The organism is Paraburkholderia sp. RL17-337-BIB-A (assembly GCF_046025895.1).
GTDB lineage: Bacteria > Pseudomonadota > Gammaproteobacteria > Burkholderiales > Burkholderiaceae > Paraburkholderia > Paraburkholderia fungorum_C.
Genome location: NZ_JARESY010000001.1, coordinates 3,046,963 through 3,273,284, shown reverse-complemented (window position 1 = coordinate 3,273,284; position 226,322 = coordinate 3,046,963). Strand labels below are relative to the sequence as shown.

217 protein-coding genes, 5 tRNA genes, 3 rRNA genes and 6 pseudogenes (2 of these 231 only partly in view) are annotated in these 226,322 nt (G+C 61.5%); 128 read left to right on the top strand and 103 right to left on the bottom strand.

The window, feature by feature from the left end:
• On the top strand, positions 1-1,262 hold the 3' portion of the coding sequence (gene msbA / locus P0D84_RS14715; protein WP_408337470.1) for a lipid A export permease/ATP-binding protein MsbA. It extends 532 nt beyond the left edge of the window; only the last 1,262 of its 1,794 coding nucleotides appear in the window; its start codon lies beyond the left edge, outside the window; the stop codon is at positions 1,260-1,262.
• Between the two features lie 256 nt (positions 1,263-1,518).
• On the top strand, positions 1,519-2,562 hold the full coding sequence (locus P0D84_RS14710; RefSeq protein ID WP_408337468.1) for a glycosyltransferase family 2 protein: 1,044 nt from the start codon (positions 1,519-1,521) through the stop codon (positions 2,560-2,562).
• Positions 2,563-2,583: 21 nt separating this feature from the next.
• Here P0D84_RS14710 and P0D84_RS14705 read toward each other — a convergent pair whose 3' ends face one another.
• On the bottom strand, positions 2,584-3,609 hold the full coding sequence (locus P0D84_RS14705) for a glycosyltransferase (protein ID WP_408337466.1): 1,026 nt from the start codon (positions 3,607-3,609) through the stop codon (positions 2,584-2,586).
• 154 nt (positions 3,610-3,763) lie between these two features.
• Between P0D84_RS14705 and P0D84_RS14700 the strand changes: the two genes are divergently transcribed.
• On the top strand, positions 3,764-4,843 hold the full coding sequence (locus P0D84_RS14700) for a glycosyltransferase family 4 protein (RefSeq protein ID WP_408337464.1): 1,080 nt from the start codon (positions 3,764-3,766) through the stop codon (positions 4,841-4,843).
• A 163-nt stretch (positions 4,844-5,006) separates the two neighbouring features.
• On the opposite strand, the gene P0D84_RS14695 is transcribed toward P0D84_RS14700, so the two are convergent.
• Positions 5,007-6,305, bottom strand: coding sequence for an O-antigen ligase family protein (locus tag P0D84_RS14695; RefSeq protein ID WP_408337462.1), 1,299 nt, complete (start codon positions 6,303-6,305; stop codon positions 5,007-5,009).
• Between the two features lie 484 nt (positions 6,306-6,789).
• On the opposite strand from P0D84_RS14695, the gene P0D84_RS14690 reads away from it, so the two are divergent.
• Positions 6,790-7,635, top strand: coding sequence for a glycosyltransferase family 2 protein (locus P0D84_RS14690; RefSeq protein WP_408337460.1), 846 nt, complete (start codon positions 6,790-6,792; stop codon positions 7,633-7,635).
• A gap of 38 nt (positions 7,636-7,673) precedes the next feature.
• Here P0D84_RS14690 and P0D84_RS14685 read toward each other — a convergent pair whose 3' ends face one another.
• The gene (locus P0D84_RS14685; protein WP_408337458.1) at positions 7,674-7,994 is read right to left on the bottom strand and encodes a hypothetical protein; all 321 of its coding nucleotides are present in this window, start codon (positions 7,992-7,994) and stop codon (positions 7,674-7,676) included.
• An 87-nt stretch (positions 7,995-8,081) separates the two neighbouring features.
• Positions 8,082-8,249: pseudogene (locus P0D84_RS14680) on the bottom strand (ester cyclase); the annotation flags it as partial.
• A gap of 151 nt (positions 8,250-8,400) precedes the next feature.
• Here P0D84_RS14680 and P0D84_RS14675 point away from each other — a divergent pair.
• The 4 genes from P0D84_RS14675 (at position 8,401) to P0D84_RS14660 (ending at position 13,129) form a co-directional block, all read left to right on the top strand.
• Positions 8,401-9,324: a recombination-associated protein RdgC gene (locus P0D84_RS14675; protein ID WP_408337456.1), complete on the top strand. Its 924-nt coding sequence runs from the start codon at positions 8,401-8,403 to the stop codon at positions 9,322-9,324.
• A gap of 194 nt (positions 9,325-9,518) precedes the next feature.
• A complete protein-coding gene (locus P0D84_RS14670; RefSeq protein ID WP_408337454.1) occupies positions 9,519-10,949 on the top strand; it encodes an HdeD family acid-resistance protein in 1,431 nt (476 codons plus the stop codon).
• Between the two features lie 365 nt (positions 10,950-11,314).
• The gene (locus tag P0D84_RS14665; protein WP_408337452.1) at positions 11,315-12,208 is read left to right on the top strand and encodes a transglutaminase family protein; all 894 of its coding nucleotides are present in this window, start codon (positions 11,315-11,317) and stop codon (positions 12,206-12,208) included.
• A gap of 117 nt (positions 12,209-12,325) precedes the next feature.
• Complete coding sequence (locus P0D84_RS14660) at positions 12,326-13,129, top strand: transglutaminase-like domain-containing protein (protein WP_408337450.1); 804 nt, start codon at positions 12,326-12,328, stop codon at positions 13,127-13,129.
• Between the two features lie 295 nt (positions 13,130-13,424).
• Here P0D84_RS14660 and P0D84_RS14655 read toward each other — a convergent pair whose 3' ends face one another.
• The 5 genes from P0D84_RS14655 to P0D84_RS14635 form a co-directional block, all read right to left on the bottom strand.
• Positions 13,425-14,372 (bottom strand): IS110 family RNA-guided transposase, encoded by a 948-nt coding sequence (locus tag P0D84_RS14655; protein ID WP_408333819.1) that lies wholly within the window; start codon positions 14,370-14,372, stop codon positions 13,425-13,427.
• A gap of 610 nt (positions 14,373-14,982) precedes the next feature.
• Positions 14,983-16,188 (bottom strand): MFS transporter, encoded by a 1,206-nt coding sequence (locus tag P0D84_RS14650; RefSeq protein WP_408337448.1) that lies wholly within the window; start codon positions 16,186-16,188, stop codon positions 14,983-14,985.
• Positions 16,189-16,254: 66 nt separating this feature from the next.
• Positions 16,255-16,404 (bottom strand): VOC family protein, encoded by a 150-nt coding sequence (locus P0D84_RS14645; RefSeq protein WP_408337446.1) that lies wholly within the window; start codon positions 16,402-16,404, stop codon positions 16,255-16,257.
• 33 nt (positions 16,405-16,437) lie between these two features.
• Positions 16,438-16,926, bottom strand: coding sequence for a VOC family protein (locus tag P0D84_RS14640; RefSeq protein WP_408337444.1), 489 nt, complete (start codon positions 16,924-16,926; stop codon positions 16,438-16,440).
• 471 nt (positions 16,927-17,397) lie between these two features.
• Positions 17,398-19,155, bottom strand: coding sequence for an SH3 domain-containing protein (locus P0D84_RS14635; RefSeq protein WP_408337442.1), 1,758 nt, complete (start codon positions 19,153-19,155; stop codon positions 17,398-17,400).
• A 448-nt stretch (positions 19,156-19,603) separates the two neighbouring features.
• Here P0D84_RS14635 and P0D84_RS14630 point away from each other — a divergent pair, with 448 nt between their 5' ends.
• The 3 genes from P0D84_RS14630 to P0D84_RS14620 all read left to right on the top strand — a co-directional run bounded on the left by P0D84_RS14630 (position 19,604) and on the right by P0D84_RS14620 (position 22,984).
• Positions 19,604-20,026 (top strand): TOBE domain-containing protein, encoded by a 423-nt coding sequence (locus tag P0D84_RS14630; RefSeq protein WP_408337440.1) that lies wholly within the window; start codon positions 19,604-19,606, stop codon positions 20,024-20,026.
• A gap of 178 nt (positions 20,027-20,204) precedes the next feature.
• Positions 20,205-20,705, top strand: a complete 501-nt coding sequence (gene msrC, locus P0D84_RS14625) for a free L-methionine (R)-S-oxide reductase MsrC (protein WP_408337438.1) — start codon at positions 20,205-20,207, stop codon at positions 20,703-20,705.
• 545 nt (positions 20,706-21,250) lie between these two features.
• Positions 21,251-22,984 carry a putative bifunctional diguanylate cyclase/phosphodiesterase gene (locus P0D84_RS14620; RefSeq protein ID WP_408337436.1) on the top strand — a complete coding sequence of 578 codons (1,734 nt, stop codon included), beginning with the start codon at positions 21,251-21,253 and terminating at the stop codon, positions 22,982-22,984.
• Positions 22,985-23,211: 227 nt separating this feature from the next.
• On the opposite strand, the gene P0D84_RS14615 is transcribed toward P0D84_RS14620, so the two are convergent.
• From P0D84_RS14615 to P0D84_RS14605, 3 genes are all read right to left on the bottom strand, one after another.
• Positions 23,212-23,721, bottom strand: a complete 510-nt coding sequence (locus P0D84_RS14615) for a phasin family protein (RefSeq protein ID WP_408337434.1) — start codon at positions 23,719-23,721, stop codon at positions 23,212-23,214.
• 181 nt (positions 23,722-23,902) lie between these two features.
• A complete protein-coding gene (locus P0D84_RS14610) occupies positions 23,903-25,036 on the bottom strand; it encodes an extracellular catalytic domain type 1 short-chain-length polyhydroxyalkanoate depolymerase (protein ID WP_408337432.1) in 1,134 nt (377 codons plus the stop codon).
• 117 nt (positions 25,037-25,153) lie between these two features.
• Complete coding sequence (locus P0D84_RS14605) at positions 25,154-25,579, bottom strand: ribbon-helix-helix domain-containing protein (protein ID WP_408337430.1); 426 nt, start codon at positions 25,577-25,579, stop codon at positions 25,154-25,156.
• Between the two features lie 280 nt (positions 25,580-25,859).
• On the opposite strand from P0D84_RS14605, the gene P0D84_RS14600 reads away from it, so the two are divergent.
• Complete coding sequence (locus P0D84_RS14600; RefSeq protein ID WP_408337428.1) at positions 25,860-26,261, top strand: hypothetical protein; 402 nt, start codon at positions 25,860-25,862, stop codon at positions 26,259-26,261.
• A gap of 94 nt (positions 26,262-26,355) precedes the next feature.
• Here P0D84_RS14600 and P0D84_RS14595 read toward each other — a convergent pair whose 3' ends face one another.
• Positions 26,356-26,862 (bottom strand): hypothetical protein, encoded by a 507-nt coding sequence (locus P0D84_RS14595; protein ID WP_408337426.1) that lies wholly within the window; start codon positions 26,860-26,862, stop codon positions 26,356-26,358.
• 20 nt (positions 26,863-26,882) lie between these two features.
• On the opposite strand from P0D84_RS14595, the gene P0D84_RS14590 reads away from it, so the two are divergent.
• Positions 26,883-27,617: a DUF2515 family protein gene (locus P0D84_RS14590; RefSeq protein WP_408339838.1), complete on the top strand. Its 735-nt coding sequence runs from the start codon at positions 26,883-26,885 to the stop codon at positions 27,615-27,617.
• 83 nt (positions 27,618-27,700) lie between these two features.
• On the top strand, positions 27,701-28,246 hold the full coding sequence (locus P0D84_RS14585; protein ID WP_408337424.1) for a flagellar biosynthesis sigma factor: 546 nt from the start codon (positions 27,701-27,703) through the stop codon (positions 28,244-28,246).
• Between the two features lie 139 nt (positions 28,247-28,385).
• Here the strand turns inward: P0D84_RS14585 and rng are convergent, their stop codons facing one another.
• The 8 genes from rng to P0D84_RS14545 form a co-directional block, all read right to left on the bottom strand.
• Positions 28,386-29,855, bottom strand: coding sequence for a ribonuclease G (gene rng, locus P0D84_RS14580; RefSeq protein ID WP_115782275.1), 1,470 nt, complete (start codon positions 29,853-29,855; stop codon positions 28,386-28,388).
• A gap of 9 nt (positions 29,856-29,864) precedes the next feature.
• Complete coding sequence (locus tag P0D84_RS14575; protein WP_408337421.1) at positions 29,865-30,494, bottom strand: Maf family protein; 630 nt, start codon at positions 30,492-30,494, stop codon at positions 29,865-29,867.
• 235 nt (positions 30,495-30,729) lie between these two features.
• Positions 30,730-31,200: a 23S rRNA (pseudouridine(1915)-N(3))-methyltransferase RlmH gene (gene rlmH / locus P0D84_RS14570; protein ID WP_408337419.1), complete on the bottom strand. Its 471-nt coding sequence runs from the start codon at positions 31,198-31,200 to the stop codon at positions 30,730-30,732.
• A 114-nt stretch (positions 31,201-31,314) separates the two neighbouring features.
• Positions 31,315-31,770: a ribosome silencing factor gene (gene rsfS / locus P0D84_RS14565; RefSeq protein WP_408337417.1), complete on the bottom strand. Its 456-nt coding sequence runs from the start codon at positions 31,768-31,770 to the stop codon at positions 31,315-31,317.
• 4 nt (positions 31,771-31,774) lie between these two features.
• A complete protein-coding gene (locus tag P0D84_RS14560; protein WP_408337415.1) occupies positions 31,775-32,518 on the bottom strand; it encodes a nicotinate-nucleotide adenylyltransferase in 744 nt (247 codons plus the stop codon).
• 34 nt (positions 32,519-32,552) lie between these two features.
• Positions 32,553-33,476, bottom strand: a complete 924-nt coding sequence (gene hemF / locus P0D84_RS14555; protein WP_408337413.1) for an oxygen-dependent coproporphyrinogen oxidase — start codon at positions 33,474-33,476, stop codon at positions 32,553-32,555.
• 235 nt (positions 33,477-33,711) lie between these two features.
• Positions 33,712-35,010, bottom strand: a complete 1,299-nt coding sequence (purD, locus tag P0D84_RS14550; RefSeq protein WP_408337411.1) for a phosphoribosylamine--glycine ligase — start codon at positions 35,008-35,010, stop codon at positions 33,712-33,714.
• A 249-nt stretch (positions 35,011-35,259) separates the two neighbouring features.
• Entirely contained in the window at positions 35,260-35,988 is a 729-nt protein-coding gene (locus tag P0D84_RS14545) for a YebC/PmpR family DNA-binding transcriptional regulator (RefSeq protein WP_408337409.1), read from the bottom strand.
• A 718-nt stretch (positions 35,989-36,706) separates the two neighbouring features.
• Here P0D84_RS14545 and P0D84_RS14540 point away from each other — a divergent pair.
• The gene (locus P0D84_RS14540) at positions 36,707-37,129 is read left to right on the top strand and encodes a type II toxin-antitoxin system HicB family antitoxin (RefSeq protein ID WP_408337407.1); all 423 of its coding nucleotides are present in this window, start codon (positions 36,707-36,709) and stop codon (positions 37,127-37,129) included.
• Positions 37,130-37,211: 82 nt separating this feature from the next.
• Here P0D84_RS14540 and upp read toward each other — a convergent pair whose 3' ends face one another.
• Positions 37,212-37,862, bottom strand: a complete 651-nt coding sequence (gene upp, locus P0D84_RS14535; RefSeq protein ID WP_011487457.1) for a uracil phosphoribosyltransferase — start codon at positions 37,860-37,862, stop codon at positions 37,212-37,214.
• 405 nt (positions 37,863-38,267) lie between these two features.
• Between upp and P0D84_RS14530 the strand changes: the two genes are divergently transcribed.
• The 15 genes from P0D84_RS14530 (at position 38,268) to P0D84_RS14460 (ending at position 54,444) form a co-directional block, all read left to right on the top strand.
• Entirely contained in the window at positions 38,268-39,050 is a 783-nt protein-coding gene (locus P0D84_RS14530; protein ID WP_408337405.1) for an SDR family oxidoreductase, read from the top strand.
• A 76-nt stretch (positions 39,051-39,126) separates the two neighbouring features.
• Positions 39,127-39,516, top strand: a complete 390-nt coding sequence (locus P0D84_RS14525; RefSeq protein ID WP_408337403.1) for a methylglyoxal synthase — start codon at positions 39,127-39,129, stop codon at positions 39,514-39,516.
• A gap of 49 nt (positions 39,517-39,565) precedes the next feature.
• On the top strand, positions 39,566-40,540 hold the full coding sequence (locus P0D84_RS14520) for a quinone oxidoreductase family protein (RefSeq protein ID WP_408337401.1): 975 nt from the start codon (positions 39,566-39,568) through the stop codon (positions 40,538-40,540).
• A gap of 257 nt (positions 40,541-40,797) precedes the next feature.
• Positions 40,798-40,908, top strand: coding sequence for a potassium ABC transporter ATPase (locus P0D84_RS14515; RefSeq protein WP_175052838.1), 111 nt, complete (start codon positions 40,798-40,800; stop codon positions 40,906-40,908).
• Positions 40,908-41,000, top strand: coding sequence for a K(+)-transporting ATPase subunit F (kdpF, locus tag P0D84_RS14510; protein ID WP_011487462.1), 93 nt, complete (start codon positions 40,908-40,910; stop codon positions 40,998-41,000). Before P0D84_RS14515 ends, kdpF begins: the two co-directional genes overlap by 1 nt.
• Positions 40,997-42,802: a potassium-transporting ATPase subunit KdpA gene (kdpA, locus tag P0D84_RS14505; protein WP_408337398.1), complete on the top strand. Its 1,806-nt coding sequence runs from the start codon at positions 40,997-40,999 to the stop codon at positions 42,800-42,802. Before kdpF ends, kdpA begins: the two co-directional genes overlap by 4 nt.
• A gap of 76 nt (positions 42,803-42,878) precedes the next feature.
• Positions 42,879-44,963 (top strand): potassium-transporting ATPase subunit KdpB, encoded by a 2,085-nt coding sequence (kdpB, locus tag P0D84_RS14500; protein WP_408337396.1) that lies wholly within the window; start codon positions 42,879-42,881, stop codon positions 44,961-44,963.
• A gap of 30 nt (positions 44,964-44,993) precedes the next feature.
• On the top strand, positions 44,994-45,572 hold the full coding sequence (kdpC, locus tag P0D84_RS14495; RefSeq protein ID WP_408337394.1) for a potassium-transporting ATPase subunit KdpC: 579 nt from the start codon (positions 44,994-44,996) through the stop codon (positions 45,570-45,572).
• Positions 45,573-45,831: 259 nt separating this feature from the next.
• Entirely contained in the window at positions 45,832-48,666 is a 2,835-nt protein-coding gene (locus tag P0D84_RS14490; RefSeq protein WP_408337392.1) for a DUF4118 domain-containing protein, read from the top strand.
• Positions 48,659-49,357 carry a two-component system response regulator KdpE gene (kdpE, locus tag P0D84_RS14485; protein WP_408337391.1) on the top strand — a complete coding sequence of 233 codons (699 nt, stop codon included), beginning with the start codon at positions 48,659-48,661 and terminating at the stop codon, positions 49,355-49,357. The genes P0D84_RS14490 and kdpE overlap by 8 nt, the downstream gene beginning before the upstream one ends.
• Positions 49,358-49,580: 223 nt before the next feature.
• Positions 49,581-49,901 carry a quaternary ammonium compound efflux SMR transporter SugE gene (gene sugE / locus P0D84_RS14480; RefSeq protein WP_179737173.1) on the top strand — a complete coding sequence of 107 codons (321 nt, stop codon included), beginning with the start codon at positions 49,581-49,583 and terminating at the stop codon, positions 49,899-49,901.
• A 315-nt stretch (positions 49,902-50,216) separates the two neighbouring features.
• Positions 50,217-50,828 carry a DUF4126 domain-containing protein gene (locus P0D84_RS14475; protein WP_179737174.1) on the top strand — a complete coding sequence of 204 codons (612 nt, stop codon included), beginning with the start codon at positions 50,217-50,219 and terminating at the stop codon, positions 50,826-50,828.
• Positions 50,825-53,407, top strand: a complete 2,583-nt coding sequence (locus P0D84_RS14470) for an ABC transporter permease (RefSeq protein WP_408337388.1) — start codon at positions 50,825-50,827, stop codon at positions 53,405-53,407. The genes P0D84_RS14475 and P0D84_RS14470 overlap by 4 nt, the downstream gene beginning before the upstream one ends.
• A 28-nt stretch (positions 53,408-53,435) precedes the next feature.
• A complete protein-coding gene (locus P0D84_RS14465; RefSeq protein WP_408337386.1) occupies positions 53,436-53,849 on the top strand; it encodes a group II truncated hemoglobin in 414 nt (137 codons plus the stop codon).
• Complete coding sequence (locus P0D84_RS14460) at positions 53,842-54,444, top strand: DUF924 family protein (protein WP_408337384.1); 603 nt, start codon at positions 53,842-53,844, stop codon at positions 54,442-54,444. Before P0D84_RS14465 ends, P0D84_RS14460 begins: the two co-directional genes overlap by 8 nt.
• A gap of 127 nt (positions 54,445-54,571) precedes the next feature.
• Here P0D84_RS14460 and P0D84_RS14455 read toward each other — a convergent pair whose 3' ends face one another.
• The 11 genes from P0D84_RS14455 to P0D84_RS14405 all read right to left on the bottom strand — a co-directional run bounded on the left by P0D84_RS14455 (position 54,572) and on the right by P0D84_RS14405 (position 64,761).
• Positions 54,572-56,368, bottom strand: coding sequence for an ArnT family glycosyltransferase (locus tag P0D84_RS14455; RefSeq protein ID WP_408337382.1), 1,797 nt, complete (start codon positions 56,366-56,368; stop codon positions 54,572-54,574).
• 821 nt (positions 56,369-57,189) lie between these two features.
• Positions 57,190-57,936, bottom strand: a complete 747-nt coding sequence (locus P0D84_RS14450; protein ID WP_408337380.1) for an SDR family oxidoreductase — start codon at positions 57,934-57,936, stop codon at positions 57,190-57,192.
• Between the two features lie 95 nt (positions 57,937-58,031).
• Complete coding sequence (locus P0D84_RS14445) at positions 58,032-58,616, bottom strand: LOG family protein (protein WP_408337378.1); 585 nt, start codon at positions 58,614-58,616, stop codon at positions 58,032-58,034.
• A gap of 2 nt (positions 58,617-58,618) precedes the next feature.
• Positions 58,619-59,344, bottom strand: a complete 726-nt coding sequence (locus tag P0D84_RS14440) for a TetR/AcrR family transcriptional regulator (protein ID WP_408337376.1) — start codon at positions 59,342-59,344, stop codon at positions 58,619-58,621.
• Between the two features lie 156 nt (positions 59,345-59,500).
• Positions 59,501-60,166, bottom strand: coding sequence for a diacylglycerol kinase (locus tag P0D84_RS14435; protein ID WP_408337374.1), 666 nt, complete (start codon positions 60,164-60,166; stop codon positions 59,501-59,503).
• 20 nt (positions 60,167-60,186) lie between these two features.
• Positions 60,187-61,218 carry a glycosyltransferase family 4 protein gene (locus P0D84_RS14430; RefSeq protein WP_408337372.1) on the bottom strand — a complete coding sequence of 344 codons (1,032 nt, stop codon included), beginning with the start codon at positions 61,216-61,218 and terminating at the stop codon, positions 60,187-60,189.
• Between the two features lie 30 nt (positions 61,219-61,248).
• Entirely contained in the window at positions 61,249-62,190 is a 942-nt protein-coding gene (locus P0D84_RS14425; RefSeq protein ID WP_408337370.1) for a UDP-2,3-diacylglucosamine diphosphatase, read from the bottom strand.
• 264 nt (positions 62,191-62,454) lie between these two features.
• A complete protein-coding gene (locus P0D84_RS14420; protein WP_408337368.1) occupies positions 62,455-62,985 on the bottom strand; it encodes an RDD family protein in 531 nt (176 codons plus the stop codon).
• A gap of 12 nt (positions 62,986-62,997) precedes the next feature.
• On the bottom strand, positions 62,998-63,756 hold the full coding sequence (locus P0D84_RS14415) for a DUF3106 domain-containing protein (protein ID WP_408337366.1): 759 nt from the start codon (positions 63,754-63,756) through the stop codon (positions 62,998-63,000).
• Between the two features lie 16 nt (positions 63,757-63,772).
• Positions 63,773-64,201: a DUF3619 family protein gene (locus P0D84_RS14410; protein ID WP_408337364.1), complete on the bottom strand. Its 429-nt coding sequence runs from the start codon at positions 64,199-64,201 to the stop codon at positions 63,773-63,775.
• Positions 64,198-64,761 (bottom strand): RNA polymerase sigma factor, encoded by a 564-nt coding sequence (locus tag P0D84_RS14405; protein ID WP_063495282.1) that lies wholly within the window; start codon positions 64,759-64,761, stop codon positions 64,198-64,200. The genes P0D84_RS14410 and P0D84_RS14405 overlap by 4 nt, the downstream gene beginning before the upstream one ends.
• Before the next feature lie 352 nt (positions 64,762-65,113).
• Between P0D84_RS14405 and P0D84_RS14400 the strand changes: the two genes are divergently transcribed.
• From P0D84_RS14400 to P0D84_RS14360, 9 genes and pseudogenes are all read left to right on the top strand, one after another.
• Complete coding sequence (locus P0D84_RS14400) at positions 65,114-66,877, top strand: acetolactate synthase 3 catalytic subunit (RefSeq protein ID WP_408337362.1); 1,764 nt, start codon at positions 65,114-65,116, stop codon at positions 66,875-66,877.
• 112 nt (positions 66,878-66,989) lie between these two features.
• The gene (gene ilvN, locus P0D84_RS14395; RefSeq protein ID WP_117338215.1) at positions 66,990-67,481 is read left to right on the top strand and encodes an acetolactate synthase small subunit; all 492 of its coding nucleotides are present in this window, start codon (positions 66,990-66,992) and stop codon (positions 67,479-67,481) included.
• A gap of 163 nt (positions 67,482-67,644) precedes the next feature.
• Positions 67,645-68,661, top strand: a complete 1,017-nt coding sequence (gene ilvC / locus P0D84_RS14390; protein WP_179743534.1) for a ketol-acid reductoisomerase — start codon at positions 67,645-67,647, stop codon at positions 68,659-68,661.
• A 1,211-nt stretch (positions 68,662-69,872) separates the two neighbouring features.
• Positions 69,873-70,595 (top strand): annotated as a pseudogene (locus P0D84_RS14385) (reverse transcriptase N-terminal domain-containing protein); the annotation flags it as partial.
• 324 nt (positions 70,596-70,919) lie between these two features.
• On the top strand, positions 70,920-72,668 hold the full coding sequence (locus tag P0D84_RS14380) for a recombinase family protein (RefSeq protein WP_408337359.1): 1,749 nt from the start codon (positions 70,920-70,922) through the stop codon (positions 72,666-72,668).
• Positions 72,595-73,590: pseudogene (locus P0D84_RS14375) on the top strand (group II intron maturase-specific domain-containing protein); the annotation flags it as partial. The gene P0D84_RS14380 and the pseudogene P0D84_RS14375, both read left to right, overlap by 74 nt.
• A gap of 117 nt (positions 73,591-73,707) precedes the next feature.
• Positions 73,708-74,346, top strand: a complete 639-nt coding sequence (locus P0D84_RS14370) for a phosphatidylserine decarboxylase (RefSeq protein ID WP_179743532.1) — start codon at positions 73,708-73,710, stop codon at positions 74,344-74,346.
• 24 nt (positions 74,347-74,370) lie between these two features.
• The gene (gene pssA, locus P0D84_RS14365) at positions 74,371-75,240 is read left to right on the top strand and encodes a CDP-diacylglycerol--serine O-phosphatidyltransferase (protein WP_200564448.1); all 870 of its coding nucleotides are present in this window, start codon (positions 74,371-74,373) and stop codon (positions 75,238-75,240) included.
• Between the two features lie 363 nt (positions 75,241-75,603).
• Positions 75,604-77,151, top strand: a complete 1,548-nt coding sequence (locus P0D84_RS14360; protein ID WP_408337356.1) for a 2-isopropylmalate synthase — start codon at positions 75,604-75,606, stop codon at positions 77,149-77,151.
• Between the two features lie 126 nt (positions 77,152-77,277).
• Here the strand turns inward: P0D84_RS14360 and P0D84_RS14355 are convergent, their stop codons facing one another.
• On the bottom strand, positions 77,278-77,841 hold the full coding sequence (locus P0D84_RS14355; RefSeq protein ID WP_408337354.1) for a hypothetical protein: 564 nt from the start codon (positions 77,839-77,841) through the stop codon (positions 77,278-77,280).
• Between the two features lie 190 nt (positions 77,842-78,031).
• Between P0D84_RS14355 and P0D84_RS14350 the strand changes: the two genes are divergently transcribed.
• The 30 genes from P0D84_RS14350 to P0D84_RS14205 all read left to right on the top strand — a co-directional run bounded on the left by P0D84_RS14350 (position 78,032) and on the right by P0D84_RS14205 (position 106,482).
• Positions 78,032-79,384: a branched-chain amino acid ABC transporter substrate-binding protein gene (locus P0D84_RS14350; protein ID WP_408339836.1), complete on the top strand. Its 1,353-nt coding sequence runs from the start codon at positions 78,032-78,034 to the stop codon at positions 79,382-79,384.
• Positions 79,385-79,571: 187 nt separating this feature from the next.
• Positions 79,572-79,844, top strand: coding sequence for a 30S ribosomal protein S15 (gene rpsO, locus P0D84_RS14345; protein ID WP_011487489.1), 273 nt, complete (start codon positions 79,572-79,574; stop codon positions 79,842-79,844).
• A gap of 337 nt (positions 79,845-80,181) precedes the next feature.
• The gene (pnp, locus tag P0D84_RS14340; protein ID WP_408337352.1) at positions 80,182-82,329 is read left to right on the top strand and encodes a polyribonucleotide nucleotidyltransferase; all 2,148 of its coding nucleotides are present in this window, start codon (positions 80,182-80,184) and stop codon (positions 82,327-82,329) included.
• Positions 82,330-82,570: 241 nt separating this feature from the next.
• Complete coding sequence (locus P0D84_RS14335) at positions 82,571-83,587, top strand: NAD(P)H-quinone oxidoreductase (RefSeq protein ID WP_408337350.1); 1,017 nt, start codon at positions 82,571-82,573, stop codon at positions 83,585-83,587.
• Between the two features lie 132 nt (positions 83,588-83,719).
• The gene (gene tpiA, locus P0D84_RS14330; protein WP_408337348.1) at positions 83,720-84,499 is read left to right on the top strand and encodes a triose-phosphate isomerase; all 780 of its coding nucleotides are present in this window, start codon (positions 83,720-83,722) and stop codon (positions 84,497-84,499) included.
• An 82-nt stretch (positions 84,500-84,581) separates the two neighbouring features.
• Complete coding sequence (gene secG, locus P0D84_RS14325) at positions 84,582-84,959, top strand: preprotein translocase subunit SecG (RefSeq protein WP_054034962.1); 378 nt, start codon at positions 84,582-84,584, stop codon at positions 84,957-84,959.
• Positions 84,960-85,071: 112 nt separating this feature from the next.
• Positions 85,072-85,156 (top strand) — tRNA-Leu (locus tag P0D84_RS14320).
• Between the two features lie 161 nt (positions 85,157-85,317).
• Entirely contained in the window at positions 85,318-85,677 is a 360-nt protein-coding gene (locus P0D84_RS14315; RefSeq protein ID WP_007175615.1) for an NADH-quinone oxidoreductase subunit A, read from the top strand.
• A 63-nt stretch (positions 85,678-85,740) separates the two neighbouring features.
• On the top strand, positions 85,741-86,220 hold the full coding sequence (locus P0D84_RS14310; RefSeq protein WP_006052903.1) for a NuoB/complex I 20 kDa subunit family protein: 480 nt from the start codon (positions 85,741-85,743) through the stop codon (positions 86,218-86,220).
• A gap of 21 nt (positions 86,221-86,241) precedes the next feature.
• On the top strand, positions 86,242-86,844 hold the full coding sequence (locus tag P0D84_RS14305; RefSeq protein ID WP_408337345.1) for an NADH-quinone oxidoreductase subunit C: 603 nt from the start codon (positions 86,242-86,244) through the stop codon (positions 86,842-86,844).
• Between the two features lie 9 nt (positions 86,845-86,853).
• Positions 86,854-88,107, top strand: coding sequence for an NADH-quinone oxidoreductase subunit D (locus P0D84_RS14300; RefSeq protein WP_408234761.1), 1,254 nt, complete (start codon positions 86,854-86,856; stop codon positions 88,105-88,107).
• Between the two features lie 131 nt (positions 88,108-88,238).
• Positions 88,239-88,724 carry an NADH-quinone oxidoreductase subunit NuoE gene (nuoE, locus tag P0D84_RS14295; protein WP_054034960.1) on the top strand — a complete coding sequence of 162 codons (486 nt, stop codon included), beginning with the start codon at positions 88,239-88,241 and terminating at the stop codon, positions 88,722-88,724.
• Complete coding sequence (gene nuoF / locus P0D84_RS14290; protein ID WP_408337343.1) at positions 88,721-90,049, top strand: NADH-quinone oxidoreductase subunit NuoF; 1,329 nt, start codon at positions 88,721-88,723, stop codon at positions 90,047-90,049. Before nuoE ends, nuoF begins: the two co-directional genes overlap by 4 nt.
• Before the next feature lie 122 nt (positions 90,050-90,171).
• Positions 90,172-92,505, top strand: a complete 2,334-nt coding sequence (nuoG, locus tag P0D84_RS14285) for an NADH-quinone oxidoreductase subunit NuoG (RefSeq protein ID WP_408337341.1) — start codon at positions 90,172-90,174, stop codon at positions 92,503-92,505.
• A complete protein-coding gene (gene nuoH, locus P0D84_RS14280; RefSeq protein ID WP_408337339.1) occupies positions 92,506-93,570 on the top strand; it encodes an NADH-quinone oxidoreductase subunit NuoH in 1,065 nt (354 codons plus the stop codon).
• 15 nt (positions 93,571-93,585) lie between these two features.
• Positions 93,586-94,074 (top strand): NADH-quinone oxidoreductase subunit NuoI, encoded by a 489-nt coding sequence (nuoI, locus tag P0D84_RS14275; RefSeq protein ID WP_175150600.1) that lies wholly within the window; start codon positions 93,586-93,588, stop codon positions 94,072-94,074.
• 191 nt (positions 94,075-94,265) lie between these two features.
• Positions 94,266-94,952, top strand: a complete 687-nt coding sequence (locus P0D84_RS14270) for an NADH-quinone oxidoreductase subunit J (RefSeq protein WP_179741651.1) — start codon at positions 94,266-94,268, stop codon at positions 94,950-94,952.
• Positions 94,953-94,972: 20 nt separating this feature from the next.
• The gene (gene nuoK, locus P0D84_RS14265) at positions 94,973-95,278 is read left to right on the top strand and encodes an NADH-quinone oxidoreductase subunit NuoK (RefSeq protein ID WP_006052894.1); all 306 of its coding nucleotides are present in this window, start codon (positions 94,973-94,975) and stop codon (positions 95,276-95,278) included.
• Between the two features lie 17 nt (positions 95,279-95,295).
• Positions 95,296-97,368 (top strand): NADH-quinone oxidoreductase subunit L, encoded by a 2,073-nt coding sequence (gene nuoL, locus P0D84_RS14260; RefSeq protein WP_408337336.1) that lies wholly within the window; start codon positions 95,296-95,298, stop codon positions 97,366-97,368.
• Between the two features lie 14 nt (positions 97,369-97,382).
• Complete coding sequence (locus tag P0D84_RS14255; protein ID WP_408337334.1) at positions 97,383-98,873, top strand: NADH-quinone oxidoreductase subunit M; 1,491 nt, start codon at positions 97,383-97,385, stop codon at positions 98,871-98,873.
• 25 nt (positions 98,874-98,898) lie between these two features.
• Positions 98,899-100,371, top strand: a complete 1,473-nt coding sequence (nuoN, locus tag P0D84_RS14250; RefSeq protein WP_093639649.1) for an NADH-quinone oxidoreductase subunit NuoN — start codon at positions 98,899-98,901, stop codon at positions 100,369-100,371.
• Positions 100,371-100,667, top strand: a complete 297-nt coding sequence (locus P0D84_RS14245; RefSeq protein WP_054034952.1) for a DUF2818 family protein — start codon at positions 100,371-100,373, stop codon at positions 100,665-100,667. The genes nuoN and P0D84_RS14245 overlap by 1 nt, the downstream gene beginning before the upstream one ends.
• A gap of 42 nt (positions 100,668-100,709) precedes the next feature.
• Positions 100,710-101,294, top strand: a complete 585-nt coding sequence (locus tag P0D84_RS14240; protein WP_408337332.1) for an NUDIX domain-containing protein — start codon at positions 100,710-100,712, stop codon at positions 101,292-101,294.
• A 337-nt stretch (positions 101,295-101,631) separates the two neighbouring features.
• Positions 101,632-101,880, top strand: coding sequence for a hypothetical protein (locus tag P0D84_RS14235; RefSeq protein WP_408337330.1), 249 nt, complete (start codon positions 101,632-101,634; stop codon positions 101,878-101,880).
• Positions 101,881-101,930: 50 nt separating this feature from the next.
• Complete coding sequence (locus P0D84_RS14230; protein ID WP_408337328.1) at positions 101,931-102,455, top strand: helix-turn-helix transcriptional regulator; 525 nt, start codon at positions 101,931-101,933, stop codon at positions 102,453-102,455.
• Positions 102,456-102,707: 252 nt separating this feature from the next.
• On the top strand, positions 102,708-103,133 hold the full coding sequence (locus P0D84_RS14225) for a DUF1178 family protein (RefSeq protein WP_408337326.1): 426 nt from the start codon (positions 102,708-102,710) through the stop codon (positions 103,131-103,133).
• A gap of 48 nt (positions 103,134-103,181) precedes the next feature.
• Positions 103,182-104,378 carry an acyl-CoA dehydrogenase family protein gene (locus tag P0D84_RS14220; protein ID WP_408337324.1) on the top strand — a complete coding sequence of 399 codons (1,197 nt, stop codon included), beginning with the start codon at positions 103,182-103,184 and terminating at the stop codon, positions 104,376-104,378.
• Positions 104,379-104,388: 10 nt separating this feature from the next.
• The gene (locus tag P0D84_RS14215) at positions 104,389-105,516 is read left to right on the top strand and encodes an acyl-CoA dehydrogenase family protein (protein ID WP_408337322.1); all 1,128 of its coding nucleotides are present in this window, start codon (positions 104,389-104,391) and stop codon (positions 105,514-105,516) included.
• Between the two features lie 34 nt (positions 105,517-105,550).
• Entirely contained in the window at positions 105,551-106,009 is a 459-nt protein-coding gene (locus P0D84_RS14210) for a MaoC family dehydratase (protein WP_408337320.1), read from the top strand.
• Entirely contained in the window at positions 106,006-106,482 is a 477-nt protein-coding gene (locus tag P0D84_RS14205) for a MaoC family dehydratase (RefSeq protein ID WP_408337318.1), read from the top strand. The genes P0D84_RS14210 and P0D84_RS14205 overlap by 4 nt, the downstream gene beginning before the upstream one ends.
• Positions 106,483-106,633: 151 nt before the next feature.
• On the opposite strand, the gene P0D84_RS14200 is transcribed toward P0D84_RS14205, so the two are convergent.
• The 6 genes from P0D84_RS14200 to P0D84_RS14175 all read right to left on the bottom strand — a co-directional run bounded on the left by P0D84_RS14200 (position 106,634) and on the right by P0D84_RS14175 (position 113,123).
• Positions 106,634-107,335 carry a glutathione binding-like protein gene (locus P0D84_RS14200; RefSeq protein ID WP_408337316.1) on the bottom strand — a complete coding sequence of 234 codons (702 nt, stop codon included), beginning with the start codon at positions 107,333-107,335 and terminating at the stop codon, positions 106,634-106,636.
• Positions 107,336-107,591: 256 nt separating this feature from the next.
• The gene (locus tag P0D84_RS14195) at positions 107,592-108,851 is read right to left on the bottom strand and encodes an acyl-CoA dehydrogenase family protein (protein ID WP_408337314.1); all 1,260 of its coding nucleotides are present in this window, start codon (positions 108,849-108,851) and stop codon (positions 107,592-107,594) included.
• Between the two features lie 67 nt (positions 108,852-108,918).
• Positions 108,919-110,025: a phosphotransferase gene (locus tag P0D84_RS14190; RefSeq protein WP_408337312.1), complete on the bottom strand. Its 1,107-nt coding sequence runs from the start codon at positions 110,023-110,025 to the stop codon at positions 108,919-108,921.
• Positions 110,026-110,044: 19 nt separating this feature from the next.
• Positions 110,045-110,761, bottom strand: coding sequence for a histidine phosphatase family protein (locus P0D84_RS14185; RefSeq protein ID WP_408337310.1), 717 nt, complete (start codon positions 110,759-110,761; stop codon positions 110,045-110,047).
• Positions 110,762-110,781: 20 nt separating this feature from the next.
• Positions 110,782-111,570 carry an oxepin-CoA hydrolase, alternative type gene (locus tag P0D84_RS14180; protein ID WP_408337308.1) on the bottom strand — a complete coding sequence of 263 codons (789 nt, stop codon included), beginning with the start codon at positions 111,568-111,570 and terminating at the stop codon, positions 110,782-110,784.
• Positions 111,567-113,123 carry a 3-hydroxyacyl-CoA dehydrogenase gene (locus tag P0D84_RS14175; RefSeq protein ID WP_408337306.1) on the bottom strand — a complete coding sequence of 519 codons (1,557 nt, stop codon included), beginning with the start codon at positions 113,121-113,123 and terminating at the stop codon, positions 111,567-111,569. The genes P0D84_RS14180 and P0D84_RS14175 overlap by 4 nt, the downstream gene beginning before the upstream one ends.
• Positions 113,124-113,250: 127 nt before the next feature.
• On the opposite strand from P0D84_RS14175, the gene P0D84_RS14170 reads away from it, so the two are divergent.
• The gene (locus P0D84_RS14170) at positions 113,251-113,898 is read left to right on the top strand and encodes a glutathione S-transferase family protein (protein WP_408337304.1); all 648 of its coding nucleotides are present in this window, start codon (positions 113,251-113,253) and stop codon (positions 113,896-113,898) included.
• Positions 113,899-114,010: 112 nt separating this feature from the next.
• Here P0D84_RS14170 and P0D84_RS14165 read toward each other — a convergent pair whose 3' ends face one another.
• Together P0D84_RS14165 and P0D84_RS14160 are read right to left on the bottom strand one after the other, a co-directional pair.
• A complete protein-coding gene (locus P0D84_RS14165) occupies positions 114,011-115,183 on the bottom strand; it encodes a pyridoxal phosphate-dependent aminotransferase (protein ID WP_408337302.1) in 1,173 nt (390 codons plus the stop codon).
• Positions 115,184-115,319: 136 nt separating this feature from the next.
• Positions 115,320-115,811 (bottom strand): putative toxin-antitoxin system toxin component, PIN family, encoded by a 492-nt coding sequence (locus P0D84_RS14160; protein ID WP_408337300.1) that lies wholly within the window; start codon positions 115,809-115,811, stop codon positions 115,320-115,322.
• Between the two features lie 57 nt (positions 115,812-115,868).
• Here P0D84_RS14160 and yaaA point away from each other — a divergent pair, with 57 nt between their 5' ends.
• Together yaaA and P0D84_RS14150 are read left to right on the top strand one after the other, a co-directional pair.
• A complete protein-coding gene (gene yaaA, locus P0D84_RS14155) occupies positions 115,869-116,651 on the top strand; it encodes a peroxide stress protein YaaA (RefSeq protein ID WP_408337298.1) in 783 nt (260 codons plus the stop codon).
• Positions 116,652-116,685: 34 nt separating this feature from the next.
• Positions 116,686-117,840 carry a M14 family metallopeptidase gene (locus P0D84_RS14150; RefSeq protein ID WP_408337296.1) on the top strand — a complete coding sequence of 385 codons (1,155 nt, stop codon included), beginning with the start codon at positions 116,686-116,688 and terminating at the stop codon, positions 117,838-117,840.
• A gap of 117 nt (positions 117,841-117,957) precedes the next feature.
• Here P0D84_RS14150 and P0D84_RS14145 read toward each other — a convergent pair whose 3' ends face one another.
• From P0D84_RS14145 to P0D84_RS14130, 4 genes are all read right to left on the bottom strand, one after another.
• On the bottom strand, positions 117,958-118,626 hold the full coding sequence (locus P0D84_RS14145; protein ID WP_408337294.1) for a BspC domain-containing protein: 669 nt from the start codon (positions 118,624-118,626) through the stop codon (positions 117,958-117,960).
• 166 nt (positions 118,627-118,792) lie between these two features.
• Entirely contained in the window at positions 118,793-119,467 is a 675-nt protein-coding gene (locus P0D84_RS14140) for an energy-coupling factor ABC transporter permease (protein WP_408337292.1), read from the bottom strand.
• Between the two features lie 112 nt (positions 119,468-119,579).
• Complete coding sequence (locus P0D84_RS14135; RefSeq protein ID WP_408337290.1) at positions 119,580-120,455, bottom strand: response regulator transcription factor; 876 nt, start codon at positions 120,453-120,455, stop codon at positions 119,580-119,582.
• A gap of 210 nt (positions 120,456-120,665) precedes the next feature.
• Entirely contained in the window at positions 120,666-121,880 is a 1,215-nt protein-coding gene (locus P0D84_RS14130; protein ID WP_408337288.1) for a DUF2863 family protein, read from the bottom strand.
• Between the two features lie 269 nt (positions 121,881-122,149).
• On the opposite strand from P0D84_RS14130, the gene P0D84_RS14125 reads away from it, so the two are divergent.
• The 14 genes and pseudogenes from P0D84_RS14125 to P0D84_RS14060 all read left to right on the top strand — a co-directional run bounded on the left by P0D84_RS14125 (position 122,150) and on the right by P0D84_RS14060 (position 139,440).
• Positions 122,150-123,265, top strand: a complete 1,116-nt coding sequence (locus tag P0D84_RS14125) for an AI-2E family transporter (protein WP_408339834.1) — start codon at positions 122,150-122,152, stop codon at positions 123,263-123,265.
• Between the two features lie 510 nt (positions 123,266-123,775).
• A 16S ribosomal RNA gene (locus P0D84_RS14120) occupies positions 123,776-125,306 on the top strand.
• Between the two features lie 64 nt (positions 125,307-125,370).
• Positions 125,371-125,447, top strand: a tRNA-Ile gene (locus P0D84_RS14115).
• A gap of 75 nt (positions 125,448-125,522) precedes the next feature.
• Positions 125,523-125,598: transfer RNA gene (locus P0D84_RS14110), tRNA-Ala, on the top strand.
• A 337-nt stretch (positions 125,599-125,935) separates the two neighbouring features.
• A 23S ribosomal RNA gene (locus P0D84_RS14105) occupies positions 125,936-128,814 on the top strand.
• Between the two features lie 153 nt (positions 128,815-128,967).
• Positions 128,968-129,080, top strand: a 5S ribosomal RNA gene (gene rrf, locus P0D84_RS14100).
• The 16S, 23S and 5S rRNA genes sit together here with 2 tRNA genes alongside, the layout of an rRNA operon.
• 762 nt (positions 129,081-129,842) lie before the next feature.
• The gene (imuA, locus tag P0D84_RS14095) at positions 129,843-130,373 is read left to right on the top strand and encodes a translesion DNA synthesis-associated protein ImuA (protein ID WP_408337286.1); all 531 of its coding nucleotides are present in this window, start codon (positions 129,843-129,845) and stop codon (positions 130,371-130,373) included.
• A 166-nt stretch (positions 130,374-130,539) separates the two neighbouring features.
• A complete protein-coding gene (istA, locus tag P0D84_RS14090) occupies positions 130,540-132,051 on the top strand; it encodes an IS21 family transposase (protein ID WP_459252208.1) in 1,512 nt (503 codons plus the stop codon).
• Positions 132,048-132,882: pseudogene (istB, locus tag P0D84_RS14085) on the top strand (IS21-like element helper ATPase IstB). The gene istA and the pseudogene istB overlap by 4 nt, the downstream one beginning before the upstream one ends.
• Positions 132,879-133,190: a hypothetical protein gene (locus P0D84_RS14080; protein ID WP_408337284.1), complete on the top strand. Its 312-nt coding sequence runs from the start codon at positions 132,879-132,881 to the stop codon at positions 133,188-133,190. Before istB ends, P0D84_RS14080 begins: the two are co-directional and overlap by 4 nt.
• 116 nt (positions 133,191-133,306) lie before the next feature.
• Positions 133,307-133,465: a hypothetical protein gene (locus P0D84_RS14075; protein WP_162826291.1), complete on the top strand. Its 159-nt coding sequence runs from the start codon at positions 133,307-133,309 to the stop codon at positions 133,463-133,465.
• Between the two features lie 134 nt (positions 133,466-133,599).
• Positions 133,600-133,899 (top strand): hypothetical protein, encoded by a 300-nt coding sequence (locus P0D84_RS14070; protein ID WP_408337282.1) that lies wholly within the window; start codon positions 133,600-133,602, stop codon positions 133,897-133,899.
• Positions 133,799-135,685 (top strand): Y-family DNA polymerase, encoded by a 1,887-nt coding sequence (locus tag P0D84_RS14065; RefSeq protein ID WP_408337280.1) that lies wholly within the window; start codon positions 133,799-133,801, stop codon positions 135,683-135,685. Before P0D84_RS14070 ends, P0D84_RS14065 begins: the two co-directional genes overlap by 101 nt.
• A 5-nt stretch (positions 135,686-135,690) precedes the next feature.
• Entirely contained in the window at positions 135,691-139,440 is a 3,750-nt protein-coding gene (locus P0D84_RS14060) for an error-prone DNA polymerase (RefSeq protein ID WP_408337278.1), read from the top strand.
• 173 nt (positions 139,441-139,613) lie between these two features.
• Here the strand turns inward: P0D84_RS14060 and P0D84_RS14055 are convergent, their stop codons facing one another.
• Positions 139,614-140,534 (bottom strand): dTDP-4-dehydrorhamnose reductase family protein, encoded by a 921-nt coding sequence (locus P0D84_RS14055; RefSeq protein ID WP_408337276.1) that lies wholly within the window; start codon positions 140,532-140,534, stop codon positions 139,614-139,616.
• A gap of 13 nt (positions 140,535-140,547) precedes the next feature.
• On the bottom strand, positions 140,548-140,766 hold the full coding sequence (locus P0D84_RS14050) for a heavy-metal-associated domain-containing protein (protein ID WP_408337274.1): 219 nt from the start codon (positions 140,764-140,766) through the stop codon (positions 140,548-140,550).
• Positions 140,767-140,889: 123 nt separating this feature from the next.
• On the opposite strand from P0D84_RS14050, the gene cueR reads away from it, so the two are divergent.
• The 4 genes from cueR (at position 140,890) to P0D84_RS14030 (ending at position 143,646) form a co-directional block, all read left to right on the top strand.
• On the top strand, positions 140,890-141,312 hold the full coding sequence (gene cueR, locus P0D84_RS14045) for a Cu(I)-responsive transcriptional regulator (RefSeq protein ID WP_408337272.1): 423 nt from the start codon (positions 140,890-140,892) through the stop codon (positions 141,310-141,312).
• 293 nt (positions 141,313-141,605) lie between these two features.
• On the top strand, positions 141,606-141,752 hold the full coding sequence (locus P0D84_RS14040; protein WP_408337270.1) for a DUF3563 family protein: 147 nt from the start codon (positions 141,606-141,608) through the stop codon (positions 141,750-141,752).
• Between the two features lie 231 nt (positions 141,753-141,983).
• On the top strand, positions 141,984-142,337 hold the full coding sequence (locus tag P0D84_RS14035) for a hypothetical protein (protein ID WP_408337268.1): 354 nt from the start codon (positions 141,984-141,986) through the stop codon (positions 142,335-142,337).
• 259 nt (positions 142,338-142,596) lie between these two features.
• Positions 142,597-143,646, top strand: coding sequence for an ABC transporter substrate-binding protein (locus tag P0D84_RS14030; RefSeq protein WP_408337266.1), 1,050 nt, complete (start codon positions 142,597-142,599; stop codon positions 143,644-143,646).
• A gap of 118 nt (positions 143,647-143,764) precedes the next feature.
• On the opposite strand, the gene P0D84_RS14025 is transcribed toward P0D84_RS14030, so the two are convergent.
• Both P0D84_RS14025 and P0D84_RS14020 read right to left on the bottom strand, forming a co-directional pair.
• The gene (locus tag P0D84_RS14025) at positions 143,765-144,610 is read right to left on the bottom strand and encodes a 23S rRNA (adenine(2030)-N(6))-methyltransferase RlmJ (RefSeq protein ID WP_408337264.1); all 846 of its coding nucleotides are present in this window, start codon (positions 144,608-144,610) and stop codon (positions 143,765-143,767) included.
• 192 nt (positions 144,611-144,802) lie between these two features.
• Positions 144,803-145,774: a potassium channel beta subunit family protein gene (locus P0D84_RS14020; RefSeq protein ID WP_408337262.1), complete on the bottom strand. Its 972-nt coding sequence runs from the start codon at positions 145,772-145,774 to the stop codon at positions 144,803-144,805.
• Positions 145,775-145,997: 223 nt separating this feature from the next.
• On the opposite strand from P0D84_RS14020, the gene P0D84_RS14015 reads away from it, so the two are divergent.
• A complete protein-coding gene (locus P0D84_RS14015; RefSeq protein ID WP_408337260.1) occupies positions 145,998-146,795 on the top strand; it encodes a 3-hydroxybutyrate dehydrogenase in 798 nt (265 codons plus the stop codon).
• 10 nt (positions 146,796-146,805) lie between these two features.
• The gene (locus tag P0D84_RS14010; protein ID WP_408337258.1) at positions 146,806-148,044 is read left to right on the top strand and encodes a DUF3734 domain-containing protein; all 1,239 of its coding nucleotides are present in this window, start codon (positions 146,806-146,808) and stop codon (positions 148,042-148,044) included.
• Positions 148,045-148,271: 227 nt separating this feature from the next.
• Here the strand turns inward: P0D84_RS14010 and P0D84_RS14005 are convergent, their stop codons facing one another.
• Entirely contained in the window at positions 148,272-149,471 is a 1,200-nt protein-coding gene (locus tag P0D84_RS14005) for an amino acid aminotransferase (protein ID WP_408337256.1), read from the bottom strand.
• 386 nt (positions 149,472-149,857) lie between these two features.
• Between P0D84_RS14005 and uvrB the strand changes: the two genes are divergently transcribed.
• The 5 genes from uvrB (at position 149,858) to P0D84_RS13980 (ending at position 155,617) form a co-directional block, all read left to right on the top strand.
• Positions 149,858-151,948, top strand: coding sequence for an excinuclease ABC subunit UvrB (uvrB, locus tag P0D84_RS14000; RefSeq protein WP_408337254.1), 2,091 nt, complete (start codon positions 149,858-149,860; stop codon positions 151,946-151,948).
• 328 nt (positions 151,949-152,276) lie between these two features.
• A complete protein-coding gene (locus P0D84_RS13995) occupies positions 152,277-152,825 on the top strand; it encodes an iron transporter (RefSeq protein ID WP_408337252.1) in 549 nt (182 codons plus the stop codon).
• Positions 152,826-152,953: 128 nt separating this feature from the next.
• On the top strand, positions 152,954-153,286 hold the full coding sequence (locus tag P0D84_RS13990) for a cupredoxin domain-containing protein (RefSeq protein ID WP_408337250.1): 333 nt from the start codon (positions 152,954-152,956) through the stop codon (positions 153,284-153,286).
• 82 nt (positions 153,287-153,368) lie between these two features.
• Positions 153,369-154,214, top strand: a complete 846-nt coding sequence (locus P0D84_RS13985) for an FTR1 family iron permease (protein ID WP_408337248.1) — start codon at positions 153,369-153,371, stop codon at positions 154,212-154,214.
• On the top strand, positions 154,211-155,617 hold the full coding sequence (locus P0D84_RS13980) for a 4Fe-4S binding protein (protein ID WP_408337246.1): 1,407 nt from the start codon (positions 154,211-154,213) through the stop codon (positions 155,615-155,617). The genes P0D84_RS13985 and P0D84_RS13980 overlap by 4 nt, the downstream gene beginning before the upstream one ends.
• Before the next feature lie 297 nt (positions 155,618-155,914).
• Here P0D84_RS13980 and hemP read toward each other — a convergent pair whose 3' ends face one another.
• The 4 genes from hemP to P0D84_RS13960 all read right to left on the bottom strand — a co-directional run bounded on the left by hemP (position 155,915) and on the right by P0D84_RS13960 (position 158,432).
• Entirely contained in the window at positions 155,915-156,175 is a 261-nt protein-coding gene (gene hemP / locus P0D84_RS13975; protein ID WP_408337244.1) for a hemin uptake protein HemP, read from the bottom strand.
• A 195-nt stretch (positions 156,176-156,370) separates the two neighbouring features.
• On the bottom strand, positions 156,371-156,853 hold the full coding sequence (locus P0D84_RS13970) for an SRPBCC family protein (RefSeq protein WP_408337242.1): 483 nt from the start codon (positions 156,851-156,853) through the stop codon (positions 156,371-156,373).
• A 77-nt stretch (positions 156,854-156,930) separates the two neighbouring features.
• Entirely contained in the window at positions 156,931-157,329 is a 399-nt protein-coding gene (locus P0D84_RS13965; protein ID WP_408337241.1) for an OsmC family protein, read from the bottom strand.
• 224 nt (positions 157,330-157,553) lie between these two features.
• Positions 157,554-158,432, bottom strand: a complete 879-nt coding sequence (locus P0D84_RS13960; RefSeq protein ID WP_408337239.1) for a pirin family protein — start codon at positions 158,430-158,432, stop codon at positions 157,554-157,556.
• Between the two features lie 122 nt (positions 158,433-158,554).
• Between P0D84_RS13960 and P0D84_RS13955 the strand changes: the two genes are divergently transcribed.
• A complete protein-coding gene (locus tag P0D84_RS13955; protein WP_408337237.1) occupies positions 158,555-159,541 on the top strand; it encodes a LysR family transcriptional regulator in 987 nt (328 codons plus the stop codon).
• A 403-nt stretch (positions 159,542-159,944) separates the two neighbouring features.
• Here the strand turns inward: P0D84_RS13955 and P0D84_RS13950 are convergent, their stop codons facing one another.
• From P0D84_RS13950 to P0D84_RS13895, 12 genes are all read right to left on the bottom strand, one after another.
• Complete coding sequence (locus P0D84_RS13950) at positions 159,945-160,364, bottom strand: ExbD/TolR family protein (protein ID WP_408337235.1); 420 nt, start codon at positions 160,362-160,364, stop codon at positions 159,945-159,947.
• 16 nt (positions 160,365-160,380) lie between these two features.
• Complete coding sequence (locus tag P0D84_RS13945) at positions 160,381-161,112, bottom strand: MotA/TolQ/ExbB proton channel family protein (protein ID WP_408337233.1); 732 nt, start codon at positions 161,110-161,112, stop codon at positions 160,381-160,383.
• A gap of 27 nt (positions 161,113-161,139) precedes the next feature.
• On the bottom strand, positions 161,140-161,877 hold the full coding sequence (locus P0D84_RS13940) for an energy transducer TonB (protein ID WP_408337231.1): 738 nt from the start codon (positions 161,875-161,877) through the stop codon (positions 161,140-161,142).
• A gap of 274 nt (positions 161,878-162,151) precedes the next feature.
• Entirely contained in the window at positions 162,152-162,388 is a 237-nt protein-coding gene (locus P0D84_RS13935) for a (2Fe-2S)-binding protein (protein ID WP_408337229.1), read from the bottom strand.
• Positions 162,389-162,603: 215 nt separating this feature from the next.
• Positions 162,604-163,491 carry a glutamate racemase gene (gene murI / locus P0D84_RS13930; RefSeq protein WP_408337227.1) on the bottom strand — a complete coding sequence of 296 codons (888 nt, stop codon included), beginning with the start codon at positions 163,489-163,491 and terminating at the stop codon, positions 162,604-162,606.
• Between the two features lie 82 nt (positions 163,492-163,573).
• On the bottom strand, positions 163,574-164,053 hold the full coding sequence (bfr, locus tag P0D84_RS13925; protein ID WP_074284854.1) for a bacterioferritin: 480 nt from the start codon (positions 164,051-164,053) through the stop codon (positions 163,574-163,576).
• A 190-nt stretch (positions 164,054-164,243) separates the two neighbouring features.
• Positions 164,244-165,767, bottom strand: a complete 1,524-nt coding sequence (locus P0D84_RS13920) for a fumarate hydratase (RefSeq protein WP_408337225.1) — start codon at positions 165,765-165,767, stop codon at positions 164,244-164,246.
• Between the two features lie 54 nt (positions 165,768-165,821).
• Positions 165,822-166,388 (bottom strand): TIGR00645 family protein, encoded by a 567-nt coding sequence (locus tag P0D84_RS13915; protein WP_408337223.1) that lies wholly within the window; start codon positions 166,386-166,388, stop codon positions 165,822-165,824.
• Positions 166,389-166,652: 264 nt separating this feature from the next.
• Positions 166,653-167,546, bottom strand: a complete 894-nt coding sequence (locus P0D84_RS13910; protein WP_408337221.1) for a DMT family transporter — start codon at positions 167,544-167,546, stop codon at positions 166,653-166,655.
• A 164-nt stretch (positions 167,547-167,710) separates the two neighbouring features.
• Positions 167,711-168,322 carry a hypothetical protein gene (locus P0D84_RS13905; RefSeq protein ID WP_408337219.1) on the bottom strand — a complete coding sequence of 204 codons (612 nt, stop codon included), beginning with the start codon at positions 168,320-168,322 and terminating at the stop codon, positions 167,711-167,713.
• Between the two features lie 199 nt (positions 168,323-168,521).
• Positions 168,522-168,899, bottom strand: coding sequence for a hypothetical protein (locus tag P0D84_RS13900; RefSeq protein WP_408337217.1), 378 nt, complete (start codon positions 168,897-168,899; stop codon positions 168,522-168,524).
• Between the two features lie 113 nt (positions 168,900-169,012).
• The gene (locus P0D84_RS13895; RefSeq protein WP_408339832.1) at positions 169,013-169,351 is read right to left on the bottom strand and encodes a ribbon-helix-helix domain-containing protein; all 339 of its coding nucleotides are present in this window, start codon (positions 169,349-169,351) and stop codon (positions 169,013-169,015) included.
• Between the two features lie 433 nt (positions 169,352-169,784).
• Here P0D84_RS13895 and sctC point away from each other — a divergent pair, with 433 nt between their 5' ends.
• The 13 genes from sctC to P0D84_RS13830 all read left to right on the top strand — a co-directional run bounded on the left by sctC (position 169,785) and on the right by P0D84_RS13830 (position 178,909).
• Positions 169,785-172,067 carry a type III secretion system outer membrane ring subunit SctC gene (gene sctC / locus P0D84_RS13890; protein ID WP_408337215.1) on the top strand — a complete coding sequence of 761 codons (2,283 nt, stop codon included), beginning with the start codon at positions 169,785-169,787 and terminating at the stop codon, positions 172,065-172,067.
• Positions 172,057-173,157: an FHA domain-containing protein gene (locus tag P0D84_RS13885; protein WP_408337213.1), complete on the top strand. Its 1,101-nt coding sequence runs from the start codon at positions 172,057-172,059 to the stop codon at positions 173,155-173,157. The genes sctC and P0D84_RS13885 overlap by 11 nt, the downstream gene beginning before the upstream one ends.
• Entirely contained in the window at positions 173,135-173,398 is a 264-nt protein-coding gene (locus tag P0D84_RS13880; protein WP_408337211.1) for a hypothetical protein, read from the top strand. Before P0D84_RS13885 ends, P0D84_RS13880 begins: the two co-directional genes overlap by 23 nt.
• A 12-nt stretch (positions 173,399-173,410) precedes the next feature.
• Positions 173,411-173,731: a hypothetical protein gene (locus P0D84_RS13875; RefSeq protein ID WP_408337209.1), complete on the top strand. Its 321-nt coding sequence runs from the start codon at positions 173,411-173,413 to the stop codon at positions 173,729-173,731.
• Between the two features lie 66 nt (positions 173,732-173,797).
• Positions 173,798-174,256 (top strand): tetratricopeptide repeat protein, encoded by a 459-nt coding sequence (locus P0D84_RS13870; RefSeq protein ID WP_408337207.1) that lies wholly within the window; start codon positions 173,798-173,800, stop codon positions 174,254-174,256.
• A gap of 73 nt (positions 174,257-174,329) precedes the next feature.
• Positions 174,330-174,599 (top strand): acyl carrier protein, encoded by a 270-nt coding sequence (locus tag P0D84_RS13865; RefSeq protein WP_408337205.1) that lies wholly within the window; start codon positions 174,330-174,332, stop codon positions 174,597-174,599.
• Positions 174,599-175,516, top strand: coding sequence for a type III secretion system inner membrane ring lipoprotein SctJ (sctJ, locus tag P0D84_RS13860; protein WP_408337203.1), 918 nt, complete (start codon positions 174,599-174,601; stop codon positions 175,514-175,516). Before P0D84_RS13865 ends, sctJ begins: the two co-directional genes overlap by 1 nt.
• Positions 175,513-176,088, top strand: coding sequence for a hypothetical protein (locus P0D84_RS13855; RefSeq protein WP_408337201.1), 576 nt, complete (start codon positions 175,513-175,515; stop codon positions 176,086-176,088). The genes sctJ and P0D84_RS13855 overlap by 4 nt, the downstream gene beginning before the upstream one ends.
• The gene (locus P0D84_RS13850) at positions 176,082-176,861 is read left to right on the top strand and encodes a FliH/SctL family protein (RefSeq protein WP_408337199.1); all 780 of its coding nucleotides are present in this window, start codon (positions 176,082-176,084) and stop codon (positions 176,859-176,861) included. The genes P0D84_RS13855 and P0D84_RS13850 overlap by 7 nt, the downstream gene beginning before the upstream one ends.
• On the top strand, positions 176,858-177,829 hold the full coding sequence (locus P0D84_RS13845; protein ID WP_408337197.1) for a FliM/FliN family flagellar motor switch protein: 972 nt from the start codon (positions 176,858-176,860) through the stop codon (positions 177,827-177,829). Before P0D84_RS13850 ends, P0D84_RS13845 begins: the two co-directional genes overlap by 4 nt.
• Complete coding sequence (locus P0D84_RS13840; protein ID WP_408337195.1) at positions 177,826-178,470, top strand: EscR/YscR/HrcR family type III secretion system export apparatus protein; 645 nt, start codon at positions 177,826-177,828, stop codon at positions 178,468-178,470. Before P0D84_RS13845 ends, P0D84_RS13840 begins: the two co-directional genes overlap by 4 nt.
• Positions 178,467-178,742 carry a type III secretion system export apparatus subunit SctS gene (sctS, locus tag P0D84_RS13835; RefSeq protein WP_408337193.1) on the top strand — a complete coding sequence of 92 codons (276 nt, stop codon included), beginning with the start codon at positions 178,467-178,469 and terminating at the stop codon, positions 178,740-178,742. The genes P0D84_RS13840 and sctS overlap by 4 nt, the downstream gene beginning before the upstream one ends.
• A complete protein-coding gene (locus P0D84_RS13830; protein WP_408337191.1) occupies positions 178,739-178,909 on the top strand; it encodes a hypothetical protein in 171 nt (56 codons plus the stop codon). The genes sctS and P0D84_RS13830 overlap by 4 nt, the downstream gene beginning before the upstream one ends.
• Here the strand turns inward: P0D84_RS13830 and P0D84_RS13825 are convergent.
• Positions 178,864-180,009, bottom strand: coding sequence for an ISAs1 family transposase (locus tag P0D84_RS13825; RefSeq protein WP_408331415.1), 1,146 nt, complete (start codon positions 180,007-180,009; stop codon positions 178,864-178,866). The two genes, P0D84_RS13830 and P0D84_RS13825, sit on opposite strands and share 46 nt — an antisense overlap.
• A 97-nt stretch (positions 180,010-180,106) precedes the next feature.
• Between P0D84_RS13825 and P0D84_RS13820 the strand changes: the two are divergent.
• The 5 genes and pseudogenes from P0D84_RS13820 to P0D84_RS13800 form a co-directional block, all read left to right on the top strand.
• Positions 180,107-180,739 (top strand): annotated as a pseudogene (locus tag P0D84_RS13820) (EscT/YscT/HrcT family type III secretion system export apparatus protein); the annotation flags it as partial.
• Positions 180,736-181,476, top strand: coding sequence for an EscU/YscU/HrcU family type III secretion system export apparatus switch protein (locus tag P0D84_RS13815; protein WP_408337189.1), 741 nt, complete (start codon positions 180,736-180,738; stop codon positions 181,474-181,476). The pseudogene P0D84_RS13820 and the gene P0D84_RS13815, both read left to right, overlap by 4 nt.
• 1 nt (position 181,477) lies before the next feature.
• Positions 181,478-183,556, top strand: a complete 2,079-nt coding sequence (locus P0D84_RS13810) for a flagellar biosynthesis protein FlhA (protein WP_408337187.1) — start codon at positions 181,478-181,480, stop codon at positions 183,554-183,556.
• 10 nt (positions 183,557-183,566) lie between these two features.
• The gene (locus tag P0D84_RS13805) at positions 183,567-184,895 is read left to right on the top strand and encodes a FliI/YscN family ATPase (protein WP_408337185.1); all 1,329 of its coding nucleotides are present in this window, start codon (positions 183,567-183,569) and stop codon (positions 184,893-184,895) included.
• Positions 184,892-185,332, top strand: coding sequence for a hypothetical protein (locus P0D84_RS13800; protein ID WP_408337183.1), 441 nt, complete (start codon positions 184,892-184,894; stop codon positions 185,330-185,332). Before P0D84_RS13805 ends, P0D84_RS13800 begins: the two co-directional genes overlap by 4 nt.
• A gap of 42 nt (positions 185,333-185,374) precedes the next feature.
• Here the strand turns inward: P0D84_RS13800 and P0D84_RS13795 are convergent, their stop codons facing one another.
• The 4 genes from P0D84_RS13795 to P0D84_RS13780 all read right to left on the bottom strand — a co-directional run bounded on the left by P0D84_RS13795 (position 185,375) and on the right by P0D84_RS13780 (position 191,598).
• A complete protein-coding gene (locus P0D84_RS13795) occupies positions 185,375-185,695 on the bottom strand; it encodes a hypothetical protein (protein WP_408337181.1) in 321 nt (106 codons plus the stop codon).
• Positions 185,628-186,878: a hypothetical protein gene (locus P0D84_RS13790; RefSeq protein WP_408337179.1), complete on the bottom strand. Its 1,251-nt coding sequence runs from the start codon at positions 186,876-186,878 to the stop codon at positions 185,628-185,630. Before P0D84_RS13790 ends, P0D84_RS13795 begins: the two co-directional genes overlap by 68 nt.
• A gap of 393 nt (positions 186,879-187,271) precedes the next feature.
• Complete coding sequence (locus P0D84_RS13785; RefSeq protein WP_408337177.1) at positions 187,272-188,309, bottom strand: DUF1521 domain-containing protein; 1,038 nt, start codon at positions 188,307-188,309, stop codon at positions 187,272-187,274.
• A gap of 217 nt (positions 188,310-188,526) precedes the next feature.
• Positions 188,527-191,598, bottom strand: coding sequence for a hypothetical protein (locus P0D84_RS13780; RefSeq protein ID WP_408337175.1), 3,072 nt, complete (start codon positions 191,596-191,598; stop codon positions 188,527-188,529).
• Positions 191,599-192,023: 425 nt separating this feature from the next.
• Between P0D84_RS13780 and acs the strand changes: the two genes are divergently transcribed.
• The 5 genes from acs to P0D84_RS13755 all read left to right on the top strand — a co-directional run bounded on the left by acs (position 192,024) and on the right by P0D84_RS13755 (position 199,566).
• On the top strand, positions 192,024-194,006 hold the full coding sequence (acs, locus tag P0D84_RS13775) for an acetate--CoA ligase (protein ID WP_408337173.1): 1,983 nt from the start codon (positions 192,024-192,026) through the stop codon (positions 194,004-194,006).
• An 862-nt stretch (positions 194,007-194,868) separates the two neighbouring features.
• Complete coding sequence (locus P0D84_RS13770) at positions 194,869-196,683, top strand: cytotoxic necrotizing factor Rho-activating domain-containing protein (protein ID WP_408337171.1); 1,815 nt, start codon at positions 194,869-194,871, stop codon at positions 196,681-196,683.
• A 276-nt stretch (positions 196,684-196,959) separates the two neighbouring features.
• Positions 196,960-197,379, top strand: a complete 420-nt coding sequence (locus P0D84_RS13765) for a DUF4212 domain-containing protein (protein WP_408337169.1) — start codon at positions 196,960-196,962, stop codon at positions 197,377-197,379.
• A gap of 4 nt (positions 197,380-197,383) precedes the next feature.
• The gene (locus P0D84_RS13760) at positions 197,384-199,402 is read left to right on the top strand and encodes a sodium:solute symporter family protein (RefSeq protein ID WP_408337167.1); all 2,019 of its coding nucleotides are present in this window, start codon (positions 197,384-197,386) and stop codon (positions 199,400-199,402) included.
• A gap of 73 nt (positions 199,403-199,475) precedes the next feature.
• Positions 199,476-199,566 (top strand) — tRNA-Ser (locus tag P0D84_RS13755).
• 188 nt (positions 199,567-199,754) lie between these two features.
• On the opposite strand, the gene P0D84_RS13750 is transcribed toward P0D84_RS13755, so the two are convergent.
• From P0D84_RS13750 to P0D84_RS13740, 3 genes are read right to left on the bottom strand one after another with little or no spacing between them, the layout of a single operon-like run.
• Positions 199,755-200,240, bottom strand: coding sequence for a hypothetical protein (locus P0D84_RS13750; RefSeq protein WP_408337165.1), 486 nt, complete (start codon positions 200,238-200,240; stop codon positions 199,755-199,757).
• Entirely contained in the window at positions 200,233-200,496 is a 264-nt protein-coding gene (locus P0D84_RS13745; RefSeq protein WP_408337163.1) for a hypothetical protein, read from the bottom strand. Before P0D84_RS13745 ends, P0D84_RS13750 begins: the two co-directional genes overlap by 8 nt.
• Complete coding sequence (locus P0D84_RS13740) at positions 200,489-200,779, bottom strand: hypothetical protein (RefSeq protein ID WP_408337161.1); 291 nt, start codon at positions 200,777-200,779, stop codon at positions 200,489-200,491. Before P0D84_RS13740 ends, P0D84_RS13745 begins: the two co-directional genes overlap by 8 nt.
• A 439-nt stretch (positions 200,780-201,218) precedes the next feature.
• Here P0D84_RS13740 and P0D84_RS13735 point away from each other — a divergent pair, with 439 nt between their 5' ends.
• On the top strand, positions 201,219-201,479 hold the full coding sequence (locus tag P0D84_RS13735) for a hypothetical protein (protein WP_408337159.1): 261 nt from the start codon (positions 201,219-201,221) through the stop codon (positions 201,477-201,479).
• A gap of 109 nt (positions 201,480-201,588) precedes the next feature.
• On the opposite strand, the gene tnpC is transcribed toward P0D84_RS13735, so the two are convergent.
• From tnpC to P0D84_RS13715, 4 genes are all read right to left on the bottom strand, one after another.
• Positions 201,589-203,145, bottom strand: a complete 1,557-nt coding sequence (tnpC, locus tag P0D84_RS13730; RefSeq protein ID WP_408337157.1) for an IS66 family transposase — start codon at positions 203,143-203,145, stop codon at positions 201,589-201,591.
• A 30-nt stretch (positions 203,146-203,175) separates the two neighbouring features.
• On the bottom strand, positions 203,176-203,523 hold the full coding sequence (gene tnpB, locus P0D84_RS13725) for an IS66 family insertion sequence element accessory protein TnpB (protein ID WP_408243351.1): 348 nt from the start codon (positions 203,521-203,523) through the stop codon (positions 203,176-203,178).
• Positions 203,520-203,918: an IS66-like element accessory protein TnpA gene (gene tnpA, locus P0D84_RS13720; RefSeq protein ID WP_408337155.1), complete on the bottom strand. Its 399-nt coding sequence runs from the start codon at positions 203,916-203,918 to the stop codon at positions 203,520-203,522. Before tnpA ends, tnpB begins: the two co-directional genes overlap by 4 nt.
• A gap of 342 nt (positions 203,919-204,260) precedes the next feature.
• A complete protein-coding gene (locus P0D84_RS13715) occupies positions 204,261-204,518 on the bottom strand; it encodes a DUF8583 domain-containing protein (protein ID WP_408337153.1) in 258 nt (85 codons plus the stop codon).
• Between the two features lie 320 nt (positions 204,519-204,838).
• Between P0D84_RS13715 and P0D84_RS13710 the strand changes: the two genes are divergently transcribed.
• Positions 204,839-204,997 carry a hypothetical protein gene (locus tag P0D84_RS13710; protein ID WP_408337151.1) on the top strand — a complete coding sequence of 53 codons (159 nt, stop codon included), beginning with the start codon at positions 204,839-204,841 and terminating at the stop codon, positions 204,995-204,997.
• A 221-nt stretch (positions 204,998-205,218) separates the two neighbouring features.
• Here the strand turns inward: P0D84_RS13710 and P0D84_RS13705 are convergent, their stop codons facing one another.
• The 4 genes from P0D84_RS13705 to P0D84_RS13690 form a co-directional block, all read right to left on the bottom strand.
• The gene (locus P0D84_RS13705; protein WP_408337149.1) at positions 205,219-205,419 is read right to left on the bottom strand and encodes a hypothetical protein; all 201 of its coding nucleotides are present in this window, start codon (positions 205,417-205,419) and stop codon (positions 205,219-205,221) included.
• Between the two features lie 181 nt (positions 205,420-205,600).
• Positions 205,601-205,903: a hypothetical protein gene (locus P0D84_RS13700; protein WP_408337147.1), complete on the bottom strand. Its 303-nt coding sequence runs from the start codon at positions 205,901-205,903 to the stop codon at positions 205,601-205,603.
• A gap of 774 nt (positions 205,904-206,677) precedes the next feature.
• Positions 206,678-207,757 carry a DUF5677 domain-containing protein gene (locus tag P0D84_RS13695; RefSeq protein ID WP_408337145.1) on the bottom strand — a complete coding sequence of 360 codons (1,080 nt, stop codon included), beginning with the start codon at positions 207,755-207,757 and terminating at the stop codon, positions 206,678-206,680.
• A 164-nt stretch (positions 207,758-207,921) separates the two neighbouring features.
• Positions 207,922-207,998, bottom strand: a tRNA-Met gene (locus tag P0D84_RS13690).
• Between the two features lie 501 nt (positions 207,999-208,499).
• Here P0D84_RS13690 and P0D84_RS13685 point away from each other — a divergent pair.
• Entirely contained in the window at positions 208,500-208,733 is a 234-nt protein-coding gene (locus tag P0D84_RS13685) for a hypothetical protein (protein WP_408337143.1), read from the top strand.
• 132 nt (positions 208,734-208,865) lie between these two features.
• Here the strand turns inward: P0D84_RS13685 and P0D84_RS13680 are convergent, their stop codons facing one another.
• The 18 genes from P0D84_RS13680 to P0D84_RS13595 all read right to left on the bottom strand — a co-directional run bounded on the left by P0D84_RS13680 (position 208,866) and on the right by P0D84_RS13595 (position 220,828).
• Positions 208,866-209,408, bottom strand: coding sequence for a hypothetical protein (locus tag P0D84_RS13680; protein ID WP_408337141.1), 543 nt, complete (start codon positions 209,406-209,408; stop codon positions 208,866-208,868).
• A gap of 9 nt (positions 209,409-209,417) precedes the next feature.
• Positions 209,418-210,308, bottom strand: a complete 891-nt coding sequence (locus P0D84_RS13675; RefSeq protein WP_408337139.1) for a gp53-like domain-containing protein — start codon at positions 210,306-210,308, stop codon at positions 209,418-209,420.
• Between the two features lie 23 nt (positions 210,309-210,331).
• Entirely contained in the window at positions 210,332-210,979 is a 648-nt protein-coding gene (locus P0D84_RS13670) for a YmfQ family protein (protein ID WP_408337137.1), read from the bottom strand.
• A 3-nt stretch (positions 210,980-210,982) separates the two neighbouring features.
• Positions 210,983-211,240 (bottom strand): hypothetical protein, encoded by a 258-nt coding sequence (locus tag P0D84_RS13665; RefSeq protein WP_408337135.1) that lies wholly within the window; start codon positions 211,238-211,240, stop codon positions 210,983-210,985.
• Positions 211,241-211,291: 51 nt separating this feature from the next.
• Positions 211,292-211,942 carry a hypothetical protein gene (locus P0D84_RS13660; protein ID WP_408337133.1) on the bottom strand — a complete coding sequence of 217 codons (651 nt, stop codon included), beginning with the start codon at positions 211,940-211,942 and terminating at the stop codon, positions 211,292-211,294.
• Between the two features lie 24 nt (positions 211,943-211,966).
• Positions 211,967-212,485 (bottom strand): hypothetical protein, encoded by a 519-nt coding sequence (locus tag P0D84_RS13655; protein ID WP_408337131.1) that lies wholly within the window; start codon positions 212,483-212,485, stop codon positions 211,967-211,969.
• A 20-nt stretch (positions 212,486-212,505) separates the two neighbouring features.
• The gene (locus P0D84_RS13650) at positions 212,506-212,721 is read right to left on the bottom strand and encodes a hypothetical protein (RefSeq protein WP_408337129.1); all 216 of its coding nucleotides are present in this window, start codon (positions 212,719-212,721) and stop codon (positions 212,506-212,508) included.
• A 96-nt stretch (positions 212,722-212,817) separates the two neighbouring features.
• Positions 212,818-213,510 carry a hypothetical protein gene (locus P0D84_RS13645; protein WP_408337127.1) on the bottom strand — a complete coding sequence of 231 codons (693 nt, stop codon included), beginning with the start codon at positions 213,508-213,510 and terminating at the stop codon, positions 212,818-212,820.
• Positions 213,507-214,487, bottom strand: a complete 981-nt coding sequence (locus tag P0D84_RS13640) for a hypothetical protein (RefSeq protein WP_408337125.1) — start codon at positions 214,485-214,487, stop codon at positions 213,507-213,509. Before P0D84_RS13640 ends, P0D84_RS13645 begins: the two co-directional genes overlap by 4 nt.
• Positions 214,484-214,795, bottom strand: coding sequence for a hypothetical protein (locus tag P0D84_RS13635; protein ID WP_408337123.1), 312 nt, complete (start codon positions 214,793-214,795; stop codon positions 214,484-214,486). The genes P0D84_RS13640 and P0D84_RS13635 overlap by 4 nt, the downstream gene beginning before the upstream one ends.
• Positions 214,796-215,019: 224 nt before the next feature.
• On the bottom strand, positions 215,020-217,191 hold the full coding sequence (locus P0D84_RS13630; protein WP_408337121.1) for a DUF3987 domain-containing protein: 2,172 nt from the start codon (positions 217,189-217,191) through the stop codon (positions 215,020-215,022).
• The gene (locus tag P0D84_RS13625; protein ID WP_408337119.1) at positions 217,188-217,472 is read right to left on the bottom strand and encodes a CHC2 zinc finger domain-containing protein; all 285 of its coding nucleotides are present in this window, start codon (positions 217,470-217,472) and stop codon (positions 217,188-217,190) included. The genes P0D84_RS13630 and P0D84_RS13625 overlap by 4 nt, the downstream gene beginning before the upstream one ends.
• Complete coding sequence (locus P0D84_RS13620; RefSeq protein WP_408337117.1) at positions 217,469-217,621, bottom strand: hypothetical protein; 153 nt, start codon at positions 217,619-217,621, stop codon at positions 217,469-217,471. Before P0D84_RS13620 ends, P0D84_RS13625 begins: the two co-directional genes overlap by 4 nt.
• Before the next feature lie 163 nt (positions 217,622-217,784).
• Entirely contained in the window at positions 217,785-217,976 is a 192-nt protein-coding gene (locus P0D84_RS13615) for an XRE family transcriptional regulator (RefSeq protein WP_408337115.1), read from the bottom strand.
• 237 nt (positions 217,977-218,213) lie between these two features.
• Positions 218,214-218,387: a hypothetical protein gene (locus P0D84_RS13610; RefSeq protein WP_408337113.1), complete on the bottom strand. Its 174-nt coding sequence runs from the start codon at positions 218,385-218,387 to the stop codon at positions 218,214-218,216.
• A complete protein-coding gene (locus tag P0D84_RS13605) occupies positions 218,384-218,599 on the bottom strand; it encodes a helix-turn-helix transcriptional regulator (protein ID WP_408337111.1) in 216 nt (71 codons plus the stop codon). Before P0D84_RS13605 ends, P0D84_RS13610 begins: the two co-directional genes overlap by 4 nt.
• A gap of 146 nt (positions 218,600-218,745) precedes the next feature.
• Positions 218,746-219,408, bottom strand: coding sequence for a hypothetical protein (locus tag P0D84_RS13600; RefSeq protein ID WP_408337109.1), 663 nt, complete (start codon positions 219,406-219,408; stop codon positions 218,746-218,748).
• A gap of 154 nt (positions 219,409-219,562) precedes the next feature.
• Positions 219,563-220,828 carry a tyrosine-type recombinase/integrase gene (locus tag P0D84_RS13595; protein WP_408337107.1) on the bottom strand — a complete coding sequence of 422 codons (1,266 nt, stop codon included), beginning with the start codon at positions 220,826-220,828 and terminating at the stop codon, positions 219,563-219,565.
• A gap of 668 nt (positions 220,829-221,496) precedes the next feature.
• On the opposite strand from P0D84_RS13595, the gene P0D84_RS13590 reads away from it, so the two are divergent.
• The 3 genes from P0D84_RS13590 (at position 221,497) to P0D84_RS13580 (ending at position 224,241) form a co-directional block, all read left to right on the top strand.
• Entirely contained in the window at positions 221,497-221,916 is a 420-nt protein-coding gene (locus tag P0D84_RS13590; RefSeq protein ID WP_408337105.1) for a DUF1810 domain-containing protein, read from the top strand.
• Positions 221,917-222,180: 264 nt separating this feature from the next.
• The gene (locus tag P0D84_RS13585) at positions 222,181-222,678 is read left to right on the top strand and encodes a hypothetical protein (protein WP_408337103.1); all 498 of its coding nucleotides are present in this window, start codon (positions 222,181-222,183) and stop codon (positions 222,676-222,678) included.
• A 300-nt stretch (positions 222,679-222,978) separates the two neighbouring features.
• Positions 222,979-224,241, top strand: a complete 1,263-nt coding sequence (locus P0D84_RS13580; protein ID WP_408337101.1) for an MFS transporter — start codon at positions 222,979-222,981, stop codon at positions 224,239-224,241.
• A gap of 26 nt (positions 224,242-224,267) precedes the next feature.
• Here the strand turns inward: P0D84_RS13580 and P0D84_RS13575 are convergent.
• Positions 224,268-225,146: pseudogene (locus P0D84_RS13575) on the bottom strand (DMT family transporter); the annotation flags it as partial.
• A 140-nt stretch (positions 225,147-225,286) separates the two neighbouring features.
• On the opposite strand from P0D84_RS13575, the gene P0D84_RS13570 reads away from it, so the two are divergent.
• Positions 225,287-226,207, top strand: coding sequence for a LysR family transcriptional regulator (locus P0D84_RS13570; RefSeq protein ID WP_408337099.1), 921 nt, complete (start codon positions 225,287-225,289; stop codon positions 226,205-226,207).
• Positions 226,208-226,312: 105 nt separating this feature from the next.
• Here P0D84_RS13570 and P0D84_RS13565 read toward each other — a convergent pair whose 3' ends face one another.
• Positions 226,313-226,322, bottom strand: partial view of a hypothetical protein gene (locus tag P0D84_RS13565; RefSeq protein WP_408337097.1) — the 3' portion only. 770 nt of this gene lie beyond the right edge of the window; 10 of the gene's 780 nt are visible here — the last part of the coding sequence; its start codon lies beyond the right edge, outside the window; its stop codon occupies positions 226,313-226,315.

Below are 226,322 nucleotides of genomic sequence, written 5' to 3'. Positions count from 1 at the left end.
TGACGCTGATCGTCGCAGTGTTGCTGCCGGGAATCGGCTGGCTGGTCGGCAAGATCAACCGCCGGTTGCGGCGCCTGAATCGCGAGCATCAACTGCTGACCAACGAACTGTCGTACATCGTCGAAGAGACGGTGGGTGGCTACAAGGTCGTCAAGGTGCACAACGGCGAACAGTACGAGACCGACCGCTTCACGGCGATGAGCAAGCGTCTGCGCGGCTACGCCATGCGCATGACGGTCTCCGGCGGCCTTGCGCAACCGTTGACGCAGTTCCTGTCGTCGATCGCGCTCGCGGTGGTGATTACCATCGCGGTGGTGCAGTCGTCGTCGGATCAGACCACGGTCGGCGGGTTTGTCGCCTTCGTCACGTCAATGCTGCTGATCATCTCGCCGCTGAAGCATCTGATGGACGTGAACCAGCCACTGCAGCGCGGCATGACGGCGTGCGAACTGATTTTCGGCCTGATCGACGAGCCGTCCGAACCGGAGGGCGGCGGCAAGCCGCTCGATCGCGCCCGCGGCGAAGTGGAATTCCGCGACGTCTCATTCACCTATGGCAGCAACGCCACGCATAACCGCCACACGCTCGACCGGGTGTCGTTCAAGGTGGCGCCGGGTGAGATGGTCGCGCTCGCGGGTCCGTCGGGCAGCGGCAAGACCACGCTCGTCAATTTGCTGCCGCGCTTTTTCGATCCGACCGGCGGCGAGATTCTGGTCGACGGCGTCGCGCTGCCGGAATATGACCTGCACGCGCTGCGCAGCCAGATCGCGATGGTGAGCCAGGACGTCGTGCTGTTCAACGACACGGTGGCCAACAACGTCGCTTATGGCCAGACGGCCGATCCGGAGAAGGTCAAGGCGGCGCTGCGCGCCGCCAACCTGTGGGACACCGTCGAGGCGATGCCCAACGGCATCGATACGTTGGTCGGCGACAACGGCATGATGCTTTCGGGCGGTCAACGCCAGCGTCTGGCGATCGCGCGCGCGATCTACAAAGATGCGCCGATCCTGATTCTCGACGAAGCCACTTCGGCGCTGGATTCGGAATCCGAGCGCCACGTGCAGGCCGCACTGGAAACCTTGATGAAGGGCCGTACCACGCTCGTGATCGCGCACCGTTTGTCGACTATCGAACGCGCCGACCGGATTCTGGTGATGGAAGCGGGGCGGATCGTCGAGCGCGGCAGCCATCGCGAGCTACTGACACAAGATGGGCTGTATGCGCACCTGCACCGCATTCAGTTTCAGCAAGACGCAGCCTGATCAGCCAAATTTTGCACATGCCGCAATCGGCCGGACAGCGCCATTTCAGGCGCCTCCCGGCTGCCGTTGACACCCAGCGTCGGCATTCCCCCGTAGCATCGCATCTCGCTTTCCGATTACAAATGCTTGTCAGCCGGCCTTTTCGTCCATTTTTCGAGATGGTGTTGTGTTTTTGTCTCACTTTATTGTGCTTGTTTTACACTAAACGCATGCTGACGACCGACGCCCGTATTCCGCAGAGGAAAACCCACTAGCGATGCATCACGACGATCCCACCAGCAAGCCGCTCGTTTCGATTGCGCTTGCGACCTATAACGGCCGCACTTATCTGCCCGAGCTTCTGGCTTCACTGGAAGCGCAAAGCTGGCCGAATCTCGAGGTGGTGGTCTCCGACGACGCTTCCACCGACGGCACGCCCGAATTATTGGCCGCGTACTCCGGCCGCGTGCAGGTCCGCCTGATCGCGAGCGGCGAACGGGTGGGCATCGTACGCAATTTCGAGCGTGCGTTGGCGGGCTGCCGCGGCGAGTATGTCGCACTGGCGGATCAGGACGATGTGTGGGCGCCGGAAAAACTCGCCGACCTGATGCACGAACTGCAAGCCGTGGAAAACGCCCGAGGCCTCGCCACGCCGGCCCTGGCATTCTGCGACATCGAATTGGTGGATGCGACGCTGTGCCGCCTGTCGAAGTCGCTCTTCGATATCACGGCGAAGTCGCGCCGCGCCGAGCGTCTGCGGGATTTTCTGCTGAGCAACCATATCCCGGGCTGCGCGATGCTGGTCAACCGCGCCGCGCTTCAGCGCGCGCTGCCGTTCCCCGCCGGCATCGTGATGCACGACTGGTGGCTGGCGATGGTGGTGGCATCGTTCGGCGAGATCCGCTACGTGGCGGCGCCGCATCTGAAATATCGCCAGCACGAGAGCAATGCGGTTGGCGCGAGTGCGACCAATCAGCGGTCGGCGGCCGGTGCGCGCGACGAATGCAAGCTCGCGGCGGCCGAGCGGCGGGGCGCCAGCAAGCGGCGTCAGATCGACGGCATCGCGGATCAGATTCAATTGTTCGGGCGGCGTTTCGGCGCCGAACTGCCGCTCGATGCGCGCGACGATATGAACGCGTTTTCGCGCGGCATCGAAAACTGGCGCGGCGCGCTCGAATTCGTGCTGTTCAGCCACACCGGCGAGACCTTCCTGCGGGCGATGAAGATGATGCGGCGCTTGCGCAAGAGTCTGCTGAGCTTCGGCGTCGAGGCGCAGCAGCCGTTCGGGCGTCGCTTGCGCGGGCGGCGCAGCGCCTCCTGAAGCGCATCGCGGCGAGCGGTTTCAGCGGCCGTTTTTCCGCACGATCCGCTTGAGCCAGATTCCCGGCGCGTAGAGAGCCGGACATGTCGCATACAGAAACATGCGGATGCGCAGCCCGAGCTTCACGTTGGGACTGCGCGTAAGCAGCCCCATACGTTCTCCGAGACCGCCCGCTTCGAACATCGCGTGAATGAATTGTTCGCGCGCGAGTTTGGACGCCAGCGCCGCGCGCATGCGTTCGCCCACGCCGCCGATCTCGGCGTCGCGCTGCAACTGCGCGAGTTCCGCCAGTCCATGGCGATTGCTTTGGCGCATTCGCGCAATCAACTCATCCACCGATCCATAGCGGCGTTTGCGTGACAGTCCGCCGCGCCGGTAGCGCACCAACGGCTCGCGCAGACTCGCGGCCCCGCCTGACAGGATCGCGCGCAACACCATGATCTGATCTTCCGCGGCGGCGCCTGGCAGCATGGGTCCGAAGCGCTCGAACAGCCGGCGCGACCATGTGTGCGCGGCGCCGATGAGCCACGGTCGGCCGGCGAGCCAGTCGTCGAAACTGCGATAGGTGTCGAGTTCGGTCGGCGACATCCGTTCGTGGACGTTGCCGGCTTCGTCCATGTCCGCGAGGTCGGTGGCGATCAGATCGGGGCGGCGATCATGGGCGAGCCAGAAGTCGACCACCCGCTCACAGCGGTTCGGCGCGGACATGTCGTCGCCAGCGGCCACGAACAGCAGTTCTCCCTCAGCCAATTGCGCGATTTGTGACAGATGCGCGCTGATGCCCCGGTTGGCCGCGTTGCGGCGCGCAATCACTTTGTGTGGTCCGCTGTAGCCGGCGACCGAGGCCTCGATCGCGGCGAACGTGGCGTCGCTGGAGGCGTCGTCCGAGATGATGATTTCGAGCGGCGCATAGGTTTGCGCGAGGGCGCTCTGCACTGCATCGGCGATCTGCTTTTCCTGGTTGTAGGCGATCAGCAGGATCGATACGAGCGGGCGGTCAGTGTCCGACGTTGCGGATGGTGGGCTGGTCGACGGGCTATCGGTCATGGAATAGGGTGGGGTGCGGATGCGCTAGATTCTAATCGGTGACGGGAGGGCTGCGTCATGTAGCCCGCGAAGCCCATCCTTTACAATTGCCGCTGCCCTGAAAACCAGTCCGCACGGTCCTCCACCGCGCGGGCGCCTCACAGAGAACCGATCTTTGTCCGATCCCACCCGGCGTCCTGTTACCGACATCGCCCTGACCGCCCAGGCGCTGAAAAACAGTGGCGGCGCCGAACGCTACACGCGCGACGTGATCGCCGGCTTGCATCGGATGGGCCTGCGTCCCACGTTGTTCGCCCGCGAGATCGACCGCGCGCTGCCTGAGGCGGCGTGGATCGACGCTCAGCCGCTCAATGTCCGCTGGGCGCCGCGCAAGCTTCGCAATCTCGCGTTCGATTGGCGCCTCAAGCAACGGCTGAGACGGCACCGTCCGGCGTGCGTTTTCTCGATCAACCACTCCACGCATGCCGACGTCGCGTTGTGCGGCGGTACGCATCCGGGTTCGCTCGAAGCCGCCGGCCGCACCGCGCGCCGCAGCGACGAATGGCAGATCGATATGGAACGGCGCGTCTATTCGCATGCACGTTCGATCGTCGCGCATTCGCAATTGATGAGCCGCGAGTTGCAGCGTTTTTACGGCGTCCCGGCCGAGCGCATCGACGTAGTCTATCCACCCGTGGACACCGCGCGCTTTCAGCCGCTGAGCGATGTAGAGCGAGCCGCGGTGCGCCGCCAGTTCGGTCTGCCCGAGGACCGCGTGATTTTCGTGTTTTCGTCGACCAGTCACGAACGCAAAGGCTATCCCTTGCTGGAAGCGTTTTTTGCACAAACCACGCTGCCGGTTTGCCTTGCGGTGGCCGGCCGGCCCGTGCCGAAAACCAGCGACACGATTCGCTATGTCGGGTACTGCAAGGAGATCGAAAAATTGTTCGCCGCAGCCGACTTTACGGTGGTGGCGTCGGCATACGAGCCGTTCGGTCTGGTGGGTGTGGAGTCGGTGATGTGCGGCACGCCGCTTGTGATCGCCGACAACGTCGGAGCGGCGGAGACCGTCACCGGTGCGGCGAAGATCGAGTTCTCGCGGCAGTCGGCGGGGAGCTTCGAGCGCGCCATTCAGGCCGCAGTGGAGCGTGTGCGGGACGGCGACGCGCGTATTGCCGAGCCGCTGCGGAGCCTCGTCTACGACCCGGGCGTCGATGCTCATGTCGCCGCGCTCTACGAACTGTTCACGCGTTGAGCCCGCCGCGCCGCGCGTAGGTGCCGGGCGCGGCTGAAATTGGCGGGAGGCCGGCCCGAAGTCGGGATTGGATCGGGCCGAAGTCAGCGCGACGCCGGGTTTGAGCCGCCCACGGTGGACCGAAGTAGGATCGACGTCAGCCCCACGCCACGCCGTGCTCGAATCAGGCCTTGACGCCGGTGGTGGTTTGACGGGCGGCGCGTGCCGCTGCCGGTTGCGCCGTAGCCAGTTCGCGTTTGCGCGAATCGATCACCGCGAGAAACGTAGCGACCAGCAGCGCGAGCAGCACGGTGACCATGATCGGCACGAGAACGTCGATGGTCAGTCCGAAAATCACTGTGCTGGTGGCAACCGCCAACCCAGCATAGGACGCCGCGCGGATCGCCGGATCGCTCGACAGCCTGTGACGCCAGAAGTACACCGAGATGCCGTAGTAGAACAACAGCAGGCACATCACACCGATTGCGCCCATTTCGGCGAGCGTCGAGAAAAAGTCGCTATGGGCGCGCTCATTGACGATCTCCGTCTTCACTTCGCCACGCTCCGCGAGCAGTCCCAGCTCGTCCACCAGACGCCCCTTGCCGACGCCGTAGACCGGATGTTGCATAAAGATCAGGCCGGACGCATTCCACAACTGAAAGCGCAGGCCGACCGACGTGTAGTCTTCGCCCTGATGCATCATCGACACGTCGTTGGTCACTTCGCCGAGGCGCTTCTGAATCCGCTCGGTCGACAGCAGCGCACCCGCGGCGATCACGATCGCCAGCGTGGTGATCAGCAGACGCTTCTTGTGCGCGTACCACTGATACTGCATGCCGAGCAGCACGACGAACACGGGCACGGCCAGCCAACCGCCGCGGCTGCCCGAGAGATAGGATGCGTAGCCGCCGCCCACCAGCGCGAGCAACCGCAGCCCGAACACGAACCAGTCACGCGGCTTGTCCCAGCCCAAAGTGAAAACCGAAAGAAAACCGAGCAGCAACGCGGTATCGCCAAACGGAATCGCATTCGTATAAGAATTATTCAGACGATTCGCATCCGTCCAACCGCCGGCGGGTTGATCCATGAGCGCCCAGGCGCCGACCGCCAACGCGCCGGCGGCACAACCCCAGCCGATTACGCGCAGATGCCTGGACGGCAACTGCCGCAGCAGCAGAAAGACGGGCAGGGCAAGCACGAAGCGCGACAACGCATCGAATTGACGCGGCAGCCAGTAGCCGAACAGCGCCTGTTGGACGGCGATAGCAACGACGAAAGCCAGCATGCCGATCGTGAACCAACGGTAGGTGCGCAGGCCGGAGAAATAGCCCGGCGTGCGCCGGTTGGCCACGGCGGCGCCGAGCGCGAGCGCGAGAATTGCGAAGAAGCAGTAGCCCGTGCCGCCGCGCCACACGAGATTGACCGCGGGCGCGAAAAACAGCAGGGCTGTGCTGAGCCAGACCAGACTGGGAGCAAAAATCATAGGGCAACAATATGTAAGAACACTACCGTTCCGGTGGTGGAATTGCTATGGCCGGACCCTTGGGTGCATTTTTTTAAGACGGTAGAGCGATCGCGATTATAACCGTGCGTTCCCTTGCAGAATGCTTGCTGAAGCACACAGTAAGTCATGCGTCGACGAGGTGCCGCTACCGGTATCGCCTTGCACGGAAGGTCTTGCTCAAAGACGGCCATCATGGTTTGCGGACCTTGGTATTTGTCGTATGAGCGGGCGGCGGCGGTACAATCCCCGGCGAAACTGATGGGCGACGCTGTCTGGCTGCCTGTGCGGCGTCGGGTTCCCACGGCGTGCGCAGACACTCACGCCGACAGCGATTCTTCAACGCCGCGTCCGGTGATGTCGCCGGCACGGCGGCCATTTAATTGCATTGCACTGCCCCACGCCGGATTGCCAATGCGGAGTTGAACCGCGCTCGCGCCGACGGCAAGCTCAACGGACCGAATCGATGTTCTCAATCATCATCCCGACCTGGAACAATCTGCCTTACCTGCGGCTCGTGATCGAGAGCTTGCGGCGTCATTCCACGCACGCGCATCAGATCATCGTGCACGTGAACGACGGCTCGGACGGCACCCTGGCGTGGGTGCGCGACGAGGGTATCGAACATACCGCGTCTCCCGCCAATATCGGCATCTGTCATGCGGTCAATCTCGCGGCGGCGCGCGCCACGCAGGACTACATCGTCTACATGAACGACGACATGTACTGCTGCCCCGGCTGGGACGACGCGCTCGTCAAGCGCCTCGCGCAGATGCCGGCCGACAATCTGTTCATGCTGTCCGGCACGATGATCGAGCCGGTCGACTCCGGCAATCCGTGCGTCGTCGTGCAGAACTTCGGCCGCGATGTGGAAAATTTCCGCGCCGACGAACTGGTGGCCGCCACGCCAAAACTCGTGCGCGCCGACTGGCGCGGCGCCACGTGGCCGCCCACGCTGGTGCATCGCGACTGGTGGTACAAGGTTGGCGGCTATAGCAGCGAATTGAGCCCCGGCATGAGCAGCGATAACGACTTCTCGATGAAGCTGTGGGACGCCGGTTGCCGGGTGTTTCTCGGCGCCGGCGACAGTCTCGTGTATCACTTCCAGCAGAAGAGCACCGGCAAGGTCGTCAAGAACGATGGGCGCCGCCAGTTCCTGAACAAGTGGGGTATGACGCAAGCCACTTTCGATCGTTATTTTCTGCGGCGCGGCACGGCGGTGGAAGGCAGCCAGGCAGTCAGCGAGCCTGAACGGACCGGCCGCTTGCGCCGCGCGCTGCTCAAGTCGCGCATCAAGCGGGCGTTCAGCTAAAGCCAAGGGCACGTGCGCGGCGCGCGCTTCTGCATACGTTACACGCCGCCCGTCACCAGCGGCAGCACCGTCAGATCCGGGTGCGTGCCTTCGATGATGCTGCGCCCCACGTGCACCCCTTCGTAGAGTGCTTCATCCTTGCCGGTGAAGCTCTCCTCGCCGTCCGCATGGAACGGCACCGCATGCCCGGGGACGGTCGGGTCGGCGCCTGGATGACACACATAGCCGACATACGTGTAGCGGTTATCCGTCACGCCTGACGGCTTCGTTTCGTCGGGCGGGTTTTTCGGGAAGGGCGCCACATGAATTTCGAAGCCCTCGTACTCCACCATCTGCCAGGGTGCGGTTTCATCGGCCATGGCCGCCTCCGTCCAAGTCGCGCGTTTCTTAAAAAGTCTAGGTGATTTGAACGTAAAACGCGCCCCAGGACTGATGCGGCTAAACCACTACGGCTTGATCGCACCTGAGCAGTTTGAGCAGCGTCAGCTTGTCTTCAAGGCGCCAGTTTTCGACGATTTGCCGTCCTTCACGCGATAAAGGTCGAAAGGCTGGAAATCGACGTCTTGGCCATTGCTTTTCAAGTTCTGGAATTGTCCGGTGAAGTGCGCGTGGAACCCGGTCTGCCGCTAAAAGGATCTCGGGTTTCATTTGAAAATGGCTGGTGCGAAGGCACCGCCTCGCCGCAGCGAGCGCTTAGGCTTCTGACGGCGCCATCTTCGCCGCGTCATATAGAATGACGCGCTTTGCCCGTACAAGACCCCGCCCATGTGGTTCAAAAACCTCCAGTTGCACCGCCTTCCCGCTCCGTGGTCCGTCACCCCTGAACAAATGGAGAAATGGCTCGCGCCGCACGCGTTCGCGCCCGGCAACAGCGTCGAGATGCAAAGCCACGGTTGGGCGTCGCCGCGCGATAACGACTCGCTGGTGTATTCGCTCAATGGTCAGATGCTGCTGGTGTTCCGCACCGAGAAGAAGCTGCTGCCGGCTTCGGTCGTCACGCAATTCACCAAGGCACGCGCGCTCGAACTCGAAGAGCAACAGGGCTTCAAACCCGGTCGCAAGCAGATGCGCGAGATCAAGGAGCAGGTCACCGACGAACTGCTGCCGCGCGCCTTCAGCATTCGCCGCGATACGCGTGTGTGGATCGATACCAGGAACGGCTGGCTCGTGATCGATGCGGGCTCGCAAGCGGTCGCCGACGAAGTGCGCGGTCTGCTGGTGAAGTCGATTGATCAATTGCCGCTCGGCACCGTGCGCGTCACGCACTCGCCGGTTGCGGCGATGACCGGCTGGCTGCTTTCCGGCGAAGGTCCCGCGGGCTTCACGCTCGACCAGGACACCGAGTTGCGCTCGCCGACCGAAGGCAACGCGACGGTGCGCTATGTCGGACATACTTTGGATGCCGAAGATATGCGTCGTCATATCGAAGCCGGCAAGCAATGCATGCGTCTGGCGATGACGTGGAACGATCGCGTGTCGTTCGTGCTGACGCCGTCGCTCACGATCAAGCGCATCGCGCCGCTCGACGTCCTCAAGGAAGCAAGCGACCCGACCGCGCAGAATGACGATGAGCGTTTCGATTCCGACGTCACGCTGATGACCGCCGAACTCGATCGCATGCTGAACGATCTGCTCGACGCGTTGGGCGGCGAGCAGGGCGAGGCGCTGCCGCAAGCCGCGGCTGCCTGAGTCCAACGCAAACGCCTCGATATGCGGCTGCGACGATGCGGCCATGCACGGGTCCGCGATCGCAAGCCGCGCCGACTCTCCATGAACGCGTCGACATGTGCGGACACAGCCCCCGTACCCGAGCGTGTGCTCCAGCTCCGTGAATATGGTTAAGATTGCGATCTGAATGGCGCATCATTCACGGAGGCCTTGCGATGGTTCGACTGGTCATGATCCTGCTGGGTGTCGATTATCTGCGCACGCGCTGGCGCTCGTTGCAACTGATCGGCTGGGTGAGCCTGGCGCTAGGCGTGGTGGTGTTCATCGACGCGCTCGATAGCGCGCTCTATTTTCCGATCACACTGTTTGCGTCATTGCTGCTGTTCGAAGGGCTCGCCACGCTGGCGGTCGCCTGGACCGGCATGGGCGGGCAACGCGTGCTGCGCTATGTGAAGGGCCTCGCATTCTGCTTTGCGGCGGCGTTGATCCTGATTGGCCATCATCATGGCAACTTCATTCTGTCGATGATCTTCGGCACGCTCTTTCTGGCCGACGGTCTGTTGCAGATCGTCTCCGCGAAGGTCGTTCGCTATCGCACCTGGCGGCTCGCGATGATCGGCGGGGGCGTTGAAATCGCGCTGGCGGTTTTCTTCTATCAGCCGTATCCGACGCACTATGTGGGCACGGTGCCGTACTGTCTCGGCCTTGGCCTGATATTCGGCGGCTGGAACATGATTTTGCTGAGCACGCGCGTGCGGCGGCTTGCGTCGAATCCCGCGGTCGCTTCGAATGATGCGAGCGCGGATGCCGCAAGCGCGGACGCCGCCAGTTCCGCAGCGAGCGCGGTGGCGCCAGGGCGGTTGGGCACAGTCGAGTGGGACGGCCCACCCGCCGCCGATGAAGACGCGTTGACCGTCCATGTGTGGACGCCGGTCGGTTCGGCGAAGGGCGAGGCGCGGCGGCAGCTGATCGTCGACCGCTATATCGCGGCGGTAGATCGCAACGGCGTGATATCCACCGGACACGCCGCGCTCGAATCGCCTGAAGGCATCTATATCAGCTTGTATCCGGGCGTCGAGATCGATCGTTCGCCCGACGATTTCGCGCGGCTCCTACGCGCGACGCGCGAGAACGACGTGCCCGGCCTATTCCAGCCCGATTACCAGACCGAATCGAAAGCATGGTGTCCGTCGACGGTTCAGGTGCGCATACGCAATTACGATCCGGCGCGCCTGCACCGCTTCTGGGACACCTATCGTCAGGACACGACCTACAATCTGACGTATCGCAACTGTTCGAGCAGCGTGTCGCGCGCACTGGAAGCGGCGATCGAGGGGGCGTCGGCGCGCGTGTGGGGTCGCCTCGGCGGCTGGCGGCCATTTTTGCGAGTGATTACGACGCCGGAATTGTGGGTGGCGGCGCAACTGCGCAAACGCGCCGCGACGATGGCGTGGACGCCCGGCCTCACGCTCGACTATGCCCGCGCGCTCAGCATGCTCGCCGACCCGCGTCCGTCGGGCTGGGTGAAGATGACGCGCCTCGCTTTGCGCAGAATGCTGCGTTCGCGGCAGCAATGGCGCGAGGAAGCGCGCACGGCCTCACGGGACGCCGCGAGCGGGCCTGCCGCGGAAGCGGCGCGTGATTGACAGCTCGCGATCCCCGCGCGACACCACGGCCGTGACCTGCCCAACTTCGATCTGGCGGTAAAAACAGCAGGCATATCAAGAGCTTGCAGATTTTGCTGGATAGTTATGCACAGATTTGCGAACAGATTCTGTTGATAACTTCGACATGCGCGGCGCCGCTGCCAAATGAGTGATTTCAACCAATATGGCGGGTGTATGCTCAAAGCGAAAGCTGCTCGTTGAGCGCACTCGACCACGCCGAATCCTGGCCGTGGCTCATTCAGGATCAAACCGTGCCGGGCGCTCGCCGCCTGCCGCGGCAGCGGTTTTTACCAGCGTGAACGCGATGGTCAGGACGAACCCAGTTGCATCCATCGGCCTGTCAGATGATTGAGCCCCAGCGTTTCACGGTGCGTCACGTCAGCGTCTACCGTTACTCGGAACCCGTGCGGTTCGGCGAACACCGGATGATGTTCCGCCCGCGCGCCAGTCACGATTTGCGCCTCGTCACGACCCAGTTGGTGATTACACCGACGCCCTCGCGGCTGCACTGGCTGCATGACGTGTTCGACAACTCGGTGGCCGTCGCGAGTTTCGTGGGCAAGGCGAGCGAATTGCGCTTCGATAGCGAAGTGACGCTCGAACATGTCGAAACACCGTTGCCCGACTACGCGCTTGAGCCCTACGCGGTGAACTGGCCGTTCGCGTACACCAACGAGGAAGCATCCGACCTCGTGAATGCGCGCAGCCGCCAGTATCCCGACAGCGACGTGGACGAGTGGGCGCGCCGCTTCGTCCCTGCGCAGGGCGCCGGCAGCGGCAAGAACGGCACAGGCGGGACGATGGCGCTGCTGCGCGCGATGACGCTGGAAATCAAGAACACGTTTTTCTATGTGCGCCGCGCGGAAAAGGGCGTGCACCGTCCTGGCGACACCTTGCGCAGCCGCAGCGGCAGTTGCCGCGATTTTGCCGTGCTGATGATGGACGCGGTGCGTTCGCTTGGCCTCGCGGCGCGCTTTGTGAGCGGTTATCTGTTCGTGCCCGAGCATGACGCCACCCAGGGCGGCGGCGCGACGCACGCATGGTTGCAAATCTATTTGCCGGGCGCCGGCTGGGTCGATTTCGATCCGACCAATAGCATTGTCGGCAATCGCCATCTGATACGGGTCGCGGTGGCGTGGAACTACTACCAGGCGTTGCCGTTGTGGGGCACATGGCATGGCGCGCCGCATTCGTTTCGCGGCTTGCAGGTCGATGTGAGCGTGACCGCGGGGCAGTGACGGCGCGGGCCGGGTGGGTTGACCTTGGTACAAATCGAACGTGTTAGCTGGGGGCGTCAACTCGGGTTGCTTGCCGGGCGCGTCAATTGAACGTTTCAACTGGAAGAGGGTGTCGCGATGAAATTGCGCGTTGGCTACGAGCTGGTCTATGAGTGCGTGCAACCGACGCCGATGATGTTGATGTTGAACACTCACTATTCGCACGCGAAGGAAGTGCTGAGTCCGGATTTGCTGGCGGTCGATCCGCCGGTGCCGATCAGGCAGTATCGCGATGGTTTCGGCAATTTATGCAGTCGGATCGTGGCGCCGCAGGGGCTGATTGCGTTGTCGACGAGTGCCGTGCTCGAGGTGTCGTCCGAGCCGGAGAGGCGGCCGCCGTTTACTGAGCAACACGCGGTTGAGGCGTTGCCTGATGATTCGTTGGTGTTTCTGCTGGGGAGCCGTTATTGCGAAACGGATTTGCTCTCGGAATTTGCGTGGCAGAGGTTTGGGAAGATGCCGCTCGGGCGCGGGCGGGTGGATGCGATTTGTGATTATGTGCATCAGCATATCGTCTTTGGATATGATTTCGCGCGGCCGACCAAGACTGCCTGGCAGGCGTGGCAGGAGAAGCAGGGCGTGTGCCGGGATTTTGCACATCTGGCTGTGACGCTGTGCCGGGCGATGAATATACCGGCGCGGTATTGCACGGGTTATATCAGTGATGTTGGGACGCCGCCGCCGTATGCGACTATGGATTTTGCTGCTTGGTTTGAGGCTTATGTTGGAGGGTGTTGGCAGATCTTCGATCCGCGGAATAATGTGCCCCGGACGGGGCGGGTTTTGATGGCCCGCGGGAGGGATGCTGCTGATGTTGCTATTAGTAATGCGTTTGGGGCTACGCAGTTGATGAAGTTTGATGTGGTTTGTGAGGCGGTGTAGAGGGTTCTTTTTGCCTTGGCGGCGCTTGGTTTTGTTTGCCTGGGTGGTGGTCTTTCCTTGATCTGGTTCTTTGGCCTTTCCTTGAATTGTTATTGGTCTATTAGCGTTGCCCCTGTGCGGGGCGGCACCTACTTTTCTTTGCCTGCCGCAAAGAAAAGCAACCGTATTGGAAGTCAAGCGGGAACCTGTTCCTGGGTGCTGGATTTTCAATGTGGTCGCCAGTTCGTACAGGCGAGCGCAAACCACGCGAGTGATCGCGTTCAGGCACCGCATCCAGGCAAGGCTATACCGCCGGTTAATCCGTCGATGGGCTCCAGGGTGTTGAGTTATGGACCATGGCGTTGAGCGTCACGATGAGCTTGCGGATGCACGCGGTCATGGCCACCTTGAAGGGTTTGCCGGCTTTGCGCAGACGGTCGTAGAAGGCCCTGATCACCGGGTTGAAGCGCAGCGCGGGAATGCAGGCCATATAAAGCGCGCGCCGCACGATGGCACGACCGCCCTGAATGCGCCGCTTGCCGGTGTGCCTGCCGCTGTCGGAATTGAACGGTGCGACACCGGTGAGCGCGGCGATCTCGCGGCGGTTCAGTGAACCGAGTTGCGGCATGAATGCGATCAGCGTGGCCGCCGCACCGGGACCGATGCCGGGCACCGAGCGCAGCAGGTCCTCCTTCTGGCACCACGCGGGCGAAGCGCGCATGAACGAATCGATGTCCTTGTCGGCGACGGTGAGCTGCTGCTTGAGCCATTTGATGTGGTCATTCAGGCTTTCCTTCGCCGCGGCGTGAGCGCGCTCCAGGCGGGCCTTTTCGGCCACGAGCATGTCGATGAGCTGGGCACGGCGCAGCAGGAGTGCCTGCAGCTGCTCGGTCTGCACATCGTTGAGCGGACGCACGACGGGTTTGATGACGGCGGCGAAATGGGCGATGACGAACGCGTCGATGCGATCGGTCTTCGCCCGTTTGCCGGTGGCTTTGGCAAAGTCGCGCACCTGTCGGGGATTGACCGCGACCGCGCGCAGGCCGGCCTGGCAGAGCGCCCTGAGCACGGCGAGTTCGAGCTTGCCGGTGGCCTCCATGACGATCAGGGTGGGGTTCAGCGCGATCAGACGCTGGACCAGCTGGTCGATGGCGGCGGTTTGATTGTCGACACTGAAATGTTCGGTCGTGTCGTGGATGGCAACGTCGAGCGTGCTACCGCTGACGTCGATGCCGATATAAAGGGACGAAGAGGTCTGGTTCATCACGGTACCCATACTTGCAGGAAAATACGAGCTCGGGGCTCAGTCAACTGTTCGGGTTAAGAGGATGAAAAGGACAGTCGCTCAGGCTTTTCTGCGGGCTCGAGGCACTGTAGGCAGACGAGCTGACTGTCCGTGTGGCGACAACTGATCGGGTCGGCGCCACGGAGGGGAATATACAAGTAGGCAAAAGAAAGCGGCTCAAACCGCCAACTCTTAAGCGGGTCCCCCGCACAGTCGCGGTAGTGGTGCATCTGGAATCCGTGCCCTCGCACATTCCGCGTCAGTGACACAGCCGTCATACTTCCGGCGGCGCTGCGCGCGCCGAAAAGGAATTCGAAAACCGATCGTCTGAGATTCGCGCTCACGCTTCATTCCGCACAACGGCTCAGCGTGTATCGCCTCGATCGTCCCAGTCACGCCGGCCATTCAGTCATCCCGTCACCCGATCACCCGATCACCCGATTACCCGGGCAACGCGGTCAACTTAGTCGCTCTTGTGTGTTGCACACGCGTTGCGCTGCGTACCTCGCATCTCCAGACCTCGCGGCGGCCTGACTGCGTCGACCGCGCGCAATGTCAATTGCGGCTTTCGGGCAGGGCGCGCATGGCGTCATTCTCCAAGCGCCAGCGCGCGCCTGCGCCGCGATAGCGCCGAGCCGATCGATACCGCTGCTCCAATGCAGCCCATCGCCGCCGCGAGCGCCACGATCAGTACGCCGGTTTGAGCTCGTGTCGAGAACACGCCAACCAGCAATCCGGCGAGTGGTTGCGTCAGGTTGTTCAACAGAATTACCACGCCCGTCGTCTTGCCGTAGTCTTCGGGGGGAATGATTTTCTGCCGTGCGCTGCGGATGTAGACGTTGAACATCTTGTCGAAGCCGACAATCAGCAGAAAGCCAAACGGATAGCCCCAAGGCGCCGCGCTCGCACCGGCAATGACACCCCCCGCACAGATCGCGACGAAGGCGACCCGGCCGAGTGTCTGCGCCGGCCACGCATGACGCGCGATCGACAAAAGAATCAGTACCGTGGCCACGGCGCCAGCCGTTTGCAGGCCAGCGTAGTAGCGGTTCGATTGCGCGTGAAGACCTGTCACCATCGCGGCCGATGTCGCAAGCGTCACGCCAATCACGAGGTTCTCGGCGGCGGCGAGCAGCACGACTTCTTTCAGGCCCGGTAAAACCAGCACGTGGCGCAGCGCGATGCGCAGAGGCATCGTCCAGTGACCCGGTGCAGGAGGCGGATCGCCAGCGCTGAAACCACTGGTGCGTTGCCACAGCAGTAGCGCCGCATCGGCGAGCAGAAACAGCGCGCCAGTTGCGCCGACCACCCACTCCCAACGCCACACGCCAAGCAGTACGGCAGCCACCATGGGGCCAAGGACGAAGCCCAACTGGTCAGCCAGCTGCGAATAGGCGAGCACGCGCTGGAACTGCTGCGTGCTGAAGATTTGCGGCAACATCACTTCGCGCGCGACCAAACCCTGACTCGTCAGCACTCCGCACAACGCCGACAGCGCGATCAACCAGCCAATGCCGCCAAACAACACGTAAGCCAACACGCCGCCGAAACACACCAGCGCCCGCACAGTCTGACTCACCCGCATCAGCTTGAGCGGCGAAATACGGTCGCACAGCGCGCCGAAGAATGGAAACACCAGATAACGCGGCAGCGTTTCAATAAAGAACGCGAGTCCTGACCACGATACCTGGTGTGTCGTCTGAAACACGACGAGCGGCACCAGGAACAGCAAGACCTGATCGGCGAGACGCGCGACAAACAGCGAGCAGAAAAAAGCCTGATGGTTGACTCGCACCGTTCATGTCCCGCCGTTTATGGGTCGAGACCGATCCTATCAAAGATCGACGGGCTACGGTCCACGTTACGGCCAGCACGCTGCCCTTCGGTCGGGGCCACCCGCCGCGTCGTGCATCGTGGTGGCGATGCGCGAATCGTTGAGGATGCCCGTATAAAAGCGGGTGGCTTCTTCCGCGTTACCATCGAACCACAGGCAGGGCGCGAGCTTTTGCATACGACCTCCTGGTCCCGGTATGGGGGAGGCGGCTTATTGCGAACCGCCGCACTCCATGCCTTGCATACTCTGCATGGCCTGCTGAATCTCCTCCGCACTCAGATCGCGCTTGTGCGTGGCAAGCGACCAGCTGTGGCCGAACGGGTCCTTCAACTGGCCATAACGGTCGCCCCAGAACATGTCGGTAACCGGCAGGGTGACGCTCGCGCCTGCCTCGATAGCCTGCTTGAAACTGGCGTCGACATCTTCGACGTAGTGGTGAATCGTCACCGGCGTGCCTTTTAGTGCGTTCGGGCCGAATGTGTTGTGCTCGGGCCACTCGTCGGTCAGCATCAGCATGGAGTCGCCGATCTTCAGGCAGGCGTGCATCACTTTGCCGCCGGGTCCGGGCAAGCGGAACTGCTCGACGGCGTTGAACGCCTTGGCGTAGAACGTGATGGCTTCGGCTGCGTTAGCGCAAATCAGATACGGGGTCAGCGAGTGCATCCCGTCCGGGATCGGTTTGACAGCGGGGCTGGACATGACGGCGACTCCTTGAAGTAATAGTTCGTGAGTTGAAAGACCGGCTGCGTGAGCCAGACCTTCAACGTTACGACGAGTGCATCGCCTTTGAATCGACACTCCGGAAAAAATATTTTTAAGCACGGGCGTGCGGTGAGGGGCAGACGCGTGGATGGACGCGCGTGCAGGCGTGGACGTCTGCGCGAGAACGGGCGTCCAACTGGCATCGGCACGACATCAGCACGGCCGCCGGCGCGCGACGCCGAGACGCAGAGAGCCGAGATGCCGAGATGCCGAGATGCCGAGATGCCGAGATGCCGAGATGCCGAGAGCCGAGAGCCGAGAGCCGAGACGCCGAGACGCCGAGACACCAAGACGCCAAGACGCCAAGACGCCAAGACGCCAAGACGCAGGGACGCAGGGACGCAGGGACGCAGGGACGCAGAAACGCAGAAACGCAAAAACGCAAAAACGCAGAAACACCGCGCAGGCTCAACCGGCCGGATTGTCGTCGTCCGGCGGCGCGGCGGGTGTGGCCGGGGCCGCCGGCGTTGCCGCTGCACCGGCCGGCGCGCCGAGGATGCTGATCTGAAACGTCGGGGTCGCCGCGAGCGACTGCAAGGTCGCGTCTTCCGGAATGTGTTCGAACAGCGGCAGGATCACCGAACCGCCGATCACCGCGCGCCGGCTATTGTCGGCCGGCCGCAAGCCCCACACGTCCTGATAGACGACCGGCACCGCGACGCCGTTGCGGGTCGTGTTGCCGATGTACAGCATCACATGTCCGCCGATGTAAATCAGCGTGCGCAACGGCTCGCCATGCTGGGCGAGGTAGTCGAGCCGTTGCGCTGGCGTGGACGCGGACAGATCGATCATCCGTCCGGCGCTCATCTGCGTCGACGAATGGCGCGGCAGCCATACACCGAATGCCGCGAAGATGCTTTGCAGTTCCGACGAACAGTCGTTGTAGAGGCCGCTATTACCCCAGCCATACGGCCGCCCGATCAGCGTTTTCATCAGCATCGCCAGATGCCGCGGGGTGGCGGCGAGCGGCATCGGGGCAATCTGTGCCTCGCTCAGTTGGGCGGTGCGGATGATCGCCCGACCGTCCACATCGCGGGCCGGGACGAGAAGCGTGCGGGAGGCCGACGTGCCGGCGGCGTCACTTGCTTCGCTCGCTGTTCTAGCTGCCTGTGCCTGTGCCGTGGGCCGCGTGGCGTCGTTCGTGGCGAGCGGCAGCAGCGTGCCGGCGGGCGCGTCGAAGCGGAACACGCCGCGGCTGTCGCGCACCGGCGCCGACGCCACGGTCACCGCGCCCAGCGACTTCGCGGTGGCGGCGCGCCACCTGTCGATGAAGATGGCGTCGGCCAGTCCGACGCCGTCGCTGCGCACCCAGCCTTGTACGTCGGGCGTCTGGACGTAGCGCCACGCGCCGTCGACGCTGCTGCCCAGCACATACAGCGGCGTACCCGGACGTACCGCGGAGATCTGCAGGTTGTCGAACGGATAGCCTTCGCCAGCCAGGTGATGATCGTAGAACGACGGGTCGGCGGTCGGCAGTTCACGCACCATCAGGTTGCCGGTGGCGATCGCGCGGCGTTCGGGCTTGTACACGGCCTCTTGCGTGAACTGGCCGAGGTCCATGTTTTGCGCGATCGCGTCGATCCACGTCTTGTCGTGCGGCCGGAAATTCTCGCCGTAGCCGAGCGCCGCGCCGCTCTTGCCGGTGTTGTCGAATTTGCCGATGCGGCGTTGCTGCAACGCCGCAATGTCCGTACCTTGCTGGCGATAGACGCGCATCGTCACGTAAGCGGAATTCCACGGCGACGGTGCGCTCGTACCGGTGCCGAAGTAGCGCGCGTAGAGGGCTCTGAAATGCGCCTGCTGATCCGCGGGGCTGAGGAACGGCTGGTCGTAGCCGGGGCTGTCCGGTTCGAGCCAGTGGTCGACGTTCTGGTCGTAATTGGCGATCGGGAACAGCGTGACGGTGTTGACGTTGACGTTGGCGTTGGCGTCGCGTGTCGGCAGCGGATTGCTGCAGGCGGCGAAGGTGAAAGCGACCGCAAGGGCGGCGCATAGCGTGGCGGCGCGGCGGACGTGCGGCAGTCGGGCGGCGCGGCATGCGGCAAAGCATGCGGCAAAGCATGCGGCAAGACCTGCGGCAAGACCTGCGGCAAAACCTGCGGCAAAACCTGCGGCAAAGCATGCTGCAGTGCGTGTGGCAGTACGTGGCGGGACGGCGACAGGCATAGGCTTCGACGGTGATGGTCCAAGGGCACGATGATACGGTGTCGCGCGCCGCGCCGGGCTGTGGATGCGTGCACAAGCCTCTCAACGGATTTCGGGAAACCGAAGCGCGCCGTGGCATGTCTTGGGGCCATTTTGAGGTGTACCTCTGACCCGGAACGAGTGGGCGAGGCTTTCTCGCGCTTGCAGGCGCCTCTCGCGAGCATGAGCGCACCGTTTCACAACGACGCGGCGCCGGCATGAAATCAATGACCCGCGTGATGCTTTATCAGCGTATGAGTGTATTTGCACAACGCTTATGTGGTTTCATTGGGGTTTGGGTCGAATCGTCAATAGCGGCTGCGCCATATCGCACTTCATGCACAAGGGGCCGCTCAGGCCGGGCGTTTCGCCACACTCGGCACATCGCCCCAAACCGTGTTTCACGAGCTCAATCAACCAGGAGAACAACATGCAAACCAGCGCGCGCAATCAATTCGCCGGTGAAGTCGCCGAAGTCAAACACGGTGCCGTGAACGACGAAGTCACGCTGCGCACCCAGGACGGGCTCGAGATCGTCGCAATCATCACGCACGGCAGCGCGACGACGCTCGGCCTTGCCGCCGGTAAGAAAGCGTTCGCCCTGGTCAAGGCGTCGTCAGTGATCGTGATGGTCGACGTGACGGCGAGCCAGGTGTCGGCGCGCAACTGCGTCGCCGGTACGGTATCGGCGGTGACGAAGGGCGCCGTGAATTCGGAAGTGACCATCAGCGCGGGCGGCGCACAGGTCGCCGCGATCATCACCAATGAAAGCGTCGAGCGCCTCGGCCTCGCGAGCGGCAAAGCGGCGACGGCTATTTTCAAGGCATCGAGCGTGATCATCGGTGTGGAATAACGTTTTATGCATGGCGTTGTGCGCAGGGTTAAAGTCTGGATAAAGCCGTCGGGCCGCACGTAGATCGGACGGAAAGAGGGTGGCATGCGCAACCGGCCGTGCCGTGAAGGAAACGGCAGCATGTTTTACACTGCACAGCCTTGCTGTTCCTCTTTCCGCTTTCATCACGGACGTCGTCATGTTCGAAGTCTCCTCCGCGTCGCATCTCCCCAAAGCCGCGCAATACGAAGAGCTGGTCGCCCAGGCGCGGGCGCTGCTTGCCGGCGAAACCGACTGGATCGCCAACGCCGCGAATTTCTCCGCGTTGGTGTTCCATTCCCTGAGCGATCTGAATTGGGCCGGTTTCTATTTCCACGACGGCCGCGAACTGGTGGTCGGGCCGTTTCAGGGCAAGCCCGCCTGCGTGCGCATCGCGCTCGGCAAGGGTGTGTGCGGCACGGCAGCGCAAACCCGTCAGACGCAAGTGGTGCGCGATGTGCATGAATTTCCCGGTCATATTGCCTGCGATTCCGCATCGCAATCGGAAATCGTCGTGCCGCTCGTCGCACCGGACGGCACGCTGATCGGCGTGTGGGATGTCGACAGCCCGGTCGTCGCGCGCTTCGACGAAGAAGACGCGAAGGGCATGGAAGCGCTCTGCGCGGTGTTTATCGAAGCCGCGCTGCCGCGCGCGTCGTAGCCGTTTCAGGACGACCTGATCCAGCGGCGCGGCGGCACCCTGTGCTTTTTCGTACATAGACTCAATGCACTCAGGGGATGGGTCGGCGGACCTCATCCCGCTATCGTTTTCTCCACGCGCTCAAGACGCTCCAAAGAAAGTCCTCTTTGGGGACGATACATAAGCGCGACGAACCCCCACCAGGTTTTGGAGACATGCATAAGTTCCACCACCGCAACTGTCACCGCTACCCCGCTGACATTCCAACGTTCCCCCGCGGCGCGAATGCGGCATGCATGGAGTACGCGAGTATCCCGGCCATAGCGAACGCATATGATGTGTGCGATAGCGGACGTGCTGCTGCCGGCGTCGGGGAATACGCCGAGGAAAACGATTGCGCGTGGAGAAATGCGCGGCCGGCGCGCCGGGCCGGCCGGGAAAGCCGCTATCATACGCACGGTGACCGGGTGGATCGGACCGGATCTGCCAGCTTCGGCGCTTGCGTCGTACGCGCCAGAAAAAACGCTTACTCGCTTTCAATATCAGAAAATCCAAAGGCCGGCGCGATGCAAGAACACCCCTATGCCGAAGCGCGCGCACGCGACGCCACGCTTGCGGCCGCGCCATACGGCATGTTCATCTGCGCGGCCGACGGCACCTTCAACTCGGTCAATGCGGCTTTCGAAAAGCTGACTGGCTTTGCCGCCGAAGAACTGATCGGCCGGCGCTCATTTGAATCCTTGCACGATCCGGCCGAACTCACGAGGCGGCGCACCGAATTACCGCCGCTGTCGGCGATAAGCACGCGCTATGAAGGCGAATGGACCTATGTGCGGCGCAACGGCACCCCGATTCGCGTGGTGTTCGCGCTGGCGCCGATTGTGGCGTCGATTGTGGCGCCGATTGCCGCCGAGCCGGCGCCTCCTGGCGGTGTCGCCGCTCAGCCCGCCCGCTATGTCGGCATCGCGATCGATATGACGCGCTACGCGCAATCCGAAGCGCGCTTATGGTACGTCGCGCATCACGATGGCGTGACCCGTCTGCCCAATCAGACGCTTTTCACTGAACGGCTCGAGCTCACGATCGCGCGCTGTCAGCGTAACGGCAGTGGCTTTACCGTGCTGATCGCCGAGCTCGATCATTTGCGCAAACTGCGCGATGCACTCGGTTTGCATGCGGCCGAGCTGGTATTGCAGATCGTCGGCGAGCGGCTGCGCGGATTGTTCCCCAACGACGGTACGATCGCCTCGATCGGCGGCACGCAATTCGCGCTGCTGATCAATGAAACCGGCGCCGCGGCCGATGCGTTCGCTGCCGAGGCACTGGGCCGCATCGCCGAAGCGATCGACTACGCTGGCACCACGCTGAACATCACGGCGAGTATCGGCATCGTCGCCTATCCTGCCGACGGTGCCGATGCACCGACGCTGATGCGTCGCGCGGGGGTGGCGTTATCGGCGGCTTCGGCGGTGAACGGCAATGCGGTGCGGCGTTTTTCCACCGCGCTAGAAGGTCAGGCAGCACGCCGCTTCGAACTGGAGACGATGCTGCGTGAAGCGCTGGAGCGTCAGCAATTGCATCTCGTGTATCAACCGCAGGTGACGCTCGCCAACGGACGCATCGCGCAAGTGGAAACACTGCTGCGCTGGAACCATCCGCAGCGTGGCTTGATCAGTCCGGCCGAATTCGTGCCGGTCGCGGAAGAGGCGGGCCTGATCGAGCAGATCGGCGAATGGGTGATTCGTACCGCGTGCCGCGATGCCGGCAAACTGCTGCGGCTTACCGGTACCTTGCCGCGGATCGCGGTGAACGTGTCCCCCCAGCAATTCCAACGGCACAATCTGTTCGAGACGATCCGCGAGGCGCTCGAAGAGGCGGCGCTCGACCCTTCCTACCTCGAGCTGGAAATCACCGAGGGTGCGTTGCTCGGCGACACAGAGCTGGCCTTGCAGACGTTACATGCGTTGCGCGAATTGGGCGTTGAAGTAGCGGTGGATGACTTCGGCACCGGCTATTCGAGTCTCGCCTATCTCACGCGTTTTCCGCTGAATCGCCTGAAAATCGACCGCTCGTTTGTGATGCGCATGAGTACCGATCCGCAATGCGCGGCGCTCGTCGGCGCCATTATCGCAATGGCACACGCTTTGAAACTGCGCGTGACGGCCGAAGGCGTGGAGACCGCCGAACAGGCTGCGCAACTGGAAGCACTTGGCTGCGACGAGGCGCAAGGATTCTGGTTCTCGCGGCCCGTCACTATCGCGGCGTTGCGCAATTTGCTGAAACCGTTAGGCACTGCTTGACCGTCCGGCTAATGCCGCAACCGCAGAAGCCTCCGGTAACTTAGCCTATCAATCCTTCTGTCGGTGCAGTGCATCGCTGCAGCAGCAGCGGTACGCAACATATCGAGGTTGAAAGTCGGACTCGCGTTGCGCAAAACGTGTGTAGCCCGGCTAAGCGGAAAAAAGAAAAGGGGCCAATCGGCCCCTTTCCTTTAGTCGCTATACCGCGCGTTACGACGCGAGACTTACTATGCAGCGTTGTCCGCGGTGGTAATCGCCGTGCCCGTCAGGGCACCGGATACACGCTTCATGCTGTCCTGCATCGCGTTGCCCGACTGAATCATCGAAGCCATCACGGATTGCATTGCGCCAAATGCGCTGTCGGAACTGAACGGCGTGGTCTGCCCGAAACCCGAACCGAACTGCGCCGCGCTGGCGCCGAACTCTTCGCGTAGGGCTTCGCCAGCCTTGTTCAACGCCGCGGTGAATTGGGCGTCGATTTCCTTGACGTGCTGTGCGTACGACAGGGTGCGTTGAATCAGTTGCTGCTGTAGCTCGGTCGCGCCCGCAAACGGCGCGATGTTGACCTGGCCGGCCGACAGCGCGTTCTTGCTTTCGGTGACGGTTGCCTTCAGCGCCGCGAGATTGAGCTCGCCGAGTTTTTGCAGGCAGGCCAGGCCGTCGAGCTGCAAGTCGGTGAAGATGTTGAAAGTGCGTTGGCCAAAGGCGGCGCTATGTTCGATCGCGGGGCTTTGCATAAGTGTGATCTCCGAAGTGACCCAGCGCAGGCGTCCAAAGGATTTCGGAGGCCAGGTCTCAAGCGAGACGGCAGGTCGACGCGGCGCAGTGTTTTTTGCTGCGCTGCAACATGACTCACTCTATACCTTTGCGGCTGGATGTACAGCACTTTCGTCGCGATCATTCATCAGTTGAAAGTAATTAATGCGTGGCTGACGTTCGTGGATGGGCGAGGAAGAAGCGCAGCATTTCGGCCGTCGCGTCGGGGCCAGATGGGTCCGTGTAGGAGCCACGCTGACTGCCGCCGGCCCATGCGTGACCCGCGCCATGAATCGACCAATGCTCCGCTTCCACGCCGTTCGCCGCGACGCGCCGTTGCACCGTGCAGCCGCGCTGGCCGCTCGTTGTGCCTGCCGTATGCGACGGCGTGCCGATTGCCGTGACGCCGGCGTCGAAGCCTGCTACGAGCGCTGTGGCGTTCGAGGGATGCACGGTCGTGTCCGCGTCGCCATGAAACACGATGAGCGGGCGTTGCGGTTCGACGGGTGAGCGGTTGCGATGTGCCTTGCCGCCCTTCATCGCGGCGAGCGCCGAGGGCAGATCCTTCGCGCATCCGTATGCGAGGCCGGAGTGCACGCAGGCTGCCGCATACAGGTCGGGCGAAGTCTTCAGCATGACGTCCGCCATGGCGCCGCCCGCCGATAGACCCGCCACGTACACCCGTGCCGGATCGACGCGATAGCGCGCCATCACCTCCCGCGTGATGCCGGCGATCAACGACGGCTCGCCCTGATCGCGCTGCTGGTCGGCAGGCTTGAACCAGTTCCAGCACTTCGAATGATTAGCCGCTTGCGACTGATTCGGATACACGACGATGAAGCCATGGCGCTCGGCCATTTCGTTCATGCGCGTGCCGGCCGCGAAGTCGTCGGCGTTTTGCGTGCAGCCGTGCAGCATCACGATCAGCGGCAACGGTTCGCTGTTGTAGACGGCGGGTACGTAGAGCTTGTATTGGCGTTGGCCCGCGCTATTGCTGAAGGTATGGGTGCTGAAGGTGCCGGGCGTGTCGGCGTCGAAAGTGCGCTCGGCGGGCGCGTGTGGCGTGGTGTGGGCTCGGGATTGCGCCTGATTTTGGGTTTGAGTTTGCGCTTGCGTCCACGCTCGTGCCCATTCGTTGACACCCTGCGGCGTGTGCGATGGGTGTGCGTTGCCGGCTTCGGCCGAGGCGCCCGCGAGCGCGCGCTGAACCGCAGCGGTCGCTTCCTTCGCCCCTTTCGTTTGCAGCAGGTCGAAGGCGTCTTTCATCGACTTCAGGAAATCTTCATTCATTTTCATGATCGTAAGCGGTTATAGATTGACTTGCAGAAGGCGCGGCTGGGCAGGCGATGAGCTTCACTAGTTCAACGTGGTCAGCCACGTCTTCAACCATAAGATCAGCCACGCGAGGTGGGCCTACCTGATGCGGCCGGCGAGCGCCGCCTTGACCGCGGGCGACGCGTGAAATGCACCGAGCACCACCACCGATGCAATCGTGGCCGCCGCGAGTTCCGGCGGCACATCCGCTGCGATGCTGGCGAGGCCGAGCACATGGATGTCCAGTCGTTCGTTCGCGGTTTGAGCGGCTTCGAGGTCCTGCCTCGAGAAGTGCTGCAAGCCGAGCACCATCGCGCGCCGGGTCACCGTTTCCGTGACGACCTGCGCATGTACGGCGAGCTGGTTGCGGATCGCCGTACGAATCAGGTCGGTGCGGTTCGAGTAAAAACCTTCTTCGACGAGTAAATCGATCTGGCCCAAGTCGATTGGACCAAGGTTGATGGTGATTTTTTCGGTCTCACCGCCTTTGGGGCGGGAGGTGCTGATGAGTTTGAGGTTGGCCATTTCTGTCCTGTTCAGTATCCGTCGAACATCCATATACCATCCAATTAACATCCAATGGGATGGTTATACGCTTCGGGTCAGGAAGACGTCAACGGGGAAATTGAGGGCCGGTAGAGGTTTTTGCGGCGGTTGTTGTGCTGACGGTAACGTCTGCGGCTTTTCTCCGTGCCGGTTGCGCGTAGGGGCAAAGAGCGCGCGGCGAAACTGCGTCCCAGCCGGATGGTCCGCGCGGGATGCCTTTACAATCCTGCGCTCAGATCCGCAAAACGGGAACCAAGCCATGAAGCACATCATTGCATCGTCACTTGTCGTCGCCATTGCCGTTGCGAGCGCTCAGGCGAGAGCTCAAACATCAAGCAGCAATGCGGCGCCCAAACAATCGTGCGCGATCGCGTACGTCACGGGTATTGGCGGATCGGCTCAAAGCGTTCGCGAATACATGACGATGGCGAACTCCAACAGGTATCGCTACCTGGCCGACAACCCGATCCAATGCAAGGTCTCCGACGAAGGGCGCACGTCGGACTGCGTCGGTCTCACCGACTTCCGGAACGAGCGGGTCAGCGTGTACGACGACACCGATGCCACAACGGTCGCCGTGGTGGCACGCGTGGAACTCGACCACGGGACGTACCCGGCGATCGTCGTGGTGCGTAGAGAGGATGTGAAGTGTGAGGAGTGAGGGGCGTGGAGTGCGCGCGGTGAGGATCGGTTGGGATGGAGTAGCGGGTAAGTCCCGCTATTTGCCACCGTGTTTTGCGGTGCTTGCTATCACTTCATGCGGACTCGATCTTTAGCGAATCAAACTCGACTGCGATCTCCGCGCCAAGACTGGCGTGCATGAACGCGACTTTCGCGCCCTTCTGCGTCGAAAGGCGCTCGCCTTTGTTCAAGGCGGCAATCGCGTACTCGTAGTTCTTATCGGTTGCTTCGACGATCCGGACGCTGTAGGCGATGTTCAATAGCCCAAGGTGTTCAACGCTGAAGCATGTCACGCCTTCGAACGTTATGGATGCGCGCTTGTCCCCGAGATACAGGCCAAGCGTCAGCTTCCGGGGCTCTTGATTTGGTCCGATAGCGATGCGGTAGAGATACCAGTCGTGGAAGTAGTTCCATTCCGCGAGCGTTGCTTCTGTCCTTTTGATCACCAAGGCAGTACTGAAACGGGGCGCGCCTTCGTCGCGGTTGTCGCCGTCCCAATTATGCGCGTGTGGGTTAGCGTTTCCGTGATGGGCTTCGAAGTCGATATCCGTCCCAGTGGGCCGGGCTTGCAGCGTTCGCATCCAAACAGGTCGGCTGCGGACTGCTCAACGCCGCAGAGATGATCAGCATGTCGAACCGACAACGCAACGCCTACCAGCAGTGGGACAAAACCAGTTCGCCGCTTGAACGCCTGTCGCCCTACGCATCGCCGCGCATGCCAATACCGGCTCAGGCGTCCGGCGAAGGTGCACACAAGGTCTACGCGATGCTGGCGAAGGGCAACACGGCGTTGTTTCTCGACGTGTGGCCGCTACACATGTTTTACAAGAAATTCGGATTGCAACGGTTCAAGCGGTGCTTACCGGAGCGGCGGGAGTTGCGCGGCTCGGTCGTGTGGCCGATTGAAGCGGCCGTTCCGTTCGGTGCGGTGCAGCCCCGCGTCGTGCGCGCGTTTGATGCGATTGACGCGGGGGATACTGCTGGAGGTGTCAAGTTGTTGGCGGAGCACGAACAACTTAACATCCTGCAACCGGCCATGTACGACAATACGGCGTTTGCCATGTTGATGCGGGCCAACCAGTTCGCGTGGGCGCTGAATATCCCAACCGGATCGGCGCGGGAAATTCAGCTGACTCTGGCGAACCAGTGCACGGTCACGGGTGCCAATGCCAAACACGAGATCTTCAGCAAACAGCCCCTGGCTAATCTGGCGGACCCCAACCAACGGATGGCGTTCGTGCCACGCGCGGCACAGCGGTTCGATAATCTGCTGCGCGACCCTATAGAGAAGCACATGGTCGAAAACTCGATTTTTCTGATTGCGCATCCGAGGTGATCATGTTGCGCGGAAGAATCAAAGGATGCGGGTATCTCGTATGCGCTCTAATCGGCTGTGCCGTTGTTTGGGGTATTTATGCGATGACAAGTCCCGTTGACGAAGTTGTACTGACGCTAGGGGAGCCCTATGAGCAGGTGCGCAAGCAATCCCGCTCGACCTTGCCTGCTGGCGACCCTGGAATATTTTGGGGAGGATTCGTAACTCGGCCAGCCAGATTGCGTTTCACAGATCCTGAGCATGGCTTCGTCACGCCTCCGGCAAAACTCCTATATGTCGGAACGGGCGAGTTTGGAAAGGTCGAATCGGCAACGTTGTCACCGCAGATTGAAACCTTGCCCCTCGATAAGGCAATGGTCATTGTCGAGGATTTGCAGGAACAGTTACAACGGCGCGGCTGGCATCCGATACGCGCTCAACGCTTTCCACCAATCACAAGCACGCCGACGATGGTGGAGAGCATACGGCGCGGCGACGATCCACAGTCCTTTTGGCAGGTCGCCGGCAAATATCAGGTCGCCCTCGATATTCGACGGTTCGTCCACGAAAGCCGGCCACAGGACGAGCGTTATCTCATAACCGTTGAGCTTAGCGGTCCGCCGCTCATGGAAGCCTATCCCGGCGATTGACACGCGGCCACCGCGTCGAGGACGCGGAGAGCGATACCATCGAGATTGACGGGTACCGATAAACAGGAGCAAGTCCCAAGATGTTTGATTTTATGAACCAGTGCGATCCGCGCGGGCCTTTTCTCGTCAATGGGTCGCGTCACATCAGCACAATATCGTACTGCTCCTGACTCAAATTCGACTCCACCTGCAACGACACCGGCTTGCCGATGAAATCGATCAGCATCGCCAGGTGCTGCGACTCTTCTTCAAGAAACAGATCGATCACCTGCTGTGACGCCACTACGCGAAACTCACGCGGATTGAACTGTCGCGACTCGCGCAGAATCTCGCGCAGCACGTCATAGCACACTGTGCGCGGCGTCTTGACCTGCCCCTTACCCTGGCAAACCGGGCAGGGCTCGCACAGCACATGAGCCAACGATTCGCGCGTGCGCTTGCGCGTCATCTCCACCAACCCAAGCTGCGAGAACCCATTCACAGTCACGCGCGTGCGATCCCGCGACAACGCCTTCTTCAACTCACCGAGCACCTGATCGCGATGCTCGACGTTCTCCATATCGATGAAGTCGATAATGATCACGCCGCCCAGATTACGCAGCCGCAATTGCCGCGCGATCGTGTGCGCGGCTTCAAGGTTGGTCTTGAAGATCGTATCGTCGAAATTGCGCGCGCCGACGTAACCGCCGGTGTTCACGTCAATGGTGGTCATCGCCTCGGTCTGGTCGATCACCAGATACCCGCCGGACTTCAGATCGACCCGGCGCGACAATGCGCGCTGGATCTCCGCCTCGATGTTGTACAGATCGAAGAGCGGCCGCTCGCCGGTGTAGTGATGCAGCTTCGACGACACCGCCGGCGTGAATTCCGCCGCGAAGTCGGCAAGCATTTGATAGGTCTCGCGCGAGTCGACCTGAATCCGCGACGTTTCATCGTTCACGAAATCGCGCAGCACACGTTGCGCGAGATTCAGGTCCTGATACAGCAGGCTGGTCGGCGGCATGCGCTGACCTTGCGAGATGATCGTCGCCCAGGTCTTGCGCAAATACGCGACGTCCCCCGCCAACTCTTCGCTGGTCGCATCTTCGGCAATGGTGCGCACGATGTAGCCGCCTTTTTCATCGGCGGGCAACACGGCGGTCAAACGCGCGCGCACGGCCTCGCGTTCGGCTTCGCTCTCGATCTTCTGCGAGATGCCGATGTGCGGCTCCTGCGGCAGATACACGAGCGTGCGCCCGGCGATACTCACCTGCGTGGACAGTCTTGCGCCCTTGGTGCCGATCGGATCCTTCACGACCTGCACCATCAGCGTCTGGCCTTCGAAAACGATCTTTTCGATCGGCTGATGCGGCGTCTGATGCTGCGGCTCGCCGGCAATGCGCGGGTGCCAGATATCGGCTACATGCAGGAACGCGGCGCGTTCCAGACCGATGTCGATGAAGGCGGATTGCATGCCCGGCAACACGCGGACGACTTTGCCGAGATAGACATTGCCGACGCGTCCCCGCGACAGCGTTCGTTCGACGTGAAGTTCCTGGACGGCGCCTTGCTGGACGAGCGCGACTCGCGTTTCCTGCGGCGTGACATTGATCAGGATTTCTTCATTCATGGTGTTATTTTAGAAGTCGATGCGCGCTGCACGCAGGAGGGCAGCGGTTTCAAAAAGCGGCAAACCCATGATACCTGAATAGGACCCGTCGATATGTTCGATAAACTCCGCGGCGCGTCCCTGCACACCATATGCGCCCGCCTTGCCGAGCGGCTCGCCGCTGGCCGCGTAGCGGCGCAGAGCGTGCGCGTGCAGTGCAGCAAAACGCACCTTCGATACCGATAGCGCAGCAGGCAGCAACGTGCCTTCGGCGTCGACCACCGCGACGGCCGTCAACACCTCGTGAGCGCGACCAGAGAGGCGTGTGAGCATCGCGACGGCGTCGTCGGCGTCGACGGGTTTGCCGAGGATCGCGTCATCGATCGTGACAGTTGTGTCGGCAACCAGAATCGGCCGTGCCACATGGCCGCCGGCCACGAGACGGGCGCGCGCGGCGTGAGCTTTGGCGATGCACACGCGCTGTACGTAGTCGCGCGCGCGCTCGCCGGGCAATTCGACTTCAAGCGCTTCGGCATCTTCATCGGGACGCGGCAGCAGCAATTCGAAACGCACGCCGAGCTGCTGCAACAGCTCCTGGCGGCGTGGGCTCTGAGACGCGAGGTAGACGAACGGATGCAGCGAAGCGGTGTGCGTTGGCATGAACAGGTCTCGATGAGGCGGATTGTGTCAATGCGCGAGAAGCGCGCGGCGAGCTTGTCGGTCGAGCGTCGATCAGCGTGTCGAAGTACACCACGCAAGAGGTGTCGATAAAACAGCCCGATAAGCAGGCCGATCAGCAGGCCAAAAATCGTGTCGAAGAACTTGTCTACAAGCCCGTCAACCTGCGCAGGCGACGAGACCAGAAAACGCGCGATCTGTCAGCAGGCTCGTTCGCTCACACGCGGTGATAGGGGTGATTTTGCGTGATGGTCCACGCGCGGTAAAGCTGTTCGGCGAGCAGCACGCGCACCATCGCGTGCGGCAGCGTCAGGCTGGAGACGCGCAGCAGCATATCGGCGCGCGCTTTCAGATCGGGATCGAGCCCGTCGGCACCGCCGATCAGAAACGCCACGTCGCGGCCGTCCTGTTGCCAGCCGGGCAGGGCGCCGGCGAGCTGCATCGTGGTCCAGTCCTTGCCGCGTTCATCGAGCGCGACGATGCGCGCGTTCTTCGGCAACGCGGTTTCGATTTTCTGCCGCTCGGCAGCCATCACGCTTTCGGCTGGACGCCCCGACGAACGCTGCTCGGGCTTGATCTCGCGCAGCTCGATACGCAGCTCGGGTGGCATGCGTTTCGCGTATTCGTCGAAGCCGGTGGCGATCCAGTCCGGCATCTTGTGGCCGACAGCGAGGATATGCAGTTTCATGACGGATGTAATCGCGGATGCAATCACGGGTGGAATAGAGGGCGCAAGCGCTGCAATCGCGGACGCAACCGCGGACTACACGTCGCGGACTTCAGCTGTTTGCTAGCCGGGCGCTTACTTGCGGCGTGCCGGCGCCTTGCGTGCGGGCTTTTTGACAGCCGGCGCATCTTCCTCTTCGTCCTCGTCGTCCGGCTCGCTCGAGCGCGCGCCGCCGAACGGATTCGGCGTCGACAGCTTGATGCGCACCGGCTTGTCGCCCCAGATTTCCTCGAGGTTGTAGTACTGGCGCAGCGCCGGCTGCAGGATGTGCACGATCGCGTCGCCGCAATCGACCAGCACCCATTCGCCGATGTCCTCACCCTCGGTGCTGATGATGTCGCCGCCGTTTTCCTTGACGCTCTCGCGCACGCTCGAAGCGAGCGCCTTGGTCTGGCGGTTCGAGGTGCCGCTCGCGACGATCACGCGATCGAACAACGCCGTCAGGTGGCTGGTGTTGAACACCTTGATGTCTTGCGCTTTGACGTCTTCGAGAGCGTCGACGATCACGCGTTGCAGTTTGCGAATATCCATGGGGTTACCGGTGGTACAGATGATGTTGAAGAATATAGTCCCACACCGCGGTGGGGACATGGCTCGCGGCGGCCTGGTCTTGCTGTTCCTCGCCCACGAGGGCGAGCCGCTGGTTCACCTGTTCGCGCAGATGCGCGCGAATGTCGGTGGCCGAGACGTTGAACGCAAGCGTCGTATCGATCAGCAAGTGGCCGCAGGGGGTGGCTTGCAGAACGTCGGCGCGGGCACGGCGCGCGTCGATTTCTTTAGCGACCACGGGCGGAATCGACGCGAGATCGAAACCGGGGCGCGTGGCCGCGCAGATGTGAGCAAAGTCGAACAGACGCCGCCAGTCGCGCCAGCTGTCGAGATGCACCAGTTGATCCGCGCCGATCAGAAGCGCAATCGACGCATCCGGACCTTCACGTTCACGCCAAAATTGAAGCGTATTGACGGTGTAGGTCGGACCGTCGTGTTCAATTTCGTCGGTCGCCACCCGCACGGTCACGCCCGGCAGCACCAACGCGCCGGCGGCGGCGCGGGTCATGGCCAGCCTGTGTTCGGCGGCTGACACGTCGGTTTTCTGCCAGGGCTGGCCGGCCGGCAGCAGCACCAGTTCGGTCAGGTCCAGCACCTCGGCGAAACGCCGCGCGAGCGCGAGGTGGCCGTCGTGGATCGGATCGAAAGTGCCGCCGAGCAGGCCGATCCGGCGAGGCAGGGCGACAGGATGAGCGTTCGGCTTCAGGTGAAGATCCTTTGTCGTGGTCACGTGCAGTGAGGCTTGGGCCTAACGGGCCTCAGCCTCACACCCACTCGCGCGGCACGAGAAAATCGCTGTAAAGACGCGCTTCCGGCGTGCCCGGTTCCGGCTGCCAGTTGTAGCGCCAGTTCACCACAGGCGGCATCGACATCAGAATCGATTCGGTGCGTCCGCCGCTCTGCAGCCCGAACAGTGTGCCACGGTCGAAGACCAGATTGAACTCGACGTAACGGCCGCGCCGGTATGCCTGGAAGTCCCGCTCGGCTTCGCCGTACGGAATGTTGCGGCGCTTTTCGATGATCGGCAGGTACGCTTTGAGGAATCCCTCGCCGACGCTTTTCAGCATCGCGAACGATTGATCGAAGCCCAGCGCCGAGAAATCGTCAAAGAAAATCCCGCCAATGCCACGCGGTTCGTTGCGGTGCTTGAGGAAGAAATACTCGTCGCACCAGCGCTTGAAACTCGGGTAGAGGTCCGCACCATAAGGCTGCAGCGCGTCGCGGCAGACACGATGGAAATGCTGCGCGTCTTCCTCGTAGCCGTAGTACGGCGTCAGATCCATGCCGCCGCCGAACCAGAACACCGGCTCTTCGCCGGCTTTGGTTGCAACCAGCAGACGCACGTTCATATGCACGGTCGGGCAGTGCGGATTGTGCGGGTGCAGCACGAGCGAGACGCCCATGGCTTCGAAACCACGGCCGGCCAGTTGCGGGCGCGCGGCGCTCGCCGAACCGGGCAGCGTGTCGCCCGCTACGTCCGAGAAGCCGATGCCGGCGCGTTCGAAGACGTTGCCGCCTTCCAGAATCCGCGTGCAGCCGCCGCCGCGCAGCTTTTCGCCGGGGCCGCGCTGCCACGCGTCGGTCGCGAACGGCTTACCGTCGAACGCGCCGAGTGTGTCCGCGATATGCGTTTGCAGGCCTTGCAGCCAGCTGCGCACGGCCTGTGCGTCATAGGTCGAATCGGTCATGAATGCAGATGCTGAGGGCGGCACGCTCGACGTGCCACGGGTTCTTCGTGAAGGGCAACGGCCGGGCCTTCGTCAGGATGTTCCTGCTCCTGCGAAGGCGCGGCGGCACATTTGTTCGCGCCGGGTGAATGCCGCTCGACCCGGGGCGCCCACATGGTGCGGTGGGCGCGGCTACGACCGCGAAATCCGCAGTGTAGCGCCGTTGGCGCCGCACGCGGGCGAGTGGGGATGTGGCTTAGTGCTTGCCTTCTGTCTTGGCGTCGTGCTTGCGGTTCAATGCACGGTAGCCGATGTCGCGGCGATATTGCATGCCGTCGAACGAGATCTGGTTGATCGTCTCGTACGCGACCGATTGCGCGCTGCGCACCGAATCCGCCAGACCGACCACGCACAACACGCGGCCGCCCGAGGTGGTCAGCTTGCCGTCCGCGAGCGTGGTGCCGGCGTGGAACGTGACCGAATCATCGGTCTCTGCCGGAATATCACTGATCCGGTCGCCCTTTCTCGGCGTGTCCGGATAGTTGTGCGCCGCGAGCACGACGCCCAACGCGGTGCGGCGGTCCCATTCCAGTTCGATCGTGTTCAGCGTGCCGGCAATTGCCTGCTCGACCACCTTCGAGAAGTCGCCCTTCAGGCGCGCCATGATCGGCTGCGTTTCCGGGTCGCCCATCCGGCAGTTGAATTCGAGCGTCTTCGGGTTGCCTTGTGCGTCGATCATCAGACCGGCGTACAGGAAGCCGGTGAAGCGGATGCCTTCTTTCTCCATGCCACGCACGGTCGGCTGGATGATCTCGCGCATCACGCGTGCATGCAGTTGCGGCGTGACGATCGGCGCGGGCGAGTAGGCGCCCATGCCGCCCGTGTTCGGGCCCTGATCGGCGTCGAGCAGACGCTTGTGGTCCTGGCTCGAGGCGAGCGCCAGCACATGCTTGCCATCCACCATCACAATGAAACTCGCTTCCTCGCCGGCGAGGAATTCCTCGATCACGACACGCGCGCCGGCATCGCCCAGCTTGTTGTCCGACAGCATCATGTCGACCGCGGCGTGCGCTTCTTCCAGCGTTTGCGCGACCACCACGCCCTTGCCGGCGGCGAGGCCGTCGGCCTTGATCACGATCGGCGCGCCCTTGGCGTCCAGATACGCGTGCGCGGCGGCCACGTCGGCGAACGTTTCGTATTCGGCGGTCGGGATCGCATGACGCTTCATGAACGCCTTGGCAAAATCCTTCGAGCTTTCGAGCTGCGCGGCTTCCTTGCTCGGTCCGAAAATCTTCAGACCGCGCGAGCGGAACAGGTTGACGATACCCGCGGCGAGCGGACCTTCCGGCCCGACCAGCGTGAAGGCGACCTGTTCTTTCTCGACGAAATCGGCGAGCGCGGCAGGATCGGTGATGTCGATGTTGCGCAGACGCTCGTCCTGGGCCGTGCCGCCGTTGCCGGGCGCAACGTAGACGAGCTGGACCCGCGGCGATTGCGCGAGCTTCCATGCGAGCGCATGTTCGCGACCGCCGGAACCGACGACGAGTAACTTCATGTGAATCCCCGAGACTTAAAAACCATAAACGGCTGAAGCATCACGCTCAGCCGTGGAATAACAGCGAGGTTTGCAATGGGCCCGCAGCCAGAGAGCGGCGCAGGGCACATAGCGAACCCGAGTGGCAACGGTGCGGAAGGGCATAAACCAACGCCCGCTCAGTAGCCGCGAGGCTTACCGGAGGCGCAGGCGTGATTCAATGCCGATCCACGCGCAAAGCGTCAGATACAGCCCGCCGCCGGGGCACGCTCATTCGTCGGCGATCGCCGCGTTTGTATAGACTTCCTGCACGTCGTCCAGACTCTCCAGCGCGTCGAGCAGCTTCTGCATTTTCACCGCGTCGTCGCCGGTGAATTCGACTTCCGTCTGAGGTTTCATCGTCACCTCGGCCAACTCGGCCTTGAAGCCCGCGGCTTCAAGCGCGGTCTTCACCTTCGGGAAATCGTTCGGCGGGCACAGCACTTCGATACTGCCGTCTTCATTCGTGACGACGTCGTCAGCGCCGGCTTCGAGCGCGGCTTCCATCAGCTTGTCTTCAGCCGTGCCGGGCGCGAACAGGAACTGGCCGACGTGATCGAACATGAACGACACCGAGCCGTCCGTGCCCATGTTGCCGCCGTTCTTCGAGAACGCGTGACGCACGTCCGCCACCGTACGGGTGCGGTTGTCGGTCATGGTGTCCACGATCACCGCCGCGCCGCCGATGCCGTAGCCTTCGTAGCGGATTTCTTCGTAGTTTGCGCCGTCCACGCCGCCCACACCGCGCTGGATCGCGCGGTTGACGTTATCTTTCGGCATGTTGGCGTCGTACGCCTTTTCGACGGCGAGCCGCAGACGCGGATTCGAGTCGATGTCGCCGCCACCCATGCGGGCCGCGACCTGGATTTCCTTGATGAGCCGCGTCCAGACCTTGCCGCGCTTGGCGTCGGCCGCTGCTTTCTTATGCTTGATGTTGGCCCATTTCGAATGACCCGCCATACCTTTCTCCATCGCGCGCGCCAGCGGGGCGCACGCATAGTGCAATTGTCGTTGCGATGTCGGGCGCTTGCGACTGCGATCCTGATTGCGATCTTGCGCCTCGATTCAGACAGTTTCAGCTTGATAACGCCCGGCTGTGTCCGGTTGCGCCGCGGCTAGCGGGACCGGTTGCAGCGCGGTTGGGGCCAGGCGGTGCGGCTAGCGGGCTGAAAACGCCGCGCCAGTTCCGGCAAGCCCCGCGTAAAGGCGCGATGCGCCAGGCAGTTGTGCAAGTTGAGCCGCTCTTTGAGCGGATTCGAATTTTATCACGGCGCGGGGGTGCGGCAGAGGCCGGATGAGCCGAAAGTAGGCACCACGCGCGTCTTTTGGAGCGGCTGGACGCCGCGCGCCACGCCCGAACGGCATCGCCGGCCTTGTTGAAATAAACATTTTTGTTTATATTCGACTTTGTGTTCATGAACACAGGAGGGCCGGTGAAGCAAAGCGAGTTCAGACGTTGGCTCGCTGACCAGGGGGCGACTTTCGAACAAGGCAGCAAACATTTGAAGGTGTATCTGAACGGTCGGCAGACCACACTGCCGAGGCATCCCGCTCACGAGATTCGGAGCCGCTTCGCAAAGTAATTCTCAAACAACTGAAATGCAAATAGAGGCAAGCCCCGCAAGGGGCTTCATCGTCGCCCAGGCTTTTCCCGTCAAGGGACCACGGAGAGTTACCTATGTTTCGCTACCCCGCCCGCATCGAACCAGACGAAGCCGGCTTGACCGTTTCCTTTCGCGACATTCCCGAGGCCCTGACCTCGGGCGCAACGCTCGAAGAAGCACGCGAAATGGCGGCGGACGCCTTGGCGACGGCAATGGATTTCTACTTTGAAGACAAGCGTCAGGTTCCGTTGCCATCAAAGGCGCGGCGTGGCGAAGAACTGATCGAATTGCCCGCCAGCCTGGCGGCGAAGGTGCTGCTGCTCAACGAAATGCTGGCACAAAAAGTGTCGGCCGCAGAACTGGCGAGGCGCCTTCATACCCGTGCGCAAGATATCCAGCGCGTGATCGACCTCGGTCACGTCACGAAGATCGACACGATTGCGTCCGCGCTCGCCGCGCTGGGCAAACGCCTCGAGTTGTCGATTGTGCCCGCATAGGCATCTGCTCGCGTAGCGGGCGCAGGCACGGCGGCGTTGCTCCGCGTCGTCTGCGTCCGTCCGCTGTCTCTCCGGGCTGCTGTCAGTTTTTCGTGCCGAACAGGCGGTCGCCGGCGTCGCCGAGACCCGGCACGATGTACGCGTGCTCGTTCAGGTGCGAATCGAGCGAGGCCACGTACAGCTTGACGTCCGGATGCGCGTCCTGGAACACCTGCACGCCTTCCGGCGCGGCCACCAGCGCGAGGAACAAGATGTTCTCGCCCGCCACGTTGCGGCGCTTGAGCACGTCTACCGCGTGCACAGCCGAGTAACCGGTCGCGACCATCGGATCGCACAGAATGAACACGCGGTCTTCCAGATCCGGCAGGCGCACCAGATACTCGACCGGGCGATGGTCCTCGGCGCGATACACGCCGATGTGGCCCACGCGCGCCGACGGCACCAGCTCCAGCAGGCCGTCCGACATGCCGATGCCGGCCCGCAGTACCGGCACGATCGCCAGCTTTTTGCCGGCGATCACCGGCGCGTCGATTTCGACCAGCGGCGTGGTGAGGCGGCGCGTGGTCATCGGCAGGTTGCGGGTGATCTCGTAGCCCATCAGCAGCGTGATCTCGCGCAGCAGTTCGCGGAACGTGCGCGTCGAGGTGTCCCGGTCGCGCATATGCGACAGCTTGTGCTGGATCAGCGGGTGATCGAGGATGAAAAGATTGGGAAAGCGGCTGTCCTGAGTCATGGCGGGGGCGCAAGCGGCGGAAAAAGGGATCGGCTCCGGTATCGGATCGGCGGCTGGCGCCGGCTGAAAATACAGCCGGCGGGGCACGCCACGCCGCAAGTTTATCGAAAGAGTGCCGCCGGAAGATACCGGAGATTGCAGCGGCCCGGGGCAGTCCGGCACCGATTCTTCTAGAATCGGGGAAACGTGGCTGCGATCGGGCGGCCTTCGTCGGCGACACGGCGACACGGCGACACGGCGACACGGGGGCACGGGGGGCACGGCCGTGGCCACGACGGGGGCACAAATGGCCCGCAGCCGGACTACGAGCGAATCACGAAAGGCGCGACCGGGCCACGACCGGGTCGCAATCAAGTCACAAGCGAGTCACAAGCACGCGCACATTCACGTCACGAGGATACAAACATGGACATGGGAATCGCAGGACGCACCGCGCTGGTTTGCGCGGCCAGCAAGGGTTTGGGGCGCGGCTGCGCGGAAGCGCTGGCAGCCGAAGGCGTCAATCTGACGATCGTCGCGCGCACGGCTGAGACGCTGGAGGCGACCGCCGCCGAAATCCGCAAGCAAAGCGGCGTGGAAGTGACAACAGTGGCATGCGACATCACCACGCCGGAAGGACGCGCCGCGGCGCTCGCCGCGTGTCCGCAGCCGGACATTCTGGTCAACAACGCGGGCGGCCCGCCGCCGGGCGACTTCCGCAACTTCACGCACGAAGACTGGATCCGCGCGCTGGAGAGCAACATGCTCACGCCGATCGAGCTGATCCGCGCGACCATCGACGGGATGAGCGAGCGCGGCTTTGGGCGCATCGTCAATATCACGAGTTCCGCCGTGAAGGCGCCGATCGACGTGCTCGGCTTGTCGAACGGTGCGCGCTCGGGCCTGACCGGGTTCATCGCGGGTCTCGCGCGCAGCAAGGTGGCCTCCTCGGGCGTGACGATCAACAGCCTGTTGCCGGGCATCTTCGACACCGACCGCATCGCCACCACCTTCGCGGCGCAAGCCAAGGCGCAAAACATTTCCGTCGACGATGCGCGCAAGCAGCGCATGAAGACGATCCCCGCCGGCCGTTTCGGCAATCGCGACGAATTCGGCCGTGCCTGTGCGTTCCTGTGCAGCGTGCATGCCGGCTACATCACCGGTCAGAACTGGCTGATCGACGGCGGCACTTACCCCGGTACGTTCTGAACGGTCACGTTTCGAAGCAACGGCATCACTCTCACTACAACAACCACAATCACAGCGGTTTCAGGAGTCTTACGTCATGAGCACCCGCATCGCGCTGATCGCGCACGATCACAAGAAAAACGACATCGTCAAACTGGCCGGCGAATACGTCGATACGCTCAGGCGTTGCGAGATCGTCGCGACCGGCACGACCGGCACGCGCATCGGTGACGCGCACGGTCTCACGGTCGAACGCATGCTGTCCGGCCCGCATGGCGGCGACTTGCAGATCGGCGCGCAGCTCGCGGAAGGGCGGGTGGACATGGTGATTTTCCTGCGCGACCCGATGACGCCGCAGCCGCACGAACCGGATATCAACGCGCTGGTGCGTGCCTGCGACGTTCACAACATTCCCTGCGCCACGAACATTTCGACCGCGCGAATGATTCTCGACGTGCTGACCTTGCGCCTCACGCAGCAGGTTTGAATGCGCGCATGTTGGGCGGTCAATCGGCGTCACACACCAAGGAGATATGATGGTTAAAGCAGTCCGATTCGATAAAACCGGCGGCCCGGAGGTGATGAAATGGGTCGACGTGGAGGTAGGCGAGCCAGGCGCGGGCGAGATCCGCATCAAGCAGAACGCGGTTGGGCTGAACTATATCGACGTGTATTTCCGCACGGGCCTGTATCCGCTGCCGCTGCCCGGTGGCCTCGGTATGGAGGCGGCGGGTGAAGTCACCGCGGTCGGCACAGGCGTGAGCGGTTTCAAAGCGGGCGATCGCGTGGCATACGTGGCGCGTCCGCCTGGCGCCTATGCCCAGGAGCGCGTGCTGTCGGCGGCGCAAGTCGTCAAGGTGCCGGACGCGTTGAGCGACGAACAGGCGGCTTCTGTCATGCTGCAAGGGCTGACGGCGCAATATCTGCTGCGCCGCACGTATCCCGTGAAGGCCGGCGACACGATCCTGATCCAGGCCGCGGCCGGCGGCGTCGGCCTGCTGGTGTGCCAATGGGCGAAGGCATTGGGTGCGACGGTGATCGGCACGGTCGGCTCCGACGAAAAGGCCGAGATCGCCAAAGCGCACGGCTGCGACCACGCCATCGTCTACACGCGCGAGAACTTCACCAAGCGCGTGCGTGAGATCACCAACGGCGCGGGTGTGCCGGTGGTGTACGACTCGATCGGTAAGGACACGTTTACCGGCTCGCTCGATTGCCTCGCGCCGCTCGGCATGTTCGTGAGCTTCGGCAATGCGTCAGGACCGTTGCCGCCGATCGATTCGTCGGAATTCGCCGGACGCGGTTCGCTGTTCTTTACGCGCCCGACGCTCTTTACCTATATCGCCAAACGCAGCGACTACGAGGCAATGTCCGCCGAGCTGTTCGACGTGCTGGTGTCGGGCAAGGTGAAGACGAGCATCAACCAGCGTCATGCGCTGGCGGATGTCGGCCGCGCACACGCGGATCTCGAAGGCCGTCGCACTACAGGCTCGACGGTTCTGCTGCCGTAAGCTCTCATGCCATGAACCCAGGGCGGCGCATCGCGCGGGTGTAAAAACCGCCGCGCCATGACGCCGCTGTGTGTGGCATCCAGGCGGCCGCGAAATACCGCAAACCCATACCCCGCCGCCACAAGGCCGTTCCGTCCCCGATGGAACGGCCTTTTCCGTTTACGCGATTTTTACACTCCATCTCAAATCTTTGACCTGCCCTTTACGCGGATCGGCATAACGTTGCACCCATCCAAAGTCCGTGAGTGGAGAACAAGATGGATGTGCTGTATGTCGGGGGGCTGGTGCTGTTTTCCGCGCTGACCTTTGCATTGATTGCCGGCTGCGAGAAGTTGATGCAGTTCCGGCGCGGTCAGGGAGCGCGGTGATGAACTGGATTCTCTGGTTGTCGGGCGCGGCTACCGCGCTGTTGTTTGTGTACCTGGTCTATGCGCTGTTGCGCGCGGAGGACATTGAATGAACTCGAACAATGTCCTGCAAGCGGGCCTCTTCATCGTCGTGCTGCTGCTAGCCGCGGTGCCGATGTCCCGCTATCTGACCAATGTGATGGACGGTACTTCGCGCGTGGTCCGCTTTGGCGGCCCGCTCGAACGCTTGCTGTATCGCATTGCGGGCGTCGATCCGTCGACGGAAATGAGCTGGAAGCACTACGCGATCGCCACGATCGCGTTCAACGTGCTCGGCGTGCTGTTCCTTTACGTGCTGTTGCGCGTGCAAGGCTGGCTGCCGGGCAATCCGCAGCAGTTCGGCCCGATGACGGTGGACGGCGCGTTCAATACGGCGGTCAGCTTCGTGACCAACACGAACTGGCAGGATTACACGCCTGAGCAAACCGTTGGCTATCTGACGCAGATGCTCGGCCTGACCGTGCAGAACTTCTTCTCCGCGGCCACCGGCATTGTGGTGGTGATTGCGTTGATTCGCGGCTTCGCGCGTCATACCGCGCAGACCATCGGCAACTTCTGGGTCGACCTTACGCGGGTGACGCTGTACGTGTTGCTGCCGATGTCGGTGATCGTCGCTGCGGTTCTGATGAGCCAGGGCGTGATCCAGAACTTCAAGGCATATGAAGACGTGCCGACGCTGCAGACCACCACCTACGCCGCACCGAAGCTCGATGCACAAGGCAATCCCGTGAAGGATGCCAAGGGCAATGCAGTGACGGTCGACACGCCGGTGAAGACGCAGACCCTCGCGATGGGCCCGGTTGCCTCGCAGGAAGCGATCAAGATGCTCGGCACCAACGGTGGCGGCTTCTTTAACGGCAACTCGGCGCATCCGTACGAAAACCCGACACCGTTCTCGAACTTCCTGCAGATCTTCTCGATGCTGCTCATCCCCGCGTCGCTCGCGCTGGTGTTCGGCCGGATGATCATGGACCGCAAGCAGGGCGTGGCCGTGCTCGCGACGATGGCGATCGCCTTCAGCGTGTGCGTGTTCGGCGAGATCAGCGCCGAGCAATCGGGTAATCCGGCGTTGACGGCGTTGCATGTCGATCAATCGGCGACTGCGTTGCAGTCGGGCGGTAATGCGGAAGGCAAGGAAACGCGCTTCGGTATCGCGCAGTCGGGCATCTTCACGGTGGCGACCACGGCGGCTTCGTGCGGCGCGGTGGCTAACACGCACGACTCGCTGACGCCGATCGGCGGCCTCTATCCGATGCTGTTGATACAACTCGGCGAAGTGATCTTCGGCGGCGTGGGTTCCGGTATGTACGGCATGCTCGTGTTCGCGATGCTGGCGGTGTTCGTGGCGGGCCTGATGATCGGCCGCACGCCGGAATACGTCGGCAAGAAGATCGAAGCGTATGAAATGAAGATGGTGTCGATCGTGGTGCTGCTCACGCCGCTGCTGGTGCTGGTGGGTACGTCGATCGCGGTGCTGACCGATGCCGGCAAGGCGGGTATCGCGAACCCCGGCGCGCACGGTTTCTCCGAAATCCTCTACGCGTTCAGCTCGGCTGCGAACAACAACGGTAGTGCGTTTGCTGGTCTGACGGTGAGCACGCCGTTCTACAACTGGCTGACGGCGATCGCGATGTGGTTCGGGCGCTTCGGCACGGTCATCCCGGTGCTGGCGATTGCGGGCTCGCTCGCGGCCAAGAAGCGCATCGGTGTGACCGGCGGCACGCTGCCGACTCATGGCCCGCTGTTCGTCGTGCTGCTGCTCGGCACGGTGCTGCTGGTCGGCGCGCTGACTTATGTGCCTGCGCTCGCGCTCGGTCCTGGTGTCGAACATCTGATCATGATGGGCGCCCATTGAGGCGCCCCGTCGAGATGACGCAAGACCAGTGAGTGCACAGGCATAAGTGACGCGTAACGGGAAATTCGAGGATTCAATGACTGAACATAACGCAACCAGGTCCATGTTCGACCCGGCGCTGCTGCGCCCGGCGATCGTGGACTCCTTCAAAAAGCTCACGCCGCGCACGCAGTTCCGCAATCCGGTGATGTTCTGCGTGTACGTCGGCAGCATTCTGACGACCATTCTGTGGATCGCCGCGCTTGGCGGCCAGGCCGAGGCGCCCGCGGGTTTCATTCTCGCGGTCACCTTGTGGCTGTGGTTCACGGTGCTGTTCGCGAACTTCGCGGAGGCGCTCGCCGAAGGCCGTTCCAAGGCCCAGGCCGCGTCGCTGCGCAGCGCGAAGAAAGACGTGATGGCCAAGAAGCTCAACGAGCCGCATCCGAAGTCGCCGATCCGCATTGTGACGGCGTCCGATCTGCGTAAAGGCGACGTCGTGCTGGTCGAAACGGGCGACGTGATTCCGGCCGACGGTGAAGTGATCGACGGTGTCGCGTCGGTCGACGAATCGGCGATCACGGGTGAATCCGCACCGGTGATCCGCGAATCGGGCGGCGACTTTTCGTCGGTGACGGGCGGCACGCGCGTGCTGTCGGACTGGATCGTCGTGCGGGTGACGGCCAATCCGGGCGAAGCCTTCCTCGACCGCATGATCGCCATGGTCGAAGGCGCGAAGCGTCAGAAGACGCCGAACGAAATCGCGCTGACGATTCTGCTGGTCGCGCTGACCATCGTGATGCTGCTCGCCACGGCGACGCTGCTGCCGTTCTCGATGTTCTCCGTCGAAGCTGCAAAAGCGGGCCACGTGGTGACGATTACCGCGCTGGTCGCACTGCTGGTGTGTCTGATTCCGACCACCATCGGCGGACTGTTGTCGGCGATCGGTGTGGCCGGTATGAGCCGCATGATGCAGGCGAACGTGATCGCCACCTCGGGCCGCGCGGTGGAAGCCGCCGGCGACGTCGACGTGCTGTTGCTCGACAAGACCGGCACGATCACGCTCGGTAACCGCCAGGCATCGCAGTTCGTGCCGGCGCCGGGCCTGACCGAAGAAGCGCTGGCGGACGCCGCCCAGCTTTCGTCGCTCGCCGACGAAACGCCGGAAGGCCGCAGCATCGTCGTGCTGGCCAAGCAGCGTTTCAACATCCGTCAACGCGATATGGCTTCGCTGCACGCCCAATTCCTGGCGTTCACGGCGCAAACGCGGATGAGCGGTGTCGATCTGCCGGGCCGTGAAATCCGCAAGGGCGCGTCCGATGCAGTGAAGAACTACGTCGAAGCGAATGGCGGCCGTTTCCCGAACGAAGTCAGCGCGGCAGTGGCCGAAGTCGCACGTCGCGGCAGCACGCCGCTGGTGGTCGCCGAGAAAGGCGAGCAGGGCGCACGCGTGCTCGGCGTGATCGAACTGAAGGACGTGGTGAAGGGCGGCATCAAGGAACGCTTTGCCGAACTGCGCAAGATGGGTATCAAGACCATCATGGTGACCGGCGACAACCGGCTCACCGCCGCAGCGATCGCAGCAGAAGCCGGCGTCGACGATTTCCTCGCCGAAGCCACGCCGGAAGCGAAGCTCGCGACGATTCGCGCGCACCAGGCGGAAGGTCGTCTGGTCGCGATGACCGGCGACGGCACCAACGACGCCCCGGCGCTCGCCCAGGCCGACGTCGCGGTGGCGATGAATACCGGCACGCAGGCCGCGAAAGAAGCCGGCAACATGGTCGACCTCGATTCGAATCCGACCAAGCTGATCGAGATCGTCGAGATCGGCAAGCAGATGCTGATGACGCGCGGCTCGCTGACCACGTTCTCGATTGCCAACGACGTCGCCAAGTACTTCGCGATTATTCCGGCTGCGTTCGCCACCACTTACCCGGCACTGAACGCGCTGAACGTGATGCATCTGGCCACGCCGGCCTCCGCAATCATGTCGGCGGTGATTTTCAATGCGCTGATCATCGTGCTGCTGATTCCGTTGGCACTCAAAGGCGTGAAGTACCGGGCGCTGGGCGCGGCGATTCTGCTGCGCCGCAATCTGCTGGTCTACGGTTTGGGCGGGATCATCGTGCCGTTCATCGGCATCAAGCTGATCGATATGGTGCTGGCCGCATTCGGCTGGGTTTGAGAAGCGGCTGTTTAAGAGGAATTATTCATCATGAAAAATCTGTTCCGTCCGTTGATCGTGATTTTCGCGGTGCTGACCGCCCTCACCGGACTTGCTTATCCCGCCGTGATGACTGCGGTCGGTCAGGCGGCTTTCCCCGATCAGGCCAACGGCAGCCTGCTCGAGCAGGGCGGCAAGGTGGTCGGCTCGAAGCTGATCGGCCAGCAGTTCGATGCGCCGCAGTACTTCTGGGGCCGTCTGTCGGCGACCAGCCCGATGCCGTACAACGCGCAGGGCTCGTCTGGTTCGAACCTCGGACCGACCAACCCGGCGCTGCTCGATGAGGTCAAAGGCCGTATCGACGCGTTGAAGGCTGCCGGCACGGATATGTCGAATCCGGTGCCGGTCGATCTGGTGACGTCTTCGGGCAGCGGTCTCGATCCGGAGATCAGCCCGGCAGCCGCCGCTTATCAGATCGAACGCGTTGCCAAGGCGCGCAAGCTCACCACGAACGACGTGCAGGCGCTGGTCGATCGTTATACGAGCGGCCGCCAGTTCGGTATTCTGGGTGAGCCGCGCGTGAATGTGCTGCAACTGAATCTGGCACTGGATGAGATGAAACACGGTTGAGGGTCGCCGAACGCTAACAAGCGTCAATAAGCGATCTCGATGGCGGTGACCCGAGGAGGCGGCGTCCATGCGGCGCCGCCTTCTATTTGTTTTCGCGCCCGCTGTGGTGGCAGGCCGCCTGGCGCACGTGTAGCACCACTTGATCGGCGGGCGGCACGGCTGCCATTGCCGCTGTCATTTCCTCAGCCAATTGCGGCCCGGCCGCCGCCGTGCCACCATGCACGCACTATCGCTCGCCTTACTATGAAAACCATTGAGCATGAACCGCCCCGATCCTGATGAACTGCTCGACAAGCTGCAACGCGACGAAGAGAAACGTCAGCGAGGCAGGCTGAAGATTTTCTTCGGCGCGTCGGCGGGTGTCGGCAAGACCTATGCAATGTTGCAGGCCGCGCGGCGCCGTGCCGATGAAGGCGCGGACGTGGTGGTCGGCATCGCCGAAACCCACGGCCGCAGCGAAACCGCTGCGCTGCTCGAAGGCCTCGACGTGCTGCCGCTCGCGCATATCGAGTATCGCGGCCGCAAGCTCGGCGAGTTCGATCTCGACGCCGCGCTCGCCCGCAAACCGCAACTGATTCTGGTCGACGAACTCGCGCATTCGAACGTGCAGGGCGCACGGCATCTGAAGCGCTGGCAGGACGTCTACGAACTGCTCGACGCGGGCATCGACGTCTACACCACGGTCAACGTTCAGCACCTCGAAAGCCTGAACGACGTGGTCGGCCAGATCACCGGCATCCGCGTCTGGGAGACGGTGCCCGACCGCGTGTTCGATCGCGCCGACGAAGTCACGCTGGTCGACCTGCCCGCCGAGGAACTGCTCGACCGGATGCGCGACGGCAAGGTGTATTTGCCGCAGCAGGCCGAGCGGGCGGTGCGCAACTTCTTTCGCAAGGGCAATCTGATCGCGCTGCGCGAGCTGGCCTTGCGCCGCACAGCGGACCGTGTCGATGCGCAGATGCGGGAATATCGCGCCGATCGTTCGATCCAGCGGATCTGGCAGGCGCGTGAGCGCTTGCTGGTGTGTGTGGGCCCGGGGCCGGAAGCGCCGATGCTGGTGCGGGCCGCAGCGCGCCTCGCCGCCAGCCTGAAGGCCGACTGGATCGCCGTCTACGTGGAAACGCCCGCGTTGCAGCGCTTGCCCGATGCCCGCCGCGAACGCACGCTGAACGCCCTGAAGCTTGCCGCCGAACTCGGTGCCGAAACCGCGACGCTTGCGGCTACCGATGCGGTCGCCGCCCTGATCGGTTACGCCCAGGCACGCAACGTCTCCAAGCTGGTGGCCGGCGCTTCGGCCCGCACCGGTTTCATGCGCTGGCTGCGCCGGCCGCTCGGCGAGCGCATCGCCGAACGCGCGGGCGATCTCGACCTCACGCTGATTCGCGCCTCGTCGGAACGTGACGGCGGCGAGCATCGGCGCTTGCTGAACACCACTGCCAACGCATGGCGCGAGGTGTTGAGCACGGCGCGCGAACGCCGCTCGCCGCCGCGCGCTTACGGTATCGCGCTGGCGATTTGCGCGGCCATTACGCTGCTGTCGAGCCAGTTGATCGACCGTATCGATCTGGCCAACCTCGTCATGCTGTACCTGCTCGGCGTGATCTTTACCGCCGTGAAGCTGGGCCGCGGGCCGGGCGTCGTCCTGTCGTTCATGAGCGTGGCCGCGTTCGATTTCTTCTTCGTGCCGCCGCGCATGTCGCTGTCGGTGTCCGATACGCAGTATCTGCTGACCTTCTTCGGCATGCTGCTGACTTCGCTCGTCATCAGCCATCTCACCTCGAGCTTGCGCCGTGAGGCGAGTGTCGCGCGGCGCCGCGAGCAACGCACCGGCGCGATGTACGCCATGGCGCGTGAACTCGCGGCGGCGCTCACCACCGAGCAGATCGTCGGCATCGGCAGCCGGCATGTGAGCGAAGTGTTCGGCGCGCGCGTGGCGATCCTGTTGCCGGACAGCGCCGATCAGGTGAAGCAGAAGATCGAAGACCCCGACGCGGCCATCACGCTCGAAGGCGAACTGCTCGATAGCGACGTCGGCCAATGGGTCTACGATCAGCAGAAGCCTGCCGGGCAAGGCACCGACACGCTGCCGGCCGCCGCCGCGCTGTACTTGCCGCTGAAGGCGCCGATGCGCACGCGCGGCGTGCTCGCGGTCGTGATGCGCGACGAACGCGAGCTGGACGTGCCCGAGCAGCAACGCATGCTCGACGCGTTCGCCGCGCAGATCGCGCTGGCTCTCGAGCGCGTGCACTACGTCGACATCGCGCGCGACGCGCTCGTCAATATGGAATCGGAGCGCTTGCGCAATTCGCTGCTGTCGGCCATCTCGCATGATTTGCGTACGCCGTTGACGACGATCGTCGGCTTCTCGTCGATGCTGGCGCAATCGCGTGAGGCGCATCCCGGTGTGCAACCCGGCGACGATCTCGTCGAAGCGATCCACGAAGAAGCGCTGCGCATGACCGGCATCGTCACTAATCTGCTCGACATGGCGCGCTTGCAGGCAGGCAGCCTGCAATTGAACCAGCAATGGACGCTGCTCGAAGAAACCGTAGGCGCCGCGCTGCGGGCATGCAAACGCGTGCTGGCGAATCATCCGGTGCAGGTGAAGCTGCCCGCGGATTTGCCGCTGCTGCATCTGGACGCCGTGCTGATGGAACGGCTGTTCTCGAACCTGTTCGAGAATGCCGCTAAATACACCGCGCCGGATACGCCTTTGACAATCAGCGCGCAAGGCCTCGACGCGGACGGCAAGTCGTTCGTGCGCGTCGCGGTCGACGATACCGGGCCGGGTCTGCCGGCCGGCATGGAAGCGCGTGTGTTCGAGAAATTCACGCGCGGCGAGAAGGAGTCGGCCAAGCCGGGCATCGGCCTCGGTCTCGCGATCTGCCGCGCGATCGTCGAAGCGCATGGCGGTACAATCGGCGCGCTCAATCGCTTATCCGCGGACGGCCGCGTCGAAGGCGCGCGCTTCTGGTTCACGCTGCCGGTGGAAACGCCGCCCGAAGCACCGGATGCGCTGGAAGACGAAGGCGCCGACGCGTTGCCCGATCTCGATTCAACTCTTATCCAGCATTCCAAGCCAAACCATGAGTGACCCGAGCATCACAGTCGTCCTGATTGAAGACGAAAAGCAGATTCGCCGCTTCGTGCGAACGGCGCTGGAAGGCGAGGGCATCGTCGTGCACGACGCCGAGACCGGTAAGCAAGGTCTCGTCGAAGCCGCGACGCGCAAACCCGATCTCATCATCGTCGATCTCGGGCTGCCCGACACCGACGGTCTCGATGTGATTCGTGAACTGCGTGGCTGGAGCGAGTTGCCGGTGATCGTGCTGTCGGCGCGCACCCAGGAAACCGAGAAAGTCGCGGCGCTCGACGCCGGAGCGGACGATTACCTCACCAAGCCGTTCGGTGTCTCCGAACTGCTGGCGCGCATCCGCGCGCATATGCGGCGGCGCAATCAGGGCGGCGCGAATGAATCGCCGGTGGTGCGCTTCGGCGCGGTGACGGTCGATCTGGCCTTGCGTCAGGTGAGCCGCGACGGCGTCGCCGTCCATCTGACGCCGATCGAATACCGCCTGCTCGCGACGCTGGTGCGTCACGCCGGCCGTGTGCTGACGCACCGGCAATTGCTACGCGAGGTGTGGGGGCCATCGCATGTCGAGAGCCATCACTATCTGCGTATCTACATGGCGCATCTGCGCGGGAAACTGGAACGCGATCCGGCGCAACCGGAGCATATCGTGACGGAAACCGGCGTGGGATACCGGCTGGTGGGAGCGGTTTAGCGTTGCCCGAGGTGCTTGTTGAGTTTACAAGTGGGGTTCGTGCACGAGTTGCTCGCAAGCCAGGCGGCGCGTGCTCACTCTCGCTTGCGAGATGCCCGCTGAGCCTTACGGCTGCTCACCGCAGCGGAGTCGTGCACTATTTTGGTACAATTTCTGACCGTAAGGACGACCTTACGCATCCGCTACGAACGGGGACGGCCCCATCTGACCATGGAGCCGTCTAGTGTCCTGGTTTCTTCTGTTGATTGCCGGTTTGCTCGAAGTCGCGTGGGCGGCCGGTCTCAAAACCTCCGAAGGTTTCACCCGGCTCTGGCCCTCCGTATTCACGGTGGTGACCGCGCTCGGCAGCTTTGTCCTGCTCGCCATGGCGATGCGCCAGTTGCCGCTCGGTACGGCCTACGCCGTATGGACGGGGATCGGTGCGGTCGGCGCGTTCATCTTCGGCATCGTCATGATGGGCGAGGCCCTGACGGCCGCGCGAGTGGCGAGCGCGGCGCTGATCGTGATCGGATTGATCGGGTTGAAGCTGTCGTCAGGGCATTGAGCCTTTGATATTCAGCCGGAGTAGTGAAGTGCGAGTGTGCTCGCACTGCGCGCCGACTGGACGCCAATCGCACGCCAACCGGCGCCAATTGGGCACCAATTGAGCCCCAGCCAGACGCCCTTGGCGGGCGCCATTTGTTCGCCGCTCTGCGTTCTGCGAATTAACGTGGCTATAATGAGATTGAATCCAACCTGAAATTGCCCGCGGCCCATTTGGCGCGGCCGGCTTGGCGCGGGTCTGACGACTTCGGTGCGGCGGTTCCCTTTCCCTTGCCCGTCGAAGCGCCCGGCACGCACAGCGCGCCTGGAGGCGGCCATGCTTGAATCACTTTCGCTTGCGGCGGGCCTCTCATGGGGCAGCGGCCTGCGCCTCTATTTGACAGTCCTGCTGGCCGGCGTGTTCGCGCGTCTGGGCCTCGTCCATCTACCCGACACGCTGTCTGCCCTGTCTTCGCCGTGGGTCATCGGTGTGGCCGGCGTGCTGACGATCACGGAATTTCTCGCCGACAAAATCCCCGCGTTCGATTCGTTATGGGACGCGATCCATACCTTTATCCGCATTCCGGCTGGCGCCATGCTGGCGGCCGGCGCGCTCGGCCATGCCGATCCTGCGCTGCTGACGGTCGCGGCGCTCGCCGGCGGCACGCTGGCAGGCACCGCGCATCTGGCGAAAGCGGGCACGCGCGCGCTGATCAATCTGTCGCCGGAACCGGTCTCGAATGTCGTGACCTCGACCGCCGAAGACGGTCTCGTGTTTGGCGGCATGCTGCTTGCGCTGTTCGTGCCGCTCCTGTTTCTAGTGTTGATGGTGGGCTTTCTGATGCTGGCGAGTTGGGCGTTACCGCGGCTATGGCGCGGGGTGCAAGGCGGTTTTCGGGGGATGGCGACGCACATGGTGTCGCGTTTTGCCAGGAGCAGGCACGATTGAGCGATACCGTAAGGAGTACGACGGCGCGCGCTGATTCAAAGCCGACGCGCCGGCTGGGCGGCATGGACGTGCTGCGCCAGGCCATCCGCATGACGGCGCGCGACTGGCGCGCCGGCGAACTGACGATGCTGCTGTTGGCGCTGGTGCTGGCCGTCGCGGCTTTGTCGAGTGTCGGCTTTCTGGCTGACCGCTTGCACCAGGGTCTTGAGCGTGATGCGCGGCGCATGATCGCGGCTGACTTCATTGTCCGCGCCGATCATCCGGTCGATCCGCAGTTCGCGCAGCAAGCGAAAGCGCTCGGTCTGAACACCGCCAGCACGGCAATCTTCCCCAGCATGATCAACTCGACCGGCGCACAGCCGGTGTCGCGGCTCGCCGCCATCAAGGCGGTGTCGCCGGGTTATCCGTTGCGCGGCGCGTTGCGGATTGCCGCGGCGCCGGGCGCGGCGGACCACGCCGCCCGATCGATTCCGGCGCCGGGTACGGTGTGGGTCGATCAGGCACTGCTCGACACCTTGAAGCTGCATGTCGGCGACGTTGTGAAGGTCGGCACTCGCAGCTTTTCGATTGGCGCGATCATCACCCGTGAACTCGACCGTGGCTTCTCGTTCGTCAATTTTTCCCCGCGTTTGATGCTGCGTGCCGACGATGTCCAATCGACCGGCCTCATCACCTTCGGCAGCCGTGTGACGTACCGGTTGCTGGTGGCGGGCACGGATGCCTCGGTGGCGCGCTTCGCGCAATTCGCGCATGACAGGGTGGACGGCGGCAAGATGCGCGGCGTCGCGCTCGAATCGTTGCAAGACGGTCAGCCGCAAGTGCGTCAGACGCTCGACCGGGCGAGCCACTTCCTCACCCTGGTCTCGTTGCTCACCGCCTTGCTCGCGGCGGTCGCGATTGCCATGGCCGCGCATCGGTACATGCGCCGGCATCTGGATGGCTGCGCGGCGATGCGTTGCCTCGGTGTCAGTCAGCGGACGCTGCGCACGCTGTTCACGCTGGAATTCGTCGCGCTGGGTTTGATCGGCGGCGTGCTCGGCGTAGCGCTCGGTTATCTGGGGCATATGGCGTTGCTGACGTGGCTCGGCAGTCTGATCGACGTCGCGTTGCCGTACCCAAGCGTGTGGCCCGCGCTCGAAGGGATCGCGGCCGGCCTCGTCTTGTTGCTCGGCTTCGCGTTGCCGCCGCTGTTGCCGCTGACGCGCGTACCGCCGGTGCGTGTGCTGCGTCGCGAATGGGGCGAAGCGGGACGCACCGCCTGGGCCGCCTATGCGCTCGGCATCGCGCTGTTTGCCGCGCTCCTGATCGTCGCGGCGGGCGAGTTGAAGCTCGGCGGCATTGTCGCGGGCGGCTTCGCCGGCGGACTGCTGGTGTTCGCGTGCATCGCGCGGGCCGCGCTGTGGGGCGCGGCGCGGCTCGTGCGCAGCGAGCGCGTGAACGCGGGAATCGGCTGGCGTTATGCGTTGGCGTCGCTGGAGCGGCGCAGTGGAGCGAGCGCGTTGCAGATCACCGCGCTCGGCATCGGCCTGATGTGCCTGTTGCTGATCGCGATGACGCGTGACGACCTCGTGGCGGGCTGGCGCAAATCGACACCGCCCGACGCGCCGAATGAATTCATCATCGACATCCAGCCCGACCAGCGCGACGCCGTCACGCAGTATCTGAACACGCATGGCGTGCCCGGCACGGTGCTCTCGCCGATGGTGCGCGGCCGCTTGATCGCCATCAACGGCAAGCCGGTCAATCCGGATTCGTTCAAGGGCGAAGATGCGCGGCGCCTCGTCGACCGCGAATTTAATCTGTCGTACACGACCGAGCTGCCCGAGGACAACCGTCTGTCTGCCGGCACGTGGTACGGCGACACGAAGACGCCGCAGATTTCGATCGAGCAGGGGCTCGCGAAGCTGATCAATGTGAAGCCCGGCGACACGCTGCGCTTCGACGTGACGGGTTTGCAGATCGATGCGCCGGTGACGAGTGTGCGCAAGCTCGACTGGGGCTCGTTCAAGGTCAACTTTTTTGTGCTGATGCCGCCGGTGGCCTTGCAGGATTTCCCGGCGACGTTCATCACGAGCTTCCATTTGCCGCCGGAAAAACAATCGACCATCGACGGGCTGATCGCTGCCTATCCGAACCTCACGGCGATCGACACCGGTCCGATTCTCGCGCAGGTGCAGCGCGTGTTGCAGCAGGTGATCGGCGCGGTGCAGTTCCTGTTCGCGTTCACGCTGGCGGCCGGCGTGCTGGTGCTCTATGCCGCGCTGGCCGGCACGCGTGATGAACGCATGCGAGAATCCGCGCTGCTGCGCGCGCTGGGGGCTTCGCATCGCCAGGTGCGCGCGGTGCAAGTTGCCGAGTTCGTATCGGTGGGCGCGCTGGCGGGTTTGATGGCGGCGGTCGGCGCGCAGGTGATCGGCTGGTTGCTGGCGACGCGCGTGTTCGAGTTTTATCTGACCTTCGATCCGTGGTTGTTGCCCGCGGGTGTCGCGGCCGGCATTGCCTGCGCGGGCGTGGGCGGCTGGCTGAGCTTGCGGCATGTGCTGGCGCGGCCCGCGTTGCAATCGCTGCGGGACGCGTGAATTTTCTTTCCTGTTTTTGTGATTGGATATGAGCGATCTTGACGACGAAGTGTCCGCGGCACAGCCGACGGCCTTCGAACTGGTGGGCGGCGAAACGCGTGTGCGTGAGCTGATCGACCGGTTTTATGACCTGATGGATCTCGAGCCGGAATTCGCCGGGATTCGGGCTTTGCATCCGGAGTCGCTCGACGGCTCGCGCGACAAATTTTTCTGGTTCCTGTGCGGTTGGATGGGTGGACCCGATCACTACATCAGCCGCTTCGGCCATCCGAGATTGAGGGCACGGCATCTGCCGTTTCCGATCGCTTCCAGCGAGCGCGATCAGTGGCTCCGTTGCATGGCGTGGGCGATGGAAGACGTTGGGCTTTCCGAGCCGTTGAGGGAGCGGTTGCTGGCGTCGTTCTTCGAGACCGCGGACTGGATGCGCAACCGCAATGGTTGATGGGGTAGCGGGGCTGGAGGCAGAGGCGCGTGCAGTGCTCGACTGCTGGTTCGGCGCTCCGGATTCGTCTACCTTCGGCCATGCGCGGAAGTGCTGGTTTTCCCGCGACAAAGCCTTCGATGCGATGCTGCTGGAACGCTTCGGAACGCTAATCGACGCGGCGCGCGAAGGGTCTCTCGACAGCTGGATGGAAACACCGCTCGGCGCGTTGGCGCTGGTCATCGTGCTGGATCAGTTTTCGCGCAATTGCCATCGCCATACACCGCACGCTTTCGCTGCCGATCATCAGGCGCTGCGCATCGCACAGCAGATGATCGCAAGCGGCGCCGATCTTTTGTTGCCGGGCGCGCATCATCGCGCGTTCGCATATTTGCCGTTCGAACACGACGAAACGCTTGCCAGCCAGCACGAATCGCTGCGCCTGTTCAAACAGCTGAAGGCCGAGCCGGGCGGCGCGTCTTATTACTCCTCCGCGCTCCGGCACGCCAGAATCATCGAGCGTTTCGGACGCTTTCCGCATCGCAATGCGCAGCTCGGGCGTCAGTCGACGGTTGAAGAAACAGCGTTCCTGAAAGAACCTCGCTCGTCGTTTTAGGCGTAAGGCAAACGCGAAAGACGAACGCGTAAGGCGAACACGCAAGGCAAACGCGCAAGGCGAACACGCAAGGCAAACACGTAACGCAAACGCGCAGCATCGGCCACGCGCTATCTGGCGCGGCGTGCTACTCGCCGCGCGCGGGCGGCGCCGGCGTCCGGACGAACACGCGCAACATTTCGTCGGTATCGCCCGGGCGCGCGCCCGACCAGAACAATTGCCAATCGCCCGCCGGCGTACGTGCTGTGTCGCGGCGGCTCTCTTCAATCAGCCACGTGCACTCGGTCGTCGCGGTGTTCGCGGTCGGTTGATGTTCGATGCCGGTGTAGTAGTACAGCATCGGCGCCTCGGATTCGCCGAGTCCGGCGCTTGCCATGCAATCGCCATCGTTCCATTCGATATTCATCTGCGCGCCGAGGCTCTCGAACACCGAGCGGTAACTCTTCGCATAGTCGAGCCACGGCAGCAGCAATGTGCTCACCAGTCCCCACACGAGAATCGCGCCCGCGCACCAGCTCAGCGCGCCACGCCATTTACCGGTGTATTTGAAAACCGGCAGCAACCACACCCAGCCGAGCGTCATCACCAGCGCGGCTGCGATCAACCCGGGCCTGACCGGCAGCACCCAGTCGAGTGGCAACCAGCGGCCGAGCCGGTGCAGCGACGCATGCGTGTTGGCCGGATCGCTCATGATCGACCAGATGATCCACGCGAGCGCGGCCATGCTGCCGAACAGCACACGGCTCGCGATGTCCCAGCTTGCGTGCAGACGCCGCGGCAGCTTTTCGATGCCTTGCATTGCCACCAGCGCGAGCGGGGCGATGAACGGCAGAATGTACAGTTCGCGCACGGTGGCCGAGCTTTGCAGTACCGCGAAACCCGTGCCGGCGAAGATCACCGGCAGCGCCACGCGCGGATCGCGCCAGCGGCGCCACCCGCCGCCGGCGAGCGCGGCCAGCGCCAGCGGTAGGACCGGAAAGCCGACGCTGAGCACGGTGCGCAGCACGAACAGACGGCTCTCGTTTTCAGAGCCGAGCTCGGCCACCGAAAAGCCGAAGAAACGGCCGACGTTGTTGTCCCACAGCCAGACTTTGAAGAGCGCTTCGGAGCGCAGATAGAAGCATATCGGCCAGATCAGCGCGAAGGGTGAAGAGACGAGCGCGGCGACGCCGAGCGCCCCGGCAAAGCTGCGCGTGCGGCAGGCGGGATACAGCGCCAGCACGGCGACGGTGGTCGCGCCGAACACGAGCGGCACGAACAGGCCCTTCGCCAGCAACGACACCCCTACGCCTGCGCCGAACATCGTCGCGCCGCTGAAAATCGCCTGGCGGCGACGGCGTGCGTCAACCGGCAGCAGGCGTGCTTCGTCGCGCAGATGCACGAGTACGAGTTCGAACAGGCCGCAGAAGCCGAGTGCGGCGCCGGCCATTAGCGCAACGTCGGTCATCATGTCGTGCACATGCTTGACGACCACAAGCGTGCCGGCGAACAGTGCCAGCGTGCCGATCACGCGGATGTCGAACCAGCTCGACGCGGCCACCGCGCGGCGGGCGACGCGTGCCGTGTAGTAGACGGTCAGTCCGGCGAAGAGCGCACTCGCGAGGCGTGCGGCGTCATGCAAAGGCAGGTAGCGGCCGAACATCCACGCGAGGCCCGCTGCGACCCAGTCGTAGATCGGCGGCTTTTCGACGAACGGCTGGCCGGCGTTGGTCGGCACGACCAGATCGCCCGTTTCGAGCATGTGCTGGACGATGCCGAACGTGTAGGTCTCATCCTGCTTCCATGGCTCGTGGCCCAGGATGCCCGGCAGGAGCCAGGCGGACAGGATTGCCAGGGCGGCCAGCCACATCAGCGGACGGACGGCCGCGAGCGCGCGCAAGCGTTGAGCGCCATGCGAGGCGGGAGCCAGAGCGGTAGGTTCCATGGGACCGGCAGGGGCGGCCGGCTTTGCGGTCGCCGCGGCTTTGACTGCGTGAGCGGCTGGCAACGCGGCACCGGATTCGGCAGCGTGTGCCAAGGCGGGGCGCGTGTCCGGCGCGGCGTCGGCAGGGCCGGCCGGCGTTGGCGTCGCAATCGCGACGTTCCCCGTGCGCCAGGGCGCGGATGGCTTTTCGTGCATGAGATTCTTTGGTCGCCGGACGCGGCGACGTGGGCCGCGGGCGTATGCAATGGCTATGTGCCGCATGCGGGGTGCATGCGAATGCTGCGATTGTAGTCTCGGTTTATTACGGCCGATTACGGGGAGAGCCGGGGATGTTGTGCTTAGCCGAACGGATTGCGCCGATACCTCGTCAATTCGAAGGGAATCGGGAATTGGGGGTAGGGAATCGAGAAGCGAGGATCGGGAAGGAAGAGGCGGCCGGTGGGAAACCGCTGATCCCGCAAACAGCAGAATGCAGGCTCAGCTGCGGAATGCCGCTTGGCAACAGAACGGCGCTTAGCCCCGGAAGGGCCGCTCAGCAGCAGAAGGGCTGTTCAGCAGCAGAAGGGCGGCTCAGCGGCAGAGCGCCTCAGCGGCACAGCGCCTCAGCGGCACAGCGCCTCAGCGCCTCAGCAGAAGAACTCCTCAGCAGAAGAGCTCCTCAGCAGAAGAGCTCCTCAGCAGAAGAGCTCCTCAGCAAGAAGAGCGGCTCAGCAGCAGAAGAGCGGCGCAGCAGCAGAACACCGGCTCAGCAGCAGAACACCGGCGCAGCAGCAGAACACCGGCTCAGCAGCAGAAGAGCACCTCAGCAACAGAACGGCCGCTCAGCGTCCGCCGCTGACGTCGAGCAACGCGCCCGTTACATACGAGGCGGCGTCGCTCAGCAACCAGACGATCGACTCGGCGACTTCGTCGGCCCGGCCCGGGCGGCCCAGCGGTGTGGTTGCGCCGAGTTGGGCGGCGCGCTCGGGCTTGCCGCCGCTGGCGTGGATCTCGGTATCGATCAGGCCAGGACGCACCGCGTTCACGCGCACACCCTGCGGACCGAGTTCCTTGGCGAGGCCGATGGTCATGGTATCGACGGCGCCCTTCGAGCCGGCGTAGTCGACGTATTCGTTCGGCGAACCGAGGCGCGAGGCCGCCGACGAGATGTTCACAATCACGCCACCCGCCCCGCCACGGGTGGTCGACATGCGGCGCGCGGCTTCGCGTGCGCACAGATATGCGCCGAGCACGTTGACGTCGAACATGCGCTTCAGACGCGCGAGGTCCATATCCGCGAGCTGGCTCGACGGGGCGACGATCCCGGCATTGTTGACGAGCGCATCGAGCCGGCCGAACTTCTGCTGGAGGGCGTCGAACATTGCGATCACGTCGGCTTCGCTGGCGACGTCGCCGGCAATCGGCAACGCGTGGCCGCCGGCGCGTTCCACTTCAGCAACGGTTTCCTGCGCGGCCGCGAGATTCGTCGCGTAATTCACGCCGACCGACCAGCCGCGTGCGCCCAGCAAACGTGCGGTCGCGCGGCCAATGCCGCGGCTGCCGCCGGTGATCAGAACGGTTTTCGTCATCGCAATCTCAACTTTCGGGAGGAGCCGCAGGCGCACGCGGCCGGGGTTCATTCAGATGCTCGAACAGGCAATCGAACAGGCGCGACAGACGACAATCAAACGGCGTCGCGCTTGATTGCCCATTTGTCGTTGGCAGGCGGCTGGTAGCGTTGCAGCTTGTCGATCAGCGCGACAGGATCGGCCTCCATTTGCAGGATGTCGAAGTAGGTCTGCCGCATGAAGCCTTCTTCTACCGTGTGCTTGAGCAGCGCGATCAGCGGATCGTAAAAGCCGTCGATATTCAGCACGGCCACCGGCTTCTGGTGATAGCCGAGTTGCGCCCACGTATAGACCTCGAACAGTTCTTCGAGCGTGCCCACGCCGCCTGGCATCGCGACGAACGCGTCGGACAGGTCGGCCATCATCTTCTTGCGCTGATGCATGTCGGGCACCACATGCAACTCGGTCAGCCCGTTATGGCCGACTTCCTTGTTGACCAGCAACTCGGGAATCACGCCGATTGCGCGGCCGCCTTCGGCCATCACCGTATCGGCGATTACGCCCATCAGACCGACCTTGCCGCCGCCATAGACCAGCGCGAGATCGGCCGCTACCAGCGCGCGGCCGAAGGCGCGCGCGGCTTCGGCGTACAACGGTCTGGCTCCGTCGGAGGAGCCGCAATACACACACACCGACTTCATGCTCAAGTGTCCTTCGGTTCGTTACGGGGCACGGCGCCTTCTTTCGGCGGCAGGTAATCGTAGAACTCGCGTTTGGGCAGCTTGCCCGAGACGAGGTCGTCGAAAATCTGCCGTGAGCGGCCGCGCAGATAAGGCGCCATCAGCGAGACGATCTGCACGCTGACCTGATGCAGTTCAGCGCGAATGGTTTCCTGCTCGTTGTACTTGCGCGGGTTCATCACGAACTGATACGACAGCCAGTACGTCGCGATCACGCCGATGTTGGTCGCGATCACTTGCAACTCTTCGGGCGTGGCGACCATTTCGTTGTCCGCCACCAGTTGCTCGCAGAACTGGCTCGCAAAGCGCACCTTGTGGCTGATGATCTGCTTGAAGTGCGTTTCCAGTGTGCGGTTGCGTGCCAGCAGATCGTTCAGATCGCGATACAGGAAACGATAGCGCCAGGTGAAATCGACCATGTACTGCAGGTACGACCACATCTCGTCGATGGTCGCGCGGTGATCGTCGGGAAAGCGCAGACGCTTTTCGATCTCCTGCTCGAACTGGCTGAAGATGCTGTTGATGATGTCGTCTTTGTTGCGGAAGTGGTAGTACAGGTTGCCTGGACTGATTTCCATTTCCTCGGCGATCGTCGTTGTCGTGACGTTCGGTTCGCCGATCTCGTTGAACAGCTTCAACGACAGTTCGAGGATCCGTTCGCGGGTGCGGCGGGGAGGTTTGGCTTCCATGTAGTCCGGCCCTGGTTACGCCGGGCTTGCATGATCCACCCGGACGCGGTTGGTATATTGAGACTATCGATCGATTATAAACCGACCGTTCTTATACCAAGAGAATACTCAGGGTTTTCGTTGCCGCGGGCACGATGGCAGGGCGCGCCCTGGGATTCATAGCCACGCTTTGACCCAACGCACGACGAGCGGCCCGACAATCAGCCCCCAGGTCATCAGGCACATGCCGAGCGCGACCATGACCGCTGCGCTGCCGAGATCCTTGGCGCGGCGCGACAACTCATGACGTTCGAGCGAAATCCGGTCGATGGCCGCCTCGACGCTCGAATTCAGCAACTCGACGATCAGCACCAGCAGCACCGAGCCGAGCAGCAGTACGCGCGACACCGGATCGACCGGCACCAGCACGCCACAGGGAATCAGGATCGCGGCGAGCGTGAGCTCCTGGCGGAACGCGCTCTCCTCGCGGATCGCCACCCGAAAGCCGGCCAGCGAATTTTTCATCGCGTGCCATGCGCGGGTCAGGCCGCGATTGCCCTTGTATGGATTGAAAGGCAGCGGGGCGAGCGGATCGTCGGGGCTGAGCGGCTCGTGGTGCAAGTCGCTATCGGGGCCGTCGGAGCGCTCGAGGCTTGTGCCATTCATGCCACGCAAACCATTCGCATGATTGGCATGATTTGGCGCGTCGTGCCCGGTATCGTGCTCAGTGTCGTGCTCACGCACGTCGTCGAACGGCTCGATGCCGGCGGTGTCAGTGCCGGCATCGACAGCGCGCAACGCGCCGTTCGACGCGTGTGCGGCGGTGGAGTTTCGGGTTCGCATAAGCGGCTCGGCGCGCCGCCTCATGCGGCGGCGCTTTCCTCACTGTACGAAGCGCGCGGCAGTGGCTTCAGATGCGCCGCGAACTGCTCGGACGCCGCAGCCCACGAGAAGCGTTCGGCCCATGCGCGTGCATGGTTGCGATCGATCTTGAGCGCTTCGAGGCAGGCCTCGCGCAAGTCTTCGTGCATGGCGCCCGCGCCGCCGTCACCGAGCACGTCGATCGGGCCGGTTACCGGATACGCCGCGACCGGCGTGCCGCAGGCCAGCGCTTCGAGCAGCACGAGCCCAAAGGTATCGGTGCGGCTCGGGAACACGAATACGTCGGCGGCGGCATAGACCTTCGCCAGTTCGGCTTGCGTCAGGACGCCCAGGTAATTCGCTTGCGGATAGCGTGACTTCAGCTCGGCCAGCGCGGGGCCTTCGCCGGCGACCCACTTCGAGCCTGGCAGATCGAGCTTCAGAAACGCCTCGACGTTTTTCTCGACGGCCACGCGTCCCACGTACAGGAAGATGGGGCGCGCGGTGTTGAGGACCTTCGAGTCCATCTGGTGAAAGATGTCGAGGTCGACGCCGCGGGTCCACAGCACCACGTTGGTGAAGCCGAATTTTTCGAGGTCGGTCTTGACCACTGGTGTGGGCGCCATCACCGCCAGCGACGCCTTGTGGAACCAGTGCAGAAACTTGTAGGTGGCCGCGAGCGGAAAGCCGAAACGCGCCTGCACGTATTCGGGAAAGCGCGTGTGATAGGCGGTTGTGAACGGCAGCTTGTGCTGGATCGCATAGGCGCGCGCGGCCATGCCGAGCGGGCCTTCGGTCGCGATATGCAGCGCGTCGGGCGCGAATTCGCCGATACGCTGGCGCAGCTTGCGGCGCGGCAGCAGCGACAGGCGAATCTCCGGATAGGTCGGGCACGGAATCGTCTTGAATTCGAGCGGCGTCAACAAGTCGACGCGGTGGCCGAGCGCGGTCAACTCGCGCGTGGTGTTTTTCAGCGTACGCACGACGCCATTGACCTGCGGTTCCCATGCGTCGGTGACGATCATGATCTTCATCGGTTTCGGCCCAATAGAAGTGGAGAGGGACTACGCGGTCGCCCGGGCCTTTTGCACGCCGACTTCCGGGGCGCGCATCACGGTCCAGTAGATCACCTTGAGTTCGCCTTCGTACGTCTCGACGAGTGCCGACAGGCTTTCGACCCAATCGCCGTCGTTGCAATACAGCACGCCGTCGATGTCGCGGATCTCGGCTTTGTGAATGTGTCCGCAGACCACGCCGTCGCAGCCGCGGCGGCGCGCTTCGTCGGTCATCACGCGTTCGAACGAGGAGATGAAATTCACCGCGTTCTTCACCTGATGCTTCAGGTATTGCGACAGCGACCAGTAGGGGAAGCCGAGGCGGCTGCGAATCCGGTTGAACCAGCGGTTCAGGATCAGGATCATCGTGTAGAGCGTGTCGCCCAGATACGCGAGCCATTTGGCATGCTGGATCACGCCGTCGAACAGATCACCGTGCACGATCCACAGGCGCTTGCCGGCGAGCGTCGTGTGGAATGCTTCGCCGCGCACGTGGATGTCGCCGAACGCGAGGTCGCAGAACTGGCGCGCGGCTTCATCGTGATTGCCCGGTACGTAAACGACCTGAGTGCCTTTGCGCGCTTTGCGCAGCACCTTCTGCACGACGTCGTTGTGCGCCTGCGGCCAGTACCAGCCTTTTTTCAACTGCCAGCCGTCGATGATGTCACCGACGAGGTACAGATATTCCGACTCGTTGTGCCGCAGAAAGTCGAGCAGATAGGGCGCCTGACAACCACTCGAGCCGAGATGGATGTCGGATAGCCAGATCGTGCGATAGCGGTGTGGTTCGGCGTGCCCGTCGTCGTGGTGACCAGCGTGCGCGTCGAGCGGCAGCGACGGTACGGGCAACGGCAGTCCGTGACCAGGGTGGGGTTCCGGGCGGAACGCGACAGGGTCGACGCTCGGGCCGGTCTGGCGGAACAGGGAGGTCGCGGACGTTTTTGGGTCCATGGCTCACGCGTCGAGTTGCGGTGCCCGTATTGCGCCAGCCGCGCGTGACCGTGCCGTGACAGTCACGAGAAGTTCTTATTACTCTGTGGGAGAGGGACGCTACGTTAGGGGAGCGGTGGAGTGCGGAGAACGGCGCTGTGAGAGGAGGCAGGGAAAGGGCATGACGCCGCAAAAATGGCGCAGCGCTGCGAGGAGAGGCAACCGCAGGCAACCGCAGAAAAGCGAACGCGAATCGCGGACGCGGCGGCGTCAATTACAGGGCGGTCAGTTTGCCTGGCGTACGACGCTGACCACCCGTGTACCCGCGAGGCGGTCATGCAGGAATTGACGCTGCGAATCGAAGCGGCCGGTGGCGGCCCACAGCACGAACCAGATCGCGGCGATCACCAGCGTCTGCGGCACGGCGAGGCCGAGCAACGGATGCAGCGCGAGCGGCGGCAAAAACCACAGCCAGGCCAACACGTAACGAACGATCGCGCGACCGGTGGACAGCGGGGCGCCGTCAGCGGCGACAACGCGCAGGCGCCAGGTTTTCATCGGCAGCGTTTGGCCGCTGTGCGTCCAGAACCAGACGAAATACAGACCGACCACGAGGCCGATCCACGCTGCGAGCAGGTTATGGTGGGTGAGGCCGTTGCGCTGCTGCGTCAACGTGCTGAAGAGATAAGCCGCGACGAACACGACGCCGAACAGGATCACGGCTTCGTAGAGCAGCGCGGCGAGGCGCCGGCGAACAGTGGGGGCGGTGCCGGATGAGTCGGCGGGCAGGGTCGAGGTCGCGAGCGGTTGAGACACAGTGGGGCTGGATCAGGAGCCGTGGAAGATCGACGGCGCCTCGGACGGCGACACCGGCACCGGCGTGGCAGGTACGAAGCTGCCCGCAGCCGGAATCGCCGGCGTGGAAGCCGGGCTCGGCAACGGCACGGCGACCGGGGCACTTACCGCCGCGGCACCGCTCGCGCCGTGCTCGCGAGCATTGACCAGACGGTCCAGCCCCTTGATCTCCGACTTGCCGGACGGCGGCGCGCTGACGACGCTGGGGCGCCGCTTGCGCTCGCTCGCGGCGAGTCGCTCCTTCTGTTCTTCCGGCAATTGCTGATAAGCCTTCCACGCATTCTGGCGAGTTTCGCGCGGTAACTCTTTCGACACCTGATAGTTTTCGCGTGCAACACGCCGCTGATCGGGTGTCATACGCGTCCATTCAGTCATTCGGTCATGCAGGCGTTTTTGCGCATCGGGCGACAACTTCGCATAACGCGATGCAACCTTGAGCCATTTTCGCTTGCGTTCGTCGCTGAAGGAGTCCCATTGGCTGGCGAACGGCGCGAGCGCAACGTGCTCGGCCGTGCTCAGGCGCGACCATGCCAGCGGGCTATTGCTGGTGGGCAGACTCGGCAGTTCGACGGCGAGCGTAGGCGCCAGCGCCTTGGCGGTCGCATTGCCGCTTGCGGCAGGCGCACTGGCGGGCGATGGGCTCGGATAAAAGCGCGGATACGTCGCGGCAAACGACACCAGGGCCGCGATCGTGCATCCGAAAACAACGGCCAAGCCGCGCTTGTAACTCACCCGAAGGATCTCCCGCTCAGTGGGCGCGTGATAGATACGCGTTGAAACCGTGGTCGAGATAGGCATTGAGCGGCAAGTCGTCGCTTAGCATGGCTGCATCGATATCGGCGAGTTCGGCAGTGCGTTGCTGGTCTTCCCAGTAAGCGATGCCTACGAGGCTGACGACGAGCGCGACCAGCGGCCAGGCGAGCGCAAAGCGGCGCAGCGGCGAACGGCGGCGCTGCGGCAGGTCGACTTGCGGCATACCGGCCGGCATGCCGGCACCGGCGAAAGCGGGCACAAACACCGGCGCGCTCACGGTTTCGGGCTTCTTGCGAGCGAGCGCGGCGCGCCGCGCCGCCGCGAGCCGGTCGACGGTGGCGGCCGGAATGCTGGCGGCGGTTTCGTCGAGCGCGCGGCGCACCTGGCGGGCGAACTCGAGTTCTTTGGTTTCTGGGGAGCTCATAGCGTGATTCCTTTAGCCTTGAGCGCTTGCGCCAGCGTGTGGGTGGCCCGCGAGCAGTGCGTTTTCACGCTACCCTCGGAGCAGCCCATTGCGGCGGCAGTCTCGGCGACATCCATATCTTCCCAATAACGCATGAGAAACGCCTCCCGTTGACGTGCCGGTAACTTTTGGATCTCGTCGTCGATTAACTGTAAGACCTGTTCGCGTTCGAGTTTCTGTTCGTTGCTCTCCGAGCCCGCTGAACCTTGCTGCGCCTCGAAGGTTTCGAGCGGGTCGAACTCGTCGTCATCGGCGTTGCCGAGCGAGGAAAACAGACTAACCCAAGTATTGCGCACTTTCGCACGACGGAAATAGTCGTGCATCGCATTCTGGAGAATACGCTGAAACAGAAGCGGCAGTTCGGCGGGCGGACGGTCGCCGTATTTTTCGGCGAGCTTGATCATCGCGTCCTGCACGATATCGAGCGAGGCGTCGTCGTCCCGCACGGCGTAGACCGTCTGCTTGAATGCGCGCCTTTCGACGCCCGCCAGAAAATCGGCGAGTTCCTTGTCTGATGCCATCCGTTTGGGGGTCGGCGCAGCGTGCGTGCGCGTAATCGGTCGAAAAATGTCGTAAAACTCGCGGATGCTAACAAACTTTTGCGCCGCCGGGGCGAAACGCGCCCTAACTTGCATCTCTATAACAATGTTTCGGTCAATAGCGGGATAAGCAGCAAGGCGCTCAGGCAATATTTGCTTGACCGCGCGGCCTTCTGAAGATATCGTCGCTGGTTCGCAACATAAGTGACTTGTCTCAATTGAGGTGTGGCCCAAGAAGCCCGCCTGTCAACTGGACGCGCCGCTTGAACCCGAGCCACAAGCCCGGCAGAGAGCACCCGATCAATTTTTTGCCGAAAATTCGAAAGGTGAATAAATGAATATGCCCAGCGCGGAATTCTCCACGTCGGATACGACACCCCATCCCGAAGCTGAATCAATCGGCGCCACCGTGCTCATGCGCGCTTTGGCCGACGAAGACGTCGAGTTTGTGTGGGGCTATCCCGGCGGCTCGGTACTCTACATTTACGACGAGCTGTACAAGCAGGACAAATTCCAGCACGTCCTCGTGCGCCACGAACAAGCCGCAGTCCACGCCGCCGACGCCTATGCGCGTTCAACCGGCAAAGTGGGTGTGTGCCTCGTGACCTCCGGCCCCGGCGTCACCAATGCGGTGACCGGCATCGCCACCGCCTACATGGATTCGATTCCGTTGGTGGTGATCAGCGGCCAGGTGCCGACCGCCGCGATCGGCCAGGATGCGTTCCAGGAGTGCGATACGGTCGGCATTACGCGTCCCTGCGTGAAGCACAACTTCCTCGTGAAGGACGTGCGCGACCTCGCCGCTACCGTCAAGAAAGCTTTCTACATTGCCCGTACCGGCCGTCCCGGCCCGGTGCTGATCGACATTCCGAAAGACGTGTCGAAGACGCCGTGCCAGTACGAACCGCTGAAGACCGTTTCGCTGCGCTCGTACAACCCGGTTACGAAAGGTCACTCCGGCCAGATCCGCAAGGCCGTGGCCTTGCTGCTGTCGGCCAAACGTCCGTATATCTACACCGGCGGCGGCATCATCCTCGCGGATGCATCGCGTGAGCTGAACCAGTTCGCCGACCTGCTCGGTTATCCCGTCACCAACACGTTGATGGGTCTGGGTGGCTACCGCGCGAGCGACAAGAAATTCCTCGGCATGCTGGGCATGCACGGCACGTACGAAGCCAACATGGCAATGCAGCACTGCGACGTGCTGATCGCCATCGGCGCGCGCTTCGACGACCGTGTGATCGGCGACCCGGCGCATTTCGCGTCGCGCCCGCGCAAGATCATCCATATCGACATCGATCCTTCTTCCATTTCCAAGCGCGTCAAGGTCGACATTCCGATCGTCGGCGACGTGAAGGAAGTGCTGAAGGAGCTGATCGAGCAGCTGCAAACGGCCGAACATGGCCCGGACACAGCGGCGCTTGCCGACTGGTGGAAGGACATCGAAGCCTGGCGCGCCAAAGACTGCCTGAAGTTCGATCGCAAGAGCGACATCATCAAGCCGCAGTACGTGGTGGAAAAGGCGTGGGAACTGACTGACGGCAATGCCTTCGTGTGTTCCGACGTCGGTCAGCACCAGATGTGGGCGGCGCAGTTCTATCGCTTCAACAAGCCGCGCCGCTGGATCAATTCCGGTGGTCTCGGCACGATGGGCTTCGGCCTGCCGGCGGCGATGGGCGTCAAGATGGCGCATCCGGACGACGACGTGCTCTGTATCACGGGCGAAGGCTCGATCCAGATGTGTATCCAGGAACTCTCGACCTGCAAGCAGTACGAGACTCCGGTGAAAATCATTTCGCTGAACAATCGCTATCTGGGCATGGTGCGCCAGTGGCAGCAGATCGAATACAGCAAGCGCTATTCGCATTCGTACATGGACGCGCTGCCGGATTTCGTGAAGCTCGCCGAAGCGTACGGTCACGTCGGCATGCGTATCGAACGCACCGCGGATGTGGAACCGGCGCTGAAGGAAGCGCTGCGCCTGAAAGATCGCACGGTGTTTCTCGACTTCCAGACCGATCCGACCGAAAACGTCTGGCCGATGGTTCAGGCCGGCAAGGGCATCACTGAGATGCTCATGGGTTCGGAAGATCTATAACGACGGTTTCTGACGTTGGCTTCGTCATGCACGCCTTCAAAAAGGGCGCGGGCGGACGAAGCGGCGCGAACCTGCTCGCATACATCGACAAAACATCTGGAAGAAGCGAAACATGAGACACATTATTTCTGTCCTGCTGGAAAACGAACCGGGCGCGTTATCACGCGTGGTGGGTCTGTTCTCGGCACGCGGCTACAACATTGAAACCTTGACGGTGGCTCCGACCGAAGACCGTTCGCTGTCGCGCATGACCATCGTCTCCATTGGCTCGGACGACGTGATCGAACAGATCACGAAGCATCTGAACCGCCTGATCGAGGTGGTGAAAGTGGTCGACCTTACCGAGGGCGCCCACATCGAGCGCGAGCTGATGCTGATCAAGGTGAGGGCGGTCGGCAAGGAACGTGAGGAGATGAAACGGATGTCGGATATTTTCCGCGGCCGCATCATCGACGTCACCGAAAAAACCTACACGATCGAACTGACGGGCGCGAGCGAAAAGCTCGATGCCTTCATCGAAGGGATCGACGCGACTGCGATTCTCGAAACCGTCCGTACGGGCGGTTCGGGCATCGGTCGTGGCGAGCGCATTCTGAAGGTTTGACGCGCGAGCTGAGTTGCGGTGAGTTGTGGTTAGCCACCGCCTCGATCGAAACCGGGCAGTGCGTGTGCTTGCACTTGCGCCAGTCTGGTCAGCAACACAACATTCGCAGTATTTGTATTTCACCGATTTCACCGATTTCACCGAATTTAGCCAAGGAACCGACATGAAAGTTTTCTACGACAAGGACGCCGACCTCTCCCTCATCAAGGGCAAGCAAGTCACCATCATCGGCTATGGTTCGCAAGGCCATGCTCACGCGCTGAACCTGAAGGAAAGCGGCGTGAACATCACGGTCGGTCTGCGCAAGGGCGGCGCATCGTGGAGCAAGGCTGAGAACGCTGGCCTGCAAGTCAAGGAAGTAGCGGAAGCCGTCAAGGGCGCAGATGTGGTCATGATGCTGCTGCCGGACGAGCAGATCGCCGAAGTCTATGCCAAGGAAGTGCACGGCAACGCCAAGCAAGGCGCGGCGCTGGCCTTCGCGCACGGCTTCAACGTGCACTACGGTCAAGTGATCCCGCGTGCCGACCTCGACGTGATCATGATCGCGCCGAAGGCCCCGGGCCACACGGTTCGCGGTACCTACTCGCAAGGTGGCGGCGTGCCCCACCTGATCGCCGTGGCGCAAGACAAGTCGGGCTCGGCACGTGACATCGCGCTGTCGTACGCAGCAGCGAACGGCGGCGGCCGTGCCGGTATCATCGAAACGAACTTCCGCGAAGAAACGGAAACCGACCTGTTCGGCGAACAAGCCGTGCTGTGCGGCGGTACGGTCGACCTGATCAAGGCCGGCTTCGAAACGCTGGTGGAAGCGGGCTACGCGCCGGAAATGGCGTACTTCGAGTGCCTGCACGAACTGAAGCTGATCGTCGACCTGATCTACGAAGGCGGCATCGCGAACATGAACTACTCGATCTCGAACAACGCCGAATACGGCGAGTACGTGACGGGTCCGCGTATCGTGACCGCTGAAACGAAGAAGGCGATGAAGCAGGTTCTCACGGACATTCAGACCGGCGAGTACGCGAAGAGCTTCATCATCGAAAACAAGGCTGGCGCACCGACGCTGCAATCGCGCCGCCGTCTGACGGCTGAGCACCAGATCGAAACGGTCGGTGCGAAGCTGCGTTCGATGATGCCGTGGATCGCTGCGAACAAGCTGGTCGATCAGTCGAAGAACTAAGCAAGTCGTTACTTTTGTCCGGTGCGGCGCGGTGTCGCCGCCGCTTCGCTGCTGTGTCGTCACAGCAGCGTCGCCGTGTCGTATTAGCCGGACTTATCAAAAAGCCGTCCAAGGGTGCTGAACCCTGGGCGGCTTTTGCTATCCTACGGTTTTACGTGCGACACGCACGCTCGTGTCCGTCAGCCCCACGTTACGGGGCATCGACTAGAGGGTTATTGAGGAAGGTCTCGACTGGACTCACCATGCCCTCCGCAGGCGGTTCCCTTGTGAGCCGCACTTTAAGAAGTAGATGTGTCCTTCGGGGCACACCTTGGTAGTGAACACGGGACACGGTGCAGTCTGCCGTCAACCGTATTGCATTGACCTGATTACCGTCAGGTCCCGCCCAGTCAGCGGCTTCATCTCCGCCGACAGGGCGGGGTGATGTTTGCAATTCCTGCGCCTCAGGGCAACGGAGTCGCTAAACGATACGAGCGAAAAGCTCGGTGTGTCATTGTTCGGCCTCGCTGGCTGCATTGGCGAGGGTAGTGAACCTGCTGTACGACCAGCAGTAGCCTAGGAAGACATGCGTCACTGGCAACGGTGGGGTGTGAAGCTCTTCTAACAATGTACCCCCCGGAAGTTCGGGCGGATGGTGGTTGCGAGATGACCATCCGGAGACTCCCAGCAGCAACGGGGTTGAGGGGCTAGGCTGGCTGATATGGTTAATGCAAGTGAACTGCTGATAAACCTCGTAAGTAGGACGGTGCCAAAGCTGCTGACAGGCATCAACCAAACAGGTGTGCGGTTGGATAACCCGCTGTAAATTCGGGTTACGTCGTCATCGGACCGCCGGGGAATAGGCAGAACCTAAGTCAGTCGTGTGACATGCCGGGAACGTGGTAAGCCTGTATGGTTGCCGGTCGTAGTTTGACTGGCAGGCGAACCGTGAGGGACGCTGTTGATTGTGCAGGTATGGGATGACGGAGAAAGCGAAAGCCGATCTGTAATGGGTCGGATAGGGGTTGGAACATTACCCCACGCGAAAGCGGGCAGACTTCCGTCTGGTCTACCGTCGCAAGATGGCTGACTAACCCTTAGCTGGAAGATGATTGCTGTCGGGCTTCTGGACCGTCAGCATATGTTTTTAACCCCCTTGCGGGAGCAGATCGCTCCCGCAAGGGGCGATCTGTTCTTCGCTCGGGATTCACTTCTTCGAGTAGGAGAGCAGCATGAGAGTATCTGTCCGAAAGGACGGATCTGCGCTTTCCCACGCGCCGGACAACTGGTACGCCGTAGATTGGCGGCGGGTTGAACGGAACGTGAGAGGGATGCAGATTCGAATTGCGAAGGCGACGCGGGAAGGCAACTGGCGCAGGGGGAGAGCCCTGCAACGGATGTTGACCCGCACGTTGTCCGCAAAGCTGTATGCGGTACGACGTGTTACGCAGAATCAGGGTGCGCGAACGGCTGGAGTCGATCGCGAACTTTGGGACTCGCCTGAGAGCCGATGGCTTGCTGTCGGCAGGTTGAAGCGGCGTGGATATAAGCCTCTGCCTTTACGGAGAGTCTTTATCCCCAAGGCCAATGGAAAGGAGCGCCCTCTGGGCATTCCGACCATGCGGGACAGGGCGATGCAAGCCTTGTATCTGCTGGCCTTGGAGCCGGTGTCGGAATCGACGAGCGACCCGAACTCTTATGGGTTCAGGTTAAACCGCTCGACGGCTGACGCCATGTCACAGATATTCGTCGCCATGTCCCAGACGGGTTCAGCCCGTTGGGTGCTGGAGGCGGATATCAAGGGATGCTTCGACCATATTAGCCATAACTGGTTGGAGACCCATGTCCTGATGGACAAGGAAATCCTCCGGAAATGGCTGAAAGCTGGCCTGATTTACAAGGGGCAGCTTCAGGCGACAGAGGCCGGTACGCCGCAAGGAGGGATCATAGCTCCGCCAACAACATAGCAAACTCGCGGGTAAAATGGGGCCTGCGCATTTCAAGGGAGTGTCTGGCGCCGTGGTCCAGAGGATGTCCTGACGTCGATGCGGTTCTCGTCCTTGAGACCCTCGCTCCCGCCGACAGGGAGGCGCGACAATGACCCGAGGACGACGTAAGAACTGGCGTGTCCGTCTTGCCTTTGAACCGAACCGGTATGCCGGCGAACAGCTGCAGAAGGCGTACGAGCAGCTCAGTCCGATAGATTCACGCGCTACGGCACAGCCATCCGCTGTTCGGCCCGTGGCGACACGGCGAGCGGCTATCAAGCGAGGTAAGCGATGAGCAACGCTGCAATGGTCGCGCTCTACGCGCGGGTATCCTCCGAACAACAGACCAAACGCGGCACCATTGAAAGCCAGATTGCCGCGCTGAGGGAGCGCATTACCGCTGACGATGCGCATCTTGTCGACGACATGTGCTTCATAGACGCCGGGATAAGCGGTGCGACGCTGATCAGACCGCAGCTAGAGCGACTCAGGGACCGTGCCGCACTCGGGCTGGTTGATCGGCTGTACATCCTGTCTCCCGACCGGCTGGCGCGAAAGTATGCACACCAGGCATTGCTGATGGAGGAGTTCTCTGCGTGTGGCGTGCAGGTGGTGTTTCTCAATCATGAGATTGGCGCGACACCGGAAGAGTCGCTGCTGTTGCAGATGCAGGGCATGATTTCGGAGTACGAACGGGCAAAGATCACCGAGCGTAATCGACGCGGTAAGCTTCATAGCGCAAAGCGCGGAAGCGTGAATGTGCTATCGACGGCTCCCTATGGTTACCGTTATATCCGCAAGCAGCTCGATGGGACACCGGCCCAGTACGTGATTGAACTACCGCAAGCGGCGACGGTAAAGACTATCTTCCAGTGGATCGGGATGGACCGGCTGAGCATAGGCGAAGTGGTTCGTCGTCTTGCCGAGGCGGGCACGGTGACGGCATCCGGCAAGCTGTACTGGGACCGTAGTGTGGTATGGGGAATATTGCGTAATCCCGCTTACATGGGGCGGGCCGCGTTCGGTAAAACCCAGTCTCGTGATCGCCTGCCGCATGTCCGCGTGCGCACCCAACGCCACAGCGCCGATGTGCCAAGGAGGGCATACTCGACAACATCCACGGACCCGCAGCAGTGGATCGAAATCCCGGTGCCGGCGATTGTTAGCGAAGCGATGTTCCATTCAGTCCAGGAGCAGCTTGCCGAGAATCGCAAGCTGGCGCGCCAACGCCGCCAGAACGCGCCGATCTACCTGCTTCAGGGGCTGACTGTTTGTGGGCAATGCCGTTACGCGTACTACGGCAAGAAAGTCAGCAAGGCGGCGGCCAAGGGGCATCAGCGAGATTATGCTTATTACCGCTGTGTCGGAACCGATGCCTATCGCTTCGGTGGTCAACGCATCTGCGACAACCTGCAAGTGCGAACGGATCGTCTCGATGACCTCGTATGGCAGCAGGTCGCGGATCTGTTGAGGCATCCGAGTCGACTGAAGAAGGAATATGAACGACGACTGGATGCGATGGAGCGCAATGAGAATAGTGGCTTCGATACGGCCAGCCTGGAAAGGCAAAGGCTTCAGTTGGAGAAAGGCAAGTCCCGGCTCATCGACAGCTATGCCGACGGTATCATCGACAGGACGGACTTCGAGCCGAAGATACAGCAGTTGAAGAACCGGCTAGAGCAGGTCGATCAGCAGATCCAGGAATCCCGGCAGCACGGGGTGGCTCAAAGTGAACTGTTTCTGGTCATCAACCGGCTGGAGGAATTTGCAAGTGCCGTTACGGACAAACTCGCTACGATCGATCTCGCAACGAAGCGCAAGATCGTACTGGCTCTGGTCAAGCGTGTCGAAATCCACAAAGATGAAATCCTCGTCGTATTCCGGATCGATCCGCAGCCCGGAGGTCTCCTCGCAGGCGAGAATTCGAATGATTCAGACGATGGAGTGAAAAGTATGCAACATTGTAGGCGGCGTAATTTCTCCGACGCTGGCGAATGTGACGCTGAACGGGCTGGAGCGAGAACTGCTAGCGCACCTTAGTGCGAAGTTTGGGATCGCAAAAGCCAACAAGCTCAAAGTCAATGTGGTGCGGTACGCGGACGACTTCGTGATCACCGGTGACTCGCAAGAGTTGCTGGAGCAGGAAGTTCGACCTTGGGTGGAAACATTCCTTGCCGTTCGAGGTCTGCAACTGTCCGAGGAGAAAACGCGGATCACACACATTGACCAAGGCTTCGATTTCCTGGGGTGGAATTTCCGTAAGTACTCGGGGACGCTACTCATCAAGCCGAGCAAGAAGAACGTGAAAACGTTCTATCGCAAGGTGGCGGATACGATCAGCGGTCATAAGACGGTAAAGCAGGAGAATCTGATTCGACTGCTGAACCCGATGCTACGGGGCTGGGCGCAGTATCACAGTCCCGTGGTCGCCAAAGAGGCATACAGCCGCATGGAGTCTTTGATTTTCCGAAGGCTTTGGCGGTGGTCGAAGAGGCGGCACCTGAACAAAAGCGCCGAATGGGTGAAGAAGAAATACTTTCACTCGGAGGGCAATCGACACTGGGTGTTCGCTGTTCCTGTAGCTCGTGACGACGGTGGTAAGGGGTTGCTTAGCCTGTACCAGATCAGCGGTACGGAAATTAAGCGACACAGAAAGGTCAAAGGAGCATTCAATCCCTTTGATCCTGAGTGGGAGCAGTACGGCGAACAGTTGCGACAGGCGCGCATGGAACACTCAATGCGTTATCGGAAGCAATGGGTTTCGCTGTATATGTCGCAAGACGGGCTTTGCTCGCATTGTGGCTGTGCCCTGACAAAGGAGACCGGCTGGCATGACCATCATCTAGAGTATCGGATGCATGGTGGCACGGACGCTCTCTCGAACAGGGTTCTGCTTCACCCGCACTGCCATCAGCAGGTGCACGCAGGTAAAATTGCGGTAACTAAGCCGGCCCGGTCCTAAGACCGGGCTTTGTTTGTAGATTTGAGCCGTATGCGGGGAAACTCGCACGTACGGTTCTTAGGGGGCCCTTCTTCCGCGAGGAAGGGGGGCTACCCTCCAAAAATACAGAAGCCATCCATGAATTACCCTCATCCGATCATCGCGCGAGAAGGCTGGCCGTTCATCGCCATCGCGGCCGTCGTTGCTTTACTGATTCACTTCTTCGCGGGATTCGGCATTTCATGGCTGTTCTGGCTGCTGCTGATCTTCGTCGTGCAGTTCTTCCGCGATCCGGCACGGCCGATTCCGACTCAGGCGAACGCCGTGCTGTGCCCGGCCGACGGCCGGATTGTCGCGGTCGAAACCGCGCATGATCCGTATGCCAACCGTGAAGCGCTGAAGATCAGCGTGTTCATGAACGTGTTCAATGTCCACTCGCAACGCTCGCCGGTGGATGGCGCGATCTCCAAGGTCGAATATTTCCCGGGCGCATATCTGAATGCCGCCGTGGATAAGGCCTCGCTCGAAAATGAGCGCAATGCGGTGGTGATCGAAATGGCCGGCGGCCAGACGGTGACGTCGGTGCAGATCGCCGGTCTGATTGCGCGGCGCATTCTTTGCTACGTACGCTCAGGTGAACCGCTCACGCGCGGCCAGCGTTATGGGTTTATCCGTTTTGGCTCGCGTGTCGACGTGTATCTGCCGGTTGGCAGCCGTCCGCGTGTGTCGATCGGCGAGAAGGTTTCCGCGTCGTCCACGATCCTCGCTGAACTATAAAGCGGCACCAAGGAGGTTTTCCGAATGGCCGCATTCAAACCGCGTCGACCGCGCAACAGCGGACAGCTCCCGCGTCCGTTCCGCCGTAACAAGCCGATCGTGGCGGAGACGGGAGCAGTCGAAAGCCGGCGCGCTCAGCGTCAGCAGTTCCTGAGGAAACGCGGCATTTACCTGCTGCCGAACGCGTTCACCACTGCCGCGCTCTTTTGCGGCTTCTTCGCCGTCGTGCAGGCGATGAACGTGCGCTTCGAAATCGCGGCGATCGCGATCTTCGTGGCGATGGTGCTCGACGGCATGGACGGCCGCGTCGCGCGTATGACGCACACGCAGAGCGCGTTCGGCGAACAGTTCGATAGCCTCTCGGACATGGTGTCGTTCGGCGTGGCGCCGGCGCTCGTCATGTACGAATGGATCCTGAAGGACCTCGGCCGCTGGGGCTGGCTTGCGGCGTTTGTCTACTGTTCGGGGGCGGCGTTGCGTCTCGCGCGTTTCAACACGAACATCGGCGTGGTCGACAAGCGTTTCTTCCAGGGTATGCCGAGCCCCGCTGCCGCGGCGTTGATCGCCGGCTTCGTCTGGCTCGCCACCGATAACCGCGTGCCGCTCAAGCTCGTGTGGCTGCCGTGGGTCGCTTTCGTGCTGACCATCTACGCTGGCGTGACGATGGTGTCGAACGCGCCGTTCTACAGCGGCAAGGCGCTCGACGTGCGGCATCGCGTGCCGTTCGGCGTGATTCTGCTGGTGGTGGTGGCGTTCGTGCTGGTGTCGTCCGATCCGCCGCTGATGCTGTTTGGCCTGTTCGTGCTGTACGGTCTGTCGGGCTATGTGTTCTGGGGCTACCAGGCATTGCGCGGCAGGGCGAATCCGGCGCGCTCGGTGGCACGGGATAGATAATCGCGCGCCGCTTTTGCATAAAAGTGACACGGGAAAACGGCAGCCTTCGGGTTGCCGTTTTCGTTTGTCGAAGCCTTGTGGCGGGGCGTGGCAGGCAGGTCTGACGCCAATTGCACGACGGCGGGAATGCCGTTATAGTCGATCGATGAATGCGTTCACGTTCTCATTTGAACTACGGCACGAGCCTCAACAAGCCGGTGCGTTGCCAGGCTCGCTCGTGCTGGTGCGCCACCGCGCTGGTCGCTGACCGTTTTCGCCCTCCGTCTGCCTCGTCTGTAATTCAAAGCGTCGCCAGCGGTGGCGCAAACGCCCAAATTCCAATATCCAATCCCCACAATTGAACGACTCCTCAGGAGACCCGACATGGCCGACAAACTGATCATATTCGACACCACGTTGCGTGACGGCGAGCAATCGCCCGGCGCGTCGATGACGAAGGAAGAAAAAATCCGTATCGCGAAACAACTCGAACGGATGAAGGTGGACGTGATCGAAGCAGGCTTCGCGGCTAGCTCGAACGGTGATTTCGATTCGATCCAGACGATCGCCGGCCTGATCAAGGACAGCACGGTCTGCTCGCTGGCCCGTGCCAACGACAAAGACATTCAACGCGCGGCTGACGCGCTCAAGCCGGCTGATCATTTCCGCATCCACACGTTCATTGCAACGTCGCCGCTGCATATGGAAAAGAAGCTGCGCATGACGCCGGACCAGGTGTTCGAACAGGCAAAGCTGGCGGTGCGTTTCGCCCGCAAGTTTACGGACGACGTCGAGTTCTCGCCGGAAGACGGCAGCCGCTCGGACATGGATTTCCTGTGCCGCGTGCTGGAAGCGGTGATCGCAGAGGGTGCGACCACCATCAATATCGCGGATACGGTCGGTTATGGCGTGCCGGAACTGTACGGCCAGCTCGTGAAGACGCTGCGCGAGCGTATTCCGAACTCGCACAAGGCCGTGTTCTCGGTGCATTGCCATAACGACCTTGGCATGGCGGTGGCGAACTCGCTGGCCGGTGTCCAGATCGGCGGCGCGCGTCAGGTCGAGTGTACGATCAACGGTCTCGGCGAGCGCGCGGGTAATACGTCGCTTGAAGAAATCGTGATGGCGGTGAAGACTCGCAAGGACTACTTCGGCCTCGATATCGGTCTCGATACCACGCAGATCGTGCCGGCGTCGAAACTGGTGTCGCAGATCACCGGTTTCGTCGTGCAGCCGAACAAGGCCGTGGTCGGCGCGAACGCGTTTGCGCACGCGTCCGGCATTCACCAGGACGGCGTGCTGAAAGCGCGTGACACGTATGAAATCATGCGCGCCGAAGATGTGGGCTGGAGCGCGAACAAGATCGTGCTCGGCAAGTTGTCGGGCCGCAATGCATTCAAGCAGCGTCTGCAGGAATTGGGTATCGCGCTCGATAGCGAAGGCGAATTGAATACCGCGTTCGCGCGCTTTAAGGAACTGGCCGACCGCAAGTCGGAAATCTTCGACGAGGACATCATCGCGATCGTCACGGAGGAGTCGGCTGAAGCGCAGGAAAAGGAGCACTACAAGTTCCTGTCGCTGTCGCAGCATTCGGAAACCGGCGAGCAGCCGCACGCGAAAATCGTGTTCTCGGTTGAAGGCAAGGAAGTGACCGGAGAAGCACGCGGCAACGGTCCGGTGGATGCCACGCTCAATGCGATCGAAACGGAAGTGGGCAGCGGGTCGGAACTGCTGCTGTATTCGGTGAACGCGATTACCACCGGCACGCAGGCGCAGGGCGAAGTGACCGTGCGGCTCTCGAAGAGCGGCCGTATCGTGAACGGCGTGGGCACCGATCCGGATATCGTCGCGGCTTCCGCGAAAGCGTATATCTCGGCGCTCAACAAGCTGTATTCGAACGTCGATAAGTTGAATCCGCAACGCTCGGAGTGATGTCGGGCAGAGCGCTGACTGGCGTTTCTGATTCGAGGCGGTAGTTCGAAGCCCTGTGCCCTGAAAGGCACAGGGCTTCGTGTTTTGCGGCGCGTTCACGCACGCCGCATGGGGTCGCGCAAAAGCTCAGAACAGGTTGCGCTGAGCCGGGTCGTGCAGCGGATCAGGTGTTTTCTGCGTGAGCCGCACAATGCCCTGATCGTCGAAATAGAAGCTGTACATCATGTACCAGACATTGTCTTCGAGATAGCGATAGGTCCAGACCTCGCGCTTCATCAGCGGGAAGTACGACGTTTCAACCGGGCGGCCGAAGTTCACCAGCACGTCGCTCTTCGTCCATTTGCCGATTTCGGCACGATAGAACTCGTTGGGTTGAAGCACCTGACGCACAGTAACGATCTTGCCGGATGCGTCGATGTCGGCGGCGGTGGTCGTTTCGCCCATCGGCTGGGTCGGCCACATCAGCCGCTTGCCGCCGTTGGGCAAATCGTAGCTTTCACGCGGCGCCCCGAGGCGGGCGATGATGGTCGATTCGTCCGCGCCCTGGCTGTATTGCTGCCAGGGCTGCACGCAGCCGGCGAGCGTAACCGTGAGCGTGAGCGCGCTCAGGCAGACGAGCGCGGCGCGGCGCAGGCGTGCCGCGGGCGGCACTTCGATCGAGGCCGCCGTGGATGGGTGGCGGTTGGACATGACTTCCTCCGATGGCATTCGAGTAGCGGTTTTTATCATCGAGACGCATTATTTTGACACGGGCGGCGGCAAAAGATTTGCGCTTCGTACAAGCTCTTGCTGAAAGGACGGTAACGGATTCGCCAGCTTGCTTATTCCGTCCGGAACGCCCTATGATCCGCGCTTCGACGAATCCAGCGGGGCAGTGACGATGGCGAAATGGCAAAGGGCGGCAGCGGCGGCAGTCATGGCGCTGGCAGCGATTTCGATGGCCGCCGCGGCTCATGCCGCGGGCGAGGCGGCATCCGCTTCAGCAAGCAAGCCGATAAGCAAGCCGACAAGCAAGCCGACAAGCAAGCCGACAAGCAAGCCCCCGGGTACGCCGATCCAGCTGGCGCTGATCGAAGGCATGTCCGGCCCCTTCGCGAATGCGGGTGCGGCGGTGGAGCGCAATCTGCGCTTCGGCGTCGAACAGGTGAATGCGCAAGGCGGCGTGCAGCTCGCCGACGGTGCGCATCCGCTCGAACTGGTCGTGCTCGACAGCAAGGGCAGTACTGAAGAGGCGTTGGTGCAACTGCGTGCCGCCGCCGACCGTCATATTGGCTACGTCATGCAAGGCAACAGTTCGGCGGTGGCGGCCGCGCTGATCGGCGCGATCGACAGGCAGAACAGCCGCGAGCCGGACAACCGCGAACTGTTCCTCAACTATTCCGCCGACGATCCCGCCCTGACCAATGCCAATTGCAGTTTCTGGCACTTCCGCTTCGACGCGCACGCGGGCATGCGCATGGATGCGCTGGTTGATGTGATCCAGCGCGACAAAGCGGTGAAGAAGGTTTATCTGCTGAATCAGGACTACAGCTTCGGCCACGATGTCAGCAGTCTCGCGCGTTCGACGTTGGCGACAAAGCGTCCGGACATTACGGTCGTCGGCGACGAATTTCATCCGATCGGCCGCGTGAAGGACTTCGCGCCGTACATCGCCAAGATCCGCGCGAGCGGCGCGGACGCGGTCATCACCGGCAACTGGGGCAATGATCTGACGCTTTTGGTCAAGGCGGCGCGCGAGCAGGGCCTAAACACCCGGTTTTACACCTTCTATGGCAACAGTCTTGGCGCGCCTGCCGCGTTGGGCGACGCCGGGGTCAAACACGTGATCGCGGTAGCCGACTGGCACCCGAACGCCGGCGGCGCGGCCTCCGACGCATGGTACGCCGCGTTTCGCGCCCGTTTCCCGGCCGCCCAGGATGATTATCCGGTCCTGCGCATGCCGTTGATGATTGAAACCCTGGCCACGGCGATGAACCGCGCCGGGAGCGCCGACCCGATGGCCGTCGCGCGGGCATTGGAGGGCATCAAGTTCGACAACGGCTTCCACGCTTCGTGGATGCGGGCCGAGGATCATCAACTGATCCAGCCCCTTTACGTGATGGAGATGGACAAAGCCGGCACACCGGGCGTCAAGTTCGACAACGAAGGTTCAGGCTATGGTTTCCACACGGTGCTGGCCTTGCCGCCCGAGCGTACGGTACCGTCGACCGTGTGCAAGATGAAGCGGCCTTGAATGAAACGGCCTAAAGTGGACCCTTGCACACACGCGAGCCGCCCGGCAGAGCAGGGTTCGCGGCCGGATTGGGCTGTGCTACAATACGCGTCCCGTTGTGAGGCATGGCTAAAACCATGCATACACGGGTAACCCACGGCACGGCCTTTCTTCCGTGACCGCCTGTCTAGTTCTTAAGGAAATCGACATGTCCGCAGTTGAAACAAGCAAGAAGTCAGAAGTCGTTGCGCAATTCGCGCGCGCAGCTAACGACACCGGCTCCCCCGAAGTTCAGGTCGCGCTGCTCACGACCCGCATCAACGAACTGACCGTTCACTTCAAGGCACACACGAAGGATCATCACAGCCGCCGCGGTCTGCTGCGCATGGTGAGCCGCCGTCGTAAGCTGCTCGACTACCTGAAGGGTAAGGACGCGGATCGTTACCGCGCACTGATCGAGAAGCTGGGTCTGCGTAAGTAATCGGCCAGTCGTTCAGCAAGATGCCTGTGTCAGTTCCACTGATGCAGGCATTTTGTTTTTGCACGGTGCGCTTCATGTGATGCGCACTGCCTGACGGCCGCGGTAGCGTGACGGTTCATGCGGCGGCTAGCAGGAAAACAGCAGTAAAAAAGCAGCAAAAAACAGACATACGGCCGGGCTTCAGGGCAGAGCTTTGTGTCATTCCAGCGGTTCGCGCGCGTACTCGACGTAGGGCGTGGTTCTCTGGAATGGCATAACACTACTCTTCCCATGCGGTGCCGGTCCTGGCGTTGCCGCGCCGCTTCTGGTCTGCGCGGCATTACGATGAGGAAAAGCAATGACTATGTTCAACAAGATCGTCAAAGAATTTCAGTGGGGACAGCATAAGGTCCGCCTCGAAACGGGCGAAGTCGCTCGTCAGGCAGGCGGTGCAGTGATCGTCGACGTCGAAGACACAGTTGTCCTGGCTACTGTGGTCGGCGCAAAGACCGCCAAGCCGGGCCAGGACTTCTTCCCGCTGACCGTCGATTACCTCGAAAAGACCTACGCCGCCGGCAAGATCCCGGGTGGCTTCTTCCGTCGCGAAGGCCGTCCGTCGGAAGGCGAAACGCTGATCTCGCGCCTGATCGATCGACCGCTGCGCCCGCTGTTCCCGGAAGGCTTTTACAACGAAGTCCAGGTCGTGATCCACGTCCTGTCGCTGAACCCGGAAATCCCCGCTGACATCCCCGCGCTGATCGGCGCGTCGGCGGCGCTCGCCGTCTCCGGTCTGCCGTTCAACGGCCCGGTCGGCGCCGCACGCGTGGCTTACATCAACAACGAATACGTGTTGAACCCGACGCGTCCGCAAATGAAGGAATCGGCGCTCGACCTGATCGTCGCCGGTACGGAACGCGCGGTGCTGATGGTGGAGTCGGAAGCGCAACAACTGACCGAAGAAGTGATGCTCGGCGCTGTGGTGTTCGGCCACGAACAAATGCAGATCGCCATCAACGCGATCCACGATCTGGTTAGCGAAGGCGGCAAGCCGGAATGGGATTGGCAGCCGGCAGCGAAGAACGAGCCGCTGATCGCGCGCGTGACGGATCTGGCACAAGCCGAGCTGCTCGCCGCTTACCAGATTCGCGACAAGCAAGCCCGTTCGACCAAGCTGAAGGAAGTCTACGCAGCCACGTCGAAGGCGTTGGAAGAAGAAGCAGCGGCAGCCGGCACGGTTGCGGCGGATAAGGCTAGCGTCGGCAACGTCCTGTTCGATATCGAAGCGAAGATCGTCCGTACGCAGATCCTGAACGGCGAACCGCGTATCGACGGCCGCGACACGCGCACGGTGCGCCCGATCGAAATCCGTACCGGCGTGCTGCCGCGTACGCACGGTTCGGCACTGTTCACGCGCGGCGAAACGCAAGCGCTGGTGGTTGCAACGCTGGGCACGAAGGGCGACGAGCAGAACATCGACGCGCTCGAAGGCGAGTACCGCGAACGCTTCATGCTCCACTACAACATGCCTCCGTTCGCGACCGGCGAAACGGGCCGCGTCGGTTCGCCGAAGCGCCGTGAAATCGGTCACGGTCGTCTGGCCAAGCGCGCGCTGGCTGCGTGCCTGCCGAGCGCCGACGAATTCGGCTATTCGATCCGCGTCGTTTCGGAAATCACCGAATCGAACGGTTCATCGTCGATGGCTTCGGTGTGCGGCGGCTGCCTCGCACTGATGGACGCCGGCGTGCCGATGAAGGCGCACGTTGCCGGCATCGCGATGGGCCTGATCCTGGAAGACAACAAGTTTGCCGTCCTGACCGACATCCTCGGCGACGAAGATCACCTCGGCGACATGGACTTCAAGGTGGCGGGCACGGAGCAAGGCGTGACCGCGCTGCAGATGGACATCAAGATCCAGGGCATCACCAAGGAAATCATGCAGGTCGCCCTCGCGCAAGCGAAGGAAGGCCGTATGCACATCCTCGGCAAGATGACCTCGGCTGTGTCGGGCGCGAACACGCAATTGTCGGAGTTCGCACCGCGCATGATCACCATCAAGATCAATCCGGAAAAGATCCGCGACGTGATCGGCAAGGGTGGTTCGGTGATCCGCGCGCTGACCGAAGAAACCGGCACGACGATCGATATTTCGGACGACGGCATCGTCACCATCGCCAGCACCAGCAGCGAAGGCATGGCCGAAGCGAAGAAGCGTATCGAGAACATCACGCTGGAAGTCGAAGTGGGCCAGGTGTACGAAGGTACCGTGCTCAAGCTGCTCGATTTCGGCGCGATCGTGAACATCCTGCCGGGTAAAGATGGTCTGCTGCACATCTCCGAAATCGCCAACGAACGTATCAAGGACATCAACGACTACCTCAAAGACGGTCAGCAGGTGAAGGTCAAGGTCATCCAGACGGACGAAAAGGGCCGCGTGCGTTTGTCGGCCAAGGCGTTGCTGAACGAAGGCGCAAACGGCGCGCCGCAAGGCGAGCCGACGCCGCAGTAATGCGGTAACAGGACGACGGCCGGCAGCGTGAATGCGCGCCGGCCGTTTTTCATGAAGGGTGCAGGGTGGATTGCGTTGCAGGTCGCTGCAAACGGACATAAGCGGGTACTCTGTTTGCATGGCGCGTTTCGTTGGAGTCGGGCGATTCGTGTCCCCCAGTCCCCCAAGGGGACTTCCTTCGGGGCGGGGGCTCCTGTGGGGCGCCGGTAGGCAACGCAATCCAATCTTGGAGTTGACGCAGATGAAAGCGATCGAAATCACCGAATTCGGAGCACCGGAAGTCCTGAAGTTGGCAGAGCGGCCCATGCCGCAGCCGAAAGCGGGCGAGGTGCTGATCAAGGTGGCGGCATCAGGCATCAACCGGCCGGATGTGTTCCAGCGCAAAGGCGGCTATGCGCCGCCGCCGGGCGCCTCGGATCTGCCGGGGCTGGAAGTGGCCGGTGAGATCGTCGGCGGCAGCATCGACGAGAAGAACAATCCGTTCGGTTTGAAAGTGGGTGACCGCGTGTGCGCCTTGCTGGCGGGCGGCGGTTACGCGGAGTACGCGGCCGCGCCGCTGTTGCAGTGCTTGCCGGCGCCCGCCGGCTTGTCGGATGTCGAGGCGGCTTCGCTGCCGGAAACATTCTTCACGGTGTGGAGCAATGTGTTCGACCGTGCGCAACTCGGCAAGGGCGAAGGCGCGCCGAACGAGACGCTGCTGGTGCAGGGCGGCTCGAGCGGTATCGGCGTGACCGCGATCCAGATCGCGCATGCGCTGGGCTTTCGTGTGTTCGCCACGGCCGGATCGGACGAAAAGTGCCGCGCGTGTGAGGCGCTCGGCGCCGAACGTGCGATCAACTACAAGACTGAGGATTTCGTCGAAGTCATCAAGTCGCTGACGAACGATCGCGGCGTCGACGTGATCCTCGACATGGTGGCGGGCAGTTATGTGCCGCGTGAGTTGACCGCGCTGGCCGACGGCGGCCGCATCGTGCTGATCGCATTGCTGGGCGGCGCGAAAGCGGAGCTGAATCTGAACGAAGTGCTGCGCCGCCGCTTGACGGTGACGGGTTCCACGTTGCGTCCGCGGCCGATCGAGTTCAAGGCGAAGATCGCCGCGCAATTGAAAGAGCGCGTGTGGCCCCATCTCGAAGACGGTCGCATCAAGCCGGTGGTGCATCGTGTGTTTCCGGCCGCGGAGGCCGCCGCCGCACATGCGCTGATGGAAAGCAGCACGCATGTGGGCAAGATTGTGCTGACTTGGGGTCAGGACGCTTGACACGGTCTGTTTGACCCGATCCACCCCACGCAGTAAAATTGCGCGTTTTGCGCACGCCGCATGAATCCGAAAGGCGGGCTGTAAGCGCAAATCAAGTCCGCCGCCAATTCAAGAAGACGAGACGACGAGACGATGTCGAAACAACGAGCCAAGCTGGTAGTCGGTAACTGGAAGATGCACGGGCGCCTCGCCGAAAACGCAGCGCTGCTGCAGGCGGTGGCGCAAGGCGCGGGCGAATTGCCGGCTGATGTGCGCGTCGGTGTCTGTGTGCCGTGCCCTTATCTCGCGCAGACTCAATCGTTGCTGGAAGGCAGCCGGGTCGTGTGGGGCGTGCAGGACGTCTCGGCGTTCACGCATGGAGCCTATACGGGCGAAGTGGCCGCACAGATGGTGGTCGATTTCGGCGCCACGCTTGCGATCGTCGGGCACTCGGAACGCCGTGCCTACCATCGTGAAAGCGCGGAGTTGGTTGCGGTGAAGACGCAGCGCGCGCTGGAAGCAGGCTTGACCCCGATCGTGTGTGTCGGCGAAACGCTCGAGGAGCGCGAGGCCGGCTCGACGGAGCAAGTGGTCGGCATGCAGTTGGATGAGGTGCTGGCGAAGCTGTCGGTGGAAGAAGCGGCACGCATCGTCGTTGCATACGAGCCGGTCTGGGCGATCGGCACCGGCAAGAGCGCGACGTCGGATCAGGCGCAAGCCGTGCATGCGTTCCTGCGTTCGCGTCTGGCGGCAAAGGGCGCGGCAGTAGCGGATGTGCCGGTGTTGTACGGCGGCAGCGTGAAGCCGGAGAACGCGGAAGAATTGTTCCGCGAGCCGGATATCGACGGTGGGCTGATCGGCGGCGCGTCGTTGAAAGACCAGGATTTCCTGGCGATCTGCAAGGCGGCCGGCGCGACGAGCGTCGCCAGTTAAGCAGGGCGCCTCGGCGAGGATGACCCAATCCCGCGCGGCACGCTTTGTGTGGCGCGGTTAAATAAAGACTCAGGTGAGTGTGATGCTGTATTTGAAAACATTGATTATCGTCGTTCAGCTGTTGTCGGCACTTGGAGTCATCGGCCTTGTCTTGCTGCAACACGGCAAAGGCGCCGATATGGGTGCTGCTTTCGGTAGCGGTGCATCGGGCAGCCTGTTCGGCGCGACCGGTTCGGCAAACTTTTTGTCGCGTACCACGGCCGTCCTCGCAGCCGTGTTTTTTGTAACGACATTGACGCTCACCTACCTCGGTGCGTATCGTGCGAAACCGTCCGCAGGCTTGCTGGGTGCGGCTGTGACTGCGCCTGTGGCGGCTTCCGCTGCAGCTGCGCCGGCAGGTGGCTCGGCAGTATTGCCGGCGTCGGCTGCATCCGTCCCCGCTACGGACGTGCCGAAATAAATTTTCGTTCAAAGTGGTTTTGTGCGTTGAACAAACTGTTTAGACCAGTTACAATCTAAGTCTTGAAGCGATTCGCGGGTTTTATAAGTTGTTTTCCCGGATTGCAGTTAGTGCCGACGTGGTGAAATTGGTAGACACGCTATCTTGAGGGGGTAGTGGCGAAAGCTGTGCGAGTTCGAGTCTCGCCGTCGGCACCAAATGTTATCTAAATGCCAGCCGCTTGCTTCGCTTCGGCTGGCATTTTCACTTGTGCCGCGCGGCTTGCGTTGGGCTTGCGGCATGTGCGTTGCCGAAGTGATTTCGCGTCAGGAGTGCTATGCTCTTGGCGGCATTCAGAACCAACCGAAAGAGGATAGTCTTGAACCTCGCAGCCTATTTCCCCGTCTTGTTGTTCCTCATTGTGGGCACCGGTTTAGGCGTAGCACTGGTCAGCATCGGCAAGATCCTCGGTCCCAACAAGCCCGATACCGAGAAAAACGCACCATACGAGTGCGGCTTCGAAGCATTCGAAGATGCGCGCATGAAGTTCGACGTGCGCTACTACCTCGTCGCCATTCTCTTCATCATTTTCGATCTTGAAACCGCGTTCCTGTTCCCGTGGGGCGTGGCCCTGCGCGACATCGGCTGGCCTGGCTTCATGGCGATGATGATTTTCCTGCTCGAATTCCTGTTGGGCTTCGCCTATATCTGGAAGAAGGGCGGCCTCGACTGGGAATGATGGATTAATCGCCGGTTTGCGTGGGTGGCCAAGGCTTGCCACCCCGTCTGGAGTGGAAAGCAAATGAGTATCGAAGGGGTCTTGAAGGAAGGGTTTGTCACCACGACGGCAGACAAACTGATCAACTGGACGCGCACCGGGTCGTTGTGGCCGATGACGTTCGGTCTCGCGTGCTGCGCGGTCGAGATGATGCATGCGGGCGCTGCCCGTTATGACCTTGACCGTTTCGGCGTGGTGTTTCGTCCGAGTCCGCGTCAGTCGGACGTGATGATCGTTGCCGGCACGCTGTGCAATAAGATGGCGCCGGCTCTGCGCAAGGTCTACGACCAGATGGCCGAGCCGCGCTGGGTGATTTCGATGGGCTCGTGCGCGAACGGCGGCGGCTACTACCACTATTCCTATTCGGTAGTGCGCGGCTGCGATCGAATCGTACCGGTCGACGTCTACGTGCCGGGTTGCCCGCCTACCGCGGAAGCGCTGGTGTACGGCGTGATCCAGTTGCAGGCCAAGATCCGTCGCACCAACACAATCGCCCGTCAATAAGGCCAACGCCTCCCCCACAATATGGCAAGCAAACTCGAGACCCTGAAAGCGAACCTCGAGGCGGCCTTTGGCGGCCTCCTGTTGAGCACCACCGCGGCAATCGGTGAGTTGACGATCGTCGTGAAGGCGAGCGACTACATTAATGTGGCAACGCGTCTGCGCGACGACCGTTCGCTCGGTTTCGAGCAACTGGTCGATCTGTGCGGCGTCGACTATCAAACCTACGCCGATGGCGCATACGACGGTCCGCGTTTCGCGGCCGTTCTGCATTTGTTGTCGGTGCAGAACAACTGGCGTCTGCGTCTGCGTGTATTCGCACCGGACGACGAAGTGCCGATCATCGCCTCGGTCGTCGATATCTGGAGTTCGGCCAACTGGTACGAGCGCGAAGCATTCGACCTGTACGGCATCGTCTTCGAAGGCCACCCGGACCTGCGCCGCATCCTGACCGACTACGGTTTCATTGGTCACCCGTTCCGTAAAGATTTCCCTGTCTCCGGCTACGTCGAAATGCGTTACGACCCGGAAGAGAAGCGCGTCGTCTATCAGCCTGTGACGATCGAGCCGCGGGAAATCACGCCGCGCGTGATCCGCGAGGATCGCTATGGCGGTCTGAAACACTAAGAGAACGCCATGGCAGAGATCAAGAACTACACGCTCAACTTCGGCCCTCAGCATCCGGCAGCTCACGGTGTGTTGCGCCTCGTGCTCGAACTCGACGGCGAAGTCATCCAGCGCGCCGATCCGCACATCGGTCTGCTGCATCGCGCGACCGAAAAGCTCGCGGAAACCAAAACCTTCATTCAGTCCGTGCCGTACATGGACCGTCTCGACTACGTGTCGATGATGGTCAACGAGCATGGCTACGTGATGGCGATCGAAAAGTTGCTGGGCATCGAAGTGCCGATTCGCGCGCAGTACATCCGCGTGATGTTCGACGAAGTCACGCGGGTGCTGAACCACCTGATGTGGATCGGTGCACATGCGCTCGACGTCGGCGCGATGGCCGTATTTCTGTACGCGTTCCGCGAGCGCGAAGACCTGATGGACGTGTACGAAGCGGTGTCCGGCGCACGGATGCACGCGGCTTACTACCGTCCGGGCGGCGTGTACCGCGATCTGCCCGACGCAATGCCGCAATACAAGGCATCCAAGATTCGCAATGCGAAGGCGTTGTCGAGGATGAACGAGAACCGTCAGGGTTCGCTGCTCGACTTCATCGACGATTTCTTTACGCGTTTCCCAAAGTGCGTCGACGAATACGAAACGCTGCTCACCGACAACCGGATCTGGAAGCAACGTCTGGTCGGTATCGGTGTTGTCAGCCCGGAGCGCGCGCTGAACCTCGGTATGACCGGCGCGATGTTGCGCGGCTCGGGTATCGAGTGGGATCTGCGCAAGAAGCAGCCGTACGAAGTTTACGACAAGATGGATTTCGACATTCCGGTCGGCGTTAATGGCGATTGTTATGACCGATATCTTGTTCGCGTCGAAGAAATGCGCCAATCCACACGGATTGTGAAACAGTGCATTGATTGGCTGCGTAAGAATCCTGGTCCGGTGATGGTCGACAATCACAAGGTTGCGCCGCCGTCGCGGGTCGGCATGAAGTCGAACATGGAAGAGCTGATTCACCACTTCAAGCTCTTCACGGAAGGCTTCCATGTGCCGGAAGGCGAGGCATACGCCGCAGTCGAACATCCGAAGGGCGAGTTCGGTATCTACCTGATCTCGGACGGCGCGAACAAGCCGTATCGCCTGAAGATTCGCGCGCCGGGCTATGCGCACCTGTCCACGCTCGATGAAATGGCGCGCGGTCACATGATCGCCGACGCTGTGACGATCATCGGTACGCAGGACATCGTGTTCGGCGAAGTGGATCGCTAGGACGTATTCATCGGCGCGGGTCTTCAGATTGCATCGAAGCACGCGTCAAGAAAAGGAACGCCGGGTCTGTCGCAGCACGATGTGAGCGACGGGTTTTCGTTCGGTAGGATTTGAAAGAGTCGTGTCTGAAAATGATCTCAGCTGAAGGCCTGAAAGAAATCGATCGTGCGATCGCGAAGTACCCCGCCGATCAGAAACAGTCCGCCGTGATGTCGGCGCTGGCTACTGCTCAGGAAGAGCATGGCTGGCTGTCGCCCGAACTGATGCAGTTCGTCGCGGACTATCTCGGCATGCCGGCGGTCGCCGTGCAGGAGGTGGCTACCTTCTACACGATGTACGAGACCTCGCCGGTCGGCAAGTACAAGATCACGCTCTGCACGAACCTGCCGTGCCAGCTCGGCCCGGACGGCGGCTCCGACAGCGCCGCTGAATATCTGAAGCAGAAGCTCGGCATCGACTTCGGCGAAACCACGGCTGACGGCAAGTTCACCTTGAAAGAAGGTGAGTGCATGGGCTCGTGCGGCGATGCGCCGGTGATGCTGGTGAACAACCATCGCATGTGCAGCTTCATGAGCCGCGCGAAGATCGACCAGCTGCTCGAGGAACTTTCGAAATGACGTCTTTACACGATCGTCACATCAAACCGCTGATTCTCGCCGGCCTGAACGGCGATAACTGGCATCTCGAAGACTATGTGGCGCGCGGCGGGTACGCCCAGCTGCGCCGCATTCTGGAAGAAAAGATTCCGCCCGAGCAGGTGATCGCCGACGTCAAGGCGTCGGGTCTGCGCGGCCGTGGCGGTGCGGGTTTCCCGACCGGCCTGAAGTGGAGCTTCATGCCGCGTCAGTTCCCGGGGCAGAAGTACCTCGTTTGCAATTCCGACGAAGGCGAACCGGGCACGTTCAAAGATCGCGACATCCTGCGCTTCAATCCGCATTCGCTGATTGAAGGCATGGTCATCGGCGCGTACGCGATGGGTATCACGGTCGGCTACAACTATATCCACGGCGAAATCTGGGAAGTCTACAAGCGCTTTGAACAAGCGTTGGATGAAGCCCGTCGCGCCGGGTTCCTCGGCGACAACATCATGGGTTCGGGCTTCTCGTTCGAACTGCATGCGCACCACGGCTACGGCGCCTACATTTGCGGTGAAGAAACTGCGCTGCTCGAGTCGCTCGAAGGCAAGAAAGGCCAGCCGCGCTTCAAGCCGCCGTTCCCGGCGAGCTTCGGCGTCTATGGCAAGCCGACCACGATCAACAACACCGAGACGTTCGCCGCGGTGCCGTTCCTGCTCGCGATCGGTCCGCAGAATTACCTCGAAATCGGCAAGCCGAACAACGGCGGCACGAAGATTTTCTCGGTTTCAGGCGACGTCGAGCGTCCGGGCAACTATGAAATTCCGCTCGGCACCCCGTTCGCGACGCTGATGGAACTGGCCGGCGGCATGCGCGGCGGCAAGAAGATCAAGGCCGTGATTCCTGGCGGCTCGTCGGCACCGGTGATCCCCGGCGAAATGATGATGCAGACCGACATGGACTACGACTCGATCGCCAAGGCTGGCTCGATGCTCGGTTCGGGCGCGGTCATCGTGATGGACGAAACGCGTTGCATGGTGCGTTCGCTGTTGCGTCTGTCGTATTTCTATTACGAAGAGTCGTGCGGTCAGTGCACGCCGTGCCGCGAAGGCACCGGTTGGCTGTATCGCGTCGTGCATCGTATCGAACACGGCCTCGGCCGTCCGGAAGATCTGGATCTGCTGAACTCGGTGGCCGAGAACATCATGGGCCGCACGATTTGCGCGCTCGGCGATGCAGCGGCCATGCCGGTTCGCGGCATGCTCAAGCACTACTGGGACGAATTCGAATATCACGTCGCCCACAAGCATTGCCTCGTCGGCGGTCACGCCGGTGCGGCAGCGGCGTCGGAAACAGTGGCTGCTTGAGTGCCCAGATAAGTACGCTAAATAGCGCAGCAGAACACATCATCCGCGGGATTCATTACCTGAAACGGGCGATGAACTGGGCGAACGATTGAGCGGTAACAGGTTAAGGAAGATTGACCATCATGGTTGAACTTGAAATAGACGGCAAGAAAGTAGAGGTGCCTGAAGGCAGCATGGTGATCCAGGCTGCGCATAAGGTCGACACGTACATTCCTCACTTCTGCTATCACAAGAAGCTGTCGATTGCAGCCAACTGCCGGATGTGTCTGGTCGATGTCGAAAAGATGCCGAAGGCCGTGCCTGCATGCGCCACGCCGGTGTCGGCGGGCATGATCGTGCGCACCAAATCCGATAAGGCAGTGAAGGGTCAGCAAGCCGTGATGGAATTTCTGCTGATCAACCACCCGCTGGATTGCCCGATCTGCGATCAGGGCGGCGAGTGTCAGTTGCAGGATCTGGCGGTGGGCTACGGCAAGTCGGCGTCGCGCTATAGCGAAGAAAAGCGCGTGGTGTTCCACAAGAACGTCGGCCCGCTCATCTCGATGGAAGAAATGTCGCGTTGCATTCACTGCACACGTTGCGTCCGCTTCGGCCAGGAGGTCGCCGGCGTGATGGAGCTCGGCATGCTGGGCCGCGGCGAGCATTCGGAAATCACGTCGTTCGTAGGCAAGACGGTCGACTCCGAACTGTCGGGCAACATGATCGATCTGTGCCCGGTCGGCGCGCTGACCAGCAAGCCGTTCCGCTACAGCGCCCGCACGTGGGAGCTGTCGCGCCGCAAGTCAGTGAGCCCGCACGATTCCGTCGGCGCGAACCTCGTGGTGCAAGTCAAGAACAACCGCGTGATGCGTGTTCTGCCGTTCGAAAACGAATCTATCAACGAATGCTGGATTTCGGACAAAGACCGCTTCTCGTATGAAAGCCTGAACAGTCCGGAACGTCTCACGCAGCCGATGCTCAAGCAAGGCGGCAAGTGGGTCGAGACTGACTGGCAAAGCGCGCTTGAATACGTGGTCAAGGGTCTGAAGGGTATCAAGGGCGACCACGGCGCGAACGCGCTGGCCGCTCTCGGCAGCGTCCACAGCACCGTCGAAGAACTGTTCCTGCTGAAACAACTGGCGAGCGCGGTCGGCACGCCTAACGTCGACTTCCGTCTGCGTCAGTCTGATTTCTCCGCACCCGTCAACGGTGCGCCGTGGCTCGGCACGACGATCGCCGACCTCTCGAACGTCGACGCCGCATTGGTGATCGGTTCGGATCTGCGCCGCGATCATCCGCTGTTCGCCGCACGTTTGCGTCAAGCCGCCAAGAGCGGCACGAAGCTCACGCTCGTGCAAGCCACCAACGACGACGCGCTGATCCCGCAAGCACAACGCGTGGTTGCCGCACCGTCGGCATGGGTCGACGCGCTGGCTGGCATCGCTGGCGCGGTGTCGGAAGCAAATGGCGTGGCACTGCCGGAAGCCTTCGCCGGCACGCAACCGACCGACGCCAACAAACAAGTCGCGAAGTCGCTCGGCACCGGCGAACGCCGCGTGGTGTTGCTCGGCAACGGCGCGGTCCGTCATCCGGATTTCGCCGTGATTCACGCAGCAGCGCAATGGATCGCAGAGGCGACCGGTGCTACGCTGGGTTTCCTCACGGAAGGCGCCAACACGGTCGGCGCGCATCTCGTGAACGCATTGCCGGGCGAGGGCGGCTTGAACGCTCGCGAAGTGTTTGAACAACCGCGCAAGGGGTATGTGCTGCTGAACGTCGAACCCGAATTCGACACGGCCAATCCGGCGCAGGCTTTGGCCGCGCTGAACCAGGCTGAAATGGTTGTCGTGATGTCGCCGTTCCAGACGGGCGCTGATTACGCAGACGTGCTGCTGCCGATCGCACCGTTCACGGAAACGGCCGGCACGTTCGTCAACGCCGAAGGAACAGTGCAGACGTTCAACGGCGTCGTGCGGCCGCTCGGCGATACGCGTCCGGCATGGAAGGTGTTGCGCGTGCTGGGCAGCCTGCTCGGCGTGCCGGGCTTCGAATTCGATACTTCAGAAGAAGTGCGTACGGCAGCACTCGGCGATGGCGAGTTGAAGTCGCGTCTGTCGAACAAGACGGGCGTCACGGTTGCACGTGGCAAGGCAGCGAAGGCAGCAGAAGGCAAGTTCGAGCGTATCGCCGACGTGCCGATCTACCACGCCGACGCGCTGGTGCGTCGCGCTGAGTCGCTGCATCTGACGGCCGCGGCACGCGCAGCGAACTCGGTCGGTCTGCCGGCTGGACTGTTCGACAAACTGGATTTGAAGGAAGGCGACGCAGTGCGCGTGCGCCAGGGCGAGCAATCGGTGCAGTTGCCGGCCGTGCGCGACGCAAATCTTGCGGAGACGGTCGTCCGCGTATCGGCGGCTACGCCTGCCGGTGCAGCGCTGGGCAGCCTGTTCGGTGAACTGGTGGTGGAGAAGGCGTAAATGAGCTTGTTCGATACGATCAACTCGGGCGGCACCCAGCTTCTCGGTGTGGCATGGCCCACGGTGTGGGCACTGGTGCGCATCCTGGTGGTGGCCGTCGTGATCCTGCTGTGCGTGGCTTACCTGATTCTGTGGGAGCGTAAGCTGATCGGCTGGATGCACGTGCGTCTCGGCCCAAACCGCGTCGGCCCCGCAGGTTTGCTGCAGCCGATCGCGGACGTGCTGAAGCTGTTGCTGAAAGAGGTGATTCAGCCGGCTCAGGCTAGCCGCTGGATCTACATGATCGCGCCGATCATGGTGGTGGTGCCGGCCTTCGCGGTCTGGGCGGTAATTCCGTTCCAGGCGGGCGCGGTGCTCGGCGACATCAACGCGGGTCTGTTGTATGCGATCGCGATTTCGTCGGTTGGCGTGTACGGCGTGATCCTGGCCGGTTGGGCGTCGAACTCGAAGTACGCATTCCTCGGCGCCATGCGCGCCGCGGCGCAGATGGTCTCGTACGAAATTTCGATGGGCTTCGCGCTTGTCGTCGTATTGATGACCGCGGGCAGCCTGAACCTGTCGGACATTGTCACTTCGCAAGAGCGCGGCATTTTCGCGAGCTACGGCTTGACCTTCCTGTCGTGGAACTGGCTGCCGCTGCTGCCGATGTTCGTCGTGTACTTCATCTCGGGCATCGCCGAAACGAACCGTCACCCGTTCGACGTGGTGGAAGGGGAGTCGGAAATCGTCGCGGGCCACATGATCGATTACTCGGGGATGGCGTTCGCGCTGTTCTTCCTTGCCGAGTACATCAACATGATCGTGATCTCGGCATTGGCTGCAACACTGTTCCTCGGCGGCTGGAGCGCACCGTTCGGCTTCCTGTCGTTTATCCCGGGCGTCTTCTGGCTCGTGCTGAAGGTTTTCTTCCTGTTGTCGGTATTCATCTGGGCGCGCGCCACATTCCCGCGCTATCGCTATGACCAGATCATGCGTTTGGGCTGGAAGATTTTCATTCCGGTCTGCGTGGTGTGGCTGGTGGTGGTCGGCTTCTGGATCATGTCGCCGTTGAATATCTGGAAATAAAGGGCGGATGAACCCATGACCGCAATCCAAAACTTTTTCAAGACTTTCTTCCTGACGGAGCTGCTCAAAGGCCTCGCGCTGACCGGACGTTACGCGTTCCAGCGCAAGGTGACGGTGCAGTTCCCCGAAGAGAAGACCCCGATTTCGCCGCGTTTCCGCGGCCTGCATGCGCTGCGCCGCTATGAAAATGGCGAAGAACGCTGCATCGCCTGCAAACTGTGCGAAGCGGTGTGCCCGGCGCTCGCCATCACGATCGAATCGGAAACCCGTGCGGACAATACGCGCCGCACGACGCGTTATGACATCGACCTGACCAAGTGCATCTTCTGCGGTTTCTGCGAAGAAAGCTGCCCGGTCGATTCGATTGTCGAGACGCACATTCTCGAATATCACGGCGAAAAGCGCGGGGACCTGTATTTCACGAAGGACATGCTGCTGGCCGTGGGCGATCGCTACGAAGCGGAGATCGCCGCGAACAAGGCAGCCGACGCACCGTATCGTTGAAGCGCTTCTGTTAAAGCGGTAAATGCGGCAGTAAATGCAGCAGTAACACGGCCTGTTGTCGGGCCGAGCGCCGCGGCCTGAGCGCCGCGGCACGGCGCACCTGTGCGGTTGTTCTGGCGGTTTCGGCCGCTTTTGCCCGCCACGTGCCAAAGAACAATGCCTGACGATGGCCTAACGATGAACCGGTAATCATGGAATTCACGACCGTACTGTTCTACATCTTCGCGCTGCTCCTGGTGGTTTCAGGGCTGAAGGTGATCACCTCGCGCAACCCGGTTTCGTCCGCACTGTTTCTGGTGCTGGCGTTCTTCAACGCAGCCGCGATCTGGATGCTGCTGCAGGCCGAGTTCCTCGCGATCCTGCTGGTGCTGGTGTATGTCGGCGCGGTGATGGTGCTGTTCCTGTTCGTCGTGATGATGCTGGACATCAACATCGACGTGCTGCGCAAAGACTTCAAACGCTTCGTGCCAATGGCCACGGTAGTGGGCGCGATCATCGTGATCGAAACCGCACTGATCCTGTGGCACGGCTACGGCGCGACCGCCACGGCGCTGCGTGACACCACGGCTGCCGCAAACGGTATGGCCGACTGGTCGAACACCCGCCTGATCGGCAAGATCATCTACACCGACTACATTTTCGCGTTCGAAGTCGCCGGCCTCGTGCTGCTGGTGGCGATCATCGCGGCAATTGCGCTGACCACAAGCCACAAGAAAGATAGCAAGCGCCAGAACGTCAGCGAGCAGGTCAAGGTACGTGCTCAAGACCGCGTGCGCGTGGTGAAGATGGCATCGGAAAAGACCGCGGCGACCGTCGCGGCGGAAGAAGCCGCAGCAGCGGCAGCAGCGGCCGACTCGGCACCCGCTAAGAACAGCTGAGCGGACAGGAGATAGAAATCATGTTGACCCTTGCTCATTACCTTGTCCTCGGCGCGATCCTGTTTGCGATCAGCATCGTCGGCATTTTCCTGAACCGTCGCAACGTCATCATCATCCTGATGGCGATCGAACTGATGCTGCTGGCGGTGAACACCAATTTTGTCGCGTTCTCGCATTATCTCGGCGACGTGCATGGCCAGATCTTCGTCTTCTTCGTACTGACCGTTGCCGCGGCGGAAGCGGCGATCGGCCTCGCAATTCTGGTGACCCTGTTCCGTAGCCTCGACACGATCAATGTCGAGGATCTCGATCAGCTCAAAGGTTAATTTCAGGGAAAGCGGCTATGTCAACGATACTCAATGAAAACCTGCTGCTGGCGATCCCGCTGGCACCGCTGGCCGGCTGCCTGATTGCGGGGCTGTTCGGGAAAGCGGTAGGGCGAGCCGGTGCGCATTCGGTCACGATCCTCGGCGTCGCGATCTCCTTCATTCTCTCGGCCATCGTCTTTTTCGACGTGCTGAATGGCGCGAGCTTCAACGCGACCGTTTATGAATGGATGTCGATCGGCAAGACGAAGTTCGAGATCGGTTTCCTGGTCGACTCGCTGACCGCGATGATGATGTGCGTGGTGACTTTCGTGTCGCTGATGGTGCACATCTACACGATCGGCTACATGGCCGACGACGACGGCTACCAGCGCTTCTTCTCGTACATCTCGCTGTTCACGTTCTCGATGTTGATGCTCGTGATGAGCAACAACTTCCTGCAGCTGTTCTTCGGCTGGGAGGCGGTGGGTCTGGTGTCGTACCTGCTGATCGGCTTCTACTTCACGCGTCCGACGGCGATCTACGCGAACATGAAGGCGTTCATCGTGAACCGTATCGGCGACTTCGGGTTCCTGCTCGGTATCGGCCTGCTGTTCGCGTTCGCCGGTTCGATGAACTATGGCGACGTCTTCGCGAAGCGCACCGAACTCGCGGCATTGACTTTCCCAGGAACAGACTGGGGTCTGCTGACGGTGTCGTGCATTTGCCTGTTCATCGGCGCGATGGGTAAGTCGGCGCAGTTCCCGCTGCACGTCTGGCTGCCGGATTCGATGGAAGGCCCGACGCCGATTTCCGCACTGATTCACGCGGCAACCATGGTGACGGCCGGTATCTTCATGGTCACGCGCATGTCGCCGCTGTTCGAACTGTCGGATACGGCGCTGTCGTTCATCACGATCATCGGTGCGATTACAGCGTTGTTCATGGGCTTCCTCGGGATTGTCCAGAACGACATCAAGCGCGTGGTGGCTTACTCCACGCTGTCGCAACTCGGTTACATGACGGTCGCACTTGGCGTGTCGGCCTACCCGGTCGCCGTGTTCCACCTCACGACGCACGCGTTCTTCAAGGCGCTGCTGTTCCTCGGCGCGGGTTCCGTGATCATCGGCATGCACCACGACCAGGACATGCGCAACATGGGCGGCCTGCGTAAATACATGCCGATCACGTGGATCACGTCGCTGATCGGTTCGCTGGCGCTGATCGGTACGCCGTTCTTCTCGGGCTTCTATTCGAAAGACTCGATCATCGACGCAGTGAAGCTGTCGCATCTGCCGGGTTCGGGTTTCGCGTACTTCGCTGTGGTGGCGAGCGTGTTCGTTACTGCGCTGTATTCGTTCCGTATGTACTTCATGGTGTTCCACGGCAAGGAGCGCTTCCGCGATCCGAAGCATCCGGATTCGCCGATGGGCATCGAAGCGGCAGCGCATGCGCATGACGGTCACGGCCATGACGCGCACGCTCACGGCCATGGCCACGACGACCACGCACACGAGCCGCATGAAACGCCGTGGGTGGTGTGGCTGCCGCTGGTGCTGCTGGCGATTCCGTCAGTGGTGATCGGTGCGATCGGCATCGGTCCGTTGTTGTTCGGCGACTTCTTCCAGCACGGCGTGGCATTCGACAAGGTGATTTTCATCGGCGAAAACCATCCGGCGCTGCATGAGATGGCTGAAGAATTCCAGGGCTGGGCGTCGATGGGTCTGCACTCGGTCTCGGGTCTGCCGGTTTGGCTGGCACTCGCAGGTGTGGTGGTCGCGTGGTTCCTGTACCTGGTTCGTCCTGATCTGCCGGCTGTCATCAAGCGCGCGTTCGGTCCGATCTACACGCTGCTCGACAACAAGTACTACATGGACAAGATCAACGATGTCGTGTTTGCGCGGGGCGCTGTGGCGATTGGCCGTGGTCTCTGGAAGGAAGGCGACGTCGTGGTCATCGACGGCATTGTCAATGGCAGCGCACGCTTTATCGGCTGGTTTGCCGGCGTGATCCGCTTCCTCCAATCCGGCTATATCTACCACTACGCGTTTGCCATGATTATCGGCATGCTGGGGCTCCTGACCCTGTTTGTAACGCTCGGCGGCAAATAAGGCGAGGGACACTAATGCACGCTTATCCGATTCTCAGTATTGCGATCTGGTTGCCGATCCTCGTAGGTCTCCTGATTCTGGCTATTGGTTCCGACCGGAACCCGGCGCCGGCGCGCTGGATTGCGTTGATCGGCTCGGTCGTCAGCTTCATCGTGACGATCCCGCTGATTACCGGTTTTGATTCGAGCACCGCCGATCTGCAGTTCGTCGAAAAGGCGAACTGGATCGAGCGCTTCAATATCACGTACCACCTGGGTGTCGACGGCATCTCGATGTGGTTCGTCGTGTTGACGGCATTGATTACGGTGATCGTCGTGATCGCCGGATGGGAAATCATCACGAAGAACGTAGCGCAGTACCTCGCTTCGTTCCTGATCCTGTCCGGCATCATGGTCGGCGTGTTCAGCGCAGCGGACGGCATGCTGTTCTACGTGTTCTTCGAAGCGACGCTGATTCCGATGTACATCATCATCGGCGTGTGGGGTGGGGCGAACCGCGTGTATGCGGCGTTCAAGTTCTTCCTGTACACGCTGATGGGCTCACTGCTGATGCTGGTCGCGTTGCTGTACCTGTACATCGAGACCGGCACGTTCGATCTGGCTACATGGCAGAACGCGCAGATCGGCATGACGCCGCAGATATTGATATTTATAGCGTTCTTCATGGCCTTCGCCGTGAAGGTGCCGATGTGGCCGGTTCACACGTGGTTGCCTGACGCCCACGTGGAAGCGCCAACCGGCGGCTCGGTCGTGCTGGCCGCGATCATGCTGAAGCTGGGCGCCTACGGTTTCGTGCGCTTCTCGCTGCCGATCGCACCGGACGCGAGCCACTTCCTCGCGCCGGTTGTCATCACGCTGTCGCTCATTGCGGTGATCTACATCGGTCTGGTCGCGATGGTGCAGGCCGACATGAAGAAGCTGGTCGCGTATTCGTCGATCGCGCACATGGGTTTCGTGACGCTCGGCTTCTTCATCTTCAATCAGCTCGGCATGGAAGGCGCGATCGTGCAGATGATCTCGCACGGCTTTGTGTCGGGCGCGATGTTCCTGAGCATCGGTGTGCTGTACGACCGGATGCACTCGCGTCAGATCGCCGATTACGGCGGTGTCGTGAACGTCATGCCGAAGTTCGCGGCGTTCGTGATGCTGTTCTCGATGGCCAATTGCGGCTTGCCGGGCACCTCCGGTTTCGTCGGCGAGTTCATGGTGATTCTGGCTGCTGTCCAGTACAACTTCTGGATCGCAGGCGGTGCGGCTGTCACGCTGATTCTCGGCGCGGCCTACACGCTGTGGATGTACAAGCGCGTGTACTTCGGCGCGATCGTCAACGATCATGTGAAGAGCCTCATCGACATCAATCGCCGCGAATTTTTCATGCTGGCAGTGCTCGCTGCACTGACGCTTTTCATGGGCCTGTATCCGAAGCCCTTTACCGATGTGATGCACGTATCCGTGGAAAACCTCCTCTCCCACGTCGCGCAGTCCAAACTGCCGTTGCCGCAGTAATGCAGAGCGGAGGAATTTAAAGATCATGCAAAACGCCCCTATGACTGCTCTGTTGCCCGACGCACTGGTGATGCTCGCCGTTGTCGTTGCGTGGCTCAACGACACGTTCGTCGGCCAGGCCGGTCGCCGTACCACGTATTTCATCGCGTTCTTCTCGACGCTGATTGCCGGCATCTGGTTCGCGGTGAACGCGTTCGATCCGCAGGTGCATTACTTCTTCGGTCACATGTATGTGGTGGATTCGTTCGCCAGTGTGATGAAGGCGGTGGTGACGCTGGGCTACGCGGTGTCGATCGTTTATTCGCGCCGCTACCTCGAAGATCGCGGATTGTTCCGCGGCGAATTCTTCCTGTTGGGCATGTTCTCCTTGCTCGGCCAGCTGGTGATGATCTCCGGCAACAACTTCCTGACGCTGTACCTCGGTCTGGAACTGATGTCGCTGTCGCTGTACGGTGCGATCGCACTGCGTCGTGACGCGGCACCTTCGAACGAAGCTGCGATGAAGTACTACGTGCTCGGCGCGCTGGCTTCCGGTTTCCTGCTGTACGGCATTTCGATGCTATACGGCGCGACCGGTTCGCTCGACCTGAACGAAGTGTTCAAGGCGATCGGCACGAGCCACTACGATCCGAGCGTACTGCTGTTCGGCGTGATCTTCATCGTGGCGGGCGTGGCGTTCAAGATGGGTGCGGTGCCGTTCCACATGTGGGTGCCCGATGTGTATCAGGGTGCGCCGACGGCAATGACGCTGATGGTTGGCGGTGGTCCGAAAGTGGCGGCATTCGCGTGGGGCCTGCGCTTCCTCGTGATGGGTTTGCTGCCGCTGGCGGTCGAATGGCAGGAAATGCTTGTTATCCTCGCTGCGCTGTCGCTGATCGTCGGCAACATCACCGGTATCGTGCAACGCAACGTCAAGCGGATGCTTGCGTATTCGGCAATTTCGAACATGGGCTTCGTGTTGCTCGGCCTGCTGGCTGGCGTCGTGGATCACAAGACCACGGGTGCAGCCAACGCGTACGGCTCGGCGATGTACTACAGCATCGTCTATCTGATTACGACGATGGGCACCTTCGGCATCATCATGCTGCTGGCACGCCGCGATTTTGAAGCGGACACGCTCGAAGACTTCAAGGGCCTGAATCAACGTAGCCCGGTGTTCGCTTTCGTCATGATGGTGATGATGTTCTCGCTCGCCGGCATTCCGCCTGCGGTCGGTTTCTACGCCAAGCTTGCGGTGTTGCAGGCAACCATGAATGCCGGATTGACATGGTTGACCGTGTTGGCCGTGATCACGTCGCTGTTCGGCGCGTTCTACTACCTGCGTATCGTCAAGCTGATGTACTTCGACGAACCGCAAGATAAGTCGCCGATCCTCGCCGACACGAGCACGCGTGCGTTGCTGGCACTCAATGGTGTTGCCGTGCTGGTGCTTGGTATCGTGCCGGATCCGCTATTGAAGGCCTGTCTGCAGGCTATCCAGCACACGCTGCTGCTCTGATGTCGGCTGCGGGTTGGTTTATCGTGTTGTTGGCGCTGGTCGGCGCCAACCTGCCGTTCCTGAATCAGCGCCTCTTCGCCGCCGTGCCGTTGAAAGCGGTGAAGAAGAGCGCCTGGATCCGGATTGCCGAATTGATCGTGCTGTACTTTGTGGTCGGCGCGCTCGGTTTTCTGCTGGAAGCACGCGCGGGTAACCGTTTCGAACAGGGGTGGCAGTTCTACGCGATCACGTTCGCATTGTTCGTCGTGTTCGCATTCCCCGGTTTTACCTTCCAGTATCTCGTCAAACGCCGCTGACGGCGTCTCGCCGTCGCGCACCAAGCTGTTCTGAGGTCGCATATGGCTGAACTTCCCGATCACGACGCCGCGCTCACCGAGACCTGTATCGAGAGCAAAACGATCCATCAAGGGCCGTTCCTCACGCTCAAGTGCGATACCGTCCGCTTGCCGGACGGTAAGCAGGCTACTCGCGAGTATGTTCAGCACCCGGGCGCCGTGATGGTGATCCCGCTATTCGACGACGGCCGTGTGTTGCTGGAAAGTCAGTACCGTTATCCGATGGGCAAGGTGATGGTCGAATATCCGGCGGGCAAGCTCGATCCGAACGAAGGCGCGCTGGCTTGCGCGAAACGTGAGTTGCGGGAAGAGACCGGCTATACCGCGCGCGAGTATGTTTATCTGACGCGAATTCATCCCATCATTTCCTACTCGACCGAATTCATCGATATTTACCTGGCGCGCGGGTTGACTGCCGGCGAGCGCAAACTCGACGACGGGGAATTCCTCGAACTATTCACGGCGACTGTGGCCGATGTGTCGGAGTGGGTGCGCACCGGCAAGATCACCGATGTGAAAACCGTCATTGGCACGTTCTGGCTGGAGAAGGTGTTGTCGGGTACCTGGCCAATGGCCGAAGCGCAATAGCGCGCACTGTTCAGAACGCAGAACGGGCGCGAGTCGCGCGCCGGCTGGAAATTCCGCAAAAAGCCCCTGTTGGTCCATGGCCGCCAGGGGCTTTGCCATTGCGGGCACGATATCGACTCAACGCGTTTCGCAGTGTCTGAAAAATGGGTTTTCCTCCTATGCCATCTGACAGGCTCGCCCCCTGTCCGTTGCCGCTCTAGTATCGATGTCTGGCAACGGAGTTTGTTATCGCACTTATTTTGGATAACGAAGGATATGAGATGGTTTCGACTGCCATCGCATAGGCGAGGTTGTCACTTGACAACCTCGTGCGCACGTATTAAATTGGAGGGTATAGATGGTTCGTGGAATCCATTCCAAGAAAGAGGTCGAGGGCGCGTTGGCTTACGCGGAAAGAAACGGCTGGCGTGTGCAGGGCGGCGGTAAAGGTCACGCGTGGGGAAAGATGTACTGCCCTTACAACGACGCGGAGTGTCGCTGCGGAGAGTTCTGCATTTCGAGTGTGTGGAGTACGCCGAAGAACCCCGGCAATCACGCAAGGCACCTTAGGCGCATCGTCGACAACTGCACGGCGCGTCGGCAGTAAATGTGTTCGAAGGGCAAAAACCCGAAGCTGAATGAAGGCAGGAGTAGTTTATGGAATATGTGTTCACCTTGAAGTACCGGCTCGCCGCTGAAGATTGCGATCTTGACGAGCTCGTCGAGCGGCTGGGTGAAGCGGGATGCGACGACGCTACGATCGGCGTAGGGCAGCCTGGGCGCATTGCGCTGGTTTTTACACGCGAGGGCGCGTCAGCGTTCGAGGCGCTTGTCAGCGCACTCAAAGATATCAAACAGGTCGTGCCGTCCGCACGACTTGTCGAAGCGGGGCCGGATTTCGTCGGCCTTACGGATGTCGCTGAGGTCGCGGGCGTATCACGGCAAAACATGCGTAAGCTGATGCTGAGCCATGCCATTGATTTTCCACCGCCGGTTCACGAGGGCAGCGCGTCGGTATGGCATCTGTCGGACATCCTTGGTTGGCTGACCGCGCGTGGCGGGTATGACATCAAGGCGGACGTTTTCGATGTCGCGAAATCGGCCAAGCAGGTCAACCTCGCCAAAGAGGCGCTCGAACTCGAGCCGCGGCTTAACCGCCGGCTCGAATCCCTTGTGGCTTAAAAGGTGCGCGGCGGCAAGCGCGCCAACCCATGAGCGCCATACGTTCAGCGCGCTCTTTCATCTACTGGTTTTCGATCTGCCGTTCGCCGCTTAAGCCACCTTCGGCAGCCGGTTGCGCAAAGCGTTAAAATCGCGCACCGCGTTTAATTTGTCGGCGACGTCTGGCGTCAACGTGCCGTCCGTAAAAATTTACGAACGATCGTTCACAAATTTCCATTTTGCGCTAAACTGGCACGCAAGCCCTGATTCCACATGAAGGTCCTCGATTTACAGTGTCCGCATGGCCATCGGTTCGAAGGCTGGTTCGCTTCGGCGGATGATTTCGAGTCGCAGCAGTCCCGCAAGCTCATCGAATGTCCGATCTGCGGCGCGAACGAAGTGAGCCGTTTGCCGTCGGCGCCCCGGCTGAATCTGTCGGGCGCGACTGATACGAAAGTCCCTGCGGGCGCGGCGGAGATGCAGGCGCGTGTGATGCGCGCATTGCGCGAGGTACTGGAAAAGACTGAGAACGTGGGCGACCGCTTCGCTGAGGAAGCACGGCGCATTCACTACAACGAAGCGCCTGCACGCAATATTCGCGGTGTCACGACGCCCGAAGACGCAAAAGCCTTGGTCGAAGAAGGCATCGAAGTGATGCCGCTGCCGGTCCCGGCTGCCTTGAAGGAACCGCTGCAATAGCGCAGTGGCTCACTGGCGGCGGGCGGTCGCGGCCAGGAGACACTACGCATGAATCTGGACTATTCCCCCGCTGACGACGCGTTCCGCGCCGATATCCGTGCCTGGCTCGAAGCGAATTTGCCTCGCGAGCTCAGCGACAAGGTACTCAACCACAAGCGTCTGAACCGCGAAGACTTCGCTGGCTGGCACAAGCTGCTCGGCACGCGCGGCTGGTCGGTCGTCGCATGGCCAAAGGAATACGGCGGCCCAGGCTGGGACGCGACCCAACGGCATATCTGGGACGAAGAGTGCGCGCGTATCGGTGCGCCGTCCGTGCTGCCGTTCGGGGTTTCGATGGTGGCGCCCGTGCTGATGAAGTACGGCAATGAGGCGCAGAAACGCCACTATCTGCCGCGCATTCTCGACGGTACGGACTGGTGGTGTCAGGGCTACTCCGAACCGGGCTCCGGTTCCGACCTGGCTTCGCTGCGCACGCGTGCCGAGCGCGTTGGCGACCACTATGTGGTCAACGGTCAGAAAACCTGGACCACGCTGGGCCAGTACGCGGACATGATGTTCTGCCTCGTGCGTACCGACAGCGGCGCGAAAAAGCAGGAGGGCATCTCGTTCCTGCTGATCGATATGAAAACGCCCGGTATTACCGTGCGCCCAATCATCACACTCGACGAAGACCACGAAGTCAACGAAGTCTTCTTTGAAGACGTGAAGGTGCCAGTCGAGAATCTGGTCGGCGAGGAGAATCGTGGCTGGACTTACGCGAAGTATCTGCTCGGGCACGAGCGCACGGGTATTGCTCGCGTCGGTCAATCGAAGCGCGAACTCGTATTTCTGAAGCGCCTTGCGCTCGATCAGAAGAAGAACGGCAAACCGTTGCTGCAGGATCCTGTGTTTGCCGCCAAAGTCGCGAGTCTCGAGATCGAACTGATGGCGCTCGAAGTCACCGTGCAGCGCGTGGTGGCCAATGAAACGGGCGGACGTGGACCAGGACCCGAGGCGTCCATGCTCAAGATCAAGGGCACGGAAGTGCAGCAAGCACTGACTGAACTGATGTTCGAGGCAATTGGGCCGCTCGCCGCACCTTTCGATGTGCCATTCCTCGAAGGCGAACGCAAACATAGCCTCGCCGGTGACGATGACGCCGCGCCGTTGGCCGCGTACTACTTCAACTTCCGCAAGACGTCGATCTACGGCGGCTCGAACGAAATTCAAAAGAACATCATCGCGCAGATGATTCTGGGACTTTGAGGAGCGGCGCATGGACTTCACTTTCAACGACGAACAACAGCAATTTGCTGACGCGCTGCGCCGCTATCTGGACAAGAGCTACGGGTTCGAAGCGCGCCAGGCGATCGTGCACTCGGAAGCCGGCGTGTCGGATGTGCACTGGGCAGCCTTTACCGAACTCGGCCTGACAGCTTTGCCGGTGCCGGAGGCTCAGGGTGGCTTCAACGGCAGCCCAATCGATATGCTGGTCGTCATGCAGGAGCTCGGGCGTGCTTTAGTCATCGAGCCGTATTGGGCGACCGCGGTCGGCATCGAGGCGCTACGGCTAGCTGGCACGCAGCAGGGCGACGACGCATCGCTGCTCGAACGCGCGGCTCAGGGCGAGATCAAGCTGGCAGTGGCATTTCACGAGCCGCACGCGCGCTACGACCTGTTCGAGGTCGAAACGGTTGCGAACGGGCAGCTCGATCGGCAGACGTTGATCGGCACGAAGTCGGTTGTGTTGCACGGCGCGCAAGCGGATTACTGGATCGTGCCGGCGAGGCTGAATGGCGAGATCGCGCTCTTTGTCGTCGCCCGCGATGCGGCCGGCGTTGCAGTGACCGACTACCGCACAATCGACGGCCAGCGCGCCGCGACACTCGAGTTCAACGGCACGCCCGCTCGCCAACTCGCCGGCAAACACGCTGGTGCCGCGGCCCTGGAACACATCGCGGACTACGGCACGGTCTTGCTGTGTGCGGAAGCGGTCGGCGCGCTCGACGCGTTGAACCATGCAACGGTCGAATACACCAGGACGCGCCAGCAGTTCGGCCAGCCGATCGCACGGTTTCAGGCATTGCAGCATCGCATGGTCGAGATGCTGATTCACGCCGAGCAGGCGCGTTCGGTCACTTATCTCGCGGCCATGCGTTACACGAGCGCAGACGCCGACGAACGTCGTCGCGCGGTCTCTGCCGCGAAGGCGCGGGTTGGCCAGGCCGCGCGTTTCGTCGGTCAGCAGGCGGTCCAGTTGCACGGCGGCATGGGCGTCACGAACGAAGTCGCGGCGGCGCATCTGTTCAAGCGTCTTGCTATCATCGAAACCACGTTGGGCGATGTGGATCACCATCTCGCGCGGTTCGCCGCGCTGCCCGGCTTTGTCATCGCCGAAGCATGATCAGCCGCTCGAATCGGACGAAAGAGGTGTGACGATGGGTCTGAGTTATGAAGACATGGTAGTCGGCACAACTACCGAAATCGGCAAGCATACTTTCACGCGCGAAGAGATCGTCGAGTTCGCAGAGAAGTTCGATCCGCAGCCGTTTCACCTGGACGAGGCTGCAGCCGCGGCGTCGCCGTTTCGCGGACTGGTCGCAAGCGGCTGGCACACCTGTTCAGTGATGATGGGCATGCTGGTGCGCAACGCGATCTCGGGTTCCACGTCGATGGGCTCGCCCGGCATCGATGAAATTCGCTGGTTAAAGCCGGTGCGCGTCGGCGACACGATCACGATGATGAACGCCGTACTCGACAAGCGCGTCTCGGAGAGTAAGCCGGATCGCGGCATCGTTTCGACGCAGTGGGAAGGCATCAACCAGCACGGCGAAACGGTGATCACCGTACGCTCCAAGGCTTTGTTCGGACTGCGCAATCCGGGAGCCGCGTCGTGACGGGCAGCGCGGTGCCCGCCGCCACGTTTGGCGATGCGGCCGCGTTGCGCGCGCTGATTGGTGCCGAACCGCTCGTTAGCGACTGGCTGACGGTCGATCAGGCGAGCGTCGATCGTTTCGCTGAGGCCACTGGCGATCATCAATGGATTCACGTCGACCCCGAGCGGGCGCGGCGTGAGTCGCCGTTCGGCGGTCCGGTGGCGCATGGGTTCATGACGTTGTCGCTGATTCCCGCGCTGCTCGGCAAGACGGTGGCACTCGAGCAGCGCATGGGCGTCAATTACGGCTTGAATCGCGTGCGGTTCACGTCGCCGGTGCTGGTCGGTTCGCAACTGCGTGCACGGTTTGCGGTTGAATCCGTCACTGACGTCGACAACGCCGGTGTACAGGTCGAGTGGAATGTCACGCTGGAGCGGCAGGGTAGTGAGCGACCGGTGTGTGTCGCGGCGTTCATCACGCGACACTATTTTTAGCGTTCGTGACCGAACCGCCCGGTTGATAAAAAAACGCGAGTGGCAGTGATACCATCTCGCGTTTTTTTATGCCGACGCACGTATGGATACCAGTGACGGCGCGGTCATTGACAACGCGAACGAGCGCCGATGCCACGGCGCGACGGTACGACTACCGCTTCGCGTACTGCGTCGCGCCGAATAATATTTCCTTAGCCTTATCGTCCATCGTCGGCTTGCGGGCCGACGCCAGCACGTCGACACCGCGTACCACCGCCGGGCGTGCGGCAATTTCTTCATGCCAGCGCTTCACATTCGGAAGCGCATCGAGTTCGACACCCTGGTTTTGCCACGAGCGAGTCCACGGAAATGCGGCGATATCCGCGATCGTGTAATCGTTGCCAGCCAGATACTGCGTCTTGCCGAGCTGTGTATCCATTACGCCATAGAGGCGTCGCGTTTCGTTCGTGTAGCGATTGATCGCGTATTCGACCGGCTCCGGCGCGTAGATGCGGAAGTGATGCGTTTGCCCGAGCATGGGACCTAATCCGCCCATCTGGAACATCAGCCATTGAAGTGTTGCATAGCGTGCGGCCGGATCGGTCGGCAGGAACTTGCCGGTTTTTTCGGCGAGATAAATCAGAATCGCGCCCGATTCGAATAGCGCGAACGGCTTGCCGTCGGCGCCCTTGGGACCATCGGAATCGACGATCGCCGGAATCTTGTTGTTCGGGCTAATAGTGAGGAACTCGGGTGTGAACTGGTCGCCCGCGCCGATATTCACGGCATGTGCGGTGTATGCGAGGCCCGTTTCCTCGAGCATGATGTGAACTTTGTGGCCGTTCGGGGTTGCCCAGCTATAGACGTCGATCATCCTGGCTCCTTCGTTTCGTGGAAGCGGCGCCACAAAGGGCGCCGCAGTTGGCGAAAATTAGAGCACAGATCGGACAATGTTGCTGGCCGTGAACTCGCGTGATCCGCGCGGCGCCGCGGTCCATGTCACTTCGCCTGCGTGCGCCGCGACCCTATGCGTGGCGTTGTCACCCTCCGCCCGATCGGTCGTAAGCCAGCGCTGCGTGTCTCTTCGTAGTCTCGATTTCGCGCCGCCGGCTACCGCCTCGACCCCGACCTCAAACCCGCGTAATCGGCGTCTCCACGCGAGCCGCGGTACTCGCCTCCATATAGCGCGCCAATTCGAGCTTTGCGATGGCGTTGCGATGCACTTCGTCGGGGCCATCGGCGAAGCGTAAGGTCCGTGCGGATGCATACGCATACGCCAGCGGAAAATCGTCGCTGACGCCGCCGCCGCCGTGCGCCTGGATCGCCCAGTCGATCACCTGACACGCCATATTCGGCGCGACCACCTTGATCATTGCAATCTCGCCGCGCGCGCCCTTGTTGCCGACGGTGTCCATCATGTATGCGGTCTTCAACGTCAACAGACGCGCTTGCTCGATCATGCAGCGTGCTTCGGCGAGACGCTCCTGCGTGACGCCTTGCGCTGCAACCGGCTTGCCGAACGCCACCCGTTGCAGCGAGCGCTTCGCCATCAATTCAATGGCGCGCTCGGCGAGGCCGATCAACCGCATGCAATGGTGGATGCGTCCCGGTCCGAGGCGGCCTTGGGCGATTTCGAAACCGCGGCCTTCGCCGAGCAGCATGTTGGTGGCCGGCACGCGCACGTTTTCGAGCGTGATTTCCATGTGGCCGTGCGGCGCGTCGTCGTAGCCAAATACGGTGAGAGGGCGGTGCACGGTGATACCGGTCGCATCGGCGGGGATCAGAATCATCGACTGCTGCGCATGGCGCGGCGCCTCAGGGTCGGTCTTGCCCATCACGATGTAGACCTTGCAGCGCGGATCGCCCGCACCGGACGACCACCACTTGTGGCCGTTGATCACGTAGTAGTCGCCGTCGCGCACGATGCTCGTCTGAATATTGGTCGCGTCCGACGACGCCACGTCCGGCTCGGTCATCAGAAACGCCGAACGGATCTGCCCTTGCAGCAGCGGTTCGAGCCATTCGCGCTTGTTGTCGTCGCTGCCGTAACGCTCGATCGTTTCCATGTTGCCGGTGTCGGGCGCGTTGCAGTTGAACACTTCCGGCGCCCAAGGCACACGGCCCATGATTTCGCACAGCGGCGCATATTCAAGATTCGTCAGACCGGCGCCGCGTACCGATTCAGGCAGGAACAGGTTCCACAAGCCGGCGTCGCGCGCCCTCTGTTTCAGTTGCTCGATCAGTTCAGTCGGCAGCCATGCGTTGCCGTTCTGGCGATTGCGCGCGATCTCGGCGTAGAACGCCTGTTCGTTCGGATAGATGTGCTCGTCGAAGAAGGCGAGCAGTTTCTCGCGCAGCGCCTGAACCTTCGGGGTGTAATCGAAATTCATGTATGACCTCGCGGATGACGAATGACGTTTGTTCGGGAGCGCAGATCGGTGCGCCGATTCGATTCAGTTAACGCACCTTCTGCGCATAGCGCCAGGCGAGTTCGGCCATCGGCTTTGCACGACGGCCGGCATCGAGCGCCTGAGCGCTGGCCGCGGTGCCGTCAACCACACGTTTCATGATCCCTTGCAGGATCGCGGCGATGCGGAACATGTTGTACGCCAGATAGAAATTCCAGTCGCCGTGGATCTCGAAGCCGGTGCGCTTGCAATAGCGCTCGACGTATTGCGCTTCGTCGGGAATGCCAAGGGCTGCCCAATCGAGACCCGCAATGCCGCGGAATTGCGCCGGATCGACGTGCCATGCCATGCAGTGATAGGCGAAGTCGGCGAGCGGGTCGCCGAGCGTCGACAGTTCCCAGTCGAGCACGGCGAGTACCCGTGGCTCGGTGGCATGGAAGATCAGATTGTCGAGCCGGTAGTCGCCATGCACGACCGAGGCGCGCTCGCTCGTTTCGGCCGGCATATGTTGCGGAAGCCATTCGATCAGGCGCTGCATCGAGTCGATCGGTTCGGTTTCGGATGCAAGGTACTGTTTGCTCCAGCGGCCGATCTGGCGCGCGAAGTAGTTGCCCGGTTTGCCGTAGTCCGCAAGGCCGATTGCTGCGACGTCGACGCTATGCAACGCGGCAATCACGCGATTCATTTCATCGTAAATCGCCGCGCGCTCCGCAGGCGTCATGCCGGGCAAAGACTGGTCCCACAGCACGCGGCCCTCGATAAACTCCATTACGTAGAACGCCCGGCCAATCACGCTTTCGTCCTCGCACAAGGCGAGCATGTTCGCGACCGGCACGCCGGTGCCGGCAAGCGCATGCATCACCCGGTATTCCCGTTCGACGGCGTGCGCTGAGGGCAGCAACTTCGCGGCCGGCCCGGGCTTGGCGCGCATCACATACGCACGCGACGGCGTGACGAGTTTGAAGGTGGGATTGGACTGGCCGCCTGCGAATTGTTCCAGCGTGAGCGGTCCGGCGAATCCGTCGACATGCTGGCTTAGCCACGCGGCGAGCGCGTCGCTGTCGAAGCGTTGCCGCTCGTTGACCGGACGCGTGCCCTCGAAGGCGGAGTAATCCGGTTTGCGTTCTGGTTCGCCGGTCTGTGTGGCTTGCACCATATGTCTCCTCCAGTTCGGTTCAGCTACGCTTGTATTGAATGAATTGTGCGTAGAGCATTTCCATCGTGGTATTGCGAACGTCGCGATGCAGCGGCGACGGCGGTGAATAGTTGATCGCGCGCAGCACCCAGTCGCGCGGCGCGGTGCCGACGTCGAGCGCATTGATGCAACCGGTGGCCTGCGCCAGATGGCCGAAGAACGTGCGGCCGCCGGCGGTGAGCGCATGCGACAGAATCGCGCGATTCACCCCGCCGTGCAGCACCAGCAGCACGGTGTCCCACGACGTGTCCGCGCGCAACGCCGCCACCGCGGGCAACACGCGGTCGAACAACGCGCCGATGGTCTCGCCGTCGAGAAAGCGCGTGCTTTCCGGCACGATGCCGTCGAACACGCCGAGAAATGCCGCTTCGATATCCTGGAGCGGAATATTGCCAAGCTTACCGCCGCGGATTTCCTGCCATGCAGGCTCGATGTCGAGCTCGACTTGCTGGCCGGTCTCGGCCAATACGCGCTGCGCGGTTTCGACCGTGCGCGGCAAACCGCTCACGATCACCCGATCGAACCGGACTTGCTGCCCGGCGAACACGCGGCCTGCCGCGCTTGCCTGCTCGCGGCCGTTCGCGTTCAACGGTACGGTGTCAGGATCGATCGCGCGGCCGCTGTCGTCGAAGTAGGTCACGTCGCCGTGACGCATCAGGAAGATACGGCGGCGCTTGGGGAGCTGATAGTCAGGCATTGTCCCTCGTTCACTTATGTTCACTTGTAGACCGGCGCGCGTTTTTCGAGGAACGCGGAAATTCCTTCGAGTCCTTCGCGATGGTGCAGGGATGCGACGAAGCTGTCGCGCTCGGCAACCAGATGTTCGGCGAGCGGCTGGGCGCCGGCCGCGCTGATGAGTCCCTTGATGCGCGCGACCGAATTCGGCGAAATCTTGCCCAGCTCGTCAGCCCAGGCGACAGCGGTGTCGCGCACTGTGCCGGTCTTCGCCAGTTTGTTGACGACCCCGAGTTCGTGCAGACGCGTGGCACCGATCGGTTTGCCTTCGATCAGCACCTCGGTTGCCAACTGGCGTGGCAAGGCCTGTGCGAGAAACCACGAGCCGCCGCCATCGGGCGTGAGACCGACGCGCGCATACGACATCACGAACCTGGCGTCTTCCGCAGCGACGATCAGATCGCACGCGAGCGCCAACGAAAATCCCGCGCCGGCCGAGGCGCCGTCAACGGCGGCGATGACCGGTTTTGACGACAGACGCAGCGCCGAAATCCACTCGCCCAGCAGATCGATGCTCTCGGCTTGCACCGATGGATCTTTCGCACGGTTTTCCAGCAGACGGTTCAGATTGCCGCCGGCACAAAAGAAGTTGTCCGCGCCGGTAATCACGACCGCGCGGATCGACGGATCGCGCTCCACCGAATCGAGCGCTTCGATGCCTGCGGCATACATGTCCGGATGCAGCGCATTGCGTGCGCCGGGGTTCGACAGCGTGAGGACCAGTGTCGATTCGCTTTCAGTCGGGCGTGAGGTCAGCAGTTCGGCGCTCATTGTTGGGTCTCCGTTTGAGTGTCGGCAGCGTCGCGTTGCGTGAGCGACAGGCCAAGTTGTGCACGCCGTGCAAGCCACGGTGACGGACGGTAGCGCGGATCGCCGAGCACGCTGAAGATATTGCGCAAGATCGTGAGGATCGTTGTCGCGCCGAGTGCATCGCCGAGTGCGAGCGGCCCGCGCGGGTAGCCGAGGCCGAGCACCACGGCGAGGTCGATATCGTCCGGTGTAGCGATCTGCTTTTGTGCGATGTCGCAGCCGATATTGACGATGGTCGCCATCACGCGTTGCGCGACGAAGCCGGTCGAGTCGCGAATCACGGTGACGGGAATGCCGTCGGCGGCAAACAGCGCGTGCGCGGTCTCGCGTGCGGCGCGGGTGGTGGCGGGTGTCGTCATCAGTGTGCGGCGCTGTGCCGCGAGCAGCGGGAACAGTGCGTCGATAGCGACGACGCGGGTTGCATCGAGTGCTTCGTCGACGGCAGCGGTGGTCGCGTCATGACCGAACGGTGTCACGACGATCAGCGAGTGCGCTGCGGGCGTGGTGCCTTCGTCGAGCTTTACGCCGGCCTTGGTGACGAGTTGCGCGACGGCTTCGTGCGCTTGCGGATAGCGCTTGCTGACCCACACGCTTTGCGGCGGTTCGGTCGGCGCGGGCGCCTCGGCGGGCACTTGCTGTTTGCCGTCTTCATAGCGGTAGAAGCCTTCGCCCGTCTTGCGGCCGATCAATCCGCCCGCGAGCCGCGTGCCCGTGATCGGCGAAGGCGTGAAGCGCGGCTCTTCGTAGAACTGGTGATAGATCGATTCCATCACGGGATGCGACACGTCGAGCGCGGTCAGATCGAGCAGTTCGAACGGGCCGAGACGAAAGCCTGCCTGCTCGCGCATGATACGGTCGATGTCGGCGAAGCTCGCCACGCCTTCGCCCGCCACGCGCAGGCCTTCTGTATTCATGCCGCGGCCGGCATGATTGACGATGAAGCCGGGCATGTCTTTCGCGCGCACCGGCGTGTGGCCCATGCGGCGCGCGAGATCCATCAGCGCGTCGCCGACGGCGGGATCGCTGCGCAGGCCGTCGATTACTTCGACAACCTTCATCAACGGAACCGGATTGAAGAAATGATAACCGGCTACGCGCGACGGATTCGTGCAGCCCGCCGCAATCGCGGTAATCGACAACGACGACGTGTTCGACGCCAGCACGCAGCGCCCGCTTACCACTGTTTCGAGTTCGCGAAAGAGGGCTTGCTTCACCTCGAGCTTCTCGACGATCGCCTCGACGACCAGATCGCAAGCAGCCAGATCGCCGATGACCTGCGCGCCGCTCACGTTCGCCAGCGCGGCGAGCGAGCGGGCCTGATCGAGCTTGCCTTTGGCGGTCAATTTGGCGAAAGTCTCGGCAAGGTAGTCACGCGCGGCGCCGATCGCGGCAGGATTCGTGTCGTACAGACGCACGGTAAGGCCCGCCAGTGCGGCAATCTGGGCGATGCCACGACCCATTGCACCGGTTCCGACAATGCCGATAGTCTCGATACTGAAATTGCGAGAGGTCATTGTGATGCTCGACTCCATGGTTATTTTAGAATAGCACGATCGTACAATTTACCGGATGATTGATCGAAGGCCGCCGCTTTTGAGTTCGACGAGCGGTCTCAAACAACCCGAAGGAAGGAGACACCCGATGATCAAGCTGTGCGGTTTCGCGCTCTCGAACTATTACAACAAGGTGAAGTTCGTGCTTCTCGAGCACGGCATTCCGTTCGAGGAAGTGTTCGTGCTGCCGAGCCAGGAAGAGACGATGCTCGAGCATTCTCCGCTCGGCAAGGTGCCCTATATCCAGACCGAGCACGGCGATCTGTGCGAATCGCAAAGCATCGTCGAATATCTGGCCGCGCGTTTTCCCGACAAGGCGATTTTCTCCCCCGACCCATGGGAGGCGGCCAAGGAACGCGAGTTGATCATGTTCGTGGACGTGCATCTCGAACTGACCGCACGCAATCTCTACAAGCAGGCGTTCTTCGGCGGTACCGTGACGGACGCGACCAAAGGGCGCATCGAGAAGCTGCTCACGCATCACATTGCCGGCTTCAAGCGGATCGCGAAGTTCGGGCCGTATTTGCGCGGCGAGCGTTTCAGTGTCGCCGATGCGGCGGGTTATGTGAGTTTGCCGCTGGTCGGCATGGCGACGCAGACTGTCTACGGCCGCGACTTCCTGCTCGACGCCGGTGTGGACTGGAAAAACTACGTGAAGGCGATCAACGCCCGGCCGGCCGCGCAGCGCGTGACCGAAGATCGCAAGGCGTATATCGCGGCCTCGCGTCCGGCCTGACGTATTGCGGCGGTGTGGCGACTGAAATGAATGCGGGCGCGCGACGCACGCATAGGCCGTTGCGCGCGATGGCGAGGAACGTGGGTTCGTTCGCAGCATCGCGCGGGACATCCTAAAGCCGCGCCAGCCGCTCGAGCGCGGTGGCGAGTGTGGCTTCCTGCTTGGCAAAGCAGAAACGCACCACGCCCGATTCATGGGCTTCGTGATAGAACGCCGAGACCGGAATTGCCGCGACACCGACCTCGCCGGTCAGCCATTGCGCGAAATCGGCTTCGGGAAGATCGCTGATCGCCGAATAGTCGACGCACTGAAAGTACGTGCCCGTGCAAGGCAGGAGCTTGAAGCGGGAATTCGCGAGACCGGCGCGGAAGAAGTCGCGTTTCTTCTGATAAAACGCGGGCAGATCCAGATACGGTGCCGGATCCTTCATGTATTCGGCGAGGCCGACCTGCATCGGCGTGTTGACCGTGAACACGTTGAACTGGTGCACCTTGCGGAATTCAGCAGTGAGCGCGGCAGGCGCGGCCACGTAGCCGACCTTCCAGCCGGTGACGTGATAAGTCTTGCCGAAGCTCGACACCACGAAACTGCGCTGTGCCAGTTCCGGATAGCGCGCAACGCTTTCGTGCGGCGCGCCGTCGTACACCATGTGTTCATAGACTTCGTCGGACAGAATCAGCACGTTGGTGCCGCGCACGATTTCCTCAAGCTTGCGCAGGTCTTCGCTGCGCCAGACTGTCCCGGTCGGATTGTGCGGTGTGTTGATCAGGAGTAGCCGCGTTTTCGGCGTGATCGCGGCGGCGAGCTTGTCGAACGGAATCTTGTAGTCGGGCGCTTCGAGCGTGACGAACACCGGCTTGCCGCCGGCCAGCTCGATCGACGGCAGGTAGCTGTCGTAGGTCGGCTCGACCACGATCACTTCGTCGCCCGGATGCACAGTGCAGAGAATCGCGGTCAGCAGCGCCTGGGTGGCGCCCGCCGTCACGGTGATCTCGCTGGTGGCGTCGTAGCGGCGGCCGTACAGGTTCGCAATCTTGTCCGAAATCGCCTGACGCAGTGGGGCGGCGCCGGCCATCGGCGGGTATTGATTGTGGCCGTCGCGCATGGCGTTCGCGACCGCGTCGACAATGCGCGGATCGCAGCCGAAGTCAGGAAAGCCCTGGCCGAGGTTCACCGCGCCTTTTTCGGCGGCGAGCGCACTCATCACGGTGAAGATCGTCGTGCCGACGTCCGGCAGGCGAGACGGAAACGAGGGACTCATGGGCGTGTCGTGCGGTGCATTCATGGCGCTGTCCGGAGCGTGGTCGAGTGAATTGGCGAAAGGCGTCGTTTGAAAAGGAAGAAGCCTGATTGTAGGGAAAACGCAGCGCTGCGTGCGCGCCGTCGGCGCAACGTTGGCCATCCGGCCAGGTGTCATGGAGTCATACGGCGGGCGCGGGTTCGTCTGCCGCGCTCATACAGGCGCTGACGAACGGCGCCGGTTGTGCAATCTGAAAACCGAAGTCGCGCGCAATCCGCTTGGCAAGTTTCAACACCGCGCGGTCTTTTGACACCAGCCAGTGGGCCTGCGCGGCATGCGCGAGTTCGAGGAATTTCTGGTCGTCGCGGTCTTTGCATTTGGGCAGCGGCCTCGCATCTTCCGCGGGTGCAGCGGGGTCGATCAACTGCGCGAGCCGTGCGACGGCGGCAAGCGCGGCCGCCTTGTCGACGTTCCGATGCACGAATTGCGGATAGTCGAGCACGTAGGCCAGCTCGGCGAGGCAGCGCGCGTCGATCAGCGCGGCCAGCGCGCCACTTTCGAGCGCGGCGCGGATCGGCCGCGTGTGCGGATCGTCGAACACGAGGATATCGATCCAGACATTGGAGTCGAGGACGACGCGCAAAGCGCCGTGTGAGGCATGGGGACCGGGCATTCGTTACAATCTGGCTTTCGTCTTTGACCACCAGGCACGGCGTGCCTGCAAGCCTCTATGATAATCGTTCTGTCGCCGGCGAAATCGCTCGACTACGAAACCCCTCCGCACGTCAAAAAGCACACGATCCCCGATTTCGTCGACGATGCGGCCGAATTGATCGGCGGGTTGCGCCGTTTGTCGCCGCAGCAGATCGGCTCGCTGATGAGCATTTCCGATCAGCTTGCGCACCTGAATTTCCAGCGTTACGCGGAGTGGTCGCCGAGCTTCGGCACGCACAATGCCAAGCAGGCGGTACTCGCGTTCAATGGCGACGTGTACGAAGGCTTCAACGCCAGGACGTTGTCGTCGGCCGATCTGGATTACGCGCAAAGCCACGTGCGCGTGCTGTCCGGCCTCTACGGACTGCTGCGCCCGCTCGACCTGCTGCAGCCGTACCGGCTCGAAATGGGTACGCGCTTTGCCAACGCGCGCGGCAAGGATCTGTACGCGTTCTGGGGCGAGCGGATCACGCAGGCTTTGAACGCGCAACTGAAGAAGAACACTGTTGCCTCGCGCGTGCTGGTCAACTGCGCTTCGGGTGAGTACTTCAAGTCGGTCAAGCCCAAGCTCCTCGACGCGCCGATCGTCACGCCGGTGTTTGAAGACTGGAAGGGCGGCCGCTACAAGATCATCAGCTTCCACGCAAAGCGCGCGCGCGGTCTGATGGCGCGCTACGCGGTCGAGAACCGCCTCGACAAACCCGAGCAGTTGAAGGACTTCGACTCCGAAGGCTATGCGTTCGACGCCGAAGCCTCGAACGATTCCACTTACGTATTCCGCCGCCGCATCGCTGACTAGGCGATTGCCGCGCACACAAGCAGGGAAGCTCATCATGACGTTATCGATTACGAGCAACTTCGACGCCGGTGCGATCGAAGTGCTGGCTTGTGAAGACGCTGGCAACATCCGTCTGCGCGTACGGCCTGACAGTCACGCCGAGTTCGCGCAGTGGTTTTATTTCCGTTTGTCCGGCGCGGCCGGCGAGCGCTGCGTGATGACCTTCGAAAATGCCGCGGCGTGTGCCTTCGCCGAAGGCTGGCGCGACTATCAGGCGGTGGCAAGCTACGACCGGGTGAACTGGTTCCGCGTGCCGACTTCCTACGACGGCCGCGTGCTGACGATCGACCACACGCCTGATTTCGACCGCATCTACTACGCCTATTTCGAGCCGTATGGCGAGGAACGTCACTCGGAGTTTCTCGGCGCGGTCCAGCAGTTGCCGCAGGCCACGCTTACGGAATTGGGCAAGACTGTCGAAGGTCGGCCGATGTCGCTGCTGACGCTTGGCACGCCGCAAACCGGCGACGCGCCCAAGAAGAAGATCTGGCTGATCGCGCGTCAGCATCCTGGCGAGACGATGGCCGAATGGTTTATCGAAGGTCTCGTCAAGCGTCTGGTGGGCTGGGGCGATTGGGTGGGCGACCCGGTGGCGCGCAAGCTCTACGATCACGCGGTGTTCTACATCGTGCCGAACATGAATCCGGACGGCAGCGTGCACGGCAATCTGCGCACCAACGCGACGGGTGCGAACCTGAACCGCGAATGGATGGAGCCGGACGCCGCACGCAGTCCCGAGGTGCTGGTGGTGCGTGACGCAATTCACGCCACCGGTTGCGATCTCTTTTTCGATATCCACGGCGACGAAGCGCTGCCGTACGTGTTCGTGGCCGGCTCTGAAATGTTGCCGGGTTTCACCGAGCGGCAGGGCGAGGAGCAGAAAGCGTTTATTGAGGCGTTCAAGCATGCGAGTCCCGACTTCCAGGACAAGTATGGCTACGCTGCGAGCAAGTATCGCGAAGATGCGCTCAAGCTGGCTTCAAAGTACATCGGCAATGAATTCGGTTGTCTGTCGTTGACGCTGGAGATGCCGTTCAAGGACAACGCCAACCTGCCCGACGAGCGGGTGGGTTGGAACGGCGAACGTAGTGCGTCGCTGGGCGCCGCCATGCTGCAGGCGATCTTGCAGCACGTGGAGACGTTTGCCTAATCTGACGTTATCTCATAGACAAACGGGGCACACACTTTGGAAGTGTGTGTCCCGTTTCTTTTGATGCTGGCACGGCCCGCGGCGCGGGTCAGTTGAATCTGCTACGGGGCTTGCCAGTTATTGACTCTTCCTCGCAGCAGATTTCTTCGCGGCCGATTTGCTCGCAGACTTGCTGGAAGTTGCTCGCGAAGATTTTCCCGAGCTTGCCTTCGAGGACTTGCCGGTCGCTTTCTTCGTCGCCGTTTTGCCGCCAGCGGCGTGTTTGCCCTTCACGCTCTTATGCTTGCCCGAGGACGCTCGCAATCCCGCCGATCCGGAACTATGCGCACGGGCCGGTGGCACCGGATCGTTCCAGCTGAACGCGAGCATCTGGGCGCCTACATAGCCGCAACGGAACTTGAGATCGGCTGGATCGCCGTCGCCGCTCTGGCGGATACCGAGACCTTCGACGGTCACGATGTTGTCTACCTTGACACGCTGCTTGCCCTCGTCGAACGAATCGTTCCAAGGCGTGACCGACGCATGCGCGCTGTCGAAGGAGCTGGGTGGAAATTCGACATGGTCGAAGACGGTTGATGTGCTTGCAACAAAATCGCCATGCGCAGCGCAGTCCGCAACTAGTGGGTCTGCATGCATGTCATTGACAAATTTGTTGACGAGATCGTTGTGCTGTTCGAGTTGATCGGCGTATGCGGGAGCAGTGCAAATGAGCGAGAGACTCGCTGCAAATGTTGCTAACCGGCCGACTAGCCGCAGCAATCGGCGCGGTACGTTGGTGCGATCCATCTAGTTCGTTAGACGCTTAGGAGACGTGAGGCACGTAAGATGCACAGCGAGAGGGATGAGTTCAATCCTGACACAAATATTTTGTCCTGTCGTGGTGCGCAGACTCAAGCGCTTACGTGCCGGGATGGCTGATTGCCGCAGATAGGTGCTCGATGCCGCGTCTTTGTCAGGTGCGTGGCCCGCCCAATCGATAACGACGTACATCATAAGTGGTGACCCACGCCGGACGATAGACCGCGATCAATGCCGTCGACATGCCTGTGAACCAGGCCTCGCCGGTGGCTAGCAGAAGCACGTTGAACGCGTAGCCGGCCGGCACCACGGTCATCGAACCGTCGGCCAGCGCGATGTGAATGCCAAGCGCCGCGGCCGCCGTGAGCGACACGGCAATGGCGGGTGACACAAAACCTTGGCCGAAGATGAACATGAATAGATTGCGAGGCAGCCAGGCAATGCTGGCGCGCTGGATCAAGGTCGAGATGCCAACCGGCAGCGCGCCGAACACGAGGAAAGTCAGCGCAATGCCCTGCCAGGGGGCGTCGAAGATAACAGCGGCGAGACCGGTGACGATCGCCATGGCGATTAGCGCCAACGCCCAATCGAATAGCGTGACGACCAACGTGGCGCCGAGCAGATGCATGACCGTGCCGTCGTCGAGCCACGCGTTGCTCGCCCACAGCACCGACACCGCGACGATGATCGCGAGCCAGACATGCTGGAGCGTGCCGTCTTGAAGTCGTTTGAAAGGATTTTTCCACAGCGCGAGCGCGACCACTATCGCAGTGGCGATCCAGCCACCGACAGCGACCCAGAACGGAAGCGGTGTGTAGAGGAAACCCATGTATCTCATATTACTCGTTGGACGAGAAAAGGTGTGAGCGGATTCCATGCCAGCCGGCGCAAACGCTGCCAGAAAGTGCGCCTCCCGATTCTGGCGCGCGCGCCGGCTGAGGTTATGCCGGACCTTGTGTGACCTGCTCCGCCGCCGGCCCGGCGGGCATACCGCCGTAAGGCGTACTCGGTTCGGCTGCCATTGGCAGCGGGTCGGCCGTGTCGTTCGCGGGCAACGGATACTGGAAGCGCCGCAGCGTGCGGCGCCGCAAGGGCACCACGCCGGCTTGCCCCATTACCGGACGGACCGGACCTGCGTCACCGTTGCGCAGTACCTGCAAATGAGCTGACAGCCAGCCGTTGTAGAGCGCGACCGCCGCAGCGCGATTGGGCGCGCCGAGTTGCTGAAATATGCTGGTCAGATGGATCTTGACGGTGCCCTCACTGATGCCGAGCGTGCGCGCAATCATCTTGTTGGTGCTGCCCATGTGGACGCAGCGCATGATCTGCTCCTGGCGAGGCGACAGGCCGTTGGAAAGTTTGGTTCTGCGCGGTGGCGGACTCTTCTCGTCGAACGGCCGGATGGCGGCGTCCGGCGGCAGCGGCGGCTTGAGCGCCAACGCGCCGGGCGGCACATAGTGACCGCCTAGCAGAACCATCTCGAAAGCGCGCACGATCAGGCATGGGTCGGTTTCGCGCGGAACCACGCCGAGCACACCTTCGTCCATGAGGTCCCGCACGACAGTTGGCGAGACCTCGTCAGTCAGCACAGCAATGCGCAGGTCCGGGTAGTGGCTGAGCAGATGACGGGCGTCGTCAACCGACATCCAGTCCTGCCAATCGATCACGAGCAAGTCGGGACGCAGGCGCTTGAGCGTACGTTCAACCTGACGCCAATCCTGTGCTTCGTTGAAGCGCGCTAGCCGGTCGATTTGCCGCAGCAGTGCTTTGAGTCCATCGCGGCGTTCCGCGTCTGAGTTGAGTATTGAGAATCGCATGCCATGTCTCCAGATGAATCGGACGAGGTGGCGCGATGCGTGCGGGCCGGCGAGGGTGCCGCGCACTACGATGCGCCACTGGCACTATGATGACAAATTCCCTTCGTTTTGACGGCCTGTCCAAAAGGCATAGGAGGAATGACATAAAAAAAGCCCCGCGCGCGGCGGGGCCTCCTGGTGTCGACGGCGCGGCTCAAAGGCGCCGCTGGTTCAGTGGAAATGCGGTTGCGCGGGCTCCGCGTCCTCCGGCATTTCGGCGTGGACGATTTCGCCAAGCGGGTCCGCGTAGAGCGGGACACCGCAGTCATCACAATATTCCGGCTCGAAGCGGCCCGAGTGGCGGCGCACGTCCGTCACACCGGTTTCCTTGAGCAGCGCGACGATTTCTTCGATCGGGTCTTCTGACGCAGCGGTCTCTTGCGGTTCTTCATCGATACCGGGTTCGCCGTTCTCGCGGCCGTAAAGTGGCCATACGACGCCGTAGATCACATCGTTGCTGCCGCGGCGCGTGAAGCCAACGCGGTATTCGTCGATACGGCGCTCGCCGAAGCCCGCGACAACCGCGCGCAACTCCTGCGGCGCCGCACCGATTGTGTCGAACAGATAGCGCACGGCGGTACGCACCGTATGAGGGCGCACGCGTTCGTCGGCATCGCGGCAAGCTGAATAATAGGCGTCAGGCAGCAGACACTCGAATTCACATCCGGGCAGTACCAGCGAAAGATTGGCGCCGCCTTGCGTTGCCCATTGCTCGAGGCATTGGCCACGCTCGATCCGGCTGCCGTTTTCTTCTTCCTGCCAACGAAACGCCGGCTCGCCTACCGGCGCCGCGACCACAGCCAGCAGAAAGCGCGGGTCGGCAAGGATCGGTGAAGTTTCCGGCAGTTCGCCAAAATTGAGTTTGACGTTGCCGCCGGCCATCGCTGCTTGAGCGAGTTGCTGGGCGATGCGCCAGGTTTCGACGTGGTGGCGCGGCAGCTGATCGATGCTGTACAGGAACGGCACCATGGCGACACGCGTATTGGCTGCGAGCACATGCGCCTGCAGGTGCGCGCGCAGCGCGTCGGCTGCGTCCGTTTTGAGCGGGCCGGAAGGAATCATGTAGCGAGTCCAGGCCAGCACGGGCGCGGCAATCAGCAGCGCTTCATAAGGAGCGCCTTCATGTTCGAGGATGAACGACTCGCTGTGCGTCTCCGCCATGTCAGCGAGTGCGCCGTAAGCATCGGGATGATTTTGCTGCAGATGATCGAGCGCGGCGTCCAGCGTAGTCTGATTGGCGTTGCGGACGATCTTGGCCAGCAGCGCATCGAGCTTCGCTTCCCAGAAGCGGTCTTCAGTGCGGCTGCCCGACGCGAAAAGCGCGAGCGAGAGACCGACAAGCTTGTCGGCATCGGGGGGGAGACGTTTGGCGATTCGCGAGCGCATAAATCCGGAAGTTGGGGTGCACAGAACCTTATATTCTAGTCTTTTCTATGCCGACTTATTATTTGGCTGAATATGCCGAATGGATTGGGACGTTTCCGCGTCGAAAATAAGCCTGTTGCGGGCGGCTCCGGATGCGTTGCATGGCGCCTTGGCCGAATGATATAAGACGTGCCCAGGGGCGCGACTCGCTTCTATACTGACTGTCTTCAGTGGGCGCCTGGCAAGCGTGTCTATTCTTCGCTGTGGTCTGGCACAACAGGAGATTCATGGTGAAATCCGACCAACTGATTGAACGTCTCGCCGCAGTGTTCGCGTTGGTCATATTGGTAGGCGGGTCCCTGCTGGTGCTGGCACCTTTTACGACCGCATTGCTGTGGGGCGCCATTCTCAGTTATAGCTCATGGGGCTTGTACCGGCGCCTGACTGCGGCCCTCGGCGGCCGGCGGAAGCTGGCTGCTACGTTAATCGTACTCATCATTCTGGTTGTGGTGCTTGGCCCGTTCGTGTATGCGGGCTTTGCTTTCGGTGCGCACGTTCACGACATCGTCGCGTTGGTGCAAAAGCTCTTCGAGGCTGGCTTGCCGGATTTGCCGCCGTGGGTGGGGCGAATCCCGCTGGTCGGCTCCAACATCGAGGCGTTCTGGACGAATGTGACGAGCAGTAATTCTGAACTGATCGCGCAAACGCGTGCGCTTGCCGCGCCGGCCGGCAAGTGGATCCTGGCGGCTGCGATTGCCGTTACGCATGGTCTGGGTTTGTTGGCGCTGAGTATCGTGCTTGCATTCTTCTTTTATACCGGAGGGGAGGGCGCTGCGGCGTGGCTGAGGGCGGGCATGCGGCGCATCGCCGGCGAACGCGCCGATTACTTGCTGGCGTTGGCGGGCAGCACGGTGAAGGGCGTGGTCTACGGAATTCTCGGCACGGCGCTTGTGCAAGGCATTCTTGCCGCCTTCGGTTGCTGGATTGCGGGCGTCCCGGCGCCGGCGCTGCTTGGGCTGGCGACGTTCTTCCTGTCGGTGATACCGGGCGGTCCGGTTGTCGTCTGGTTGCCCGCGGCGATCTGGCTGTATCACGGCGGCGCAACGGGTTGGGCAATCTTTCTGGTCGTGTGGGGCGTGTTGGTCGTCGGCATGTCCGACAATGTCATCAAGCCGATTCTGATTGGCAAAAGTAGTGACATGCCACTGATACTGGTGATGCTGGGTATCCTGGGCGGCGCGTTTGCTTTCGGCTTCCTTGGCGTTTTCATCGGCCCAACCTTGCTGGCGGTTGCTTATACCGTGCTGCACGACTGGACGATCGGTGCTCCGGCAGCGCACGCTCTGGCGCCCGAGGTGAAAGTGCCGGCTGCCGAGGAGTCAGGGCGCATAGAAAAGGCGCCTTGAGATAAATTCCAGATAACGCTTGCAAGGCGCGGTTCGGCTCGCTAGAATCTCGCTCTTTCGTGCTTCGGACAACGGGGCACGGGAGGCGGGAGAGCCAGCAGTGGCAAGGCTTTCAGCGAAGTGAGCGGGTTGGGAAAGTTAGAAAAACCTGTTGACGGCGTAGCGAAAGTTCTTCATAATCTCGTTTCTCTGCTGCTGATGCAGCGACGCAGAACGAAGCGGTACCGGGTGGTTGTGGTGTTGGAGTTTGATGCCAGCAGCGCGCGGTGCGGTTCCGGTAGTGAATGCGGACTCGATCTTTAAAAATTAACAGCCGATAAGTGTGGGCGCTTGATGCGCGACGCGCAGTGAACTCTTCGGGGTTTGCTGGAAGCGAAAGTATCAAGTCTCACACAGTAATGAAAGGAAGGTTTTCCTGCTGGGGTGGAAACACGCTGGCAGGAGGATCATTCGTCAGTACGTTGAGTGAGCGACCGGTTCGTAACAGAACCGAAAAACAGTAACAGGTTTGAACTGAAGAGTTTGATCCTGGCTCAGATTGAACGCTGGCGGCATGCCTTACACATGCAAGTCGAACGGCAGCACGGGGGCAACCCTGGTGGCGAGTGGCGAACGGGTGAGTAATACATCGGAACGTGTCCTGTAGTGGGGGATAGCCCGGCGAAAGCCGGATTAATACCGCATACGCTCTACGGAGGAAAGGGGGGGATCGCAAGACCTCCCGCTACAGGGGCGGCCGATGGCAGATTAGCTAGTTGGTGGGGTAAAGGCCTACCAAGGCGACGATCTGTAGCTGGTCTGAGAGGACGACCAGCCACACTGGGACTGAGACACGGCCCAGACTCCTACGGGAGGCAGCAGTGGGGAATTTTGGACAATGGGCGCAAGCCTGATCCAGCAATGCCGCGTGTGTGAAGAAGGCCTTCGGGTTGTAAAGCACTTTTGTCCGGAAAGAAAACCTCTGGGTTAATACCCCGGGGGGATGACGGTACCGGAAGAATAAGCACCGGCTAACTACGTGCCAGCAGCCGCGGTAATACGTAGGGTGCAAGCGTTAATCGGAATTACTGGGCGTAAAGCGTGCGCAGGCGGTCCGCTAAGACAGATGTGAAATCCCCGGGCTTAACCTGGGAACTGCATTTGTGACTGGCGGGCTAGAGTATGGCAGAGGGGGGTAGAATTCCACGTGTAGCAGTGAAATGCGTAGAGATGTGGAGGAATACCGATGGCGAAGGCAGCCCCCTGGGCCAATACTGACGCTCATGCACGAAAGCGTGGGGAGCAAACAGGATTAGATACCCTGGTAGTCCACGCCCTAAACGATGTCAACTAGTTGTCGGGTCTTCATTGACTTGGTAACGTAGCTAACGCGTGAAGTTGACCGCCTGGGGAGTACGGTCGCAAGATTAAAACTCAAAGGAATTGACGGGGACCCGCACAAGCGGTGGATGATGTGGATTAATTCGATGCAACGCGAAAAACCTTACCTACCCTTGACATGTATGGAATCCTGCTGAGAGGTGGGAGTGCCCGAAAGGGAGCCATAACACAGGTGCTGCATGGCTGTCGTCAGCTCGTGTCGTGAGATGTTGGGTTAAGTCCCGCAACGAGCGCAACCCTTGTCCCTAGTTGCTACGCAAGAGCACTCTAGGGAGACTGCCGGTGACAAACCGGAGGAAGGTGGGGATGACGTCAAGTCCTCATGGCCCTTATGGGTAGGGCTTCACACGTCATACAATGGTCGGAACAGAGGGTCGCCAACCCGCGAGGGGGAGCCAATCCCAGAAAACCGATCGTAGTCCGGATCGCACTCTGCAACTCGAGTGCGTGAAGCTGGAATCGCTAGTAATCGCGGATCAGCATGCCGCGGTGAATACGTTCCCGGGTCTTGTACACACCGCCCGTCACACCATGGGAGTGGGTTTTACCAGAAGTGGCTAGTCTAACCGCAAGGAGGACGGTCACCACGGTAGGATTCATGACTGGGGTGAAGTCGTAACAAGGTAGCCGTATCGGAAGGTGCGGCTGGATCACCTCCTTTCTCGAGCTAACGTGTCAATGCGTTGAGCGCTCACGCTTATCGGCTGTGAAAAAGACAGACTCAGGGGTCTGTAGCTCAGTTGGTTAGAGCACCGTCTTGATAAGGCGGGGGTCGATGGTTCGAATCCATCCAGACCCACCACTGTTTCTGCGGTGGCTGCGCTAATGACTGAAACCCCTGGGGCATCAATACAGATAGCAATATCTGTGTGTGACTGGGGGATTAGCTCAGCTGGGAGAGCACCTGCTTTGCAAGCAGGGGGTCGTCGGTTCGATCCCGTCATCCTCCACCAATCTTCAATGCCGGTTTTACTGCGGCGGACCTTGCAAGAGGTTTGCGGTGTAGTGAAACAGGCATTGGCGATTGAGCCAGTCAGAGTGATAGGTGGTCATAGCGACCATCATATCGGCTGTCGTTCTTTAACAATCAGGAAGAAGTAGTAAAGAGATTCACGAAAGATCACTTAGAGATGGGTGGTTGAGTAGGTGAATCAGGGTTGTGATTGTATCAATGTATGAAAAGGTAATCGAAAGATTGCCTTGGAATACGGCGCAACACGAATACTCAACCTGTAGCGATTGTGGCGAGGCATGGATCTTCGGATCGGTGTTGAGACACACCCGTTATAGGGTCAAGCGAACAAGTGCATGTGGTGGATGCCTTGGCGATCACAGGCGATGAAGGACGCGGTAGCCTGCGAAAAGCGACGGGGAGCTGGCAAACGAGCTTTGATCCGTCGATGTCCGAATGGGGAAACCCACCTCTTTTGAGGTATCCGTGACTGAATACATAGGTCACGAGAAGCGAACGCGGTGAACTGAAACATCTAAGTAACCGCAGGAAAAGAAATCAACCGAGATTCCCAGAGTAGTGGCGAGCGAAATGGGATCAGCCTGTACTCTTTATCTTCATTGTTAGTCGAAGGCTCTGGAAAGTGCCGCCATAGCAGGTGATAGCCCTGTAGACGAAAACAGCGAGGAAGAACTGGGTGTACGACAAGTAGGGCGGGACACGTGAAATCCTGTCTGAAGATGGGGGGACCATCCTCCAAGGCTAAATACTCGTGATCGACCGATAGTGAACCAGTACCGTGAGGGAAAGGCGAAAAGAACCCCGGGAGGGGAGTGAAATAGATCCTGAAACCGCATGCATACAAACAGTCGGAGCCTCGTAAGGGGTGACGGCGTACCTTTTGTATAATGGGTCAGCGACTTACATTCAGTGGCAAGCTTAACCGATTAGGGCAGGCGTAGCGAAAGCGAGTCCGAACAGGGCGTTCAGTCGCTGGGTGTAGACCCGAAACCAGGTGATCTATCCATGGCCAGGATGAAGGTGCGGTAACACGTACTGGAGGTCCGAACCCACTAACGTTGAAAAGTTAGGGGATGAGCTGTGGATAGGGGTGAAAGGCTAAACAAACCTGGAAATAGCTGGTTCTCTCCGAAAACTATTTAGGTAGTGCCTCGTGTATCACCTTCGGGGGTAGAGCACTGTCATGGTTGTGGGGTCCATTGCGGATTACTACGCCATAGCAAACTCCGAATACCGAAGAGTGCAATCACGGGAGACAGACATCGGGTGCTAACGTCCGGTGTCAAGAGGGAAACAACCCAGACCGCCAGCTAAGGTCCCCAAATATTGCTAAGTGGGAAACGAAGTGGGAAGGCTAAAACAGTCAGGAGGTTGGCTTAGAAGCAGCCATCCTTTAAAGAAAGCGTAATAGCTCACTGATCGAGTCGTCCTGCGCGGAAGATGTAACGGGGCTAAGCAATATACCGAAGCTGCGGATGCACATTTATGTGCATGGTAGGAGAGCGTTCCGTAAGCCTGCGAAGGTGCATTGAAAAGTGCGCTGGAGGTATCGGAAGTGCGAATGCTGACATGAGTAGCGATAAAGGGGGTGAAAGGCCCCCTCGCCGTAAGCCCAAGGTTTCCTACGCAACGTTCATCGGCGTAGGGTGAGTCGGCCCCTAAGGCGAGGCAGAAATGCGTAGCTGATGGGAAGCAGGTTAATATTCCTGCACCATTGTTAAATGCGATGGGGGGACGGATCGCGGAAGGTTGTCCGGGTGTTGGAAGTCCCGGTCGCTGCGTTGGAGAAGGCACTCAGGCAAATCCGGGTGCGTAATTCAAGGGCGTGGCGCCATTCACTTAGGTGAAGAAGCAATCGGAAGTGGTTCCAAGAAAAGCCTCTAAGCTTCAGTTTAACAAGACCGTACCGCAAACCGACACAGGTGGGCGAGATGAGTATTCTAAGGCGCTTGAGAGAACTCGGGAGAAGGAACTCGGCAAATTGGTACCGTAACTTCGGGATAAGGTACGCCCCTGTAGCCTGACGCGCCTGCGCGCTTAGGGTGAAGGGGTTGCAATAAACTGGTGGCTGCGACTGTTTAATAAAAACACAGCACTCTGCAAACACGAAAGTGGACGTATAGGGTGTGACGCCTGCCCGGTGCCGGAAGATTAAATGATGGGGTGCAAGCTCTTGATTGAAGTCCCGGTAAACGGCGGCCGTAACTATAACGGTCCTAAGGTAGCGAAATTCCTTGTCGGGTAAGTTCCGACCTGCACGAATGGCGTAACGATGGCCACACTGTCTCCTCCCGAGACTCAGCGAAGTTGAAGTGTTTGTGATGATGCAATCTCCCCGCGGCTAGACGGAAAGACCCCATGAACCTTTACTGTAGCTTTGCATTGGACTTTGAACCGGTCTGTGTAGGATAGGTGGGAGGCTTTGAAGCGTGGACGCCAGTCTGCGTGGAGCCGCCCTTGAAATACCACCCTGGTTTGTTTGAGGTTCTAACCTTGGTCCGTGATCCGGATCGGGGACAGTGCATGGTAGGCAGTTTGACTGGGGCGGTCTCCTCCCAAAGTGTAACGGAGGAGTACGAAGGTACGCTAGGTACGGTCGGAAATCGTGCTGATAGTGCAATGGCATAAGCGTGCTTAACTGCGAGACCGACAAGTCGAGCAGGTGCGAAAGCAGGTCATAGTGATCCGGTGGTTCTGTATGGAAGGGCCATCGCTCAACGGATAAAAGGTACTCTGGGGATAACAGGCTGATACCGCCCAAGAGTTCATATCGACGGCGGTGTTTGGCACCTCGATGTCGGCTCATCTCATCCTGGGGCTGTAGCCGGTCCCAAGGGTATGGCTGTTCGCCATTTAAAGAGGTACGTGAGCTGGGTTTAAAACGTCGTGAGACAGTTTGGTCCCTATCTGCCGTGGGCGCTGGATATTTGAAGGGGGCTGCTCCTAGTACGAGAGGACCGGAGTGGACGAACCTCTGGTGTACCGGTTGTCACGCCAGTGGCATCGCCGGGTAGCTATGTTCGGAAGAGATAACCGCTGAAAGCATCTAAGCGGGAAACTCGCCTTAAGATGAGATATCCCCGGGGCTTCGAGCCCCTTGAAGGGTCGTTCAAGACCAGGACGTTGATAGGTCAGGTGTGGAAGCGCAGTAATGCGTTAAGCTAACTGATACTAATTGCCCGTAAGGCTTGATCCTATAACCGGTGTGTTTTACTACGCCACGGTTGAGATCACGTGTTGTGCCAGAAACAACACAACCCCAACAGCTTTACCCCTGGTGAGCATCACCAGAAACTACTTCTTCCAGATTGGTTGTATTGCTCCACGAGCAGTGCGACAACAAGTCATGCCTGATGACCATAGCGAGTCGGTCCCACCCCTTCCCATCCCGAACAGGACCGTGAAACGACTCCACGCCGATGATAGTGCGGATTCCCGTGTGAAAGTAGGTAATCGTCAGGCTCCCCTGCAGCAACAGAAACCCCACCCCAAAAGGTGGGGTTTCTGCGTTTACCGTCTGCAAAAACAGGCACAGAACGGGCCTTCGCCTCCAGCCGTGCCATCACGACTGCGATGGCACGCTCACGCCGGCACTTCGCCCAGGTGGTCCATCCGTCGTAACGGCCGGATCTGGAAACATCGCGCGACATGGCTGATGCGCTCACACTGCTCCGGCGTCACTCCTTCCCGATCCGCAGTGCGTTCTGCGTCAGCTCCAGATAAGCCGACGCAGAACGCAGCTTCGCCCCCGCCGTGTCATGACCATCCACGATGGCACGCCCACATCGGGACCACGGCAACTGTCCGTCAGTTTGTTCGTCACAATGGCTGAATCCGGAAATATCGCCGCGCGATCCTGCCCAATGCGCTCCCGTTTCGCCGGCATTGCCCCTTCCCGATCTGGCGGGCGCTCGTCAAAACCAGCCAACTCTGGCTCGTATCCACGGCATACATGCTTAGGCTTTACGCTCCCATCCCTCCCAACACGCTAACTCTGGTTTTGTTCGCGTAGCAGCAATGCCACGTGACAGTTCTCCCGTAGGCGAAAAACCTGCAGAAAAGCAGCGTCAACACCTCTCTACATTTCCTTCCTGCGCGTTTCGCTGCATCCCTCTGCCTTAACATTCATCTCGAAATACTGTATAAATATACAGTGAAACGTTGCCGCCCTATGCTTGTCCGACGCCGGGCGGGGCGGAGCATTCCCTATGAACGAGCGTGACTATGGCAGCAGCGATTCACCTGATGACGACAACGTTGTCGTCACAATTGAGGCGTCAGGTGTGGCAGGGCAATGAGCTTGCCGAGGCGGATTCCCGGGTGATTTCCAGCGGCTATGCCGCGCTGGATCAACTGCTGCCGGGACAGGGCTGGTCGACCGGCGGCCTGACGGAGTTATTGATTGAGCACGAAGGAGTTGGCGAACTACGCCTGCTGGCCCATGCGCTTCGGCATCTTACGGCACACGCCGAACGAAACGTCATGCTCGTAGCACCCCCTTATCAGCCCTGTGCTTCGGCACTGAGGGCTTGGGGTATCGATGTCGAGCGTGTCTTATGGATACGCTCGGGTGAAGACCAGGCGCTGTGGGCCGCCGCTCAGGCATTGAAGCAGGATGGCATCGGCGCGGTGCTGGTATGGCTGCCGAATGCGCGCGCCGATAAGGTTCGGCGTCTCCAAGTGGCGGCTCAGGAGTCGGCATCGCTGGCATTTTTGATCCGGCCTGTCGAGGCTATCGCGCGTCAATCAAGATGAGAACAGCGCGTCAATCAGGATGAGAACTGGCGTGGGGGGGGGGGGGGGGGGGGGGGAAACCGCTGCCGCCACGCCGCGCCGAACAGTCCCCCCGTCGTCGGGGAGCCTTGTCGGTGGTCGCGGTGGATCGGGTATGAAGGAACCTTCCATTTCACGGGAGGCTACGGTGCCCGGGCGTCACGTCAACGACCACCAGATGAGGCTCTATATGAAGTACAGAAGCAAGGAACAACCGACCAGGGCAGGCGCACGCGCCGGGTTCAGCGCCGCCACTGCCTATCGCATCGAACAGGACCCAAGACCGCCATCGAAGAAGAAGGCGCCACGCACGCGTCGCCGTGCTGATCCCCTGGCAGCAATCTTTGACGCCGAGATCGTCCCGCTGCTCCAGTCCGCTCCCGGCATCCGGCCCGTGGCCGTACTGGACGAGATGCTTCGGCGCCATCCAGACCTCCCGGGCAACGTGCGTCGCACGCTCGAGCGGCGTATTCGCGACTGGCGGGCACTCCATGGCGAGGAGCGTGACGTCATGTTCCGCCAGGTGCACGAGCCCGGTCGCCTCGGATTGTCCGACTTCACCGAGATGGACAGCCTGGGCGTCACCGTGGCGGGTGTCGCGCTGGACCACCGTCTGTATCATTTCCGGCTGGCCTGCTCGGGCTTTGAGCACGCTCACGTCATCCTCGGCGGCGAGAGCTATGTCGCGCTGGCCGAAGGGCTGCAGAACGCGTTGTGGGTGCTCGGTGGCGCACCGCGCGAGCACCGCAGCGACAGCCTGTCGGCGGCGTTCCGCAATCTCGAACGCGAAGCGCGCGACGATCTCACCACGCGTTACGAAGCGCTCTGTGCTCACTACGGAATGCAGCCTACGCGCAACAACCGCGGCGTTGCCCATGAGAACGGCTCCATCGAGAGCCCTCACGGCCACCTCAAGAACGCGGTGCGTGATGCGTTGCTTTTGCGCGGCAGTAAAGACTTCGACGACCTCGATACCTATCGCCGCTTCATCGACGAGCACGTCTGTCGCATCAACGCGCGCAATGGCAAGCGCATTGAGGCCGAGCGCCCGCAGCTTCAGCCACTGCCGCCGCAGCGCACGACGGACTACGAGCAAACGCGTGTGTACGTCAGCTCCACCGGCGGCTTTGTCCTGCGCAAGGTGTTCTATACCGTCCCGTCCCGGCTGATCGGTCATCGACTGCGCGTGCGGCTGTATGACGACCGGCTGGAACTGTTCCTGGGCAGCACCGCCCTGATGACGCTGCAGCGCGGCCGTCCGGGTCCCAGTGGCAAGCACGGCCACGTCGTCAACTACCGGCACATCATCCACGCGCTGCGCCGCAAGCCCATGGCGCTGCTCAACCTGGTCTACCGCGATCAGGTCTTTCCGCGTGAGGCCTATCGATTGACCTTCGAACGCCTGTGCGAGCAACTGCCTGAGCGTGCGGCATGCAAGACCATGGTTGAACTGCTCAGCCTGGCCCACGAGCGCAACTGCGAGGCACAACTGGCGCAGGCACTCGAGCAGTGCCTGGCCGACGGGCAACTGCCCGATCTGCACGCGCTGAGTTCCCGTTTCGAAGCGAAACCCGCGAGCCTGCCGCAGGTGAACGTCCAGCTGCCTTCGTTGCGCGACTACGAGGCCCTGCTTGGCCTGCAAATGGAGGTGGCAGCATGAATCACGAATTCGACGCCACCCGCCTGTCGCTGCTGCTCAACGATTTGCGGCTGCCCGCCATCAAGCAGATCTGGTCGAGCTTTGCCGAGCGTTCCGACACGGAAGGCTGGCCCGCGGCGCGCGCTGCTCATGGCGCTGGCCGAACACGAGATCGCCGAGCGCGATCGACGTCGCATCGAACGTCACCTCAGGGACGCCAGGCTGCTGCCGGGCAAGACGCTGGAGAACTTCGATTTCGACGCGGTGCCGATGGTGTCGAGAGCGCACGTCTCGGCGCTTTGCGCTGGCGACGGCTGGCTGCGCAACGGCGCCAACCTGATTCTTCTGGGGCCGTCCGGAGGCGGCAAGTCGCACTTGTCGTCGGCCATTGGACTGAGCCTGCTGGAGAACGGCTGGAAGGTCCTGTTCGCCCGTACCACCGATCTCGTGCAGCGGTTGCAGGTCGCACGCCGCGAGCTGTCGCTGGAGTCCGCCATCAACCGGCTGGATCGATTCGATCTCCTTATTCTGGACGACTTTGCATACGTCAGCAAGGATCAGGCCGAGACGTCGGTGCTGTTCGAGCTCATCAGCGCCAGGTATGAGCACCGCTCTCTTTTGCTAACTGCAAATCAACCATTTGGCGAATGGGACCGTATCTTCCCCGACCGGGCCATGACGGTAGCCGCCGTCGACCGGCTGGTCCATCACTCCACGATCTTTGAACTGAACGTCGAAAGCTACCGTAGGCGTACCGCCCTCGAGCGCAAGCAGCAGGGACCGGGACGCCCGGCCAGTATCGCGACACCAAACAACGTCGGCGTGCCGCCGCGCCCGGAGGATCAGCAATGAAGCACAACGCACATCTGCAGCTCGTAACGCGTGACGATACATCCGACAGTTCGACGACGAAGCCCATCGCACGCACGGCCGCACAACGGCAACGCGCATACCGCTTACGCCGCAAACGGGCCGTTATAGACGCCATTGGTGAGGAAGCCTGCGCGTCACGCGTTGCGATGCTGGCCCTGCTCGGCGAAGGCTTGGCGGCATTGGATAACAGCGACACTTCGACAAGGCTCATTGAGAGCAAACGCCACTGCGTAAGGCGTGTGCTCCAGGCCATCGTCACGCGTTACGCAATCGATCTCACCGACTGACGCGCTGTTCTCATCCTGATTGTCGCGCGGCACAGAATGCCTGCAGCGTAACGCGTTGCGCTGCAGGCTCTGCCCGGCGACGGCTTGGCGGCATTGGACGCCGGCGACATTCCACGATGCTCATCGAGATCAAACGCGACAGCGTAAAGCGTGTGCTCCAGGCCATCGCCACGCATTACGCAATCGTCCTCACCGGCTCGGGCGCCGTTCTCATCCTGATTGTCGCGCGGCACACGCGCGCCAGCGTCAATCAAAAACTGCGCGTCAATCAATAAACGCTTGTCAGCGCCAATCAACATCGGCATCATCAACCCCGCCGCGACATTCTCATCCTGATTGTCGCGCGTCTCTCATCCAGATTGTCGCGCCACACGAGGCAGCCACGCAATCTTCGCCGGCGCCATTGCGAATGATCTGCGAACCGCTCTTACCGGCCAATGCGCAGACGATCAACCGTCGTCAATGGTTGCAGGAGATCGGCATCTCGATCGACATTTTCAAGCGCCGCGGCCCGCCGCTAGTTGAGCCCCTACGTCTCATTTTGCCGTTACAAAGCGTCTTGTCGCCGGAAAACCGAGTCGGCAGCAATCAAGGACGAGAGATCAAACATGTTGTGGATCGCAGTCACATTGCCACTCTTGTCGCTGGAAGCGGTGAAACCTCTGGAGCCGCTTCCGGATGGTTTGCCCGCGAAGCCGAATCGGTGTGAGCCGGGCGACAAGGCAAGCCAACCTTCAGGTGCCGAAAACGTCACGGAGGCGCGCTGCTATGCGCTGGCCGATCACGCGCACATCCTGATGCCGGATTTCGACGCATTGCGGGCTGGAGTGCATGTGGGTCATTCGCGCTCGTACGCATTGGCTTTGGCTCCTGGTCTCAAGATGCTTGCCGCAGATACAGGCCGCGAAACCCAGGCGTTCGAAGCGATGGCGCTCGCTTTGCTGACGTACACACCGAAGGTGTCGCTCGCGCAGGCGCATACCTTGTTGCTGGAAGTCGGCTCCGGTTTGCGGATGTTTGGCGGCTTGCGCACGTTGTTGTCACGGGTATCCGCGACGGTGGCTGAATTCGGCTATACGGCGCGCATCGCGTGCGCACCGACAGCTTGGGGCGCGTGGCTTTTGGCGCAGGCGCATGCTGCCCGGCAGGGGCATCGTTGGCACGTGATAAAGGAAACGTCGCTTGCGCGGGTCCTCGACCGCGTATCGGTGTCGTTGCTGCCGGTTGCGCAGGCGCATCGGGATGCGTTTGCACATGTCGGTTGCTCGACGCTGGCCGATTTGCGTGGGTTGCCAAGGTCGGGTGTCGTACGGCGTTTTGGCAGCGGCATTCTGGATCTGCTGGCGCAAGCATATGGTACGCGTCCGGATCCGCGCGAATCGTTTTGTGCGCCGGCATCGTTTCATGCGCAGTTGGAATTGCCGTCAAGGGTCGATAACGCCGATGCACTGCTGTTCGCCGCGCGCCGGCTGATTGTGCAACTGGCCGGCTGGTTGAGTGCGCATCATGCCGCGCTCAGTGGTTACACGTTATTGCTCGAACACGAATTGGCATCCCGTCATGCGCCGAAGACGTCAAGTCTGAAGGTCGCATGGGCCATCCCGTCGCGCGATGCCGAGCATTTGATCTGGCTGTTGCGTGAGAAGTTGAATCAGACGGTTCTGGTGGCGCCTGTGATCGAGTTGAAGCTGGTTGCGAATGAGATTGGCGAGTATGCAGGGCGGTCGGATACTTTGTTTCCAATGCCCGAATCAGATGGCGATTCGATCGCACGTCTGCTCGAACGCCTGAGCGCGCGGTTGGGGCCGGAGAACGTGTTGCAGATGTCGGTGCAGGAGGATCATCGGCCTGAGCGGGCAATGCGCGTCGAGGCCTACCAGGCGCAAGCGTTTTCACGCAAGAAGCGTTCGTCTGCGAAAGCCAGGACAAAAATCAAAGCGGATAAAACCTGGCTGACCGATGAGTTGCAGCTCGCTGCATTGGAAAGTGTGTGCGCAGACGGCGATATGGCGACACAGGCGACACAGGCGACACAGGCGACACAGGCAGAACAGGCAGAACAGGCAGAACAGGCAGAACAGGCAGAACAGGCAGAACAGGCAGAACAGGCAGAACAGGCGGAGAGCGCAGCAAACACAGCACACCTATCCCAACAGCCTGACAAAACGAATAGTGCTAAAAGCAGCCGCATATTTGCCACGCAACCTGTCGATGCCCAAGCCTCACTCGATTTGCCCGACAGTGCATTGCCATCGCAGCCTCGCCCCGTCTGGATGCTCGACAAACCGCTGCGCCTGATGATGCGCGACCAGCGGCCGATCTATCGTCGGCCGCTGAAAATGCTCACGCGTACCGAGCGGATTGAAGCAGGGTGGTGGGACGGTAATCGCGTCGAGCGAGATTACTACGTCGCGGCAGACGATCGTGGACATATGTTCTGGGTGTACCGCGAACGTCTTAACGGTGAGTGGTATTTGCAGGGTTTGTTTGGCTGAACATCATGGCAAATACTCAACCCTCGTTCGTATTGGAGCAGACGCTAGCGGCCCAACTGCCGCCCTATGCGGAACTGCATTGCCTGACTAATTTCTCATTTCTGCGCGGCGCTTCGCATCCGCATGAACTGGTCGAGCAGGCGATGTCGCGTGGCTATAGCGCGCTTGCGATCACCGATGAATGCTCGCTGGCAGGCGTCGTGCGCGCGCACACGGCGGTGCGAGAAATCAAACAGGAACGGGAGCGCCAACAGAAGGAGCGCGAAGACAAGGCGAAAGGCGCGCAAGCAGGAACGTCTTTAGAAGAAGCAGCAAAGTCGACGGCTACAAAGCCAGCGAGCTCACAAAAGGACGTCTCACAGCAAGAAGCCTCACAGCAAGAAGCCTCACCGCAAGAAGCCTCACCGCAAGAAGCCTCACCGCAAGAACCCTCACCGCAAGAACCCTCACCGCAAGAACCCTCACCGCAAGAACCCTCACCGCAAGAACCCTCACCGCAAGAACCCACCGACCAAGAACCCACCGACCGAGAAGCACTAAAACCAATCCCTCATCTCATCATCGGCAGCGAACTGAATCTGACGAACGATGCAGGTGAACCATTCTGCACACTGGTTGCGCTCGCAACCAACCGCAATGGCTACGGCAATCTTTCCGAACTGATCACGCTCGCCCGCTCGCGTGCCGACAAAGGCAGCTATCGCCTCAGTCCGTCCGATTTCACCCATGCGTCGCCGCATCTCGAACATCTCAAGACCTTGCCCGATTGCGTTCTGATTCTCGTGCCGCAACGTACGGCGACGCTCTCACACACGTTGCAATGCGCGCACTGGCTCGCCTCATTGGCTCCGCAACGCTCATGGATCGCACTCGAACTCTGGCAAACCGGCAGCGACGATCTTCAGATTGACGCCTTGCGGATGATTTCAAAAGCGAGCGGTTTGCCTCTGGTGGCGGCAGGTGGCGTCCTGATGCATGCGCGATCGCGCAAGCCACTGCAGGACACCCTGACCGCGATCGGCCTCGTCACCCCGCTGTCGGCGTGCGGCCACGCGCTCGAGGCCAATGCCGAGCGGCATATGCGCACTCGCGTGCGGCTCGGCAAACTGTACCCACGCGACACGCTCGAAGAAACGCTGCGTATTGCAGCCCTATGCCGCTTCTCGCTCGACGAACTCAAGTACGAGTATCCGGAAGAACTGGTGCCCGCTGGCGAGTCGCCGTCGAGTTACCTGCGCACGCTGGTCATGGCCGGCGCAGTCGAACGTTGGCCGGGCGGTATGGATCTCAAGCGGATCGAACAGATCGAGAAAGAGTTGCGGCTGATCGCCGAGTTGAAATACGAAAAGTACTTCCTGACGGTGCACGATATCGTGAGCTTCGCGCGCTCCAGAAACATTCTGTGCCAAGGTCGCGGTTCGGCGGCAAATTCAATTGTGTGTTACTGCCTGCATGTGACGGAGATCGATCCGGTCAACATGAATATGCTGATCGAACGGTTCATCTCTCGCGCGCGTAATGAACCGCCTGATATCGACGTCGATTTCGAGCATCAGCGCCGGGAAGAGGTGATTCAATATATCTACGGCAAGTACGGTCGTCATCGGGCGGCGTTGACTGCGTCGCTGATTACGTATCACGCGCGTAGTGCGCTGAAGGATGTTGGTAAGGCGCTGGGACTCGAAGCATCGTTGATCGAACGGATCAGTAAATCGCAGCAATGGTGGGACGGCACGGAAGCGGTCGCCAAATATCTGGCTGAAGCGGGCTTCGATGCCAACTCCCACATTACGCAGAATCTGATTCGCCTAACCAAAGAGTTGCGCACTTTTCCGCGTCATCTGTCGCAACACGTCGGCGGCTTTGTGATCGCGAAAGACAAGCTGTCACGACTCGTGCCGATCGAAAACGCGACGATGAAAGACCGTAGCGTAATCGAGTGGGATAAGGACGATATCGACGCGCTCAAGCTATTGAAAGTCGACGTGCTGGCGCTCGGCATGTTATCAGCGATTCGGCGCGCGCTGGAATTCGTCGCATTGCGGCGTGGCTTTCCGAAATTCAGGGTGCAGGATATTCCTCGCGAGGATCGAGCCGTCTACGAAATGTGCGGCCATGCCGATACGATTGGCGTATTCCAGATCGAATCACGTGCGCAACAAAGCATGTTGCCGCGGCTGAAGCCGAACAAGTACTACGATCTCGTGATCGAAGTCGCAATCGTGCGGCCCGGGCCGATTCAAGGCGGCATGGTGCATCCGTATTTGCGCCGTAAGCAGGGTCTCGAGGCGGTGGACTACGCAAAGGATGAATTGCGGCCGGTGCTCGAACGTACGCTCGGCGTGCCGATTTTTCAGGAGCAGGTGATGCACCTCGCGATGGTTGCCGCGCTCTACACGGGTGAGCAAGCCGACCAGTTGCGGCGCGCGATGGCTGCGTGGCGGCGCAGCGGCAATCTGGCGAAGTATCAGAAGGATTTGAGTGACCGCATGTCAGCGCGTGGCTACGAAAAGGACTTTATCGAGCGCATCTGCAAACAGATCGAAGGCTTCGGCGAGTATGGCTTTCCGGAGAGTCATGCAGCAAGCTTCGCATTGCTCGTCTATCTCAGCGCGTGGTTGAAACGTTATGAGCCGGCCGCTTTTCTGGCGGGTTTGCTCAACAGTCAGCCGTTGGGGTTTTATTCGCCGTCGCAACTGGTGCAGGATGCGAAGCGTCACGGCGTCCAGGTATTGCCGCCCGACGTGACCTTGAGCGATTGGGAATCGACCTTTGAACGACGCGGTCAGGAAGGGCAGCGAATTTCATCGAGCGAGACCTGTTTGCATCGTCAGCAGGGCGTATTATCCGCGCAGCAATTACGCGATCTGTCGTTGCGGCGCTTCACGGTGGCCCGGACGATTCGGCGAGCGGCAAAGCGGCTGACCGCACGCGTATTCCAATCGTCGAACACCTATGGTGCACGCGGTCCGGCAGTGCGCATCGGCATGCACTTGATCAAAGGTCTTTCACAGGTGGCTGCCGAACGCATCATGGCGGCTCGCAGCGAGGCGCAGTTTGCCGACGTCGACGATCTGGCGCGTCGCGCGGCATTGACGCGACGTGATCTCGAAGCGCTCGCCGCGGCGAACGCGCTGGTCAGCATCGCAGGCCATCGGCGCGAAGCGTGGTGGGCGGTGACCGCGCAGCACACGGTGCCCAAGCTGCTGCGCGATGCGCCGATCGACGAAGCGCGGTTGGCATTGCCGCAGGCAGCCGAGAGTCGCGAGATCGTCGATGATTACGCGAGCCTCGGCCTCACGCTCAATCGTCACCCGCTCGCACTATTGCGCGAGCGTCTTGCCAAACAACGTTTTCGCACGGCAGCCGAACTCGCCGCGTGTCAGCACGGCACGCTGGCGCGCGCTTGCGGCATCGTCACCGTGCGGCAGCGGCCGGGCACGGCAAACGGCACGGTGTTCGTTTCCATCGAAGACGAGACCGGTTCGATCAATGTGATCGTCTGGCCATCGCTGGTGGAAAAGCAGCGCAAGGTGCTACTGGGTTCATCGTTGCTCGCGGTGTATGGCGTCTTGCAGCGTGACGACGGCGTTTCTACCGGTGGTCACGGCGCCGGCAACGTGGGGAACGCTAATCAAGCGGGCAAGGCGAAAAAGAAACAGAAGGGCGAGGTCATTCATCTCGTTGCGCATCGACTCGAGGACCACAGCGAATGGCTCGGCGATCTGGCTACGGCGAGCCGCGATTTTCATTGATGCCGATCTGCAGTGGCCAGGCTTGCAGGCCAATGCCAGGCCGGCCTGTCGACGAGCTGTGGGACGTGGGCAGCATCTGCCGCGGTTAAGCTCGCAGCCGGGCGCTAGGCCAGCGTTTCGCCTCGCCACGGAAATGCGGGCGGCACCTGCCGGGTTAAGCTCGCAGCCGGGCGCTAGGCCGGCGTTTCGCCTCGCCACGGAAACCCGGCCAGTACTTGCCGGATCGCCACGTCGAACGGCGTGCGGCGGCCGATGCCGAGCGCCTCGAGCCGGTCCGACGCCAGGTGGCAGTTATGCGGACGCGGCGTCGCGTCGGTGGGCATGTGCTGTGGCGTCAGTTGCGCATCGAGTTGCAGCGTGTGCGCAAGCCGCATGGCGATTTCATACTTATTCATCGGTTCGTCGCCCGACCATTGCACGATGCCGTGGATCGCTTCGCCCTGTGCATGCCGTTCGAGCATCTGCCGGATCACGAACGCGACGTCCGGCGTAAAGGTGGGATAACGGATCGCCCATGCATCCATGACAGCCGCCTTGCCATGGCGCGAAGCCGATGCCGCAATCGCCGGCACGAGACTCGTCACCGCCGATTCTGCCCAAGCGACGATCGGCCCATACAGCAACGGCAAACGCAGCACGCAGCCGAGATCGGTGGAATCCGTCAGCGCGCGCTCGCCTTCGAGTTTGCTGCGCCCATAGGCATTGAGCGGCGCGGGCGCGCAATCGTGCCGATAGGGCGGGTGAGTGCCGTCGAACACATAATCAGTTGAGATCGAGAGCGTCCATGCGCCGCGCCGCCGTGCGGCCGCAGCCAGTGTGCGTACCGCATCGACGTTTAACGCCCGGGCGAGCGCCGGGTCGTGCTCGCACACATCCGGCCGACGTTCCGCGGCAGCAATCACGAGCGCGTCCGGCGCTTCGCGCTCGACAAATTGCTCGACCGCCTGCGCGTCGCGAATATCCAGCTCAACGGTGTTCGGTCCCGGCCGGCTGAACGCCGTCGCGACAATTTGCCAGCCAGACTGTCGTTCCAGTTCGTCGACGAGAACCCGGCCGAGCAGTCCGGAAGCACCAATGACGGCAACTTTGAACATGACGGTCGCTAGCCTAGCGGGCCGAGCCGTTGGTTACGGCCGTAACCGTGTAGCCGGCCTCGTCGATAGCGGTCTTCAGCGTGTCAGCCGATTGCGCCGATTCGACCGCCACGCGGCCGGATGTCAGATCGACGTGTACCTGCGCGGCTTCATCGTGTTCACGGATCGCGTGTGTGACTGCCGCCACGCAATGCGGGCAGCTCATGCCTTCTACCTGGAATTCGATCGTCACGGGGATTGCCTCAAAAAGGTAAATGCTGCGATGGTTGAATTATGCCTGCCGATGCGCACTTGAGTAGCTGACCTTCCCACTATGGGAAGGTGTACGATCGACGCTCACACTGGGGAAACAGTCATGAACATCGGTGAAGCGGCCCGCGTGTCGGGCGTCACGGCGAAAATGATTCGCTACTACGAAAGCGTGGGCCTGCTGGCGGCAAAGGCGCGCACGAGCGCCGGCTATCGCGTATATGGGCCGCAGGAGGTTCATTCGTTGCGTTTCATCCGGCAGGCGCGCCGTCTAGGTTTTCTGGTCGAAGACATCCGCCGGTTGCTGGCGCTGTGGCACGACCGCTCGCGCGCCAGCGCCGAAGTGAAGGCGATTGCGCTGGAACACGTCGCGGAACTTGATCGCCGTATTGCCGAGCTGACTGACATGCGCGACACATTGGCGCACCTGGCTGATCATTGCCACGGTGATGAGCGCCCCGATTGCCCGATTATCGAACGGCTCGCGGACACCGATCTGGTGTCGGGGAAGGGTTGCCATCCGATTTAAACCGGTTGGATGCAACCTGGTTGAGATTTGTTGCAACCGATCAGTCAAAAGCACCATGATGGTGCTAGTTAAGTCGGGGCACTATCGAATATCTCAAAGAAATCATCCTGAATTTAGCTAAATCAATGACTTAAGTGCGCCGCGAGCGTGCACCATTCCAAAACGGAATGCACGTCATGCGGGCATTTCACTAGCAAGGTTGCACCATACGGTTATAATCAGGGTTAACCCTTTTACGGGAAATCCCTGATGCAAAACTCACCGGGGATTCAATCTGATCCTTGGAGAACATCATGTTTGCATACGTACTTGAAAAGCTGAGCACCTGGTTTGAAACTTCGGAACGCAGCCGTCGTGAAGCCTATCTGGCATCGTCGTCGGATATCGTTCAGCTCGAACAGCGCATCCGCTCGCTCGAAACCAACGGTTATTCGCTGTAAGTTTCAATCGCATTGAGTTTGACCCGGCAGCGCTCGTGCGCGGCCATCGCAGTAAAGTGTTGAGCCCCGTATAGACGGGGCTTTGTCACATCTGGACCGCGTAAATTTCACGGCAAGTGGCGCGTCGGCGCTACTCATGGCCAATAACGACTAGCCTGACGGTTACCGCCGCGGTAAGGTAAAGCGTTTTTCTGCGCAATCCGGCATTTTCAAACCTAACCGGTCCGCCCCATGCCTCCTGTCCGCTTGCTCCAATCCGTTGTGGCCATGGCCGTCGCCGCCTCGCTGACAACGGTTTTCGCCGTACCAGCGACTTTCGCCGCGTCGAGCAATAACGCCCGCAAGCCCTTGATACTGGACTCGCAGAGCGGGATAAGCGACGGCCAGAGCGGCACCGTGCTGCAGACCGCGCCGCTTTCGCGGCAGCCGATCGTAGAGGCGCAGCCCATCGCGACGCCAGCGGAGCTGGCGCCCAATTCGTCGATACCGGTTGTTGTCGCGCCATACATCGCAGTGCCTGGCGGCGGTGGCACGCCGTATCCACAACCGCAGCCACACCCTCGTCCGGTGCCGCGCGCGCAATAAGCGTCTTTCGCGCGATACCTCGCAGTAGTTTCTTCTCCATCTGTTGAAGCCTCGAGCGGCGGCCCCGCGGCCGTGCCGCCGCATGTGCGCGCCAGCCTGTGGCTAATACGCGAGGCACCGCACGCCATTCGGGTTTCGGCGCATGGCGTGTAAGAAACCGTCCGACGACAATCGTTGCGCGCTCTCTCGCCCGCGATGTGGGCCATGCACGATGCGCTGCGCCATCGCATCGAATGAAAACAGAACAAGGAGACATTAAATGCCTACTCACTGGATGCGGCGTGCCGCCGGGACTTGCGCGACGTTGATCGCGCTCATCGTAGCCACGGCGCTGCCGGGCGTTGCGCTCGCCAGGGACACACCGGAAAAGCCCACGCTGACGATGGCCGTCGGCGGCTTGCCGGGCCTCTACTATTTGCCGGTGCTCGCCGCCCAGCAGTTGGGTTACTTCAAGGACGAAGGGCTCGACGTCACGCTAGAAGATTTTGCGGGCGGCTCGAAGGCGCTGGAAGCGGTCGTGGGTGGCAGCGCCGACGTGGGAGCCGGCGCATTCGAGCACACGCTGTTCATGCAGGCAAAGGGGCAACGCTACCGTGCGTTCGCGCTGATGGGCCGCGCGCCGCAGATCGTCGTCGCCGTGTTGAAGTCGAAGGCGGATCAGATCAAGACATTGGCGGACTTCAAGGGGGCGAAAGTCGGCGTGAGCGCGCCGGGTTCGTCGACGGATCTGGTGCTCACCGTGGCTTTGCGCAAGGCCGGCGTGCAGCGCAACGAGATTTCGGTGATCGGCGTGGGCAGCGGTGCCACGGTAGTCGCCGCAGTGAGCGGCGGTCAGCTCGACGCGCTGTCGAATGTCGATCCGATGATGACCAAACTGCTGCGTAGCGGCGCGATCAAAGTGCTGGTCGATACACGTACCGTGAAGGGCACGCAGGAGGTATTCGGCGGCACGATGCCGGCGGCGACGCTCTATGCATCGGAGACTTTCATCCAGAAGTATCCGAAGACGACGCAGGCGCTCGCCAATGCGATCGTGCGCGCGGACCGCTGGTTGCAGACCGCGAGCGATGCCGACTTGCTGAAGATGGTGCCGCCGGCCTATTTGCTCAATGACTCGGCTCTCTATGTGGAGTCATTCCACAACGTGCGCGACGCGTATTCACCAGATGGCTTGATGCCCGCAGATGGTCCGGCAACCTCATTACGCGCGTTGTCGTCGTTCGATAACCGCCTCGATCCGAAAAAGATCGATCTGAACGCGACTTATACCAACGACTTTGCTCGTAAGGCAGCGGCGCAACTCAAGTGATACACCCGTGCGCAAACCAGCATTGCGGGTTGAGTGGCATGAGATGTATCCGCGCAAACCGCGATCGTGCTGTGCTTGGCCGCCACGATACAAGTTCGCGCGGAGCCCGCAACGAGGCTCAATCGCCGCGATATTCGACCTTGAACTGCGCGGCCTTGTCCTCGCCGAGCGCCTGGACCAGCCAGGGCATCTGGTCTTTCAGCGTTTTCGCCAGCGTATAAGGCGGATTCAGGATGAACATGCCGCTGCCGAACAAACCGAAGCCGTCGGTCGGTGGATTGCTGACGGTCAGGCTCACATGCAGCCAGTTGCGCTCCTGGAGCTTTTTCAGTTGATCGGGAAAACGCTGCGATTCGAGGCGTCTTACCTGCGGATACCAGACCGCGTAGGTGCCGGTCGGAAAACGCTTCAGACTTTCTTCGACGCAGCGCAGCGTGCGCGTGTAGTCGCGTTTGTCTTCATACGAGGGATCGAGCAGCACCAGCGCGCGGCGCGGTGCCGGAGGCAGCAACGCGAGGATGCCGTCGAAGCCGTCGCCCGCATAGAGCATCGCGCGGCGGCCTGCGTCGCGGAAGTTATGGCGTAGCACGTCGATTTCAGTGGTGTGCAGCTCGAACAGGCGCATGCGGTCCTGCTCGCGCATCTGCCGCCACGCGATATACGGCGAACCTGGGTAGAAGCGCAACTGGCCGTCCGGATTCAGCGCGCTCACTTCGTCGACGTAATCCGCGAAGATCGGCGGCAGGTCGTTACGCTCCCATAGTTTGGCGATGCCGGTCTGGAACTCGCCGGTTTTGGTCGCATAGCCTTCCTTCAGCGAATAGACGCCGGCGCCCGCGTGCGTGTCGATATACCAGTAGGCTTTGTCCTTCTGGCCGAGGTAGCGCAGTAGCTGCAACACGACGGCGTGTTTCAGAACGTCGGCGTGATTGCCTGCATGAAAGGCGTGGCGATAGCTGAGCATGATGAGGAGACGCTGAAAGAGGGCGTGCCGGTCCAGGGCGGATTCGGCGATGCGAGTGCAATGCGGCAGCACAACCGAAGTGCGGCGCGGTCGCGTATTGTACGCGACGCCGCGCTGCCCTCCGCAGTGCGTTGCGCGTGACACGGCCCGGATGGTGCGCGGGCCATGCTCCGCGGTCCGGCGAGCGGCCGGTCAGTCGTAGGCGTCGCCGATGATTTCCTCGATCTGTTGCTTGATCTCCGGCGTGATCTGCTCGGCCACCTCGGCGGATTTCATGTTCTCACCGATCTGTTCGACGCGCGACGCGCCGGTGATGACGGTGCTCACGTGCGGATTCTTCAGAATCCACCCAATCGCCAACTGGCCGACCGTGCAGCCCAGCTCGTCGGCCACTTCGCCCAGCTTGCCGACCACGTTGTTCTTGCCGGCATCGGTAACCTGTTTGCGCAGCCAGTCGTAGCCTTGCAGTTGCGCGCGGCTATCGGCAGGTACGCCGTCGCGATACTTGCCCGTGAGCAAGCCGGACGCGAGCGGACTCCATGTGGTGAGCCCAAGGCCGATATCCTCGTAAAGCCGCTTGTATTCCTGCTCGACGCGCTTGCGGTGAAACAGGTTGTACTGCGGCTGCTCCATGACCGGTTTGTGTAGGTGATGCCGCTCCGCGATATCGTAAGCCGCGCGGATTTCATCGGCGCTCCATTCAGAAGTCCCCCAGTACAGTGCCTTGCCGCGCGTGATCATGTCGCTCATGGCCCAGACGGTTTCTTCGATCGGCGTGTTCGGGTCAGGACGATGACAGAACACCAGATCGACATAATCGAGCTGCAGGCGTTTGAGCGAGTTGTCGATCGCGTTCAGCAAATATTTGCGATTCAGCGTGTGGTACTGGTTCGGCGCTTCGTTGAGCCCCCAGAAGAATTTCGTCGATACCACATAGCTCACGCGCGGCCACGCCAGTTCCTTGAGCGCCTGGCCCATGATTTCTTCGGATTGGCCGGCGGCGTATACCTCCGCGTTGTCGAAGAAGTTGACTCCCGCATCGCGCGCGGCCGCAAGGGACTCGCGCGCCGCACGGTGATCCACCTGATTGCCGTAGGTGACCCATGAGCCGATGGACAGTTCGCTGACTTGCAGGCCGGAACGGCCCAGACGTCGATAATTCATGCATTCCTCCTTGGTAGTGATGCCGCCGGAATTCCGCTGAAAACGTCTAGTTTAAAGAGATAAGGCTCGATGTGCGGTTTACGGATGCAGTTCACACGGTTCATGCACAATAGCAGCGTTGGCCGCAGTGCAGCATTCGGCCAAACGGCCTATGCCGTTTGGCGGACTTCACGCCGCCTGCGGCCCGTGGTCTCATTGCTCATCAACTGCATGGAGGTTCTGGATGTCGTCACTGAACACGAATCTGAATGGGAAGGTCGCGGTGGTTACCGGCGCCGCGAGCGGCATCGGCAAGCAGATTGCGCTCACGCTGTCCGCCGCGGGTGCGGCGGTCGCGATCGCCGACCTGAACCAGGACGGCGCGAACGCCGTCGCTGAAGAAATCAAAAAGGGTGGCGGAAAGGCCATTGGCGTGGCAATGGACGTCACGAACGAAGACGCCGTCAACCAGGGCATCGACAAAGTCGCGGCCAAGTTCGGCTCGATCGACATTCTGATTTCCAACGCCGGCATTCAGATCGTCAATCCGATCGAGAACTACTCGTTTTCCGACTGGAAAAAGATGCAGGCAATCCACGTGGACGGCGCCTTCCTTACCACCAAGGCCGCGCTCAAGCACATGTACAAGGACGATCGCGGCGGCATCGTGATCTACATGGGCTCGGTCCATTCGCACGAAGCGTCGCCGCTGAAGTCCGCCTATGTGGCGGCCAAGCATGCGCTGTTGGGGCTTTCGCGTGTACTGGCCAAGGAAGGCGCGAAACACAATGTGCGCTCGCATGTAGTGTGTCCGGGTTTCGTGCGTACGCCGCTCGTCGACAAGCAGATTCCCGAGCAAGCCAAAGAGCTCGGCATCAGCGAAGAAGACGTGATCAAGCGCGTGATGCTGGGCGGCACGGTCGACGGTATTTTCACCACGGTGGAAGACGTCGCGCAAACGGTGCTGTTCCTGTCCACTTTCCCGACTGCGGCGCTGACTGGCCAGTCCTTTATTGTGAGCCACGGCTGGTATATGCAATAAGGAGGCGCCCATGGCGCAACGCAATCTCAAGCAGGCGCGCGTCGGCGCGCCCGGCGGCGGGGAAGGCGAGGGTGCCGGTCCAGCGCCCGCCGCGCATCCCGGCCGGCATCTCCATTTGCCTAACTACGAAACCGTCGCGTTGATGCTGCAAGGCGGTGGCGCGCTGGGTGCCTATCAGGCCGGCGTGTTTCAGGGACTTTACGAAGCCGGCATCGAGCCGAACTGGCTTGCCGGCATTTCGATTGGCGCACTGAACACGGCCATCATTGCCGGGAATCCGCCCGAGAAACGCGTCGAGCGGCTGCTGCAATTCTGGGAGACGATCTGCCAACCGGCGTTTGGGCTGCCGTTGCCGGCTTTTATCGAGCACGCGCTGTTCAATTCCAGCGAGGCCATTCGAAAGGCCTTCACGGCCACCCAGGCAATGGGCGCGATCGTGGAAGGGCAAAAGGGCTTTTTCGTGCCGCGTTTCCCGCCGCCGTTGCCCACCGTTTCCGGGCCGCCGCAGTTGGCGAGCTACTACGACACCACGCCGCTGAAGGCGACGCTCGAAGCTTTATGCGATTTCGACCGGATCAATTCCGGTGAGATGCGTGTGTCGGTGGGTGCGGTCAATTGCGGTACAGGTAATTTCGCGTACTTCGATAATACGCATACGAAACTGAAGCCGGAGCATTTCATGGCGTCAGGTGCGTTGCCGCCGGGTTTCGCAGCAGTCGAAATCGACGGCCAGTACTATTGGGATGGCGGCTTGATGTCGAATACGCCGCTCTACGAGGTGATTCAGTCCACGCCGCGTCACGATACGCTCGCGTTCCAGGTCGATCTATGGAGCGCGATCGGGCCGGTGCCGGACAATATCACTGATGTTCAAGGGCGCATGAAGGACATCCAGTACTCGAGCCGCACGCGTCTCGTGACGGATATGCTGCAACGTTCGCAGCGATTCCGGCATGTGCTGCGCGAGGTGCTCGATCGCGTGCCGTCTGACCAGCGCAACGATCCGTGGTGCAAGCTGGCGGATGATCTATCGTGTTCGAAGCGCTACAACGTTATCCATCTCATCTACCGGCACAAAGAGTACGAAGGGCACTACAAGGACTTCCAGTTCGGTTTGTCGACAATGCGTGAGCACTGGCAAAGTGGCCTGGAAGATATTCGTCACTCGCTTGCTCAACCCGATTGGCTGGCCATGCCTGACAACGACTCAGGGTTTGTCACGCATGATATTCATCGGGATGCGCGCTGAAGCGGTAGCAGCTCGCGCCGTGCGTTGAACCAACCAGCCGCGTTGTGTGGACGCTATACGGACGATACGCGCGCCAGGCAATCAGCAGCCAATAAAAAAACGGCGCCCGAAATGGGCGCCGTTTCTACAAGCAGTTCAAGCAGCCTGATCAGCTCAGGTAACGTGAGCAGCCCAAGCGGCGTCAGCAAAGCAAAGCGCGCGCAATAGTGGCTCGCGCTCCGAATGCCTTACTTCAACACGTGAGCGATTGCATTAGCCACCAGGTCGAGGTTGCGCGTATTCAGCGCAGCCACGCAGATGCGGCCCGTGCTCACAGCGTAGATGCTGAACTCTTCACGCAGACGGTCCACTTGCGGCGCCGTCAGACCCGAGTACGAGAACATGCCGCGCTGCGCGTTCACGAAGCTGAAATCGCGATCCACGCCGCTTGCCTTCAGACGTTCGACGAGACCGTTACGCATGGCGCGGATGCGGTCGCGCATTTCGGCGAGTTCCGTTTCCCACGTGGCGCGCAGTTCAGCCGATGCGAGCACCGCTGCGACCACCGAGCCGCCATGCGTCGGCGGGTTCGAATAGTTGGTGCGGATCACGCGCTTCAGTTGCGACAGCACGCGAGCCGATTCTTCCTTGCTCGCCGTGATGATCGACAGGGCGCCAACGCGCTCGCCATACAGGGAGAACGATTTCGAGAACGACGACGTCACGAACACGTTCAGGTCCGATGCCGCGAACAGGCGGACTGCTGCAGCGTCGGAATCGATGTTGTCGCCGAAACCTTGATACGCGATGTCGAGGAACGGCACCAGATTGCGCGCCTTGACGACTTCGACGATCTGCGTCCATTGGTCGACGCTCAGGTCGACGCCGGTCGGGTTATGGCAGCACGCGTGCAGCACGACAACCGTGCCCGCGGCATAGCCGTTCAGCGCGCTCAGCATGCCTTCGAAATTCACGCCCTGCGTGTGCGCGTCATAGTACGGGTAGGACACGACTTCGAAGCCGGCGCCTTCGAACAGCGCGCGGTGGTTTTCCCAGCTCGGATCGCTGATCGCGACCTTGGCCGAAGGGTTCAGGCGCTTCAGGAAATCGGCACCGATTTTCAGCGCGCCCGTGCCGCCCAGTGCTTGCGCCGTCACGACGCGGCCTGCGGCGATCAGCGGCGAGTCGTTGCCGAGCAGCAGCTTTTGCACGGCGGCGTCGTAGGCGGCGATGCCTTCGATCGGCAGATAGCCACGCGGCAGCGCGGCTTCGACGCGTGCCTTTTCCGCGTCGCGCACGGCGCGCAGCAGCGGAATCTTGCCTTCTTCATTGAAGTAGACACCAACGCCAAGGTTGACCTTGGTAGCGCGCGCATCGGCGTTGAAGGCTTCGTTCAGGCCCAGAATCGGGTCGCGGGGAGCAAGTTCGACGGCGGAGAACAGAGACATGATGGGTGAGCAGCAGTAGTGAGAAGAGGGCGGCTTCGATCGCGGGCGGCCCGGCCAAAGGTGTCTGATGGACGATTCAGACGGGGGCGGCGGGCATCGGCGAGCGAGCGCAACTTGTCATTGTAGCGAATCCGCGGGCATTTTTCGGATGACAACGCCCGGTGGACTGAATTATTTGCTTGAAAAACAGGCACTCAGGCGTCATGTGCTCCTAATCGATCTGTTCGGGACGGACGCAAGCAAGCCCCTAAGCGAGCCCCAAGCAGGCCCCGCAAAAAGGGCCACAAGCATCCCGCCGCCGCCCCAACCCCTACGCAGACCCGCTCAGCCCGGGTTCCCGCAACCCGTTAGAATGGTCCTTTGCCCAAGGCCCGGTGCCGCTCCCCATGTCCGAACAACATCTGACTGAAGCCGACGAGACGCTCGACGAATCCAGATTCGTCACGTTCGAAGGCTCGCCGTTCCAGCTGTATCAGCCGTATCCGCCCGCCGGCGACCAGCCGACGGCGATCGACACGCTCGTCGAAGGCGTGGAGGACGGTTTGTCGTTCCAGACGCTGCTCGGCGTGACCGGCTCCGGCAAAACCTTCACGATGGCCAACACCATCGCGCGGCTCGGCCGGCCGGCGATGGTGTTCGCGCCGAACAAGACGCTCGCCGCGCAGCTCTATTCCGAGTTCCGCGAGTTCTTTCCGCGCAATGCGGTCGAGTACTTCGTCTCGTACTACGACTACTACCAGCCGGAAGCGTACGTGCCGCAGCGCGATCTGTTCATCGAGAAAGATTCGTCGATCAACGAGCACATCGAGCAGATGCGCCTGTCGGCCACCAAGAGCCTGATGGAGCGGCGCGACGTGATCATCGTCGGCACGGTGTCGGCGATCTACGGTATCGGTAACCCGTCGGAATATCACAAGATGATTCTGACGCTGCGTACCGGCGACAAGCTCGGCCAGCGCGACATCATCGCCCGGTTGATCGCGATGCAGTACAACCGCAATGAGGCCGACTTCCAGCGTGGTTCGTTCCGCGTGCGCGGCGACACGATCGATATTTTCCCGGCCGAGCACGCCGAAATGGCGGTGCGCATCGAGTTGTTCGACGACGAGGTCGAGACGCTGCAACTGTTCGATCCGCTCACCGGCCGCGTGCGGCAAAAGATTGCCCGCTTCACCGTGTACCCGTCGTCGCACTATGTGACGCCGCGCGATACCGTGGTGCGCGCGGTCGAAACGATCAAGACCGAACTGCGCGACCGGCTCGAATTCTTTTATAGCAGCGGCAAACTCGTCGAAGCGCAGCGGCTCGAGCAGCGCACCCGGTTCGATCTGGAAATGTTGCAGGAGCTGGGCTTCTGCAAGGGCATCGAGAACTACTCACGGCACTTCTCGGGCGCGGCGCCAGGCGAGCCGCCGCCCACGCTGGTCGACTACCTGCCGTCCGATGCGCTGATGCTGCTCGACGAATCGCACGTGCTGATCGGGCAGTTGAACGGCATGTACAACGGCGACCGGGCGCGTAAAGAGAACCTGGTGGACTACGGTTTTCGCCTGCCGTCGGCGCTCGATAATCGCCCGCTCAAGTTCAACGAGTTCGAGCGCAAGATGCGCCAGGTCGTGTTCGTATCGGCTACGCCAGCCGATTATGAGCAGAAAACGGCAGGGCAGGTGGCCGAGCAGCTGGTCCGTCCAACCGGCCTCGTCGATCCGGAAATCGAGGTGCGGCCGGCGCGCACGCAGGTCGACGATGTGCTCGCGGAAATCAACGAACGCGTCAAGGTCGGCGACCGCGTGCTGGTCACGGTGCTGACCAAGCGGATGGCCGAGCAGCTGACCGAGTTTCTGGCCGACCACGGCGTCAAGGTGCGTTACCTGCACAGCGACATCGATACGGTGGAACGGGTCGAAATCATTCGCGATTTGCGGCTCGGCACATTCGACGTGCTGGTCGGGATCAACCTGCTGCGCGAAGGGCTGGATATTCCGGAAGTCTCGCTGGTGGCGATTCTCGACGCGGACAAGGAAGGTTTCCTGCGCGCCGAGCGCTCGCTGATTCAGACCATCGGCCGGGCCGCGCGTAACGTGAACGGCAAGGCGATTCTGTATGCGGACAGGGTGACCGACTCGATGCGTCGCGCGATCGACGAAACCGAGCGGCGGCGCGCCAAGCAGATCGCTTTCAACCTCGAAAACGGGATTACGCCGCGCGGGGTGGTCAAGCGCATCCGCGACATCATCGACGGGGTGTACAACGTCGACGACGCCCGCGCCGAACTGAAGGAACAGCAAACGCGCGCGAAATTCGAGGACATGTCCGAGAAGCAGCTCGCCAAGGAACTCAAGCGTCTCGAAAAGCAGATGATGGAGCACGCCAAGAATCTCGAGTTCGAAAAGGCCGCACAGACTCGCGACCAGCTAGCGCTGCTGCGTCAGCGCGTGTTCGGCGCGAACGTCGGCGATCACGTGTCTGGCGTCTAAAAAAGCGCGCTTCCGCTCTGGGCGCGGCAATGTGCCGTGCCCAGTCTCATCAAACCTGGCAACACGCCAGCCGTCCCGCCATCACCGCTCTCACCCCCGATTCCTTAAGACCCTGCTGTCATAAGGCGCAGCCTCCCGCCAAATTTGTCCTCCCCGGCGAACAATGATAAACTCGACCAATATTGAGAATGGTTCGCATTAACGTTCGCATATGCGGTTTGCTTACGGTCAATCGCCCTTTGTAAGGGCTGGCCGTTGCATCAAGGCGCGCGCAACGCACTGTTCCAATGGGTTCCATTCCGGTCAGATAAAAGAACAAGGAGTTTCAATGCGGATTTCTTCATTTGTGCGTGGCGGCGCCGCAGCGGTGGCCGTAGCAGCGGCCTTCTCGGCAACGGCAGCGGAATACCCGATCGGCAAACATCAGATTCAGGGCGGCATGGAAATCGGCGCGGTCTATCTGCAGCCCATCACCATGGAACCGGAAGGCATGATGCGCAAGGCGTCGGATTCCGACGTTCACCTCGAAGCAGATATCCACGCAGTCAAGAACAACCCAACGGGTTTCGCCGAGGGTGACTGGATGCCGTATCTGCAAGTGCGTTATGAACTGACGAAAGCGGGTTCGAGTCAGACCCAGAAGGGCGACATGATGGCGATGGTCGCCAACGACGGTCCGCATTACGGCGACAACGTCAAGCTGCAAGGTCCGGGCAAGTACCACCTGAAGCTGATCGTCGAACCGCCGATGCAAACCGGCCACATGGCTTTCGGCCGCCACGTCGACAAGGAAACCGGCGTGGGTCCGTGGTTCAAGCCCGTTACGCTCGAATACGACTTCACGTACGCGGGTATCGGCAAGAAGGGCGGCTACTGAGCGCCGCGGACACAGATCATCAAGGCTCGCCACGCATCGCTGCATGGCCGCGCGTCGGTGGGTGAACGAATGCAGCAGGCGGCGTGCGGATCATGAAACCCGCCGCGCCGCGTTTTCCGGAAGGGCTAATGAGAATTAACCGAACGATCGCAATGTTCGCCGTGTCCGCTTTACTGGCGGGCGCCGCGCACGCAGCGGATCTGCCGACCTTCAAGCTGGAAATGAACGACGGCAAGCTGAATCCGGTTCGTATCGAAGTGCCGGCGGGGCAGCGTATCAAAATCGAAATCCGCAACACCGGCAAAGGCGCCGCCGAATTCGAAAGCGTGCAATTGCGTAAAGAGAAGGTGTTGGCGCCGGGCGGGGAATCGTTCGTCGTGATCGCTCCGCAGCAGCCGGGCGAGTACAAATTCTTCGACGATTTCCATCAGCAGGCGCAGGGCGTGATCGTCGTGAAGTAGCGGCTTGGGATGCGAGCGCGGGCCTTGAGCAGTCCGGGCACACGTTCGCCAAAGCAGTAGAAGGGTAGAAGGGAGAGCTTGGATGGGTCAGATTCTATTCATCGTGTGGCGGGAAAGTGTCGAGGCCTTGCTGGTCGTCGGTATCCTGTACGCGTGGCTGAAAAATGGCGACGACGATGCGCGCCGCGGTTTGCCATACCTGTGGGGCGGCGTGGCGGCTGGGTTGATCGCGGCGGTCGCGCTTGGCGCGGCGCTGGTCGGTTTCACCGAAGTGCTCTCCGGTGACGCACAGGATTATTTCCAGACCGCGATGGTGCTGGTCGCGTGTGTGCTGATCGTGCAGATGGTGCTGTGGATGAAACAGCACGGCCGCACGCTCAAGCGCGATATGGAACAGTCGCTGCAAAAGAGCAAGCGCGATTCGAACTGGTGGGGCGTCGCGTTGCTGGTCGCGCTGGCGATCGCGCGGGAGGGCAGCGAAACGGTGATCTTCCTGTACGGCCTCGGTTTCGGCCAATCGGGTCATGTGGATGGCAGCCAGATGCTCGCGGTCGTGATCGGCCTCGGTCTCGCGTTCCTGACTTTCTACATCCTGCAGTTAGGCGGCAAGTTCTTCTCGTGGCGGCTGTTCTTCCGCGTCACTGAAATCATATTGCTGTTTCTCGGCGCGGGTCTGTTCCAGACCGGCGTGGACAAGCTGATCGACAAGGAAATTCTGCCGACAATCGTCGACCAGATGTGGAATTCGTCGGCCATCGTCGATGATTCGAGCACGTTCGGTTCACTGGTGGCGACGCTCACCGGTTATCGCGCCCACCCGGCCCTGATGAATCTGCTCGCATACGCCGTGTACTGTGCGGTCGTCTATCTGCTGGTGCGGCGCGCGAATCGCAAGCCGGCGCGGCAGGCCGCAGGGCGCACAGCATGAGCACCGTGATGACCCGCCCGGGGCGCCTCGCCGCGGCCGGTCAGTGGATGCAGCGCCACGGCGCTGCGATCCGCGGCATTCAGTGGGTCGTCGTGGCGGTATACGCGTTCCTGATCCTCGTGCCGGCGGTGATGCCCCTACCGGACGACACCGCGCATCTGTGGAATAACCTGACGCTTGCCGCGCAGTTCGTGTTCTGGGGCATCTGGTGGCCGTTCGTGCTGCTGTCGATGGTGATGCTCGGCCGCGTCTGGTGTGGCGTGCTGTGTCCGGAGGGCGCGCTCGCGGAATTCGCCAGCAAATACGGCCGCGGCTGGGCGATTCCGCGCTGGATGCGCTGGGGCGGCTGGCCGTTCGTCGCGTTCGGTATCACCACCATCTACGGGCAGATGGTCAGCGTCTACCAGTATCCGAAGGCGGTGTTGCTGGTGCTCGGCGGCTCGACCTTTGCGGCGATGATCATCGGCTTGCTGTACGGACGCGAGAAGCGTGTCTGGTGTAAGTATCTGTGCCCCGTCAACGGGGTTTTTTCGCTTCTGGCGCGTCTCGCGCCGTTTCACTACAAGGTCGATGAAGACGCGTGGCGTCGTTCGTACAAGAACGGCGAACATGGGCATCGCGTGATTCCGATCAATTGCGCGCCGCTGGTGCCGCTGCGCAATATGAAAGGCGCCTCGGACTGTCATATGTGCGGCCGCTGCAGCGGACATCGCGACGCGATCGCACTGACGTGGCGTGCGCCGTCGTCTGAAGTCGTGCAGCTCGGCGACAGGCAGGCCAACCCGTGGGATACCGCGTTGATCCTGTACGGCTTGCTCGGCATCGCGATCGGCGCGTTCCACTGGACCGCATCGCGCTGGTTTGTCGACCTGAAGATGTTCTTCGCAACATGGCTGGTCGATCACGACATCACGTGGCCGCTCGACACCAACGCGCCGTGGTTTCTGTTCACGCATTACCCTGAGCAAAACGATGTATTCACGTGGCTCGACGGCACGATGGTGATCGGCTATATCCTCGCCACGGCGCTGGTGTATGGCACGGTACTGCTGGTGTTGCTGATGGGCGCGACGCGCATGCTGGGGCGTTTCAGCAGCGTGCGTTTGCATCACCTGACGCAAGGTCTGATTCCGATTGCCGGCGCGGGGGTGTTTCTGGGTTTGTCGGCGACCACGCTGTCGTTGCTGCGCGCGGAACATGTGTCGCTGTGGTGGGCATCGGACATGCGTATCGCAATTCTGGCGATTGCCAACCTGTGGAGCGCGTGGCTCGCCTGGCTCGTTACGCGCCGCTATAGCGAGCGCTTCGTTCAACGCAGCCTTGCGATGGTGTGGTTTGTCGCAGCACTGGGTGTGGTCGACAGTGCCTGGTGGCTGATGTTCTGGGGCTGGGCTTCAAAGTAAGTTCTGAACGCTCCGGCGTGCTCGCGACTCGGGGCAGCGCCGTGCCAAACAAAAAGCCGTGGAGATGACACCATCCCACGGCTTTTTAATTTCTGGATCCGCGACACACGTCGTTTCGTGCATCCGCCTTGGGTGAGAACCAAAAAAGCGGCCTGGCTGGCTGCGACGGCTGGCTTGGAGTCTGCACGAAGGGGTCTAGTTCTCACGTGCAAGCCGTCGTGGCTGGCTAATGCCCAACACCTCTCGAGGAGGTGGTCCCCACAATACCCGGTACTGACTGCTATTCGTTGCCGCCTGTTACTTCGTCAAAATGAGCTTGCCTAAGCGCGTTGCACGCAGCTGATAGGTTTCGCCGTTATGCACGATGCTGACGTGGCTATGTCCTTGCAGCAGAGTGTCGCTGCGCACGACCCGATCCGACGTGTCGCCCGAACCGTTGGCGCGATCCGCTGCGGGTTTCGCTGCGGTTGCCGTCGCCGTCGATGCCTTCGGACGGCTGGTCAGCGCGGCCGCCGGGCGGCGCAGGCTGAGGGTGGAAGAGTGCGTGAGATCGGTCATTCGTTTTAGCTGTTGGTCGATTCGATGGATTAATTCTAAATGATAACTATTCCTATTTACAAGAAAGAGAAATTCATCGGATTCGACTTTCGATAGCTAAATGAAAGGGGAATAAAATGACGAAGGAAGGTAGGCCATCTCCCATCAGGCCGCCTCAAACAACGCGACGGCGCGGGCAGAGCGCCCGCACACGCATCAATGCAACGAACCGGGTTCCTGCCTGGTCTGCACGTACTGGCGGATTAGACGCACGGTATCGATATCGTTTTCGCGATATGCCGACTTCACGATTTCCTGCGTTTGCACAGCGTCCTGGTCGTCGGAGATTGGCAGGGTCGTCGCGTATTCGAAGCGCAGGAACAATTGCAGGTCGTCAGGCTGCTCGATCGTCATCGTCAGCGAGCCGCCGACGTATTCCGCGGTCGGCAGAATGTCATAGCGCACGCTCTGTCGATCCTGCAGCGTGACACGGTCGCGCACGGTGGCCTGGCCGTAGTGCAGCTCCCGTTCGAGCGTGTCGCCTTCGCGCGAAAGAATGGTGCAACTGTCGAGTCCTATCACGAACAGTTGTGGCTGCTCGGCGCGCAACACGAGGCCCTCCCACAACTGCTCGCGGGTCATCGAGTCGACAAACGGATTCAACGGGTCGTTGATCTGGATAAGGTGTTCGAAATTCAAAACGACGGCTTCCTATGAAAGCGTTGCAATAGGTGCGGCGCCGTTAGCCGGTGCCGGCCCACTTGGCCTTTCACGCATCAGGCGACGGCAAGACCCGAGCGGATCGTGATCGAATGCGTGAGGATCTTGTGAACTGGGCACGCATTGGCAATTTGCAAGAGTCGTTCCCGCTGCTCGTCGGAGAGATCGCCTTCCAGCACGATTTTGCGGTCGATGGTCGAGCCCGCGTCGCCGGTTTCGAGCGACAGCGCCACGCGCACGTCGGCGAGCGGCCAGCCTTTGCGCTGAGCGTACATTTTCAGCGTGATCGACGTGCAGGCGCCGAGGCTCGACAGCAACAGCGCGACAGGCGTCGGCCCGCGATCGCCGCCGCCAAGCGACTCGGGTTCGTCGGCGAGCCACGTGTGCTTGCCGTCGTCGAAAAGGACCTGGAAATTCGTCGAACCGATATGGGCGGTGACGGTGGACTCTGCCATGCGCGCTCCTGAACAGGGACGGAAATCGCCGCGCGCCACGGTCTGTCATGGTTAGACAGCGTGGCGCGCGGCATGAATTGCTATTGTGAACGAATTTATCGGCCTTCGCGCCGGGGGCGGGGCGCGAAGGCCCGCTTCGGCGCCGCTTTGCATGCGCCGAAACGGCATGATGGCGTGTCTGAGTGATCACGCCCCGTCAGCGTGCCGCTCAGTGCTCAAGCGAGTCAGTGCGTGATCGCGCCCATGCGTCCTGCCTGGTAGTCGATCACGGCCTGGCGGATTTCGCCTTCCGTGTTCATCACGAAGGGACCGTAGCGCACCACCGGTTCTTTCAGCGGAACGCCGCCGAGCAGCAGCACTTCAAGCGGCTCCTCGCCCGCTGCGAGCGTCACCGATTCTCCGTCGTTCTGAAACACCACCATCTGGTGGGCGCCGATTTCCTGGCAAGCTTCCCCTGCGCCGTAAAAGCCCTTGCCGGACAGACTGTAGGCAAACACCCGATAGTCGGCGGGCACCGGCTGCTGGATCGTCGCGCCCGGCTGTAGCGAGAAATGCTGATAAAGGATCGGTGTGCGCGTTTCGATTGCGGCCTTCACGCCGAGCGCTTCGCCCGCGATCACCTTGACGCGCACCTTGCCGTCCGCGGATGTCGCGACCGGAATGCTGGCCGACGGCATTTCCTGATAACGCGGCTCGATCATTTTGTCGCGGCGCGGCAGATTCACCCACAATTGCAAGCCGTGCACGCGCCCACCCGTGCGCACGAATGAGGGATCCGGCATCTCGCTATGCACGACGCCTGCGCCCGCGGTCATCCATTGCACGTCGCCGGCATGCAGGGTGCCCGAATGGCCCGCCGAATCCTTGTGGCCGAACTGCCCCTCGAGCACGTACGTGACCGTCTCGAAACCACGATGCGGATGATCCGGCGCGCCTTTGGCCTCGCCCGGCGCGTAGTCGATCGGGCCCATTTCGTCGAGCAGCAGGAACGGATCGAAATCCATCAGCAGGCGGGTCGGAAACGGGCGGTTAACGATAAAGCCGCCACCTTCGGTCGTGCGAACAGCGGGAAACGTGCGTTCGATCGTGCGGGTCGTGCTCATTAAAAGTCCCTCCGGAAATGGGGAATAGCGTTATTTTTGAAACATAGGGATATTATAGGGACCGTTTTCCTAGGCGCCAGCCGCCGTCACGCAATGGATTGTTCTATCACTGGAACGATGAGATGAAGATCGATTCACACAATCTGAATGACCTCATGTATTTTTCGCAGGTCGTCGAACACGGTGGTTTTTCCGCCGCGGAGCGCGTGCTGGGCATTTCCAAGTCGCGCCTCTCGCGCCGGCTGACCGAGTTGGAAGCCTCGCTGGGCGTACGTTTGCTGCAGCGTTCCACCCGCAAGCTGGCGCTCACCGAGGCCGGCCAGCTCTTCTACCAGCACTGTCAGGCAATGCTGAGCGAGGCGCAGGCGGCCGTCAACGTCGTGCAGCAACTGCGTTCGTCGCCGCGCGGCACGGTGCGCGTCAGCGTTCCGGTGACGATTTCGCAGACCATCCTGTCGCAAATCCTGCCGGAATTCATGCATCGCTTTCCGGAAGTACGCGTGGTCATGCGCGTGACGAACCGCGTGGTCGATCTGTTCGAGGATTCGATCGACATCGCGTTGCGCGTACGCTCCGATCCGCCGGAAAACGCCAACATCGTCGTGCGCCCGTTGTGGCGCACGCAGCAGATGCTGGTTGGCGCGCCGAGCCTGTTGCAGCAGAATGCGCCGCCGCTCGTGCCTGCCGATCTGAGCCGTTTCGAAACGCTCGACGTGCCGACCGCCGACGGACGCCACGTCTTCGATCTGATTGCCCCCGACGGCACGCGCCACGCGCACGAACACGAACCGCGTCTTGTCACCGCCGATCTGATGACGATTCGTGAAGCGGTACTGTCGGGCGTGGGGATCGCCGCGTTGCCGGAGATGATGTACGGCAGTGCGTTGCGCGCGGGCCAGTTGTCGCCGGTGATGCCGGATTGGACCTTTCCGACGCCGCAGTTGTACGCGGTATTCGTGTCGCGTCAGGGAATGGTGCCGGCCGTGCGCGCGTTCGTCGACTATCTGGTCGAAATGCTCGATCCCGACGAAGGCAAGCACATCATGGGCGAGTGCCCGACGCGTGCGGTGCGGACAATCGCAGAACCGGTTCTTGCGTTCGCGTCATAGCACTTATTACGGGCGGCAACATCGCTTTTAGCATTTAAGCGCCGCTTGTCATGAGTACTTTCAATGGCGGTTTGCTTGAATGCTCGCGCTCGCGGGCCTATAGTGAAATCCCTTCGCTAAGGAGTCTCTTATGCGGAAACTCATGGCCGCTATGATAGCCGGCCTGATAGGGCTGACCGCGCTGTCCGTGTCGATCACGGCTGTCGCATGCGGTGATTCGAGCTATCAATCTTCTTCGACCGATGGCAAATAATCCCGCCGCCCGAAGGCGCCGAGTGCGCACAAAAAAGGCCTTCATCTGACGATGAAGGCCTTTTACTTTTAGCCCTTGTTTCAAGGGCTTTTCTGTTTTTTCGGCAGGCGCTGCTTAACAGCGTCGCGCCGCTATGCGGATCGCCGGTCCTTATTTGCCTTTGGGCTGCGTGACGAAGCCGATCTTCGTGAGGCCACCGGCTTGCGCCGCCGACATCACTTCGGCCACTTTCTCGTATGCGACCTTACGGTCGGCATCCAGATGCAGCTCCGGTTGCGGATTGGCTTGCGCGGCCTCTGCGATCTTCTCGCGCAGTGTCGCGTCGTCGACCTTCTTGTCGTCCCACATCACGTTGCCGTCCGCATCGACGCTGACCGTCACCTGCGCGGGTTTCGTGTCTTCCTTCTGACTGCTCGCATGCGGCAGATCGATTTTGACCGCGTGACGAATCACCGGGATCGTCACCATGAAGACGATCAGGAGAACCAACATCACGTCGACGAGCGGCGTCATGTTGATTTCGTTCATCAGGCCGTCGTCATCGTCGCCGGCGAAGGGGCTCATTGCCATCGGAATGCCTCGTCGATCAGTTGGCGCGCGTGGCGAGGCGCAAACCGTCGCCGCGCTTGGACGACGACAGACGGGCGCCCGTCACGAAGAAGGCGTGCAGACCGTGTGCAAAGCGGCTCAGCTTGGCGACGAGCGCCTTGTTGGCGCGTGTCAATGCGTTGTAGCCGAGCACGGCCGGAATAGCGACGAACAGACCGAACGCAGTCATGATCAGCGCTTCGCCAACGGGGCCCGCGACCTGATCGATCGACGACTGGCCGCTCGCGCCGATCGCCAGCAGTGCGTGATAGATGCCCCACACCGTGCCGAACAGGCCGACGAACGGCGCCGTGCTGCCGATCGAGGCGAGAATCGCCAGACCGCTTTGCATGCGCGCGACGCTTTCGTCCATCGTGTCCTTCAGGCAGCGCGTCACCCAATCCGACACGTCCATGCGATCGTGCAGATGCGGCTGCGTCTGATGATGATGGTCGGCCGCTTCCTGACCGGCCAGCGCGAGTGCCAGGAACGGATTGTCCTGCGGCGTCGACGACCCGGAGCCAAGCTTCTTCACGCCATCGGCGAGGTCGTCCGAATGCCAGAACTGCTGTTCGGCGTTCTTCGTGAGACGCTTCAGGTGCATCACGTTCCAGCCCTTGATGACGATCACGCTCCACGACATCACCGACATGATCAATAGTGCGAGCGCAATACCGCGCGTCACGAAATCCCCTTGCGCCCACACGTGCGCCAATCCGTAGTTTTGCATTGCAATTCCTTTTTTTTGAAAGCTGCCTCAATCGTTCAGATTGAAGTTGTAAGGCTGGGTGGCCATGGCCCGAATGGGCTGGCCGTTCTCGAGATAGGGCTTGCACGAACTCGCATGCGCGGCGGCAATGGCGGCGTCGTCCAGACGGCTGAAGCCGCTGCTCTTTTTGAGCGAGATGCTTTCGACCTTCCCCGTCGGTCCGATGACGAACGTCACATAGGCCGTACCGGTTTCGCCGCGGCGCTTCGACAGCGCGGGGTAGTCCGGCGTGACCATACTGCACTCGATGTGCGAGACGTTCTTCGGCGCCGTGATGTCCATCGTCGGACGGCCGACTGCCGGCGCAGCCTGAGCGGGCGGTGCAGCCGGCGCGGGCTGCGCGGGCGGCGTTGGATCAGCAGGTGCCACCGGCGTAGGCGACGGCGCGGCCGCCTCGGGCAACGGCGTAGGCGTCGGCTTGGACGTCAGTATCGGCTTTGGCTGAACCTTGGGCCTGGTATGAACTGGCGGCGTCGGCTTGGGCGGTGGCGGCGCGATCGATTGCACCGCAACAGGCGCGGCCACGGGCGCCGGCGCCAGCAATTCCGCGGTCATGACGCGCGATTCGAGCGGCGGCTGCACGGGGTCATGACGCAACGTCAGGACCACCGCAAGCAAGGCGACATGAATCGCGGCGACTGCGGCAGTCGCGGTCCAGACACGGGAATTCATTCGGGCGGACGAAGCCGACGTAACGCCGGCTGAAACGGTAGGCGAGGCCTGCATATTAGCGTGGCGACGCGCCGTTGATGCGGTGCGTCAGGCAAGACATCGTCATGTTCGGAAGATCAGCAGCGAAATGAACAAAGTAGTCACGAAACCAATCAGCAATTCCATCTCGAACTCCTTTTAACGGATGAGTGGGTAGCTGGCTTGTACGGATACTGGCTTGCTGACGGCAGTGGGATAACACGTGAAGCACGGCGAAGAGCAGCGCCTGAAGCAGTGAGCGCCCGCGCGGCGTGGGCCGCGCTCTAAAACCGGCCTCGCGTTCGCAAATTCAGGCGGCTTTGCGTTCGTAGAACGTCAGCGGCATAGGCTGCGAGTGATGATCGAAGCCGCAGCGGCTCGCGCATACCCCGCTTTCCATCATGACGCCGCGCACGGAATCCGCGCATTTGCCACAGCAGGAGGCGACGCCGAGTTCGAACTGGAGTTCGTCGAACGAATCGACGCCTTCCGCGATCGAGGCACGGATCTTTCGGTCAGAAACAGACTTGCAGACACAGACAATCATGGCAGGCGTCATAGCTAACGTTAATGCGAACTATTATCATTTTGATTGAGCCGTTTGGCAAGCGTCCTGCATGATTTTTTGTAACAAAACCAGACTCTTAGAAGGGTTTCGTCTAAGGGACGGGATCGGGCGTCAGGGGCTGAAAGGGCTCGAAACGCCAAAAAAACAGCGCAAAAAAGCCTCGGGACGGCCCTAAAGCACACCGCGAGCGGTTTTTATGCGGCTTGGGAATCTGGCGCGGCCGTGCGGCGCGAAGGGATGACAACCTGTGCGACCGCCGCGTCGATCTGCAGCAAAGTCGCGGCGAGCTGTTGCTGATGGCTGCCGTCGCCTGTCGAGTAAAAGCGGGGCAGAACAGCGTCGGCATTTTCCGGGGCGGCGCGCATGCCGTGCTGGTCGAGTACCCGTTCCAGTTGGCGTGCGATGGCCACGCTCGTATCGATCAGCATGAGCCGGTCGCCGACGATGTCGCGGATCGCCGCATCGAGGAAGGGGTAGTGGGTGCAACCGAGCACCAAGGTATCGGCGCCGGCATCGAGCATGGGTTGCAGGTAACCGCGCAGCAGTGCGCGCAGTTCGGCGGAGCCTACGTCGCAGCGCTCCACCGCCTGCACCAGCCCGTGGCCAGGCTGGCAGAGAAAACGGCAATCGGCGGCGTAGCGCTCCAGCAGCGCCTGAAAGCGGGCGCTGCGCAAGGTCACTTGGGTCGCGAGCACGCCGGCGACACGCGCTTTCGACTGCAGCGCGGCCGGTTTGACGCCCGGCTCCACACCCACCAGCGGAATCGTCAGCTTTTCGCGGACCAGTGCGATCGACTGCGCGGTCGCCGTGTTGCATGCGACCACCAACGCCTTTGCGCCTTGGCTCACGAGCCATTCCCCGATTGCGAGGGTGCGGTCGGCGATGAAGTCGTCGTCGCGTTCGCCGTAGGGGGCGTAGCGCGAGTCGGCGACGTAGATGAGCGCTTCGTGAGGCAGTTGCGCCCGGACCGCCCGCAGCACCGACAAACCACCCAGACCCGAGTCGAAAATGCCGACCGGCGCTCGCGAATCGCCACCTGAGGGGGCAATCCCGGCACTGGAAGACGGCGATTCTGCAGGCATAGGCAATAAGGACGCGCGCGGCACAGCGGTCACGGAAAACTCACGAAAACGGGGAAGTGCTCAAGTATATCGCCCGCGCGGTTCAGGACTCGATCGAACCCATCGCAGTTTGCTGATAATTCTGGATGCCGACCTTGTCGATCAGGTCGATCTGCGTTTCGAGCCAGTCGATGTGTTCTTCGGTGTCGTCGAGAATCTTCACGAAGATTTCACGCGAGATGAAATCGCGAACCGATTCGCAATACACGATTGCTTCCTTGCAGGTGCTCTGCGAAATCTGTTCGAGCTTCAGGTCGCATTCGAGGATCTCTTTGGTTTCCTCGCCGATCAGCAGCTTGTGCAGGTCTTGCAGATTCGGCAGGCCGTCGAGCATGAAAATACGTTCGATCAACCAGTCGGCGTGCTTCATTTCGCCGATCGATTCGTCGTATTCATGTTTGCCGAGTTTCTCGAGACCCCAGTGCTTGTACATCCGCGCGTGCAGAAAGTACTGGTTGATGGCGGTGAGTTCGTTCTTCAGTTGCGAGTTCAGATACTCGATAACTTTTTTGTCGCCTTGCATGGGGGTTCCTTATGGGGGATTTGAATTTTCAACAACAATAAACGCCGGACCTGAAAAAGCCAAGGAAACAGACACAGTTTTTTGCCTTGATTCGCAAGGTTTTTGCGTGATGCGTACCGTTCTCATTCCAAGATAAAAAAGCCGGGGTTTGAGGCCCCGGCTTTCACTTTTCAGTTGATGTTGTTACCGATCAAACTGTCGCGACCGGAATCTTGCCGATCTTCGCTTGCCATTCCTTGGGCCCAGTCTGGTGCACCGAGGTGCCGTTCGAATCGACGGCGACTGTTACGGGCATGTCCTGTACGTCGAACTCGTAGATCGCTTCCATGCCGAGGTCTTCGAACGCGAGAACCTTCGCGCTGCGAATGGCTTTCGACACGAGATAAGCGGCGCCGCCCACGGCCATCAGATACGCGGCCTTGTGCTTCTTGATCGCCTCGATCGCAACCGGGCCGCGCTCGGCCTTGCCGATCATTGAAACAAGACCGGTTTGCGACAGCATCGTCTCAGTGAACTTGTCCATGCGCGTCGAGGTGGTCGGGCCGGCGGGGCCGACTGCTTCGTCGCGCACCGGATCGACCGGGCCTACGTAATAGATCACGCGGTTCGTGAAGTCGACCGGCAGCTTTTCGCCCTTCGCCAGCATATCGGCGATGCGCTTATGCGCGGCGTCGCGGCCCGTCAACATCTTGCCCGACAGCAGCAGCGTCTGGCCCGGCTTCCAACCCGCAACTTCTGCCGGCGTCAGCGTGTTCAGATCGACGCGCTTGCTGGTTTCCGTATTCGGTTCCCATTGCACCTTCGGCCATGCGTCGAGCGATGGTGCCTCGAGCTTTGCCACGCCCGAGCCGTCCAGCGTGAAGTGCGCGTGACGCGTTGCCGCGCAGTTCGGGATGATCGCGACCGGCTTGCTCGCGGCGTGCGTGGGCGCTGCCATGATCTTCACGTCGAGCACGGTGGCGAGACCGCCGAGACCTTGCGCGCCGATGCCGAGCGCGTTGACCTTCTCGTGCAGCTCCACGCGCAGTTCTTCGATCCAGTCTTGCGGGCCGCGTGCGATCACGTCCTGGATGTCGATCGGTTCCATCAGCGATTCTTTCGCCATCACCATCGCTTTCTCAGCCGTGCCGCCGATGCCGATGCCGAGCATGCCCGGCGGGCACCAGCCTGCGCCCATGGTCGGCACGGTCTTCAGAATCCAGTCGACGATCGAGTCCGACGGATTCAGCATCGCCAACTTCGATTTGTTCTCCGAACCGCCGCCCTTGGCCGCGACCTGCACGTCGACCTTGTCGCCCGGCACGATCTCGTAGTGGATCACGGCCGGCGTGTTGTCTGTCGTGTTCTTGCGCGCGCCTTCCGGCGGGCTCACGATCGACGCGCGCAGCACGTTGTCCGGGTTCAGATAACCGCGGCGCACGCCTTCGTTGATCATCTCGGTGACGCCCATGGTCGCGCCATCCCACCGCACGTCCATGCCGACCTTCACGAACACCGTGACGATGCCGGTGTCCTGGCAGATCGGGCGCTTGCCTTCGGCGCACATGCGGCTGTTGGTGAGGATCTGCGCGATCGCATCTTTCGCGGCCGGGCTCTGTTCGAGCTCGTAAGCGCGGCCCAAGGCCTGGATGTAATCGAGCGGGTGGTAATAGCTGATGTACTGAAGCGAATCAGCAATGCTCTGAATCAGATCTTCCTGTTTGATGACGGTCATGGCTAGCTCAGTGGGGACAATGGCGCTTGTTTTCAGACTCGCGGGACAGTGCGGTCAGTCGTGCGCCTTCAGGGGAGGGGAAGCGTTCGAACCCAGCGCGTGCAAACCCGCGGGTTCCTGAAAATGTTTCGGATGCGTATGGGTGGTGAGGCGGTCGACAAGTGCCATCACCAGCGCCGAGACGAGGAACGCGACGTGAATGATCACCTGCCACATGATGGTGTGCGTTGAATTCTGGTCAGGGCTGATGAAGGTCTTCAGCAGATGGATCGACGAGATGCTGATCAGCGCCATCGACAATTTGACCTTGAGCACGCCGGCGTTCACATGGTCGAGCCATTCCGGTTCGTCCGGATGACCCTCCAGGCCGAGGCGCGACACGAAGGTTTCATACCCGCCGATGATCACCATGATCAGCAGGTTCGAGATCATCACCACGTCGATCAGGCCGAGCACGACCAGCATGATGTTGGTTTCGTCGAGCGTCATGGAGGCCGTGACCAGATGCCAGACTTCCTTCAGGAATAGCACGACGTAGACAGCCTGGGCGACGATCAGGCCCAGGTAGAGCGGCACCTGCAGCCAACGGCTCATGAAAATGATCACGGGCAGGGGCTGCATCGGGCGGCGCTGACGGGCGGAGTCGGGTCGCGGAGCGGACATAGGCAAGAGTCGGATGAAACGCAGGTGACGGAACACGGACCAAATGTGCCGACCCGGCGCTCAAATCAACCGCGCGGGCCAAGCATGCAAACCGGGGCGCAGACGGCGCGGTACACGGCCAAGGCAGGCCGGAAAAGCTTACGTCGGGCGCGCTATTGTACAGCGACAGCTGAATTTGCTGCGGCGCGGCGGGCAGCGGCTCCTGGTAACAGGCAGCGGTATTCAGGAGGCGACCGGCGGCACCCGCTTGACCCTCAGGCTCGCCAGCCCGATCCCTGCGACCACGCAGGCGAGCGCGATGCCGTGCGCGAATGTGGGCCGCTCGCCGAGAAAGACGATGCCGTAAATCGCCGCGGCCACCGGCAGCACGGCGCTGAAAACGCCCGCGAGACTGCCCGGCACATGACGAATGCCCTTCATCCACAGCCAGAACGAAAAGATGCTCGCCGACAGCCCGTACCACAGCACCAGCGTCCACACGCTGAGCGGCACCGCTCGATAGTCGAAGTGCAGCAGCGCGGTGGCGCCGACCGGCAGCATCAGCAGCAGGCCGAACATATGCGTGTAGGCGCAGATGTCGAGCGGCGCGAGGGTTTGCGTGAGACGGCGCGACAGGATGATGTAAAGCGATTCACAGCACACGGCGCCCAGCACCATCAGGTTGCCGGTGAACGAAGCCTCGCCGCCAACGTGCTCATCCCCATGCGCGAGATTGATGACGACCACGCCGACGATCGCCAGCCCGATCGATGCGAGCGCCCGACCGTTCGGACGCTCTTTGAGGATCAGCCACGAGAGCAGCGCGACGACAGCGGGAATCGTGCTGGTGATGACGCCGGCCGCGACCGCGCTGGTACGCTGCACGCCGCCCAGCATCAGCAGCGTAAAACCGAAGGTGCCGAACAGCGCCTGCAAGAACAGATTGAGCCATTCACCCCGCTTGACGCGGCGCAGCTTGGCGACGCGCAACAGCGGCCACAACACCGCCATCGCAATCACGAAGCGCAACAGCGCGAACAGGGGGACGGGGACGAATGCGACGATCGATTTACCGATTCCGACATTGCTGCCGACCAGCAGCATCGAGGTAATGAGAAGCAGGGCGTAGCGATTCAAGCTGAGGATCCGGATAAGAGCGCGCGTCGGCGCATAGTCTACCGGACTGGCCGGCGCCCCGCACCTGCTCGCGTGCCCGCCGCTTGCCTCGCGTCAAATGCGTCGAACGTGTCAAATGCGTCGAACGTGTCGAAGTATCAAACGTGTCGAAGTTATCAACCGCGTCACTTGCGCGGCGCGCCGCTGTACAGATCGTATGGCGCACCGCATGCCTGATCCGCTGCGGCAAAATGCGCGACGATACGCGCGCGTCCGGGACCCCTGTCGCCGTGGGCTGCGACGATGCGCAAGTTCTTCAGGCGCAGCGGCGTTCCCGGCAGCACGGCGACGCAATCGGCGAAGAGGGCGGTCGACAGATTCTTCTGCGGGACCGATTCGTCGAAGATCGAGAACAACGGGTACACGCCGTCGCGCCGTTGCGCGGCAGCCCGGTGCTTTGCCCAGGCAGCAGCGTTGGACGGCAGCACGAAGGCGCACTGAGCGCCTAGGTCCACAAAGCGCCCGCCTCGGTCGCCTTGCAGCGCGGCAAGCCCGTCGCGAGTGATCCGCGACACGCGGTACGAGGTGCCGACATAGTCCTGCATCGATTGCAGTGCATCGAGGAAGCGTTGCACGACCGCATCTGGCAACGCGCCACGGCGCAGCGACTCGCCGATCGGGCGATGGCCGCCGTCGACGAAATGGCTCATGGCGTTGTAGAGCCCTGCATTGGAGCGCCGCACGAGGTCGTCGAGCCGATGGCGATCGACGGGGCCGAGCCTTGAAGAAGAGTTCATGGTGTTCTAAGAGGGAAGTTCGGGGCAGGGAGTGAGGCGATGAAGCGAGGCTATAGAGCGGGCCGGCTATAAGGCGCAGACCGCGAAGCGGGGGCAGAAAGCGGGCAGGAAGCGGGCAGGAAGCAGAGCGGCTTGCTGACGCGCCGCCCCGCTTCCGGCCGGCGTCGCTGCGACGGCCGGCCGTGACCTCAAGGCTCCGTTAAGCGGCAGCGCCTCCAGCCGCACCCGATTTACCCATCATCGACGTGACCATGCCGAGCAGCGGCATCGCGGCTGAAATGGCCGTCTTGATGAGGTCCATGATCTGGCTCATCGCGCCCGCCATGTCGGCGCCACCACCGCCGCCGCCCTGGGTCCCCGCGCCCTGGGTGCCGAAGTCGCCGTCGTTCGCGGCGCCGAGCCGGGCGTGCGGCATGGCGGCCGGCGACATATTGCCGGCATCGCCGGTGTCGTCGGGGGAAAACATCCGCACGGAGCTGAAGCTCGCGTCGGTCTGGATGCCGTTTTGCGCCGCGTCCGGCAAATTGCCCATATCGAACGGCATGCTGCCGCCGACGGTGTTGATTGCATTGCTCATCGTGAAATCCTGGTGATTAAAAGTTAAACCGTTCGGTTGCCGTTTTAGCGCGAACAATCACAGTCGGTGCTCCACGGTTGTCAGATTCCCGTCTGTGAGAAGAATTGGCCTGATTATTTCGATAAACCTCCTTGCGTCTGTTGGTGAGATTTGCGCGCTGCGTCTGGATCGATTGCCGTTATGCCGATTGGATATTTCTGTTCGAGTATCTGCGTGACGCAGATGATTCTGATGAAACCGGTGAAGTTGCAGATGGTTTCTTGCGTCATGTCGATTTCCAGAGCCCATTTTGAAATCAGCTTTCCTACTGTCAGAGATTCCTGACGTGCAATTTCCTCGATGATTCGCCAATAGATTTCCTCGAGTCGCAGACAGGTTGCAAATCCGTTAATTCTGACGGAGCGTAGTCTTGGTCTCGCGAGTTGAGGGGTGAAGTTGCAATACCGTGTCATCCGCATGTGGGTGCGCATGTAGGAATTGAGGAATGAAGCGCTTCTATTAAGACGTTGAAGCAGAACAGTGCGCTGAATAATTGCGGAAGAGACTGTCCGGTACGAACTGAATTGAACGAGTTGGCTGTCATGATCGGATTAATCGAGTTGTCAGTTCCGCAATCCTCGCTCTACAGGAAAAAAGCAGGTCATACAGATGTATGACTTATCGATATGTGCACTTCATCTGTATTTTTGGATAAGTGGATTCCGCAGGATAAATGCGACATCGGACGAATGCTGCGTATTGGCATTCTGTCGGGTTGGGCGGAATCGCGCCGATGCATCTGTATTTGAACCACTGCCCATGTCTTATATGTGTATGACCTTGAGCAGTGGAAACATCATTAAATTTCTGGCTAACGTAGTCAATAAACGTAGCCAGGGATTTTTAATGCTTATGATGCGGCGCAACGATTCGACCATTGAGAAGGAGAAGGGCGGCGACGACCGTCCGGATTTGCCGTCGTGCGCCCGCCGGGCCGCCTTGCGTCATGTCGCGGGTCCGCTCGGGCTCGCTTCGGCCGTGTTGCTCCTGCCCGCGGCGCATGCCGCGACACCCGTATGGCAAGGTGCGCCGATTCACTACGCAGTGAACGGCGCCCCGTTGCCCGACGTCTTGCGCGATGTGCTCGCCGTCGAAGGCTTGAGCGCCGACATCGGCCGCGACGTGAAGGGGCTGGTCAATGGCCGCTTCGACGACACGCCGGGCAATGTCTTCACCCAGCTGATCGAGGCATACGGACTCGTCTGGTATTTCGACGGCAAGGCGATGCATGTCGCGAGCGCGTCGGATGTGCGCAGCCGGGTTATCCCGTTCGTACCGATGACCCGCGAGGCCGTCGCGTCCCTACTGCGCAACCTCGATCTCGACGACGCCCGCCTGCCGATCAAATATTCCGCGACCACCGTCAAGGTAGCGGGCCCGTCGAAATTCGTCGATGCGGTGGCCGAGGCGATCGACAAGGCCCAGCGGCAGACCACCGTCGCGCCGTCGTTCGACGAGACCGTCATCCGCGTTTTCCCGCTGCGTTATGCGCAGGCGCAGGACGTCCGTTATGCGGTCGGGTCGCAGGAGCAGGTCGTGCCGGGCGTCGCTTCGCTGTTGCGCCGCTTGATGACGGACACCTGGCAGGCCACGGCCCAGCGTGCCTCCCGCTCGCGCGCCGACGCTCGCAATGCGCGCGGCGGCCCGCCGCCGTTGCCGAGCCTGCTCGGCCTCGGCCTTGCCGGCACACCGTCTGAGAGCGCCGCCGAGGCGGCCCCGCTGCCCGATTCCGAGTCCGACACCGCACAGCCCGCCGCGACACCCGCGCGGCGCAACATCGTCGCCGATCAGCGCAGTAACTCGGTGGTCATCAGCGACCTCGTGTCGATGATGCCGAACTACGAGCGCGCGATCGCGATGCTCGACCAGCCGCAGGAGCTCGTCGAGATCGACGCGGTGGTGATCGACGTCTCGTCGAACGCGGCGCGCACGCTCGGCGTGCGTTGGGGCGGCGCGAACGGGCGGATCAACGTCGCCTCCGGGACCGCGAGCGCGCCGACGAGCTTCCGTGCGGTGGACCTGGTCACGCCGGCAAGCGCGGTGGCCGGACTCAATCTGGCGACGCTGATCGGCAACTCGGCGCAATACCTGTTCGCCCAGATTCATGCGCTGGAGGAGGCCGGCCAGGCGCGTGTGCTGTCGCGCCCGCAGGTTTTGACGCTGAACAACACGGAAGCCGCGCTGACTTCGCGCAGCACGGTGTATGTGCGGGTCGCGGGCAACCAGGCGGTCGACCTCTTCAACATCGATACGGGGATGACGCTGAAGGTGACGCCGAGCGTCGAATCGAGCGGCGAGCCGCGCCGCAATATCCGGCTCAACATCCAGATCGAAGACGGTACGTTCAACACGTCGGCATCGGTGGACGGTATCCCGAAGGTCGACAACCACTCGGTCGTCACTCAGGCGATCGTGCGCGACGGCGAGAGTCTGCTGATTGGCGGCTATCAATATGAACGCAGCGAAAGCACCACGTCCAAGGTGCCGCTGCTCGGCGACGTGCCTTATCTAGGCGCGTTGTTCCGCGATACCCAGACCACGCGCGAGCGCCTCGAACGGCTGGTGCTGATCACGCCACGCCTGAAGCGCCTGACGGGTGATGTGGCGTCGAATATGGCGCAGGGCGCTGGTGGAACGACGATGGGTATCGCTACTTCAAGTCCGGATACGCCTTCGGTTGGGACGGTGGTGGCGAGCGCGTTGCCCGTACCGACGATGCTACCGGCGAGCGACGCGCCTGTTGCTGCGCGTCCACGGCCGCGGCAGCAAGCGCAGCAAGTACTGCAAGCTCAGCAAGCACAACAAGCTCAGCAAGCCCAGCAAGCCCAGCAAGCCCAGCAAGCCCAGCAAGCCCAGCAAGCACAGCAAGCACAGCAAGCTCAGCAAGCACAACAAGCCCAGCAAGCCCAGCAAGCCCAGCAGGCACAGCAGGCACAGCAGGCACAGCAAGCCCAGCAAGCCCAGCAAGCCCAACAACCGCCTGCCCCCGATGTGCCATCAGCCGTGGACGCGGCATTACGCGCGCTGGCCCAGCCCGCCGCTCCGCAGTCGTCTGCGTCATCGGCCCTGTCACGGCCGGGCTTGCCGCTGGTGAGCAAGATGCCATGGGAGAACCGCCATGACCGCTGAAGCACAGATCGTCGTGATGGACGGCGTGCACACCGGCGCAAGCGTGGTGCTGTCGCCCGACAAGCCGTTGCGCATAGGCAGCGGCGGCGAAGCCGACCTGATGGTGATCGACGAAGGCGTCGAACCGCTGCACGCCACCGTCGAGTTGCACGGGGCGGGGCTCGCGCTGGTCGCCGACGGTCCGCACGTCGCTGTATTCGGCCGCCCCGTAGCGCCCGGGCGGCGTGTGCTCCTTCAGCGCGGCGCGTGGTTTTCAGCAGGGGCCGTCACGTTCCAGTTCTGCGGCCGCGATGCGCCGGGTGCGACGATGGCGCGCGACGCCGAACGTGCCTACCTGCGCCGTCATGCGCCGCTGACGTATATCGCGCGGCACTGGACCGATGCGTCGCCGGTGACGCGGGCCGTGATCGTTGCGGTGCCGGTTGTATTTGCGCTGCTCACGTGGACGGCTTCCAACCAGTGGACCAGCGACGTACCGCGCGTGGTTCGTGCGAACGACGCGTTCCGGCTGGTGAAGACGCACCTCGACCCGAAGTCCGGCGCACTCATCTACGAGGGCTACGTCGAGTCGGCAGCCGATCTGGCGGCGCTGACCGCCAGCGCCTGGTCGCGGCAGCGCGCGCCGGTGATGCATGTGTTCGTGCTCGCGCAACTGCGGGAGCAAGTCGGCGAATTTCTCGCGCGCTACTACCGCGGCGCCGCAGTGCACGCCACGCAACCTGGTGCATTCGCCGCGACGCTACCCGACGCGCACGGCTTTCTGTCGCCCGAGTCGTGGGACTACGCACGTGTCGCGCGTCTCGCCGGCGCCGAAATCAGCGGACTGCGCGGTCTCACTTTTCCCGGTCATGCCCAGCAGGGCGAGCGGGTGCGGGTACCGCTCGAGGCAATCGGCCTGAATCTGCTCGCCAGCCGTCACGCGTTCTGGCTCACGGATGCGCAGGGGGTGCGCTATTTCGTCGGCGCGCGACTGCCGATCGGACGGGTGACACGTATCTCGGCTTGCGCCGCGGAACTCACGCGTGACGACGACGGTTCGGTCTACGAATTCTTTATGGATGCCGCACATGCTGGAAAAAACTGCCGGTAAAAGCACGCTCGGCGCGTGCGCCGATCTTCCGCTCGAAGCGCAACTTGCCGAAGCCGGCGGCGCGGCGCGCGAGTCGATCGTGGCACGTCTGACCACTGAGATAGACGCCATGAACAGCGCGCTGCCGGGGGCGTCGCCAACGGTGCGAAAGGAACTGATTCTGCTTGTCGAGTGTTTGCGCGCGGCTCGGCAAGTGGTGGAACGAAGCGCCAGCTTCACAAACGCGCGCGATAAAAAGTAAGGAGTGGAAATCATGAATCAGGTCAATACGACGATGTCCCCGAATCTGGGCGGCAACCTCGCCGGTGCCACGGGCGGCTCGACGGTCGGCGCGAACGGCGGCCTGTCGTCCCAGAAGGTGGCCGAAGTGCTGGCGAAGATCCTCGAGAAACAGAACAAGGACTTCGATACCAAGTTGCAGCAGGCAGAAGGCACCGACGAAAAGCAGCAGAACGCCGCCATGATGAAAGTGCAGCAGGCAATGGGCGCGGTGAACACGACCCAGAGCGTTGCGACGGCTTGCGTGCAGGGTCTCACCGACGCGCAGAAGGAAACGGCGCGCGCGTCCCACTAACGCATTTCTAGTTTCACTTTAACCAGGACGGAGACGCCTTGCGGCGTCTTCGGGGAGCCATCGACGATGCAGGACGACACCTTGGAACTGCTGATTTCGATCGGTCATTACGCCCGCGTGCATGGGCGCTTCGATGAGGCGCGCTATCTGTTCGAGCGGCTTGCCAGGTTGTATCCGCAGCGGGCCTTTCCGTATCTCGGGCTGGGGCTGGTCGAGATCGACCGGGCGAATTACCGCGCTGCATCCGTGCTGTTCGGCCGTGCGGTGGAAGTCGCGCCCGACAGTGCGCTGGCGCGTGCATGGCTCGGCGTGTGCCAGGTGTTCGAGGGCCACTACGCGCTCGGTGCACGAACGCTGAGCGCGGTGGCGAACGGCGACGAGCCCGGTGCGAGTTCGATGGCCGCGGCGTTCCTGAATCTGCCTGAATGCTTGCCTTATCGCCACGCCGCTCGTGCCACGCAAGCCGAGCGCGCTGTGGGTCCCGTTTCAACCATTGAACGACTGACTATTCGAGGCAGCCATTGATATGTTGCAAGTCCCTGTCACAACCTTGCCGGCGCAGTCCGGCGCATTGTCCCCGCAATCTTCCGTATCGCCCATGCCTGGCGCGACCGTACGGGTCGCCGACGGGACAGCCGACCAGGGCTCGCTGATCGAGCGTCTTCTGGCGCACGCGCAAGACGTGCAGGACACGTCGGCGCAGCAGCTTTCGCAGCACCTCGACCAGCTCGACGCCGGCCGCATCTCGACCTCCGACATGCTGCGCCTGCAGGCCGACATGGGCGCTTTCTCGGTGCGGGTGCAAATCACGGTGCGCGTTGCCGACGAGACCGGCCGCGCCATCCAGACGCTGTCGCAGCGAAGCTGATGCGGCGCGCCCTGATCCTGCTGCCGGTGCTGCTGCTCCTCGTCGGCTGCAGAACCTCGCTATTCGAAGGCCTGGACGAGGACCAGGCGAACCGCATCATCGCCGCGCTCAGCCATCACGGCATCAACGGTTACAAGGAGCGTAACGCGGACCGCACCTGGAACATTTCGGTCGACGACGCGGATGCGGTCGTGGCAACCGAACTGGCCAGCGCCTACGCGCTGCCGCGCGGCGGCCATGCGAATCTCGGCGAGCTGTTCAGCCGCCAGGGGTTGATATCGAGCCCCGAGGAGGACCGTGTCCGCTATGTGTACGGGCTCTCCCAGGAGTTGTCCGAAACGCTCGAAAAGATCGATGGCGTGCTGCTTGCCCGCGTGCACATCGTGCTCCCCGAAAAAGATCCGATGGATCCGATGCAGGACACGCTGCCGTCGGCGTCCGTGATGATGCGCTACCGCAGCGACTACAACCTCGAGCTGATGCGCGACAGGATTCGCGCGCTGGTGGCGGGCAGTGTCGAAGGCCTGACGCCCGCGCGCGTGTCGCTGACGCTGCTGGCGGTCACGCCCGTGCTGACCTTTCCAGGCCGATGCGCGGACGGTGGCGATGTCGCCAGTGCCGCAGGCGGAGTCGCCGCCACGGATTGCCTGCGCGACGGCGGCAACCCGTCGCGCACCACGGCAATGCTCGGTGTGCTGGCTCTCCTCGTGCTGCTGGCCGCCGGATTCATGTGGTTGTGGCGTTCGCAAACGCGCACGTGGTTCGGACGGAAGACGCGCGGCGACGTAGCGAAGGCCGAGCCAGGACAACGCGCGCAGGCTGCCCGCCAGGCGCCACGTGACGGGTCGGAGGCCAGCACCGCCGAGACCGCCGCCGGGGCCTCGAAGTCCGCGAACCGTACGGGAGGTGAAGCATGAAACACGCCTACACCAGCGCGCCCGCCTATTGGGTGCATGACAGTTGGCTCGAATCGGGGCGTCACGTTCGAAACGAACGGCACGCGCGAGCGGCGCATGCTTTTCTGTTCGACCGTTACCCGCAACTGCTGCAGGTGAGCCTCGCCGGCTTGCCGCCGGCGCTGCCGCTGTGGCCACGGCCGGCGTGCGCGCGCCTGTGCCGAATCGTCGCCGCGCTTGCATTCGCCGGCTCGTTGCGCCGCATCGTTGCCGCGCCGGCCCGCATGGCGTTCGCGGCCGGTGTCGCGCCGCATCTGCTCGGCACGCTGCAACGGCACCCGCGTAGCGGCACGGCCGACCTGAGCGTCGAGCCGATACCGTCGCTGTTCAACCGGCGTGACATGACGGCGCTCGGGTTGACGCTGGCAACCCACGTCGCCGCGAACTCCCCCTATGCGTTCTGGTGGAGCCTGCGCCTGCGGCGAGACGTCGTGGAGGCCGCCGCGTGTTATCGCGTGCACGGCCTTTCAGCGGTCGACGCCCAGGCGCTGATCGCCGACGCGCGGCGTGTGATGGAGGGGCCGGCATGCTGATCTGTCGAATGGGCGCATGGCGAATTGAATCCGACGGCCATCTGAGTGCGCATGAGCTGGCGTCGTTCGAGGGCTTGCGCGCGGTCGAGGCGCAACGCGCGAGCGAAGCGGCAGGTGAGCGCGTCCGCCTCGCCCAGCAGGCGCGCGAACTCAAACGCCGGGCCTGGCGTCACGGGCACGCGGCCGGCAAGGCGGCGGTGCTGCGCCAGCACGTGGGACGCATGGCCGCGGCGGCCTTTGCCGCGCAGCGTCTCGAGGACCGGCTGACGCAGATCGTGTTGGGGGCGGTGAGCGCCATCGTCGGCGATCTGCCGCCGTCGGCCGCGTTGACCAATCAGTTGCGCCGGGCGGTCGCGGTCTCGCAATCGCAACGGCTCGTTTCCGTGCGGGTGGCACCAGCGGCGTTCGAGGAAGCGAGGCAGTTGATTGCCGTGGTCGAGCATGAACTCGCTGCGCCGTTCTGCACGGTGCTGGCCGATGCCGGCTTACCCGCGCATTCGTGCGTCATCGAAACGGAGGCCGGCGTGATCGATGGCGGTCTGAAAGTGCAGTTGCGCGCCCTGGAACGCGACATCCGCGACGGCGTCGCCGCGGTGCTCGGCACTTACGACCTGGCTGACGGCGCGGGCCGTACGACGTTCGACATGGTCGAGCAGGGCGTGCGGCACACGCTGGCCGCGCTGGCTGCGCCACTCGTGCTGCCGCCCCAGCAAGCCCCTGTGTTGGAGCGGGTGCGTGTCGTTCAGCGTCCGTTCGTGCGGGAGGTGGCATGACGCTCTGGCCGGATCTGGAAACCCTCGCGCTGGCGGACGCCGAGCGTCACAACCTGGCGATCGGCCACTTCGGCCGGCCGCGGGCGGTGCGTGTCGGCACCGGCCGTTTCACGCTGGAGTTCGAAGCGTGCCGGGCACGCTATCCACTGCGCTTGTCCGGCATGGCGGCGCAAACGCCGTTCAGCGCCACGTGCGATGCCGGCGCGCTATTGCCGGAACTGGCGCCGGCGGTGATCGGCGCGCGCGGGGACACCGCCGTGACGCATGTCGCCGACGCGTTGAGCGACTGGTTGTGCGCGCTCGAAGGCCTGTTCGGCTTCACGCTCGAACTCACCGAGGTGGCGTTCGACGCCGTCCCGCCGACGGGCGCCTATGGCATTGCCGTCACCCACGCGACGAGTGGCCGCGCGGCCCATTTTTCTTTCTGCAGCCCCGCGGTCGATGCCTGGCTGCGGCGCCACCCAACGGCGCCGCCGTCCGGCGACGCGCTGCTGCGCCGCCTGTACGTCCGCATGCCGATCTGCCTCGCGGGCCCATCGATGCCGTTGCCGCGCTTGCGCAAGGTCGCGGTGGGCGACGCGCTGCTGTTCGACAGTCAGTCGTATTACCTGCGCGTGCCTTTGCGATTGGGCGCGTGCCGGATCTTGTTGAAGTTCACTGAGGAGCACACCTTGATAGACCATGTCCTGAATGATGAAACCCCGCCCGTCGAAGTGACCAGCGAACTGTTGCCGATCGACGCCCTGACATTCGCGTTCGAAGCGGTGCTCGGCACGCTGTCGTTGTCGGTCGCCGAACTGGCTCATCTGCGCCAGGGATCGATCGTCGCGTTCCGGCTGCCGGCGCGTGAGCGCAGCGTGACGCTGCTATGCCAGGGCATTCCGTTTGCCCGCGGCGAGCTGATCGATATCGACGGTTCGCTCGGCGTGCGCGTGACCCGGCTGACCCAGGCAGACGTACCGGCATGATCGCCCAACTCGACCAGCTGCAGGTTGTCGGCGTGTTCTTCATGCTCGGCCTGCTACCGCTCGCGGTCGTGATGACGACCTCGTTTACGAAGTTCAGCATCGTGCTCACGCTGCTGCGCTCGGCGCTCGGCGTGCAACAGGCGCCGAGCAACCTGGTGATCTCGGGTCTCGCGCTCGCGGCGACGCTGGTCGTGATGTCGCCGACTCTGGCAAAGATCGAAAACGCCTTGCCTGTCGGCGACAGCGGCGAAGTCGCGTTGCCGCGTCCCGCCGAACTTCTGCAGGCAGTGCGCGGTCCGCTCGGCGAATTCATGCTGGCGCATTCGCGGCCCGACGAACGCAAGTTTCTCGTCGGCGCCGCGAAGCGGATCGATCCTCAGCGCGAGGCCCAGGAAACCGATCTGCAACTGCTGATTCCGGCGTTTCTGATCGGCGAGATATCGAGCGGATTCGAGGCGGGCTTTCTGCTCTATATCGCGTTTCTGGTGGTCGATCTGGTCGTCGCCAACGTGTTGACCGCCATGGGCATGGTGATGCTGTCACCGAGCACGGTGTCGATTCCGTTGAAGTTATTCATTTTCGTGTCGGTATCAGGCGTTTCGAAGCTGATGCACGGCCTGATCGTCGGCTATGTCAAATGAACAGTGTTCCCTCTCTTGCCAGCTTGTCCAGCGACGCGCTCATGCTGGTGTTCTGGTTGTCGTTACCCGCGCTTGCCGTCGCGACCGTGGTCGGTTTGCTGGTGGGGTTGTTGCAGTCGGTGACGCAGATCCAGGATCAGAGTCTGCCGTACGGGGCCAAGATCATCTGCGTCGGCGCGGTGCTGATCGTGACGGCGCCCTGGGCGAGCCGCGAACTCGCGCGCTTTCTCGCCCATGTGTTCACCTTCATCGCGGCGGGGCGGTTGCATTGAGCCCCGACTACCTCGACTACCTGAAGGGCTTTGCGTTTTGCGCGATCCGGCCCGCCGTGGCGCTCTACCTGATTCCGTTCGGCCAGAGCGGCTCGCTCGGCATTCTGTCAGGGCCGGAGCATCAAATTCTGGGAAGTCGCGTGAGCTGGAGTAACTCGAATAAGTAGTCGGGATTCCAGCCGGCGACCTTGCGACGTGCGGCCACGCTGCGCTTTTTCTTACCGGATTCGGGCCGCATGCGCAGCAAATTCAAAGTGATGCGGCGCAAGGTGGCGAAATTGGCCGTCGCATTGCGCAAGCGCACGGTGCTGGCGTCCTCGCGGAAGGTCACGTCAAGGCAATGATGCAAACCATTCTCGATGGCCCAGTGCATGCGGCTCGCCTCAAGTAGGTATTTGGCGTCGGGTGCTGCGGAGCTGATCAGGTACTGCGTCTGCGAGCTGACCTGGCCCGCGATCTCGCGTGTCCGCTCAATGCGCACCAGGCTCTTAAGCCTGGGCCAGCGGTCCAGTTCGCTGAGATAGTCCGGCGCTGCCACTGCGACACAGTGACGGGTTTCAAGGCGACCATGCCCTTTATCCAGCGTCTCAAAGATCGATGGATTCATGTGCGCCCAATCGTGGGCTTTGCCGATTCGCATATAGTCTTCAACGGCCTGAGCCAGACCGGGCTGGTTATCCTTCGCAACCAGCAGATAGTCGCCACCACGCTCAGTGATCTTCTGGGCGATGGCCACCTGAGTGCCGATGGCGTCTATGGTTACCAGGCTGCCCTTGAGCGACAGGACGGGCAGCAGAGCTTCAATGGCAGTGATCTCGTTTGACTTCTCCTCGCAGCGCTGCTGCGCCAGCACCAGCCCACTTAGACTCGCGTAGGCCGTCACGCTATGCAAGGCACGCACACCCCTGGCGTGCGTGCCCGAACCACGCACACTCTTGCCGTCGATTGCGATGACCGAATGAAGATCCGGACACACCTCGCCTACCCAATTCAGCAGGCACGCATCCAGTTGCTTCGGATCGAGCACCTCGAAGATCCGTCGGATGGTGTCGTGCCCCGGGATGCCATGGGGCAATTCGAGGTATTGCCGAAGCCTCGCTTCGTTGGCAAGCCCCCATTCTTCCATCTCGTCCCACCCTTGTGCGCCGGCCAGCACAGAGAACAGCGCAATCGACAGAACGTCGATCAACTTGTGCCACGTTCGTCCAACGACGCGGGGATCTTCTATTGCCGACAGCAGACTGATCAGATGTTTTCCCGGGCTCATTTGCGCTACTCTGAAAAACCAGAAGTAAACGCTTTTTCCGCCAAGCTTACAACTCGTTGCTGTAACTCATTGCTTGTAAACGGGTTTTGGCGCTCCGGCCCTGGGCATTCTGTTGCGGCTGCCGATGGTGCTGGCGCTGGCCATGCTGCCGCAACACATGGGCTGGCCGCCGCACCTGTTGCTGGCCATCGGCGTGGAAGCGGCGACCGGCGTAGCGCTCGGCCTGCTGCTCGGCACGATCTTTCATGCGGCGGCAGCGGCGGGCGCGGTGCTCGATCAGCAGGGCGGTTATGCGAGCGCGGCGATCTACGATCCGCACTTCCAGCAGGAAGCGGCGCTCTTCGAAACGCTGTTCTTGCAGTTTGCCGCGTTGACCCTGTTCACGGGACCGGGTCTGCCGCTCCTGTTCGGCTTCTTCACCGATGCGTGGGTGCTGTGGCCGCCGGGCCGTTGGCGCGTCGACCTGAGCGACGTGTTCCGGCACATCGCGCTCACCGACCTGGCCGGAACGCTAGCCGAAGGCGTGCGGCTCGCCAGTCCGCTGCTCGGTCTGATGCTGCTGATCGACGTCGCGTTCGGGCTGATGTCGCGGCACGCGAAACGGCTCAACCCGTTCGCCACCGCACGGATCGTCAAGGCAATGATCCTCTCGTTTGCCGCGATGCTGAGCGTGCCCGCGCTGTTCGCGCAATTGCGTCTGGCATTCGATCACGTGATCCATTTGCCATGAGCGACAAGACCGAAGCCCCAACCCCCAAGCGGATCCGCCGTGCCCGTGAGGACGGCGAGATCACGAAGAGCACCCATCTGACGGTGGCGTTCAGCGGCCTCGTCTGGTGGCTGTATCTGCTTATCGAAGCGCCGCACCTGTATGCGCTAGGCACGCGGCTGATCCGGCATGTGACGGTCCTGGACGAGGCGCTGCCGTTCGCGGAGCGGCTCGTATCGACGCTTGCCGCGCTGACCGCGTTCCTGCCGACGGTGTTGATCGCGCTTGGTGTCGGTGCGCTCGCGGTGCTCGTGCCGGAGTTGATGCAGACGCGTGGACTGATCGCGTGGAAGCGCGTCACACCCGATGTGAAGCGTCTGAATCCGGTCAACGGTCTCAAGCAGATGTTCAGCCTGCGCCTGCTGTGGGACACGGTGCTGACCTTGCTGCAATTCGCGGTGCTGCTGTTTCTGTTCGTGCAGGCGCTCGCCACGTGGTTGCGCCAGCTTGCGCCCATGTGGGCCTTCTCATTGCCGGCTGATCTCGGCTATACGGCGGCCTCGCACTCGCATCTGCTGATTGCGATGGCGGCCTCGCAGATCGCGCCCGCCGCCGCGGACTATTTCATTCAGCGCTTCTTGTTGCTGCGCAGCCTGCGCATGGACAAGAGCGAAATCAAACGGGAGTTCCGCGACGACGAGGGCGACCCCTACGTCAAAAACCGTCGCCGCGCGCTTCATCGGGAGCTTGGGCAATAACATGTTGAATCGTTCCATTCTGAGCCGCTACGATCTCTCGGCCATCTTCGCGCGTCACGCCGACGTCGCCGTCGGCATCGGCATTCTGACCGTGCTCGCTCTGCTGATCGTGCCGGTGCCGCCGTTCGTGCTCGACCTGTTCATCTGCGTGAGTTTCGCCTCCAGCCTGACGATGCTGACCACCACGCTGTATGTGTCGAAGGCCGCGGATCTCGCGAGTTTTCCGTCGTTGCTGCTGATCACCACGCTGCTGCGTCTCGCGCTCGCGATCGCGTCGACCAAGATGATCCTGCTGCATGCGCACGCCGGCCAGATCATCGGCGCATTCGGCGAGATGGTGGTGGGCGGCAATGTGGCGGTCGGGCTGGTGGTATTCATCGTGCTCGCCGCGATCCAGTTCATCGTCGTCGCGAAAGGCGCGGACCGGGTGGCCGAAGTGGCCGCGCGCTTTACGCTCGACGGCATTCCGGGCCGCCAGATGAGCATCGACGCCGACATGCGCAGCGGCGTGATCAACGCTGCCCAGGCGAGCCGGATGCGCGCCGCGCTCGAACGCGAGACGTACTTTTACGGCTCCCTCGACGGGGCGATGAAGTTCGTCAAGGGCGATGCGGTGGCCGGCATCGTCGTCGCGCTGGTGAATATCATCGGCGGCCTCGCGGTGGGCATCGCGCAGCGCGGCATGTCGTTCGCCGACGCGTTGCATGCCTACACGATTCTCACGGTCGGCGATGGTCTCGTCTCGCAGATCCCGTCGTTGATCGTCTCGGTGGCGGCCGGTATTCTCGTCACCCGCGTGGCCTCGGCCGATAGCGCCGAGGCCCATCTCGGCGGCGACATTTACCGGCAACTGGCCATGCATCCCAAGGCGATCGGCATGGCCGGGATTGCCTGTCTGTCGCTGGCGGCGATCCCCAATTTTCCGCACATCCAGTTTCTGGTGGCCGGTGGTCTGCTGCTCGCGCTCGCGGTCACGCTAATGCGCAACGCCGCGCTCGCGACGAACTCGCAGCGCGCGCTGATGCCCGAGATGACGCGCGACGGCGGCAACTACGTGCCGCGCATTCTCGACGACGTCGAGCTCGGCACCAGTGCGACGTTGCGGTTGCGGCTCGGCCTCGATGCCTTCGATGCGTTGCGGCCCGAAGCGCTGAACCGGCAGCTCGGCCAACTGCGCCGCAATCTGATGGTCGACCTGGGCGTACCGTTTCCTGGCCTCGCGCTGCTGCGTGACTCGCGCCTCGCGCCGGAGCGCTACATCGTGGATATCGAGGATGTGCCGTTTGCGAGCGGCACGCTCGTGGCCGCCCACACGCTGGTGAGCGGCGACGAGAGCCGGATCGGGTTCGACGGTGTCGAGGGCTACCGGCCACGCGCCGAAAAATCGGTCTGGGTGCCGAACGCGAAGGCGGCCGCGATCGACGATCCGGAGATCCGCAAGGCGAGCGTCGACGAGGCGTTATGCGATCACCTGGCGGAAATCTGCGAGCGTTCGGCGGCCGATTTTCTCGGCACTCAGGAGACGCGCTTCCTGCTCGATCAGCTGGCGATCGAATTTCGCGAGCTGGTCGCGCAGGCGGGGCAGGCCGCGAGCACGGTGCAGCTCGCCGGCGTGTTGCGGCAATTGCTACAGCAGCAGGTGCCGATTCGCAACCTGCGCGCGATCCTCGAAGCCGTGGTGCGCGTGCCGGCCGCCGAGCGCACGCTTGACCGGCTGGTGCGCGAAGCGCGTATCCAACTGGGACGGCAGATCGCACGTGCTTACGCCGACTTGCAAAGCTGGACGATTTCGGCGGCTGTGCTGGACCCGGCATGGGAGGCCAGCCTCGAGGCGCAAATTCGCAGCGGCGTGGACGGCGAGCCGCAGTGCGTGTTGTCGGCCGAAGAGCTGACTCGTGCACAGCAGTTCCTGACCGCGGATCTGTCCGGGATCCGCCTGATTGTCACGAACGCGGTGCTGCGTCCCCATCTGGTGCGGTTACTGCGCGACTTCGGATTGCGCATTGAAGTGCTGGCGATCGAAGAGATTCCACTCGACGTCTTCCGTATCCAGACCGTCGCGACGCTCGGCGCGCCATAAGGAGGAACTCATGCGAGCGACGGAAAGCAGTGCGCCCATGTTCATGTCCGCGCCGAGCTTGCGCGGGCGGGTGGTCGAAGCGCGCGGTGTGATCGTGCGGGTGGTGGGTGTTTCGTTGCGGGTCGGCGAGAAAGTGCGCCTCGTGCGGCCGGATACGCTCGAAGCGCAGTACGGCGAAGTGGTCGGCTTTGCCCACGACGGTGCGCTGGTGATGCCGCTGGCGGGTCTGGCCGGCCTGTCGGATATTACGGAGGTGCAGGGCTGCGGCGCGGCGTGGGGCAGCGTCGCAGCGGCGGGATTGCTGGGACGCGTGGTGGACGGCCTGGGCAATCCCCTCGACGGCGGTCCGCCGCCGCCGTCCTCTGCAACTGCTGCGCAAGACCTGCCGGGCGATGCCGCGGCGACGCTCAATCCGCTCGAACGGCCCGTCATCAGCGTGCCGTTTGCCACGGGTGTGCGCGCGATCGACGGCCTGCTGACCTGTGGCGTCGGTCAGCGCACCGGCATCTTCGCGCCGGCGGGCGGCGGCAAAAGCACGATCATGGGCATGATCGCGAACGGTGCGTCGACCGATGCGATCGTGGTTGCACTGATCGGCGAACGAGGCCGCGAGGTGGCCGAATTCATTCACGACCATCTGGAACACCGGCGCGCGTCGACCGTCGTGAACGCCGCGACGTCCGACCGTCCCGCGGCGGAGCGGATCAAGGCAGCGCAACTGGCGTCGCAGGTGGCGGTGGGTTTGCGCGCCACCGGGTGCAATGTCCTGCTGCTGTTCGACTCGCTGACGCGCTATGCGCGCGCGCTGCGCGAGCTCGGTCTTGCAGTCGGCGAGCCGCCGCTGCGCGGTGGCTTTCCGCCGAGTGTGTTTGCGCAACTGCCGCGCCTGATCGAATCCGCCGGTGTGACCGCGCAGGGCAGCATCACCGCGTTTTATACCGTGCTTGCGGATGAGGCCGATTTGTCGGATCCGGTGGCGGAAGAAGCGCGCTCGTTGCTCGATGGGCATATCCAGTTGTCGTCGAAACTCGGCGCGTCAGGCCACTATCCGGCGATCGACATCTTGCGCAGTCGCAGCCGCTTGATGAATCGCGTCGCGGATCCCACGCAACGCGCCGACGCGAACCGTGTGCGCGATTGGCTGGCGCGTTATGAGGAGGTGGAGATGCTGTTGCAGATCGGCGAATACGAGCGGGGTCACGATCCCGAGACGGACCGCGCGATCGATCAGCGCCCGGCGATCCAGCGCTTTCTACGTCAACCGTACGACCAGTGCAGCCCGTGGATCGAAACGCGCGCGCAGCTACATGGCTTGTGCGCCGGCGATCGCCCGGCATGATGCGCGGCGCCGCGCAGGAGGCGGAGCTCTGGCAGCTGCTCGCGCGTGTGCGCGGTTTGCGGGTGCGCCGCCGGCTGCGTGCACTGGCTGACGCGCGCCGGCGCGAACGTCAGGCGGCGGCCGCGGTGGCCGAGCAGGTTGCCGTGCTGGAACGGCACGCCGAAGAACGGCTGCGCGTGCTCGGGTTCTGCCGTCGCGACCAGCGCGCCGGCAGACAGTGGCACGCGACGCTGCGCGCGCACGACGCACGCCTTCCCGATTTGCAGCGGCAACTGAGCGACGCGCAGCACGCGCACGCGGCGGCGCGCCACGAAGCGGCTGAGGCGCTGCGGGACTGGAGCGTCGAGCGGGTTCGGCATGACGACGCGAAACACCGCTGGCGGGTGGCGCTCGCCCGCGTGGCATGCGCGGCGGATGGCGGGCGGGACGGGGGCTAACGCGGCCGAAAAGGCAGCGCTAGCCCGCCCGGTCAACGTCGGTTAGGCATGAGGATCAAACTGCACGAACATCTGCATCGCCCGACGCAGATCGGCCGATTGATCGCGACCGAAGTGGTAGCTGCCCAGATCGAACTGGGTCATGTAAGCCGGCGCAAGCACGCCGTTCAACACCATGCCAAACGCTGCGGCAGCGCGGTCTTTCATCGGCAGGTTCGGGTCCGCAACGTCGCGGGCGAAGGTCCAGACTTCGCGCGCCGACGCACTGGCGTGGGCGATTTCTCCAGCATTCACCTTATGCAGATTGTTGACGATGGCATCGGCGGACTGGTCCGATAGATTGATGTCGAGGCGTTTCAGCATGTCGTTGACTATTTTCACGGAGCTGGGATATGAGCCCGGCAGGTTGCCGGTTGGCGAGTTCGACGCGATGTCGTGGAGCCGATCGCGGTTGGCCATATTGTCGCTGCTGTCCCCCCGCAGCGCCGGGGTTCCCGCCCTTGAGGCCGACGTCGTCATGCACCTGCCAGTTGCCCTGTTCGTCGAGTCCGACAGGATATTGAAGTTTCGCGGCGTCGTCGGGATGATAGACGCGCCACGTGCCGTTGTCTTTGTCGTATCTGACCGGCCAGTTTTGCTCGCCTGCCTGGATATAAGATTGGCCGTTCTCGTCCCTGAAGACGCCCGGACTGTTCGGATCAGCTTCCAGATTACCCTTCGGCTTGCCTGCGTATTGCGCGGGCACATCGAAGTGCGAGTCGCTCGCAGGCGGCGCGTTCGTCTTGGGTTCGTCTGCATGCGGTGTAGTGGCCGGCGGTTCACCTGCCCTGGATTGAGGCGTCCCGGATTGGGTCGGCTTCGATTGAATAGGCGCAGCTGGTGCGCCGCCACTACCCGCAGATGGAGTTTGCGAAGGCGCGGGCTTCGTGCCGGGCTTCGTGTTCGAAGGTACTTCGGCTGGGAGCTTCTCCGCCGGTCGGCCCGGCTGGCCGCCCTTGACGGAATCGCCCGGCACCTCCGGCTGAACGTTCGGCTGCGGCAGTTGCGGGTTGCCATCCGGATCGTTCTCGCCTGCGACCCCGCGCGTGATAGTGATTGCATCGCCGACTACGGGCAGCTGCTGCAGTACACCGTCGACCTTCTTGCCAGTTTTCTCGCCGCCATGTGACTTATCACCCGTCGCCATATCATGGATCTTGCCCATGGTTTGTGCCGGATGCGTTGCGCCATCCGTGAAGCCGCGCCTAAAGACATCCATCTGCGTCTCGGCCTGCTTGGGGTCGCGGTGCGGTTGCGGCGCTGGGAAGCTTCCGAGATAGATGTGTTCGCCGTTAGGGCCCAGCTTCCAGTTGGTCCCGACATTGTGAATCTGCATCGGGTCCTGATTGGGGTTGTCATTGGACGAGGCCGACCGCTGCGTACCACTGGAACCGGAGGTATCGAATACCGCGGGCTGCGCCGCTGGTTGAACAGCCTGCCCACCGCGTTGCGCCGTCACGTACTGAACAAAAGCGTTTTTCTGATTGCTGGATGATTCGACTTTCATTGTGTGATCCTGAATTAAATAAACTGTCGAAATCGACTTTGTCGAACACGGTTCCCGAGGAGAGGTGTGCATCCATTGGAACGCATGGAATCCGTGCAACGGTCTAATCTGTCTCTGCATTCTCGGGTGTCTTTTTCGCCGCACCATGCGGTGAGAAGAGACAGTTGCGTGATCGGTGCGGTGTGCGCGCGGGGGACGTCCACGCAGTCGGCGCGTATAGGCAGATTCCACGTGCTGCCCGGGGAGGGTCGGTGCGCGTAGAGGTAGATCGCGCGCGCGACCGGGGCGATCCGCGTGCGGGGGGCGGATGCCGCAACCCCTGCGTCGATCGCGAGTGCGGCATCCATGGGAGGCAACGGCTGGCGCCGTTGTCCCCTGTAGCGTGCGGTGAGCTTACTTGTTGGCCTTGCTGATGTCGGCCGCCGTCGGCTCCTTGCCAGTGGTCGGATCGATCCAGCCGGTGCCGTTACGGTTGGCCTGGACGGTGTAGCCGTCCGGCGCGGCGGCGTCTAGCGCACGACCGTCGCGGCTCTTCTGCACACTCAGGCCTGCCTTGTCTTCCTGGCTTAGCCCCGTGACCTGGTAGGCATCATTGCCGCGGGTGATCGTCACCTGATCCGCGTACGACACCGACTTGTTGTTCGCGCCCGGCTGGGTGCCGACCGTGACCTTGGTGTTGTCCGGCAGCATGAACGTCATCGGGCCGTTGAACATCGCCGTCGACTTGTTGGAACTGTTCTCGTGCTGGGTCAGGTGCGGATCGCCCCAGACCTTCGTCGTATCGCCGGTTTTCGCGTTAGTCATGGTCATCGACGAATCCGACTTGTTGAAGTCGAGTTTGTAGTCGCCGAGATCGATGCTCGCCTTGTTGTTGCTGACCGCGGTATTGCTCCACTGCGTCTGGTTGGTCTTGCCGGAATCGTTGCAGCCGCAGTTGTTGCGCGACGAGATGTTGATGTTGGTCTGGGTGTAGTTGCCGTTGCGATTGTCGCAGCGGTTGTCATACCGATTGTCGGGGCGATTGTCATACCGGCTGTCGCAGCGACTATCGAAGCGATTGTCATACCGACCGGCGGTCGCAGGACTGAGGTAGTCGCCACGATTGCCATTACCACGCAAGTCGGGCGGTTGCGGCATCGCGGCCTGACCGCGACCGCTGGTCGACCCTTGCGCGAAGAACGTGCTGCTCTGACCGTTCCCCGAGTTCTGGCTGAAGACGGAGAACGATGTCTTCGAGAAGCCGCTCAGCATGTTCGACATCTGGCTGGACTGGTTGAAACCGCTATTGAAACCGCTATTGAAACCGCCGCCAAAGCCGCCATTGAACCCTGCGGCAGGCGGCCGCTGCGCTTGCGCGGCGCCGCCAAAGAGAGTGTTGATATTGCCCTGGAGCGAGAGCAACGGGGTGTTCAATTGCATGGCTGCTTGCATGTGGTCGTTCCTGAACGAAAAGAGTCGGCTTGAGCTGGACAGTCGGAGCCGCGTCGCCGACGGTATGAGATTGGCTCCGCTGATGAAATAGTAGCGAGATCAGTTTTTAATTCGGCATACTTATCTATAGAGATACGCGATGTCGGCGAATTGGTTGAGTCGGCAGATTGCGGTGATGGGCCGTCTCGTCGTTGCCGTACCCATCGCCGCGTGTATGTCATGTTGTCAGCGGTCCCGCCGGGTTCGCACTGCGACGTACAGGTGGCTGCGGCTGCTGAGGTCTGGGCGGCAACGTCGTATAGACCGGTGTCATTCCCGGCGGATAGACCAGTTCCTGCTCGCCGGTATGAATGTTCTTCGCGAAAGTCGCTTCAGTGATCGGTACCTCGGTCAGACGTATGCCGATACGGGAAGCGTGCGTCCCGTCTGGAGACTTTGCTGTGGCGACTTCGTCGACTCTGAATACAGTGTTGGGCTGGAATATCCATTCGGTCTCGTGGGGGGCCAATGTGGTAACGCGATTAATAAAGGGCGTTGCCGACTTCGACTGGATGTCGTAAAGCGCTAACGCACCCCCGTACCTGCCTACATAATCGTTGTCCGCCACGGCTGCCTTTGCGTATTCATTCTCGCTGGCGGCGGACATGAAAGCCGGCGAATTGGTCACGTAGTCGCCCACTTTGAGCGTACCCTCGTAGTTGGCAGGGACCTTCGCAAAACGAATCAGGTGAGTGTCGCCGGGCGGTTTCGGCAGACTGCTCAGCGCGGTCTGCAACGCCTGGGCGCGCGTGGCGGTGTCGCTTTCATGGGAGCGATCGCGCAGTTGCTGATTGAGTTGGAAATTGATATCGTCGTAGGTCGAGTCGGTCGAGTAGGTGTCGCTGACATCATCCAGATAAGTCCAGTCTCTGAGGGCGTGTTGCTGGTCGGATGGAAGATGATCGAATGCGCCTCGGTAGAGTGTGGTGAAGTTCAGATTCTTGAGCCAGTCGTTTGCCGCGGAGTGCCATGTCGCCGGATCGAGCGTTTGCAGCATGTTGGCGGAGGGCGGGGCGCCGGTCTCGGTCGTGACGTGATAGGCCTGCTCGAACGGGGGCATTTCCGCAGCTTCCGAAGACCCAGACGATTCAGAGGACGCGGGAGATCCCGGAGATTCTGACGATCCCGAAGATGACGGACTGTCCGGGTACATCCCGCCTTTGAGCCCGACATTGTTGTGAACCTCCCAGTCACCCTGGGCATTGAGCCTGACCGGATATTGAGGCCGGTACGCGTTATCGGGCTGATACACGCGCCAGGTGTTGTTGTCCATATCGAAGCGCGCGGGATAGGTCTTCCCGCCGCTGTTGATGTAGTGCTGCCCGTTGTTGTCGATGAGTACGTTTTTCCAGCCCATGGCGGCTTTCAGTGAATCGGCCTCGGGCTGTACGGCGTAGCTGTCAGGCAAGCTTGCCTTCGTCCCGCTGATGCGCTGCGACGCGTCAGCGGCGGCCGCGTCAATACTCATGCCCTGCGCGGCGGCATGGACCGCCGGCCGTGTGCTTTGCACGCCTGCCTGGCCTCCCTGACCGGCTGGCGCGGCCGGGAGAGGAGCCCCTTTGTCGCCGGTCGTGATCGGGTGTTCGGGCAGGTGTCCCTCGGAACCTGCCCTGACGACGGCTCCAGCTTCCTTCGCGGCGAGGCGCTCGGCGAAGGCCGCCTCGCCTCCGCCCGCGACGAGCCCAAGCAGGCCGGACGCGAGGTCGATGCCTAGCCGCGTATTTGGCGACAGCGACGAATGCGGGTCGAGCGCCGCCGTGACCGGAGCGAACGGTGTCAGGCCGAGCAGAAAACGCGTGGCGCCCTCGAAAACCTGCTCAGCCAGCTTTTCTCCACGGGCGCGTGGCGTGATCGAATAGTCCTTGTACGACGAGTCGTGCAGCACGGCGTTGTACTGGTCGGCCAGATCGCGGACATAGTCGGGGCCAGCCGGCGGCAGGTTATTCAGGATGTCGAGATAGCTTTTCTGGGCATCGACGCCATAGGCGTTGAGTTTTCGCCCCGCCTCGACTGACCAGTTGACGAGCTTGTCGTGCAGCGAGGGATCGTCCCGCATCCGTTGCGTGAACGCCAGCAGTCGACGGTCTGCCAGCTCGTCGCGGCCAGAGCCTGGATTGGTGCTGTACAACTGACGGCCGATCAGTTCAAACCGCTTGCCGGGATCATCTTTGATCGCTTCGGCTTCATGGATGATCCGGTTGACTTCCCCGTTCGCCGCTGCCCATTTGCCGGTTTCCTGGGTCGTGTGCCGATCGATCGCCGTGGCGATCTTGTGCTGGATCTCGCTCTTCAGTTCCGCGGCCTCTGAGAAAAGCAACTGACGTGCAACAGGCGTTGAGGCGGTGACGAACCAGTCACGTAACTGCGTCAGTGCACCGAGTTTCTGCTGGTCGACCGGTTGGATCAGGTAGCCCGCGCCGACCGGGCGGTTGAACACGTTCAGCGCCTCCTGGACCGGATCGTTGATTGCGGTGGTGGAGCGTACGATCAGCGCGCTGCCCAGCAACGACAGTTGCCGATCGACACGTTGCAGTTCCGCGGCGTCGGTGCTGTAGCGGACCGCGGCGTCCAGCGTCGCGAGGGCGCCCGCGTAGGCCTCGTGCTCACTGGGTGGCAGTGTGCTGAGTTGAGCCTGCATGTCGTTGATCGTCTGCTCGAATTGCTGAACTGCGGGCGGGTAGCCTGTGAGGCTGCGCTCCAGGTCCGCACCTAGCCGCACCATGTTCTGCCGGTCCTGATCGCTGCTCCGCGACAGACGCGTGCCGTTATCCAGCGTCCGCGTGTCATGCGCATCAAGCAAGTGTTTCAGTTCGTCGCGCGTGACGCCGGGTAGCAGCGGTGGAGTCGCAGGAGCGTTCGAGGTCGAACTTGATGACGGAGCACCTTCGGGCATCGTGGACAGGGTTGCGGAAAGCGTTGCCACGGCAGGTCTTGTCCATGTCCGCGCTGATGGAGGCGAGACTGTCGCCGCGGCAGTGCTGTTGCCAGCGCGGTCCTTCCGGGGTGAGGCGGCGGCTTCGTCGCGCGTGAATCGTTGCGGCGAAGCAAGCGGTCTCTGGTCGAGGTCGCCCACGCTATATCGTTCGCGCGTGGATGCCTCATCGCGGTCCGTCGGCGCGGATGACATGTCGCGGATCGCCGGCCGCGGCGCGGACGGCGGCGTGTTGGGCGGCAGAACGGTGTCGCTGGCCGCATCGAGATGTTGCTCGGTCAAAGCGGAGCTAGTGGAACTGCCAGTGGACGTCGTCATATGAATGCTCCTGTTCCATGCAGGGTGAAGAGCCTGCGCGATCCGGGCTCACGGATGGGCATCGATTGCGATGCATGCTCAGGAGACCACCCCAGGACCAACCCTGGGTGTCATTCCTGTATGACGGCGCTTTGCATGCCGTGCGAAGGCGAAGTTCATGACAGGGCCCGAGCGCTTCAGTTAACATGGGAAACCTGCGCAAGCGAGCCGATGCAGGGCGCAGGGCAGGCGGCGTAAGTGACGGGTAAGTTGCTGCAGTTATTTTGATTGCAATCCGACAAGGGGGTTGCTGACGCAGTGCCGCATGCTCGCCCCGTTGTCAGTGGATCAGGAGACACGTGCCGCGTCATTTGCGCGCGGCACGAAGGCCCGCCACAGGCAAGCCGGCACAGGATTTAAGTTTCATCTTCACCAAGGGGTTGTCGATGTCTGCGATTGAATCTGTTCTTCAGGAACGCCGTGTTTTCCCACCCTCCGCTGAAGCAGCAGCGGGTGCGACGATCTCCGGCATGGATGCGTACCGGGCGCTGGCCGCCGAAGCGGAACGCGATTACGAAGGCTTCTGGGGGCGCCTCGCTCGCGAGACGCTAAGCTGGGAGACGCCCTTCACCAAGGTGCTCGACGAATCGAAGGCGCCTTTCTACACGTGGTTCGAAGACGGCCAGATCAACGCGTCGTATAACAGCATCGACCGTCACGTTGAGGCCGGCAATGGCGAGCGCGTCGCGATCATCTTCGAAGCCGACGACGGCACCGTCACCAACGTCACCTATAACGATCTGCTGCAACGCGTGTCGCGCTTTGCGAATGCGCTGAAAAAACGCGGCGTGAAGAAAGGCGATCGCGTCGTGATCTATATGCCGATGTCGATCGAGGGCATCGTCGCCATGCAGGCGTGCGCGCGCATCGGCGCCACGCATTCGGTGGTGTTCGGCGGCTTCTCGTCGAAGTCGCTCAATGAGCGCCTGGTGGATGTGGGCGCCGTTGCGCTCATCACTTCCGACGAACAGATGCGTGGCGGTAAAGCATTGCCGCTGAAGAACATCGCCGACGAAGCCATTGCCATGGGCGGCTGCGATGCGGTGAAGAGCGTGATCGTCTACAAGCGCACCGGCGGCAAGATCGCGTGGAACGATAGCCGCGATCTGTGGATGCACGAACTCACGCAGGCCGAATCGGATCAATGCGCGCCCGAGTGGGTTGGCGCCGAGCATCCGCTTTTCATCCTCTATACGTCGGGTTCGACCGGCAAGCCGAAGGGCGTGCAGCACAGCACCGGCGGCTATCTGCTGTGGGCTGCGCAGACCATGAAGTGGACTTTCGACTGGAAGCCCACGGACGTGTTCTGGTGCACCGCCGACATCGGCTGGATCACCGGCCATAGCTACATCACGTACGGTCCGCTGACCCTCGGCGGCACGCAGGTCGTGTTCGAAGGCGTGCCGACCTATCCGAACGCCGGCCGCTTCTGGGCCATGATCGCGAGGCACAAAGTCTCGCTGTTCTATACGGCGCCCACCGCGATCCGTTCGCTGATCAAGGCGGCTGAAGCGGACGAGAAGGTGCATCCGAAGAGCTACGATCTGTCGACGCTGCGCATCATCGGCACGGTCGGCGAACCGATCAATCCGGAAGCGTGGGTCTGGTATCACGAGAACGTCGGCGGTGGCCGTTGTCCGATCGTCGATACCTGGTGGCAAACCGAAACCGGCGGCCACATGATCACACCGCTGCCTGGCGCCACGCCGCTGGTGCCGGGTTCATGCACACTGCCGTTGCCAGGCATCATGGCGGCCGTGGTCGATGAAACCGGGCAAGACGTGCCGAATGGGCAGGGCGGTATTCTGGTGGTGAAGCGTCCGTGGCCGTCGATGCTGCGCAACGTGTGGGGCGATCCGGACCGTTACAAGAAGAGCTATTTCCCCGAGGAACTCGGCGGCAAGCTGTATCTCGCCGGCGACGGTGCGGTGCGCGACAAGGAAACCGGCTACTTCACGATCATGGGCCGCATCGACGACGTGCTCAATGTGTCCGGCCACCGCCTCGGCACGATGGAGATCGAGTCGGCGCTGGTGTCGAACCCGATCGTGGCGGAAGCGGCCGTGGTGGGCCGTCCTGATGCGACCACCGGCGAAGCCGTGTGCGCATTCGTGGTGCTCAAGCGCGCGCGTCCTGAAGGCGAGGAAGCGGTGAAGCTTGCCAACGAACTGCGCAACTGGGTCGCCAAGGAGATCGGTCCGATCGCCAAGCCGAAGGACATCCGCTTCGGCGAGAACCTGCCGAAGACGCGTTCGGGCAAGATCATGCGCCGCCTGTTGCGTTCGCTCGCGAAGGGCGAGGAAATCACCCAGGACGTATCCACGCTGGAGAACCCGGCGATTCTCGACCAACTCGGCGAGTCGCTCTGAGCTTGGGTTTGCGTGGGTTTGCCCACGTATGCGGCAGGGGTGCACAGGACGATGCGCCCTTGACCGGACCCAAATATCGGCCACTTAGGTCGGGCAGTTAAAGCCACCGGGCAGACAATCCCAATTGTCTGCCCGGTGGCTTTTTGTCAATTGGCTCCGCCGCAATGGCCCGCGGCGCGGCATCAAGGAGCGCAAACGCGCTGGAACAATTTCCACGCGAGGCAGTCGCCGTGCAGATTGTCTGAACCTCAACGCCGCGACAGGACGCGTTGTGTGCCGACCCATGTCCAAGAGAGCGAAATGCCCGATCGCCCGTGCATTGTGAGCGTCTGAATGTGGGCGTAAATCATTTGCGGGAAGCGACATGGGCGTCGCGACATGAAGAAGACTGAAAACCGGTGTTGCCAGTCTTTGCGCCGGGTCATCATTTGCGATTCCTGAATACCACGCAACCATTACGGAGCGCTATAAGCCTTGAAATGCCTGGACATTTCAAGTGTGGAAAAGGGTTCTTCGACATCTGGTGCGCCAGTTGGCGCTCGCTTTTGGAGGCTTGGTCATGCGCGTGAGTACCCAGAATGGATCGGCCTACGGTCAGGTCGGTTCGGAGTATGCGAGTAATGGTTCAGATCGTACGCACACTGGTGCGGCTGCGGATCAAACACAGGGCACATCGCTCCGAACAGAGTCACTGCGGAACGGATTGTCGTGGCCGATGGTCCCTTCGGACGCCGTCTGGATGCGTCTCCAGGACTTCGGGCAACATGTCCACAAGATCAAGCAGAGGCAACGCGACGGTCGCGCGGCTTCTGACACTGACCTATCGACACTCGCGGCATACGAAAAACTGAGCCGAGATCCCTTGTTTGATCCGTTGTTTCAGATGAAGCATGTCGCTCGGGAGCCGACCTTTATGCGGCGTGTTTCGGACGATCAGCGTAGTGTGAAAACGACTGCACCGGTTCCCACTACAAGGAAAGAAGACGGCCCTGGTCGGCAGTACGTTGGAGGCGTCCAGATCAAGAGCGACTATTCGCTAGAGGAAGGCTCCGGCATCTTCGTGGACGCGCTACGGGATCCATTCGCCTCGTTTGCGAGAAGTGCAACGGATTCCTATCTGAAGTTGAAACAGGGACGTCCCATATCAGAAGAGGAAAAGCGGAATATTGAGCGATACACTCAATTTATCGATGCCGCCTTTTCGGTAACCCCTCAGGGCCGAGGGATGACCGCGACGGCCGACCTGGTGGAAGCAGCAAATCGTGCAGCATCTGGCAAATTGCCATCGTCAGATGCGATGGGGGCGGCAATCCAGTCGGGTACCAATGTGGGTCCCCGTAAACGTCCCCGAAAGCCGCCTCAAACCAAACCATCGGGCACGAATTTCAAGCCGCCTACCCGGCTCCCCGACGGTCGGGTCGGTTATCCGTTGAGCCCGCCGCAGCCTCCCCGTTTGCCAAAGGAGCCGCCGGCCAGTGGGGCGTCTGGTACGCGAAGCCCGCAGACGATGCAACGCCCTGAGGGTGGAAATCCGGACACGCCACCGAGAGCGCCAAACACGCCAAACACGCCAGGCGCGACAGGCGCGACAGGCGCGACAGGCGCGATACCGCGCCGACCGTCGGCGCGTCCAACCGGTACGCAGGCGCCGAAACGGCCTGGCATCGTGAGCAAGATGCTCTCCAGATTGAGAAAGTCGTCAGTAAGAAATGGTCACGTAGATAAATTAATCGGAAAAGGACCGTTCAACGTCGAGCCTCCCGCAAATTCAGCGGAAGAGAGGCGGAGAATTCATGAGTTCCCAGTCGATTTTGCTTATTATCGAAGGGACGGGGAGGGAGGGATGAGCTACGGAATTAACACGGAGCACACCGTGTCGGCGAAGGACGCTATCCCCGAAGTATTAAAGGACGTCTTGACGGTAGGGAACGGCTCGCAAGTTACCTCGGAGTCAAGCCACAGCAAGGTCCGTCTGGGAGATCAGTGGGGACCGTCAGGAAAGCGACTCTCCGATAAGGTGCATGTCATCGAACTGGCTAACGGCCGAAATGGCGTCGGTGCGATCAGAGTTCCGTATGAAAATCTGAAACCGGGGCAGACCGTTGTCGTGACTGGAGGCGCCATGAGTGGCTGCACCATGATGTACGCTTCGGATACCGACCATTTCTATGCTTATCATGCGGGAACCTACGGCGAGGGAAAGGATGGCTGGATTACGTCTCATGACGGCGCAAACGCCATTCGATACGCAAGCAGTAAAATGAAGAATGAGACGTCCACGGATCCTCATAATTATGCTGGCAATAACAATGACCTCGTCCATGTCGGCAATAAGTATCCGTTTTCCGTCATCGTTTACAACGGAAAATATGAGGCGCCGTCAGCGCGTGGAAAATTTTTGAAGCCATCGGATCCTCAGCCTTTGGACGCACGCATTACCGATTACCAAGGTGCGAGAAATCATGGCACATATGTTTTCGACTACCATGTTTCAAACCAGGAAGTAGGGCAGCTGGGTACGGCGGAAGCAGTGATAAGCAAAGATAAACAAGGCGTGGTTACCGTACGTGTGCTGGCGGAAAAGGGTGAAGTCGAGTTACCGGGACCGAGTTCCCGGCGAGGGGGAAAATATACGCCCATGGCATCAAAGACGTACGAATACAAGCCAAAGGGTTGAGATGCCTGTCGATGAGGCGTGCGGTGCCCAAGGTGTGTCCCGCGCGGACACATATGGGTGATTCGCCGGCGCTGCTGTCGACAAACTGACTTGCCGTGAACGGCGGCCGGACATAGTCGCGGCCGCTCACCCCACCTGATGCCCCAATGCCTGAATGAAGAGCGAAAACAACTCCGCTTGCGTGGACATGCCGAGTCCAGTGCATTGCCTTGCAGTTAAAGCCACCGCGCGGACAATCCCGATTGCCTGTCCGGTGGCTTTTTGATACATAGGCGCATGGCCACGCCGCACCACTCCTCTCACGCTACGCTCAACCCCACGCCCGAACCCCCTGCGGTCTCGGCAGCGATGGCGCGCGCGCATCAAAAGTATTGGCGCTTCAATCTCGCGTTGATCGCGACGTTGATGACGGTGGGCTTCATGGTGTCGTTCGTTTTGCCGCTGGTGGCGCCGGCGTTGGAGCAAGTGCGCTTTGGCGGCTTCAGCTTGCCGTTCTACTTTGGTGCGCAAGGGGCGATTCTGATTTATGTCGCGTTGATCCTCGTTTATATCGTGCTGATGCAGCGCGCCGACCGCCGTCTGCAACGTGCTTTTGAGGCGGATGCTGGTGCTAGCCGCGCCAGCGCCGGTACTAGTGCCTGTGCCGGTCCCAGTGCCAGTGCCGATTCCACCGCACCCACCGCGCGTGGAAACTGAGCCGATGACGCTCACGAACCGGCTGATCCGCTCATACGCGCTTTATACGCTCGGCTTCCTGCTATTCATCTATGTGATGTGGCGCATCGAGCGGAACACCGGCCCCGGCGTGTGGATCGGCTATGTGTTCCTGTTCGTGCCGATTGCGGTGTATGCGGTGATTGGCTTGCTGTCGCGCACCTCCGACCTCGTCGAGTATTACGTAGCCGGGCGGCGCGTACCGTCCGCCTTCAACGGCATGGCGACCGCGGCCGACTGGTTGTCCGCGGCATCGTTCATCGGTCTTGCCGGGTCGATCTATGCGACCGGATATGACGGTCTCGCTTACCTGATGGGGTGGACCGGCGGCTACTGCCTCGTCGCGTTTCTGCTGGCGCCGTACGTGCGCAAGCTCGCGCGCTACACGATTCCCGACTTTCTCGGCACGCGCTTTTCGAGCAACGCCGTGCGTGGGCTCGCCGCGTTAGCCGCGATCCTTTGCTCGTTCGTCTATCTGGTCGCGCAGATCCAGGGCGTCGGCTTGATTGCGACGCGTTTTATCGGCGTGGATTTCGCCGTCGGCATTTTCTGCGGACTGGCGGGCATTCTCGTGTGCTCGTTTCTGGGCGGCATGCGTGCTGTGACGTGGACCCAGGTCGCGCAATACATCATCCTGATCGCGGCGATTCTGATTCCCGTGTCGATGATCGCGCATAAGGATGGCCTCGGCTGGGTGCCGCAGTTCAACTACGGCCGTTTGATGGAACGCGTGGAGGTGCTCGAAAAGCAGGTGCGCGACGCGCCACTCGAGCAGACCGTACGTGATGATTACCGCCGGCGCGCCGCGCTGATGCAGACGCGGCTCGATACGTTGCCGCAATCGTTCGTCGACGAGAAGCTGCGCCTCACCCAGGAAGTGGCGGACTTGCGGCGTCATAACGGTCCGCTGCGCGAGATCAAGGAGCGGGAGAGGGCGCTGGAGCAGTTTCCACGCGACGCCGCCGCCGCCCAGATCGTCTGGACCCAACGCCGCGACGAGATGCTGATGCGCGCGGCGGCACCGGTGCCGATGCACGAGCCGTTTCCCGCCACGAGTGATGAGGACCGGCGCACGCATGAGCGCAATTTCCTGTCGCTGCTGCTGTGCCTTTCGCTTGGCACCGCGAGCCTGCCGCACATCCTGACGCGTTACAACACGACGACCTCGGTGGCGTCCGCGCGACGCTCGGTCGGCTGGACGTTGTTCTTCGTCGCGCTGTTCTATCTGACGGTGCCGGTGCTGGCCGTGCTGATCAAGTATGAGATGTTGACGAATCTCGTCGGTCATCACTTCGCTGATTTGCCGCAATGGCTCACACAGTGGCGCAAGGTCGAACCGAGTCTGATCAGCCTCGCCGATACGAACGGCGACGGAATCGTGCGCTGGAGCGAGATTCAGATGCAGCCGGATATGGTCGTGCTCGCCGCGCCCGAGATCGCGGGGCTGCCGTATGTGATGTCCGGGCTGATTGCGGCGGGCGCGCTGGCCGCCGCGCTTTCGACTGCGGATGGCTTGCTGTTGACCATCGCCAATGCCTTGTCCCACGACGTCTACTATCACATGGTCGATCCGACGGCCTCGAGCCAGCGGCGCGTGACGATCTCGAAGATTCTGTTGCTGGGGGTCGCGTTGTTCGCCTCGTATGTGGCGTCGCTGAACACCGGGAATATTCTGTTTCTGGTGGGGGCGGCGTTTTCGCTGGCGGCTTCGAGCCTGTTTCCGGTGTTGGTGCTGGGGGTCTTCTGGAAGCGCACGACGCGGCTTGGCGCGGTGGCGGGCATGATGGCGGGACTGGTGGTGTGCATTTACTACATCGTGTCGACGTATCCGTTCTTCACGCAGATGACGGGCTTCGCGGGCGCACGGTGGTTCGGGATCGAGCCGATCAGCTCCGGCGTGTTCGGCGTGCCGGCGGGGTTTCTGGTGGCGATCGGGGTGAGTCTGGTGGACCGGAAACCGGACGCTTATACAAGGGCGCTGGTGGACTACATCCGGCATCCTTGAGTGAGCATGTTTTGCGGGTTTGGAGAGGGGTGTGGCGCAGGGCGTGAAGTTTGCTATAATTCGGCTCCCCGCCGGAGAGATGGATGAGCGGTTTAAGTCGCACGCCTGGAAAGCGTGTATAGGTTAATAACCTATCCGGGGTTCGAATCCCCGTCTCTCCGCCAGAATTCGTCGCAAAGCCTTGTCAGACGGTCCTCGTCTCGAATCTTCCCACAAAGATTCCCACAAGTTTGCATCGGCGCACTTAGTTGCGCCCGCAACTAATCCCACGGCGTCCTCTGGACTCGTAAAAGCAAACGGCCCATCAAAGGGCCGCTTGTGCGTTCCGACAACGCGCGGCGTGCGTTCGCATTCAAGAATCGCTATCGTCCTCCTCCTCGGTCATCGCGCGAGCCACCCTGGTGTCAGCCTCCCGGCCACGTTGAACGCCATCCATGAGCATCCGGCCTTCGTCGTGCATGTTGAACTTGAATCCGCCTTTCCCACCCATGTTCAGAATCCCGACAAGCTCCCAGCAAAGCCCGCAGAGAATCCCACGGCGCGCCTGCTGTTCGGGCGTTTCGTCCGGGACAGAGGCGTCCGTCAATTGGTCAATCACTTGAATGAGCGACAGCGGATGGCCATCACGCACGGCGCGGTGCGTAAAGATGTCAGCGAGCGCCGATCCGATTGGAAAGGAGCGGTGATAGATGACGGTTGAATCATTGGGCAGCTCTGCGGGTTGATCTCGCAGTGCCTGGCGGATTGCCTCATCAACGTAGGCGGAAAAATGCGCCTCCCGCTTTTCGGTTTCGAGTTGCGGGGTATTTTCGGAGAAGTGGCGGGCGTCGTTATGCACAACTCGCCTCCAGACAATCGGTGCGCGTAAAGAGCTCAACAAGGCCCGAAACCTCGCGAGCGAGATCCTCGGCCAAGCCGTGGACTATGACCATATCCATATCGTCCTCGTTCAATTTGGACCGGTGGATCAACGATAGAAGAGCAGTTAGTTGGCCGGAGCGGATCTCCGCATAGTCGCGAATGGCGTAGTTATGGTGAGTCACCGTCACCGTTCCTTCTGGCGGGTTATGGTCGAACGTTGGGAGCTTAGCCACGGTTCGCCTCCTCAAAGGCTTCGGCTTCTTGCCCGAGAAGTTCACCCTGCATATGCGTAAGATCGATGCCGATTTGAATAAGTGAGACGACACGTTTTTGATCGATGGTTTTGCAGCCGTCGATATCTCCTCTGAGGATGAGAAGCAACTGCTCGATGTTGAAGAACGCATTGCTTGCCAGACACATGGCTTCTTCAAAGCGTGCAAACTTGCGGGGTTGATCGATGGCATCAGCGGAGCCCTGCACCCCGATATCATCAGTAATGCTTACAAATTGATTCATGGTCGGTCCTTACTTAATTGTTGTTCCGCCGACCAAGGGAATGGTGGGCGGGCACTGGACGGGGTTGGCGAACCGGCTCGATAGGAAACCGGCAGACCCGAAGGTCTCCCCGCCCAGGCCCACCCATTGTGAAGGGCGCGCAAAGGCGTGCGGACGTAAAAAAACCGCGGTACCGCGGTTGTCCGCCTATCGATAGTCAGGTCGCCAAACCCGGTCACGTTTGTTTGCGTGACGGATCGAAGCATAGAACTGTTCGTTACCGCACACAAGAACTTTTTGCGAACTTGAGGCTTGAGCGTAAGCGCCTCGCTTGGACCGTTCGGGTTTTTCTGGACGACGCGATGTGAAGCGGGACATGCTATCTCCTTTGGGTATTTTGCGTTACCCGGTAACGAATTCAGACATATCGTTACCGGGTAACAACGACGAGGAGAAACCGATGGCGCAAACAACAGCGGAGCGGCAGGCCGCCTTCCGGGCAAGGCGGGCGACAGCTGGAAACGATGGCAACGGGGAGCGGCGGCTTGATATGTGGGTGACCACTGAAGCCGATCTCGCGCTCGCACGGCTGGCACGCCGTTACTCGGTAACGAAGCGTGAGATGCTGGAGCGGCTGGTAGTGCGGGCGGACGCGGCTATCGTGCGCAGGCTCGATCCGGACTCCGCAGAATGGGATACCTACTTCCAGGTTCGACGGTAGCCCTTCAGCGTTACCGGGTAACGGACCGCTGTCCCAGGTGCAGTCGGCTACTGGCTCAGCGCGTGTGAGCCGTTCCGGGCGATCGGGGCGTGCTGTCCACCGCTGTTGTTCAACCGGTCGGAACCGCAGGTTGGGGCGGATTTTGCAGGTGTGCGGCAACGCGCCAGGGCAGCAATTCGTCGACGCGGTTGATCGGGTGATCGGCGATGCAGGTCAGCACATGGCACAGGTAAGCACGCGGATCGACGCCATTGAGTTTGCACGTGGCGATCAGCGAGTACATCGCCGCTGCCCGCTCACCGCCGCTGTCAGAGCCGGCGAACATGAAGTTTTTTCGTCCCAGTGAGACACAGCGCAGCGCGTTCTCCGCGATGTTGTTGTCTATCTCCACCGTGCCATCGTCGCAGTACAGCGTCAGCGCGAGCCATTGATTGAGCGAGTAGTTGATGGCCTTGGCCGTATCCGACTTCGTTGACAGCATCTGGAGCTTTGCCCTGAGCCATGCACCGTAGGTTTCAAGCAGCGGTTTGGCCTTCTCCTGCCGCACACGCAGCCGCTCGGCAGGCGGCTTGCCGCGGATACTGGCTTCGATGCCGTAGAGCTCGCCAATATAGTCGAGCGCCTTTTGCGTGGTTTCAGACGGCGTGCGCACGTGAATGTCGTACAGCTTTCTCCTCGCGTGCGCCCAGCATGCTGCCTCGCGCATCGAGCCGTCCCGGAACAGCTCGTTGAAGCCCGAATACGCGTCTGCCTGCAGGATCCCGCTGAAGCCGGTCAGATGGCGCTGGGGATGGACGCCTTGCCGGTTGGGCGAGTACGCAAACCAGACGGCGGCTGGTTCCTTCGAACCGGACCGACGGTCATCACGCACATAGACCCACAGCCGGCCTGTCTTTGTCTTCTTGTTGCCCGGCGCGAGCACAGGGATCGGCGTGTCGTCCGCATGGATCTTGAGGCCGCCCATCGCGTAGCGGCGCAGCGCTTTCACCAGCGGATCGACGAGCGCCTCGCACTGACCAACCCAGCGGCCCATGCTCGCCGGGTCCAGTTTGACGTTTTCGCGTGCAGCGATCTCCGACTGCCGGTAAAGCGGCTGGTGATCGGCATACTTGGCCACAAAGATCTCGGCAAGCAGGCTTGGGTGCGCGATGCCGCGCTGAATCGGCAGGCTCGGTGCCGGCGGCTGAACGATGCGACCGCAGCAGGCGCAGATCTTCTTGCGCCGGATGGTGCGGATGACCTTGAACGCTGCCGCGATGCGGCCGAGCTGCTCGGAGACGTCCTCGCCCAGCGCTTGCATCTGGCCGCCGCATTCGGCGCAGGTTGGCTCCGGCTCGAGCACGTGCTCCTCACGCGGCAGGTGGTCCGGGAGCGCCTCGCGCGAAGCACGTTCGGGCGCGTCGGACCTGCTCCTGCCGCCGGCCTGTGCTTCGCGCGTTTCGGCTGCGCCACGGCTGCCGGTCAGATCATCCAGTCGGGTCTCAAGTTCCGCAATTTGCCGGTCCAGTTTCTCGGACTTGCGGCCGAACTGCATGCGCTTGAGCTTGTCGATCTGTGCCTTGAGCCGTTCGATTTCCAGATCGCGCTCGGCCAGGGACGCCCGCGCCTCGAGCAACAAGGCCTTGAGTGCATCGATGTCATCAGGAAGGTCGCTGGCATCAGACATGCCACGCAGTTTACGCAGGTGTTGCGCGGTTTACAACATCGACAGTGGCTCGGCGGTACGGCGTGGCTGCCGCCAGTCGATGCCCTCAAGCAGCATCGACAGCTGGGCCTGGGTCAGATGGATCTTGCCGCTATCGGCCTGCGGCCAGACAAAGCGGCCACGCTCGAGCCGCTTTGCAAGCAGCCATAGCCCGTCGCTGGTAGCCCAAAGAATTTTTATCAGATCACCTCGACGGCCGCGGAAGATGAACACGTGACCGCCCAGCGGATTCTCCTGAAGCGCCGTCTGTACCTTGGCGGCCAGGCCCTGGAACCCGGAACGCATGTCGGTCACCCCCGCGGCAATCCAGATGCGTGTGCCCGCCGGCAGACCGATCATCGCGACAGCTCGCGAATCAGCAGCCGCAGTGTCTCCGGCGAGACCTCGCCGCGAATGCGCAGGCGTGCACGCTCGAACTCCACCTCGCAGACACTCTCCAGCGGCTCAGTTGTAGTGACCGTTGGCGGCGGCGCCTGTACAGACGTACCGTCGATGATGTTCACCGGCAATAACGGCGGAATCTCGCACTCCGCCTGCTCGGACAGCGTCGGCAGACCGTACGCTCCCTCGAGATACGCTCGCCGCCACTTGAAGAGCAGGTTCGCGTTGACATCATTGCCGCGCGCGATCAGGGCAACCGATGCACCCGGCTCAAAGGATTGCTCGACCAGGTGCCTCTTGAACTCGAGCGAGAAATTCGGCCGCTTGGTGCGTGCGCTTGATGTTTTGTCCACGTTGGTGCCCACAATAATTTGGTGGACACCAAATTACCCAAAGCATCGACCAGTCGTCCAGAATGGCCCTCGCGAGTTGCTTACGCTTGAGCGAACGGCGTACTCCCTGCGGCCACACTCGGGCCGCAGGGGCCGCTCTTCTCCTCTAACCCCGTCGCCTTGTTCTCGACGGAGTAAAGGATAGGCCTAAGACACGACTCGTCGTTACGCAAACAGACGTGCAAATGGAGCATTGTTCGCGCCATCGTTGGCGCTACTCCCAGGTGTAGTAGTTGGTTGCGACCGCACCTATCTGCGAACCGTTCGCAGGTGTGTCACGTGACAGTAACGCTGCGGTACCCCTCACTCCAGATCGAACAGCGCCCGGTCAGCAGGACGGGATAACGCCTCGTCCATCATTTGCTTGAATTCCTCTTCGTCCATCTCGCCGCGATCTACGCGACGCAGCACCGCTTCACCGACGAGCATCACCTTGCGGTCGTGATCGGCTTTGCTCTGCTTGTACTGCTGGCGTCGTGCCTTGTCGGATGCCTTGCGGGCCTCCTTAATCTCGTTGATCTTTTTGTCTGTCGCAGCCACTCGGCTTTTTAGCGTCGTCATCGTTCAATCTCCGGTTAGGCCGCGCCATTCTATGCGCGCTGCCGACAATCCAGAACGGCCATTTCCGTGGAAACCTCACGCTTGGAAACTAGCCAGTCGAGCCTGTCGCCATCAACAAAAGCACCGGGAACAGAGGGAACACCGGGAACAGCCAACGCTGGCGCGGGTTTGTCGTGTTCCCACTGCGTCACACAGACCGGGAACAGAGGGAACAGGAATACCGTGGGCGAGGGACTGGCTAACGAAAAAGTGAACCACCCGGGTTAGCCTGTGCGGCGCCTACAATGTAAGCATGGTCGCAACGGGGCAAGGAGGCTGCCATGACTGATTCAATGATTAGCTTTTTAGTGGGCCTAGCGGTCGTGTTGGTCGTTGCGGCGGTCATGCTGGCGCGACGTTACATGCGCGACCACAAGGGTGAGGGGATGTCTCAGTGGCTCGATGCGCATCACATGGGCTGGATGCACCATAGGCATTGATGATGCCGCCAGAAATCGAAAACCCCGATCGGCGACGGCATAGCAGTTTGGTCTTCCAGAACACTTGTTAATTTGTATGGACTGTATAGGATTCGCCGGGCGTCGGAGCGATGCCCGAGCGCGTGTGATTCCGAGCCGCGGCTATGTCTGCGGCTTCTTTTTTGGGCGGGAAAAAGCCCTCCGGCGGGGAGGTCTGGAAGTTTTCGGGATCGCCCAAGTGCTCAGAAGCCGACGCCGACACCCGCGCCCACACCACCGCCAAAACTGCCGCCACCGACGCCGACGCCAACACTCGTGCGTGGCGCGTAATAGCCGGGACCATACCCATACGCGGGATCACCGTAGCCATAGCCGTACGGCGGAGCGGCCACGCAGCCCGTGACACCGGCAATTAAAGACAATATGCCGAATAGTCTCATCATGATCTTTCCCCCTCGCGACTCGATCGCATCTCCTTTACCGCAAAATCGATGCCCGCGTTTCGACTGCTTGCGACACGTCAATGGAAAACGGCCGCCACGATCTCAATCTGTCGCTATCGGCTATATCCCGGCGGTGAGGATGTGAATTATCCAGTCGACCTTCAGGGCGCCCTGGCGCGCATTACGGTACGACACGCTGCGGCGCAACCCGAGCTATTTCGGCTATTTCTGGCCTGACACTGAACGCCGGCAGATCGATCCATGCGGAAAATTGGTCATGCCAGTGCTCCCATTCATACTCGCCGAGGTCAAATCGGTCTTCGATCTGGAGCCGGCCGTTGTGGTTTATGAAAGCGTAGGCCACCTGCTGCCCGTGCCAATACGCAACCGCGAATGCCGTGAGGTCAGCAGTTGTACCGAACGGGATATCACGCAGCAGTTTCGAGAGTTGCGACTGGAATTGATCGAGCGTCAGGGTTGTCATGGCGGTTTCCAATGTGGCGGTCTATGCCGCACAGGCGAAAAATAGCCCGCACGACCACATGGGCCAGAGCGGGCCTAAAGACACGGCTTGCTTCTGCCTCAGGACCGGTGAGGCAAAGTCACTCTACCGGCAATGCTCCTCAATGGCACGTGATTGCGCCCCATAAATGCGCGCCTGCCAACACTCGGCAAGATTTGGCCTCGTGCCGGCTCTGGGCCAGCAGCGGGGTCAACCTCAAATTTTCGTTACGTAACGAAAAATCTGGCAACGATTCAGATTGGTTTCGAGTGCCGACGACCGTCTCGGATATTTTCGTGAAACGGAAAAAACCCCGCACATGGCGGGGCCGTCCATTCGGATTTCAAATCTGTTTTTAGCCCTGACTCTCAGTTTGAGGGTGCCGCTCCCCGCCGCCGTCCGCACCCGGAGTTTCCGGGAAGGATGCGAAGCGGCTTCCATGAGCATGAGCGGCTGCCGGCTGAGGCAGCAAACAAAAAGCCCGCGACAGCCGAAGCTGGGCGGGCCGAAACTCGCGACGGGGAATCGCGAGTGGGACGTATGGTTGCAGGGCTCCGGGGCGAGCCGCGTACTTCCACGTAATCAAGATAGCGGGACGACCGAAAGAAAACCATTCTACGAACGGTTGCGGCAACCCTCCGCAGGTATCGTGCGCCTATACGTTTGGATAACGGCGCGCCGTAGGTCATTGGGTGTCGGCGCCTGCCGTCGTCCACGCCCGGATTTCCCAGGAAGGAAGCGGAAGACCGTACTCCATTAGCGGTCGTCGATAGTCTGGCTGTCTTCTTGTCCCTTGATGCGTAGTGCCTTGTCAGCTTCGACCAACTCGTCTTTGAGCATTCCATGCCAGCGCCATAAAACACTTTCCATGATGGCTTGCTCGTCGTGGGGTGCCGTGTCAATCAATTCGCTGGTAGCGACGATCAGCGAATAGCTTGTGCATTGAATAGGCTCGATCAGGCCTACGTTAGACGGACCGTAAAGCAGCGCCTCTTGGTTCGACATCGACAACCCGAGCTTGTAACCGATGCTATCGACGCCGGAATGGATGTTTTTACTGGCAAAACCATATTGCGGCCTAAGGTAACTCAGGTCGACGAAGTCTTCGATATCCCTGAACGTCACTCGCTTCTGCTTAAGGACCTCGGAAGCCCATCCGTTCCCAGTATCGCTTTTGAAAGAGTCGCCATACTTCGCTACCACTGAATCGCGCTTACGTTCGTAGCGGTCTATGTCATCGGACGGGATTGGATCGAATCCTAGTGCAGCGTGATGTTCGTTATATTCGCAGACGGCCTTCCAGCGAAGGATCGCCTGAAAATCAACAAATCGGCTTGCAAGCTCGTCGTCGTGTCTGCCGAGGAACGTGAGGATCACCGTTGTTTCATGCAGCGATCGCCAGCGCGCCATTGCCCCATCCGCATAACCACCTTTTGCTAGGCAAGCCACCTCGTTAGCGATCTGCACGGCGCGAGCATGAAGGCGAGTAGTCATGCTTCGTCGCGGCGAAGGAGTGCACTTCCCTGCGGATCTGTATTCGGAACTAATCTCGCTGCCGATCTCCTGACACATCCCGATGAGAGAGTCCAGACGCACCAAAGGAGCGCTCCACGTATCCAATAAGCGACTCTGAAAGCCGGACATGTCCGAGCGAAGCAAATCCACATGCTTCCGCTGGTTAGCATCGAGGTCTCGCGCGAGCGAGGCTGAGAACATTTGGACCAGCTCGTCAGTATTGTCCGCCAACCATTGATCAATCGCCTCGTCCGGCCCCGGCTTATGATCTTCGGGATGCTCGCGAAAGTATTCGTCTAGCAGTTCTCGGAAGCTTTTCATGACTAGCGGAGCGCAGTGGAGAATTGACGTTGGATGATAGTCTGAAAACAAAAAAAGGCGCCGAGGCGTCCTTTCGTCGTGCCACCCCCTGCCGCCGCTGACGCCCGAGACCGGGAAGAAAAGCAAAAAGCCCGTGAGGCGTTTGCCTGACGGGCTTCATATGTTGGTTGCGGGGATAGGATTTGAACCTATGACCTTCGGGTTATGAGCCCGACGAGCTGCCAGACTGCTCCACCCCGCGGCGCGGAGTGTACTGGGGTTGTCGGTTCCGGTCAACAGAACGTTGCCAGCGCCGCAGGTCATTGGGTTGCCGCTCCCCGCCGCCTTCCGCACCCGGAGTTTCCGGGAAGGATGCGAAGCGGCGTCCATGAGCGTGAGCGGCTGCCTGGGTTTCTCTGAGCGCGCCACTCACAGGCTTGGCGCGCCGTCTATTCGACGGCTCAATCAATTGCGGACATTCTGCGGACACTGTGCGGACACATTTGAAATGTCCGCACCGATTTGCAGGGCCGTCCCATCAAGGTTTGCGGGTCCAGACTGCGGACAGTGCGGACACTTTTTTCGTCCTGTGGCTGGGCGAATATCGCGAGTTAGCGTGCCCGCAGGGGCAACTCGTCGGCGGAGGACCCAAGCTATATGTAAGCTCCACGTCGACGGTCCCGAAAGTAAAAGGTGCGTACCGCCGCCGTGCGAGAATCGAAGCGCTTCACTTCCTCAACCACAACAAAGCGGGGGGGCACGCATGGACATCAGCATCAACTTCCAGTTCACTGAACAAGCGATCACGTTACGCACTGGGATTCCGAACGATCACTTTTCATACGTCGCCGGGGCACCATTCCCGGATGTCGGGGATCACATTGAGTTGCCCGGCGATTCAGGCATCCAAGTCTTTCAGGTAGTAGAACGCGTGTTTACCTACCGGTCGGATTCGATCGATATCCGGGTACTGCTGGACCTTCCTGCCGCACACTAATCTTCACGTTCGGCCGGCTAAGTTCGAGCGCCGGCCGGATCATCCACAGCACGAATCGTGCATACAATCGTTTCATATCAAATCTCTGTGATATGCACTTGGCGCCACCGAAGCGGCACCAGTGCTTGGTCATTACGCAATGGTCACGGCAGAACTAGGAAGCGTCGTTGATGCGCCAGCAATCACGCTCTTGCAGCCATAAACGAAATCGCGCACCGCGGCGGCGAAGTTCGTAAAGTCGGCCTCCGTGAAGGAGTGCATCACGCCGGTGACGTCCGGATAGTTGAATGTCGTCGCGCCACCCGGGAAGCCCTTGCCTGCGTTCAGGCTCGTCTCGATGGCGATGATGTCCATCTGACTCAACTGATCGCACGCATAGGTGCCGTTGAGTGCCGGTGTCCCGGTGCTGACAATCGAGATACCGGCGGCCATTGCAGTTTGAGCCGACTGGATAAGCGCCTGTGCCGCGATCTGTGCGGCGGTCGGCGGAGCCGGTGGCGTCGGCGCGACGAGTGCGCCATTCACCACCGTGTAACCGGACGTCGCGATGCAGGTTTGCCACTGCGCATCCGTGATTTCAATGGCGGTTACACCCTCCGGCACGGGGCTGTCGACGCTGTCGTAGAAAGCCATGATCGCACCTTGCGCGTTATATGCTGCGAATTTTTGTCCCATGATTTTCCTTTAGTACCCAATCGCGATGAATATGCCAGCTTGCGTCGCAACGCTCGCGCTGCTGTTATATACATAGAAATTGGCTTTCTGGTTTGGCGATCCCTGGATATTCGCTCCGTTGATTGACGACGAAGCCGTAGAGGTCGCGCCCGCGGTAGCGGAAAGTCCAAGCACTGCAGTAGGAAACGCAATAGGGTATGTAATGAGCAACGACCCGTTTGCCGCAATCGATCCTATTCCACCCCATTGAATAATCAGACCGCTAGCGAGCTTCTGATAGCCGTTGGCTGCGAGAGACGAGCCGAACTGCCCCAGATTAACTGCTTGATTACTCTGCGTAGCGGGGGCAACCTGCTGTGCACCGCCGGCGCATTCCATCAGCACGCAGATCGGATTGCCACTGTTCACGCCTGCGATGGTCGCGTGCATCAGAATGGCCGTGCCGTTCAGCGCCAACTCGCCGCCTTGAAGCGGTTGCAGGCCTAGACCATAGATCGGGATGGCAGTCAGGCCGTCCGGCGCATAGGTCGACGCACCAGTGTTGGCGTGCGCGATCTTCACCGCCTGCACTACGCCGTCGGCCCATGTTCCCACGACCAATGGAACCGGGTTCGCTGCTGCGTATGCGTTCGCGTTCCCAGTGTCGGTGAGCACAAGCGTGTTTTGCCCAATGCGCTTGATCGCTGACAGAACCTGGTTGTATGTCGTCTTGCTGGGTGTCAATCCACCCGCAGTCACGATGTTGAGCAGCTCCTGCTGAAGCATGTTCAGCCAGTCGGCGTCGACGAGTGTGGCCGGTTGGCCGCCGGCTGGGTTGCCTCCCGTGAAGAAACCAGGCGTGCCCGCTGACGCCGGCGTTGGCAGCGTCGATACTGCGGTTGGTTGATCTGTCGGAAACATCAATAATCCTTATCGGTATGGGTTCACAAAAGGGAGGACTCGCCAAGTACGAACGAGATATCCAGCTCCCCCGACTGTCCGTACGTGAAGTTAAGAATGGTGTGAGCGGGTTTGACACCGCTTAGCTCGCACTGAAGTACTTCATTTCCCCAGCTAGCGAGCGGCTCGCCAGCAGAGGACGAACCTGCACAGAAATAGGTGATGCTTTCGGCTGGCGCATTTATTTTCCAAGTGAACGCCCAGTCCGCGCTACAACAAGGGTCACCAGCACTCGATTGACCCGCACGGAATGGTGCAAACTCCGTTACGGTCACGTCATAGCCAAGCGCTTGCGCATAGGCCGTGAAGTACGGCACCGATTGGCCGCCGCTATTCGTGAGCCGCGCGACGACTTGTGCCTGGCGCCCCTGAAGGGTCGGCGATTCGCCGGCGCATGGATCAGGCAGCCCTAGCGTTTCTTCCCATTCCGTGAGCAATTGGACCGCTGTCGCCGGGAATGCATCGACGAGCAATTCATTGTTCGAAAGCGTGTGGCGCGCGAACGTAGGAGACAGACAACCGACTGTCTGTGCCATGACCGAGTCCGGGTCACGCGGCCAGGTTAGTCCCCGCGGCAGCAGCGCCAGAATGACGTCGGAGAAATCCTGGGCAGAATAGTTCGGTGCTGGCATCGGTTAGTCCGTGAGCGAATTAGACCCGTCGATCAGCGGCTCATCAACCCGACCGCCGACAGGGTCACCCATGCGAATGATCCCCTCCGTTCTCGCTTGCAGTTGATCTGCCACCTTGGTCGGACTGAAGGTCGCAAGCGGATCGCCCGCCCGCATCGAACCACACTGGGCGGGAGTGGCAACCGCGCTCGCCTCTGGGTCGCGACAAGGAAGTCGTTCGCCGGCCGGTGAAAGTGTGCTCGGATCGTTGTCTACGTTCATTCGATTTCTCCGTTGTGCGCGATAGCGCTTTTTGGTAAGTACGCCCACGTGTCAGATATCCAGGCCTGCCGTGCGCAGTTCGTTGGCCAGCGCTTGATACTTTTCGCTCGAGCCTTGAGCGATTGCGCCCATCCATGCCGGTCCCTGCAACCCGCGTTCCGTCCACACGCGCAGCCCGTCGCCTTTCAACGCGTCCAGCAACATCGCCGAACCGGTGAACCAACTGTAGTTACCCGTCAGCACCCGCGTGATGCCGTCGAACGCGCTCATTTCTTCGAGCGGCCCGCGAAGCGCATCAACAGCTTCATTGAATGCCGCTTGAGCCTTCGCCCGTTGCTGCGCAATGTCCGCTAGTGCTACAGCGGTCAGTTCCACACGTGCCGCTGCAATCTCGGCTTTCAGTTCCTCGCATCGCTTCTCGATGACAGCAAGTGCCCCACGTGCCGCATTACCGCTTGCGCGCAGCGACGCGGATTGCTGCTCGGCGCGGTCAAGCTCGGCGTTAAATGACGCGTCCGGGTCACGCTTGGCGAGAAAGGCTTCTGCGGCTTCGGCGTCGCGTCGCTGGCGTGCCGCAGTAACGTGTGACTCGGATTCGTCTACGGCAGCAATTGCAGACGTGCAGCGGTCGATATCAGCGGTCAGGCGGTCAAGCTCCGACTGGCGCGCGTTGATGGTCTTGGTCAATTGTTTGGCGCTCATGTTCGTTCCTTGGGTTGGGGTTGATTACTTGTTGCCGTTCAGTCGTTCGCCTGCCGCGACAATCTGGCGGCCCACTGCGGATGCGTCGAGCTTCGGCGCGGTCGTCTCGGTGCGTTGGACTTTGATAAATCGACCGGTCGCAACACCGCCGATCACTTCGGGCCAGAGCTCGGTAGTGCCGGCGTGTTGGTCGTGCGCTGCCGATTTAAAGCCGCCCATTGCCTCAGAGAACGGCATTGCGGTCGCTTGACGGCGTGCAGCCTTCGTAGCCTTAGCGGTTGCCTTGGTCGCTGCCGGTGCCGGCTTAGCGCTCCCTTGAGCGGGCGCATGCTTTGCGGCGGGCGTCAGACTCGCCGCGGGCTTGCGCAGTGCCTTCGCTGCCACTGCTTGGGCCTTTGCCGGTGCCGACTTTGCCGCTGCAGCGACCCGGCCAGGCAGACCCAGGTACTGTGCGAATGCCATCGCGTTACCAGTGCCAGCGGTCGGCTTTTTATCCGGTGAGGACTGCTTACCGGTGAGGTTGCCAATAAGATCAGTTTTCATGTGAATCCTGGTGTTTTGGGTTAGGTGCGCAGGGCGCGACGGATCGCGCCGACGCTGAAGGCGCGGGGATTCGGATGGATCGGCGCCGGGATTACTCCGGACTGAATCCTTCGGGCGAGTGTGCGATTGCTGATGGAGAACAGTGCCGTAACGACTTCCGCGGGCACGCGGGCATCGTCGGGAAGGGCGTCGAAAACCTTTACGGCTTCCGGGAGAGACTTGGCTTGTCGGGTCATCGTTTAATCCGTTGTGGCTTGCGATGACCTCACTATGCGCGACGCAGCGCGGATTATCACGCCGGTTTAATCACTGCATTTTTCCGGCCTAGAAGGCTACTTCCCAAAAGCACGCCTGCCGGCTTCTATAATCCGGCGCGCGATAGACGACGAATCGAGCTTCGGCGTTTCCGCGTCTGGCCGCTCGACTGCGACGTAGCGGTCGCTGTCGACCATCTCCGGCATGCGCAGGGTTTCGCCGAAGATATCGCGGAGAGTCGCGATTTCCTCAACGGTCCATAGGTCACTACCGGCCGATTCGTCCCGCTCGAGCAATTCCATCCGTTGGTCGCGAATCCGGATGCGGGCATTTTCTTTGCACTCGGACCACGCTCCAGCGATCACCGTCCGCTTTAGCCCGCACTCATCTTCCACGTGCTCGACGGCCACCTCGAGGGAGGAGCCCGTCCGGAGTCTGTGGCGCAGCACAGCGGTTGCCAACTCAACTTTCACGGCCCGATCGATCTTGGGGCGTCCGCGGCCTTTCTTGAAATGCAGTGCGGCATCCAGGGTTTTCCCGCCATAAAGGAAGTCGCTCAGAGCGTCGCGGAGATAGATGAGCAGTTCGGGCGACGGCCCGCTCGCGCAGTAGCAGCCGTGCACGAACTGTTCAAGCAGCAGCCGGGCGTCTGCGGGCGATCCGCGATCGTCCCGTAGAGTCCCAGCAATGCGATGGATCTCGGCATCGGTCAGGATGCGCTCGACTTTGGGCTTGTGATATTCGAGGGTGGGTTCTGGCTTTTTCTTCATGGATTGGCACACTGGTTAGGCGTTGGTGATGACTCTGACAGGCGCCGACGCAGCTCCGCCGCCTTCGTCTGGCTGCATCCTAAATGTCGGCGAATGTCCCGCACGGTGGCCCGCACCCGGCCGGCTGCAATCTCGCGGGCAAGGCTCGTCGCGTCGTCTTCGGGTTCGATAGCGGCGGTAACCGGATCCGGATCAGGGGCCGCTACTGCCGCGTGACGCACAACCGTAGCATCTGTAGCTGTAGCAAAGCTTGGATGAAACGCCAGGAGCCAGAACAGGCACGCAACGCCTTCGAGCACCGCCGCGAATGCCAGCCCTGCCAGCAGGTCTATCCGTCCCGGCGTCGCGCCAACGAATGCAGCCAGACGGCTCGTTACCGGATCGGCGCGGAGATCGTCACGTCGAGCTATCACACGATCCTGCTGCGCTGCCTGCCGGTCGTCGGATGCTTCCCGCCGTCTGGCTTCGTCGGCCTCGATGTTGAGCGCGTCGAGCCGGGCGGACATTGAGACGCTTTGTAGGCGCACCGCGGAACAGTCACGCGTGCACCGCCGTGCGTTCGCAGCAGCGAGCGCGGTCGTCACGTTGGCCCGGTCGATTGCGATGTCGGAGAGACTGCGCCCCGCCGTGGTCACGGGCGTGACGGTCGGCATCGCGACGGCTGCGGCCCGCACTTCCCCGGCGTGCTGCTGTGCCATCGTGAAAAACATCGCGTGCGAGTAACAGCTTGCGCCCATGCAGCCGACCCACAGCACAGCACCGACGCAACGAACAACGAGCGGGGCAGAGCGGCACAACGCCGGCAGCAGGTGTGCGGTTACGACCAGCACAGCCGCGATCGCGATCCACAGCAAGCGCTCCGACAACCAGCCGCCGCGTTGCCAGCCGGCAAGCACCGAAATACAAACCGCTGTGCCGGTCGACGCAAGGGCCAGACAGAGAACGGCCCTGCGTATCACCCTCGTGTCGGCCGTCATCGGTCAAACCTCCACGTCCGCCGGTCCATTGCATCTCGCGCTGCCGCCTCCGCGCGGGCCTCCGACAGCCGCTCGTTGAAGTGGTGCAGGTTCGGCATCAGGTCGGCCAGCGGACCGCGAATGGCCCGCGTTAGAACGTCATCACGGCGGCCTGAGTCCCATTGCTCCAGGTCGGCCAGTTCCTCGATCAGCGCCACAAGCTCGCCGCGCATCCGCTTCACGTCACCAGGACTAAGGCATGGTCCCCAGGGCAGATACAGCCCGCCGTCAGCAGATTGCAAGGCCCCGATGCAATCGACGGGAATCATCGCTGGGTCGTTGGCAGCCTCGGCACTTCTAGGTTTGCTACGGCTACAGTTGCTACTTTTGCTACGGTTCGCGGAATCAACAGGGGATGCCATAGGCGTTGCTACAGCTACAGTTGCTACTGTTGCTACAGATAGCTTGGTTCTTATTCCATCTGTAGCATCTGTAGCAGGTGTAGCCGTAGCAATCTGCGCTTTCCTCTTTTTGTAGATAAGATCAGTCAGGCTCATTTCACACCCCCATCCAGTAGCGCAGGATTCACGTGAATCAGGATCTGCTTTCCAGCCCGGGCGACGCGAACCCGGTCCAGATCCTCCAGGGCCTTGAGTGCGGCGCTCAATGGATCGGCCTTGCGCAGGGGACCAAACTGTTGGGCGTGACGCTTACTGACCATTTGCGTGCGTTCGGCACGACAATGCTCGATCAGCCACGCATCGAGCCTCGCCGCGTCCGCCACGTCATCAGGTAACGCAAGCTCGGAGAAAAAGCGCTTCGATTCGCTCAGGTGCCATGCAACGATGCTTGATGCGCTCTCGAAGGCATCCAGGCCAATCGGCCCCGTTGCGCCGCTGAACACATGGAACAGCGCTGCCAGACGCGCCGCGTTGTCTGCCGACTTGCTCGCCACGTCTCGCACATCGTGGAGGTCGCCGCCGTCGCGCAACTGGACTTCCACGGCATCATGAAACGCTACCCATGCGGCTTTGGTGTCGGGCGCAAGAGTGAGCATCTGTGGCTGCAAATGACCGTCGTCGTCGATCGGAACTGGCGTGCGCAGAATCTCCGCGATCCTCTGATTGAATGTCGCCATGTGCGGCCAGTGCTCGGGGGCCTCTTTGAAAAGCCGAGTTCCTTGCGTCGATTGGGGCCATGCAATCAGGAACCGGGCTAGAAAGCCTGTGCCGCGCGCCAGCGTCCCGGACCTCTCGAAGAAGCTCAGAATCGTCGCCGCCTGCACCTGCAGTGCCACCGTCAACCGTGCCCCGCGTACCTCGTATGATTCGGATGTTCGCCGGTCAATCGTCAGGTTGCTGCCATCCCACAGGACATTGAGCGTCGCCAAGTTGCGCATCACGCTATCTGCACCCATGCCATGAGCGCCGAACACGATGCCGGCCTCAGCCGACACGACGCCACCCGACGGCCATTGCTTGCCAAGGGAGAAGGCGAGCGCCTCCGGAGTTACGTCGCCATACAGCAGTCGCGGCACGCGCGGCGGCTCCGGCTTGTCGTTCTCCAGGTCACGCAAGTCCGCCTTGAGCGCGTCGGTCGGTTTCCGGTTCTTGGCCTCTTGCTTGATTTTCTCTTTGACACCGCCCGTTTCGGCCTCCCATGCCTGAAGATCGGCCTTGAAGTCTTTAAGGACCGGCGCAAACAGTTGCTGCTGCTCGGACTGATACTCGCGCACCGCGGCGGTAAAGAACCCGTCTGAAGTTGACTTGCGCTCTCCGGACTCTGCGATGGTCAGCATGAACAGCGATGCCGGACCAGCCAGGCGGCCGGCTCGCTCGACATCAACGAGTGCCTGAATCGACAGACTCAGCGCTGCGATCGCCGACGATGCGACCATCGGCAAGGGCGCTTGCACGAACCCTTGCACCTCCTCTACAGCGGTCCTAATGCACGGCGGTAGCGCCTCAACCGGATATTCCAGCGCGTCCGTGGTTGAAGCGAGCGACTGCGGCTCAGGCCATTCCGACGACTCGCCACCATCTTTAGGCGTGGCCGCTGCACGCGCCCCGACTCGGGGCAGTGCCAGCACATCATCAGCGGTCGGCATCCGGTCGTGACTTGCTTTGAAGACCTCGAGCCAGTCCATCACGTCGCCTTTTTCCGGCAGGCTCATAGCGGCCACGTCCACCCGCTCCACCGTGCCTCCAAGCGCTTCCAGCTTCTCCGTTACCTCGTCGGCGTACTTCGCGCCTGGTGCGTCGTGATCCGGCCACAGCAGCACATGACGGCCCGCCAGCGGTTGCCAGTCCGCAGCACCAGCACTGGTGCAGCCGCCAGACGTGACGCCAACGAACCGGCCCATGCCGATCTTCGTCGCCGCGTCCGCCTTCTGCTCTCCCTCCAGTAGGAGTACTAAGGCCTTAGGAAACGCCGAAACTTCCCGAAGGCCATAAAGCACCTTTCCGCCTGCTTGCGGAGGCTCGCCGTGCTTCCACTGCGTGCCATCGTGATAGAACGGGCGGATCAGCTTGCTATAACCCTTGGGGGCAGTCGCGTCAGTCTTGTGCATCCGAACGCGTGCAAGAATGATCCGACCATCAGCGTCAGAGAACACGTGCAGCGCGACCGGCATATAGCCTTCCAGCTTTTGCGCTTTGAACAGGCGTCCGGCGGCTGCTTTACAGTCAGCTTCCGTCAATGCCCGTTCCTCGATTGCCGTATTCATCGTCCCTCCCATGCGCCTAACTCGCGTGCAGCCTGTGCGAACGACAGCCCCCGAGCACGGCGATACAGTTCCAGTACGTCGCCGCCAGCCTCGCCGCACGCGAAACATCGCCAGTTACCGCGCTCGAGGTGGATAGACAGGCTCGGGTTGCTCTCGCCGTGGATCGGGCAGCGAACCTGCCCATAACCCGACCCGTTCGGCCTACCGGGTTCCAGATTCAACAGCGCCAGCACGTCACCGACGGGGGGGAGCGCTTCACGGTTAAATTGAGAACCGATCATGGGCGTTCCTCCGGAATCAACTCCTGCAACTCATCGTTCAGCGCGTTGAACTGCATCCGCAGTTCAGCCTGGGCGCCGTCCGACAGAAGCGCGTAGGCGTCGCAGGACATCTGGCCCAGCAGGGCGGATTTCTTGTCCTTGGCGCTCATTGCCGGACCTCCGCGCGGGCAAGGTCGGCCAAGCGGATAAGCGCATCGCCAAGAACGTCGATTGCATCGTTAGGCGTCGCCGAGATGGCAGCAGCGCGCAGGGCGTCGCGAATGATTTGGGTGAGATTTTTCGGGAGAGGTGCGAACGCATTGACAGCCGGGATTACGGCTTGTCGAGCTCTATCGTCGCTCCGACTGCGCGCATCCGATTCAGAATGCGTTCCATCGTCTCGGAGTCGAGCTCCAGTTGCGCCATCGCGAAGAACAACAGATGCGGACTGAGATCCCGCGGAGTTTCCCCGCCGGTATATTTGCGCCACTGACGACCGCCTTGCACGCCGAACAGATCGGCCATCCCGGCGCTGCTGAGTTTCAATTCCTGCTTCAGTTTCTCCAAGTCGATCGGAGTCGGGGGCGTATATCTCATTGGGAATGGGGCGGCCAAGCGCCGCACGGAATGGGTGCTTCATGATCAGAATCCTCTCGGCTGTGATGGGTCGCGCACTTACGCAACCGCTGATGTCGAGGATAGGCCCAACGGTCCTAATCGTCAAGCGCGGATTTGGGAATGAGCGATTCATTGCCAGCTGCATTAAGCGGCCTCCGCTCGGTTTGCTGCGTCAAGCAGCATCAGAAGGACGGCGTTCAATTCGTCGCGGCGGACGATCATCGGCGGCTTGCGCTCAGGGTTTGACGTGGTGCTGGAGCGGACGAAGACGAAGCCCGGTTCTGCGGCCGGCTCGATGTGGGCGAAGAGGGCGCTCATGCTGCGACCTCCGCGCGGTAGTTTGCCGGATCGGAGAGCCAGGCGTCGATGTCCCCACGGCGCCAGCCAACGGCGCGCGGTCCCAACTGAATGGGGCGGGGGAATGTGCCCTCGCGAGTGCGAGCGTAGATTGTCGACTTGCTGAGACCCGTCGCGTCTTGAACTTGGTTCCGGCGCAGGATCGCGAGAGCGGATTGAAGTTGTGCAGCCATGTTTCCTCACTATCGGTTAGTGAGCGTCCCCGGCCCATCCGGGAACACATGGCTTCTCATTATTTACATAAAGTCGAGAGTTGCTACCTGCATGCGCATAGGGTCCACCGAGCGCAGACATTCCGCTCTGCGCAGACGGGAAACGTTCAAGTCACCTTCTTTTTTTCTGCCGATATTAATTCGGCAAGTTTTTTGTGTGACAACTTAACTATGCCGATCAATTCTTCTGCAGCCTTGGATGCCGACAATTTCTTATCTATGTTTTTGTGCCAGTGGTCTATTGCATATTTCGATAACTCGTAATGCTCCTTATGCCTCCGCCGTGCCATTTCTGCAGCCGGATTATTGTCATGATTCTTTACTCCGGTAATCTCACCATGCGTACCAGCCTCCAAGTCGATGACAATGGGGGCCATAATTGCAAAGGCATATCTCTCACTTGCGACTCTGAACAGAACAATAGCCTCATCTTCGTTGCGGTACATACCGCTCATCAGCATTGCGCAGCAATAGAGTCCAAGACCGATATCGCGCTCAACTTTGCTTGCATCTATCCACGCACGAACCAAAGCTAATCTTTCATCTTCAATCTCTAAGGATTGTCTCCATATTCTCTCCCCCTCACTAAGAATAGAAAATTCTTCTTCGGTTAGAAATTCATCATCTGGATAATGCCGACCAACAGTTAATAGCCAACCAAATCTTCCAATGTCAAATAATTTCCGAGTATCGCAATCCCCTGCTATATCGTAAAGATCGTCAATTAAGTCCTCCGCACGGCTAATAAACCGTTTCTCGAAATTATTCATTCGCGCCCTCACGCAAAGCCCCCTTAAAGAAGGGCCGCGCCAGCGGGTGAGGGAACCCGTTTTCGATCCATCGATCTAGGCGCGGCTTTACTGTTTGCGCACCGATGTGCGCGGTTCAATTCTACGTAAAAGCGCAAGCTATTTGCCGAGCGCGCTAACCACGCGAGGTGCCGGCCATCTCGATAATCTTGCCGTGGCCATCCGCAAAGTCGGCCCAATCCTGCATCATCTTTTTGCGGCGCTCGAGTCCGTCGCCACGCCGGTAAGCAGCCTCGGTGGCATCTGAAACAACGTGCGCCAAGGCATGTTCCGCAAGTTCTCGGGGGTAGCTAGTCGCCTCGCCAACCCAGTCGCGGAACGTTGAGCGGAATCCGTGAACAGTCAATCCGGGACGCACACCGCGGAGCAACTCGAGCATGGCCATCGACGAAAGAGGGCGCTCAGGCTTTGCGCCGGGGAATATCAACTTATCGTCGCCGCCCTGCGGCAATGTCTCAAGCAGCTTTAGCACCGATGCGGACAGCGCCACGCGATGCGGCCGCTTCGACTTCATTCGGGGGGCTGGGATAGTCCATAGCGCTGCATCCAGATCGATTTCGCCCCATCGCGCGCCGAGCACTTCGCCGGTGCGGCAGGCGGTCAAAATCGTGAATGCCAGTGCCGTTGCGCTGATATTGTCTCGGGCCCGCAGTTCTGAAACGAAAGCAGGTAGATCCTTCCAGGGTAGGGCGGGATGATGCTTGACGCGCTGGGTTTTCGGGATTGCCGGCAGCAACGCCTGCAGATGCCCTCGCCATGCCGCGGGGTTTTCGCCGCTGCGCAGATTTCGCACCTTAGCTGCGGTCAGCACAGCTTCGATGCGTTGGCGGAGGCGAGTCGCCGTCTCATGCTTTACCGACCATACGGGCTTCAAAACTTCCAGGACGTCTTCCGTCGTGATGGTCGCGACGTCGCGCTCGCCAATCTTCGGATAGGCATACGTCTCCAGCGTTGCCGACCACTGCGCAGCATGCTTTGCGTTTTTCCAGCCATCGCGTTTCGACTTAATCAAATCGGCTGCCACGTCTTTGAAGGTGGTGCCTCGCGCGCGCTGGGCCTGCTGCCGCTTTTCAGTCAGCGGGTCGACGCCGTCGCGCTTCAGCGTCAAGCGCAGCGCGGTGGCTTTCGCGGCAGCTTCAGCTAGCGAGTGGTCGGCGTATCTCCCTAGACTCATCTCCTTAGCTTTACCGGCGCTGGAGTAGCGCAACATCCAGAACGCGGCCCCCGTGTCCGTCACGCGCAGATAGAGTCCGCTAGCGACGCGATGCATCCCCGGCTTGGATTTGATCGACCGGATTTCGCGATCAGTTAGGTTGCGTAGCGCCAAAATTCCTCCCACAAAAGTTCCCACAATTTTGCACTGGATTTTGTGGGAAGGCAATGAACTCTATCGGACCATCAATGGGTGATCGGGTCCCGAGCGAACGGCCTGATAGCCTTTGTGGGTATGGTATTGGGAGGATTGATAAGGTCCGATGCGGTTCGGGAGAAAAATGGCTTTGGCGGACCGTCTCTCCGCCAGAACACCAATGAAAACAGGCCTCCAGGGCCTGTTTTCGTTTCTACCCGTCCTCAAACCCGCCAATCCGGAAAACTGTTGTTCTCAGGACATGGACTAACTCCGAAAACGTGACCGCTTCAACAGGATTGCATCCGAAGCGTTCGCAATGCTCTACGGGTCTTTCCCAATTCCGTTGAACTTTGCCCGACAGACTTCGAGATACCGAAGGGCGAGCACGGCGAGGTTCAACAGGCGGACTGGAACTTTGTCGTCGCGGTGATCGACCAGCTGGACGAGGAAGGTTATTTCCGAAAGCAAGGCCGAAGCATGGAAGGAAGCTACTACGAGGCGGTTCTTTCCAGCAAACCGGGCCGAACGCTTGAAAGTCCGGATGGCATTTCTGCGCGATGCGCTACCGTTGAATGGACTTGCGGCACCGCGTTGCCCAGCCGGGCAGTGGCCACCATGGACGCCTGACAAAGCGGAAAACAGGTGCGAGAATTGACGTGAACGCGTGGATTCTCCCGCCAGTCACCGCGGAGTGCAAAATGGACGATCCCTATGACCTTCAGCGCTTCGTCGACGCCCAGGAGCCGGTGTACGCACAGGTATGTGAAGAACTGCGTGACGGGCGTAAGCGAAGCCACTGGATGTGGTTCGTATTTCCGCAGATCCAGGGCCTTGGGACAAGCGCAATGGCGCAGCGGTTCGCGATCTCGACGCTGGCCGAGGCCGAGGCGTATCTGCGTCATCCGATACTCGGCCAACGGCTGCGGGAAGCGACGCGACTGGTCAACCTTGTCAAAGACCGTTCGATCGAGGAAATTTTCGGATATCCGGATGACCTGAAGTTCAAGTCATCACTCACCCTGTTCGCCCGTGCGACGAGCGACAACGAAATTTTTATCGAAGCGCTGCGCAGGTACTTCGGCGGTGAAGGCGATTCGCGAACGCTGCAGCAGCTATAGGCGGCCTCTGCGCTGCGCAGACATAGATGCGAGCGCACACGCTCGGGTCGAAACTGGGAGCGCTAAAGGACCCGGTTAAGCGGCGGATCCCGTGGGCGCGACACGGAGCTGGCCGCCGTCATGCAACCCATTGTCCAGGCGGTGGTTGCAAAACGAATCTCGTGCGTTCCCCTCAAAAGATCTGGCCTGACCTGCTGTACGGAGTCTGACATGACATCCCATCGAGCGATAAGGAAGTGCTTCACGCTGCAGCGTGCGTGTAGCATGACCTGCGCCGCGCTGAGCTGTGCGGCGGTTCTAGTGTTCGGCGGCTGTGCGCAGCCCTGGCAGCGCTTCGAGGCCGGCGAGCCGGAAGGCAATGTCATCGCTAAACTAGGCCAGCCGCGTGAGGTCTACGACCTGCCTGGCGGCGCGAAGCGTCTGATGTGGCCGACACAGCCGATGGGTGAAGTCACCACCGCTGCTGACATCGACGCGATGGGCAACGTGATCAGCGTCCGGCAAGTGCTTCAGCCGAGCGAGTTCTATCGGGCAGAGGTAGACAAGTGGACTAAGAAAGACGTGCTGGTCAACTTCGGCCGCCCGGAGGAAACCACTTACTTTCCATTGATGAAGCGTGAAGTATGGAGCTATCGCTATCTGGAAGACGGGGTGTGGTACCAGTTGTTCAATTTCTATTTCGATGACACTGGCGTCCTCCGCTCGACCCAGAAAAGCCCCGACCCGCTCCATGAGCAAAACGGAAATGATCACGTCCCCTGAGCTTGATGAAGGCTAAGAAGATGAGCCAATTAAATCATGACGTTATGCCTTCGATGTTACTCAGCCAATGGCACACAGCTTTGGCACGCCTCCCACACATTGAGCAGGGCGGAAGTGATCGCCCCAAGGTTTTGTCGGACTCCGTGTGATCCGGGGTGGACAGGTGCCAGGGCCTCTGGTCACCGGTCCGCTGCCACAGTCTTACAAAAAGAAAGCGCCGCGTAAGTATAAAAAACAAATAAATAAACTTGCTCTAAACTACCAGCCGCCCGAGCCAGCCTAGTAGAGAGCAAGAAACCAATGCCCCAGCCTCCAGCCGATCCCACCGGCGGTCCCAGCTTCAGTTTGCCTAGACACCCCGCCTTTCAACGTTTCTGGTGTACCCGCATCCTCTCATCGCTGTCTTTCCAGATGCTCGCCGTGGCAATGGGCTGGCACATCTACGCGCTCACGCATAGCGCCTTTGCACTGGGCCTTGTCGGTCTCGCCCAATTTCTGCCGATGTTCCTGTTGACGCTCGTGGTCGGTCACGTCGCCGATCGCTACGACCGTCGCCGGATCGCGGCCGTCTGTCAAAGCCTCGAAAGCGCCGCTGCATTGCTATTCGCCTTCGGCACCTTCGGTGGCTGGATCAGTGCGCCGGTCATCTATGTGCTGGCCGCATGCGTAGGCGCGGCCCGCGCCTTTGAATCTCCCGCGGTTGCCTCGTTACTGCCGGCCGTCGTGCCGCGCGGGCAATTGCCCAAAGCCACGGCATGGGCTACCTCCGCGAATCAGTCCGCCCAGATCGCGGGCCCGGCATTGGGCGGCTTGCTTTATGGCATCGGTCCGGGCGCGGCCTATCTCGCTTGCACGCTGACGTTCGCGGCCGCTGCGGCTTCCGTGTGGGCGATTCCGTTGCAGGCCAAGCCGGCGAGCCGCGCGCCGGTCACGCTCGAATCGGTGTTCTCCGGCATCGCTTTTATCCGCAAGGAGCCCGTGATACTCGGCGCGCTCTCGCTCGATCTATTCGCGGTGCTGTTCGGCGGCGCGACCGCGCTGTTACCGGTTTTTGCACGCGACATCCTGCACACAGGCCCGCTCGGTCTCGGCCTGCTGCGCTCGGGCACCGCCATCGGCGCGCTCGCGGGCACCATCTGGCTTGCCCATTTCCCGCTGCGTAATCGGCCCGGCGCTGCGATGTTCGGTGGCGTGATCGCGTTCGGTGCCGCCACTATCGTGTTCGGTTTATCGCATCAATTCTTCGTGTCGCTCTTCGCGCTCATGGTGCTGGGCGCGTCGGACACCATCAGCGTTGTGGTGCGCCTGTCGCTCGTGCAATTGCGTACGCCTGGCGACATGCTGGGTCGTGTTAGCGCGGTCAATTCGCTATTCATCGGGACATCGAATCAACTGGGCGAGTTCGAGTCCGGCGTGACAGCGGGATGGTGGGGCGCACAGCCGGCCGTGCTGCTGGGCGGCGTCGCGACGATCGCCGTCGCCTTGTTGTGGATGCGGTTTTTTCCGGAACTCAAGCGCACGCGTTCGCTGGAGCGAGAAGAGGCGCTCTCGCCGAGCAGTTGATCGATGCAGCCCACGCGCCGCGCCGTCCATCGCACCGTCGCGAGAATCGATGCCACGACGATCAACGCGCCGCCGATCCACGCCACCGTTGAAATCCGTTCACCTAACCAGATGCAGGCGAACAGCGCGCCGAAGGCAGGTTCGCTGCCCATCAGCAGCGACACGCGCGTCGGGCTGCTGCGCTTGATCGCGAAGTTCTGCGCGAAGAACGCGAATAGCGTGCACGCAATCACCAGATAGCCGACATAACTCCAGAACACGGCATGCCCGGTGAGCGACGGCATCGGCTGCCACTGTTGCGGCGCAAACAGCAACGCAACCGCGGCGGCGCCGAATGCCACCACGCCCGACTGAACTGCGGTCACCGACAAAGGCGGCAACGCGGAGTCGCGCATCACCCGTTTAGTCACGCATACATTCAACGCACGCAGCAGCGCGGCGAGCAGAATCAACGCGTCGCCGGAATTGAAACTCAGCGCGCCATCCCCCGCCAGCAGCCAGGCGCCGAACAGCGAAAGGACGACCGCCATCCATTCGATGCGGCTCGGCCTGCGTTTAAGCAGCCACCATTCGATGAGCGGCGTCAGCACTACGCACAGACTGATTAGAAACGCCGCATTGGCCGCACGCGTCAGCAGAATGCCGAAGGTCTCGCAGAGAAAGATGCCGAGCAGCAGGGCGCCCGCGATGAGCACCCCACTTAGCGTGCGGCCATTGGCGGCGCGCAAATGGCGCAACGCGGGCGACAGGATCACAAAGGTGATGCCAAAGCGGATCGTCAGCAAACCCAGCACCGGATAGAACACGAGGGCACTTTTGACGACGCCGTAACTGGTGCCCCACACCACGGCGACCGCGAGCAGCATCAGATCGGAAAGCAGAAGCAGGCGTGGTTGTTTCGACATGGCGGGGCGGACCTCAAACAGATGAGCACGTATTGCGCACATATTGTCGAACTTTGCGCTGAAGGCGATAATCGGGTCGCCGTGCACAGCTTTTATGTCTCAAACGCATTAATAGACGCACCTTCAACGGGCTTCTCACGATGAACCCAACCGACCTTTTCGCCTTGCTGCCGGATATGGCGGTTTTCGCGCGCGTCGTCGATGCCGGCAATTTTTCGGTGGCCGCGCGTCAGCTCGGCAGTACGCCGTCTACCGTCAGCCGTCAGATCAAGCGGCTCGAGGACGCTTTGGCGACACGCCTGCTGGAACGGTCGACGCGCACGGTGCGGGTCACGGAATCGGGCGCCCAGGTCGTGCGTTTCTGCCGCGACATGCTGAGCGCCGCGTCGGGCGCGGTGGATGCCGCCGGGCAACTGGCCGGCAGACCGCAAGGCAAGGTCAGCGTGAGCGCGCCGACCGCGTTTGCGAAGACCGTGATTCATCCGCTGATTCCCGGCTTCCTGCGCGCTTACGACGAAGTCGACCTGCAACTGCTGTTCACCGATCACGACGTCGACCCGCTCGCCGACGATGTCGATCTGGTGATCCGTCTGACCGAGCACCCTCCTCAGGGACTCGCGGGACGCAGGCTGGGCGCGGTGCGCTGGCTACTGGTCGCGTCGCCGGCCTATTTACGCGAGCGCGGGATGCCCGCGCAACCGCGCGATCTCCTCAAGCACGATTGCCTTTATCTGGGCGAAACCGCCGACGACAACCGCTGGCGCTTTCGCCGCGGCACGGAGACGCAAAGCGTCGACGTGAAAGGGCGTTACATCGCCAATCATGCTGGCGCGCGGCTCGAAGCGGCGCAGCAGGATTTCGGCGTTGCGAGCTTGCCCGAATTTGCCGCTACCGATGCATTGCTGAGCGGCGAGCTGGTGCAGGTGCTGCCTGACTGGAACCTCGAAGCGCGCGCTTACGTGGGGGCGGTGTGGCTGTTGTATCCGCCGAACCGCTTCTTGCCGCCCAAGGTAAGGGCGTTGATCGACTATCTTGTCGAGCACATTCACGAAGCGGCTTAAGCAGCGCGGGTCAAGTTCACCGCGCAACGCGCACGCGCGCCATGCCCGCTTGCGCTCGAAGCGCATACACACCGCCGGGCGTGAAGATACGCAGGGCGGTGCCGGTTATGCCTCG

Bases quoted from the DNA above. Each gene is read 5' to 3' on its own strand.
- P0D84_RS14710 (WP_408337468.1), top strand. From the start codon at position 1,519: ATGCATCACGACGATCCCACCAGCAAGCCGCTCGTTTCGATTGCGCTT.
- P0D84_RS14705 (WP_408337466.1), bottom strand. From the start codon at position 3,609: ATGACCGATAGCCCGTCGACCAGCCCACCATCCGCAACGTCGGACACT.
- P0D84_RS14695 (WP_408337462.1), bottom strand. From the start codon at position 6,305: ATGATTTTTGCTCCCAGTCTGGTCTGGCTCAGCACAGCCCTGCTGTTT.
- P0D84_RS14690 (WP_408337460.1), top strand. From the start codon at position 6,790: ATGTTCTCAATCATCATCCCGACCTGGAACAATCTGCCTTACCTGCGG.
- P0D84_RS14685 (WP_408337458.1), bottom strand. From the start codon at position 7,994: ATGGCCGATGAAACCGCACCCTGGCAGATGGTGGAGTACGAGGGCTTC.
- P0D84_RS14675 (WP_408337456.1), top strand. From the start codon at position 8,401: ATGTGGTTCAAAAACCTCCAGTTGCACCGCCTTCCCGCTCCGTGGTCC.
- P0D84_RS14670 (WP_408337454.1), top strand. From the start codon at position 9,519: ATGGTTCGACTGGTCATGATCCTGCTGGGTGTCGATTATCTGCGCACG.
- P0D84_RS14665 (WP_408337452.1), top strand. From the start codon at position 11,315: ATGATTGAGCCCCAGCGTTTCACGGTGCGTCACGTCAGCGTCTACCGT.
- P0D84_RS14660 (WP_408337450.1), top strand. From the start codon at position 12,326: ATGAAATTGCGCGTTGGCTACGAGCTGGTCTATGAGTGCGTGCAACCG.
- P0D84_RS14655 (WP_408333819.1), bottom strand. From the start codon at position 14,372: ATGAACCAGACCTCTTCGTCCCTTTATATCGGCATCGACGTCAGCGGT.
- P0D84_RS14645 (WP_408337446.1), bottom strand. From the start codon at position 16,404: ATGCAAAAGCTCGCGCCCTGCCTGTGGTTCGATGGTAACGCGGAAGAA.
- P0D84_RS14640 (WP_408337444.1), bottom strand. From the start codon at position 16,926: ATGTCCAGCCCCGCTGTCAAACCGATCCCGGACGGGATGCACTCGCTG.
- P0D84_RS14635 (WP_408337442.1), bottom strand. From the start codon at position 19,155: ATGCCTGTCGCCGTCCCGCCACGTACTGCCACACGCACTGCAGCATGC.
- P0D84_RS14630 (WP_408337440.1), top strand. From the start codon at position 19,604: ATGCAAACCAGCGCGCGCAATCAATTCGCCGGTGAAGTCGCCGAAGTC.
- msrC (WP_408337438.1), top strand. From the start codon at position 20,205: ATGTTCGAAGTCTCCTCCGCGTCGCATCTCCCCAAAGCCGCGCAATAC.
- P0D84_RS14620 (WP_408337436.1), top strand. From the start codon at position 21,251: ATGCAAGAACACCCCTATGCCGAAGCGCGCGCACGCGACGCCACGCTT.
- P0D84_RS14615 (WP_408337434.1), bottom strand. From the start codon at position 23,721: ATGCAAAGCCCCGCGATCGAACATAGCGCCGCCTTTGGCCAACGCACT.
- P0D84_RS14610 (WP_408337432.1), bottom strand. From the start codon at position 25,036: ATGAAAATGAATGAAGATTTCCTGAAGTCGATGAAAGACGCCTTCGAC.
- P0D84_RS14605 (WP_408337430.1), bottom strand. From the start codon at position 25,579: ATGGCCAACCTCAAACTCATCAGCACCTCCCGCCCCAAAGGCGGTGAG.
- P0D84_RS14600 (WP_408337428.1), top strand. From the start codon at position 25,860: ATGAAGCACATCATTGCATCGTCACTTGTCGTCGCCATTGCCGTTGCG.
- P0D84_RS14595 (WP_408337426.1), bottom strand. From the start codon at position 26,862: ATGCGAACGCTGCAAGCCCGGCCCACTGGGACGGATATCGACTTCGAA.
- P0D84_RS14585 (WP_408337424.1), top strand. From the start codon at position 27,701: ATGACAAGTCCCGTTGACGAAGTTGTACTGACGCTAGGGGAGCCCTAT.
- rng (WP_115782275.1), bottom strand. From the start codon at position 29,855: ATGAATGAAGAAATCCTGATCAATGTCACGCCGCAGGAAACGCGAGTC.
- P0D84_RS14575 (WP_408337421.1), bottom strand. From the start codon at position 30,494: ATGCCAACGCACACCGCTTCGCTGCATCCGTTCGTCTACCTCGCGTCT.
- rlmH (WP_408337419.1), bottom strand. From the start codon at position 31,200: ATGAAACTGCATATCCTCGCTGTCGGCCACAAGATGCCGGACTGGATC.
- rsfS (WP_408337417.1), bottom strand. From the start codon at position 31,770: ATGGATATTCGCAAACTGCAACGCGTGATCGTCGACGCTCTCGAAGAC.
- hemF (WP_408337413.1), bottom strand. From the start codon at position 33,476: ATGACCGATTCGACCTATGACGCACAGGCCGTGCGCAGCTGGCTGCAA.
- purD (WP_408337411.1), bottom strand. From the start codon at position 35,010: ATGAAGTTACTCGTCGTCGGTTCCGGCGGTCGCGAACATGCGCTCGCA.
- P0D84_RS14545 (WP_408337409.1), bottom strand. From the start codon at position 35,988: ATGGCGGGTCATTCGAAATGGGCCAACATCAAGCATAAGAAAGCAGCG.
- P0D84_RS14540 (WP_408337407.1), top strand. From the start codon at position 36,707: ATGTTTCGCTACCCCGCCCGCATCGAACCAGACGAAGCCGGCTTGACC.
- upp (WP_011487457.1), bottom strand. From the start codon at position 37,862: ATGACTCAGGACAGCCGCTTTCCCAATCTTTTCATCCTCGATCACCCG.
- P0D84_RS14530 (WP_408337405.1), top strand. From the start codon at position 38,268: ATGGACATGGGAATCGCAGGACGCACCGCGCTGGTTTGCGCGGCCAGC.
- P0D84_RS14525 (WP_408337403.1), top strand. From the start codon at position 39,127: ATGAGCACCCGCATCGCGCTGATCGCGCACGATCACAAGAAAAACGAC.
- P0D84_RS14520 (WP_408337401.1), top strand. From the start codon at position 39,566: ATGGTTAAAGCAGTCCGATTCGATAAAACCGGCGGCCCGGAGGTGATG.
- P0D84_RS14515 (WP_175052838.1), top strand. From the start codon at position 40,798: ATGGATGTGCTGTATGTCGGGGGGCTGGTGCTGTTTTCCGCGCTGACC.
- kdpF (WP_011487462.1), top strand. From the start codon at position 40,908: ATGAACTGGATTCTCTGGTTGTCGGGCGCGGCTACCGCGCTGTTGTTT.
- kdpA (WP_408337398.1), top strand. From the start codon at position 40,997: ATGAACTCGAACAATGTCCTGCAAGCGGGCCTCTTCATCGTCGTGCTG.
- kdpB (WP_408337396.1), top strand. From the start codon at position 42,879: ATGACTGAACATAACGCAACCAGGTCCATGTTCGACCCGGCGCTGCTG.
- kdpC (WP_408337394.1), top strand. From the start codon at position 44,994: ATGAAAAATCTGTTCCGTCCGTTGATCGTGATTTTCGCGGTGCTGACC.
- P0D84_RS14490 (WP_408337392.1), top strand. From the start codon at position 45,832: ATGAACCGCCCCGATCCTGATGAACTGCTCGACAAGCTGCAACGCGAC.
- kdpE (WP_408337391.1), top strand. From the start codon at position 48,659: ATGAGTGACCCGAGCATCACAGTCGTCCTGATTGAAGACGAAAAGCAG.
- P0D84_RS14475 (WP_179737174.1), top strand. From the start codon at position 50,217: ATGCTTGAATCACTTTCGCTTGCGGCGGGCCTCTCATGGGGCAGCGGC.
- P0D84_RS14465 (WP_408337386.1), top strand. From the start codon at position 53,436: ATGAGCGATCTTGACGACGAAGTGTCCGCGGCACAGCCGACGGCCTTC.
- P0D84_RS14460 (WP_408337384.1), top strand. From the start codon at position 53,842: ATGGTTGATGGGGTAGCGGGGCTGGAGGCAGAGGCGCGTGCAGTGCTC.
- P0D84_RS14455 (WP_408337382.1), bottom strand. From the start codon at position 56,368: ATGGAACCTACCGCTCTGGCTCCCGCCTCGCATGGCGCTCAACGCTTG.
- P0D84_RS14450 (WP_408337380.1), bottom strand. From the start codon at position 57,936: ATGACGAAAACCGTTCTGATCACCGGCGGCAGCCGCGGCATTGGCCGC.
- P0D84_RS14445 (WP_408337378.1), bottom strand. From the start codon at position 58,616: ATGAAGTCGGTGTGTGTGTATTGCGGCTCCTCCGACGGAGCCAGACCG.
- P0D84_RS14440 (WP_408337376.1), bottom strand. From the start codon at position 59,344: ATGGAAGCCAAACCTCCCCGCCGCACCCGCGAACGGATCCTCGAACTG.
- P0D84_RS14435 (WP_408337374.1), bottom strand. From the start codon at position 60,166: ATGCGAACCCGAAACTCCACCGCCGCACACGCGTCGAACGGCGCGTTG.
- P0D84_RS14430 (WP_408337372.1), bottom strand. From the start codon at position 61,218: ATGAAGATCATGATCGTCACCGACGCATGGGAACCGCAGGTCAATGGC.
- P0D84_RS14425 (WP_408337370.1), bottom strand. From the start codon at position 62,190: ATGGACCCAAAAACGTCCGCGACCTCCCTGTTCCGCCAGACCGGCCCG.
- P0D84_RS14410 (WP_408337364.1), bottom strand. From the start codon at position 64,201: ATGAGCTCCCCAGAAACCAAAGAACTCGAGTTCGCCCGCCAGGTGCGC.
- P0D84_RS14405 (WP_063495282.1), bottom strand. From the start codon at position 64,761: ATGGCATCAGACAAGGAACTCGCCGATTTTCTGGCGGGCGTCGAAAGG.
- P0D84_RS14400 (WP_408337362.1), top strand. From the start codon at position 65,114: ATGAATATGCCCAGCGCGGAATTCTCCACGTCGGATACGACACCCCAT.
- ilvN (WP_117338215.1), top strand. From the start codon at position 66,990: ATGAGACACATTATTTCTGTCCTGCTGGAAAACGAACCGGGCGCGTTA.
- ilvC (WP_179743534.1), top strand. From the start codon at position 67,645: ATGAAAGTTTTCTACGACAAGGACGCCGACCTCTCCCTCATCAAGGGC.
- P0D84_RS14380 (WP_408337359.1), top strand. From the start codon at position 70,920: ATGAGCAACGCTGCAATGGTCGCGCTCTACGCGCGGGTATCCTCCGAA.
- P0D84_RS14370 (WP_179743532.1), top strand. From the start codon at position 73,708: ATGAATTACCCTCATCCGATCATCGCGCGAGAAGGCTGGCCGTTCATC.
- pssA (WP_200564448.1), top strand. From the start codon at position 74,371: ATGGCCGCATTCAAACCGCGTCGACCGCGCAACAGCGGACAGCTCCCG.
- P0D84_RS14360 (WP_408337356.1), top strand. From the start codon at position 75,604: ATGGCCGACAAACTGATCATATTCGACACCACGTTGCGTGACGGCGAG.
- P0D84_RS14355 (WP_408337354.1), bottom strand. From the start codon at position 77,841: ATGTCCAACCGCCACCCATCCACGGCGGCCTCGATCGAAGTGCCGCCC.
- P0D84_RS14350 (WP_408339836.1), top strand. From the start codon at position 78,032: ATGGCGAAATGGCAAAGGGCGGCAGCGGCGGCAGTCATGGCGCTGGCA.
- rpsO (WP_011487489.1), top strand. From the start codon at position 79,572: ATGTCCGCAGTTGAAACAAGCAAGAAGTCAGAAGTCGTTGCGCAATTC.
- pnp (WP_408337352.1), top strand. From the start codon at position 80,182: ATGACTATGTTCAACAAGATCGTCAAAGAATTTCAGTGGGGACAGCAT.
- P0D84_RS14335 (WP_408337350.1), top strand. From the start codon at position 82,571: ATGAAAGCGATCGAAATCACCGAATTCGGAGCACCGGAAGTCCTGAAG.
- tpiA (WP_408337348.1), top strand. From the start codon at position 83,720: ATGTCGAAACAACGAGCCAAGCTGGTAGTCGGTAACTGGAAGATGCAC.
- secG (WP_054034962.1), top strand. From the start codon at position 84,582: ATGCTGTATTTGAAAACATTGATTATCGTCGTTCAGCTGTTGTCGGCA.
- P0D84_RS14310 (WP_006052903.1), top strand. From the start codon at position 85,741: ATGAGTATCGAAGGGGTCTTGAAGGAAGGGTTTGTCACCACGACGGCA.
- P0D84_RS14305 (WP_408337345.1), top strand. From the start codon at position 86,242: ATGGCAAGCAAACTCGAGACCCTGAAAGCGAACCTCGAGGCGGCCTTT.
- P0D84_RS14300 (WP_408234761.1), top strand. From the start codon at position 86,854: ATGGCAGAGATCAAGAACTACACGCTCAACTTCGGCCCTCAGCATCCG.
- nuoE (WP_054034960.1), top strand. From the start codon at position 88,239: ATGATCTCAGCTGAAGGCCTGAAAGAAATCGATCGTGCGATCGCGAAG.
- nuoF (WP_408337343.1), top strand. From the start codon at position 88,721: ATGACGTCTTTACACGATCGTCACATCAAACCGCTGATTCTCGCCGGC.
- nuoG (WP_408337341.1), top strand. From the start codon at position 90,172: ATGGTTGAACTTGAAATAGACGGCAAGAAAGTAGAGGTGCCTGAAGGC.
- nuoH (WP_408337339.1), top strand. From the start codon at position 92,506: ATGAGCTTGTTCGATACGATCAACTCGGGCGGCACCCAGCTTCTCGGT.
- nuoI (WP_175150600.1), top strand. From the start codon at position 93,586: ATGACCGCAATCCAAAACTTTTTCAAGACTTTCTTCCTGACGGAGCTG.
- P0D84_RS14270 (WP_179741651.1), top strand. From the start codon at position 94,266: ATGGAATTCACGACCGTACTGTTCTACATCTTCGCGCTGCTCCTGGTG.
- nuoK (WP_006052894.1), top strand. From the start codon at position 94,973: ATGTTGACCCTTGCTCATTACCTTGTCCTCGGCGCGATCCTGTTTGCG.
- nuoL (WP_408337336.1), top strand. From the start codon at position 95,296: ATGTCAACGATACTCAATGAAAACCTGCTGCTGGCGATCCCGCTGGCA.
- P0D84_RS14255 (WP_408337334.1), top strand. From the start codon at position 97,383: ATGCACGCTTATCCGATTCTCAGTATTGCGATCTGGTTGCCGATCCTC.
- nuoN (WP_093639649.1), top strand. From the start codon at position 98,899: ATGCAAAACGCCCCTATGACTGCTCTGTTGCCCGACGCACTGGTGATG.
- P0D84_RS14245 (WP_054034952.1), top strand. From the start codon at position 100,371: ATGTCGGCTGCGGGTTGGTTTATCGTGTTGTTGGCGCTGGTCGGCGCC.
- P0D84_RS14240 (WP_408337332.1), top strand. From the start codon at position 100,710: ATGGCTGAACTTCCCGATCACGACGCCGCGCTCACCGAGACCTGTATC.
- P0D84_RS14235 (WP_408337330.1), top strand. From the start codon at position 101,632: ATGGTTCGTGGAATCCATTCCAAGAAAGAGGTCGAGGGCGCGTTGGCT.
- P0D84_RS14230 (WP_408337328.1), top strand. From the start codon at position 101,931: ATGGAATATGTGTTCACCTTGAAGTACCGGCTCGCCGCTGAAGATTGC.
- P0D84_RS14225 (WP_408337326.1), top strand. From the start codon at position 102,708: ATGAAGGTCCTCGATTTACAGTGTCCGCATGGCCATCGGTTCGAAGGC.
- P0D84_RS14220 (WP_408337324.1), top strand. From the start codon at position 103,182: ATGAATCTGGACTATTCCCCCGCTGACGACGCGTTCCGCGCCGATATC.
- P0D84_RS14215 (WP_408337322.1), top strand. From the start codon at position 104,389: ATGGACTTCACTTTCAACGACGAACAACAGCAATTTGCTGACGCGCTG.
- P0D84_RS14210 (WP_408337320.1), top strand. From the start codon at position 105,551: ATGGGTCTGAGTTATGAAGACATGGTAGTCGGCACAACTACCGAAATC.
- P0D84_RS14200 (WP_408337316.1), bottom strand. From the start codon at position 107,335: ATGATCGACGTCTATAGCTGGGCAACCCCGAACGGCCACAAAGTTCAC.
- P0D84_RS14195 (WP_408337314.1), bottom strand. From the start codon at position 108,851: ATGAATTTCGATTACACCCCGAAGGTTCAGGCGCTGCGCGAGAAACTG.
- P0D84_RS14190 (WP_408337312.1), bottom strand. From the start codon at position 110,025: ATGGTGCAAGCCACACAGACCGGCGAACCAGAACGCAAACCGGATTAC.
- P0D84_RS14185 (WP_408337310.1), bottom strand. From the start codon at position 110,761: ATGCCTGACTATCAGCTCCCCAAGCGCCGCCGTATCTTCCTGATGCGT.
- P0D84_RS14180 (WP_408337308.1), bottom strand. From the start codon at position 111,570: ATGAGCGCCGAACTGCTGACCTCACGCCCGACTGAAAGCGAATCGACA.
- P0D84_RS14175 (WP_408337306.1), bottom strand. From the start codon at position 113,123: ATGACCTCTCGCAATTTCAGTATCGAGACTATCGGCATTGTCGGAACC.
- P0D84_RS14170 (WP_408337304.1), top strand. From the start codon at position 113,251: ATGATCAAGCTGTGCGGTTTCGCGCTCTCGAACTATTACAACAAGGTG.
- P0D84_RS14165 (WP_408337302.1), bottom strand. From the start codon at position 115,183: ATGAATGCACCGCACGACACGCCCATGAGTCCCTCGTTTCCGTCTCGC.
- P0D84_RS14160 (WP_408337300.1), bottom strand. From the start codon at position 115,811: ATGCCCGGTCCCCATGCCTCACACGGCGCTTTGCGCGTCGTCCTCGAC.
- yaaA (WP_408337298.1), top strand. From the start codon at position 115,869: ATGATAATCGTTCTGTCGCCGGCGAAATCGCTCGACTACGAAACCCCT.
- P0D84_RS14150 (WP_408337296.1), top strand. From the start codon at position 116,686: ATGACGTTATCGATTACGAGCAACTTCGACGCCGGTGCGATCGAAGTG.
- P0D84_RS14145 (WP_408337294.1), bottom strand. From the start codon at position 118,626: ATGGATCGCACCAACGTACCGCGCCGATTGCTGCGGCTAGTCGGCCGG.
- P0D84_RS14140 (WP_408337292.1), bottom strand. From the start codon at position 119,467: ATGGGTTTCCTCTACACACCGCTTCCGTTCTGGGTCGCTGTCGGTGGC.
- P0D84_RS14135 (WP_408337290.1), bottom strand. From the start codon at position 120,455: ATGCGATTCTCAATACTCAACTCAGACGCGGAACGCCGCGATGGACTC.
- P0D84_RS14130 (WP_408337288.1), bottom strand. From the start codon at position 121,880: ATGCGCTCGCGAATCGCCAAACGTCTCCCCCCCGATGCCGACAAGCTT.
- imuA (WP_408337286.1), top strand. From the start codon at position 129,843: ATGGCAGCAGCGATTCACCTGATGACGACAACGTTGTCGTCACAATTG.
- P0D84_RS14080 (WP_408337284.1), top strand. From the start codon at position 132,879: ATGAAGCACAACGCACATCTGCAGCTCGTAACGCGTGACGATACATCC.
- P0D84_RS14075 (WP_162826291.1), top strand. From the start codon at position 133,307: ATGCTCATCGAGATCAAACGCGACAGCGTAAAGCGTGTGCTCCAGGCC.
- P0D84_RS14070 (WP_408337282.1), top strand. From the start codon at position 133,600: ATGATCTGCGAACCGCTCTTACCGGCCAATGCGCAGACGATCAACCGT.
- P0D84_RS14065 (WP_408337280.1), top strand. From the start codon at position 133,799: ATGTTGTGGATCGCAGTCACATTGCCACTCTTGTCGCTGGAAGCGGTG.
- P0D84_RS14060 (WP_408337278.1), top strand. From the start codon at position 135,691: ATGGCAAATACTCAACCCTCGTTCGTATTGGAGCAGACGCTAGCGGCC.
- P0D84_RS14055 (WP_408337276.1), bottom strand. From the start codon at position 140,534: ATGTTCAAAGTTGCCGTCATTGGTGCTTCCGGACTGCTCGGCCGGGTT.
- cueR (WP_408337272.1), top strand. From the start codon at position 140,890: ATGAACATCGGTGAAGCGGCCCGCGTGTCGGGCGTCACGGCGAAAATG.
- P0D84_RS14040 (WP_408337270.1), top strand. From the start codon at position 141,606: ATGTTTGCATACGTACTTGAAAAGCTGAGCACCTGGTTTGAAACTTCG.
- P0D84_RS14035 (WP_408337268.1), top strand. From the start codon at position 141,984: ATGCCTCCTGTCCGCTTGCTCCAATCCGTTGTGGCCATGGCCGTCGCC.
- P0D84_RS14030 (WP_408337266.1), top strand. From the start codon at position 142,597: ATGCCTACTCACTGGATGCGGCGTGCCGCCGGGACTTGCGCGACGTTG.
- P0D84_RS14025 (WP_408337264.1), bottom strand. From the start codon at position 144,610: ATGCTCAGCTATCGCCACGCCTTTCATGCAGGCAATCACGCCGACGTT.
- P0D84_RS14020 (WP_408337262.1), bottom strand. From the start codon at position 145,774: ATGAATTATCGACGTCTGGGCCGTTCCGGCCTGCAAGTCAGCGAACTG.
- P0D84_RS14015 (WP_408337260.1), top strand. From the start codon at position 145,998: ATGTCGTCACTGAACACGAATCTGAATGGGAAGGTCGCGGTGGTTACC.
- P0D84_RS14010 (WP_408337258.1), top strand. From the start codon at position 146,806: ATGGCGCAACGCAATCTCAAGCAGGCGCGCGTCGGCGCGCCCGGCGGC.
- P0D84_RS14005 (WP_408337256.1), bottom strand. From the start codon at position 149,471: ATGTCTCTGTTCTCCGCCGTCGAACTTGCTCCCCGCGACCCGATTCTG.
- uvrB (WP_408337254.1), top strand. From the start codon at position 149,858: ATGTCCGAACAACATCTGACTGAAGCCGACGAGACGCTCGACGAATCC.
- P0D84_RS13995 (WP_408337252.1), top strand. From the start codon at position 152,277: ATGCGGATTTCTTCATTTGTGCGTGGCGGCGCCGCAGCGGTGGCCGTA.
- P0D84_RS13990 (WP_408337250.1), top strand. From the start codon at position 152,954: ATGAGAATTAACCGAACGATCGCAATGTTCGCCGTGTCCGCTTTACTG.
- P0D84_RS13985 (WP_408337248.1), top strand. From the start codon at position 153,369: ATGGGTCAGATTCTATTCATCGTGTGGCGGGAAAGTGTCGAGGCCTTG.
- P0D84_RS13980 (WP_408337246.1), top strand. From the start codon at position 154,211: ATGAGCACCGTGATGACCCGCCCGGGGCGCCTCGCCGCGGCCGGTCAG.
- hemP (WP_408337244.1), bottom strand. From the start codon at position 156,175: ATGACCGATCTCACGCACTCTTCCACCCTCAGCCTGCGCCGCCCGGCG.
- P0D84_RS13965 (WP_408337241.1), bottom strand. From the start codon at position 157,329: ATGGCAGAGTCCACCGTCACCGCCCATATCGGTTCGACGAATTTCCAG.
- P0D84_RS13960 (WP_408337239.1), bottom strand. From the start codon at position 158,432: ATGAGCACGACCCGCACGATCGAACGCACGTTTCCCGCTGTTCGCACG.
- P0D84_RS13955 (WP_408337237.1), top strand. From the start codon at position 158,555: ATGAAGATCGATTCACACAATCTGAATGACCTCATGTATTTTTCGCAG.
- P0D84_RS13950 (WP_408337235.1), bottom strand. From the start codon at position 160,364: ATGGCAATGAGCCCCTTCGCCGGCGACGATGACGACGGCCTGATGAAC.
- P0D84_RS13945 (WP_408337233.1), bottom strand. From the start codon at position 161,112: ATGCAAAACTACGGATTGGCGCACGTGTGGGCGCAAGGGGATTTCGTG.
- P0D84_RS13940 (WP_408337231.1), bottom strand. From the start codon at position 161,877: ATGCAGGCCTCGCCTACCGTTTCAGCCGGCGTTACGTCGGCTTCGTCC.
- P0D84_RS13935 (WP_408337229.1), bottom strand. From the start codon at position 162,388: ATGATTGTCTGTGTCTGCAAGTCTGTTTCTGACCGAAAGATCCGTGCC.
- murI (WP_408337227.1), bottom strand. From the start codon at position 163,491: ATGCCTGCAGAATCGCCGTCTTCCAGTGCCGGGATTGCCCCCTCAGGT.
- bfr (WP_074284854.1), bottom strand. From the start codon at position 164,053: ATGCAAGGCGACAAAAAAGTTATCGAGTATCTGAACTCGCAACTGAAG.
- P0D84_RS13920 (WP_408337225.1), bottom strand. From the start codon at position 165,767: ATGACCGTCATCAAACAGGAAGATCTGATTCAGAGCATTGCTGATTCG.
- P0D84_RS13915 (WP_408337223.1), bottom strand. From the start codon at position 166,388: ATGCAGCCCCTGCCCGTGATCATTTTCATGAGCCGTTGGCTGCAGGTG.
- P0D84_RS13905 (WP_408337219.1), bottom strand. From the start codon at position 168,322: ATGAACTCTTCTTCAAGGCTCGGCCCCGTCGATCGCCATCGGCTCGAC.
- P0D84_RS13900 (WP_408337217.1), bottom strand. From the start codon at position 168,899: ATGAGCAATGCAATCAACACCGTCGGCGGCAGCATGCCGTTCGATATG.
- P0D84_RS13895 (WP_408339832.1), bottom strand. From the start codon at position 169,351: ATGACACGGTATTGCAACTTCACCCCTCAACTCGCGAGACCAAGACTA.
- sctC (WP_408337215.1), top strand. From the start codon at position 169,785: ATGCTTATGATGCGGCGCAACGATTCGACCATTGAGAAGGAGAAGGGC.
- P0D84_RS13885 (WP_408337213.1), top strand. From the start codon at position 172,057: ATGACCGCTGAAGCACAGATCGTCGTGATGGACGGCGTGCACACCGGC.
- P0D84_RS13880 (WP_408337211.1), top strand. From the start codon at position 173,135: ATGCTGGAAAAAACTGCCGGTAAAAGCACGCTCGGCGCGTGCGCCGAT.
- P0D84_RS13875 (WP_408337209.1), top strand. From the start codon at position 173,411: ATGAATCAGGTCAATACGACGATGTCCCCGAATCTGGGCGGCAACCTC.
- P0D84_RS13870 (WP_408337207.1), top strand. From the start codon at position 173,798: ATGCAGGACGACACCTTGGAACTGCTGATTTCGATCGGTCATTACGCC.
- P0D84_RS13865 (WP_408337205.1), top strand. From the start codon at position 174,330: ATGCCTGGCGCGACCGTACGGGTCGCCGACGGGACAGCCGACCAGGGC.
- sctJ (WP_408337203.1), top strand. From the start codon at position 174,599: ATGCGGCGCGCCCTGATCCTGCTGCCGGTGCTGCTGCTCCTCGTCGGC.
- P0D84_RS13855 (WP_408337201.1), top strand. From the start codon at position 175,513: ATGAAACACGCCTACACCAGCGCGCCCGCCTATTGGGTGCATGACAGT.
- P0D84_RS13850 (WP_408337199.1), top strand. From the start codon at position 176,082: ATGCTGATCTGTCGAATGGGCGCATGGCGAATTGAATCCGACGGCCAT.
- P0D84_RS13845 (WP_408337197.1), top strand. From the start codon at position 176,858: ATGACGCTCTGGCCGGATCTGGAAACCCTCGCGCTGGCGGACGCCGAG.
- P0D84_RS13840 (WP_408337195.1), top strand. From the start codon at position 177,826: ATGATCGCCCAACTCGACCAGCTGCAGGTTGTCGGCGTGTTCTTCATG.
- sctS (WP_408337193.1), top strand. From the start codon at position 178,467: ATGAACAGTGTTCCCTCTCTTGCCAGCTTGTCCAGCGACGCGCTCATG.
- P0D84_RS13825 (WP_408331415.1), bottom strand. From the start codon at position 180,009: ATGAGCCCGGGAAAACATCTGATCAGTCTGCTGTCGGCAATAGAAGAT.
- P0D84_RS13815 (WP_408337189.1), top strand. From the start codon at position 180,736: ATGAGCGACAAGACCGAAGCCCCAACCCCCAAGCGGATCCGCCGTGCC.
- P0D84_RS13810 (WP_408337187.1), top strand. From the start codon at position 181,478: ATGTTGAATCGTTCCATTCTGAGCCGCTACGATCTCTCGGCCATCTTC.
- P0D84_RS13805 (WP_408337185.1), top strand. From the start codon at position 183,567: ATGCGAGCGACGGAAAGCAGTGCGCCCATGTTCATGTCCGCGCCGAGC.
- P0D84_RS13800 (WP_408337183.1), top strand. From the start codon at position 184,892: ATGATGCGCGGCGCCGCGCAGGAGGCGGAGCTCTGGCAGCTGCTCGCG.
- P0D84_RS13795 (WP_408337181.1), bottom strand. From the start codon at position 185,695: ATGCTGAAACGCCTCGACATCAATCTATCGGACCAGTCCGCCGATGCC.
- P0D84_RS13790 (WP_408337179.1), bottom strand. From the start codon at position 186,878: ATGAAAGTCGAATCATCCAGCAATCAGAAAAACGCTTTTGTTCAGTAC.
- P0D84_RS13785 (WP_408337177.1), bottom strand. From the start codon at position 188,309: ATGCAAGCAGCCATGCAATTGAACACCCCGTTGCTCTCGCTCCAGGGC.
- P0D84_RS13780 (WP_408337175.1), bottom strand. From the start codon at position 191,598: ATGACGACGTCCACTGGCAGTTCCACTAGCTCCGCTTTGACCGAGCAA.
- acs (WP_408337173.1), top strand. From the start codon at position 192,024: ATGTCTGCGATTGAATCTGTTCTTCAGGAACGCCGTGTTTTCCCACCC.
- P0D84_RS13765 (WP_408337169.1), top strand. From the start codon at position 196,960: ATGGCCACGCCGCACCACTCCTCTCACGCTACGCTCAACCCCACGCCC.
- P0D84_RS13760 (WP_408337167.1), top strand. From the start codon at position 197,384: ATGACGCTCACGAACCGGCTGATCCGCTCATACGCGCTTTATACGCTC.
- P0D84_RS13740 (WP_408337161.1), bottom strand. From the start codon at position 200,779: ATGAATCAATTTGTAAGCATTACTGATGATATCGGGGTGCAGGGCTCC.
- P0D84_RS13735 (WP_408337159.1), top strand. From the start codon at position 201,219: ATGGCGCAAACAACAGCGGAGCGGCAGGCCGCCTTCCGGGCAAGGCGG.
- tnpC (WP_408337157.1), bottom strand. From the start codon at position 203,145: ATGTCTGATGCCAGCGACCTTCCTGATGACATCGATGCACTCAAGGCC.
- tnpB (WP_408243351.1), bottom strand. From the start codon at position 203,523: ATGATCGGTCTGCCGGCGGGCACACGCATCTGGATTGCCGCGGGGGTG.
- P0D84_RS13715 (WP_408337153.1), bottom strand. From the start codon at position 204,518: ATGACGACGCTAAAAAGCCGAGTGGCTGCGACAGACAAAAAGATCAAC.
- P0D84_RS13710 (WP_408337151.1), top strand. From the start codon at position 204,839: ATGACTGATTCAATGATTAGCTTTTTAGTGGGCCTAGCGGTCGTGTTG.
- P0D84_RS13705 (WP_408337149.1), bottom strand. From the start codon at position 205,419: ATGATGAGACTATTCGGCATATTGTCTTTAATTGCCGGTGTCACGGGC.
- P0D84_RS13700 (WP_408337147.1), bottom strand. From the start codon at position 205,903: ATGACAACCCTGACGCTCGATCAATTCCAGTCGCAACTCTCGAAACTG.
- P0D84_RS13695 (WP_408337145.1), bottom strand. From the start codon at position 207,757: ATGAAAAGCTTCCGAGAACTGCTAGACGAATACTTTCGCGAGCATCCC.
- P0D84_RS13685 (WP_408337143.1), top strand. From the start codon at position 208,500: ATGGACATCAGCATCAACTTCCAGTTCACTGAACAAGCGATCACGTTA.
- P0D84_RS13680 (WP_408337141.1), bottom strand. From the start codon at position 209,408: ATGGGACAAAAATTCGCAGCATATAACGCGCAAGGTGCGATCATGGCT.
- P0D84_RS13675 (WP_408337139.1), bottom strand. From the start codon at position 210,308: ATGTTTCCGACAGATCAACCAACCGCAGTATCGACGCTGCCAACGCCG.
- P0D84_RS13670 (WP_408337137.1), bottom strand. From the start codon at position 210,979: ATGCCAGCACCGAACTATTCTGCCCAGGATTTCTCCGACGTCATTCTG.
- P0D84_RS13665 (WP_408337135.1), bottom strand. From the start codon at position 211,240: ATGAACGTAGACAACGATCCGAGCACACTTTCACCGGCCGGCGAACGA.
- P0D84_RS13660 (WP_408337133.1), bottom strand. From the start codon at position 211,942: ATGAGCGCCAAACAATTGACCAAGACCATCAACGCGCGCCAGTCGGAG.
- P0D84_RS13655 (WP_408337131.1), bottom strand. From the start codon at position 212,485: ATGAAAACTGATCTTATTGGCAACCTCACCGGTAAGCAGTCCTCACCG.
- P0D84_RS13650 (WP_408337129.1), bottom strand. From the start codon at position 212,721: ATGACCCGACAAGCCAAGTCTCTCCCGGAAGCCGTAAAGGTTTTCGAC.
- P0D84_RS13645 (WP_408337127.1), bottom strand. From the start codon at position 213,510: ATGAAGAAAAAGCCAGAACCCACCCTCGAATATCACAAGCCCAAAGTC.
- P0D84_RS13640 (WP_408337125.1), bottom strand. From the start codon at position 214,487: ATGACGGCCGACACGAGGGTGATACGCAGGGCCGTTCTCTGTCTGGCC.
- P0D84_RS13635 (WP_408337123.1), bottom strand. From the start codon at position 214,795: ATGATTCCCGTCGATTGCATCGGGGCCTTGCAATCTGCTGACGGCGGG.
- P0D84_RS13630 (WP_408337121.1), bottom strand. From the start codon at position 217,191: ATGAATACGGCAATCGAGGAACGGGCATTGACGGAAGCTGACTGTAAA.
- P0D84_RS13625 (WP_408337119.1), bottom strand. From the start codon at position 217,472: ATGATCGGTTCTCAATTTAACCGTGAAGCGCTCCCCCCCGTCGGTGAC.
- P0D84_RS13620 (WP_408337117.1), bottom strand. From the start codon at position 217,621: ATGAGCGCCAAGGACAAGAAATCCGCCCTGCTGGGCCAGATGTCCTGC.
- P0D84_RS13615 (WP_408337115.1), bottom strand. From the start codon at position 217,976: ATGGCCGATCTGTTCGGCGTGCAAGGCGGTCGTCAGTGGCGCAAATAT.
- P0D84_RS13610 (WP_408337113.1), bottom strand. From the start codon at position 218,387: ATGAGCGCCCTCTTCGCCCACATCGAGCCGGCCGCAGAACCGGGCTTC.
- P0D84_RS13605 (WP_408337111.1), bottom strand. From the start codon at position 218,599: ATGGCTGCACAACTTCAATCCGCTCTCGCGATCCTGCGCCGGAACCAA.
- P0D84_RS13600 (WP_408337109.1), bottom strand. From the start codon at position 219,408: ATGAATAATTTCGAGAAACGGTTTATTAGCCGTGCGGAGGACTTAATT.
- P0D84_RS13590 (WP_408337105.1), top strand. From the start codon at position 221,497: ATGGACGATCCCTATGACCTTCAGCGCTTCGTCGACGCCCAGGAGCCG.
- P0D84_RS13585 (WP_408337103.1), top strand. From the start codon at position 222,181: ATGACCTGCGCCGCGCTGAGCTGTGCGGCGGTTCTAGTGTTCGGCGGC.
- P0D84_RS13580 (WP_408337101.1), top strand. From the start codon at position 222,979: ATGCCCCAGCCTCCAGCCGATCCCACCGGCGGTCCCAGCTTCAGTTTG.
- P0D84_RS13570 (WP_408337099.1), top strand. From the start codon at position 225,287: ATGAACCCAACCGACCTTTTCGCCTTGCTGCCGGATATGGCGGTTTTC.